Genomic DNA, 230,686 nt, shown 5'->3' with positions numbered 1-230,686 from the left:
CTTCGCGCGGCATCTTAAGGTAACAGCGATCCAGTCTTGTTCCCTATGGGTAGTGATCAACACCGTCTGTGAGCAGTTGCAGCAGACGAACATGCTGGGTGGCATCTACGATGCAAATGACATCATCTTTAGCATTTTAGGGGGAGCGCTTTCCTATTCCATCATTAAAGTCTATAAGCTATGAAATCATCTACTCGTATCACCTACACGCTCTTAACCCTGATCTCTATATTCATGGGTGTCTTTTTCATTGTAGCATCAGACCAAGACGATAAGGAAAAAGTGAGTGACATCCTCAAACCCATTGGCACCATCCTCGCTGCTGCCTGGCGTGAGGAAGGCAATGCAATCTTGTACCTCACCAGTGATCAGGTCACAAACCAGATGATCACGATCCCTTTGACAGGAATCACAAACTATCCCTTTGGTCCGGATGGTGACGAGGCTTTTATAAACAGGGAGCGACTCATTGAATTAGTAAAATCAACCAACCTCACTGAATTCAAACTTCAGTGTGGGCTGAATCCGGATGATGACGGCCCAATGGTGACTGCCATTGTATTCTGGTCAGAAGATGGATGGGAAGGTGTCAAGCAGGAATTTTTTTGTGGTGCGGGGTTCTCGGCTTACGAAATCGAACAGATGATTTCCAGTGCTCAGTCTTTTTGTATTTACACCGAAATGTCAGGTGCTGATCGCATCCAGCGTTGTTCCTTAGGACCTGCTTGTGATGACGCGATCCTCAATGGTAACGAATCAGATATCGACTGTGGGGGCTCTTGTGACGGCTGCCGCGACGGTAGCAGCTGCAATGACAACAGCGACTGCCAGGGCGACTGTCTTAACGGCCAATGCTACACTCCTACCTGCTATGATGGCATCCAGAACCAAGATGAAACAGATGTCGACTGTGGCGGATGGTTTTGCTCTAGGTGCCAGCTGGGTGGTGGCTGCACCACCAATGAAGATTGTCTTTCTTCCAACTGCGAGGAAGGCACCTGCGTGCCATTGCGAACATGTGGGGGCCAGTTCGCAAATGCGAACTTTAGAAATAGAAGGATCACAGTGAAGCTCTCCTCTGGATGTGTAGGAAGGGTATGGTACCTCTCCAATGACAGAGACGAAGCAAAGGTATGTGCTGCAGCAGATGGCTATGAGGTCGTGGAAGCTACATGTTTATATTCCTTTTACAGGACAGAGAGTAGTTCCCCAATCACTGTAGAAGCCCCAACCTTAGAAGATGCCAGGAATTGTGCCAACTGCTATGTTTGTGATTACGAAACGGGTTGGTGTGGTGGTTGGTAATACACTTAGAATTTTCATCCTTCTACATATCTGTTATCTCTGGCAAGCCCCTGATAAGTAAGCACTAGTACATTGAACTTGTCTTATAGTTCAATTGAAATATTACTCAGATTTTTAATGCACTGTTTCTTTTTTTGAGTATCAATCTAACCTCAACGACTTGTTAAAAGGTGAATAAGTTTCGAAGGAATCCAATGTTAGTACGGTTTCTGTTCTAGGAAATGTATTGACCTTATCATTGTTGAACCCTCACAGGAAATTCCTCTTGATCGCCGTATAGCTTTAGCTCCTGAATATTGGCAGGTAAGTTGAATCCCTCTTTGACGAGCGCATTCTTCACTGCCGTGACCACCTTTCCTTTAATCATCAGGGCTTCTTTCCCATACTCGAATGTTTTCACCCAAAAAGACACCTTGAAATTAACCGTATTAACGGCCAGCTCTTCCGTGATGATGAAGTTATGATGCATTTCATCTTCATATACACCTGAGGTGTTGTTGACTACCTTCATGATCAATTCTTGTGCAATATCTATATCGTCTTCATAGGCGATTCCGACCAGGAAATCGAAGCGGAAATACCCATCTTCTGTATAGTTGTACACCGGTTTTTTTATGACATCACTGTTAGGGATGTATACATCCCGTCCATCGAAAGTTTTCAATTTGGTGTAACGAAACTCTATGTTCTTCACTTTACCAAAGATGTCCCCTATGCTTACGGTTTCATCGACATTAAACGGACGATTAAAAGACAGAATAATACCTGAAATGAAGTTTTCACCTATATCTCTAAAAGCAAATCCAATAATTACCGCAGATGCGCCTGCTGCTGTAAGGATGCCGGTAGCTATCCCATCCAGACCTGCCACCTGGAGGGCATACATAATGAAAAGACCTAAAAGAAGAATTTTTATGGCCTTACCAAGAAAATTGATCATGATGGTGTCTTCTACCTTTTGCGCTATGGCTTTACGCAAAAGGGCCGATACCTTGCTGGATATCAACATTCCAATTGCTACTATTAATATAGCTAAACCAATGCTTGGTACATGGTCGATAAAAAGCATCCAATGCTCCTCGAGGGTTATGGCCAAGTTTTGTGCGACTGATTGAACTTCATTATCCATGGAATTAAGTGTTTAAGTTATTGAACATTGTGCCTAGCAATTTGATTAAAAGTAGCCTATAAGAGACTATTTGTTTCTGAAAGAGAACTACTTCAGTAAATATACCCTGCCAATGGTCTTGATGATCCTATTTAGGTTTTGGTTTGTTTTTTAGGTTTTTAAATGCAGTCTCTCTGATCCCTGTTTTGGTTAAATTGAAAATACTCTAATTGATTAGCGTTATATTTCTTTTGCTAAACAACAAGTATCAAAGAAACATGAGTATTCTTAGAATCATTTTTGCCATTATCCTCCCTCCTTTAGGAGTTTTCTTCACCGTAGGTATCAAAGGTGCCTTTTGGCTGAACATTTTGCTGACCATACTAGGCTTTATTCCGGGTATTGTGCATGCCATCTGGATCATTGCCAAAAATGATAAGTAGCATTAGATGGAATGGTTTCTGATTACGCTCACCTCGCTCCTCTCGCTTGCAAGTATAGCCTCCGTTCTTCGACGTGATGAATGGTGGATTCGGGTGTTTGATTTTCCGCGTTTGCAGTTAAGCGTAGGTGTAATCTGTGGTCTTTTTCTAAGTTTTTGGGTATTATCATTCGACCTGTGGTGGCATTATCTCCTTTTGGCAGCCCTTCTGGCCAATTTGGCTTTTCAAGGAATACGGATTTACCCATACACCATCTTCGCCCCAATTCAGGTAAAAAAGTTTCGAAAGGAACCGAATGATCACTCAATATCCATCCTGGTTAGTAATGTATTAACGCCTAATCGTAAGGTTCATCTATTGCTAAAACACATTGATACCTATGACCCGGATATCGTGCTCACTTTGGAATCGGACCAATGGTGGCAGGATCAGCTGGCGGGTCTAAAAGATCGGTATCCGTTTCAGGTAAATGTTCCCAAGGACAATCTCTATGGGATGCACCTGTTCTCCAAATTGGAGCTTATTGAACATCAGGTTTTAAACCAGGTGAAAGCAGATATACCTTCCATAGAGGCGCTTGTAAAGTTACGCTCAGGTAAGAAGGTGAAAATCTTTTGTCTCCATCCGGAACCTCCAAGTCCCACAGAAAGTGATACCTCAACAGATCGTGATGCTGAGATACTGTTAACCGGAAGGAAGGTGGTCAATCAGTCTTATCCCTGCCTGGTATTTGGTGACCTCAACGATGTAGCCTGGTCCAAAACCACCCGTCTCTTTCAGAAAATCAGCCAGCTCCTGGATCCCCGACGTGGGCGTGGTTTTTTTAGTACTTTTCATGCGAAGTATCCATTATTGCGTTGGCCATTGGACCATCTTTTTCACTCTGCAGATTTTCAGTTGATTAAAATCAAACGATTGTCGAGTGTAGGCTCAGATCACTTCCCTTTGTATTCCAAATTGCAACTTACAGACAACTATCAGGAAACCCCGGTGGCTGCTCCTCAAGAAAAAAAGCGAGCGAAAGCCAAGATTAAGAAAGCAGATCCGATACGTAAAAAAATCAAATAAGCCTGATATTCAATGAGTTATTGCTTAAAAAGTAATGCAAAGACCAGATCCAATTTCTGAAATAGATTATCGATAGGAACAATAATCAGCCCACCTTAGGTGGAGACGGCTTAAAGGCGTATCTGAAGCTATTGATTAATAAGCTGTAGGTTTGCTATACACATTCGTAATGAAAAAATTACTTTTTCTATTGTTATTCATTACCATGTTTTCTTGTTTGGAAAACGACATAAAGCTTCCAAGCCAGTATGCACAGGAAGAAATTGCAACAGATGCAAGTGGAAAGCAATATCCTGGTTTGGATCCTTTTAAGATATACTGTGGTCCGGGTTGGGGAAGAAAGTTTTGCCGATTCTTAGCTAAATATGATGAGACAACCTGGGCAGATGCAGAAAATTATTACAGCGACTTTTCAGATATAAAATTTTCAAACTTTTCAGGCGATCCATATTTTTTATCTTTCTTAAATCTTGATAGTATTTCTTCATATTGTCAAGGATGGAAATTAGGTGAAACAACTTACGATGGAATAAAATGGAATATTGAACTCAAAAAAGATGAGGTGGATGCTTTGTGGTTTAAATATGAGTATTATGGGTTTAGTGAAGAAATTGAATATGCTACTACTTATAAATATGAAGTAATTGATGGTTTACTTCATTTTTCAGGTACTGGAGATCAAACATTCATTTTCCACCCTTCTGAAAAAAATTATTCAAAAGATTCTGTTGACACAGGCGAAATAACTTTATTAGAAGGATGTCTGTTTTACTAATTTGTCCATTGTGTGGCTCATCATCTCTCAGCCAAGCTATTTATACACCTGTCCCAAAGCCATCAATATAGAACGTTACGAATGGCGGTAACACTAAAGGTGCAAATCCTTTCTTCCAACGCTTTATTCTAAGTGTCATTCTGAGGAATCAATAATCCGCTAACCAGCGGATGCTGATGACGTGAGAATCTCATTATTCTTAAAGATTGAATGTTGCTTTAAGTGATATCAATAAAAGGAAAAGAGTTAACAGCGTGAGAATTACGTATTCCTTAGGTTCAATCTTAGTGCTTGGTTTACCAATGGTTGCAGTAGCGTTCATTCTGATTAGATATACTTTTCTTACAATGAAGTAGACCATAACGCTTGCAATAGCAATTAATATGAATTGTATGGATGATATCATGATTTTCTAATTACGCTCGAGTCATGACAGTCTCAGGAAATTATAGGTCCGACGTTTCGAATAAATACCTAGCATTTAAAGACATATCTATCTTATTTTCAAAACATTGCGTCTCGTTACTTCACTTTTATAGTTGGTCAATAAAAGTACATATATTCCAGTTTTGAGATTTTGAACATTAATAATCTGATCTTGTCCAAACTCACCGCTAAGTATCTTTGAACCACCAATATCCAGCATTTCATATTTACTATATGCAGGACCCAAAATCTTAATGTATCTCTCGGTTGGATTAGGGTAAAGTATCGTTCTGGTTTTATTTTCAATGTTGGATTCAAGTGGTGCTACTTCGCTTACTTCGAACCAATTCAAGTTGAATCCGGACTTGAGCACTTTCATTCGTAAAATGTGAATGCCTACAGGTATTTCAAGACCCTCGCCCGTGACTGTTTCCCAAGTCTGCCACCCTCCAGTTCTGGGAGTTCCAACTTCTATTAATTTCGTTTCTGTTCCACTTCCATCTACCAAATAAAACCCGATTCGACCGGTACTATTCTGAGCGGCCACTCTTAGCGAAACAGAGAACATTCCTTCCTCTCTGACTAAGATTTTATAATCGGCAAAATCTCCTACGTCTGTGTAACCAATATTCTGGCCACCTCCTGTGTCGGTGGTTTCTTCCAGGCCAAATCCAACCTGTACTTCATAGTCTTCAGCTTGGATTTTTCCAGGCAAAAGGAAACGTTTATCCAGATTATTTAGTACATCAATGTTGGTGAATGGTCTGAGTGGATCATCTGACATTGAAACTATCGAAGATCCTGAATACGTCATTTTCACTTGATCTGTAAATAAAATTGGATCTTTCAATGCGATCACAATGGTTCGACTTTGTCCGAGAATCACCTCCGTGATTTCCTGTGGAGTCCCATTCACACTGACTTCAAAAGCTCCAGTTGTGTTAGCTAATGATGATTCTTTTAATTCTTGATTGATAAATAGGTTAATTGAATGTTCGTCACTTCCAACATCAGCCGTCATAAACTCAACATCAATCTCAGCGTCCACTTCTTTGACGAATTCAATGCTGCCGACATTGACTGCACTTTGATCAAAATGTATTCGCAATTCCTGAGTCCCAGCTTCTAATAAAATATCATCAACGCTCATGGTTGTGAATGCTTCCCAGCCACCAGTATAAGGAACGGGTAGCGACGTGGTGATACTTTGATTGTCAATGGACAAATGAAATTTACTATTGCTTACATCAGTTGCATGACGAACATCAGCCCTGTAAACTCCCTGTTCCAGAACATTAACCGTATACTTGATCCATTCGCCTTTATCTGTAAATCCAATATGAAACCCATTACTATTAACCTCGTCTTCATTTGATTGAATATCAACGCCATCGTTCCGGTAAGACCATCCCGAATTCCATGCCTGAAATTCCCCCGTAGAAAGATGGTAATCGGCAACATCTTTATCGAAATAGGCAAAACCATTTTTTCCAAGATCATAATCAGATAGGTAGACGATTCCCGGAATTTGGTGATCCGAATATGGAATGGTTTCATCCGTATGCAGCTGCCTAAAAAGAGCATCTGGCACATCCTTACGATAGCGACTGTTTTCCACTAACAGGTTCTCTGCGAGCTGCATCATCCCGTCAAATGTTTCTTGTTCGGTTGGTTGAGGTCCTTCACCTTTCCAATAATCGATCACTTTTTGGTAACCTGGATTAATGTCTACAGCATAGGGACTATCAATATCGCCTACCTTCCGAATTGTCCACCATGCCCACCCAATGTTATTTTCTTCAAATAACTTGACGGCATCAGTAAACCAAGTGTTGGAATTCTCGCCGGACTCTCCCATCCATAATGGGACGTTGTATTGATCTCTCATAGGCAACACCCAATCAAGATCATTTTCGTTATTGAAGCTCCAATACTTATGAAAACTGTACACCATATTATCATCCCATGGTGGGGTCAATCCAGTGTAGTCATTTGCGTACCAGTTTCCTTCAATGTAAATGATGTGATCCGTGTCCACACTTCGTATTCCGTCAGTAATGTCTTCATATAATTCCCGTAATTCAGTGCCTCCGGGAAGATCAAAGTGAGGTTCATTGATTAAATCATACCCTCCTATCCATTCTTCATCTTTGTATCTTTCGGCTATTCGTGTCCATAGCGCTACTAATTTTTCTTTGTTTCGTTGGCTTCCTCCCGGATCATTTGGATGATCTTCCCATAGAGATGATTTATCTGGATCATAATCGTTTATTTCAGCGCTCGCAGTACCTTGACCGCCTGGACAAGCGTGCATATCCAGAATCACATAAATATCATGTGGCGCACTCCATTTAAGTACGCTATCAATGAGTTGAAATCCAGTTTCGATCCAGGTGTGTTCGCCTTGCACTGGCTCATCTTCTATAGGTAGTGTGAACAGGTTATAATGTAGTGGTATTCTAATGCTATTGAATCCCCAAGCTGCCAATGAGTCCACATCTCTTTGAGTGAAGTGGTTTTCTCTCCATTTTCGGAAGAACGTTTCCGTATTCTCCTCTCCCATCAGCACGACTAACTTTTCTCTGATCTCGTGCTGTGTGCCGGCTATTCCGGAAGTCTGCATCATGTACCCCTCCATGATTTGCCAACCACCCGGGCCAAGGCCTCTAAGTAAAACTTCCGCTCCTTGATTATCTACAATTACTTTTCCATTTGCCTTCAGCCCCTGACCGAAAGAGGGTAGAGAAATGACAAGAAAAACGACTACTAAAATGACTTTCATTAATTGGAATGATGAAATTACGTCATCTAGCCAAAAAATAAGATATGGAACAGTGTTTTTATCCCTTCTACAGCAAAGAGAGTATCTGAATTATATATAAATCATGATTTCAAATAAAAAGGAGCCTCAGCTCCCTTTTATTATTTCTTATTAGAGAAGCTAGCTTAAAGCATCGTAAATGAATGGGTCGTTGCATTACGTGTATGTCCCGAGCTTACACTCTGCAGCTTCACTGTCACCGATAGATTCTGATAACCCGGCATCTGTAAACGATAGAATGTCAATGGCACTGTCTCGATTGGGTTTTCTTCACAGCCTGAATTGACCGGTATGGTGAAGTCCCTGTACTGGTTCGCCTGAACACCGTACGATTGACCTTCATAAACCACATTAATCGGCCAGTTATTGGCAGTCACACGGATCTTTGCTGTATTCGCATTGATGTAGTCTTTGTTTGAAGTGACCTCTTTGATTTTATATTTGACTGTATCTCCATTGGAGACGTTGGATCCAGGCAGCCCGGTGAGCTTCCAGTGCGAATATTCACAGCATGATGGGTCCGGGGTTACTTCTATTGCATTGGCCAGCTTTGGTTCATAATCCATGTACCATTTCATAGTGTCTACCTGTGCTTCCAGAAAATAATCAAGGCAACTAAGTGATCGAATTGAAGACTGCATGATGTTACCACAAACCTGCAGATGATTTAACCCAAGTGCATGGCCCATTTCATGTGCCATGATCTTTGTATTGACTGCCTTCACACTTTCGAACTTTCCGCCTACAGAGATTGCAGTACCAAAATCCCATTTGGAAGCTCCTGGTATTGTCAACTCATTTAATGGTGGAAACAGGAGTATATCGATCCGTGTATCATCATTAAAGTCATTGTTCATAATGTCATTCCACTGGAGAAAGGATTCTTCATAATAGTAGAGATCGTCTTTGATGACCTCTGTTGAGAACGTAAAATCTATGTTCCACTGGTTGAAATTGTCCCTAAGAATATCTTTAGCAGTGTTGATATCAGCAGTGGAATAGCCGCCACTGCCATTGTCACGGGTAATGTTATGGATCACGCAATTGACCATGTACGAATTACATGCATTCGACTCGGTGCGCACATGCAATCGGGCCGTGGTTTCATGATCATGTTCAGCAGCGCAAAACGATTCCGACTGTTGTTCTTCAAGTGGTGCCGGTTCAGACTGTTCACAGCTGGCGATGACTATCACCGCCAGGATAAAAAGTAGTGAGTACTTCATAGTTGAATTATTATAGAGTTAAATTATTAAGATATTCAGTGAGATTTCGAATATAACGCATTCTATTAAGTAGTATTATCTTGACAGTGGTTTCAGAACTACGGAAGAGGATCCGACCATGTACAACCTCAGAGTCCTCGTTGAGTGGCTCTGAGTATGGGTAGCCTGTTATTTAATGAACAATTGTCCTTGTGTTATCTTAAAAAGTAATGCTGAGACCCAGGTCCAATTTCTGAAATAGATTATCGATAGGAACAATAGGTGCCGGATCATAGATCAGCTGGTGTGTGAGTGCCAGTCCAAGGTGGGAGGTAAAGTTGTAACGTATCCTTGCACTTGATGCCAGCCGAGGTTCATTAACCAGCTCATCAAATCGTGCCTGATGATAGAGACTAATGTCCGTAGATAATTGATCAATTGGATTGTATTTTAAACTGATATAACTCCCCAATTTGACGTTTTCCTGTTCCCTTGGATCATCGTTAGCGGGTATTTTATCGGTATCAGATATTCCATCATAATTCCACTTTTCGTACTCATAGAAAGGACCGATACCTACAAAAAGTCCAAAATCCTTTGATTTATGTAGTCGCCATCGGGCATTGACACCTGCTGCGTATTTTCGTTCCATACCTCGGGCTTCTGCCCAGTGTACCTGGGCATAATATTCCGTCGTGAAGGCTTTATCGTAAAAATGTCTAAACTCGCTGTAGACATAACCTCCACTAAGAATCGTTTCACTTCCAAATCGAGAGATGGCAATTTGGTTGGCAAAGGTGATGGCATTGTCCTTAATGCGTACTGATAGGTCTGCTTGATTTTCGATCTCAATAAGGGTCTCTCGCTGATTTTGATACTTAAAGCCTGGCAGTATACTCCCTTTTACAGTAGATGTGGAATCCAATATTACAGAGTAACTCTCAGTAAAAAGTATTTGTGCGTTGAGTGCAGTTGCAAATAAAAGACATATGCATACGGCGATGATTGATTGAATCTTCATATGGGAATAAGATTTAATTATAAATTAAATGACTTTTCTGAAATGATTAGAGGTTTAAATTACTCCCATAATCATAACCCAACTGAAAAAACTCGTTTACATGAGCTGTGTATAAGATATGGTAGTTTTACAGCCCTACTGGTTTAATACAAAGGTGACTTTGCCCGTTAACCCGATCAAGCCGTGAGATTACTCTTAATTGGTTCTTTCAATTAATTCAGTTTTCGAATTTCTAGCCTGAAGTAGCGTCAAAAAAGAGCGGAAAAATCACTCAATAAAATCAAAAAAATAGTTTCTTAATTTGCCCCCAATCACAATTATTCTTAACTAGCGGAGCTCGAACCTAACCTTTCTCCGATATTGCTATTTAGATTTTTTAATCCAAAAAATCCTAATTGATGATTAATTTCTGCACATAGCTATTCTCCCTGATTGATACTCTTATTGTATACACACCATTCACTAATTCGTCCAATCGAATTTTCGTCGAGCTGGCGCCATCAGACACTTCTACAACCTTCAATTTGGCCCCACTAATGTCATAAATGGTGACAATAATTGGTGAATTTGTAGGTAACCCATCTTTAAACCTTAGAGTCACGAACTGGTCGATTACCGGGTTAGGATAAATATCAAATGGAATGGTTCCTACTTGTTCTTCCATAACTACATGTATGGTTTGAAATGTTTCTGTTTGCCCATCAAAATCAACTTGTTTCAATCGGTAAAATGTAGAACCATAGAATAGAGCCGGATCAGTCACCTGGTAAGATTTCTTAGAGTCAGAATCACCAGAACCAGTTATTTTTTCAAACATTGTGAACGACTCACCATCTGTAGATTTTTCAAGGATAAAATAATCATTATTATGTTCTGTGGCTGTTGTCCATGAGATGATCGCTTGCTGCTCTTCATTAATTCGAGCCTTAAATGACAGCAATGTAACAGGTAGTGCATTGTTCTCAGAGCTACTCGCTAACGCAAATTCACTGAACGAGGTAAAATTGTTTGTTGATAGAATTGATCCGGACGGAGATCCGGTTCCGGTCCCACCCAGGTTGATCCAATTTCCAGCGCCATCATCTTTGACTATGCGCAAATCAGACGGCACCTCTACCTGATCAGATGCCAGGTAGTAAAGTCTTACAGACCCGCTGGTAATATTAGCACCCGCACCTTTCTCAACAGTCCAATGTCCAAGTGAAGTCACCCTCACTACTCCTGAAGGTAGCGTGAAAGAAGATGGGGCAGTAGTGTTATAATCCACCGTGTAAGCTGTTTCAGTAGCCGCATCTTGTGTGATATTTAGCTCCAGGGTGTGTGGTTCACCGCTAGCTCCTACCGGGAAATCTAAAGTTGAAGGAGTAGTTGTTGCCACACGCTGTATCATAGGACCGATTATGATCGCTCCCGGATTGAAAGTGAAAGTGGCATTGACACCTACATCTGCAAGGTTGGTTGCGTCGGTCAGTAAGGTGCCGTCCAATAACGTAAGACTATTTGAGATATTGATTGGGCTCATCAGAGTCACGCCATTACCCGTATTGGAGTTGTTGATCGTGAGGTCATAAAAAGTCTCTGACCCTGTCAGGGATTGACTGCCTGTACCATTTAAGGTGACTGAGCCACTCTGTTGTAGGAATGGGTCAGCAGCACCGCTTGTATTCGACCAATCCCCCCCCACAGTCAAAGTATAGTTATTGACGGTTACATCCAATACAGCAGTACCGGAAATGGTCAGATCGCCATTTACAACCGTATTGGCCTGCATTGACTTGGTACTCCCTACCGTCGCTTGAAGGTGATGATAATCGGTTAATGGGATAGTGATATTTTGCGCAACATTTCCATTATAATTTACGGTATTAGGGCTTGCTGAAACCTCGATCTGATTATCAGCCATAAATAAACCAGAAACGCTTACCGAAGAGCCTGAAGCATTGGTCCAGATGTTGCCAGCATTTCGATTTGTAATATCTCCTGTTACCGTAATGGTTCCATTGTTCGTTATGTCAATATCATTGACATCAATGGCAAATTCATCGGATATTGTCAGGTCGCTACCACTCTCAATAATAGTTCCATCCGTTTTAACCTTAAATTTTTTACCTGTAAGAGTAATTGTGCCGCTTCCAGATATTGATGAGCCAAAATAATTAATATCGCCCGTGGAGGTATAAGATCCATCTACCACCAGGTCACCATTGATGGCTAAATTATGTCCTGCCCCACTGACTGAATTACCTGATTTTATCTCTAAATCATTGATATCGGTAGCACCTGTCAGACTTATGGTGGCCGAACCTTCAATGATGGCATTTTGCGTACTGGTTGGGACCGATGCTCCTGCTGTACCACCCGATTCAAATGCCCAGGTTGATGCATCTGACCAGTTACCACTTGCCACGACCGTATATCGGTCATTACTCAAAGGATTGTTGTTAGTTGAAGAAGCAAGCACAAAATTCTTTGTTGTGAATGAGGATACCGCATTGGCCTTTACGGTTCCTGCGGTAGTGGTGCCTGTAGTTGCATCATTCCCGTTATCAATCCAGTTGGAACCGTCAAATTGTGCCACACGCAGGTCCGTCAAATTATCTACCTGACTATTGGCATCCCATGTCAATGTTACATCAGCATTAGCTGGAGTTGCTCCGGATCGTTCCAGTTCCCAGTATTCCCAGGAGCTAATGTGGTCGATTCCGGTTCCAAGACCGGTTCCCAAAGCTTGATTTGCCCGATAATATCGAGCAGTAAAGGTGGTTGCGTTGGTAGAGGTTGGCGTAATTTCTATGTTGCGGTAAGAGTTATTATCACCAACAGGGAACGTGAATGTTGCGGTAGTATTTGTGTTCTTCGCGACGGGTCCTTGAATAAAGCTTGCGTCTGAGGTCCCCGATACCGAGGCGCTTGTTCCTAAGGTGATTAAATTAGAAGCACTGGAGACAAGATGACCATCGGTCAATGTCAATACACCATCAACAGTGATTCCGTTGTTTAATGTAACTGCATCAGTTGCTGTTATATTGTTAATGGTGAGGTTATTGAAATTGCCAGAGCCCGTATTTGAAATACTGGAAGCCGTGGTGCCATTAAAAGTAACCGTTCCATTATTGTGGGTGAAGGTCCCTCCTGCGTTATTCCAATCACCCGCCACATTAAAATTTCCTGAAGACACACCTGTCAGACTGCCAGAAATAGTGATGTCATGGAATGAAGAAGTGGAAGAACCGCTCAAAGTACTGGTTCCAATAAAGGTGACCATTCCACCATTATTGGTGAAAGTTCCATTATTCGACCAGTCGGATGCAACATTCATATTGGTAGGATGGCCTGTCAAACTACTACTGATAACAACTTCGTTGAAGCTGGTAATAGCACTCCCTCCCATTGTTGTGGTACCCATAAAGGTCACTGTGCCACTGTTGGCTGTGTAAGTACCATCGTTGGTCCAATTGCCTTCTATATTTAAATTGGTAGGATGACCAGTCAATGTCCCTGATATAATGACATTGGGTAATGTTGTGATGCTACTACCCGTAATGCTTGTTGTGCCGTCGAAGGTCACTGTTCCTGAACCCTGAGTAAAAGTCCCGTTATTTATCCAATTTCCAGCAATGGTAATATTATCATTTCCATCATTCAGCGTGGATGAAATTGTGAGATCGCCATTAATATCAAGATTTCCTTGCAATGATTTTATTAACCCACCACCAATTAGCAGGTGATGATAGCTGGACACAGGTGTATATACATTTTGATTTCCGGAACCATTAAAATTAATGGTGTTCGGATTGGCAGACGCCTCTATCTGATTATTAGCCATGAATACGCCGGTAACATTTACAACCGATCCGGCAGCATTCGTCCAGATATTTCCAGCATTGCGTCTGCTTATGTCTCCATTTACCGTAAGCGTACCATTGTTGATAAGGTCAATATCATTGACATCAAAGGCTATCTCATCGGATATCGTCAGGTCAGTTCCGGATTCGATGATCGTTCCATCCGTTTTTATTTTGAGTTTTTTACCGGTTAGGGTGATGGTACCACCGCCGGAAATGGAGGTTCCAAAAAAATCGATATCAGCAGTGGATGTATAGGTTCCATCTACTTGAAGGGTGCCATTGGCTATCAGTTTGTTCGTTGCTCCATTTACTGCATTGCCTGATTTAATCTCAAGGTCATTAATGGTCGTTTCCGCAGTAAGCGTAATTGTGGCTCCTCCTTCGATGATGGCATTTTGCGTACTGGTGGGTACCGATGCTCCTGCAGTACCGCCAGATTCATAAGCCCACGTTGATGCATCTGTCCAGTTACCAGATGCTACAACGGTATACCTATTGTTGCTTAGTGGATTATTATTAGTAGCAGATCCTAAAACAAAATTTTTGGTAGTAAACGAACTGACTGTGGTAGAGGTGATGGTTCCTGCCGTTGTAGTTCCAGTGGTAGCACCATTGCCCTGATCAATCCAGTTCGATCCATCAAATTGTGATACCCTCAAATCAGTAAGGTTGTTCACCTGGCTGGTGGCTTCCCATGAAAGTGTGACGGTGGCATCAGCTGGAGTTCCTCCGGCACGTTCCATTTCCCAGTATTCATAGGTGCTTATATGATCAATGCCTGCGCCAACTCCACTCCCAAGGCTTTGGTTGCTCTGATAGTACCTTGCGGTAAATGTAGTGCTGTTGGTAGAAGTAGGCGTGACTTCAATGGAACGATACAGCCCCTGGTCTCCTACCGGGAAAACAAATGTTGAAATACTGTTGGTGTTTTTTGCAAACGGTCCCTGGACAAAACTGGCATCAGAAACTCCGGATACTGTGCCTGAAGTTCCAAGTGTGATCAAACTGCCGGCAGAAGTGACCACATGTCCATCAGTCAATGTCAAAACCCCGTCTACTTCAATAGTGTTATTGATCGTGACTGCATCAGTAGCTGTTGTATTGTTAATGGTGAGGTTATTGAAATTGCCTGAGCCTGTATTTGAAATACTGGAAGCTGTGGTGCCATTAAAAGTAACTGTCCCACTGTTGTGTGTGTATGTCCCACCACTGTTGTTCCAATCGCCTTCGACATTGAAATTACCTGATGATACCCCGGTTAATGTTCCGGTTATGGTAACATCTTGGAATGAAGTGGTGGCAGATCCACTTAAGGTAGTATTGCCTGTAAAAGTGACTGCTCCGCTGTTGCTATTAAATGTGCCGTTATTCACCCAGTTTCCTGCAACATTGACATTCGTGGGATTTCCTGTTAAAATGCTGCTAATTGTGATGTCATTAAATGTAGTGGTATTACTACCCCCTAGAACTGTCGTACCGGTAAACGTTACTGATCCGCTATTGTGGGTATAAGTGCCATTATCTGTCCAGTTACCCTGAACGTTCATGTTTGTTGGATGGCCGGTTAAACTACCTGATATAACCACATTGGGAAAAGTGGTCGTTGTACTGCCGGATACAGCGCTCGTTCCATCAAAAGTAACCGTTCCTGTTCCCTGAGTGAACGTGCCGTTATTTAACCAGTTACCGGCAATGGTAATGTTGTCATTATTATCATTGAGTGTTGCCGTAGTGATGGTCAGATCACCATTGATATCGATATCTCCTTGAAGGGTTTTTATACCTCCTACTGTTAGCTGGAGGTGGTGATAGCTACTGACAGGAGTAAATATATTTTGATTACCGGTGCTTAAGTTAATGGTGTTAGGGTTTGCAGAGGCTTCAATTTGATTATTTGCCATGAAATCCCCTTCTACATTTACAACACTATTGGCCGCATTGGTCCAAATGTTTCCTACATTTTTCACAGTTACATCTCCCGTGACTGTAATGGTGCCATTATTGGTGAGATCAATGTCATTTACATCTATCTTAAAATTACAGGCAAACGTGATATTTGCAGTGCTCTCAATAACGGTGGCGTCCGTTTTTAATTTGAAGGTTTTCCCTGTCAGTGTGACCGTGCCACTACCATCAATTGAAGTTCCAAAATAATCAATGTCAGCGGTGCTTGTGATCGAACCATCAATATCAAAGTTGCCATTGATAGTTATTTTACTACTACCTGTCGCTAGAATTCCTGTGGAAGCAATTTGGAGGTTATTTATTGTTCTGGGAGCTGTTAAAGAAACCGTATGACCTGAAGCAATAACCACATCGTCTGTGGCAGATGGCCAATCTGTTCCCTCCACTCCGGGTGAAGCATTTCCCCATGTTCCACCATCGTTCCAGTTACCAGAAGTTGAAGAAGTAAATGTGGTTGCGTTGGCAGAAGTGTAGAGGAAGAAGATAAGGAGCATAAAACAATACCGAAGCATTGACTTATGTTCGTGGTTAGATTTTTTTGACATAGCTGGTATTAATAAATTCTGAAAATTTATTCTGTCTAATAAAATAAGGAAAAAATTCCAATTAACTAATTGTTAACCTAAATAGTTTGAAATGGTTAGATTTTTAATCAACACCCAAGCATTTTACAAGCAGGAATTAATGCTAGTTATTAATAGAAGTGGGAAGAAAAAGGTAACCACGCAGGCCGTGTTGCAATCAAAGCATTACACAATTCTGTGTATTTTTCAATTAATTAAATCCGTTTTCTCGAATGATTTTAATGGTACGTCTATTTTAACAGTAGTATCATCGAGCTAAAAACTCAACTCAAGAACGAAAAATCCCGTCCATGAAGGGGTTTGGAGTGGGTTATTCGTTACCTCCAATCAACCCAGATTCTGAAATCAATTCAGGATGACACGCAAATTTATCACCCCCTAGCCCCGAAACGTCGGACCGCTGAATGGGGAATTTGATTACTACAGTAGAAGAGAGCTCCAGGTATGGGGCATTTTTAAGTATGAGATCGCTTCACTACCCCTGCCTTCCGCAGGCTAGTGATGACGGTAATCAAGTTTGGTTGTGTCATTGCACATGAGGTACAACTGAAGCAATCTCATATCCAGAAAACATCTGCTCCCTCCTTATCTCCACTACATCTTTTAAACGTCGGACCGCCTCAAGGGGTAACTTTATTCTTTCAAAAGTTAAAATCCAGAATAAAATTTTTATAGGCCCTTGTGGCCTATTTTGGTTTATGTGCTTCTTACGCTCAAGCCGCTATGGCTCTTCATTTTTGCCTTGATGCAAAAACGAAGCAAAAGATCAAGTCCTTCGGCAATCTAAGCGCAGACTTAATCATCGAGCTAAAAACCCAACTCAAGAACGAAAAATCCCCTCCCTGGAGGGGTTAGGTGTGTCGTCCTAAAATAAGTTTACAATTAAACATAGTTAATCCTGACATATGTTGACAGTTTGATTATAGTCCTGTTTTACGTTGACAGTTGCACTTTTCCAATAATTCTTCCAAAGAGATTCCGGCTTAATATTCGTTAAGTGAACCTGGTTGGGTGTCATCATCCCACAGCTTAGATGAGGTCTTTCTTGATTGTAGCGTTTTACTACTTCACTTAAGAGGTCTCTGGCCTGTGAGAGACTTTTCACCTCATAATGCTGAAGATATTCTTCTTTGATTATCCCATTGACTCGTTCAGCAATAGCGTTTTCTAATGGATCCCCATTTTCAGTCATACTGATAAGCACACCTCTAGCGGATAACATTTCCACATATTCATGGCTGCAATACTGGATGCCTCGATCTGAATGGTGGATCAATCCCTTTAAAGATCCAGGTTGGCTTTCGATTGCCATGTGTAATGCTCGTTGGTTATTGATGGCTTCCAGATTATCAGATAACTCATAACCTACTATTTTTCGACTGTAAGCATCGGTGATTAGGCAGATGTAATGAAAGCGATCTCTCCACTTCCAATATGTAATATCACTCACCCAAACTTGATTCACATTTTGAATAGCCAGATCCTTAATCAAGTTGGGGTACTTCCTAAACCAGTGCCTGGAGTTTGTCGTCGATACCCGTCGTTTTCTTCGCTTTATCAGCAAATGATGGCTGGAAAGCAGATCAAAAAATGCATCTCTGCCTATACGGATACCTAAACGATCAAAATCCGACTGAAGCAGATGAAAGAGCTTCCTGCCTCCTAAATATGGATGAGATGCTCTTTGATCCAGAACCAATTGCAGTATCTGTTGATGAGTGGACTCCAATGATCTGTTTCTCGCCTGATACTGATAGTAGGATTGCCTGCTTATACCAAACAGCCCACAAATACGGCTCAGCCCTACTGATGGATAAATGTGCTTCATGGCTTTGACTGTTTGGTGGACAACTTTTTTCTGATCTTCAATGAAAACTTCTCCTCGGCTATGTCAATCATCTTTGAATAAGCTTCTGACTTTAGCTCAGCTAACTTCAGCGCTTCTTCTAGTTCCTTAATTCTTGCAGTTAAATCTTCAGGATTCTCCTGTTCCTTATTTGATTTAGACATATAAACACTGCCTTTTAATGGCTCTCTTATACCAAAACTACGCATCCAGTTGGTGATGGCACTATGGCCTTTGATTCCATACTTGCGCTGAGCTGCATCTTTACTAAGTTTACCTGATAGTACTTCTTGTATTATTCGTAGTTTCTCCGAATCACTTCGATAAATACGGCTTCCTGTTTTAATTCTCATTTCACACTTAAATTGTGTAAACCTATTTCAGGACAAGACAAGGGGTGGGTTATCCGTTTCCACCGCTTACCCCAGATCCTTCGACCCTTCGATAAACTCAGGATGACACGCACATTGTGAGGCGTAATCGACTCCCCTCTCTTTTGAAAGAGAGGGGTTGGGGGTGAGTTAGTAACAATCCTCCGCTCAACCCAGATCCTAAAATAAATTCAGGATGACACGCGCATTTGTCACTCCTCAACCGAATCGTCAGACCGCCTCCCGGAGGGCAGGCACAATACCAGGAATGTTTACAGTCCCTTAATGAACAGCTTATACTTGTCGAGTTTCATTATGCCCCTGAGCTTATTCCACAAGACGCGATTCTGTATCCTTTTTGGTAAGAACCGGCTAGCCAGCCAGATTTGACGGGATTGATTGCCATAAATAATTCGAGGTTCCCCTTTTTGTATGCCACGGATAATTCTTTTGGCCAGCTTTTCCGGAGGCGTGGTAAGAAAGGCATCATCAAAATCACGATCTGGATCATCATTCAATGCTGAGTCGGTTATGTTTGTTTTGATCCCGCCAGGATGTACGGTATGAATGCTGATAGGTGATTGATGGAATTCCACTGAAAGTGCCTCCGTAAACCCTCTGACGGCAAATTTACTAGCACAGTAATCGGTAGCTCCGGGATAACCTATCATACCAAAGACGCTGGAGATATTAACCACGGCTCCTTCGTTGTTTTCAACCAAATGAGGCAGAAAAGCTTTCGTTCCATAGAGCACCCCAAAGAAGTTGATATCCATTACTTTCTTATAAGCAGAAACTGGTGTGGTATAAAGCGGCTCTGTGAAACCTGAAATACCGGCATTGTTAATGATGACATGTGCATTGCCCCATCGGTTTTTGATGGTTGCAGCAAAGTCAAACATGGCTTGTTCATCTGAGACATCAAACACCTGACTGTATATCGTTTCTTCGCTATCGTTTTGAAGTAAGGAACATGTTTCGGTCAGGCCATCTTCATTGTAATCATTTAATGCCAGCCTTGCGCCATGTTTCTCAAACTCCAGCGCTAAGGCCCTTCCTATCCCGGATCCGGCCCCAGTAATCACGACGATCTTATCCTTAAAGCTTTTCATCCATCACCTCCTTTACCGGTTCATGTTTACGGAATTTCAACACATTATCAGCTACGGAACCAAACCTGGTGGCCAGCATGTCTACCAGGTAGCTCTGATAGACACGCCATGGACGCTTACGTCCCTGCTTAGGTAAAACATCTTTGGCTCGTTGGATATAACCGGAATTAAGATTCAGTACACTTTCATCAGATTCCATATCTTCTTTTTCAGGGACAACAACACCATACCCTTTGCTGTCCATATAGTTTAGCAGTTTGCATAGGTAGTTTGCTGTCAGGTCCACTTTCAACGTCCACGAAGCATTCGTATAGCCAAAGGAATAGATAAGGTTCGGTACATCACTGACCATCATGCCTTTATAGATCATGGTTTCATGTACCTTGACAGGCTGATTATTGATGCTAAAAGAAGCGCCACCCAGCAACTTGATCTTTAACCCCGTGGCTAGCACAATGATATCTGCATCGATGGATTCTCCTGAGTTTAATGTCACCCCTTTCTCCGTAAAATGCGAGATCTTATCGGTGGCAACAGAAGCCTTCCCGTCTTTTATTACACTGAAAAGATCACCATCGGGCACCACACATAAGCGTTGATCCCATGGGTTGTATGTTGGATTAAAATGTTTATCCACCGGATACCCTTTAGGCAACTGTTTGGCAGCTTCCTTCATCAGCGTCTTCTTCATCCATTTTGGAAAAAGCTTAGAAAGGTTAAAGGAGAGCATCTGCAAAAGGATATTCGTCACCCTGGTGACCCGGTAGGCCCACCGTAATGGTAACAAGCTCTTCAGTCGGATAAATAGCTGATTCCTATTGGGAAGGTTCATCACATAGGTGGGTGATCGCTGCACCATGGTTACATGTTTAGCACCACCTTCCACCAGGGCAGGTACCAGAGTCACAGCTGTAGCACCACTACCTATAATCACGACTTTTTTATTTCGATAATCCAGGTCTTCAGGCCAGAATTGCGGAATGACCACTTTTCCCTTAAAATGTTCCTCCCCTTCAAATCGTGGACGATAGGCCTCCTTGTAATCATAATACCCAGTACAAATGCTAAGAAACTTGCAATAAAGCTGCTGATTCCCATTGGCTGTCTCGACCTCCAGTATCCAGTGGCCAGATGCATCAGACCAGTTGGCGCTCAGCATTTTATGATTAAATAAAATATGCTCGTCTATATCATTTTCCCTTATCGTTTCCTTCAGATAATTAAGAATCTTATCTCCACTGGACAGTGATTGTGGATCTTCCCATGGCTTGAAACGATAACCAAAGGTGAACATATCAGAATCGGATCGAATGCCCGGATACTTGAATAAGGACCAGGTACCACCGATCGCAATTCTGGATTCAAGCATTACAAATGTTTTTGAGGGGCACTTTTTTTTCAGCCAGTATGCCGTACCGATACCTGAAATACCTGCTCCTATGATAATGACATCATGAACCTTATGCATGTGGGAGTATTAGTAGCTAATTAGAAAGTCGCGTTAATAATGTAAAGGTTTAAGTTATAGATAAACCAGCTAATGATTATCATTACCCTCATCGCTTTATAGCTTGTTTGATTGAATCTTGATTAATCATAATGTGATAGACCAAGACTAACCTTCAGCCCCTAAACTATTAGTCCTCCTGATAATTAACGGAACTCTTGGCCTTATCAGGGTGTAGATGAGATTCTACTTAACATCTTATATTATGGCCATACTAAAGGTGTTGCTATTTCCTTTTAAAATCTTAAGGATCGGTTTTTTTCGCCAAATACGCAGCTTCATGTTGTGCAATATGTTGCTTTAATTGAGTCATTTCTCGGCTAAGGAAGAAATCTAGCAAAGTTCGTATGATGACGATCAGGCCTAGCATATACAATTGCTCCAGGGTAGTGTGCAAAACTGTCTCTATGATGTCCTGCCCAACCATGAATTCCAAACCTATCAATATATAGGTCCCTAATGTCAGTCGAACATGGTCGATGGTATACTTATTAGCAAATCGGCTAATGAGGTATTGTCCGATAGCGAGAATTACCCCTAAAACAATAAAACTGATCCCCACATAGCCAATGACTGTAGCAACAATTTCAACAAAATGTTCAAGATTATTCATACATCTGTATCCTTATTTGATCAAAGCTTCATCAATGCCTCAAAAAATCCCATATTCTCTCCCCTGCTTTTCACCACGAGAATCGGGATATCTGAGTCAAGTTGTAGTACTTTCTCCACGATAGAGCCTATGAGCAAAGCGGAGCTTTTGGTACGTCCGCGAGAACCGATAAGAATCAAATCCATACCGGACTCATGTGCATGATTATTGATGAGATGTGCTTTTGGCTGGTCATCTGCTAAAATATATTCACACGGATATGTTTCCTCTACTTTATTTTCCCACAAAAACTGCTTCATATCATTCATCGCATGTCCTTTCATAATTTCTGCAAACTCTTTGTGTGACTTTCCGGTCTTGTAAAAACCTATGGGAACATTATACAAGTGCGCAAAATGAATGGCTACACCGGCCTCCTGAAGTTTTCTGGCCAAATGAAGGGAGAGCACCGAATGCTTGGAAAAATCAACAGGAACCAGCACTCGTTTCATGGAGGGATTAAATGTCTCTGTTACAAATAAGATGGACGCTGGGCTTTTTCGTACAATCTGATTTGATAGAATACCTGATCCTTTTAAGCTTTTCTTCCGACCTAAAACGATCAGATCAGCATTTTTAATCTTTGACAATCGAAGAAAAGTTTCAATGGATGGTCCTTCCTGGACAATGACATCATAGGCAATGTCTTTTCCCTCAAAAAGAGGTGCTACTTTGCTATCAATACCATGAGCGATGTTTTCATCCATGGGTGCCAACAAATCCGGATACTTATCCGTGAGCTCCGCCGGTAGTTCAAGTTTCTCGGCGATATGAACAAATATGACCCGTTGAAGCGGGAGCACATTCATCAGTATATCCATGTACGCAATGACCTTATCATCCATTTCCGTAAGGTCAAGACCTATCATCGCTACTTCATAATTCACTTTTTTTTCTTTCTCCATACTGATTATCCTAAAAGTCCTCTGATTAAAAATAAGGAAGCAAATGCAATTATGGCATACAATTCAGGAAATACTGCCATAATCAGTGCTCTGCCAAAGATATCATTTCCTGACCCTATACTGTCAATGCTGCTGGCACATACCCTCCCCTGGTACATTCCGGAAAAAAGTCCGGCTAACCCCAGCGCCAGTCCACCCCCAAGTACACCTGCACCTTGTAGAAGGGTCATTTCTGCACTTATAAGATCCTGGAGAATGAAGAACCCTGCGAAACCGTACAGTCCCTGTGTTCCGGGCAGAGCACTTAATACAATAAAGGATCCAAAAGAATCCGGGCGTTTTTTCAGTGCACCCACCGATGACATGGCAGCTACAGCAGTGCCGATAGCGCTACCACATCCGGACAAGCCTACCAAAAGACCGATTCCAATAAATGCTAAAGTAAGTGGAGTTGCGTCCATAGTAATTAATTGTTTAATGAATGATTTGATTTTTTAAATGGCTGATATGGCATTCCTTTTCCATGAAAATCAGCGTTTCCGTAAAATTCCACAAAAGTCAATCGTAGCGGATGAACAAAAGAGCCTAAGGCTGCAATGCCAAAATTGAGGGTATGTCCAAACAAAAGAAATAGAACGCCAATGATTAGACTAAAGATCCCTCCTTCCATGATCTGCATACCAATTTGATTAACCACTAAGCCTAATACGGATGAAGCCAGACCCAATGCGAAAAGACGTACGTAGGAAAGCACATCCCCAAGAATACCGGTAAAGATGAAAAATAAAGGCATAAATGCTCCTCCAATGCGCTTTGGAATGGAAACGTCTAATTGATGGAAGAACGTCACTAGCAATACACCCACTATCAATAGGTATTTTCGAGTTTCTCCCAAAACACTCAATTGGGATACCTCTTGCATGTCGACCAAAAAGATCCAGATTAAGCCGGTTACGATTAAGAGTTTACCAAAAGGTTTAATGGCTTGCATGACCCCCTCGTAGTAGATTTTATTATATATGGAAACGATTATGCCTGTCAGTATCTGAATGACGCCAATCATCAATGCGACATTGAAGGCGTTGAAAATGACCGTGGAGTCATCCGGAATGATGACCCATGACGCCAACTGTCGTATCCATGCGACTGGATGATCAGGCAAAAGCATAATGCCAAAAAGACTTCCGGACTTGATAAGGCCCATCCCCATAGTCACAAACCCAAGGATGAATCCTAAAACTGCTGACCTTCTACTATCCTTTAAAAAACTAAAGTACCCCATTCCCATAGCTAGTGTTAATACAAATCCATACCCGGCATCACCCAGGCAGTAAGCGAAAAGAATCGGATAAAACACCGCTAAAAATGGAGTTAAATCTGTTTCATAGTAATTCGGGAGCTCAAATACTTTTGTGATGGGTTCAAATAATTTAGGGTAACGACGATTTTTTAGCAGTACAGGTACCTGATCATTAGGCTCAGGATCTTTGATTTCCCAGGCCAATTGTTCCCTTTCGAGAAATTGCTTTACGTCGGATTCTTTTGCAATCGGAAACCAGCCAGTAATAGAGATTAGTTTGCCTTCAAAATGCTCTGAAAAGCCCGCTCCTACTTCGGTCAAACGAATGACATCCTGAACATGAATGAAGTACTCATTTAATGCACCAAGGTAAGGTTGATATGAGGCAAGGGTACGTTCCAGGGAAACGAGTTCATCATTATACCGATGAATTTCATTCTTTAGCGCTACTGGGGGTAGCTCCGGAAGACGGAAAGATTCAAGGTTCGGATCATCGATGGACTCATCCCTGGTAATGATCACCAAGTAAAGAAAAGCACCTACCTGATTGATGACCTGCACATGCGCACCAGACGATTCCAATGTTGGGTACTTCTTCTTGTGAATGCGTCCAAGCAAAATGTGATAACCTCCTTCGATGAGTGGCACAAACTTTTGATAATCATAATTACCCCAAGGCTCAAGTCGAACAGCCTTCTTCTGAAGCTTCTCGATTTTACGCTTCGTATCATCTATTCTTTCCTCGATCTTTTCCAGGGATTTCATGACCTGTTCCAATGATTGATTCCCAACAGTCGGTGCGTCTGAAACAGTAGCATCGCGGGCTTGCGTGGATGAGGACAGTAGGTTAATGAATCGCTTGGTTAGGTTTTGGGTATGTAACAGCGACTCCATCTTCTCTGGTATCTCAATAGGCTTTGCATCGATATGCAGGAGCCCAAAGTCTTGCATTGATTGAAGCAACGAATCCCGCCTTCCTTCATGCGTCAAGAGCAATAACTTTTTGAACCTTGTCTTCATACCTCCTGCACTTTACGATTCTTAATGATTTTCTGACCTGCCTTTGAAATATTCTCTTTGTCTTCTAAAAACCGCTTGATTTTAATGGTCGCCTGCTCCATTTCTGGTATTTGTACTTTTTCGTACAGGTTGACTTTCTGCGTGGTTTTTTTACGTGCATCGTCCAATAACTTTAATTGTTTTTCCAGAATATCAATGGTAAAGTCCAGCTTTGTGGCTTCTTTTAGAAATGCCACACCGGCAGGAACCCATGCCGGATAATTCCACCAACTAAAATCGGCGATTCTGAACCGTATATCTTGAATTTTTGGAACCTTGACTCCCACGATGGTCTCTTTGGCAACATCCACTTGTTCAATAAAGAAGACCTTGGGCATCTCGATCCAGAACCCGGCATGCTTTACCACTTCCAGCAACAGTTTCTCACGTTCTTCAATGGCTTTTTCATGCAATTTTTGGCGCTTCTTTACTTCAAGTCTCAAGGCCGTTTCCTTATTTTTAAGAATAGGGAGTGCCTTCTGCCGTATGGCCAGTTGCTTCTTTAGCGACTGAATAGTGGTCTTGTTATATTGAAACTTGAGCGCCATAATTTTAGGTGACTGCTTTTTCTTTCTTCCAATACTGGTTCAAAAATTCATCCTTTATCCCTACCTCATACGCTTCGAAATGAGTTTGAAGAAGATCCCATCCGGTATCCAGCATTTCATCAATGGGAATATTGATATCTACCGCCAGCAACTGCAGTGCATAATCCTTTGCAAATGCCAGGCACCTGATATCGTAATCATTCAGATCGAATCCGTTTTCCTTTTTCGTTCGTGCATCCATCGCATCTGCGTACAATCGGATGAGCGCATTCATCACTTGTGGATGGTCTTCCCTTGTCTTCTTACCGATTACATTCTGTTTGAGTCGTGATAAGCTTCGGAATGGGTCGACGATGACCTTCCCGATTTCCGTGTCGTGTTTAAGGTACAATTGCCCCTCCGTGATGTAGCCTGTGTTATCCGGAATAGCATGCGTAATATCACCGTCATTTAGTGTGGTCACAGCGATCATGGTGATGGAACCACCATGCTCAAACTGGACGGCTTTTTCATAGATACTTGCCAGGTCACTGTAAAGAGATCCAGGCATACTGTCTTTTGATGGTATTTGGTCCATCTTGTTAGCAACTGTTGCTAAGGCATCTGCGTAAAGGGTCATGTCTGTGAGCAGCAAGAGGACTTTCTCCTGCTTATCATTGGCAAAATACTCTGCCGCAGTACAGGCCATGTCAGGAATCAATAGTCGCTCCAGCGATGGATCCTCTGATGTGTTAATGAAACAAACAATCTTGTCCAATACGCCAGCAGACTCAAACGTGTTTTTGAAAAACAGGTAGTCATCATTGGACAAGCCCATGCCCCCCAGAATGATCTTGTCAGCTTCTGCACGCAAGGCTACATCTGCCATCACTTGATTGTAGGGCTGATCAGGATCAGCAAAAAATGGGATCTTCTGGCCGGTAACCAGGGTATTATTTAAATCGATACCAGCTATACCTGTCGCTAACAATACATCGGGTTTAGCACGGCTGACCGGGTTGACGGTTGCACCTTTGATGATGCGCTCCTCCCCTTTGATCGGTGAGCCGTTATCAATGGGCTGACCTAGAGCGTTCAGAAAACGGCCTGCCAGCAAGTCACTCACCGGAAGGGTGGGTGGTTTTCCAGTGAACACAACGTGGGAATGAGTAGATAACCCTTCTGTGCCTCCAAATACCTGTAATGTCACCTGATCATTTACCACACTAATGGCTTGCGAAGGACGATCGTTGACCCATGCCAACTCACCGAACCTCACTTCATTCGCTTTCACCACGCAAGTTGCTTTGGTGATGCGCTCGATGCGCGTGTAGGTCTTATGAAACGCTTTCGCCTTCATGATCTTTCGTCTTTTCTTTCAGGGATTGATGGATTTGATTTTCATACGAACGAAATGCCCTTGTCTCGAATTCAGAGAAATTCATTTGCGTGACCAGGTTGATGATGTTTTTAAACACATCTCTTACCTCTTCGAAACTTTCAAACTCAAACGATAGATCACAGATTCGAAGAATGAAATTGAGCATGTATCGCTGACGTTCCATTTCTGTGCGCATATCAATCGGGTCAAAAGAGTTCTGTTGGATGATACCAAAATCGATCAGTTCGCTTTTCCAAAAACTGACATGGTAGTCAATGGGTACTGCATCATCTCCCAGAATGTTGATTTGATCTCTAGCTTCCAACCCGATTCGGAGGATGTCTTTTACTCGCTTAATCGTTTCTACCCACCCTTCTTGTATGTTCTTGTCGCTATATTGCTTAAACTCCTGATAATCCATATACTTTGAATAAGAGGCCAGCGGATCGATCGCCGGGTACCTCTTGGAGTCAGCCCGCTTTTGCGATAAGGCATAAAAGCACCTGGCCACCTTACTGGTCGATTCGGTCACCGGTTCTTTAAAATTTCCACCCGCAGGGGAAATGGTACCTATGAAAGTAACCGACCCAAAGTCTCCACTTTGCAATCGTACCATTCCGGATCTACTGTAGAAGTTGGCAATGGTAGCAGGCAGTTCCACAGGAAAGGCATCCTGTCCCGGAAGCTCTTCCATTCGATTGGACATTTCACGTAAGGCCTGTGCCCATCGTGAGGTAGAGTCCGCAAGTAAGAGCACCTTCAATCCCATACAGCGATAGTACTCTGCCAGTGTCATCCCTACATAGACAGAAGCTTCACGTGCGGCTACTGGCATATTGGAGGTGTTGCAGATAATCGTCGTTTTTGCATCGAGCTTATGGCTGGTCATCGGATCTGTCAGATTAGGGAATTCAGAGAATATCTCAACTACTTCATTGGCTCGTTCGCCACAAGCCACAATGATCAAAATATCCGCCTCACTGTTTTTTGCAATGGCTTGCTGTAAAACCGTTTTTCCTGTCCCAAAAGGACCCGGAATATAGCCCGTTCCACCTTCCAACATCGGGTTAAGTGTATCGATGACTCTCAGTCCTGTCTGAAACAGTTTCCCGGGTCTCAATTTTTCCTCAAAACCCTTCAGGGGAATTTTAACCGGCCATTTCTGAACCATGGTGATTTCATGAGTCTTCCCTTCATCATCCGTTACTTTCGCAATGACATCCCCTATGTGATAATCTCCTTCTTTTGCTATCCAGCTCACCTTGAATGATCCTTTCCATGAAAGCGGAACCATCACCTTGTGATCGATATTCTTTTCTTTGACATTCCCCAACCAGGTGCCGGCTTTTACAATAGCTGATTCGCTTACTAACGGTTTAAATGCAAACAAATGATCATCATCGAGTGGCGCTGTACTGTCCCCAATTTCAATGAACGTACCTGACATCTTTTCAAGGTCACTTTGTAGTCCGTCGTATTTTTTGGATAAAATCCCAGGGCCAAGCTCTACTTCCAGCATGTTGCTCGTAAACTGTACCTCTGCTCCTATCTGGATGGCCGCACCCGTTTCAAAAAGTTGAGCGGACGCAATATTCTCCTGTATCCGAATCACTTCGGCTTTAAGCCATACACCAGCATCCACCAGACAAATTTCATTTTGTGTTGCAGCTCCATCTACTTCAATAAGCAATAAATTGGCAATGATGCCTTTTACTTTACCCTTGGTCATATTAGCGGCATTTTTGGTGAGGATTCTTTTATTTTCAAATCGTGGATGAGCATTTCAAATTTTTCTTTTGCGCCTACTCCTCTTGAAACAAACCCTTTCCATCGATGCATCCGGATGATTTTTATAAGATTCGCAAATACCTGATCAGATGAAAAGGGCTCCTGCCAACAGGATGCAAACTCCCAATAAAAAGTATTCACTTTTGCTTCTATCGTTTCTAAATCATTCGATTCAATAAGCGGCAACATTTGATTGGCAACATCTTCGAAATCAGTTACACCATGCAGTGTTCGGGAATGGGGAAAAGCTTTTTCAGTTGCTTCGTTTTGTTTTTTTAAAAACCCATAAGATCGCGCATTCAAATCTGCGATGATTCCTTTCAGCCGTATGCGCCAATCATAATAGGTGCTTAGAAACGGTATGTTTAATTTTATGACATGCTCATGGAAGTAATCGTCCAGGTTTTGCTCCATCTCTCGGAGAGACAGAGAGGCAAATGATCCGGAAAAGTCGTTCAGGTAGTTAATCATATAATCAGGAAGAAAAGCATAATTATGCCTATAATTCTCCAGGATTTCCGGTGCGATGGCATAAGGTCGTTTAAAGCGTGCTATTTCAAAATCATGGTATTCGCGAAACAATACGTAAAGCAAGTTTTGATTATCTCCTGATGCTAATAACGCCTGATACACGGGTCTATCTTCCTCATCTAAATTACGCCCGATCAATGCTATGAGCTCATCAAGATATTCCTGAGTTAAACTTCGATCTTCGATCCGTATTTCTGGCAAGGATGATATGAGGTAGAAATACTTCATGCATCCGAATCAAAAATGATCGTATTTATAGATTTAGAGAGGTGTGGTTCAAACAAAGCTTTGAAGGCCTGGTCAGTAAAAGAAAGGATATATCCCTTTTCCTTATGCTGAATTATGAAGCCATCTTTGTCCTGTGGGTTTACGGAAATGGTAAGCCCTGGCAGCATACGATGGATTCGGTGTTCCAGGTCATTTTTCTCTTTCATCAACTGTTCAGAGATGACCAATTCCACCTCCCTTCCTTCTTTCCATTGTTCAAGTGTCGATAAAATAAGCTGTCTAACGAACGCTTGATCAGTCATCGAAGATTGAATGGGTTCATCCAGCAGTTTGGCACTTATCAATCTCTCAATTTGCTGCTTTAAGTCCTGAACGACTTGTCTGGCTTTCTGGTGAATCTGACTATCTACTACCGCACGATATTTTTCAGCTTCTTTTTTTGCACGAGAGATAATAGCTTTTGCTTCCACCTGTGCCTGCCCAATGAGTTCTTCACTTTTTGCACGCGCATCACTCAGAAGTTTTTTTGCTTCTTTCTCAGACTTGGAGATACCTTCTTTGAAAAGCTGCTCAGCTAATGCGTCCAGATTATTCAGCTCTGCCATCCTTGTCGCTTATTTAAGAACCAGTACCGGAACCGGACTATGGAAGGCCATTTCCTGGGTTAAACTTTCATGGAAAATACGTTCAATAAAATTGTAACTTTTAGGAATGACCACAACCATGTTCAGGTCATTTGATCTTGCATATTTAATAAGTCCCCATTCCACATTTCCAGACGTTACAAAATGAGAGGTATGAGCGATGTTTCCGAGAGATTTTTTCAGTGAATCACGGTTGTTATTCTCCCGAACGGTCATCGTCTTTTCATCTCTATTTAAAGTGATCAGATCTAATTCGAATTTTAATGTTTCAGCCAACTTTGTTAAGAGATCCAGTTTCTTGAGTGAAGTTTCTTCACTGTAATCACAGGCTAAACCTACTTTATTAACAGGCATTAGTGTCGCATCCTTTGGAACCACCATGACCGGAATATTGACACTCTTGATGATCTTGGCTGTTTTAGTGCCAAAAAGTTCACCTATCCCAACCGCGCCTTTGGTACTCATGACAATAAGCCCAATTGATTCATGCTCTACATAATAGATTACTGAATCTAGCACATCTCCGAGCACCTTTTTAAAAGTGTGTTTCTGATTACTTAATTGCGGAATCTCTTTGGTGAGACTATTAAAATGCTTCTCAACATTTTTCTCGTTTTGATCCAACTTCCCTCCTTGATCGAAACCTTCAGCATGCGGACGGCTGTACGCATGAAGTATAATTAACTCATAATTCAACTTTTGATTTAAACTGACGATCTCCTTCAGCACGTGAATGGACTGTTCAGTAAAATCGGTTGGAAAAAGTATTTTCATTTTTTTTGATCTTTATTAATGATTGATTTATTCTAACAAGAAATGAAATCAGCACTGATTCAATGTGATGTCATCTACTTTTTCAAAGCTCATCTACAAAAAGCCTTATGATTATGATGAATAGAAGGATTCAACCTGATTTTAGTCATTAGTAAGTTGAACGGTGATCAGATTGTGGTTGATACTAAATGGATTTTAGCTTAGAAAACCGCACACCTTTGCCCTTCTCCTTACCACACTCCTTCATCCCTCACTACGGTATGATAATTCCTCTTTCATGATGATTGGCAAATCGAAGATTAACGAAGGGATGCATACCTTGTGTATGAATAAAGAGTGCCTGCCTGCAGGCTAAGGCAGGCTCGTTACTACTAAGAAATGATGTGTTTACTTTGATTGATGTGAGGCTAAGACTGGCCGTCCGCCCCTAAAATATTAATCCTCCCGATAACTATGTAGACAAGAAACCAATCTTTATTATCCGCATGAAGTGATAACTCATAGTTTCGCTGCTGTAGCTATTTTAGACTTTTTAGTTGCTTTTCATAATCTTTTCGCTGTTCATCATTATTGTTTGCTTTGGCTAGCTTGATGGCCTGTTTGTAATGAACTCTGGCCTTAGATGTATTACTGACCAAAGCATAAGCATTCCCAAGACCTGCATGCATGACAGTCAGATACTCTGGATCGGGGTATTGTTTGATTCCATTGTTGAAATACTCAATGGCGTTTGCTGCATCATTGTTTTTCAGATAGTATTGACCAAACCGATTTTGCCAGTAGGCTGACGCATACCTTGGAGTAGATAGCACATCTTTAAATTTGGTCATGAAGAGCTGAAAAGATGAAAAATCATCTTGCTTCCAGGCCAGCCAAATCAAGCTGTTTTTAGTCGATGCATCAATTTCCGGCTCCATCCCAAACCGCTCACTTCGTGCTTTAAAGTATGCCTGTAGCCCGGGTAATCCACCCTCATCATAAAACTCCTTTGTACCGCTAAATACTTTAGAACTATAATTATGATAATAGAACCTAAGTCCCTGATAGAGTGAAGTATATGCAAGGGACTCATGTGTTTCCTCATTAAATAATTCATAGGTCCATTCCAGGTTTTTTACCGATTGAGCAGTTAGTGTCTCTTCCAGTTCACCCGAAGATTCAATCGTGTAAATGTCCTTTTTTGAATTGGCTATGTAGAGGTAAAGTCGCTTTCCTTCATACCTATTGAATTGTTCCAGCATTTCCTGAGTAACATAACCGCCATTCGATAGGATAAATCCTGTAAATACTGGATCTTTCTTGAAAAGAAACTCACTTACCATGAATGAAGGATTTTCCCAACCAAAGACAACACGCTCAAAAGTTGTCCTGTAAGTCTGATCAACATAAGCGGTAAGTTCTTCCTGTATATACGTACTCAAGGCATCCCAATGATTAAAATGTAGACTATCATGATAACTCCTTGATTTGAAGTCTAACCCAACAACAATCATTTCCGAAAGCAAACCATCTCCGCGTAATGTCTCCTGAATGGCTACTCCGTTTAAGAAAAACCACTGCCCGTCTAAAATGTACAATACTGGATACTTCCTGTTTCCTTCATGGTATGACTGTGGTAAGTAAACCTGAATATTTTCCTGACTTTTTAAGGATTGGGATGGAACACTCACAGCATAGTCAATGTCAGGTTGTGCATGAAGCATGTAAGCGCCGCATAAAAATAAAATAGCACTAATTAGTTTGAACATAGGGATTTTGAACATAAGGATTTTGAAGACTAAACCCTTAATACGGCTAACAAGAATTACTGTTTACTTTTTTATCATAGCCCTTTCTAATCGCTCAGTCCCCCTCTCACCCAAGCTGTATTATCAGGGCGCCTAGTTGACGCGAATGATAACGCAGGATTCAAAGTTCAGACTAACATCCCGTATTTTTCCTTAGGATCTTCTTTTCCGACCAGGCTAACCTGAGTCTAGATTCAGTAAACAAAAAATTGTTTCGTAAACTCCACCCACCAATCAGCCTTACCTAATGGGATAATGGCAAAAGACAACAGGTTGACAATGCCTGCAGCGATTAAGGCTATATGAGCTTTTTTTAGCTTTATCATGACAATAATTATTGCCAATAATATGGGAGGAGTAGTGATCATGGCCAGGTTGGCAAAATGAGTTACTTGATTCAGCATGAACATCGGAATCAAGGCCATCCGTGCGAAGGCAGGCATTAGCGACCAGAAAACAGTAGAAATCATCCAAATTGCATGATCGTCAATTTGCTTTGACTTGATCATCGCGATAATCACACTTGCACCAAATCCAATAATAGCAACTAGATCAAACAAAGAGACTCCATACAAGAAAAAAGGTGGAGCAATGGATGAAATCTGTCCACTTGCCTGTTGTGCCACAGCCCCAGATATATTGCCTGGGATCATCGCTAAGCCAGAGGCAACCACCATACCCGCCAGAAAAATCCCTAGCAGTCCATACTTTTTATGCTTTGAAATTGACTTTTTCGAAATGAGGTAAGGCTGATAAATCACAAATGCATACCATATCAAGGCAGATAAACCATGAATGTGATGTCCAAACTTAGCACTGGTGAATTTTGAAAAATAGGAAGGAAAGAATCCTATTAAAGCGATGGCTAGAGGAATCAATAGCCACTTATGTGCGTTTTTATACTTCTCCATATTGGGTGTTAATCTTTCTAATATAGCAGAAATAATGTGAGTGTTTTTAGTTGATACAAGTAAGTAATCAATAAAACAACACTTAACGAGTCAATTCCTCTTAGCCAGTGCCAAAATGAGAAAAAGCAGTGAAAAGCATTCCAGGCCTACCCTTCCCCAGTGCCACTGACTCCAGGTAATCAATTCGCTTTTTAACTCAGTCGGAGAAAGTGCAGATTGGTAAAACAACTCATTGGTGCCATTAAAGTAGATATAAAAGCAGGCAACAAATAGCACGGCCAATACTGCAGATGTGACAGCAAGTCGAAAACCAGGGGCTTTGGAACGGGCCAAATAAACAGTCAAGCCAATAGGAATCACCGCAGCTGTAATGGTCAGAATGGTATAAAATCGACCGATTGTGGGTCCGAACGATTGATAGTAGCTATAAAAGTCCGCCTCTGACAGTGATTGCCAGTACGGAACCAAAAGAACGGCTTCAGTAAGCTGGCTGCCTAAAAAAATGGAAAACATGGCTACCAAAAAGTACTTGAACTGTTTCTTCATAAACGTGGAAATATGTTGGGTAAATCGACTGTGAATTTAACTCAAAGTATTTCAGTGATGCTTTTCAGTCAAGCTATCGTATTATTCCGAGACACATTTGCAGCACGCTCTTCCCAATACTAGGGTTCCTGAGACCTGAGCTTCTCAATAATTTGCGCATCCACCCAATAGATATCTATATTATCACCATCATCAATGACTCTATTGAATAGGATGTACTTTCCATCAGGAGCTACACTCGCAAAGAAGTCGTCCTTGGCTGAATTGACTTTATCACCCATATTGATAGCTGGACTCCATGAACCATCCTTTTGTTTGAAACTGATATAAAGATCAGAATCACCGAAACCTCCTTCCCGCTCACTATCCCAAATGAGGTAACTTTCATCTGGTGCAATGAACGGGTGAGCAGTTTTTTTACCTGAGTTAACTACAGTGCTCATTTTGACAGGTTCTTGACGAATACCATTTTTTACTATTGAAATACGGATTGCATCATTGTTTTTATAATCATCAAATACATAGGTGCCATTTGCTGAGGCTGATAACCGCATAATACCCCAGTCCTCTCTGTCAAACATGGGTCCAAGGCTCTTACGCTCCGACCAGCTATCTCCTATTCGTTCTTTGTATCCTTTCGCCATGTGCATGCGTGAGCCATCGGGTGAAAAGGTGATTTCGCCACGACGGGGAAATTCCATATATTTTATCCAGACATTATTTTCTTGCCTGAAACCAACAACAGTAGGATGGAAATTGTCAGGATTATAGCTTGTGTATTCGCCACGATCAATGGTGAAATAAAACTCCTTCATGCCAGGTGCAAAGACCCCTTCCAGCTCCCAACCTTCTCTGGAGATAATCCCCGGCGCAAAGGGTTCTGCCACCATGCCTGGAGGCTTTTGCCCCATATAAGGACCTTCTAAGATCGGGAAGGTGAAATTTTCGTCCGTGTTTTCTTGAGCAAAGAGGCTATGAAGCGACATTGTCAATATCAGTATGAAGCATTTTGTTGTTTTCATGTTCTTTTCTTTGGTCATCCCATGCGCAAAAAGTAACATTGGATGAAAGGTCGTTTCATTCGCTCTTTTGCAATTCGGTGAGGTGATGCCTCGCACCATTGTTTTGAGGATTCAGCTGAAGTGATTTAGTGTAGTTTGCAATGGCCAGATCAGTCTTTCCGGCTTTCATACAGGCTTCTGCATAACTATCATATACCTTGTAGCTATCGGGGTAGAGCGCCATATTCACTTTGAACGTGTTTAGTGATAATGTCATCCGATCGGAATGGTAAAAGTCAAAACCAATATCATTTATATAGTATTCAGAAGCCATCGGATGAGTAGGATCAAGCTCCTTCAAATTCTTAAAGGCGATGAGCGCGTTTTCAAAATCGCCTTCAAGAAGAAATTCCACCGGACTTTTTTCATCACTAGCTACCTTAATTAATGCTGAAATCAGTGCCCCATCGTTTCGGTTCAGATACTGTAAATTGATTCCTCCATTTTCAGCATCCGGTTTAAACTGAATTAATCGACTGGAATTTCTTCGAACGAAAAGGCTGTCTGACACTTTAACAAGCTCCACTCCTTCTTCACTAAGGATGTTTTTATAAAACAACTGATTGTCCTTTTGATAGACTTCCACAATCACCTCGTCGGATTGGTACCTCCCGGTAATTTCATCTGCATACGACTGTTCAATTTCCATCTTTTGGTGTACCGGAACATAATTACTCCAATCATACGCCAGGGCTACAGCGCGCATCACTTCAGCATTAAATGCCGGAAAAGTGGAGTTTGTAAGCACCACCACCCCATAACCTTTGTCTCTATGGGCCGCTATCTCAGCATAAAACCCTCTATTCCATCCATGATGCCTGAAGTATATTTCACCGTTTCTATTCAAAAGATGAAAGCCCAACCCGAGCGTAAATGACCATCCGGAATCATTCACTCCATAGGGCTTACCCATGGATGCTGTCAGATCTTTTGATTGCTGTATGTGGGTTATAAATTTTGCATAGTCCCCGGCAGTGGTCCATAATCCATTTGAAGCCATGGCAGGATAGATATGTCTTCCGCCTTTTACCATAGAGCCATCTTGCAAATAACCTGTGGCTACCTTCTCCAATTGCTCTGCCGTAAGCGTTTGATTAAACGCGCTGCTGTTCATTTTTAAAGGTCGCAAAACGTGTTCTTGCATAATTTCCGGGAATGTTTTTCCCGCTACATCCTGCATCATTTGCTGAATGGGTACATAGCTGGCGTATGCAAAACGAACACTTTCGCCAGGCGCTTTATTTACAGTAATGGGCTCGTTTGAAGCAGGAGGAGTTCCGTTCAGTATCTCTACAAGGGTTGGTGTTTTAGCATCAGTGGTATATGACCCTGTTCCCCGAGGATGTATTCCAGCAGAGTGATTTAAAAGATTTCGTATGGTGACTTTCTCTTTTTTGGTAAATTCAATTTCCGGGACTTTCCAGGACGTTAAGTAACGGTTAATGTTCTCATCTAGGTCTAAATCATTTGCTTCTGCAAGCCTTAATGCGCCGTAGGCGGTTACCGGCATGCTGGTTGCTGCTGCCTGAAAAAGTGTTTGGGTCGTTACCGGAGTTCGACTTTCCTTATCCATCACACCGTAGGCTTTTGTCCACGCGACTTCATAGTTATCTATCACTGCGATACTCACGCCTGGAATTCCGTAGTGCTCCATGCGTTCTTCTATGGACCATGTGGAGTCACCTGCTATATGAACCCAAGTTGTGAGACCTGTTTCCACATTTTTTATTCGTTCTGCTGTAGTATCCTCATTCGATTTTTCTGTACAGGATTGGAAAAGAATGAGGAAGAAGAATATCGATATACTGTTTTTCATAAGTTATTCTTTGATTAGTAAAAGCTAGATTTTATTGCTCGAGTCTTTGTAGCCACCTTTTAGCAAGTGAATAATCAGGGTCAATGGTCAGTGCTTTTTCAAACATGACCTTAGCACCGTCAAGCTGACCTTGAGCTCTGCGTAAAAGCCCCATTCCGAGATAAGATTCCTTTCCTTCAGGATACACCTCTAAGGCATATTGAAAGATTTCTTCTGCGGCTATTAGATTCTTGCTTCGTATCGTGTGAAAACCAAGGTCAAATAGGAACGAGATAGGTGGCTGGATTTTATACCCGTACCGTTCCGATAGCGCATCGAAATGCTGTGTTACTTTATCTAACGATTCCAGGTTTTCACGTGGGTTGAAGGGTTTGAAGTCAGGATATAATACCAAAAGAAACTGTGTGAAATCCATCGCTGGTACATGACCCTGGTTTACCAATTCATCCACTGTATAGGTAAGATGCTCCGGTTTATGATCTGTTAAAACACGAGTGAATTCAGACACGTGATTTGTTAATCCTTCATTGTCGCTGTAAATGATGTGTAGAAATCTGTTTTCCGCAAGTGTTTGTAATGGACCTGTTTTTATCTTTTGTTGAAGCGCTGACGGTATGTTACTAAGGGATGGACTGCTTGCGAAATAGCCATTAAACAGAAGAGGATTGTTGACCAGTGTGTAAACAGTGAAAAAACCACTGTTAGAGCCTCCAAAAAGCACTCGAAATGGAGCCGTCTGGTAAGTGTTTTCCACGTGCGGTATCAGCTCTGTCTCAAAGAAGTTGATATAACCATCCGGGATGGTTGTGTCTTGATCCCTTGTTGGTAACAACATACGATTACCTTCGGGCAAGTCTATGCCAACGAGGATCATCTCAGGAATTTGTCCCTCGCCCATGTAGTCTAATGTAGAAGCCAACATAGCGAACCGGGCCCGGTAATCTGAACCCAACATATACAGCACGGGATAGGTCTTTTTGGAACCATTATAGTTGGCTGGTAAATGGATGGAAAGTGGAACAGTTTTGTTCAACACTTTCGAATGAAGTGTAGCTATTTTGCCCAACGTAACCGCTGGTTCACCAGGGTCGCTTTCTGCCTTTTCCTGAGCATAGACCGTATGCATGGTCATCAAACTCACTACTAGTAGCATTATCGCGATCGTAACTCCTCGATAGTTGTTGTTCACTTCCTCGAGGCGTTCAGCTAAAGAACTATTCATATTGTTTGGTTTTTTTTGATGGTTGTACTCCAAACTTCCAGGGTAAGTTGTGATTAACCACCGCTGAACTTGCCAACTGCTCTATGTATGAATGAACTGCTCCTATTCCTCCCTAAAAACCATTTTTATGCGGTTACTTTACCTAAGTAAAATCACTCCGTAAATGAACAGGCGGTCTCTCCCATCCTTACTTTTGATAGGTACTTTATTGCTGGTCACTTCCTGTGGGCAAAAGCCTGCCATATTCGAAGAACATGAGACGGTATTCCAGATTGGTGATCACTCAACGTGGGCGAAGAAGGTCTTTAATGATAGCAATTGGGAAAAATGGATAAAACGCATTCCTGAAGGCAAGATTTTCTGGTCCCGAACCCGGATTGATATTCTAAAAGCTCCTGAAGAATCTCGACCCTATGGTCTTCAAATAGATGCGTATGGGGAATATGAAATTTTTTGGGATGGGGTTTTCATTGGAAAAAATGGAAATCCGGGACAAGAAGCCGAGCTTCCTCCAGAGGGTAAATTATGGGTTACCTATAGTATACCAACGCATCTAGCTACGGAAGGTGAACATGTGATGGCTTTGCGATTGAGTAATTACTATTTTCCTGATCATGTAGGGTACTATGAATTGGAGATCGCTGATTATGAGGATCTGTTTACCGATATGCTCATTAAAACTTCTTACATGCATGTCTTTGCTGGAACATTTCTTATCGTATCCATCTATTTTCTCTTTCTCTTTCTAAATAACAAAAAAGAATATCCTACACTTATTTTTAGTGTTTGCTGCTTTTTCATTTTTGCTTTAGTAATAACCGTATTTAGTCAAGATTATATCTCCATACATTACCGTGTCCACGTCATTAGATTGCATATTATTAACTCGTTTTTGTTGGGTATTTCGTTTTTGATTCCCTACTACTTCTCCATACAATTTCCCTATTCCAAACGAAGATTGTCATTGATTGTATACGTAGTAGGACTCATTTTCTTATGGATTATTAGTGATCATGCTTTTAATTATAAAACCGTAGGCATGGTACTGAGTATGTGGATTTTCTCCTTTGGCATAGTAGCATACGGAGCTTATAAAAATGCAAGGGGAGCACGTCTTGTTTTAGTGACTTTACTTTTGTCGGTTGTGGTGTTTCTTGCCTCTGGATTTGTCATTAGTATGTACACTGGGTTGGGACTTATTCTGCTAGGTATGTTGTATCTACTAGCCCTTAACATCAAAGACCAGCGATTGGCCTATGAAAACACATTGGTTCAATCCACACGCCTACGATTGGAACTCTTAAAGAAGAACATTCAGCCTCATTTCCTTATGAATACCCTAACCTCTTTGATCGACTGGGTGGAAGAATCACCGAAAAAAGGTGTTCAATTCATTGAGGCATTAGCTAAAGAGTTTGATCTTTTTAATAAGATTGAAAATGAAACATTGATCCCTATTACTCAAGAAATAGCCCTTTGCCGTACACATCTGGAGATCATGGAATATCGAAAGGAAATAGACTATTCGTTGGAAGAAGAAGGGATTGATCCAGAGGAAAAAATACCCCCTGCTATTCTTCATACGCTTTTAGAAAACGGGATTACTCACAGCCTACCCTTGGAAGCCAACAGCATCCAATTTAAACTGATTTTTGAATCGAACGATGAATACAAGAGCTACACTTTTCTGACATTTGCTGCACGCATGGAGCAAGGAACAAAGACCAAGGAGGAAGGTACTGGCTTGAAATACATAAAGGCTCGGTTGACTGAAAGCTATGGTTCGAAATGGGATCTTACGTCGGAGCAGGCGGATCACGGTTGGAGAAACATTATTAAGATTTTCTTATGAAAATGAGCAGCACCCCTAAATCCCCTAAAGGGGACTTTATTAGCTCCCCTTTAGGAGTTGGGGGTCGATTAATGAACAAAATCCTCCAACGTAGATGAACATCTTAATCGTGGAAGATGAGGCGAGAATTGCCAAGCGTATCGAGCGAATGACGCGTGATATCATTGGTAATACGTTACAATCTCTCACCCACATTAACACACTCAATGAGGCATTGTTGTTCATTGAAAACAACACCCTTGATCTCGTTCTGCTTGACCTGAATCTTAACGGAGATGATGGTTTTGACCTGCTCAGCACGGCGGTTGCTGAATCATTTCACACCATTATCATTTCTGCTAACAAAGACCAGGCACTGGATGCCTTCGAATATGGCGTTTTAGATTTTGTGCCAAAGCCTTTCAACCAAGACCGGTTGCAACAGGCTTTTAATCGCGTGTTTACTAAAGAAAAATCAGAAAACGATCAGACGAAGCTTTTGGCCATTAAGAAAAGAGGCAGGATACAGCTTATACCTATTGCAGATCTACGCTATGTAAAGGGTGCCGGTTCTTATACCGAACTCTTCTTGACTGACGGGACAAAAGAGCTACATGATAAATCCATGGAGAAATTAGAGCAGTTATTGTCTCATTCGTTTGAGCGCATTCATAAATCCTATTTGGTGAAGATGTCTGAGGTAAAAGAGATTATTGTGAAGTCTGGGAGCAAATACATGGCCGAATTAAAGAATGGGGAATTGATTCCTGTTGGCAGAACAAGGTATAAGGAGTTGAAGGGGAAGTGGGTTTGAATGCTTTGATGGTATGAAGAAAAGTGTGCCTCATGACAAACTGTAGAAGTACTAATTGGGTATACTTCCATAATTGTCATAGATTAACGTTGTGTCTAGTTTGTTAATCTCTGAAGCAGCTCTGAGCCATTGGATTGAGAACTTTTATGGCTATGGATCCTGGGAAGCTCCCATATGGTTTATCAACCATGAAGAGCCAAGTGGTGATATGCCGGAAGAAGTTGCTGACAAACTAAATTATTTCATAGAAACTCACGCTGAAGTAAACAGTCCGACGCTCTGTGATCCACGGGCGCTCTACAAACAAGTACGATTTACCCCACAACGTTCCAGAGCTGATATTTTCTCCAACTTGTATGATTATCGGTTTGGTCCCAATGCTGTGCAACGAGGTGAATGGAAAGGAATCATCTCATTGGTACATGGATACAATAATCAACCAATTAGCGATGCTGAGACTTGTCTGGAGTATCAGTGCAATTCGTTGGCTACCGGGGTAAATAATGAGGCTTTGCTCCGGTTATACCCCTTGCCAGCCCACAGTCATGCCTGGTATTATAGCTGGCTGAATTTGAAGGATATGGATTTCCTTAAAAGTCGTACAGCATACCAGGAACACGTCTACGAGGTTCGTATGCAGGCAATTCTTGAACAGATTCGCATCTATCATCCAAAACTGGTCATAATGTATGATATGAAAAGTGTAAATACACTTAAGGAGTCCATTCAACGTCATTTTTCAGGTGTTAAATTCACAACAGTGAAGGCCATTCCTCACAAAATACCCCCACATCATGTTTCAAGGTTGACGGAAACAGATACAACCATTGTCATCACCACACAAAGCACAGGTTTGAGGCATAATCGTCCGGAAACCGGCTTTGATTGGGAGACTTTTGGTAGAGCGTTGAGCGTAAAATGATGATCACTTCTCTCCAACGTATATGCTACTCTAATTCCTTTAAATCACTTTTCGAATAGTTGATTATACTTTCTCTTTCACTAGATGTAAGGTCTGGATCATTCTCAACCAGGGAAAGTGTAGTCTTGTAATGTCGAATCGCCTTTGCTTTTTCACCTACCATCATGGAGTAGTAAGCGAGGTAATAATTCATCCGGGCCGATTCAGGATAGCTATCGTACCCAAGTTCATAAAGTCGCTGACGGTATATGTACTCTTCATCCTTTTGCCAGGCAAGCCAACTCCGGTAATCCTTGTAGAAGGATTTCGAATATGGTTGAAGATTCCCTTTCTCTTTTAACACTGCATAAATGCGCTCGATCTCATCGAACCCGTCTTTCATGAATCGATCTTTCAACACTGCAATGTTAGGTGGAGATGGAATTCCTTCCAAAACAAAAGTGCTATCAAGCTCCGTCAGTGCGTTCAAAAAGGTTGCTTCAAAAAGCACATCAGTTTTCCCTTTGATTTCCTGATCCAGGAATCTCAATACGAGTTGATGTGCTTCCTTGAATCCTTTTTGAGTGTTCCCCTTATGCTCACCAAGAATATTCGGAACAAAAGCATCGAACATGCCATAATTCAGCATGGTCCATTCTGACATATTCGCAAATTGAGCATAGTACCTATCAGCGTATTTGAGATGAAAAGTGTATTCCGGATCAATGGAGGGATGAGATGAATAAATGATTAAGATCGGAGCTGTAATGTTCTCTGGTGTGTAAAAAACCGATTCATTCAAAAGGCCTTGCTCAAAAGCGCTTGGAAGTCCTCCTTCCAGGCTGACTAGCGCTTTCAACTTGTCGTTTCTTGAAATAGCAGCAGCACCAACAGAAGATGAGATCGCATTGGCTACAATAGCTACTTTGTCCATATTAACATTGGATTGTTCACTCACTTTTCCCAATACGAATTCAAAATCATCAACTGCCACTTCTAACCCGATCGTTGATATTTCCATTCCAGAAGAAAATCGACCTTTTGTTGTAAACGCAACCACTACATAACCATGACTTGCCAGGTATTCACACGTGATGCTTTGAAATGCAGGACTACCACCGTTTGGGTAGATAACTACTGGAAATTTACCCTTGAGAGGAGTTGCATTGAGTCGTCCAAATACCTCCAACTCAAGCAACTGATTAAGATGCTCACTTGTAAAATCTTCCTTAGTACTCCCCAGCACTCCGACAGTAACATTTCCAAGGCCCTGAGTCTGCTCAATAAACATCTGCTTAGCAGACTCCTTCTGCTCTTCTGACTCTCCAAAATCTGTTTGTCTACCCCTTAGATAAACATAGTGTGAATAGTTGATTTGGTCCCCCGAGCCACTCTCTGCCGGGTACCAAACATTAATCTGGAACTGACGACCCAATTCAGGCCTGTGGTTATTGGTTAGATTCCCATCCCAATCGGCATAGGGCACACCATTTCTTGTTTGATCGTAGGTGAAGATAGTTTTATAGCCGACCGCATAGTCTCCCAAAACAAGATCTCTCATCATGGCTGGGCGCTCATTGATTGCTTGTTCCGTCTGACACCCATTCAAAACGATAAGTATCGACAATACAATTGGGAATCTTATCTTCTTGTAGCTATACATACTATTGAGTACGTTTTTGTTGTATAATGTGAGTTTCAAGCTAATTAGTTGTTCGCTACTAGCTTAAAGTCTCACTCATGGATAAAAACACAAACGGTTGTGAGATGAATAGGTTAAGCCTCAGAAGCATCTTAACAATCGTCCGGAGATTCACGAGAGACTGAGCGCATACCTGGTATGTACGATTCAATAATCACTCTCAACATACAGCCAACAGCTCCCCCAGTATCATCGATCAATGACAAATGCATTTTATTAGCGCTGCAAGCACTAGGAAAATAATGCCACCAGACATTGCTACCAGCTCTGTAAACTAAAATGGATATTGGAGGGAAATGATTACTTTACCAGCATTCATTTACATAAAAACATTTTGGAAAGCTGAATGTGCAAACAATTAACCTAGCCATATTGCAAGCTGATCATTTTTTAAATCGCACAATTTGTTGACCTCTCTAATAGGTGATATAGATTGGTTATGAATTTTATACCAAACGTCTATGCAAACCAGAAGAAACGCGCTCGGTACTTTTCTTATGTTCACAATCTTGGCTGCTTATTTAATAGCTTGCTCAAATGATGATACTTTATCGACACCCGACGATAACTCCACTGAAGAGGATGAAAATCCCGATAACCTAGCTGCCAATGGTAATTTTGAAGCCGGAACGACCGGATGGATTTTTTTTAGCAATGGAGGTAGTGCCGGAATTGATAATACAGAAAGCAACGGAAGTGGCAGCAACTCGGCAATCATAGTCGCAAATGGTGCTGGTAACCCTGGAATCAAGCAGGAACGTATTGGTATCGATACCGTTCAGGCAGGAGATGTAGTTCAAATTCAGTTTGACGTCAAAGGGTCCACTGAAGGTGAAGGAGGTATTTTTAATCTACTGCTTTTCATCGAGCGCGCGGAAGGCGAATCAGGTGATCCAATTACACATATTTTTGAACCTAGACCGGTATTATCTGGTGAATGGACCACATTTACTGGATTGTATACCATCCCGGATAATGCAGTCGTTACTGGTGGCATATCCTTTCTCATCGAGTCTGTATGTGGCGGAGTTGCAGGATGCAAAGTCACAGCAAATGTGGATAATGTGCTTGTTTTATTAAATCCATAAATCATCCAGTCCATATCAACCAGTCGTGCGTAAGATGCAGTGAACATATAAAAGGTGAGCCTTTTAGAAAATGTTGCTAGGAACATTACAATGAGAAATGCATCCTTTTTTGATTCACCTATCAGTCGAAAATACCTTGGCAAATCCACATATCCTTAAATAGGTATCCGGTTACTGCTGTGGAGTACTGACTAATTATCTTTTGTACATTTTAATGGTAAAAAAATGAAAATTTATCTATTCTTTTTCCTCCTATCCTTTGCAGTATCTGAAAGCCTTTTCTCAAGCAAATAACAATGATCAAGGCCTCACCAATGTTTATCATTATCGGGGAATTCAGCCACATTATATAATCCAGATGGTACTCAATCGGTAATTGAACTGTGTGGAAGTACTGCAACACTAATTACGATTGATGGTAATGTTTTGTCGGTTATTTATAGTGGATTATCATCGTCAGTACATGATGTAGATGGAACGATAATAATGATAAATCACAGAAGGAAATCATCTATATGCTCTACTGCCTATGGAAACCATACCATCATGCATACTTTTGGAAGTATTGAGGAATGGCCCTATAAGAATCTAATTGATGTGTTGATTCATATGAATTGCAAAAGTTATATTAACCCGAAAGTCCGACATTTCGGTAGCCATTCAGTTAAGTATTGGAAAACAAACTTCAATTGTCTCGTGATTAAGATTTGAGGCATACACTGTGCGCGAATTAGAAAGCATGATACAAGAGAAAGTGATCTTTGCTTGGCTCAAACAAATTAGACATCTGCCACTATTTAAATCTCCCGAAAACTTTGTAACTTATTAGTTCTAAACCATTTAGCTGTATTCACTAAACCTTAATACTATGAAAAGCCTCATTATACTCTTATTCTGTATCGCATCTATCCACATTAAAGCGAATAATCTGTCCATTTCAAATATCTCATTAACTGGACAAAATACAAGCAGTGATTTCACATTAGTTCAATTTGATATCAGTTGGGACAACTCCTGGAGACTTAACAACAGACGGGATGCTGTCTGGGTTTTTGTAAAATACAGAACAGCTACAGCATGGAATCATGCTACCCTCAACTATGTAGATGGTACGGCTGCCAATGATGGTCATACAGAAGCTACAGGAAGTACAATTACAACTTCTTCGGATGGAATCGGTGTTTTCATTTATCGTGATTCAGATGGAAATGGGTCTAACAATTTCACAACTGTTCAGATTCGTTGGAATTATGGAACAGACGGTCTGGGAGATGACGATATTGTTGACGTACAAGTATTTGCCATAGAGATGGTCTATGTACCTACTGGAACTTTTGCTGCAGGTGACGGTACGAACGGATTTACACTTACAACGATAAATACTGGACTTGCCACTACTCTTCCATCTGGAAGCGGAAGTCTCGGAGGTGAAGCAGGAGGCTATCCTACAGGCGAGACAGCACCAGATAATGACTCTTGGCCAAACGGATACAACGCATTTTACTGTATGAAATATGAAGCAAGCCAAGACCAGTATGTTTCTTTCTTAAATACTTTGAATGGAACCCAACAAGCAGCGCGAGTTTCGGCAGTTACTGTTGGAAATTTTATGGAAGATGATGACCTTCAAGCAGCACCAGTTAACAGAAATGGTATTAAATGCCAGGTAGCCCCATCTGGTTCGGTCGCAGGAATCTACGCAATGGATTTAGATGATGATGATATATATGATGAATCAAACGATGGTGAAAACATTCCTGTAAATTGGGTATTCTGGGGAGATCATGCAGCCTATCTGGACTGGGCAGGATTACGTCCGATGACAGACATGGAGTTTGAAAAAGCTTGCAGAGGCACTGCCCTGCCTGTTGCCGAGGAATTTGCCTGGGGAACAACCAATATTTATGCTACCGATTTTACGTTTACCAATTTTGGAACAGCTTCGGAAGGCATTTCCAATATGGGTAGTAACACCGGAAATGCCCTATATAATGACACCAGGTTTAACACTACAGGTCCAATAAGAGGTGGGATCTTCGCGGCAAATGCCACCAATAAAACCCGTGAAGAAACCGGAGCTACCTACTATGGTATTATGGAAATGAGCGGCAATAACTTAGAGCTTCTGGTTCTCGAGACTCATGCTACAGGTAGATCATTCACTGGGCTACATGGTGATGGAGAATTGAATGCTAGTGGAGATGCCGATGTAACCAACTGGCCCACAAGCTCAGGAACGGGAGCAGGTTATGGAGGTGGTTCCAGAAACCAGAATGCAGGCTTCCTTGAAGTCTCACTCATCAACTCGACCTCACCTGCTTCACGAGCACTTAATTATGGCATTCGTGGAGTACGATCAGAATAGTACCTGAATCATGAGATTCTTCTCTTATAGTCTCAATCTATGTCTGCTCCTATCCATTTTTTGTGTGCAAGCTCAGTATAATGGTGGGGTTGGTGGTGGACACAATTCAATCGTATTGTCAATAGTTGCACTTAATGGTGATGATGCCTCCGGGATCTACAACGGAGGGAGTGGAGATGGTTTTGCTGGTATTTTCGGTACATCTGTTCTGTTAGATGGTAATGCTCAAATCCTTTTTAATGGTGGGAATGGTGATGGGTTTAGTGTCTTGAATAGATTGAATCTTTTAATGAATGGATCTTCTAGTATTGTTTTTGCCGGAGGTAATGAAGACGGATTTGGTCAATCGATTAATTTAAATGTATTTTTATCTGGTTCAGATCCTTCCCTTGCTTTTAATGGTGGGAATGGTGATGGTTTTACAAGGCTGACTTTGGTTAATTCACTTCTTGGCACAACAAATCCGTCTTTTTTGTTTAATGGTGGAAACAGTGATGGATTTGATAATGCTTCTGCACAGAATATTTTACTTAACCCAAATGGAGCTTCCTTTCTTTTTTCAGGTGGTAATGAAGACGGTCATAGCCAAAATATCAACACCAATCAGTTTTTAGGAGGAAATTCAGGCAGTTTGATCTTTACAGGAAATGCGGGCGATGGATTTGACGACCAAAAACTCTTGAATTCTTTACTGGATGTGGACAATATCACATTTTTATTTTCCGGTGGGAATGCTGATGGGTTTGATGACATAAGTGCTGAGAACATTTTGCTAACCGGAAATGATCCGGCATTAATTTATAATGGAGGAAATGCAGATGGAGCAGACGCAACATCAATCTCAAATCTATTCTTCGGTGGCACTAGTTCAAGTATAGTATTTAGTGGAGGGGAGGCTGATGGATATGGTTTGATATTGGAAAATATAAGAACCTTAAATGGTAGTCATCGTGTTGGTTCAGGAACTAACCTTGCTTATAATGGCACAAATCAATATATAAGTATTGGGGATGACTCCAGCTTAGATATCACCGATGGAACGATTGAGTTTTGGTTTAAACCGGATTGGGTGCCTGGTTCATTAGGAGGTACCAATCCTATGGTAGTTGGAAAACGTACAACAGGCACTACCCAGTACAGTATTCATGTGACAGACAACCTAGATGCTATCGGATTACATGATGGAACTACTTTTGGTTCGATTTCAACCACATTTGAACAAGGAGAATGGTACCATATAGCTTTTGTAGATGGAGGATCAGATACTGATGTGATTGTCAATGGAATCAATCTCGGTACAACCGGAAATGGCTTTACCAGTAATACAGGCGCTCCATTCAATATTGGTTCTAATGATGGCAACTCCGAATTTTTTACTGGTGAAATCGACGAAGTTCGAGTATGGGACACCAACTTATCCCTAACAAGGATACGTGACTGGATGAATGTGAAATTAACAAGCTCACATCCTAACTATGCTAATTTGGTAGGTTATTGGAGATTTGATGAAGGGAGTGGTTCTACAACCAAAAACTGGGCTGAAGGCTCAAACGGAATCCTAAACAACACCCCAACCTGGACTAATTCAGGAGCTATGATAGGTGACCAATCAACACACAGCTATATTTCTCCTACAACACTTTCTTTAAATGTTTTAGGTGCGGGTCAGCTAACAGTAGATATTGTTGGAGGTACTGCAGATGGAATACAAATCTATTATATTGGTGAATCTCCATCTGATGCATCTCCTCCTGCCAATTTCAATAACCTTGACAACAAATACTTTGGGGTTTTTATGACAGGGGCTAATCCCTTTTATGTGATAACGTATGATTACTCAGGTAATACGCAGGTTAGTAGCGAATCAAATATTCAATTGGCATATCGAGCGAATAATTCAGAATCCTGGGTAAATCTTGGTGGTATTGTGGATCAAAGTGCCAATACAATAACTCAAGGAGGATTACAGGGCACAGAGTTTATTTTAGGGGGTACTACTGACCCCCTTCCCATCCAATTAATAAGTTTTAATGCTGATGTTAAACCAAATGGTGTCATTCTTAATTGGAAAACAGCTAGTGAGCTCAATAACTATTACTTCATACTAGCCAGGTCATTGAATGGTACAAACTTCGAAGACATCACATTAGTCGAAGGAAACGGAAATAGCAACAAAGAAATATCTTACCAGTTTATTGATTCAAATGCTGCATTTGGAATTAATTTTTATCGGCTTACACAAGTTGATTTTGACGGTACTGAGACCATAGTTGGTACGATTGCTATTGATTTCAAATATCTTAAAAACCAAATAGATATTTACCCCAATCCAGCCCCAGATCAATTATTCATTGCTATGCCTGATCGCAAGCCTTCTGTTTTAACATTTGAACTAAGAGACTTACAAGGTAAAGTATATCTTTTCAAGCCAAATCATAAAATTGGATCTCTGTATTCCTTTTCTGTAAATCATCTTAAAAATGGCATATATCTTCTTACTATAACAACCAGCAAGGAAGTTTACCATCACAAACTGTTGATTGAAAATCGTTAAAATGAAGGAGAAATTTCACTTATAAAAGACTTACAAGTAACTCAAGACCAGGCTGCTTGATTTACTTTTCTTCCTTTGCATTATTGAACAGTACATGTACCCAGACATAGGCTGGATCATGAAGTGATAGTAAAGTAAGTAAGGTTCAACTAATTTCATCTCGCAATCTTAAAAAATGCTATTTGATTTTGACGTATATTTTATTAGGTGCTTATTACTGACATAGCTATCAGATCCATTTTAGCTTTTTTAACTCTCGAAACTATATTATGATAATATGCTATACCGCCACCTGGCATGAAATTTGCATTTATGAGTGTGCTGAGTTTGATATTAGCATACTGTGGCGGAGTACTGACTAATTGTTTTTGTACATTTTAAATGATAAAAAAATGAAAATTCATCTATTCTTATTCCTACTCACCTTTGCAGTAACTGAAAGCTTTTCTCAAGCAAATAATAATGATCAGGGTCTCACCAATGTTTATCATTACCGGAACAATATCTTTCTAAGAAATTATGATGGTACACGTTCTCGAATTGATGTGAATTGGAATTCAGCCACGTTATACAATCCAGATGGAACTCAATCAGTAATTGAACTTTGTGGAAGTACTGCAACACTAATTACGATTGATGGTAATGTTTTGTCAGTTATTTATAGTGGATTATCATCGTCAGTACATGATGTGGATGGAACAATAATAATGATAAATCACAGAAGGAAATCATCAATATGCTCTACTGCATACGGAAACCATACCATCATGCATACGTTTGGAAGTACTGAGGAATGGCCATATAAGAACCTAATTGATGTGTTGATTCATATGAATTGGTACATGCAAAAGAAGATTCTACATATATCGGATGAATCCGAAGTAAAAGTGACTATGAACTAATGGAATTAGGAATACAAAGATGGAGCCCAGTAGCAGGTTTTCATCTGAACAAAAAAATGGTGATGTTCCTAAGTCCAATTATATTTTGAATGAGTCTCAATTAATTCGTCTTACTAGATCTAGTCTAATAAGCATCTATATATCTAAATCAAACTCCACCACTTTTGGAGGTGTACACGTAAGCTTACTACAACTCATAAACTTTATAGTTGCTCTCATTCTTGCTGGAGTTTTAATAAGCACTTTTTGATTAATGACTAAACTATCTGAATATTTGACTACTTGCATACCAAAAAATGGATCTATTTCCTCAATCCTAGTTGTAAGTCCCTCATTTGCTAAACCAATCAATTCAAAGGTTGTTTCGCTTTCCAAATTCAACTTAGTTGGAATTGGTCCATTGTCATCATTGAGGTACTGAGAATATACATACCATCCCTCTTCTATTTTTGCTGTAAATTGAAGTTCCACTGTATCTCCAGATAAATACGCTACATCATTTTGCCAGTTAACATTAAGGCTTTGCTTTTCAGGAATAAAGAAGTAGAGTGACAATGTCAAAATGAAGATTGATTGCATATTCAATTAAGGTTTATAACATAACTTAGTTTCGTATTTGATATATCTATGCCATGAATTCGGATCTGATCTTTAGACTCCATGGATCTAAGTAAAAACTTTACATACTTAACTGATTCCGCCGGGAAAATATCAATTTTTTCAATGATGAAGCCTTTGTTTATCTCTGTTTGATCTTGTATAAAGCCAGCACTAACCTTGCTTACTCCAACTCCATCATTAATACCTTTACGTATTTTTTGAGCAGCTGATAAATCTACGATTTCAATGCCCAATGAAAGAAATAAGTCTTTATTGATATGTGAATCGACTTTAGATGGAATATCTATCATATTCAAATTATTTCTGATTATGTCCGTCCTTTCTTTAAAGTTTTCCATTTGACTTCCATTTTCATATTTGGTTATTTCATCAATAAGTTCTTCAATTCTAGCTGAATTCTTCCCTAAAGAATCTTTAACTATTTCATTGATTTTTCTTTCAAAATTTAATGCAACTTTTAAGCTATCAAGTTGCCTCTCCTTTATTGCATTTTCGAGAGAAAGTTGAATTTCTTTTGCTTGCTGCATTGGCTGCCCAAACTCTTTATAATACCACCATATGGCAGGAATCATTACTGCAATACCAGCAATGACTTCAATAACTCGGATGGAAAACATTCGTTTTTTACTCTGCCTCTTGATTTGCTCAGACTCCAGTTTAATCTTTTCCTGCTCTAGCTCAATTTTTTTAGTTTCCGCAGTTATTTTATTGAGTTGAGCTTGATGGATTTTTTTCGAATCATTGGGATTTTTTTCTTCCATCAATCTTCATTTACAAAAAACATGAATTCTCCAGTGGCGCCTTGTCCAAAATTGGTTGCCTCTAAAAATGGTTCTTGAAGATGGCCATGTCCACGAGCCTCTTTTGATGTATTTCTGCTTACATAAAGATCTAGTTCTTTTATTGTTAAAACATAATCATTGTTTGTATCAGCTTCTTTTGTTGTCAAAGCCTTTATGAAAGCATTTGTAAAGAAATTTGATTTTAGTTGATTAGTACCATAAAATTGTTGCTCTTGTCTACCGGCTTTAAATAGGTGTGAACCGTCTTGTTTTGATCGATTAAAAATCGTCTGAACTGATTCATCTTGTTCTTGGTATATATTTCCTACATCATAAGGTTGCGTACCATTGCTACCAATATTATCGTGATTATATCTGGTTCCGTCACTTTGGTAACAAGCATCTATTGCAATAAGTAAATGCTTAGCATTTACAAATTTATCAGGACTTTTCAGTCTCCTAATTGGAATTTTTAATGAAGGATTAACTAACCTTTCAACATCGTATGGCAATAAATATCCAAGGTTAACGTCTCCCCTACCATTAATAGTTGTTGCAACTCCTAAAAAATATATCAATAGACGGTCATTAGGTCTAAGGAAATCATTTTTACTATATTCATCAATGACTTCAGAGATATTATCATAAGTAGCCTGTTCATTCCAAAGGGTTCGCACTAAAAATCCTTTTTCCTCCAGTATTTGTTGGAGTTTGATACCATCTAATCTTGAATAAGGTAACTCAACATCCAGTTTCTCATATTTATCGATTCCGATTATAATAGCGTGACTTACACTATATGGATTAAATAACTTAGCTCCAGTTTCATTACGGTAAATCCAAAAATTACATTTTTCATCGACCTGCAAATAGTTAAATGCATTCATTCTCCATTTATCATTGTATGATTTACTAACTATGTTTCCAGAATTAATAACTCCATTTACACTATGCTGATTGTTTAATTTCACAGTTACTTGATCGCCTTCATCAAACAGATTAAGTGCTTTTTCAGGTAATGGAATCAATAGGTTATTTTGAGCAAATGCCCCTCCTTGTTCGCAGAGTAACTTGAATGCGGGATCGTCAAAATGGTTTGAAAGCTTACACCATATCTCAGTAGCTTCATCTGCCATTCCCTCTTCATTGTAAAGAGTGGCCAGATACTCATAATCTTGGCGAGAATTTTCTTCTGGTTTTGGATGGGCTTGTGCCATAAATTCAAACATTTGAATGGCCTCTTCATTATTTTTCATTCTCCAATGGCAAAGTCCTATTTGACGATTTAATTCATCATCATAAGAATAAAATTCTCGACCCTGCAAAAGAACATCGATTGCTTTTTTATATTGACCGCTCTCAAAATGCAACTTCCCTTTATGCCAAAACATATGAGCGATGGTACTCTTTCCTATGTCCTCTAATTCTTCAGCCTTTAGTGTATCCAGTACACTTAAATAATTGTCATAATGAAGCATAGATTTTTCAAAATCATCATTTGCTTCATGAATTTTACCAAGAACATGATAAATTCTTAAGATTTTGTCTTTAGAGAGAATGCCGTTATTATTATCTAACGCCTTTTGGAAATAAGTGCTGGCTTTTTCAATATCGTCCTCAACTCTGATTTCATAATAATAAAGATATCCTGTATGATAATTAAGATTAGGATCGTCAGGATGGTACATTAAACCATCTTCATAGAATTCTAAAGCAAATAAAATAAGCTCGTAATCATCATCACTATTACTAAATATTATATCACCAATTTCATGAAATGGATCTGGGCTTGACTTATCCATTTCGATTACTTTTAAGTAGTTTTCTATCGCTATAGAAGGATTGTAAGCCTCCCTCGCTCGCCTTAAATAAATTTCAGGTCCTAGTTGCTTAGATAGTGGATAAGTATTTTCTAAATCTGATAATTTAATAAGTAAATCATCAGGAATTTCGTCTGGAATACCTGCAAACCTTATTATAGAATTTTCATCAATAATGATCGCATATGGCAATTCATCAACCTCTCCCATAAACTCAAGCACATTATTACTCCTATCAAAAAAAGCAGGATAATCAATATTTGCATTGGTAAGAATGATGTCAGTTTTAGGCCTTCGATTGCCAAAATGAATCGCTATTCTATTGAACTTTTCCTTATTGATTTTCTTAAGAATATCTTCACATTCATTACACCAATAAGACCAAAAAATCAAGATTGTTGGAGCATTGATTTTGTCTCGTACGGTTAATGAATTGCCATCAATATCTTCGAGATCAAAATCTGGTAAAACTTCTCCAATTTCATGTTGTGCAAGAATATTTACGTTGAAGAGTAATAGGCACAATACTATTGACAAAGGTTTCATATTTACAACAATTGGTTACTTATTGTTTTTCTATTCGTTGATTCATCGATTGAATGACGTCTTTGGCCTTTTCAATATGATATGAGTATTTCATATTTTCAGGATTTATTTGATTGGCGAATTGAAAGTACTCGAGAGCCTCATTAAAGTATTGATTGTTAAATAATACGGCTCCAATTAAATCATATGATTCTGGTCGCTCTATGTCAATATCTTTAGCAATTGAATAAAACTGAACTTAGTTATCATCAAGTGAAGTTCCTTTACGAATCCAAAAATCATACGCTTCTTGTGTATGTTCATTAGTAAGAGTAACATTAAATAACTCTGCAATTGTTTCTTCAGGAATATCTAGTGGATGACCTTGAAATAATATGCGCTGTTCTTTATCTATCAAAACTGCATTTGGAATACCTTGAATTTGATACTTCCTAGCTGTCGGACTCTCAAAATCGCCTTTATCAAATAGGAAAAGGAATTTCATGTCATTGTCTTCAATGAATGACCTAGCTTTAATATTTTTTCCTTCGATATTCACACCAATAACCTCCAGCCCAAGTGGGCCATATCTTTCGTGTAACCTTTGAATTTCAGGAGAATAAACTTTGCATGGACCACACCATGATGCCCAGAAATCGATCAAAACATACTTTCCTTTGAAATCAGAAAGATTATAACTCTTACCGCTTAAATCCTCAAGTGTAAATGATGGTGCCATTGAACCTTCAGATAATTGAGCTGTAGAATTAAACTGTAAAAATGATATGCATAGAAAAACACATACTCTTAATATTATATTTAAATACATAGCGATTTGATTTAATTGAGGGATTATTTCACATAATTAGCAAACGTTATAATCACCTTATAATCAGATAGTTAATTAAATTTAGAAATAATTATTTTTAAATTCAATACCCTTATTAGGGTATTTTTAAATGACGGTAGGATGTATCTGGGATTAAATTGTGACAATTCAAGAAAGTTTGAATGTTAATGTTTAAAAATTAATCCGACCTGAACGAAAAAGTTTTACTCAATCCTTATTAACTATATCAATGATCATTCAGACTCTGAAAGCATCTTAATTTTCTCCAAGGCGATCGGCAACTTTCTTTGCATGAAGTCAAGGTGCTCATCCATGACATCTATTTCAATGGTAAGTGTATTGATACCTGATATTGGTTCTAGTTTGTAGACTTCAGTAGCTCCAGACCACTTCTTGGCTTCATCATCCACAGGCTGTTTTTTTCCATTTAGCACATTCCCTATATGCCTGAATTTCATGATGTTATTAGGGATGTGTTGTTCGATAATACTATATATACCACTTTGATCTGGGGCTAGAAACAAGACGGTACTCCCCTCTTTCCAATGATCTGTAACAGCATATGAGCCGTCAAAAAATACTTCTGCCCAGTCACCATATGAATCCCACAAAACACTCCAAATTTGAGATTTACTCGCTTCGATTTCAACAGAGTAGTGTAATCTGTGTGATTTCATAAAGGGAATTTAGAAAAAACAGTGAAATTTTTTGTCCTAATCCATAATCTTCTTGGTCCGCTCCTTCATGATTTCAATGGCCTCATTGGTTGAGTTAAATTCCTCATTGATATTAACAAGATGTTTGCTCAATTTGCCATAATCTCTCCGCATCAGGCACCACCACACACCTAGATATTCAATATTCTCAAATACCAATGCCTGGTTATTGGCGAATTTTAGAATGTCTCTTTGAAAAATAATTGGATATTCCGTAAAATGCTTGCCAGGCATAAGGTGATGGTTGGTATGATAACCATCATTCCAGCATTTCTTGTTATAACGGGTATTGATACATGTAATACTGTTTTTGTAGTGATTTGCAGGATCATTAGCATCTATGAATGAATGTTGTGTCCAGTTCCCAAGGATCATAAAAATTCTGGAAAGGAAAAATGGAATGATGAAAACAACAACTGTTGCTGCTGGATTCAGAAAGTAGAGGACCATACAGAAAATGTAAAAAATAACTTCTCCCAAAAGAATCTTATTTCTAAGTCTATTTTGCCTGTTTTTCATGAAGTACTTAGCTGTACTGATAACACCGAGAAAGAAAAATTGAACGAAATATCTGCTGAACTCCTTAAGGCTATCACGTTGGTACATCATGGTGCTGCTCAGGTCATTTTTTAGGTTGTTTTCAACATGATGCATACCGATGTGATGACTATAGTAGGTTCCTGGAGTTTGGCCAAAAAACGGACCAATAACCCAAACAATGTAATGATTGAGCAATGCATACTTTTTCTTGAATAGCTTCCTATGGCTGGTGCAGTGAAGCATCAACCCAAAAGGTCCTTTAAATACCAGATTATTAATAACAAAATATACGATTGCCAAAATCCACCACTGCCATTCTTCCATCTTTGCGAACAGTAGAACCGCCAGTGGCAACATCATTACCGTAAGCCTAATCAGCAGATAAACAAAGGGTAGGTCACGATGATCCCTGATAAGAGATTTTAGAAAAGCTTCAACTTTTAGGGGTACAAAGGTTGGCTGAGACTCTATCGGATCGTTGATTGAGGTAAATGGTCTCACAGCCTAGGCTTTATCAGTGAGTGGTTCTGATTTTAAACCAAATGATGCTCTCCATTTCCTTCTGAATGAATGATGGGTATCTAGCGTACGAACAATTCGTTTGCTTGGTCCCATGTTACGACTAAAGATAAACTCAAGCACCACCATCGTCCAGGAATTGTGCGACTTACAGTCTTTGTAGTATTCTGGAGCTATTTTATGCATCTGTGGGAGTTTAGAACCTGGTATTTCCATGAAATCATGATGCTCAAAATGATAGCCGACGTTAAAGCAGATCTTATTAAATGGCCCATAGTAAGAATACGTTTCTTGTGGATGATCGTAAATGTAGTGCTCGTGAATAAAATGGGCAGCTACAGGATGAATGCCGTGTCCAAACCAGGTGGACAGAAAGAGGTACCCAAATCCAGTCCAGCCAAACATGTACACAATGGCTACATTGACGGACATTTGTAAAACAAGATTAAAGATTTCCCAAATGTCTGGCTTTTTCATGTGATGACTAAAAAGGTACCTTCCAACATAAAATAGCGGATATAAAAGCAGCCAGATGAACTTAAGAAATGCATTGTTTCTTATCAATCGCACTTCAAATTGAGACGGAAGATCCCTATCCATGTCCTCTACTCCTAGCCAGGCATGATGTTTCAAATGATACCTCCTGAAGGACATGGCCAGAGGATTGATAATAGGAAAATTTGCGAAGAGCGCCATTAACTTATTAGCCAGGGGTGTACGTGCACATAAGTCATGTGCCGCTTCGTGAATAAACATTGCGCACCAGTGATTAAGAAGTGAACCGATGAAAAAAGAAGCAGGAAGTAAAACTAGTAGTTGTTTTCCGAAGGTCCAGTCACTAATTTGATTCTGAAATAACCACGCAATCCCAAACTGAGTAACAACCACCAAAACGATAATAAAGAATGAGCGTGAATCGTACCCAAACAATTGGTTGATCTCAGGATGATCTTTCAACATTTGCATCCTTCTACGAAAATGAGGCTCATCTTCCATAGATCGCTCAAACTTGAACTTTGATGTGGTCTGTTTCATGGGACAACAATTAGGTGACACGTTATGGACTTGTATCTCCAAGATGATGATCCAACCTCATTGGTTGCTTCACGTCAAAGAATAATTTAGATATATATCCTGCTATGCCGGTAAAGACATGACCATGAACTAAAGAACTGAGGTGTGAAATTACTTTTTATGGAATCATTTTTTCAGATGGTCCTTACTAGGAATAATAAATGTTTTTCTAAGTTGAAATAGGCCATAACAATACGTTTGGAAGTTCTACTTGATCTCTTTCTCCTCTTGTGCATTGACAAAAAGCACATTGGAAAGGCCATTGAATCCATTGAAGATCTTTTCACCATATTGCTTTAAGGCTTCATTCCGGAAGCCAGTCACAATGAGGTCTGCGGACTTGGAGTGCTGTGAGATAATCTCTCGCCTCTTAGTGTCTTCCTTTTTTATAACAATTCGAATGTTATTGGCAGAGATCGGAAGCCTGCCTTCCTGAGCTAAATCCATAAGCTGTTGTCGCTGTTGATCTGCTTCTCCCTCAGGGAAAATTGAATAGATTTTCAAACCTGCCTTTTTCCAGTCGGGATGCCCCATGGTGATGTAACCCATCAGGATCATCAGGTTGGCGTTTTCATAATCACTCTCGGTGATCCAAATGTGAATCTCGCGTTTAAAACCAAAACCTTTCTCAGAAGTGCTCAAGACACACAGGTCATAATCTGCAGCTCTCACTAACGGTATGTTTTCGACGATTTCTTTCAGGTCTTCCGGATGCTGCCTAGCAAACTCGAAGAGAAAAAGGTTTCCTTCCTTGCCGGAAATACTCGGAAGCTGCAAGGCCTGGGCAATAGCCGTAGTATAGCTGGGAGATATCATCGTATCCAGATAAACATTGCTCTCCACCTCACTAGCAATATGGATGAGTTGCTTCAAATCTTCTTCTGCCTTGGCGTGCGTCTCCCTTGAAAGGTACCCGTTGATATAATGAAGGTAAGTACCGAAACCATACCGGTGACACATCCACCGTATCAAATCGAAATCAGCGGTACGTTCAAAGGCATGCCTGGCAATGCAGATCACAGAAGGCCTCCAATCCTGTTCCTCAGTTTCTGCTTTTTGAATAAACACCTGTAGCTTTCTGGATAGCTGAAAGATAACCCCCTGAAATATTTTAGCTAGTCCTCTATTGTCTTCGTTCACCCGATTGATGATGATATAAATCACCACCATGAGAACCAAAGATCCAATCGCATACCCTGCATTCATGGAAAACATAAGGTAAAAGCACATAATTGCTCCCACCAATGAGAAATACCATTTGGATCTAAAGGACGGCCGATAAGAAGGATCAGCTGCAAAATGGTGTAAAAATGAGATCAAACAAATGGCACCATACGTTACCATAAAAAACATGGAGATGATCTCCGCTACGAAATTGACATTACCAATGGCCACAAACACTAACGCCAGAATACTGGTAAAGTAGATCCCATTTATTGGTTCATTCTTTTTTTCCTTTCCTACCCAGTTGTTAATCCACGGAAGTCCAAACACTTTGTCACTCGCCAGAGCTTGTAGAGTTCTTGGAGCCACCATGATCGAGCCCAGGGCTGAGGATAACGTGGCACAAATCAAGCCTATGGGAATGATCGGTCCCCATACTGCAATCTGGGTCATAATCAACTGATCATTCGCTAAATCTTCCGGACTAGCCGCTAAGTTGAGCTTGAATGCAGCAGCAACATAAATAAGCATACCTGCGATGGTCGCAAGTAAGGTTCCTGATGGAATGGATTTCTTAGGATTTTTTAAATCACCTGAAAGCCCTACTCCTGCCGCCATTCCGGTAAAAGCGGGAAAAATGATAGCAAATACGTAGAAAAAGCTATCACCTTCAGGAATTGCTGAGGTCCAATCAAGGGAGCTTGTCTGCTGATATTCAGGCGTTCCTGCAAAAAACATTATAATGGCTGCAAATAAAATGGTCACCACAACATAAAGGGCTTTTATACCCAAACTTGCCCCTTTGGTTAACATTAAAAGGCAGATAATAAAGGTAAGGGGTATGCTTACAATGCGTTTATCAGCAAGTTCCAATCCATAAGTAAGGTTGACCCATTCAAACACTGGAGTAAAAGCCTCGGCACAGGCGATGATGTAAAAAGCTACACTGATGGCCTGAGAAAGGTAAAGAGCAACACCAATGGCAGCACCAATATTGATTCCGAAGGACCGGGAAATAATGTAGTATACACCCCCTCCCTCTACCTTTTGGTTGGTTGCAATTTCTGCAACTGCCATAGCAGTCGGAATGGTTACTAAGTGACCCAACGCGACAATCGCTAAGGTCCCTAATAGACCTACATGCCCGACTGCATAGCCAAATCGTAAGAATAGAATGGCACCCAGAATGGTACTCAGAGTTGTCATGAAGACAGGCAGTGTCCCAAAGGTAGCTTTCGTAGCGTTTTCTGACATAGGCTAGTTCAAGAAGTGAAAGTAAGGGAAGATTTCACCAATAACATATTAGACAGCTAAAAAAGATAGATGTAATGCGTTACATAGCTACCTACATCACCTTATAACATAAATGACTTTTGAGTTACAATCTAACTTAGCTTTGTCATTAATTAATTTGGTAACTTACTATAGACCAGAGATTCGACTTCAAGGAAAGATAAATTGTGCGACCTTCCATGGATTTGGTGAGGATAATATGGTGGATTTTGAAACGCTAATCCAGGTCTAAGTTCAATTAATTAACATTCAATACTCATGAAAGAAGATATCGCTGTGTTTCTCAAAGATATTTTTGAGGATTTCATGCAAGTTTTGCCAAGATTGATCCTTGCGCTTCTCATTTTATTTATTGGTTATCTAATCGCCAGATTAATAAAAAAATCAGTCAATCGTTTCATTCTTTACCTCAATGAAAAGATGAATCAACAGCTGCAAATCAATACATTGAATGTTGACCTGAAAACGTCCGCCAGATTCATTTCTTCAGCGTTCTTTTGGATCTTAATCCTATTGACATTACTCATCTGTATCAGAATTCTAAAATTAGAATTTCTAGCTGCCTGGTTTGATCAAATTATCAAATACCTCCCGAACATTCTAGCAGCCGTAATCATTGTATTTATTGGAGTTATCTCAGGAAAACTCCTAAGTGATTTAATTCAATCCGCAGCTATACGCACGGGTATTGCCAATGGGAAATTCATAGGCAAGCTCGTAAAGTATTTGATCCTTTTCATTACAATCGTCATAGCGGTAGATCAGGTTGGAGTAGATATTGCATTTCTAAGCAATCTCTTCATTGTCATTCTTGCCTCTCTTTTGTTTGGTGCCGCATTGGCATTTGCATTGGGAGCACAAACATCTGTAGGTAATATTTTGAGCTCGCATTATTTGCGCAAATCATATCAGCCAGGAATGAAAATACAGATTGGAGATATCAAAGGAACGATTGTCAAAATTTCCGATCATTCAATCGCAATTGAAACAAAATCAGGTTTAATGAATATCCCAGCTAAAGACTTCAGTGAATCCAGAGTGATTATTCTTAAAGATCAGTTGAAATGAAAAATGACCAACTCTTACTGGATCAATTCCTTTTAAGCCATCCAGAAATAGCACTTAGTTCCATCGAAGAATTTCCAACAGAAGAAATTTCACAATTAATTGAGACTCTTACACCCGAACAAGGTCAAACTATTATATCACAAATGATCCCCTTTACATCAGCCAAGGTTCTGGAAAAGATTCCTCCCGAACATGCCATTCGTGTGGTTGATCTTATGCCGCTTCCAAGAGCAGAATCTGTACTTAGAGTATGTGAAAAAGCTTTCTGTGAAAGTGTCCTAAGTGGGCTGCAGATAGAGAAAGTTAAATACCTAAGTAAAGCACTAAGTTTTGAAAAAGATCAGGTTGGCGCCCATTTAGAACCAGATGTTTTGACTTTACAAGAACATCTCACCGCAGAGAAGGCACTAACTCTTATTAAAGAGAGTAATGCAATAATCAAATCACATATTTTCATTACTAAAAATAATAATAAGCTCGTTGGCTATTTAGAGCTAACTCAACTCATCCAGGGAAATCCTGATGAGAATATCAAATCATTTGTTAAGCCTATTCCACGCACAGTATTAGCCGAAATGAATGCAAAAGAGCTTCTTGATCATTGGGATGATGCATTTGTTGACCTGCCAGTAGTCAATACAGATGAGATATTTTTAGGAACGGTATCCCGGACATCCCTTTCTGGTTTTGTAGAAATTCAAACTGGATATGACAAATCTATTTTGAGAACAGGAAATGCTCTTGGAGAACTTTATGCCATTGGTCTTACAGGAATGCTTGGTGGTGCAGAATCAAAATCCTAAATCATAAATCGCTACAACTATGGAATTATCAGCAATTAAGGTCAAACTGGTTAATGAATATATTCAGCGATTTCCTGGTGAAGCAGCAGCCATATTAAACACCTACAAGGCAGAGGAAATAATAGAATATCTGATGGTGCAGCCTGTAGATATTGCAGAAGAAATTATGCACAACCTAAGCCCTGATGTGGTGGGAATGGTAATCGAGGAAATGAATGAAAGTACATTCTCATCATTATTTGAAGCAATTGATCCGTATGCTGGTGCAAAACTACTTTCCAGATCAAACACTACTGTTATAGAAAAAAAACTTGAACTTCTTTCAAAGAATAAGGCCAAGAATATCCGAGAGATGCTCTCCTATCCTCCACAAGCAGCCGGCTATCTAATGGATACCCGCATCATTACCTTTCAACCACAAAACACAGTGGATCATGTATTGAATAAGTTACGAACGATTGGTGATAAGAAAATATTAAACATTCATGTTACAGATAATGGAGGGAAGCTATTAGGAAAAGTATTCATTCAAAACATTGCCATTTCTACACCAGAGACCAAACTTGAGGAAATCCTCGTACCGAGCGAAAGTATACAAGTGATGTCACCTGCTGAAGAGGCTGTAGAGCTTTTTGAGGAAGGGAAAATCATCAACTTGCCAGTAGTTGATATGGAAAATCATATTTTAGGGATTATCAGAAGCGAAACATTAATTGCAGCAACACAAAAAGATGCTTCTGAAGATGTACTTGCAATGTTTGGTGCGGGCAGAGAAGAAAGAGCCTTGTCAAGTCCATGGTTTGCAGTTAAAAAAAGATTGCCCTGGTTAGAGATTAATCTTGCCACGGCATTTCTTGCAGCTTCCATCGTAGGTGTCTTTGAAGAAACCATTGCCCAGGTGACGGTGCTTGCTGTATTTCTTCCAGTAGTAGCAGGCCAATCTGGAAATACCGGTTCCCAGGCGTTGGCGGTGACTATGCGTGGACTGGCGCTTCGTGAAATACAAACAAACCATTGGTGGAAAGTAGCACGTAAGGAAGTCGCTGTGGGATTCATTAATGGTATTGCGGTAGCACTTACAACGTCTGTCATTGCGTATTTCTGGGCTTCATCATTTGGTATTGCGCTCGTGATAGGTACATCTATGATTTTATCCATGGTCATCGCAGGATTTTCAGGAGCAGTTGTACCTATCATTCTAAAAGCAGCCGGTCAGGATCCTGCACAGTCATCTTCCATAGTATTAACTACAGTTACAGACATCATGGGTTTCTTAAGTTTCCTTGGGTTGGCCACAGTACTAGGGTCTGCCTTAGGTATATTTTAAAATAGACATCACATGAAATAAAAGTCTTTTTGGACTTCTTTTTAAATACCTTCACCTGGTTTAAATAAAATCAAAAAATGGAAGCGGAACCAAGCTATACAATGGATGGTATCAAAATTGGATTGACTGTCATCTTTATTATTCTCAATGGATTTTTTGTAGCAGCAGAATTTGCTCTTGTCAAATTAACGAAAAGCAAGATCAAGAAAATGATGCGTGAAAAACAACCTTTTGCAAGTACAGCCATGTGGCTTTACAAAAGACAAAACCTGGCCCTCTCTGCTTGCCAACTAGGTATTACCATGGCTTCTCTTGCTTTGGGATGGATTGGCGAACCAGCTATCGCTCATTTAATCACTCCCCTAATTCATGATCTGGGTGTCAATTCCGAGAATCTCATTCATGGAATTGCGTTTACCATTGCTTTTACCACTATTACTGCTTTCCATATTGTGATTGGCGAGCAAGTCCCTAAAATTTATGCAATTAGAAAACCAGAACCTGTTTTCCTTGGCTCAGCACTCCTATTGAAAGGATTCTATATGGTTTTGTATCCGTTCATGTATGTACTAAACAGCATCACAAATGTCATTCTAAAATGGCTTGGAATAGACGAATCTGATGAACATGATACTCCTCTTTCCGAAGAAGAAATTCGAGCTTCATTGAGTATTGCCTATGCCAAAGGCGAGTTATCCAAGAATGAGCATCGCTTACTGAATGCAGTCTTTCGATTTGACGATACAGTGGCTAAACAAATCATGAAACCACGAAATGAAGTAGAGTTTCTTGATGCCAATGATTCCTTTATCAAAAACCTGGAATTTTCAAGAGCTTCAAGACACACTCGGTTCCCGCTTTGTGATGACTCCTTGGATAAAGTACTTGGAGTAGTACATATCAAAGACATTGTAGGATATAGTCAAAATGACAATGTAAATCTAAAAGCAGTAGCTAGATCCCCTATGATGGTTCCTGAAAATATCCTTCTAAGTAAATTATTACAGGAATTTAGAAATGCGCGGCAGCACCTTTCTTTTGTTCAGGATGAGTATGGAACCGTTTTAGGTATTGTGACATTAGAAGATTTGTTAGAAGAACTAGTTGGTAGTATGCAGGATGAATTTGATGTTGAAGAGTCTGAGATTGTTGAGCAGAAAGATGGAAAGATCATTGTGAATGGAGATGTTCAAATTGATGAACTAAATGATCGGTTTAAGCTAAACCTTAGTGCTGATGATGCTGATACGATATCCGGATTAATCGTAGAAAAAGTAGGCCATAAATTAGAAATTAATAAAGCCCTTGAGTTGGATGAGGGAGTAACTGCGGAGATTCTAGCAATAGATGGTATTAGAGCTATCAAAGTGCGGCTTGAAATTCAAAATGAACCAAAAGATACAAACTAGTTTGCCATTTGCGTCGTAACATTTAAGAGTCTAGTCGATTTACGGGTCTGATTCCGCAGGATAAATAGTATTTTCAAAGTAGGAACGGGATATCAATTTGATGCGTGTACTAGTAAATTTATTTATTCTTATTACTGCCACCTTTATGGCTTTCGCCTCTTACGCTCAACCAAATAAGCGTCAGGCCATACTCATTTCAAGAGTTGGAGACAATTATTTTGCCTATGGCGAATACGAGCATGCCATTCGCTATTATAAGGTCGCATTTAATGAATATCCGGAATACGTTGAAGCACAGTTTCAAATGGCTCAGTGCTTCCGACTAATGGAGCAATATGATAGTGCAGCACATCATTACAATTTGATCATTTCAAATGGTCAAGATTTCCGATACCCCCTTTCACGATACCACATGGCAATGCTTCAGCTTCAAAATGGTCAAAAAGCTGCTGCACTGGATAATTTGAAAGCGTTTCGAAATTTACTTGTTGAAAACGAACAACATGAACTGGCGAGATTCAGCGATTACTATGAACAAGCTAAGGTTGAAATAGATAAGATCAATTGATGTATTCTTAGTAAAAGGAGTACGAACTGATAACGCAATCTTTTTCTTTATATATCTCATGGTTTAAGTAAGAATTAGATGTAGCTTCCGCCATCAATTCAATAACTATCCCGACTTACTATGGAGGTACAAATGCTTATTATTTCGGGCTTGGTTATCGTAGGCCTTTGGCTGATACTTTACATCTTCCCTATCAATCTCTGGATTACGGCCGTTTTCTCAGGAGTTTATGTAAAGCTTTTGGATCTTGTATTTATGAGATTCAGAAAGGTACCCCCTACTTTAATTGTTAATTCTTTAATTCTTGCTACTAAGGCAGGAATCCAAAACATCACTTCGCAGTTACTTGAAACTCATTATTTAGCTGGTGGTAACCTCACCAATGTCATCAAAGCATTGATCGTTGCTGATAAGGCCAATTTGCAAATGACATTCAAGCAAGCCACCGCCATTGATCTTGCAGGAAGAAATGTCCTGGAAGCAGTGCAGATCTCTGTAACCCCATATATGATCAGTGTGCCATCTATTACAGGTGTCTCGGTTGATGGTATTCAGTTAATAGCAGAAGCTAGAGTGACGGTGCGTACCAATATTCAGCAACTTGTTGGTGGTGCAGGTGAAGAAACGATCAAAGCACGTGTCGGCCAAGGCATCATTTCAAGTATGGGTGAAGCAACCACCTATAAAATTGTACTAGAGAAGCCTGAAGATATTTCTAAGCGAGTGCTGGCTGACGGACTGGATGCAGGAACAGCTTATGAAATACTCTCTATTGATATTGCCGATATTAATATTGGAAAAAACATTGGTGCCAAACTCCAAATTGACCAGGCAGCTGCTGATCTGGAAATAGCCAATGCTAAAGCAGAGGAGCGGAGAGCAATGGCAGTTGCTGAAGAGCAGGAAATGCTAGCTGAGATTCAGAAAGCAAAAGCAGCTGTAATTGAGGCAGAAGCAGAGATACCTGCAGCACTTTCTATGTCATTTAGAAGAGGTCAATTATTAACAAGTGCAAGAGCCCGGCAATCAAATTAAGTTCATAAAAAAGGTGATTCTGTTACCAAAATCACCTTTCAATTATAAGCTCGTATAGAGCTTATGCCAATGATTAGTCTATAACTTCAACATTGACAGCATTCAAACCTTTTTTTCCTTGTTCAGTCTCAAACTGAACACGGTCGTTTTCTTTGATTTCATCAATCAATCCGTTAACGTGAACGAATATGTCATTACCAGAATCAGGAGTTATGAAACCATAACCTTTTCCGTGATTGAAGAATTTTACTTTACCTTCTTGCATTATTTTGTTATTTGTGGATAGTTATCCTTAGTCGATTCGCTCAACATTCACGGCGTTCAAGCCTCTCTTACCTTCTTCAACTTCGAATGATACTTTGTCATTTTCCATGATCTCATGGATAAGTCCACTCATGTGAACAAAAACATCTTTTTTAGAATTGTCTGGAGTAATAAATCCAAAACCTTTTTCGCTGTTGAAAAACTTTACTGTTCCTTCTTGCATTTTTTTAATCTAATTGTATTGTTATTAATTTTTTGATAGATCATAATTTGTTCATGATCGATCGATTACTTCAATAATGAAGAAAAGACGTTTGATTCTGACATTAAGTCAAATCAACTCAGTGGAAACGACAGGAAGGAATTCTTTATGGGAAATTTCAACTTGAACGGTACTACCTACTGCGTGGCACAGCGTATTAACTAAATTATTGTACTCAAAACATTTATGAGTGCTGCAAAACTAATTCTTTTATTTCATATGTCAGCTAAAATCTTTTAATGACACAATCATGGGTTGAAAGAGTGATGGTTAGTTAGTACCTTAAAGGTCTAACCTCTACATACCATGAAGAACATTGACCGACGGCAGTGGCTAAAATCTGTAAGTTTAGCTGGTACTGCTGCATTCCTTATTCCAAATCAAACCTTTTCTATGGAGGTTCCCATTCATAGATTGGGTGATGATAAAATAAGACTGACTTCCAATGAAAACCCCTATGGGCCCTCTAAAAAAGTCAGAACTGCCATCACTGATGCGTTTGATATCGCCTGCCGATATCCATCTATCAATTTAAGACCGTTAGTAGATGCAATTGCAGAAAAAGAAGGAGTTTCAAAGGACCATATTGTGGTTACTGGTGGCTCTACTGAAGGACTCAAGGCTGCAGGAATGACGTATGGATTAGAAGGAAATGAAATTGTGGCTGCTGACCCTACTTTCCAGGCAATGCTACGATATGCAGAGAATATTGGCTCATATGTACATCGAGTGCCACTCAATGAGAACATGGAACATGACCTTGATGCCATGGCAGCACGAGTAACCTCCAAAACTGGTTTGATTTTTATTTGTAATCCCAACAACCCTACAGGTACCCTTCTGGATAAAAACAAGCTGCGAGATTTCTGTAATTCTTTCGAAAAACGAACCGTGGTGTTTAGTGATGAAGCATACTATGACTATATCACGGATCCAGACTATCCGTCCATGGTAGAGTTGGTGAAAGAAGGAAAAAACGTGATTGTGTCTAAAACGTTTTCAAAAGTTTATGGTCTTGCTGGTATTAGAATTGGTTATTTAATCGCACGCCCTGATATTGCGGTTCGATTAAAAAAGAGTATCATGGCGATGACCAATGTTTTGGCTATTGCAGCTGCTGAGGAGGCATTGAAGGATGATGAATTCTATAAATTCAGTATTGCCAAAAATGCAGAGGGAAAAGAGAATATGTATAAAACCTTGGATGATATAGGCTTAGACTACATTAAATCCCATACCAACTTTGTATTCTTTCAGTCAGGCAGACATATTAATGACCTTTCGGAAGCCATGGCCAAAAAAGGGGTTTTGATTGGGAGACCTTTTCCCCCACTCTACAATTGGGCAAGAATAAGTACCGGCACTACGGAAGAAGTGAATGCTTTTTGTAACGCTTTGAAAAGCGTTTATAGCTAGGACCTAGTACTTCAATACCCAAACTTTACCATAATTAGTGAATGATGAGGCAGCACTCTGTGCTTGATCCCAGGTATCATAATCACCAACAGAAACACCATGAAATGGCAGCTCGTTGTAATTATGCTGCACAAGCTTCACGCTAGTTCCTTCTTTTGCAAGTTTAGTTGCATAGTCTCTGGCTAAATCATCGTCAATACTACTGGATACAATTATGTAAAACCGTCCATTAGGCTCTGAAACGGTTTCGACAACTCCAGCTTCTTTTCTAGCTTCTAAAGCTGCAATTTCATCCAATTTAGCATTCACAATTGCTAATTGATCTTTTGGATATTGTTCATTGGAATAAAGTGAAGTCGCTTCTGAGTAAAGTGATTGAGCTGTTCCCCAGTTTTCTTGTTCAAATGCAGCATCTGCATCAACAATAAGTTGATCATATCGTGCTTTTCTACGAGCTGCTTCTTCTTGTCTTTTTTTCTCAGCTTCCTGCTTAGCAATTTGTTCTAGTCTTGCTTGTTCTTTGGCCTCTTGCTCAGGCTTATACTTCCCAAAATACCATCCTCCGGTCAGTCCGCCTAGAACTACAATGACTATGATTATGATTACAACCGCCTTATTACTATTCGTTTCACTCATTAGCTTAATCTTAACTTCTAAGATTAAAGGTAATTAAATGGATGAGATATAATAGCACATTGAGTTTGGGTTAGATAATTCATTGGCAAACAATGGTAGATGCTAAAATGGGAAACCTACGACGATATTGACGCTCATTCGCTCTAAGAAATTGAGCTTAGAATCTGTTATATCAAATAAATCCTCGAAATGTACTTGAAGTGCACCAACTACTTCTGTAGGAGATTGATTTTTTGCAAAAGCTACACCTAAACCAGTATTAAATTCCCACAAATGATCCTCATCATCATCATATAATTCATCCTCCTTGTCAAAATATTTGAGTCTGTTATACCACAAGAAGGCAATCCTATTATCAAGTGCATCAGGATAGTATAGAAAGTCTGTGTTTATGTTGAAGAAAAATACTTGATCATCATATTTAGATAATGGAGTACGAACATTTTCACTTCCTGATTGAATCAATTTCGTACTATCTTCATTATATACAACTGAAGTTATTGATGAATTAGTGAGGTCTTTAATGTTAGTTGTATGACCAAATTTCGCAGAAATACCAAAAATAGATGTGTTATACTGATCAGGATTTTTACGATACCAACCACCTAACTTATTGTATCCAATTGTTACATTAAAGCCATTATCGGTGATCGTATTAAGGGTATCTTGTCCATTCAGTAGCTCATACAATTGAACTGATGAGGATTCTCTTTTTAGAGACAAATAAAATGTTTTACTCATTGATACAGAAGTTGCAGAAGCAACCGCTCGATTAGCCGTTCGCGTACTTAACCCCCTCAATGCAACTAATCCACCATATTCTCCGACTGGGTTTAGTTCTGCCTCACTTATTAGGGATGCCACACCATCACTTGCAGTTAATCCCCCATCAAATCCATAAATCAATTCATCTGCATTAAAAATATATTGATTCGTGCTGGACCTATACCTGCCATATGAGAATCCTACTTTACTAGCTTCAAAATTCAATGAAACGGTCCCAATATTAGATAGAAGCAAAGACGTTTCACCATCAGAACTTTCAACTGCTGAGGTTTGACTAAAGCCAAAAAACAGTATGAAAAAAACTAAAATGAATAGTTTAAATCGGCGTAGTATTGATTGTAACATGTGATCCATTATTTTCTGTTTCTCCTGACGAATTGAATACCACATTTCCCTGATTAGTTATTTTTACTGTCCAACCAGTACCTGATGCGGCTGTAATTAAGATTGTTCCTGTCAGATTACCATTAAAGGAAAGATTAACTGGAGTATCTGCTGGTTTCCATTTTTTTCCATTGTTGCTAACCATTGGAATGGGCTGATTTGCAAGCGTCACTTGCACACTTATTGGACCAACACCAATAATCTCAAGTTTGTAACTGTAAGTAGGCATAATGCATTTGATTAATAATTTAAAGTTGCCTGTAAAACATACGAATTCCAATACCCTTTTGGGGGTATTTTCATAAAACGGTTGTACTATAACAAGAAGTTATTTGATAAATAATTGGCATAAGGACAAATAGGCTTTACATAATACCAAGACAGAGACAATCGTAATTCTTAGATAATTAGTATAGTACACTTGCGAATAGCTGTACTTCTTTGCTATCCATTTCACGATTCATTACTTTTTCTTCATGAAACGAACCCTATTTCATCTTATCACCATGATTCTTTTCTTAACTGCTTGTCAGCAATCGAAAAATGAAAATAAAGAAGAAAAACCGTCAGCAAAGCGAGCAACCATTGAGGATGTAGATCGAGGTATTCGAGCGCACATTGAGAAAGAAATAGCTGCTAGCGACGGTTACTTTCACTATGAAGGAGATACCTCTGTTTTGGATCTTAAATTGGTACGTGTACATACCGAATATTTATCAGTACTTGGACCAAATAAGTTCTTTGCCTGTGTAGATCTTGCGACCACAGAAGGCGATGTTTATGATGTGGATTTCTTTTTAAACGGTACTGCAGATAATATGGAAGTGACAAGTACCAATCTGCATAAACTGAATGGTAAGCCTTATTATACCTGGAAGCAAAGCAAAGACAAAACATGGTTCACGGTTCCAGTCAAAAATGCCTCAAACGACTTACTTGGCGTTATCGAAGGACAGGATCGGTTTACCTTCACTTATGAAGTAGTATTACCACAGATTACTACTGATGCCAGATTATGGTTACCAATAGCTCAGAGCGATCGCTTTCAGCAAATAACATCGCAAAATATAGTTGCGCGAGTAGATTATACAGTGATCAAAGAAGCCACCTTTGGAAATCAAATTCTGTTTATGGAATTATCTCCGGAACAGAGTGAACAAAAAATAACAATCAGTTACGAGGTTATCAGAGAAGAAAAAACTGCTTACCGAGACGAAGAAGCTGAAGTTGATCGATACCTCGAAGGTACTCCGCTCATTCCCTTAACTGATCGATTTTCAACCATTGCTAATGAAGTGTTAGCTGAAAGTAATGCGAGTACTCCTTTAACTGAAGCTCGAGCCTTGTACGATTATATCATAGATAATATGAGATACGCCAAACAAGGAAAATATGGCACAGGAGATGCCAATTATGCATGTGACAGTAAATCAGGCAATTGCACTGAGTTTCACTCATTTTTTATTGCCCTAGCTAGATCAGTAGGTATTCCTGCAAGGTTTGCTGTTGGGGCATCCATACCTTCGGAGAGAAATGAAGGCGGTGTAAATGGCTATCACTGCTGGGCAGAGTTTTACGCGGAAGGTAAGTGGTGGCCGATCGATATCAGCGAGGGTAACAAGTACACTCCCCTGGCGACTTATTATTTTGGTCACCATCCAGCTAATCGAATTGAATTGAGTAAGGGACGAAACCTTGAATTTAGTCCCGGACCATCTACTGGTAAAGTCCCATTCCTGGCCTACCCCATCATGGAAATCGATGGGGAATCAGCTCAGGTAAAAACTATATTTTCATTCGAGCGTAAGCCAAAAGCTTCCAGTTAGAATTAACTGTCTGTAGATGTGCTATCTGCTTCATCTTCACTTGGGTGTTCGCCATCACTTGGATGCTCACCGCCATCAGAAGGGTGTTCGCCACTTGGATGCTCATCCGATTCAGCTGCCTCTTCAGTCTCTGTTGCTTCTGAAGCTTCCTCTGTCTCATCTTCATTTCCTTCTGCTTGCTTTTTCACATCACACGATACGATAGCACTTGCAGTAAACAAGAAAACCAGGACCATAGCTAATATGGACTTTAAGGTTTTGGTAAGATTTTTCATGGTATAATCGTTCAAAGGTTTAAACAAGATAGAAAGCTAATCGTATTTTTATCCAAATTGAAATGAATTCATAGATTATGATGATTAATAGAAAATTGAAGTGGTTTACATTAATTGCATTTATAATACTTTTTTTAGGATACATTCTATTGAAAATTTTATTCCAGATAGGCATTAATAATGGTGTCAAGGTTGTTGATCTGCCTAGCCAAAGCAAAATTTCACAGCTCATTGAAAATGCAGATTATGTAGACGCGTATGAAATAGGCTTAAACGAACCGATTGATCAAAATAAAATAAATGCTTTCGCCGCTAGTTTAGGTGACGAATATTTCAAAAATGAAAATGAAATGATTGTCAAAGGGACCGCTCCTGGACTTACTTTTTTTGCCTCATTTTATAAAAATTCAGAGAATAGATTAACCTTAAGCACTGTTGTTTTCTATGAAAACCTGATGGGAATGATATATTTCACACCCGTCAAAATCGTTCACAAAAACGGATTACCTTATTTCCTTTATAAGGAGTTTAGCAAAAGTGAACCGTAAGCGATTTTCTAAGCAATTGATATTCCTATTCAATTCCTTCTTCTTTCCATCCAGGACCTTTAACAAATCGACCAGGTGTAGCACCTGTATGTTCACCATTTTTTAATACATGCCCCCCATTAACAAAAACATGCTTCACTCCTACTGCATACTGATGGGGATCCTCAAAGGTGGCTTTATCATCAACTTCTTTAGGATCAAAAATTACAACATCAGCAAAATACCCTGCATTAAGGAGTCCACGATCTTTAAGTTTTAGGTTGGTAGCAGGTAGTGAGGTCAATTTCCTGATTGCTTCTTCCATTGACATGATCTGATCCTCTCTTACAAACTTCCCTATCACCCGAATGAATGATCCGTAAGCTCGAGGATGTGTACTCTGCTTAATGAAAACGCCTTCATTCGTATATGATCCTGCATCAGAACAAAAGCTCACCCAAGGTATGGCTGCCTTCTTAAGGATGTTCTCCTCACTCATGGAAAAATAAACCACCTGAATTCTGCTATCATCTTCGATAATGATATCGACAACTGTTTCGGCTGGGGTTTTACCTAGCTCCTCAGCTAACTCATTTAGATACTTACCAATGTGAATTCTCATTGCCTCGTTTTTGAAACCTACAAGAAGTATGGTATTCGGCGGATTTCTGAATTCAATTTCACCGATTACCTTCTGTCGAATTTCCGGGTCTTTTAGGCGTTCAATCATTTGATCGATACCGCCCTCACGCACCCAGTTGGGTAACTGAACATGCAAGCCCGTACTGCTTGCATTGTATGTATAGATGTCAGCTGTCACTGGCTGGCCGGCATTTCTAGCTGAGTCTATCTTTTGAATGGCAACATCCATTTTACCCCAGTTTTGCTGACCAGATGCCTTCAGGTGATACACCTCAGCATGTAATCCGGCTTTTGCTCCAATTTCTATGAGCTCATCGATAGCCTCAAGCAGATAATCTCCTTCATTTCTAATATGAGAAACGTACATTCCATCATAATCCGCAACAACTGAAGCAAGTTCGATTAACTCTTCAGTATCTGCATGCATACTTGGCGTATAAAGTAGAGAAGAAGAGATACCAACAGCTCCCTCTTCCATCGCTTGCCTCGTAAGTTCTTTCATTATTTCCATTTCATCAGGGGTAGCATCACGCCCTTCATAACCGATGACATGCTTTCGCAAGGTCCCATTTCCAACAAAAGAAGCAACATTGGTAGAAACACCTTTATCTTCAAGGTATTGAAGGTATTCCCCTAAAGTGGTCCAAGGAATATCATATTTGATATCCACTTGATTGGCGATCATTTCTTCTTTCATCTCTTGAGTTAACGGTCCCATAGAAGAACCTTCACCCATGACTTCTAAAGTCACCCCTTGTCTGATATCACTTTGTGATCGACCGTCCTCTATTAAGCTTACATTGGCCCAACTTAGCATATTAATAAACCCTGGTGACACTGCCATTCCAGCAGCATCTATTTCAGTTGTTCCCTTGCCTTCAACTTCACCTACTTTGATGATTCGATCATCTTTTATGGCCACATCACCAACATATGATGGATTTCCAGAGCCATCGTAAATGGTTCCATTCCGGATGACGACATCAAACTCGGGCGTGCTTTGATTACATGATAGAATGCAAAATGCTATTAGTGTTATTAAATAGGTTCTCATTGTTATTTTGGTTGGTTGGTCTGAAGTTAAACATTAATCAATAAATCCTGAATGGTATGATATGTAGACTTAAACCTTAAATTAAAACGACAGCATTGCCTTTGTTATAGTTAAATCTTAGCCTTTAAGCTAAAAAGAGTGTTAAGTCTCACTACACTTTAATAGATTAGACCTCTAGACTTCAATACATCCATCCTTGCAAGTAACAGATACCATACGTAAATGGATACTCTTTTTCTACCTAATGGACACCAATAAAGATGGTGTGCTGGAGCCGAGTGATTTTGATGAACTACTGGAAAGACTCTATAGTACTCGAAAAGGATTATTCAATGAGACTGAAAAGAATTACCTCAAATACATAACCGTAAAAAACTTTGATCGACTTCTGATGGAGTCCGATGGCAAAGGACGAAAGATTACGGTTCATGAATGGGTGCGAATCATCCAAAGATCAAACGAAAGTGAAGAAAAATCCTATTTTATTCGATGGTTTTCGGCATCAGTCGTCCGATTTCTCTTCGATCTTTGTGATCATAATAAAGACGGATTCATCGATTTTGATGAATTCGAAACCTTGTATCGAATACTTGGATTGAAAAGAGGGACTATCATTTTTGCTTTTAAAGAGTTAGACATCAATAGAGATGGTCGCCTAAGCAAATCTGAAATGTATGATGCGATCAACGAATACTTCTCCTCAAGTAATGCGACAATCAATAATCACATTTTCGGTCAACTAGAAAATATCAATGATGAGTATTTTTCTAAACTCATAATCGGCTAAATTATTATTATAAGCAGTAACTTTTAATAACGACTCGTCAACTGGAATCCTTCCGTTCATCGAAAAAATTAATGTATTTCTTAATATAGTTATATATTAAACAGAATTAACCGTCATTTACATGCTACGTTTTAACATGCTAATCAAGTTAACACTTGGTGGATTGCTTATATTGATGTTATCTCCAATTTTTGGTCAAACATGGCTTTCAGGCTATGAATACCGAAAAGAAATCACACTGGATGGTACTCAAATAAGTGGAACTCATTCTGATTTTCCTCTCCTATATGAACTTGCATCTGATGCTCAATTAGCCGCTAATGCCCGTTCTGATGGGTATGATATTGTTTTCACCGATGATGATGGTATTACCCAGCTGGACCATGAGCTTCTTTCCTACACTAGCGGAACTGGGGCTTATCGGGCCTATGTAAAGACTGATCTTACCAATGCCACAAATAAGACCATTTACATGTATTATGGCAAAAGTGATGCTTCTACGGACCCTTCTTCTACAGGTACATGGAGTAATGATTTTCAAGCGGTGCTTCATCTTCAGGAATCTGGAAATGGTACCACCGACGAGTTTGTAGACTCATCTCCTAATTCTGTTCATGGAACGGGCGGTGGCTTGCCAAATAGTGGTAATAGTGGCTCTACTCCTACCCAGACAACTGGAAAATTTGGATCTGCACAGGATTTTGATGGAACAGATGATCGTATTCGGCTACAAGCCATCAATGACGACTCCTGGACAGCCTTCACTGTACAAGTTTGGCTCAATCCGGATGATACCGGGGATGATCGAATATTTGGTAAATGCTGGGGTACCGGAGCGGATGATGAAACCTGGCTGTTGCGCCAATCAGGGGGAGTCATTGGTAGTCGTACAAATGTAAATAATGGAGGTACAGATGCAGATACTACAGTCGACGATGATGATAATCCAATTGCCTACAATACTGGAACGTGGTATTTGGCAACTTATAGCTGGGATGCAGCAGATAATACTGTGCGAGTGTATTTAAATGGTACCGAGGTTGCCACTGGAGCACTTACCGGATCCAATCTAACTCTTAGTGGAGAACCTTCTGAAACGGATTTTGCTACCATCGGAAATATTCCCGGGGGAGGAAGAGATTTCAATGGTCAGCTACAGAGCGCTCAGGTTTCTAATGTTGCAAGATCTGCTAACTGGATCCTAACTCAGTATAATATTGAGGATAATCCTACAGGATTTGTTACGACTGTAGGTACTGAAGAACAATGTGGGAGTCCTGTACCGGAAGGCGGAACAGCAACAGCAAATGAGAGTACCATTCGATCAGGGGAATCAACCACTATTACGCTCAGTGGTCAAAATACAACACCATTACAGTGGCAATCATCCACAGATAATGTAAGCTTCTCGGATATCGGAGGTGAAACAGGTACTACGCTCAATACGGGTGTTCTTACTGCCACAACCTATTATCGGGTTAAAGTTGGGTCGGCCTCTTGTCAGGTATTGTCAACAACCGCTTCTGTAACCGTACTTCCTCCTTTTGCAAGTGGCTATTGTTACAGAAAGAAAGTCACGATCGATAGTGATCAAGTAAGCGGAAGTGCCGATTTAACCAATTTTCCTGTTCTAATCAGTGTGACGGATTCAGACCTTCGTACAGTAGCCAATAATGGCAATGTTGAGAACGCGAATGGATACGACATCACGTTTACCACTTCCGATGGTACAACAGGTCTAAATCATGAAATAAGCTCCTACACAGCAACTACCGGAGCATTTGAAGCCTGGGTGAATGTACCTACAGTCTCTTATAATTCTGATACAGAAATTTACATGTATTATGGGAATACTGCAGTTTCAGGTGATCCATCCACAACTGCAACCTGGAATAGCGACTATGTAGCGGTTTGGCACCTCGAAGAAGATCCAAATGGGGATGTAGCCGGATCTATTCTGGATGCTACCAGCAATAACAATGACGGTCAACCTCAAGGAACTATGACCACTGCTGATTTGGTTTCAGGCCAAATCGGAAATGCGATTGATCTAGATGGAACGGATGATTATATCACGGTACCTGACGCAGCGAGCTTACGAGTAACTGACAATACAATTACACTCAGTGCCTGGGTGGATACTGAAGGAGACCTTGACAATGATGAAGGCTTTATTCTAAAAGGCGCTAACAACGATGAAAGTTATATGCTTGGTACAAATGATGCAGGAGCCAGCAACGAACAACTGCGAGGGAGAATTAACAACAGTACAAATAATTTCCAGGGAGGTACGGTTCCTACCACTTCATGGTCATATGCTGTTGTCGTTTATGATGGCACTGATGTCATTGGATACGTCAATGGTGTACAACAATTCAGTTCTCCATTCTCAACAAATATTGATAATAGTATTGGAGAAGCCGTGCTGTTGGGAACACGTGCTGACTTGATAGGAACACGGTTTTTTGAAGGGATACTGGATGAGCTAAGAATCTCAGAAGCTGCTCATACTGCCGGTTGGGTTACTACAGAATACAATAATCAAAGCAGCCCAGCTACCTTTTACGCCTTTGGGGTTGAAGAATATCCTCATGATGGTGGAACTGCAACTGCCACATCAAGTGAAATCGACTACAATACAAGTACTACCATCACCTTAACAGATCAAGAAAGCGGAGGCACCATTCAATGGCAGTCTTCTACGGACAATGTCACATTTAGTGATGTAGGAGGTGAAACCTCAACAACATTAAATACCGGCAATCTGACTGCAACTACCTACTATAGAGCAGAAGTCACGGATAGTGGATGCGAAGCATTCTCTACAACTGCAACGGTCACTGTTCAACCAGACTATATCAGTGGTTATTGTTATCGAAAAAAAGTCACCATTAATGCAAGCCAGGTGAATGGAAGTTCGGATCTCAGCAACTTCCCTATGCTATTCAATTCTACTGACCCAGATTTGCGAACAACAGCCAATAATGGACAAGTAACCAGTGCTAGCGGTTATGATATAAAATTCACCGATGCAAGTGGTACGGAGTTGGATCATGAAATTGAAAGTTACACAGCAGGAACAGGAAACTTTATAGCATGGGTGCGAGTACCTACTGTATCTGCTTCAGAAAATACGGTGTTATACATGCACTATGGAAATTCCGCAGTGGTGACCGATCCATCGGTGACAACCACCTGGGACAGCAACTACAAAGCTATTTGGCATTTTGAAGACGATCTATTAGATGCTACATCCAACAACAACGATGGAACAGAAGGGTCTGCCGGAAGTACAGATGATGAAATTGGAATTATTTCCCATGGTAGAGGATTCACAGGAGTAGACAATGGCGATAGCTGGATCAGTGTTACAAATAGTGCCAGTATCGACACAGACATTACCAATCAGGTGACATTGGAAGCATGGGCCAGATATTTCCTCCCGGTTCCACAAGATGCTCCATTCATTATGAAATCTCCTGCGGTAAATCAGGAACGTTATATGTTGGGAACGGATGGCGGCACCAATCCAGCAGCACTTAACCAGCGAGTGACCACCGGTTCAGGACACTTTAGGTATGACAATGGCTCTGTAGATGCAGACTGGCATCATTTTGTATTAACATATGACGCAGATCTCGCAGCTAATCCACGTATGAAGTTATACGTTGATGGAATATTGACAGCTTCTAACAACGCGGACGGAAATATTTTAAGTGATAATACGAACCCGCTCTACATTGGTAGAAGATTAGATAATAGAAGGTATCGTGGTGCACTGGATGAATTAAGAATTTCAAACAGTGCTCGTGCTGAAGGGTGGATCATTACTGAATATAACAATCAAAATGATCCGGGTAGTTTCTATACTCTTGGTACAGAGGATTATAACGGAAATGGTGGTACAGCAACTGCTGATAATACCACAATCGATTATAATTCGAGTACTACAATTACATTAACAGGAGAATCCGGAACGATTCAATGGCAAAGTTCCACCGACAATTCTTCGTTTTCAGACATTGGTGGGGAAACCTCAGCTAGTTTGAACACTGGTAACCTTACGGCTACCACATACTTCAGAGCTGAAGTTGACAATGGAACCTGCATCGTCTATTCCAATACGGTTCAAGTGAGTGTACGCCCTGACTTCATCGCCGATTATTCATTTAGAAAGAAGATCACGATAGACAATAGCCAAGTATCAGGTAGCACAAATCACACAGACTTTCCAATTCTATTTAGTACCATAGATACGGATTTAGCTCAAGCAACAGGTAAAGTGCAGGATGCAAACGGGTATGATATACTTTTCACCTTGGCAGATGGTACAACCTTAGATTTTGATATTGAGAAGTACGATGGCACCACCGGCGAGTATATCGCCTGGATCCGCATCCCTACGCTTTTTGTGAATGCGGATACTGAGATTTTCATGTATTATGGCAATTGCAGCTTTGCTGGCGGTGACCCTTCTGTAACTGCAACATATAACGCTAACTACTTAGGAGTCTATCACTTCAATGACGATTTGGGCGCTACATCTGTCGTAGATGACCGCACAGGTAATACCAACGATGGTACAGCAAATGGAACAATGAATGGAGCCGATGTTATTACGGGTCAGGTGGGTGAAGGTTTTGACTTTGATGGCACGGATGATTACATCGATTTGGGTACCGCACCACAAACGACTGCTGCAGGAACACGGACGATTGAGTTGTGGGCTCAGGCAGATGCTTTTGATGACGGAGGCCTATTTCAGGGAGGCACCATAGCCAATGACTTTTCATTGCATACAGATAATGGAACAAACGGCAATTGGGACATTGAGTATAATGGCAACAATGATGAATTTACGTTGAATGGTAGTGCAACCAACTGGCATCATTATGCCTTATCGTATGATGGCACTATTGTGCAGCTGTATTATGATGGCGTATTATTTGACAATACAACTGCAGCACTTACCACTGCTGCCAATAACCTGGAGGTCGCTCGTTGGAATGCAGTTGAATTCGATGGACAAATCGATGAGGTAAAAGTCTCAGATGTGGCCAGGTCTTCCGGATGGATTCAAACAGAATATAATAACCAAAGTGATCCCGACAACTTTTATAGTATTGAAGCAGAAACAGCTGAAAACCAATGGACTGGAGGTAATGGTAACAGCAATTGGAATGAGGCCGGTAATTGGAGTTTCTGTAGTGTCCCAACTGTAAGTAATGACATTGTAATTCCATCAGGATTAATAGACTATCCGGTGTTAGATCAATCCAGAACAATTGGAGTTCTCAATATTGAATCTGGCGCAACATTAGATTTGGCAGGCTTTACATTAACACTCGAAGGCGATTTTATAAATGATGGGACCCTCACTACTAATGGCGGCACCATTGAATTTTCAGGTAGTGCTGAACAAGATATCACAGGATCGTCTACTACCACTTTTCACAATGTGGTGGTCAATAAAATCGGATCGACTGCAGAATTAAGATTGGCTGCTAATGTTGGAAATCAGCTGACGTTGACCTCAGGTAACCTTTCTTTAAATGACAATACACTTACGATAGAAAGTACGGCAACAATCTCTGGTGGAAGTAGTGCTGCATTCCTTGTAACAGATGGAACAGGTGAACTTTGCCAGAATGATCTGGGAAGCGGAGATGGTACACGAGTGTTTCCAATCGGACCAACGACCTCCAGCTATAATCCAATCAGTGTAAACAATGTAGGAACCTCTGATGATTTCTGTGCGAGAGTAGCCGAAACAGTTTATTCTGAGGGTCAAATTGGATCAGGAACTCAACAAACAGCAGACGCCATCGATCGTACATGGTTTGTCGACGAAGGAACGGTTGGCGGATCAGATGTTACGTTAACTATCGAATGGGATGGATCACATGAATTGACCAATTTTGATCGAACGGATATGTTTATAAGTCACTATAATGGGGCAGATTGGGAAGTTTATGGCAGTGGCATAAGTGCTACAGGATCAGATCCGTATGCTGCATCCGTTTCAGGAGTGTCTTCTTTCAGTCCGGTAGGTGGTGGATCCTCTCCTAGCCCTTTACCAGTAGAACTCAAGAGTTTTAATGCAACGCATACCGGGAACACAGTTGTCATAAACTGGATAACACTTACCGAGCTCAATAATGATTACTTCACCGTTGAAAGATCAATCAATGGAATCGACTTTGAATCCATCGCTAAAGTGCAAGGTGCTGGCAATAGCAATGAAGAGATTCAATATCGAATAATCGATAACAATCCTTTCTTTGAAACTTCCTATTACAGGTTGGGACAAACTGATTTTGACGGCACATCCTCCTACTCCAATGTTCAGGCGGTTTCATGGGAATTGTCACAGAATTTAGTGGTATATCCAAATCCAAACATTGGTACATTTAAAATAAACCTGACAGGCCTTAGTAAGAATGAATCAGTTCTGGTTTCTTTATTTGAAATTGATGGAAGAAACATATGGTATACAATACTTGAGGCTGATAATACAGGTAGCTTGAATCAAACTATTGATTTAGAACAGCCACTTAAATCAGGGACTTATTTCATGATTTTAGAACATTCGGGATCTATCAATCGGGTCAAAGTTTTAGTGGAATAAGTTTCAATGACTTCCGATGAAGTTAGATTCAATGTATGATTGATCCGTATTTCTACTGATCCTCCCTAGTACTTATTAAAGATATCTTTACGAAATGAGAGGTCTTAATAAAATCGGCAACAAGCTGGCGTTAATAATGATAGGCCTGGCAATGGTTGTCACAACTTTTCTGGCTACTCTCTTTTACTACCAGTTTGATCAGGCATTAAAGGAACGAGTCTTATTGCAACTGTCTTCAGTAAAGCAACTCAAACAAGTAAAAATCAAAGCTGAGATTACAGAGCGGATTTCTCTTTTTGATTCTCTCAGGGCAGAAGATCTGAATGGAGAGAAGCCGGTAGGAATTTTCGAATTTTCGGTTTCAAAAGTAAAACCAACTAAGATTAAACATTACCAAATCCCTCCCTTTGCGGAATGGACTGAGACTAGTTATTTAATAGACTTAACAAATCAGCACACAACGGATGAAATCACAATTGGATTAGTAAAAAAAAGGGATAATACTTATTATGTAGCTATTGCTCAGATACCCGAAATCCAAGAAATACTTCTGGAACGTACGGGGCTTGGTGAAACGGGTGAGTCCTACTTGGTCGGTGATGATTATCGCTTGAAATCAAAATCAAGATTTAAACTGCCACAAGGAAATGAAACGATAGTAAATACTAAAGGTGTAAGAAGTGCATTAGCTGGTAAGGCAGGTGAAGATAGTTTTTTAGATTATCGAGGGATTCATGTTTATAGCTCCTATGATAGAATAACCTTTAATGGCTTAACCTGGGTAATGCTAAGCGAAATCAATTATGATGAGGCCATGGCACCTATCATTCAGCTAAGAGAAAATCTATTAATAATTCTTGCGGTTATTATAGCTTTTATTCTCATTGTATCCTATTACATCTCAAGTATGATTGTAAGCCCAATCATCAATATGGAAGAAAAACTGATTCGAATGGCAGAAGGGATTCAGGAAAGTGAATTCCCGGATAAAAACAGAAAAGATGAAATTGGTCTCATGTTTAAGGCATTGAATAATCTTATTCAAGCACTTGGTAACACCATAAAATTTGCTGATGAAATCGGATCAGGAAATTTCACTGCTGACTTCAAGCCACTTGGCCCGCACGATAAACTGGGCGCTTCTCTGGTGGAAATGAAAGAAAGATTGAAACAGTACCAGGAGAATGAGCTGATGCACCAGAAAGAAAATCAACAGTCCATCATTAGTGGAGAGGAAAATGAAAGATCTCGTTTAGCTAAAGAATTACATGATGGACTAGGACCACTCTTGACAACACTAAGACTTGACATTCAATCAACGTCACTTGATAAATCTCTAAAGTCCCAATTACTAGAAAAGCTTGATTATACAATTCAGGAAGTTAGAAACATGTCTAATAACCTCATGCCAAGTGTTCTTAAAGATTTTGGTGTAGGCGAGGCAATTACCAACATGGTTGATGAGATCAATAACAGCTCTCCAGTTGAAATTCGCTATAAACATGACATTTCGCCTACTATCAACCTGGATGACCAAATTCAAATTTCCATTTATCGCATCATACAAGAAGCGGTGAACAACGCTTTAAGACACGCTAAAGCAACTGAAATTAAACTCTCTCTAACTTGCTTTGAAGACCATATCGATTTATTTATTTCTGACAATGGACAAGGTTTTGATTTGAATAATTTAAGAGGTGGCAATGGAATAAGAAATATGAAGGAGCGTGTAAAGCTTTCTTCTGGTAACATCCAATTCTCCAGTGATGATAGTGGAACCACAATTGAAATAGAAATCCCTATATAAATGAGTACAGTAAAGCTAGCCGTAGTTGATGATCACAAGTTATTTAGAGAAGGTATGATTTCTTTACTTTCAAGAAATGAAGATCTGGAAGTAGTTGGAAACGCCTCATCAGTTGATGAACTTTTTGAGCTTTTGGGTAAAACAAAAATTGATATCGTGTTAATGGATATATCAATGCCTGGAAGAGATGGTCTTGAGGCTATTGAAAGTGCTCGTGAAAAATTTCCATCCGTAAAGTTTATCGTCTTGACCATGCATGCTGAAGGTCAATATGTAGTAAAAGCTGTTAGGAATGGTGCTTATGGCTACTTAATAAAAAATGCTGATGAAATCGAGTTGCTCAAGGCAATTAAACAAGTTTCACTCGGTCATAAGTACTTCAATAAAGAGATATCAAACCTCATGATTGGAAATATGGCCATCGAAGGTGAGTCTCATAAAAAATTATCCGACCGTGAAACAGAAGTTTTGCAATTGGTTTCCAATGGAAAAACTACTAAAGAAATTGCCGAAGAGTTATTTGTCAGTACTCGTACAGTCGAAACCCACAGGGTGAATATGATGAAGAAACTCAATGTTCAAAACACGGCTGAATTAATTAAAAAAGCGGCACATCTGCAGTTAATTTAATTCCACTCTACGTATTTATACTGAATGATTTTTACAGAAAAATTGCCACCTCGATGAAGTTAAGTTAAGTCTAATTTAGTATCCGACAATCAACACGTATACTCATGCAGATATTTGACATCATAAGCCTTCTGATATTTTGCTCAGGGCTTTTCATTTTTATCAACACTTTTTTCCTGAAACTTCCATCTTCTATTGGGCTGATGGTGATGGCCTTAATTCTTTCCTTGGGTGTACTAGCTTTTAGCTTTGCCTTTCCTGAATACCACTTAGCACAGCACGTGAAACAATATGATTTTACTGATGTAATGTATCGTTTTGTTTTAAGCGTGATGCTCTTTGCAACGGCTTTAAAAATTGATTTTCGAAAACTGGGCAATCAGTTGATCCCCGTTTTAATGCTATCCTTTTTTGGTGTTTTGATTTCAACGTTTGCAATAGGAAGTTTGATGTATTTGCTGCTTGATATAACGGGTATCGAAATAAGCTTTATTAGTTGCCTTGTTTTTGGAGCCTTGATTTCTTCTACTGATCCCATCGCGATTACCAAAACGATCAGACAGTATGATATTTCTAAGAAATTGGAGACAAAGATTTCTGGTGAGTCACTTCTCAATGGAGGTATTGCTATTGTTCTTGCCTATACACTTGTGAATGTTCAGCAAGAAACAGTTTTCCAAGGGGTTCTCAACACCTGGGATATAACACTGATTTTCCTTCGAGATATAATCGGAGGACTTGTGGTGGGGGTACTTTTTGGATGGCTTGGCTTCAAGTTGTTGAAATTGGTTGATAATCATGTAGTAGAAGCAGAAGTACTTATCACCTTGGCTCTTGTAATGATGGGGTCATATTTGGGAGATTCATTATCGGTTTCTTCTATGATGGTCGCTGTACTCACAGGCCTCATCATTGGCAACTACGGTAGAAGTGAATCAGGAGAAAGTGCAGTAGGAGAATATGTCTATAAATTTTGGATTTTAATTGAGGAGACTTTAGCAGCTATGCTATTTGTTCTTATTGGATTTGAAATGTTAGTGATCCCTCTACGACTTGATTATTTTGCCCTTGGCTTTTTCGCTGTGGTGATTGTGATTTTTGCACGGTGGTTGAGTGTTTTTATTCCAATAAAATTGATGTCAAAAAACTGGAAATTTGATCAGGGAACGATCTCCGTACTATCATGGGGTGCTATTAGAGGTGGTCTTCCTGTTGCATTCACACTATCACTTTCTAACGGATTTGACGGAAAAGAAATTATTGTAACACTAACCTACGTAGTGGTTGTATGTTCAATTCTATACCAAGGACTAAGTACAGCTACTTTAATGAAGCGATACGAATCAAATAACTCAAGAAACAGTAAGTTGTCCTCTACATAAAGCGGTTTTATAGTAGTTGAGTGAGTAAGTGGCCCCATCATTATGATGGGGTTTCTGTTTTACTAAGTTGATTGAATTTTCAAAAAATTTTCACTGGTGCGGATTGAAAACCCTAGTTATTATTCCGCTTAATGCCTATTGAGAAACCTCTGACCTTATTTCTTTGATTGTGTCAACCAGTGATTTATCGGTTGCATAAATTATTCCACTTTCATTCATAAATGTTGATTTGGTATTATTAAGAGAGAGTATCTCCCCATCGGCAGTCGAGACGTTTAATCCAAGTTCTTCAAAAAATAATCGTGTGGCTGCATAATCCCAGATGCTTCCACACCCCCTATTTTGTTTAGGAAACTTGAAATAGCAGCCAGTTCCTGCATTCATTACAGAGATCGCATTTCTTACCCCTCCAAAGGTGTCATGATAAACCAAATCGCTATTTATACGATTAGCATAACTGGAGAGATGATCAATCACCTGTTTAAAATATGATTCCTGAGTGAAGCTACGATCCATATATACAGAAATCGAACCATGAATGGTATCCCTCAAAAATGGCTGACCGTTGATTTTTACGCCCATTCCTTTAATTGCTGAATAGCATGTTTTCTCATCCGGAATACAGACGATACCGATGAAAGGATCACCAGACTTAGAAACCAAAGCAATGGATACTGAGTAACCAGTTTTACCTTCCGCGTAAGGAAGCGTTCCATCCATGGGATCAATGCACCAAAAATATTCCTTATGTAGCCTCGATTGATTATCTAAAGATTCTTCAGTTAACAAACCCAAATCAAACTGATCAATGGATGCTTCCAAATGGGAGAGGATAATTTCTTGAGCCTTTATATCCACCTCCGTTACCACTTGTGAAGCAAGGGTATCACCCCCCTCCTTGTTGCTCATGATAACATGAGTATCAAATTGAGACTGAATGTAATTCCCGGCCTCTTCTGCTGCAACAGTGGCGAGTTTACATAATTTCATTAGTTCATTCACTCCAAGCATCATTGCGTCTTCATTTCTTGGATTACTTGATTAGTCAATTTCAAACTATAATCATGCATTTTCCAATGATTAGGACTCCAGCCATCTAGAAAACGGTAGAAGTCAGCCCATGCGTACTTATAGAGATCGTACCACTCCTCTTTAAGTAATCTGAAATTAACAGAGTCATCCAATCCTCTCTCAAGAACAGAAAAATAATGATTAAGCAATTCCACTTCATATTTCTCACACTGATCTTCTTTAAAACAGCTGCTTATAAAATATGCAACATCTTTCATCCCACATCCTTTTCCTACATATTGAAAATCAACAGCTGCAACACGCTCATTTTTACTAAAACAAAAGTTGGCCAACTTGGCATCTCCATGAACAATGGTCTGATATGATGCAGTATTGAGTTTGTCATCAATGCTATCGGCCACATTTTTCAAAGGGATATTCTGCATACGGCTTAATTCATCAGGTCTTGTTTTTAAATGCCAATAGGTTCCCGTTTCCCAAAGTCCATTTGGCTCTATTCCTAAGAATCTCGCGTGAAAATTAGCAAGCCAACTGAGGCAAGATTTTGCGTGGTTTAAAGTGATCGAATCTGGGGTTATTCTTAAAACAAAACCACTTGCGTTTAGGTCCTCCAAAATTATTAGTACTCCCCCGTCAATGCTAGCAGCATAGTGACAGTGAGGTATTTTACAGTGATTATCAGAAATGCTTATGTACTCATTATACCAGATCCTTTCTACCTCGTATGATTTTAGTTTCCGTTGATGTGATAATGAAGTATTCCAGCCTTTAGGGTGATTTGAATGACCAGGAAATTGTATATGTTTAATGATCACACTCGAACTCTGCCCTTCTTCTAAATGGCATCTTTTTATTTCGCCATATCCGCTCCACAAGGTTTGAATAGTCTCAATTTTTGTTATAAATGAGGCATTCATTTTTTCACAAACAATATCTGCAAGTTTTTCTTCCATTAAAGACAAAGCTGATTTAAGTAGACCATAAATGAAGGTATATACTTGTTTGATGAAAATTATTCATCGAAATCGCACACTAGATATATAGTTTTCGATACAATATTTTTAAATTGAAAAATAACCAACTGCACCCAAGTAATGAAAAAACTACTAACTCTATTCTTAGTTTCAATCCTAACCATGCATTGTTATGCTCAAGATGAAGACATTGTTAAAATAGTTGATAACCTTACTAAGAAATGGGATAAACAAGCAGTTGCACTTAGTAAATATTCAGGAATAAAATATTACTGCACATCAGAGCAATATAGAGAAAATACCATTGGACTTCTTGATAAGATACATCATTATGATACGGTGCTTTATACGATTGTGTCAGAGAAGTATGAAAATAAAAAAGACAAAGAGGCTCATGCAACTTTAAAGGAAATATTGACAGTAGAAACAAACTACACTACCCCTAATTTTAAGACATTTTTACAAGAAGAATGCGAGAAATTCATTGCTCTAGGACAAGACTATGATGCCAGCGATGATTCTAAATACTATAAGGAAATTGAAAAAATTGAAAAGGAGCTATCCAAATATATAAGTCATATTACTAAAAGAATTGACCTGATCGATGAGCACATACATCATCTAAAGTTGGACTGAATTTTACTCCTTGATTTAAATATACCTGCAGGTTAACCTGTTAATTGAGTTGACCTTTATTTATCTTTAATAAGATCTCTCGCTTAATGGATTCGCACTTAGACATAGATAATTTGCAAGCTGCATATGACAAAGGTGTTGATGCTTTTCATTCCTTGGTGGATGACCTTGAAATAGGTGTAGGAGTATATAATGCTAACGCAACTCCTATTTCATGCAATAAAGCTGCCTACACGCTATTAGGTCTATCTCTGGAACAATTTATGGGTAATTCAGCGATGGATCCATATTGGAAGGTGACTCATAAAGATGGGAGTAAATTTGAAACGTATGATTTTCCGATTATTGATGTAATAACAAACTATAAACCTAAGTTGGGAGTAATCATGGGAGTCTCAAGACCGCTTCTCAACGATAAGGTATGGTTGGAAGTTAATACTCATCCAATCATGAATGCTGACATGACAATTAAGCATGTCTTCTGTACGTATAAAAATATCACTGATCAAATGGATAAATAAAACAAATTCAATTTTATACGCTTTATACTAGAAGAAATTGGATAAATCAAAGTCGGCGAGAATCTAATCGAGCAATTTATACCTCTCACCTAAAATTCTATGGAACTAACAAACTTTTTTATTCTTTTTAACATGGAATAAGATATCAATGGAGCCAATCAAAATACAACCAACAAGAAATACCCCAGCAGTTTTGTTAGATCCCAATAGAGGAATTTTCAAAATGTATGGTAGATCAAGTCCTGAAAATTCAATTCAATTCTACGAGCCCATCAGGGATGCATTGGCAAATAAGATGGCCACACCTAAAGTTGATATCCGTATTAAAATGGAGTACTTCAATACCAGTTCTTCCAAATGTATTTATGATCTCATGAAAGAGGTTAAAGCCTTAGAGATGAAAGGTAAAGAGGTCATTGTCCGCTGGTATTATGATGAGGACGATGAAGACATGTTGGAAGCCGGTGAAGACTATAGCGATCTCCTTGACATTCCGTTTAAGTTCATTGAATATCATCCAAAAGATAAATACGAGAAGAGCGCTTAACTACAAAATCTCTTTTACTCGATCTATATTTCCTTTTACTTCTTCCAGATAGCTTGGTAGATCCTTCCAAAAATGTGCATCCTTATAATTAGGAACCCTTGAGGAAATCTCTTGAAGATCAAGGTGTGCCAAATGTGACTTTATTTTATGAAGGTGATCATGTGCTTTATCACGATCTTGTAGTTGGCTAGCCTCAAGACTCCCTTTAACATCCTCTTCAATAGACAGCACTGTCATATTAGCTATTTCCTTTATTTTCTCCTCATCGTCTCCAAGAATTTCGCTTAGGAATTTAAACTGCAATTTTTCATACTTGTCACCCTTTTGATCAATTGTTATTGCCTTGTTACAAAGGCGATTGACTTTTTCAAAAAGATCTGAGGGATCAAATGGTTTGGAAACAATTTCATTCATTCCACATTCTTGCATTTTCGCACGAGATTCTGTTAATGTACTAGCTGTAAGAGCGATAATAGGAAGTTTATGAAAGTATTCATCTTGCATGTTGCGTATAGCATTTGTAGCCTCATAGCCATTCATTACCGGCATTCTTACATCTATTAGCATCAAATCATATCCTTTTGATTGGATCATTTCAACGGCTTCTTCACCATTGTTAGCCACAGCTACTTTTGCTCCCCATCGAGAAAGAAAGCTTTTAGCAATCTCCTGGTTGGCAAGGTTATCCTCTACTAGCAGTACGTTAATTGATAAGTTGGCTTCATCCGGTATCGCCTTTTCAGAAACAGGGATGTAATCTTTCAAGGCTTGCAATGGAAGATCAAAGAAAAAAGTTGTACCCTTATTCAGCTGAGATTTTACACTGAGCTCTCCTCCCATCATTTCCACTAGTTTTTTTGAAATCGATAGTCCTAAGCCGGTACCCCCTTTTCGTAATGATTCCTGGTTATTAATTTGTTTAAAGCTTTCAAATATTGTCGCAACCTTATCCGCTGGAATACCAATACCAGTATCTTTTACTTCGAAATGAATCGAACCACCTTTTGTTGGTGATACCATTAATTCTACCCGTCCCTCATATGTAAATTTGAGTGCATTACTGAGTAAATTATTCAGTACTTGAACGAGCCTTATCTCATCACACGTGTAATAATCACCGAGCTTTTGAGAAAAAGCCAACGATAAATCCACTTTATTTGCACTTGGAACTGTCTTCCATGTTTCAATGATGTTGTCGCATAGCTCATGAAGATTTACCTCTGTCTCAACTATATCTAAATTGCCTGATTCAATTTTCTGGAAATCGAGAATGTCATTAATCAACGTCAGAAGGTTGTTACTTCCAAACTTGAGCATTTTCAGCCGGCTGCTTTCTGCCAACTCCGGATGTTCCATTTCTAACAAATTGGTCGTTCCAATAATTGCATTTAAAGGTGTTCTAATCTCATGACTCATTGTTGAAAGAAACTGCGCTTTAATTTTGCCTGCTGCCTCTGCTTCTTCTTTGGCTTTACGAAGTTCAACCTCCTGTCTCTTTATTTCTGTCAAATCATTTATGAAGATAATGATCCCTCCAACTTTCTCTTTGCTTGTATACCAGGGATGTATTTCCCCTTTAAGCCATTGGACGCTACCATCTGCTCTTTCAAATTTTTCAATACCAGGTTTTATTACCTCGCCTTCCAATGCACGCTTATGCAGACGTTTCCATTTTTGAGGAATTTCAGGGAATACTTTGTAATGTGATTTGCCAATAACATTCCCTTCAATGTTTTGATCTTTTAACCATTTCTCACTGGCTGAGATATAAGTCATGTGTTTATCAAACATCGCCATTGCAGCTGGTGCACTGGCTACAAATGTTTTTAATAAGTTTTGTTCCTCAATAAGTTTGGTTTGATTTTCTTGAAGTTCCATTAAAGAACCTACCCATTTAGCTACAAGAGATATGAAATCAATTTCATAGTCAGTAAAAGGTTCTGGTCTCTTTTTTGAACTAGTAAAGTTCACTGTCCCAGTCACTTTCCCATCTATTCTATAAGCTGAACCAATATAAGTTTCAAGCTGAAATTTTTCAAAACAAGGATGTCCTTTATGGTTGGATCTGCTCATTTCATCAATGCCCAAAACTTTTCCTTTTTGATTGAGTGTAATATCACAGTAAGTATCACCCAACTTAAACTTTTGATTAATGGACAATCCGCAATCACCTGGATAGTAGGCAATCACCTGATATTCATCCATCCAAATTTTACTAATGATTCCTACTTCAAGGCATAAATAATCACAGCATAATTTGAGTCCATCCTCAAGCCTTTCCTGAATGGTGAGATTTGATTTTGAGTTTAATTCGTTTAATAATCTTAAACCTTCTTTGTATTGATTTTGCTTTATTGATGAAAAGTATTCATCAGTGATATCCCTGACAATGTTATATATTCTTGAAAGATTTCCTTCATCATCATATTTGAAATCAGTACTTTGAGCTATCCATCGCTCTTCTCCTGAAGAGATAGTAATTGGAAATTCCTTGTAGCAAGAGGTCTCCCTATTTTTTATCAATTGTGTATACAGTTCCAGGACCTCCTTGCGATTACTTTTTGGAATATGATCAATCCAGGCACGTTGGTTTGCAGATTCTAGAGAATAGCCCGTAAGTTTAGTGAATGCAGGATTTACATATTTGTACTTTCCATCAGCATCCAGCTCATAAATAATCTCGTGTGTAGAGTTAATTAATCTTTCATATCTATCCTTCTCCCTAAACTGAGCTTCAAATGATTTTCTATTCTTTTTAATTCTATCTCGAACGACCTGTGAGGTGAAGAGAAAGACCAATGAGGCAGCAACTATCACAGACAGTCCCAACATCCAATACTGATCAATCACAGTAGCTTCTAGCCGCTCGTTGACCGATTTTATCTTCTCTTGATATTCCCCACGTAAAGTGGTCATCAATGGAAGAAAGGATTTTTCGTGTAGAAGAATTTTGGCTTTGAAGTTTTCAATGTTTTCTGCCTCTTGAATTCCATAACTACTTCTCACTAATGCGGCTAGAATTGGTGTGATTTCATTGAATAAACTATCAGCAGAAAAGACATCTAAATCATGCCTGGCATTTAATCTTTCATTCAGATGCGATAAATAACTATGATTATCATTAAAAAGTAATAATGCTGAATCAAGCCTTTTGACGGCTAATTCTTGATCTCTCTCCTGATCTTCTAAAAGCAAAGCATTCTTCGTAAGATATTGACTTAATGTCCGTTGCTTTTCACAAATCTCAAGTAAATGGTAAAGTTGTGTATTTAAAAATGCAAGATCCTCTGCCTTTCTATTGGAATATCCAATAGTTAACAATACAGATAATACACCAACAATGAATGCAATTAATATGCTAAGAAATAGCTTATCTAATTTGAGTTCACTAATTGCTTTGCTCCTCTTTCTCTTATCCATCCTTTTGATCAGTAACTGGTGAGTACTCAAATTCCCTAGCTGATGGATTAAGATGTAAAATACCGTTTTTGGTCAATCTTTCACTTTGTCATTCGACAGAGCAAAAAGATATAGCGATATAGGCCAGATCTTCTTAGAAATAGAAAGATTAAGTTAATACATATTTCTAAATGATTCAATTAACCATGTACCCCTTTACAATGGTGTATATTATATCTAACTTCGCGGCTTAATTAGATCATGAGATGATATCTACTGAAAATATTTCCCTACAATACGGCAAAAGAGTACTCTTTGATGAAGTAAATATCAATTTCACCCCAGGTAATTGCTACGGTGTAATTGGTGCGAACGGAGCTGGTAAATCAACATTTCTTAAAATTTTGTCTGGTGAAATCAATGCTAATTCCGGGTCTGTAAAAATAGAGCCCGGCAAAAGGATGGCTGTATTGAAACAAAATCATCATGAATATGATGATACTCCTGTTTTAGATACTGTAATGATAGGATATAAGGAGCTATGGGATATCATGAAGGAGAAGGATGCCATCTATGCAAAGCCAGACTTCAATGAAGAAGATGGAAACAGAGCTTCGGAGCTTGAAGCAAAATTTGCTGATATGGATGGTTGGAATGCAGAATCTGATGCTGCAGCTCTACTCAGCGGGCTTGGTATTTCAGAATCTGATCATTACAAATTGTTAAAAGAATTAAATGGATCTGAAAAGGTACGGGTACTATTAGCTCAGGCACTTTTTGGAAACCCGGATATTCTCATACTGGATGAGCCAACCAATGATCTTGATATTCAAACTATCTCATGGCTTGAAGATCATTTACTTGAATTCAATAACACGCTGATTGTAGTGTCTCACGATCGGCACTTTCTTGATACCGTGTGTACGCATATAGCCGATATTGATTTTGGTCAAATCAAGCTTTATACAGGGAATTACACTTTTTGGTATGAATCTAGCCAGCTGGCTCTCAGCCAAAGGTCATCAGCCAATAAAAAAGCAGAAGAAAAGAAAAAGGAGCTTCAGGAGTTTATTGCAAGATTTAGTGCCAATGCTGCTAAATCTAAACAGGCCACAAGTAGAAAGAAGCTTTTGGAAAAAATCAATGTTGAAGATATACAGCCTTCAAACAGGAAATATCCTGCAATAATTTTTAATCAAAACAGACCTGCTGGCGATCAAATTTTGGAGACAAAAGGTCTGACAATGGAAATTGATGGAGAGCCTTTGTTCAAATCATTGGACCTTTTTGTGAATAAGGGAGATAAAATTGCTGTGATAAGTGATGACAGTTTGGCTGTCACCACTTTCTTTCAAATCTTAATGGGTGAAAAACATGCTACTTCCGGTTCTTTCAAATTCGGACAGACAATCACTCATGCCTACTTGCCAAATGACAATTCACAATACTTCCAGAGTGACGACAACCTGATCGACTGGCTCAGACAATATTCAAAAGAGGAAGAAAAGGATGAGGTTTATATTAGAGGATTTTTAGGCAAAATGCTTTTCTCAGGACAAGAAACTCTCAAAAAATGCAGTGTACTCTCCGGGGGTGAAAAGGTGAGGTGTATGCTATCAAGAATGATGCTTCAAGGCGCTAATTTGCTCATTTTGGATGAGCCAACGAACCATTTGGACCTTGAATCGATCACGGCACTAAACAACTCATTAAAGGATTTTCCAGGAACCATATTATTTACATCACATGACCACACTTTCACACAAACTGTTGCTAACAGGGTGTTGGAATTAAGACCTGATGGATACACTGATACCTTGAATACTTATGATGAGTTTCTGGAGAAAAAGAAATTGGTTGAAACGAAGGCTTAGGGTTTAAAACCAATTACCATAACATCATCATTTTGCTGATTAGCTCCAGTCCAGCTAGTCAAATATTGCATGATCAATTCTTTTTGATCCTGTAAAAACTCTTTGCGTTGTTTACGAAGGAAATCACCAAATTGATTAATACTTAGCTTTTTAATTTCAGGACCCATAAGATTATAAACCCCGGAACTACATAGGTAGAAATTTGATTCTTGCGTATTGTCAAGTGAAATCGATGTATAGTTTATTCGATGCTCTCCAGTAATCTCTCCAACCTGATTTTTTTCGCCTTCAATGACTTTTATGCCTTGCCTGCTCACCTGCAACAGGTCCATATTAGCACCTGCAAACTCCATCTCTTTAGTTTTCTTATTGAGTTTTACAATTCCAACATTGGCATTCGTGTTTAGCAAAATGTTGTTTTTGTCTTTAAACCGGGCAATTACCTCTCGGTGCAAGAATTGAAGAATGGACCCAGTGAAATCAATGGAATATCCATCAACCATTTTCTTGAGTGCATTCATATAAATACGGATCATCATGCTTGCCAAATGACCTTCTCCTACACAAGTAAAAAGTGCTAAATAAACATCGTCCGCATTATTATGGAGCCAAAAACCATCTCCTCCGACACGACCTTTTGGTTTATTAATGACAAAGGCCTCTGAAAAGTGTTCCATCAACCTTTTTTCCTCTGGTAAAACTGAAAAATAATTTCTTCGGGTACTATCCTCTATTTGATCAATATTTATGATCCAACTAGATTCTTTATCATTTTTACCTGAATTTATCATTTCATCAATCTAAACCTAATACGACAAACGCTTCATGGTTATTCCATTTAATTGGAATAACATACATTGAAACGTTTTCTGGAATGTGTAGTTCCTCAGGCATACCTTCAAATACGGTAGGCACTGAAATCATAAAATTGGCACCAAGATTTGCCCTGACATTACCCGCTACTACATTAGAAATCTCACCTGCCATGTCTAAAATATCCTCTTCACTAGGATCTTCTATTCCAATAAACATATTTATAAGATCAGCAAACATTTCGCGATTTGCAGAGATATAAACAAAACCTTGCCGACTACCAGAAATTCCAATCATTCCAGTAAAATCTTTTAATACAAGACCTTCAGATTCTTTCAGGTAAGGTACCTTCATATCAGAATCTATCTCAGTAAGATGCTTAAAATAGTTGCTTACCGAATTGATAAACAGGTTACAGGTAGCTTCAAATTCTTCTTTCCTACTCTCCATCCTTTCTTAATAGTTTATCAAATGCCTTTGATAAATCATCAGCATTTACCGGTTTATACATAAATCCACGCGCACCCCGATCTAAAGCTATTAAACCAGTTAATTTATCTGCAAGAGCGGTTATAATCATAACCTTCGTTTCAGGATTAATCTTCATGATCTCTTCCAGACAAGCTATACCATCCATTTCAGGCATGGTGATATCTAAAGTTACAACGTCTGGCTTCTTATCCATTACCATTTGGACAGCTTCTACCCCATTTGCAGCTTGTCCTATAATCTCTAAATCATAGTTTTCAAGGTTTTTCTCTATGGTCCTTCTCATCACTGAAGAATCATCAACTATTAGTAATTTCTTCTTCATTCCTCTACTTCTTTATCTTGATTTAGGATTGGAAACTTAATGATCATCTCAAATGATTTGCCTGGAGTAGAGTTAATCTCAAAAGCTCCTTTATTTTCATCGATGATCGATTTCACCAAATGCATCCCCTGGCCTCTTCCCGCATGCGCATCTGAACCTTCAGCTGTTGAAAATCCTTCATGGAAAATCAAATTTCTAATTTCAAAATCCTCCATATCATTGAGCTCAGATTCGGTAGCAATTCCATGCTCCACTGCTTTGATTTTAATTTGTTCAAGATCAAGCCCTCTTCCGTCATCATGATATCTTATGAATAATTCATTGTCTTGCTTGGATAGCTCAATTAATAATTCTCCCATCAGCTCTTTTCCATCATTCATTCGGACACTTGGCGCCTCAATGCCATGAACAACAGAGTTTCTAATCAGCTGTATCATCATATCCTTGAATGGGTTAATGTAGGCCTCAGGTAAGACAACATTTTCTAAATTGTCAAAAGTCAAATTAACCGACTTACCCAGCTCTTTCGCTATTAACTCAGCACCTCTCTCAAGTGAATCAATTACCATTATATTGGAAACAGAGTCACCTTCAGTTGGAAACTTCTTATAGATATTGATAATCTTATAAAGCATTTCAGAGATCTCTGCTATCATCCGATCTGCTTCATCTACTTCATATAAAATCGCCAAGAAATCTTTCCCTCTTACATCTTTGGACTGAAGTGCTGTTATGGCATCTTCAATCTCATGAAACTTATTGGCCATCAGTTCCATTCCAATTACTACCGCATTCCCTTTTAGATTGTGAATGATATCAAATGTAAAGCTCAATAATTCGGTGTAATCATCATTTTCATTCTTTTCATATCTCTCAGAGATGCTCTTGAGCATTTTACGAGAGTTGTGTAAAAATCCTCTAAGAATGGATGGATCAATTTTAAGAATGCTAAGCACTCTTTCTGTTTCTTGCTGTTTCTTCTTCTCAGCTTCACTTAAGTGCTGCTGTAGTAGTACTGATTCTGTTTCATCGGAAACAGTTACCATGATATTTTGAATCTTATTCTTACGGAAAATTCGGGTAAACTCCACCCGTATGTATTTAGTTGCCACAATACCATTCTGTTCCGTGTGAATTTTTACTTGATCAATGGGATTTAGCTGATTGACAACTTCCTCATCCATATCTTCATTAAAAAGGTGACGCATAAACATCTCCAAGGCTTCCAATTCTCGTGGAAGAATAAGTGGCCGCATGAAGTTTGTGAAATTTTCACCAGCAATTCTGTCATTATTGAAGATTTCATTCATTGCTTTTGAATGAAATTTCGAAATCTTAAAATCTTTATCCAGGAGGAATATACCTTGTTCAATATTCTGGAATACAACCATGGATACCCCATAAATATTCTTATAAAGAAATTTTGCTTTATCCCGCTGCTTACGAAGTTCGAAATGAGATTTCTTAATTTCGTAGACCATTTTATTGAAGGTCTTGGCGTATTGCCCAAGTTCGTCATGGGTAGGTATTACTACCTTTTTAGACATGTCTCCTGCTGATATCCTTCGCGTATATCCTTCAAGAATACTTACGTTTTTTAGAAGGTTTGTAACTATGGTAGTCATTAACCAGAGGGCAATCACACCTATTGTGACATCCAAAATGAGGAACGTCCAAAAATTACGTACGGATTTACTTGCTATTACCTCTGTCCGCTTCTGGATATTATCAGACATATAATCCTCCACACGTTTTAGCAAATTAATTTTAGCGGTGCTTGCTTCATACCATTGATTTGGATCTTCAGAAAGTGTATCATTCTTAAAAACCACCTGGCGCATTCGGTTTACTTCATTCACTTCATCACCAGCCACTATCTGATCGTAATAAGCAACAGACTCATCATTTGCAATAATGATGTATGCATCAAGGTATGATTCCTGCCTTGAAACCAATGTTGTAAACCTATTGTATAAGTCAAACCCTATATGATTATGAGAAAATGCCTGTGTTCCGATCGCACGTTCGATACTTGCATACTCTTTGGACTTTAGGAAATATATAATGGCATGTATTTGTTGAGCAATTTCCTTGTCACGAGTTTCATCAATTAACTTAATCACGGTATTTAATGCCATGTTGTTAATCTCAGAAAATCGATCAATTGATTCTTCTGAACTGATATTATGCTGATCAATGTTTTTCCTTAGTGCCGTGAGCTTATCAAAGAAAGAGTTTAGTTGGTCAAGATCAGTTCGATGCAACTCCATGAGTTCCTCTAATTCACCACTACTCAGCTCTTGATAGTATTGCTGTAGCGTGCTATCTGTTTTGTCTCTTTGCTTATTAAGCTTTATTCCAAAGTTTTCTCCATCATTGGCAAGAAAACCAGAAGAGATACTCCTTTCTTTCTGTATCTCGTGAACTACATGATTTATTTCTACTCCGACGGTAATGGCTTTATTAAGCCGAACACTATCTGAATAGTCAAGGTAGTGGTATCTAACTTGTAAATAATCAAAGGCCAGAATTATTACTATAAGCGGTATAATAATTACCGCAAACTTCTGACGAATAGGTAAATTGGTTAATCTCTTTATCATGTAAAGTGAAGATCCTTAAGCAAGTACTTTTTCTACTACTTTAAGTAAGTCCTCTTCGGTAAATGGTTTAACAATGTATTCAGAAGCTCCGAGTGACAGTCCTTTATTCACCACAGTTTGTTGACCAACTGCACTTACCATGATCACTTTTGAAGGCACTTCTTCATCTTTTAAAACTTTTAGAATTTCAAATCCCATCATGTCAGGTAAGATATTATCAAGTGTTATTAGGTCTGGTTGTAATTGTACCGCCAAATCAATTGCACTTTCGCCGTTTTGGGCTTCTCCTACTACTTCAAATCCGGCACCTTCCATTGCGGACTTGATTAATGATCTCATGTAGATTGAATCATCTACTATTAATACTGTTTTGCTCATTTTATTTGTTGTTTTATCACTTTAAAATTCGATTAGGAAACGATTATAGGTGATAATGAATATTAAACCAGGCCCTTAATTTTATCTACAAACTTATTATGAAAGACCCAAATAAAGTCTGGACAAATGTCTAGTTCCTTTCCATGAAATACTGCTTTAAAATGTATTATAGATTCAAATTCGCTAGAATCTTTAACAATAAAATCATTTAACTCACTAGCTTTTAATATTTTCAATGATGGTACATTGCCATATATCTCCATGTCAAGAGAATTAGAAAATTCTGTTATTACAGCGGCAGAGACCATGTTATCGATTTCAGTAAGAAATCCGAGTTTCATGATTGTACTTTCTTTGGAGTTGTCTTTTGCTACACTTTCCGGTAAACAAGAATCATAAAGTTTTGATACTTCCGCTTCTGAAAAAATTAAATGACTGGTGCCTTTTAATTCTCCCATTAATTCTGTTTTGATCAAATGGACATCCTTTTCAGGTCCACCAAAACGTTGTGTATCTAGTTCGGCATTCACATAATCTATTTGCTCAATACTTAGTGGACTTTGGAGTATCTGCTCCATTGAGGATTTTGCCATAGACAATCCATCGAAAATTAATTTCGTGGCTATCTTCATTTCTGATTCATTCAAGTCTGCTATCATCTTTTAGAAATTATCTTAAGTTGGGGCTACAAAATACTGTTTTATTACATCATATATCCATTTTTTAGGCGAACGATCAGGATTCTTCATCGAGTCCCTTCAAAATACCGACTAATTCTGAATCATCAAACGGTTTTACTAGATAATGTTTAGCTCCACGTTCCATTGCTTCAACAATTGCTGATTGTTGACCCACTGCGCTAATCATAATTACATAGGAGTTAAAATCATCAGTATTGATTGTTTTAAGAACATCCAAACCTGTCATATCGGGGAGGATATTATCTAAAGTAATCACGTCTGGTTTAAGTTCCAGAGTCATGTCAATGGCCATTTCACCATTTTTAGCCTCTCCTACTACCTCAAATCCATTTTCGCTCAATAGTGTTCGTAAGCTGGACCGAATGTAAGTGGAGTCATCTACTATAAGTACTCGCATAGCCTTTTAGTTTGATTGTGAAATTTTTTTATAAATACGGGTACGCACATCATATATTCCAAACATGGCTTTCCCGAAATCTGGCATAATATCGTAATATCCAATGATTAAATATCCATCATCTTTTAGACAGCTATAAAGCAAATCCAATACCCTTTTCTTCAATGTATCATCAAAATAGATCATAACGTTACGACAAAATATTATATCATATTTTTCATTCATTTGATCCATGACCAAATTGTGACGTTGAAAGGTCACATTGTTGCTATACTTTGACTTTATGGCTGCATGTTTGTCATGAAAATCAAAGTAGTCGCTCATTTCCCGATTAGGGAAAAACTTTAAAAACGGTACCAGGTATTGTTTTAATGTCACTAAAGAATATTCTCCTTTTTTGGCTTTAGCTAGTGCTGTTTTACTTAGATCAGTAGCAACAAGTTTTGATTTATGTAGAAGGTTTAGTGTTTCTAATACAATATTCATTGTATATACTTCTTCTCCTGTAGAACATCCTGCATGCCATATTTTTAAAAAGCTATTTGGTATCTCAGGAATTACAGTTTCTCTGAGCTTTATCCATACATCAGGATTCCTGAATAATTCGGTTAGGTTAACCAGGAGATCGTCTATTGCGCCTTGAAAAAACACATTATCTTTCAAAACCAAAGACCATAACTCAATGATCGACTCTAAGTTGTTTTTTAGCATTAGCCGTACAATCCCTCGTTTTAGTGATGTACGTTCATAATTAGTGAAATCAAGGCCATACCGATTATTGATTGCTTGCATCAACGCAGTAAGCTCCTCATCACTGATCATATCGGTGGTTATCGTTCCTATGACTCTACGGTTTTGTTAGTTGATTGAAATAAAATATCCATGATGGAAGCTACGTCTAATACAGGACATACATTTCCTGACCCCAATATGGTAGTACCACTTAATAAGCGGCTGTTATCCAATGGTTTAGGGAGATTTTTTTCAATTATTTCTTTTTGTCTCTGAAGTTTATCTACGACTAAACCTAAGTACCTTCCAGAATGGGTCGTGATTATCACGTTTAGTTGATCTTCATGGCTTATCAAGTCCAATCTAGCGGAACCCAAATCCTCTTGATCAATATCTTCTGAATTTTGAGAATCTAAAAGTCCCTTCAGAAAGATTATAGGCACTGATTTATTCTGATAATCCACCATAAGGCTATCGCCCACTTGATGGATTTCATCTTTAGTTAAGTACGTTACGGAATCAATGTATGCTAAAGGAATGGCATAGTCCTGCTTTTCTACTTCAAATAAAAGTGCACCTTTCAATGCCAAAGAAGAAGGTAACACCAAATGAATGGATGTACCCATTCCAACTTCGGTATCAACCAGTACTTGACCTCCTATAGATTCAACAGCTTTCTTAACCACATCCATTCCTACTCCTCTACCAGATATTTCTGTGACTTTGTCAGCACTGGAAAATCCAGGTTCAAAAATATACCTGATAATGTCTACATCACTTAGCCCATCTGCAACCTCTTGAGTCACCATTTTCTGACGGACTATCTTCTCTTTTATCTTATCCTTATCTATACCCTTGCCATCATCCGAAATAGTGATAACTACGCTATCCTTCTCTAGTCGTGCATCCAACGTTACAGAAGCTACGGGCGGTTTGCCAGAATCTCTTCTTTCCTCTGCTGATTCAATTCCATGCCCTACGGCATTTCTTACAAGATGAACCATTGAATCACTGATAATCTTAAGAATATTTCTATCTATTTCAACCTCAGTGCCTTTCAGGATTAATTCTACTGACTTCTTTTCAGTAGCAGCTGCATCACGTAAGATTCTATGAAACTTATTGAATAAGAACCCCATTTGAACCATTCTTACATTCATGATCCCATAATGAAGGTTGGACGAAATTCGCTTAATGCGTTCAAGTTCCAGTGTGCTTTTTCCTTCATCTGCAAAAAGAGCAATGAGCCTATCTCTTTCTATAACTAACTCTCCGACCATGTTCAGGAGGTCATCCATCTTTTTGACTGGTATCTGCACTACATCTGCAAACTGAATATTTGCTTCACTAGCACCAGTGTCTTCTTCTTCCTCCGAAACTTGTTCAGATGCTGATTCATCTTTCGTGGCTTCTGGTGTTTTTCCCTCATTTTCCTCCCGTGCATTCTTAAGATACACTGAGAGTTTAGTTTTAATGCCGAGGTAACTGACTCGTTCACCAGAAGTAATGGCATTGATAAGTCCTCCTAATTTATCATTGGCTCTAAAAAGGCCATTTACAAGCTCAGTATCAAGTGGGATCTCACCATTCTTAATTGAACCAAACACGTCTTCCATAGTATGAGCAAGATCAGCGATCTTTTCATAGCCCATACCCATTGAATTACCCTTCAGAGTATGAACAATTCGGAAGATATTGGTTATTGCTTTTTTACTTGAAAGATCTTTCTCAAGCTCTACAAAAAGTCTGTTTAGCTCTTCGAAATTTTCAAGTGCTTCCGTTAAAAATAATTGACGATATTCTTCCTCTTTAGATGCCACTACAAGTTGTTAACTAAATAATTCCCAATATCTTTAATATGAAGTATTGCCTCTATTGCGCCAGCTTCTGACGCGGCTTTTGGCATTCCATAAATCACACTACTTTCCCTGTTTTGAGCAATGGTCTTCCCTCCTGCCTCATTTATTGCTCTCATACCATTTACACCATCTTTGCCCATACCGGTTAATATAACACCTACCACCTTGCTACCAAATACTTCAGCTGCACTTAACATCATTGCATTGATAGAGGGATTGTTATATTCAGGATATACATCAGAAGTAAAATCAACCACTGCCTTTTTTCCTTTTTTCTTTAGAATGAGGTTGGCATGACCTGGGCAAAACATGACCACACCTGGAGTTGGTGTCATTCCCTTGGTTGCTGAAACTACCTCCAAAGAGGTTAAAGAACCCAACCGTTGGACAAATTGGGGTATAAATACTTTGGGCATATGCTGACAAACCAATATTGGAATATCAAAATCTTCGGGTAACGAACACAATACGCGCTCAATAGCTGTAGGGCCTCCGGTTGAAGCTCCTATCGCGATTAAATCATAATCTGTTTTTCGTGATTTTCTTCGTGTTACTTTACTAATTGTAGTCTTTCCAGTTAAAACTTGTTTTGGCTTAGCTCTGGAGGTACTTTTAATTTTCTGTACAAGCTCCTCCTTGATTTCACGCATCTTAGATTTATTTCTATCTGGCTTGTTAATGTAATCAACTGCTCCGCTTTTTAAGGCATCAAAAACGGGCGCCAGATCAGAATTACCAACTGAACTAATGATTAATATGGGCGTTGGCTTATCATTCATTATGCCCTTTACTGCATATAAGCCATCATAATCTGCCATGTTTAAATCTAATAATACTACATCAGGAGATAGTTTTTTAACCTGATTGATTGCTTCCAATCCATTTGTGGCAGTACCAACTACTTCTATTTGCTTATCATCTGAAAGCAGATCTGTAATGAGCAGCCGCATAAATGCTGAATCATCGACAACTAATATTTTAAGTTTTGTAGCCATCTATTTCTTCAATTCATCTGGTATTACAACAGCTTTATCATTTTTCAGCATTTCAATAATATCCAGATAATAAATCAAGGCATCATTATGATTGACAATTCCTTTGATATAAGATAAGTCAAGTGTGGCATCTTCTATCATTTGAATATCTGCAGATATACTTTTTCCTTCTACTTTGAATGTCGTTGGAAGTGCCTCTAATATTAGACTTGCCTTAACTTGGTTGTGATTGAAGATCATCAAATATTGAGGCTCAACAATTTCCGCTAATCCAAACCTAGAGGCAAGATCGAAAACCGTATATGAAACCCCTCTAACATTTGCTAGTCCCTTAATATGCTTTGGAGTATTTGGTGTTTTTGATAACTGTGGGAGTTTAACTATCTCTTTAATAATATGAATATCTACAGCATAGAGTTCATCATTCAATTTGAAATTAACCAGTTGAATATTTGTTTCTTTTAATGCATTTATCTCTTCTGCATACTGTTTTCTAAGCTTCAATTTTCTTTCTCTCAGTTCATTTGCAATGTAGTTTGAGAGAACAGGATCTATTTGATATCCTACTTCTTTAGGTGCTTGTCTGGTTTCAAGCACTGATTCTTTCAACTCAGTCTTTTTGGTAGGTTTTTTAGACTGGACTTTAGTCTTTGGCTTTAGTGGTGCTTTTGCTTTCTTCGAAGAACTCTTTGTATTGGAGGATTGAACTGACTTCTTGGATTTTGTTGTCGTTTTCTCGCTTTTTATCAAAGCTTTTCTCTTAACTTTTTTCGGTTTTTTCTTCTCTGAATCATCAGAGATTAATTTGGTACGCTTTAAGTTTTTACCTAGTGCCATTACTTATGCGTTTAGTTCCAAAATTTCATCTCCGAATCGCATATAGTCAACAGCGCTATTTGAAGTTGGCTTATAGTTAATGACACTCCTACCAAAAGATGGTGCCTCGGATGCTTTCACATTGGTTCGTATCATCGAATCAAAGATTCTTAAATCATAATTCTCCAAAATATAATCTCGTACTTCCTGGCTTAATTTTCTTCGCTGATCGACCATAACTGGTAAAACTCCCTCAATTGATAAATCTACCGAAAAAGTTGTTGATACTTTATTTATTGTATTCATTATTTGATCTAACCCCTGAATGCTTAAAACTTCCATCTGCATTGGAATTATAACCTTATGAGAAGTTAATAAAGCGTTGACTGTCAATGTGGAAAGAGACGGAGGACAATCGATAAGAACATAATCATAATCAGAAATATCCGCTAGTGCAGTTTTAAGTGCTCTTTCTTGGCCTCCACTTACTGCCAAAGACAGCTCAGCATCGGCCAGACTATTATCAGATGGTGCAATATCTAGACCTTCATTTGAATGTAAAATTTGTGAAATTTTACATTCCCCAAGGAGTACTTCAGCCATAGAATTTTGAAATTCATTGATTCCAAGAGAATAGCTAAGGTTACCCTGTGGATCCAGATCTATTAATAAAACTTTTTTGGCACGCCTATTCAATGCTGCGCCAAGATTAATTGCGGTGGTCGTCTTGCCAGTTCCTCCTTTTTGATTGATTATGGAATATATCAACATATTCTAAAATTTCTTAAGAAAGCTTGAACTTAGTCAATCCTTCTTTCAATTTTAGTGAAATATCGTTGAGTGATTTAGATTTTTTGATGTAATTCGTCATTCCGGAAGATAACTCCTCGGCAGAAGACGCTATCTCTTCTGTTCCAGCCGATGTTTGCTCAGCAATCACTACAATTGATTCAGTATTATTTACAACTTCTTTAATTTTCGCTGATTGCTCTTTACTGAATCTTAAAATGTCCTCTGAGTAGTCAAGAGTTTGACTTGAAGAAGTAGCCATATCTTCAAACACAGAAGAGGCCTCTTGCGATGCATTAACTCCTTTTGATACACTCTGTCTCATCGCATCCATCATTTTGGCTGCTTTTTCAGTATCTGAGCTAACAGCAGTAATTAATTTTTCAATTTCCTTTGCAGAATTTCTTGAGTCTTCTGCTAATTTTCGAATTTCTTCAGCAACAACAGCAAACCCTCTTCCAGCATCACCAGCCTGAGCCGCTTCAATCGCAGCGTTTAATGCCAGAAGGTTGGTTTGAGAAGCTATGTCAGTGATAACACCTAACACTCGTTCTATTTCCGTAGATCGTTGTAATAAAACCTGCATAGACTCATTCGTTGAAGATGAGACTCCCATTATTTCATTAATGCTGTTTGTTACATTAAAGACCATTTGTCCTCCTTTTTCACTATCAAGAACTCCTTTTTTTGCAGCCGCATTAATTGCTTCCGATCGTGATGCCATATCCTTAGAACTGGTTAAAATGTTTTCAACAAGCTGAGAGCTCTCATCAACTTTCTGAACTTGCGATTGTGCACCATGACTCATTTGAGCGATCGCACTTGCTATTTCTCCTGTACTTGTTGACATTTCCTCACCAGATGCAACCATTTCACTCGAGGATTGATCTATTACACTTGCATTACCTGAAATTTCAGTTAATAATTTACTTAGATTTTCCATCGCATAATTAAGACTATTAGCCAATCTCAAAACTTCTCCTTTGGCAACACTTTCATCATATCGTACAGATAAGTTTCCATCTGCCATAGCTGCCATTATCGACTGTACTTCCTTCATTGGCATGGAAATTGACTCAAACAAACTATTTATGGATTGACAAAGATCCGACCATGCCCCTGATTTATCGTTTAGTTCTAATCGTTTATCCATTTGTCCCTCATTTGAAACAAGTTGAACAATGGAATTAGTCTCTTCAATAACGTTTTTTAAATTATCTCTCATTAAGATCAACGCCTTACCAAGAACATCATTTGGACCTAATAAACTATGTTCAATATCGAGGTTACCTTTTTTAATTTCATCTGCAAACTGAGCTGTTTTTACTAACCCTTCTCTCAATACTTTCATAGATGAAATCATATCACCTATCTCGTCACTTTTCTCATTAACATTAACCTCTGGTAATTCTCCTTTGCTCATTTTATTAATTAGGGAATTCATTTTATAAATAGGCCTTATAATGCTACGTGTAGTTAGAATAGTTGTAATTGTACCAATAATCATTGCCATAAGTGTCATTAGGATAATTACAGCCTCTACATTGTCGAAGGAGTTAAACTTTGAGTCAATTATTGTGATAGATAACTTTCTAACGTCTTGTGTCAAAGCGTTAATATCTACTTTTAACTCTTTTAGAGGAATTGTGATCTCATCGTCGAGTAAGGGGATTAATTCAAAAAGTAAGAAGTCATCCTCATATGCTTCATTGGAATTCAAGCTCGATTTAAGTTGAGCTATTTTGGGTACAATCTTATCATACCTTTGGACAACTCCTCTTAATCGATTTTGAAGACTATCATCTACAGATTCAAGTTGAGATATTAAGAGCTTTCTTAATGCTGGATACTCTTTAGTTTCAATTTCATTTAATGCCGATTTATCTTCTGGATTGGGCAAATACATCCAGTTTGTGGCTAAACTATTGGTCTTATCAACAAGGTCTTCATAATCTTTCAAATGAGAAATTAAAGGATAAATATTTTCGGTTAATTCAGAATCAATGGCTCTACTTGAGCGAAGGGTTATAAAACTGTAAACCCCACTAAAAGTAGCCAATGTAATTACTACCACGCTACTTAAAGCAACCTTTTTGGCAATATTGAACCTTGAAATAAAAAGTTTTAGACGATCGATCATGATTAGGTAAGTTGAACAGAAAAGGTATTTAACAGGTAATAATCCAGGCAATCAGAATTTGATTGTCTTGACCTTTGATTTAACAGGTTTGTATTTTAGTTAACAATCTTTGCTACGCTTAAAAGTTTTTCGCTTGCTGAAATTCCTGAATCATCTAATGCTGATTTATTAATTACGAACTTTAGTTTATTACCTTCCATATAAAATCCAATTTCTGCGCCTTCAGAAACTAAAGATCTATCTTCCGCAACCAGTACGATTGGTAAAGAACCAATCTTACTTTGAATTAATGAAATATTCCTACTTTGTGCGGTAGGTAAAAAAATTAATTGGCAGTCTCTAATTGACTCACTACCAGAAATTTTCTTTATGGAAATATTGGGATACTTTGAAACTAAGCTTTCTAGCTCAATCAAAGCTTTAGAATTTCCGACTACCCCTATAGTGACATTTTCTCCTGGCCAATCTAAATTTTTCGTAAAATTAACTAGGTATAGCGCTTGGAATTTCCCGACCTGAGCCGAGGCGTTCATGCCTAGTGAAGAAACCAGCAAAACACCAATAAAAATTAGTATGCTTCGCATGATGATATATTTAAAATCCTATAGATAACTGAACTCCAAATACATTGTCATCACCGTCAGCGCCATCATCACTTACTAATTCGTAATTGACTTTTACAACTGCAGTTTCTGCCAAGTAATAGTTAGCACCTAAAGTGATTCTGCTTCTGTCATCTTCAGGTGCCCCATCTAATGATATTGCATCATATCGAACAATTGGCTCTAGTTTATCAGTGAACATATATCCACCTTGCACATAAAATCCATTTTTCTTCAAAGTAACTGAACCAAGTGATGGGTCTGTAAAGTCATTGTAGGCCTCTTGATCAGCCATGTGATATTCTCCCCAAAGGCTGTACTTTTCTTTATTCATGTAAAATGAAGCTCCAATAATTGAAAGATTCAATTCGTTATCGGGAGTGTACTTTCCTGAATAGTAATTGGCTGAAACTGTAATATCATCTCCAACATCTACTCCAAATGCACCTCCGAAGGCCTTATTGTCGTTACCCCCTCTTGTGTCCCTGTCATTACCTCTTAGACTTCTTATGCTGGAAGTCTCTCCGTTTAGGCCATTCACAACATAAACAGAATAGAAAGGTGTTGCGCCATCTCCTGAACCAAGTCTACCTCGAACTTGCACACCTACTTCACCCCATGCAGATGGTGAAATTTCACGATTTACATAGGCTCTACTAACTGTCTTGTTTAAATATTCAGGATATAAATACTCGTTGAATTGACCTGCCGGAACTAGAAACTTACCCGACCTTATTACGAATGCTTCAGAAACTTTATAGTCAGCATATGCATATCGAACATCAATATCTTTTCCTCCATGTTCATATTCTAATTGACCTTCAATAAAAATCCTTTCGGTCAGTTGGGATGAGATGAAAATGTTAAAATAGTGATTGTCAAATGTGGTATTTGATCCTTGCACGGAGAAAAACTCATTAGTAATATATCCGTTAAAATTTACGAAACTCACATTTTTTGCAAGATCTGCTCCAAAGCCACCAGTTGCTGTTTTCTTTTTATCATCATCTACGGTAGCATCAAAATCATCATCTTGACTGTAACCAAAAGATACAATCAATATGAGATAAAGGAAGCTCATTAGCCTCCATGATAAATAATTACTCTTCATACTTATTAGGTTTATATGGTTAAATCATTTGCCATCGCTTAAATATTAGCAAATGATAATTTGTTTAAACATATAACTTATAAGTTTTGTTTTAGTATTTGAATCGATCAATGATTAATTTTTAAAGATCAATTTTGTAAATACTTATTTTAATTACATTATATCTCGATATTGTATAGTTAGCATAAATATTCTTCTATTTGAATAAACGATTATTATGATTAAAATGAATCAATATATTTATTATCAAATGATAATATGAAGAGATTTTGAATCTATTACGTGCTCTTAATATAGAATCAGAAGCAATGTGTTAGTATTGATTCTTCTAAGTTTATTGATTTATAGAAAGAGACTTATTTGCAGATGATTATAACTAATCTCTATTTGAAAGTTTGAACATACCAACCTTCTCTTTAAGGTTCCTTGCTATTTCTGTTACCTCTTCTGATTTCTGTGTATAGCTTTCCATTCCAGCTGAGAGTTCAGTGGCAGAACTTGCAACTTGTTCAGTACCTGCAGCAGTCTCCTCGGCTATGACTACAATACCTTCAGTGATGGTAACGACATTTTTAATGCTGTCCATCTGCTCTTTAGTGGCTTCCAGGATTTGTTTAGAAATTTCAAGGTTTTGATTGGAGGACGAGGCAATTTCTCTAAAGGCATCTGATGCATCATCTGATGCGCTCTCACCTCCAAGAATGCTTTCATTCATTACTTCGATGACTTTAGCAGCCGATGCTGTGTCATTTTGAACATCCGTTATAAGCTTTTCAATTTCACGAGCTGAGTTTCTGGAATCTTCAGCAAGTTTTCTGATTTCTTCTGCCACAACTGCAAAACCTCTTCCAGCATCTCCAGCTTGTGCAGCTTCTATTGCAGCATTCAACGCTAATAAATTGGTTTGGGCTGCAATATCAGTTATGATTCCTAAGACTCTGGTAATTTCTTTAGAGCGTTCTGTCAGTACTTGAATAGACTGATTCGTATCATTCGCAAAAGCCTTAATGTCTTTCATACTAAAGCCAACTTTGTTAACCATCTTAAGACCAGCATCAGAACTTTCAGATACTTTGTGAGCTGCTACATTAATTTCCTCTGCCTGATTACTCATGATAGAAGCTGCTCTTTGAATATTTTCAACCAAATTAGAAGATTCGTCTACTTTACTTACCTGAGTCTGAGCTCCGCTGCTCATTTCCGCAATAGCAGAGGCTATCTCTCCAGTATTTGTATTCATCTCTTCACTTGCAGAAAGCATTTCCAAAGAAGAATCACCAATAACATTTGCGTTTTTAACAATTCCATCAAGCAACTCCTCAAGGTTATCGAGTGCTTTATTCAGATTCTTAGCCAAATTCAAAATATCTCCTTTTGCCTCTTCAGTATATCTAACTGATAAATCACCCTCCGCCATCTTATTCGCTATTTCATTTAGAACTATGAAAGGTTTAGATACAGATTCAAGAAGGTCATTAATTGACTGACTTAATTCTCTCCAGGCTCCAGATTTATTATCAGAATTGACTCTTGATTCCAAATCTCCCTCACCTTCCGCATGTTGTACAACTTCATTCGTTTCATCAATCACAGCTCTGAGATTGTTCCTCATCATGATTAATGAAGCCCCTAGCACATCATTTTCACCTGATATTTCGAAATCAGCATTCAGATTTCCTTCCCCAATTTGTCTGGAGAATTCCGCTTTTTTCCGTAATTCATCAAGAAGAGTATTCACTGATTTTCCAATCTGCCCTAATTCATCATTTGAGGTTCCTTCAATTTTAAATGAATTGTCTAATACGCCTTTTGCTAGGTTTTTCAGTAAAGTATTTGACTGATCGAGAGAATCGGTTATGTTATTCGCAAGTTTCCAGATCGTGTACGATAGCAGAATCAAACCAACTATTCCAATGATGAGGGTAAGTTTAAATGTTGTATTAAATGAAGCGGTTATTTCTGAAACAGGCACCACAAAAACAGCCCACCAGGACTCTCCGGATCTTCCTATGGGTATACTAGCAAATGAAACGTAAACGTCATCATCCAATGACTCATCATGAGCTCTAAATGAAAAGGGTTCATTTAATTTCATGTTTTCATAAACATCTTCTTTGCTGTTTCCTATGATACTTAAGTTATCAATAGGCTTATTGAAATACTCTGGATCTTTATGGGCTGTTATTATTCCACCACTTGAAACCAAAAGAGCATATGCCTCTTCATAAAAATCCACATCAGAAATTCCTTGGAAATCATCAACAGACATATCAGTACCGATAACTCCCGCAAATTGGCCATCTACTTCCATCCTTACAGTAGGTGAAATGCCCAATAATGAATCTCTTGTTTCAGATGAATAGTCATAATCTAAGTACCAGTATGGTTCACTTAACAATTCATGAAGATCTGACTCAGCCTTAAACCTTTCGTAAAGAGTACTTGCTTTACTTCCATCTAATTCTGCCATTTCAATCGAGGACTTCACCTCTCCTCCATCCATGTAAGAGTTAAACCTTTCCCGGCCATAACTTTCATTCCACTCCGGATCTATCAGCTCAAGTTGCCAACTCATCCAGGTAGCATCATATTTTGGATAGAGAAGTAAAACTTTATCGAGAAAGATTTTTCGTAGGTCGTCTCGTTGTTGATCTGGCAAGTATGTGTATTCCTCCACGGCTTCTGCCATGATCCTGGCAACAGCTAAATCTTCATCAATGATCACTTTGATTTCATTGGCCTTTTGTTTCGCGTAGGAATCTGCAAGCTTTTCAGCTGATGAGATAGCATTAGATCTCAGATTATAGCTTATATAGCCAATGGTTATTACATACCCTATTACTGTCAACCCGAGGATAAACAGCATCATCTTTCTTCGTATGGTAAAGTTCTTGAACATTTTGGTAATGGTTATCTCGTCTGAAATCTAATCATTTAAGTCACGGCGGTGAATTTATCACTAGAAATCACACCTAATATATCGAATAGGATGATCATACGACCATCTTTTTTTATAATTCCTTTTAAGTATTTCTGCCCTATTGTAGACTTGAGTCTGGCGGATGCTAATTTTTCAATCATTTCATTAGATACCATAAGCGTATTAGGCACTTCTGGTATCGCAATCCCCATTTGAAAATTATCATCATCTAATACAAGTAAATACTTGTATTCGTCTTTTTCTTTTGTTTTTACCTTAAAAAAGATATTTAAATCTAGTATTCCGTAAATATTACCTCTAACATTGGCCATCCCGGTTATATAAGATGGCAAATGGGGCACAAATGAAACGGAAGGGTATGGAACAACTTCTCTTACAAGGTTAATTGGAAAAGCATACTCTTCTCCCCCAGCACTAAAGACACAATATTGATCGAAGGAAAGATTTTTGCTGTTTTCCTCATCAGTCTCAGAATCTTGTTCAATTCCGGTTTCAACGGATTCGTTTTGATCCGTTGGTTCCTTTTCAGATGTTTCAGATGTTTTAGGCAATGTATCGGTGGTTTCTTGCTTTGACAGGTTTTTTCCTAGGGCCATGCTATAATAAAGTAAAAATGGTTGTTCTAAGAAACATAATTCAAATGACTTTTACCTAAATCTATCTCGGTAAAATGACCAGATGAAAGTAAGCATTACCAGAATTTGCTAAGGTTATCCAAAAATAAACTTTGTTGAGACTTAACAAAAAGATACCATTTCAAACATATTTTTGCCGACCTTAATATGAGCAGTAAAAAAAGACATATAGCCAAAACAATTACATGGCGAATAATTGCAACAAGCACAACTTTTTTACTTACCATATTCTTCTTTCGAGAAGATCCCGATGCAACTTCAAAAGCTTCATGGGTGGCACTCATTGAGACAATCCTGAAAATGGTTTTTTATTATTACCATGAAAGACTATGGTTTGCTACCAAGGTGAATATCACAAGCTCAATGAGGCACTTATTAAAAACTATAACTTGGAGGATAATTGCATCGTTGACAACCTTTATTATTGCATTCTGGATTTTTAAAGAAGATCCATTAGCAGCTGAAAAGGCAACAGGAATTGCTTTAATTGAAAGCATACTAAAGATGCTTTTCTATTTTTTACATGAACGAGCTTGGCATACCAGTAAATTTGGTCTTAAATAAGCTTTATTAAGGTAATTTGGCATCATAAGTGTTTGATGAATGTAATTAAAAGTTTAATCTTGAATTTGAATAGTCGATAAATAAACCAATCTCATGAAAAAGAATCTAATACACCTATTTCTATTCTCTACCACTTTCTTCTTATTCTCTTGTGGGGGAGGGAATAAAGCTTCCGAAGAAGCAAGCGCTGAAAAAAAGGAGGAAATTGAAAGCTTTGTAGAAAAGGAGTTTACATACCCATTACCAACAGCGTTTGAGGTTTCTCAAATGCTTGGAAATGCTAATACTTCCTATTCACCGGATGTTGTGAGCGATCCATCACGTGTGGATGAATATGTGGCTACCTGGCAAAAAGCTGCCAATCTTGGAGTATACGGTGCAGATTTAAGTTACGCTGCAACCTTTGATAAAACTCAGGAAACAATTGACTTCCTTGATGTATCAAAAAAATTGATAGATGATTTAAACATTACGTCTGCATTCAATGAATCTATGGCTCAAAGAATTGAGAATAACATGGATAATATTGATTCATTAATTTTCATAGTAACTGAGTCTTTTTACGATACATATAATTATCTAAACGCAAACGGTGAAGAGAAGACTTCCATTCTTGTGATTGCCGGAAGTGTGATTGAAGGTCTTCACATAACCTGTGAACTTGTAAAAATGAGTGAAAACAAAGGGGAGCTGATGGCCGTATTAGCTAATCAGAAGGCTCAAGTTGTAAAACTTGTAGAGTTGATGGAAAATCATCAGGATGATGAGAACGTCAGCAAAGTTCTTCCTAACCTTAGATATATCAATCTTGTATATGATCAGCTTGGTGAGTCAACAGAGATGACAGATGGTCAATTCAACGATATAGCCAACAGTGTAAAGGAGATGAGAGACCACATCGTTGGATAATGACCAATGAAACTATATTTTTAGAGCCTCGACCTACGGTTGAGGCTTTTTTTATACTTAACTAAAACTATGACCGAATCCATTATTAATGCTTTAGTTCATCTCTTTGCTATCATTGAAAGTGCTAAAGAAGATACTGGATTAGTTGATTCTGGTGAAATAGTCATACGCCCATATCTCCAAAAAAACTTAAACAATGAAACACTTACGGCAGAATACATCAAACTATTCTATGACTATCTAAACTTTTACAAAGAACAGCCTACTGCAAAAGATGCAGAGGGTATTACAATCGATAGCACGAGTATTCTTCAGATTGCAAAAATTTGTAATCAGCTTAATAAAGAACTGCTACGCTCTGAGAGATTAATTGTATTCATGCAATTGATGGAATTAATCCGTGCTGATGATAAGGTAACGGCTAAAGAGGAAGAATTCGCGGCATTAGTTGCCCTTAATTTCAATCTTGATCAAGAAGACGTCCTAAATCTCAAGAGTTTTATTTTGAAACCAGATGATCAGGAAATCAATAAGGATAAAATTCTGATTATTGACAATAAACAAACGGAATGGCCAGAAGAAATGGCCTGGATCATTCGCAAGAAAAAATCCACCAATGAAATAAGGCACCTATTTGTTCAGAATCTTTTTGGAAAGATTACGGTCCTTTACCTCAAAAGTGTAGATACGTTTGTTTTTAGATACGATGGACCTCTCAATTTATTCCTTGAAGGAATAAAAATCATCCCGGCAAAATCGTACATTCTTAAACCAGGGTCTATTATAAAAGGACCCAATATTTCTTCCATATATGAATCTGAAATCACCAAAAAATTCATTCAAGATGAAACAAGCATCCGTGTAGTTCTTGCTGGTGATAACATTGAATTCAAATTCAAGAACAGTAGCAATGGACTTAAGCCATTCTCCTTTTCTGAAGACTCTGGAAGACTTATTGGAATCATGGGTGGAAGTGGAACAGGAAAAACTACTCTGATCAATATTCTCAATGGCAAAATACCACATGAAAAAGGTCGACTTCATATAAATGGATTTTCATTAGAGCAGGCCACTAATGAAGGAGTAATTGGATACGTTCCACAGGATGATCTCCTATTTGAAGAACTTACGGTTTATCAAAATTTATACTTCAATGCAAAGACTTGTTTCAGTGATTTCTCTGAAGAACTGATCGATGAGACCGTTCATAAAGTCCTGGAGGATCTTGAACTAGATGATATTAAAGATCTTAAAGTCGGAGATCCTTTAAATAAAACCATTTCAGGTGGTCAAAGAAAGAGGCTTAATATCGCTCTTGAGTTGATGAGAGAACCCTCCGTTTTGTTTGTTGACGAACCTACTTCAGGTTTATCTTCAATGGATTCGGCAAAAATGATGCTGCTTCTAAAAGACCTTACCAGAAAAGGCAAACTAGTAGTAGCTATTATTCACCAACCATCATCGGAAATATTCAAACTATTTGATCGCCTTTGGATTTTAGATAAGGGTGGCTACCCGGTGTATAATGGTAATCCTATAGATGCCGTAGTGTATTTCAAAACCATGAATACACAAGTAAATGCTGCTGAAAGCGAGTGTCCAAGGTGTGGTAATGTCATTCCAGAACAGATACTTCAGATAATAGAAGCACGAGAAATAGATGAGCGCGGCAGGAGTACAAAGAAACGAAGGGTAAATCCTTCCGTATGGTACTCCAAATACAAAGAAAACATCTTACCTAAGTTGGTTCGATTGAAGTATGAATCTGTCCTGCCCCCTACCAACTTTCGTATTCCTGATGGGTGGGATCAGTTTAAAATATTTAGTAAGAGAAACTTACTTTCAAAAATATCCAACAGACAATATGTACTTATCAATCTATTGGAAGCACCCCTACTTGCTTTTATACTAGGCTATTTCTCTAAATTTTCTCCTGAAAATTCCTATGCTTTTTCAGAGAATATAAATCTGCCAGTTTATCTTTTTATGTCTATAGTGGTGTCGCTCTTTATGGGACTCACTGTAAGTGCACAAGAAATTTATAAAGACCGGCAAATCCTGGAACGTGAATCATTTTTGAATTTATCTCGCTTGAGCTACATCAATTCGAAAGTGATCTATCTTTTTATGCTCTCAGCAATTCAAACACTTTCATTTGTTCTAATCGGTAATTTTATATTAGAGATTCATGGCATGACTCTTTACTATTGGGCAATTCTATTTACCATTTCTTGTTTTGCTAATATGATAGGATTAAATATCTCTTCTGCTCTGAATTCAGTGATTAACATCTATATCCTTATTCCATTCATTTTAGTCCCTCAACTTCTTCTTGGTGGCGCCATGATAAAATTCGATGAATTGCATCACTCAATAAACAATCAGAAAAATGTCCCAATTATAGGTGATATGATGGCATCTAGATGGGCATATGAAGCACTGGCGGTCGCTCAGTTTAGGTATAATGAATATGAGAAACATTTCTTTGAGGTGAACATGGAGATTAGTAAAAACTCGTCATACAGATCATACATGGTTCCTGAAATGAAAAGTCTCAACATGGGAATACTTCGAGACAGTGCTGATTGGAGTGATCAAACAAGAGAATTTAGAATACTTAAACATGAAATCAAGCAACTTTCAGAAATTCATGGCTTGAGATCGTTTCCTTATACCGATCAAATAACTCCTGATTTTTATTCGACTTCTATAGCAAAGCGACTAAACACCTATCTGGCATATGCAAAACAATATTTTGCCGATGCATACCTGGAATCTCAGAAAAAACGCGATAAGATTATTGAAGAACTAATGGATGAGATAGGCAAAGAAGGATTTATTGAGTTAGAAGAGAAATACCATAATGAGTTTTTAGCAGGACTATTGATGAACAGGACTAATTTTAATAAAGTATACGTTGGTGATGATCAATTAATCCAAAAGAAAGATCCGATTTACATGCGCCCTTATTCAACAATCGGTCGCGCTCATTTCTATGCTCCTTTCAAGGTATTTGGGAGCTGGGAAATTCCGACTTTCTATTTCAATATGGCTTTTATATGGTTCATGAGTATACTATTATATCTGACCTTATTAGATAATTCACTTAAGAAAACCATTAAGTTTTTTGAATCCAGAGAGAAAGATGAGAGTAGGCCAAGCAACTGGGTGAAGTTTTGGGACACTTTTATGATCATAATCAATTCACCTAAAGTTTACAGAAGAGCACTAAAAATTAAGAAAACCACTGATACCGAATGATTTACAGCAACATTGCATCCTTACTATTAAGAATAGGTTTCGGCGGAATGATGATTACCCATGGATGGGGGAAGTTTAACCGTATGATTTCTGGTAATTTTTCATTTGCTGACCCTGTCGGACTTGGTGAAGCTCCAAGCTTGATATTGGCAGTTATTGGTGAATTTATTTGTCCAATATTATTGATAATAGGATTCAAGACCAGGTTAAATGCAATACCTCCGGCCATAACCATGTTGGTAGCAGCTTTTATAGTTCATGCGGATGACCCATGGGGGAAGAAAGAATTTCCTTTACTCTACGTTGTGGGATTTATGACAATCTACTTATTGGGTAGTGGTAAATACTCACTCGATTGGAAACTAAAGAAGGTTTAACTTCTTATAAATTACTTTTTCACTTATCTGAGTAATTTCCCCCGATTTGAGGGGTTGAAGTTTTAATTGCTCTATTGCAACGCGAACCAACCTTAGGGTTGGATGGCCAGCCTTTGCTGTCATGCGTCTTACCTGTCTGTTTTTCCCCTCAGTGAGTTCTATTTGAAGCCAAGTTCTATGTGGATGTTTTTTGTAGTTGACTGGTGGTAGACGCTCAGCAATATTAGGAGTAATTACCTCTACTTTTGCTGATTTTGTATGATGGGCCTTGCCATTTACATTGATTTCAACTCCACTTCGTAGCATTTCCAAAGACTCATTATCAGGGGCACCATCCACTTCAACCCAGTAGGTTCTTTTGTGATTAAATTTTGGGTTTAATAATCTGTTATTTAATGACTTATCATTTGTTAGTATTAGCAACCCTTCACTATCTAGATCCAGCCTTCCAACCGGATAAACATCACGCGGTAGGTCAGAATAAATTTCCTTCAACCCCACGTTATCGCCTTCATTTGAAAACTGGCTTAAAACCTTGAATGGTTTATGAATAATATAATAGAGGTTTTGTCTAGCCAATCTTTAAAATTTTAAATATTGCAAACCCGATCAATACTCCTAAGACATTGGCTGCAGCATCAACCCATTCAAAAAATCTATTTGGAAATAAGGAGAACTGTACTGCCTCCAAGAGTAAGCCATATAGGCATGCAAATAATACTAAGAGGTAGAGCCTCCTATTGGTCAGTTTTCCTGCTTTCTTATAAGCAATAAGAAAACTTAATATGAGAACAAAATATGCAAAACAGTGCTCAATCTTATCAAAGTAACTTATCTCCTTAACCTGTACTGGAAATGACAAAAATGTAGACAATAGGAATATGCCAACAGCCACAACTATTGCAGGAACAAACCAAATATTCTTATTATTTAAATTCAAAAATTAATTATTTGTCCGTCAGCTAATCTATTCAATGAAAAATTCTCGGCATTTATCACCTCATCAGCCATATGTGTAAGCCACATCTGCTTGGTATTGAAAAGGCTCTCTTTCTCTAAAAGTTCAGTATACCCTAAATGACCAAAATCAACTTGATCCATAAAATTGCACTCACAAATAAAGATGTCAGAATTGTCTGAAAGTGGAATTAAATGATCAGTCCATGAGGTGTCCCCGCTGAAAGCAACAACCTTACCCTTCCATTCTACTCTCACACAATGAGGGATTGAAGGTGGACTATGATCAGCTTGCCATGCGTTGATAGTCAGCTCGTCTATTTTGAGTGGTTTCTCCTGTTCGTATTCAAAGTACACTAAATCCATTTCAAGTGTCTTAGCAGCTGAACCTGCATACATTGCTTCCTGAAGATCATAAACCCTTTTAGCAACACCTTTAGGCCCAATAATCCGAAGAGGATTTTTCCTTGGATTCTCAAACATGCTACTTATCAGAAAAAAAGGAATACCTCCGTAATGATCCCCATGAAAGTGAGATATTATAATCGTAGAGATCGATTCAAGGTCGATACCCTCATGTTTTAATCGGATCAAGGTGCTAGCCCCACAGTCTAAAAGGATACGCTCCTCCCCTTCAGAGATTAAGAATGAGGTATTATTGCGACCTCCATTTCCAAAAGCATCGCCACAACCCAAAACAGTCAATTCCATTAAAATTCGATTCTTTTTTATGCTCCGTGTAAATTTACCTAATGGAGCTATTCTTAAATGACAAACTAGGAAAAATCACAGTAGAAGTTGATGAAGCTTCTAATGCAAGTTCGATTCTGATAATTGCACATGGAGCTGGCGCTGGCATGCATCATCCGTTTATGAATAAGTTGTCAAAAGGTATTTCTGAAAATGGAGTAACAGCAATTCGGTTCAATTTTCCTTACATGGAACAAGGACGCAAATCTCCTGGCTCACCAAAATCCAATATAGAGACCTGGGGATTACTGGTCGAACATATCGCCTCTATTTACCCAGGAATGTCCATTTTTATATCTGGCAAATCATATGGAGGTAGAATGGCCTCCCATTTAATGGCTGAGTCTGCAACCGAAAAAGTTAAGGGAATTATCTATTATGGATTTCCTTTACATGCTCCTGGGAGAGATTCTAAAGATCGTGCAGATCATCTACCCAGAGTATCTGTTCCACAATTATTCCTTCAAGGGTCAAATGACAAATTGGCGAATATCACTTTGATGAAAGAGGTAATTGATAATCTAAGAAATGTAGAGCTTGAAGTCATTGATCATGCTGATCATTCATTCAATGTGCCTAAAAAGAGCGGGAAGACGAAAGATGAGATATTACAATTTCTTATCAATCGCTCTGTCGAATGGATTAGCACTATAGGAAGCTAGTTGGGATTATACCAAAAAGGTACACTTACAAAGGGTGTCACTTGATTGGCACCTGTAGAATCAATTCTCACCTTTTTGACATCCAGTTTGTTCTCTCCTATCGTAAAATTATCAGTGGGAATAGTCGCTAATATTCCTTTCTGTTGTTTAGCTGGATGAATATAAAAATGATAGCTTGGAGCGTTGTGTACTGAATCATTGATGCTGATTTGATAGATGGACTTCTGGCAGTCGAGTAGTCTCTCAAAATCTTCAGATGAATAATCCTGCCCTGTAATTACAAAATTTCCTCCGGTTCGTTCAATTCTCAACTTCCAGTTTAATCCATCATCTTTAATCGGTTCAAAATCGGGACAATTATTCCTCAGTAATTCATTGTCCGCAGTGTTGTATCTTATGAAAATCTGAAAATGAGGTTTATCAATGAAGTTGGATGGAATGCTTATGGTATTAATATTCTCGCCGATTGGACGTTTATCATCATATGCATTAGTAGGTGCGAAATATTCGTTTTTTTCATCTTCCGGAAAAAATTGATATTGATCAAATGAAAATAGAATTGTACCAAGAATAATAATCCCCACCAGGGAATATACAATCCTAATTCGCTTTTTGGAGAACTTACTTATCAAATAATAATAGATACTTCTACTCAGGCCGGAAAGCGTGATGACATTGTAAAACCGATAAAATGGATAATAGACTTTTGAAAACCATTTGATCTTTTTGAAAAAACCCAGGGTGAAATAATCGATCATGTAGATTAAGCCAGAGATTACAAGAACAAAGAATATAATCGCCGCGAAAATCACCATTATCGTAACCCAGGTACCTGACAGGACTTTGATTACAGCACTTAGCCCCACCCCTGTTACTCCAAGTACAATCAAATACATTCCGAAAGCGATGAGGATCGAAATAACCAAAAAGGAGAAGGCGAAGATGACACTGCAAATTTCATCAAGTCGGATAACCAGTTTGTCCAAACTTACTACCCGTTTTTTGAGCTTTTCAGTAAAAAAAGAGCTGTAATTAAGCTTTGCAAAATCAATGGTTGATTGTACTGATCTTAAACCTATGGTTCCAATCCAAAAGCCCCTGAGCGTCAGGTGAATAATGAGACTGATTGTAAGTGCCATTATTGACCGCTGTATAAGCACAAGAAAGACATAAATGATAGAAATTGCAGAGTTGTTGAAATTGTACTGGTACAACAAATCCTTCAAGAAAATTTTGAATTCAGCATTAGCACCGATCAACAAAAAAATCGTAAAAGCAGAAACAAGCAATTCCAATTGCCAGCTTTCTCGCTCAAGTTTCTTAAGCCAGCCTTCTACTTGATCTTCCGGAATGTCACTCATGAGGTTTTAGGTTTCCTAAAAATAAGTGATCCTCTTTATACTTCCCATCAAGACTTTGACAATAAAACTTTCTAATTTCTGATGGATCAGTACCATGCTTATACATTTTCATTGCTTTTAGATTGGTGAGTTGCACTTTCATATAGGAATTATCGTCATATTTTCTCGAGGATACCTTCACACTTTTAGGAATAACCTTAAAAGGTATTTGATGTGCATCAATTCGATCAAGAATATCATAATCCTCCATAATTACATATTTCTCATCAAAACCATCTATACTTTCGAAGACCCCCTTATCGATAAATAATGTTTGATCTCCTCCTCTACACCACTTGAATGGGAATCGAGTAAAAAAACCATTGATATGTAATAGTGGATTTTGTGGCTGATGAAATTTGAACCTATAGCAACCACTTTTAAATCCGTTTTGATGTGCCACATGAATGTCTTGAACAAACGAATCTACCAGTTGCGTATCTGCATGTACAAAGTATAGGATAGTTCCATTGGCTTGTTTGGCCCCTTCATTCATCTGATGCGCCCTTGAAGCTATTTTAGTTTCAATTAAAGTACCTTCATGAAGTCCTGCGATACTTAAGGTTTTGTCTTGGCTGCCTCCATCCACTACAATGATTTCAATGGAATCTTTCTGAGGATGATTATTCAAATATCCAAGTAACTGACCAATATAGGTCTCCTCGTTGAGTGTAGGTATGATTATGCTGATTAACACTCTTTGTGTTTTCAGCTATTTACGAAAAAAAGACGGAGCTGTATTTTAATGATCAAAGAAAATTACATTGCCTGACGATCCTGCTTATCATTCTTTTTACTCCCAGCTTTCTCCATAGGCTTCTTAGCTTTCATGATCATGAATTTAGCAGCCATGTTCATCAGCTCTGGTTGACCAGAGTAGCTATAACCTAGGTCTTTCAATTCATCTATAATTTTACTGTATTCTTCCGCTTTTGACAATGAGAAGTTGTCGTTATTCTGAAGATATACTGCTTCAATTACACCCAAAGAATGTTTTAACATCCGAAAAAGTTTTTGGTTCTTTGTTTCTCTCTCTTCTCTGAAGTGCTTAGCATATACTTCCGGCATGAGCTCTTTCAACCTTTCAAAATGCTCACTGAGTACTGGGTGTTTGTCTTTGGTCATTTGGCTATTGCGTTTAAGGTCTTAATTAGCTCATTGGCTACCCGATGTTCAGAGCTTGGAGCTAGTTCAACGAATTTATTGATGCTATGGATAGCTTCTTTATACTTTTTCAATGAAATTAGGACTAATCCGAGATTATAGTAACTATTTGGATAATCTGGTTCTATCTGAGTTGAAAGTTCATAATGAACTTTCGCTAATTCAATATTGCCTAAATCAGAATATACATTCCCAAGGTTATAATGTGCCTCAAAGTGTCTCGGATTCTTTTTCAAGCATTGGGTGAGGTAATCAATGGCTTTACTCAGATCGCCTTGTCCTGACTTCATAATGCCTAGATTACAATAGGAATCTTCAACCGACTGATTGTTCTCGATTGCAAGCAAATAGTATCGTTCTGCTTCTTCCTTACCTGATTCGTCGAGCTCGAGTGCTTCTTCAAAAAATGAACCTGCTTTAGGCAATGAAACAATGGGTGCATCAGGTAGCTGATCAAAAATGTTTAGTTGCCCATAGTCTTCCAGGTTAGGTCTTCTCCTTCTGCGAGCCTTTTTAGGCCCCAGCTTCTGTGGAGGATTAACCGGAAATTGTACAACTTTTGTCACAGCTTAACTTGCTTTCCTTTTTACTTCTTTCTCTTCTTCTTTTTTATCTGCCTTTTTCATAGGCTTTTTGGTATCCTTAGCCTGCTCAATGCTGGCTTTTAAAGCAGTCATTATGTCAACTACTTCTGGTTCTTCTTCTATATAAGAGACAATTTCATTGCCCTTGATCTTATTATCGATCATTTCACGAAGGGCCTCATTATACTTATCCTCAAGTTCAATTTTTTTAAACTTCTTGGTCATGGACTTAATCAGCATATTGGCAAGCTTCAATTGTTCTTCATCCGCTTCCTCCTCTATTCTGACATTTGGTACATCTTTTATACTTCTGACTTCATTTGGATATCGAAGCTTATGGATCATAATCCCGCGATCATGGGGCGTCAATAACACAGCACTTTCCCTGTCTCTTAAAACAACCTTTCCAACGCCTACTTTTCCTGACTCCCGAAGTGCTTGACTGAGTAGTGCGTAGGTTTTACTGGCAACATCACCATCAGGACCGGCAAAATACGGTGAATCAAAAAGTGTTTCATGTACTTCACTCGCATCGACAAAACCCTCAATCTCAATCACCTTAGTACTCTTAAGCTTTACCTTCTCAAAATCTTCAGGCTCGATAATCACAAACTGACCAGGTTCATATTGATAACCTTTTACAATGTCCTCTTGACGAAGCACATCACCTGTGACTTTATCACGCTTTTCGTACTTAACAGGATTATTTGTTTCCTTAGAAAGAAGGTTAAACTGTACTTTCTGAGCTGTGTCAATGGCATTGTAAATCCTTATCGGAATGGTTACCATTGAAAATCGAATATGTCCTTTCCAGATTGCCCGCATTGTATGAATTTACTGATTTAGGCAGAAAATTAAAAATCTTTAACTTTTAATCAAAGTAAAGCACTATAACTTATTGATAATTAGATTTTTATGATTGATAAATCAATTGAATTTAATATGATCTGACATTATATAAAACCCTCTAAATCAATATGTTACCTATCAATCTTCATAATCAGCATTCCGTTCGATATATTTAATGATCTCGCCTGCAATGTCCTTTTCAGTAGCTGCCTCAATACCTTCGAGACCTGGAGAGGAGTTGACTTCCAGAATCAAAGGGCCTCTACTGGATTGCAGCATATCCACTCCAGCGACTCCTAATCCCATGGCTTTTGCCGCCTTTAAAGCAGCACGTTCTTCAGCATCAGTAAGCTTGATAATCTCAGCTGACCCTCCTCGATGTAGGTTAGATCTAAACTCCCCTTCTTTACCTTGACGTTTCATGGCTCCTACTACCTGATCCCCAATGACAAATACACGAATATCTGCTCCACCAGCTTCTTTAATGAATTCCTGAACTATTACTCGAGCTTGCAAGCCATTAAAAGCTTCCAAAACAGACTCAGCTGCTTTCTGTGTTTCAGCAAGCACCACCCCAAGTCCCTGCGTACCTTCAAGTAATTTTATAACACATGGAGCTCCACCTACTGCATTTATTGGCGTACTTACATCTTTGGAATAATTTGTGAAAACAGTTTTTGGTAATCCTAAGCCAGCCCTTGATAAAATCTGAAGACTTCTTAGCTTATCTCTTGATCTAACGAGTGCCACAGATTCTGTAGTTGAAAAAACTCCCATCATTTCAAATTGACGCACCACTGCGGTCCCAAAAAACGTCACAGAGGCACCAATTCGTGGAATGATGGCGTGCACATCTTGTATGTGTTCTCCCTTGAAATATATCTTGGGTTTTTTCTTTTCAATCTCAATATTGCATCTGGAATGATCAATTACCAGCATTTCATGGCCTTTTTGTTCTCCTGCCTCTACAAGTCTCTTTGTGGAGTATAGATTAGGATTTCGAGATAATACTGCAATTCGCATTCTGTCGTTTTTAAGGGTTCTTAATTTGGTTAATGACAAATATATGGGGTCATGCAAATCAAAACCCTATGATTGATATCAACTTTAAATTAAAACATTTAAAAATGGATATAAAGGAGCATTTAGTTGATGCAAACAAACAACCCTCCTATTTTTGCGACCTTATTTAAACCAATTCAATGGAGGATTTTGTAGAAGAGCTAAAATGGAGAGGTATGGTACATGATATCATGCCGGGTACACAGGAAGAACTTAATAAAGGCATGACTGCCGCTTATATTGGATTCGACCCTACTGCCGATTCGCTTCATATTGGCAATATGGTTCAAATCATGACATTGGTTCATTTTCAAAAATGCGGACATAAGCCAATTGCACTGGTCGGTGGTGCTACAGGCATGGTCGGTGATCCATCTGGTAAATCTTCTGAAAGAAATCTACTTGATGAAAATACCTTAAATCATAACCTCTCATGCGTTAAAAAGCAGCTTGAAAACTTTCTGGATTTCGATGGAGATAATGCAGCAGAAGTAGTCAATAACTATGATTGGTTCAAGGAGTTTAGCTTTCTTGACTTCATCAGAGATGTAGGTAAACACATTACGGTCAACTATATGATGGCCAAAGATTCTGTGAAGTCCAGATTAGAAACTGGCCTGTCATTCACCGAGTTTTCATACCAACTTGTTCAGGGATACGATTTCTACTATTTATGGAAGCATAAAAATGCTAAACTTCAGCTAGGTGGATCAGACCAATGGGGCAATATTGTAACAGGGACTGAGCTAATAAGAAGGAAAGAGCAGGGTGAAGCATTTGCTATGACTACTCCTTTGATTACCAAAGCTGATGGATCAAAATTTGGCAAGTCAGAAGGTGGTAATATCTGGTTAGATGCTGAAAAAACTTCTCCATATAAATTCTACCAATACTGGATCAATTCTTCTGATGAAGATGTAGAGAAATACATAAAAATCTTCAGTCTTAAGGAACGAGAAGAAATTGAAAATCAAATTTCAGAGCACAAAGAAGCCCCTCATCAGCGTTTATTGCAGCGTTCATTAGCTGAAGAACTCACAGAAAGAGTTCATTCAAAAAAAGATTTGGAAACAGCTATTAAGGCGAGCACTATTCTATTTGGAAAATCAACTACAGAAGATCTTGTAAGCCTTGACGAAAAGACTTTACTGCAAGTATTTGAAGGTGTGCCTCAAAGTGAGATTAAAAAAGATCAGCTAGAAGGACAAGACGTAACTACTTTCTTAAGTGAGACTACTAACAACATCATCTTCAAGTCCAAAGGTGAAGCTAGAAAAATGATTCAGGGAGGCGGTGTTAGCATTAATAAAACCAAAATAAATGCTCCCGATCAACTAATGGAATTTGATCTTCTTCAGGATAAATATTTGTTAGCTCAGAGAGGTAAAAAGAATTACTATTTAATACGAGTCGTGTAACTCAATCAACTAACTGCTTCTTCTCCATCAATCTTACAAGTACTCCGGCATCTGACATATTTTCAAGGATTACTTTAAAAAGGAATGTCAATGGTACGGCCAAAAGCATCCCTGCGGTCCCCCACAAAAAGGCCCAGAAAACAAATCCAAAAAGTACAGAGACAGTATTCATTGAGAAAGAGTTTCCCATAAGTCGAGGTTCTATAATATTTCCCATTATCAGCTGCACTCCCTCTAGGCAAACAAAAATTACCAGGACTTGCGAAACTGAACTCGAATCAATGATTCCTAGCACAAGTGGTGGGATAATAGCGATAAGTGAACCTATATATGGTATGTAGTTCAGAACAAAAGCAAGAAATCCCCAAAGTAAAGAATACTCTATTCCGAATAGCCAGCAAACCAATCCAGTTGCGACTCCTGTCATCATACTCACAAGTGTTTTTACTTTGATATATGATCCCACTGAATCTTTAATCCGGTTGAATATTTTAAGTGATTTAACCTTATCACGACTGTCATCACCGACGATGTATGAAATGGTTTTGTCGTACTGAGTTATTGCTCCAAGGAGTCCCGCGAAATAAAGAATCGTCATTAAAAGTTCAGCAGCCATTCCACTGATCGCATTTATGAATGATTCCGATGCTGACCAGAAGTGGCCAGTTTGTATCATTTCAACTATTAGGTCCCTTAACTCTCCTTTCTCAAACGTAATTCCCAGATAAACAGTGTAATCATTAATGAACGGTCTGAGGTCATTTGAAATACTATTCAATATTGACTCGCTGTTATCGATTAAGGCTTGAATCACATTATAAATGCCAAATCCTATAAAGAAAAAGATGGTCATAGTGAATAACGTGGTGAGTCCTATACTCAAAGAGGTTGGAAGAAATCTTTCCAACAAGTGAACTATTGGTTGAAAAAGGATTGCAAAGAACAGTGCGAAAAAAAGTGGAACTAGTAGATTAGAGAGCTCTCTCATTAAGTAGAGAGTAGCAACTCCCAAAAAGATCATTAAAATGACTTTGATGTGCCTAAGTGAACGTTCCATTTCAAATTGTGAACTCATGCTCGCAAAATAATTGAATTCATACAGGAAACAGTTATATTTATTGAGTTTCAAAAATAATTATGATGAAAAATCTCACTTCACTCTCTACACTTTTGTTTTTACTTCTTAGTTGCACAGGTCAGGAAATTCCGAACAAAGACTATCAGCTAAAAACAGCGGTTTTGGCTGCACCAGAACATCAGCGAGAAGCAGCCACTGTCATGGGATATGATAGCAATGGTGAACTAACTGTCATTAAAGAAGGAACAAATGATTTTGTTTGTATTGCTGATGATCCAAATAAGGAAGGTTTCAGTGTAGCTGCCTACCATAAAAGCCTTGAACCATTTATGACCAGAGGTAGAGAATTAAAAGCACAGGGATTGAGCTTTAAGGAAGTATTTGATAAGCGCGAAGAAGAAGTAAATGCAGGAACTCTGGAAATGCCAGATAAAGCCACTCTTTATGTGTCTACAGGTGAACCAAATGAAGAAACCGGAGAAATCGATAATCTGTACACAAGATATGTGATTTACATACCTTATGCGACTGAGGAAAGTACGGGAATGCCATTAAGCCCACCGGCACCAGGAGCACCATGGATCATGGACCCAGGCACGCATAGAGCGCATATCATGATCAATCCTCCAAAGCAGTAGGATTCATCGTTTGAGGTAATTTACCATAGTGCGGAAGCACCATATGCATATTGCGAAAGTCATTATGCCAGTTATTTCAAATATCAAATCATTGGGTAATTCATATTTTGGCGGTGGATACATCTGAGACAGAATTTCTATGCTAAAACCTGAAAAGTATAAGATGTTCTTAAGAAGGTGATTATAAAAACCTTCATACACACCTATTGCCAATACAAAGAAGAATCCCGAAACGATAACAAAAACCCATTTGATCCAATATCTCCTCCATTTATGATGGATAATTAGAATTGCATATGAGATAAGTAACCAAGTAAAGCCCTGATAAGCGATGTGATTACGCCATGGAGTATCGTAAAGCCATGCCCCATAAATATGGTGAAGAGATGTCATGAGGTATACAGCTAATATTGATACTGCCACCTTTGAAGTTGGTGTCTTAAACATATTCATTGCAACATTTTTTTTATTTATCCAATCAAACCTAATTGACAAGTCAGTTTTATTGACAATAATCAACATTGAGAAAACATTGAGATTGAATAACATGAAAATCACCAAAGAGCTTACTCTGCAATCAGACAAAAATCAAATACTCAATAAAAAAACAGGAACAATCATTACACTCGAACCTAGACTTAGTCATATACTTTACATTCTACTTTCAAATCGTGGGGAGGTAGTGACTAGAGAGTCTATTGTGAATGATATATGGGGGAATTATAGCAGTGGACCTGACTTACTAACACACTCGATTTCGTTACTAAGAAAAAGCATCGGGAAAGATATCATCGTTACCATTCCCAAACGAGGTTACATCATTCATACCGAATACCAGTCTGTATTCGATAACCACTCTTTCTTCAAAAAATACTATTGGGCGTTGATACTAGGAGTGATTGGCATTAAAATATTCTTACCATTTCATCATTAAACTACATCACCACCGGCCAGAATATGATATCTACCCGCCGGTTTTTACGCCTACCTTCCCATGTATTGTTATCAAATACCGGATTAAATTGACCAAAGTCTCTTTTCTCAATTTGGTTTGACTTAAAATCAAGAAATAATAGTTTCTCAATGACTGCATCACCTCTCATTTCCGATAACCATTCGTTATAGGCTGCACCGCCAATATTATCTGTATGACTATGTATCGTAATGGTGTAGTCTCTGATGTCCTTAACCGAATCAACCAGTTGTTTCAATTCTTCGTACTGATATCCTTCCACATAATAGCTCCCACCTCCAAAGTATATGCTCTTAAGAATATAGGCCTGAGGCTGATCTTGAGAAAATGAAAGCAAGGATATACCTGCTAATAGTATGGTAAGTAGAAAGCGCACGCTTCAAAAGTAAACGAAGACCTTGGCAGCTTGTTTCGTGATTTTATATCATCAATCTGCCATTCATCAATTTCATCATGCTTCGTCTCCCCTATCCTTTTTAAATTACTGGCTGTCGTTAAAACGAAACCTAAAAAGATATGAAGTACAAATTACTCACTATGCTTTTAGCATTAAGCTTTGGAGCATTTGCTCAAAAGCTTGACATGGAAGCATTTAAAAACATGGCTCCAAGAAATATTGGTCCAGCTGGAATGTCTGGTAGAGTCACAGCAATCGATGTTGTTACTGATGAACCGGATGTAATGTATGTTGGCTCAGCTTCCGGTGGTGTTTGGAAATCAACCAGTGGCGGAATTGACTGGAAACCAGTCTTCAATGATCAAACCACTGCATCCATTGGAGCGGTGGCTATTCAACAATCAAACCCGTCTGTCGTTTGGGTTGGCACAGGTGAAGGCAACCCACGAAACTCGTTAAATGGAGGAGATGGAGTATACCGAACATTGGATGGTGGAAAGACCTGGAAGAAAATGGGCCTTGAAAAAACAAGGCATATTCACAGAATCATCATTCATCCCAATGATCCAAATACGGTATACGTAGGTGCAATTGGATCTCCATGGGGTGAACACGAAGAGCGTGGTGTTTTTAAAACCACTGATGGCGGAAAAACATGGAATAAGATTTTATTTACCAATATCCGGTCAGGAGTGGCAGAGCTTATCATGGATCCTTCCAATCCAAATAAACTAATTGCCGCCATGTGGGAGCATAAAAGAGACCCATGGTTCTTTAAATCAGGTGGTCCTGGATCTGGACTGTATGTGACTCATGATGGTGGGGAAACATGGGAACAACGAACAGATGAAGATGGCCTGCCTAAAGGGGAACTTGGAAGAATCGGTTTAGCTATCGCTCCCTCCCGACCTAATGTGGTTTACGCATTGATCGAATCAAAGAAAAATGCATTGTATCGATCAGATGATGGTGGCTTCAAATGGCGTAAAATCAATGACAATAGTGACATTGGAAACAGGCCGTTTTACTATCATGAGATTTATGTAGATCCTATTAATGAAAATCGTGTCTACAGCATTTTCACCTATGTAAACGTGTCAGTGGATGGTGGTAAATCATTCACACAGTTAATGGGAGCGTACGGGGTTGATAATGGGGTTCACCCGGATCACCATGCTTGGTATATTCATCCAAAGGATCCCAACTTCATGATGGATGGTAATGACGGTGGATTAAATATCACCAGAGACAGAGGTGAAACATGGAGGTTTGTAGCCAACCTACCGGTTGGGCAATTCTATCATATTGCTGTAGATAATGAAACGCCTTACAATGTGTATGGAGGAATGCAGGATAATGGATCATGGGCAGGACCTGCATACGTTTGGAAAGCACAAGGTATAAGAAATCACTATTGGCAGGAGGTTTCTTTTGGAGATGGTTTTGATGTATTACCAGATCCCAGAGACAGCAGATATGGAATCTCAACGGCACAGCAGGGTTTCGCTTCAATCTATGATCGAAAAACGGGTTATAATGAAACGGTAAGGCCTACCTATCCAGATGGCGATGTGGAGTTGCGCTTCAATTGGAATGTCGGGATGGCTAGAGATCCTCAAAACCCATCCATTGTATACTTCGGAAGTCAATTTGTACATAAGAGTACTGATAATGGGCAAAACTGGGAGATCATCTCTCCTGACCTTTCAACCAATGATCCTGAAAAGCAGAAGCAAGGAGAAAGTGGTGGCTTAACCATGGATGCAACAGGTGCCGAAAACTATTGTACAATCATAGTTATAGAACCATCACCACTAAACTCAGATGTATTGTGGGTTGGTACAGACGATGGTAATGTACAAATCTCCAGAAACGGAGGAGATACCTGGAACAATGTTGGAAACAGTCTTCCTGGCCTGCCAGCCGGAACCTGGATTACACAGATTAAAGCTTCAAACAAAAATGAAGGTGAGGCATTATTAGTTGCAAATGATTACAGAAGGTTCAATTACGAACCATATGCGTATCGCACAAGAGATTACGGTCAAACCTGGGAACGCATTGTTGATGGTAATGATGTAGTAGGTTATTCGCTTTCCATCATTGAAGATCCGGAAGAGTCAAGACTGCTATTCTTAGGAACAGATGACGGTCTTTATGTTTCAATTGATGCTGGATCAAACTGGACAAAATGGACGGAGGGATTTCCTACAACCAATGCTTACGATCTGGTCATTCATCCTGAAGAGCATGACTTGGTAATTGGAACATTTGGAAGAGCTATTTGGGTGATGGATGACATCCGCCCCTTGAGAGCTATTGCGAAGAATGGGAAAGGCACATTGGATAAAACATTGGCAGTATATGATCCACCTGTAGCTTATGTGGCGTCAAATCAACAACCAAAAGGATCAAGATTTGGTGGAGATGCACTATTCAATGGTGAAAATCGACCGTATGGCGCAATGCTTAGTTATTCCATTAACCGACTGGAAATGAAAAAGGAGGAAGCTTCAGAAGATAAGAAAGGAAAGAAAAATAAAAAGAAAGAAGAACCTGCCGAAGAAAAAAAGGAAGAAGAAAAAGTAAGCTATGATTCACTCACAATCGAAATTATTAATGGAGATGAGGTAATCAGAACATTGAAGTCAAAAGCTCCAGAAGAAAATGGCATTCATCGTACATACTGGTACATGGATGAGAAAGGAACCAACTTCATGAGTCGTAGAGATCGTAGAGGCGACAGAGAGCCAGGAGGTGTAACCGTGCTTCCAGGGTCTTATAAAGTGAGATTCACTTTTGGTGATCAAAAGGATTCCACGAACATTGAGGTGCGTTACGATCCAAGAATTGAAATGTCTAATGCTGCGATAAGGGCTCAGTATAATGCAATGAAGGACTTAGAGTCTAAATATGGCATGGGAGTCAAAGCGGTAGATCGTCTGAAGGAGAGCCTTGATATTGTGAAAGGAATTCAGGGTGACCTTAAAGAAAAAGACAAAGAAGGATTTAAAGATCAAATCGAGCTTTGCAAGAATACCATAGATACGCTCAATAGTATGCTGGATGTATTCCTTGGTGAAGAAGATGACAGACAGGGAATTACCAGAGGAACTCCAAATAGTGTAAATAACTCTTACTTCTCAGCAAGGAGATATACAGCCAACGCATTGCATGCTCCTGGAGCCACAGAGCAAAAGTTGATAGACAAATTTGAAAAAGACCTTGCAGAAGCAATGGAGATGGTCAACAATTACTATAGTAATAAATGGCCTGAATTCAGATCTGAGGTTGAGGATCTGGACACCTCCCCATTTAAAGACTATGAAGAAATAAAAGAATAGTAATCTGAAAGCCGTCTCTATTAGAGACGGCTTTTTTATTTTGCCTCAAATTACAATCAATGAAGATTATAAAAGTTTTCGGTTTACTCATCTTGATGCTATTAGTAGGTGTTGCTGGATACATTTTTTACATCAAAATCACCCTTTCCCCTTCTTATTCAGGAGACATATCTATCGGTGGTATTCAGAATGAAGTAGAAGTTTACTTTACAGCTTACGGTGTACCACACATATATGCTCAGTCCGATGAGGATGCCTATCGTTCTTTAGGTTATGTGCATGCCAAAGAAAGACTTTGGCAAATGGACCTCCTTAGGCATGTAGGAAGTGGAAGACTTTCAGAGCTATTTGGACCTGATATGATTAAGAATGATAAGTTCCTGAGAACCATGGGCTTAAATAGTTATGCAGCAGAGTCAGCAAAAGATTATATCTCCAGAAATCATTCAACTCTTCCACTCGTCAGGGCATATATTGATGGAATCAATTCTTATATATTGAATAATCCCAAGCCTTTAGAACATCGAATTCTTGGAATAGATGTTGAGCCATTTGAAATTCAAAATGTTTTTGAAACACTCACTTACATGTCCTTTAGTTTTTCAAATGCACATATTACTGATCCTGTTTTAACTGAGCTTTCTCAAAAACTTGATTCTACCTATTTACAAGACTTGAACATCTATCACTATAAAGGTGAGTCTACTTTACAATCCTTTGACGATCGTTACAGATTACAAGCTAAGAACACCATCTCCGTACTCGAATCTATTGGAGTGCCAGAATTCATTGGAAGTAACAGCTGGGTCATATCGCCTGGAAAGTCAGCAACTGGTAAAGTGATTCTATCCAATGATCCTCACATAGCCTTTGGTCAACCATCCGTATGGTATGAATCTCATTTAAATACTCCCACATCAGAATATTATGGGTATCATATTCCGGGAGCTCCATTTCCCCTACTCATGCATTCCACTCGTCATGCCACAGGCATTACAATGTTCGAAAATGATGACATGGATTTTTATGTCGAAGAAATACACCCTGAGGATTCATCAAAATATATGCATAAAGGTGAATGGAAAGAAATCTTATCTGTAAAGGAAGTAATAAAAGTAAAAGGCGAAGGACCCGTCTCTTTTACCATTCGAAAAACGACTCATGGACCAATCGTATCGGACATTTTGAGAGACGATCCAATGAATGATATTGTAAGCATGTTTTGGGCAACAACTAATTTTCCCAATCACATGATTGAAGCCGTTCATGGTCTTACTCATGGACGTGACCTTGCAGAGATTGAAAAAGCCGCTTCAATCATTCACGGTCCCGGCCTTAATATCATGTATGGTGACTCATCCGGCAATGTCGCCTGGTGGGCGGTTGGGAAATTGATTAAGCGAAGAGATGAGCGTACAAGTAAGACCTTTTATGATGGAGCATCCGGATTAGATGACGCAGACAGTGTCTATTCGTTCAGTGATAATCCACATGCCATTAATCCTCCGTGGAATTATGTTCATAGTGCCAACAATCAACCAGATACGGTCAAAGGCGTTCTGTACTCAGGTTATTATCTACCGGATGATCGTGGAGAGCGTATTAAGCAACTGCTAGACCCAGATTCATCAGTTTCAATTGACGATGTAAAATCAATGCTACTTGACAATCGATCAATGATGATGGTGGAGGTAAAAGGGATCTTACTGCAGGCGATTAAAGACACAGATAGAGGAGATTTACTTCGAGAATTACTCAAATGGAATGGTAATTTTAACCAAGATGACTTTAGGCCGTTGATTTTCCAGAAATGGGTGAATGAGGTTCTGAAGGCAGCACAGTACGATGAAATTGGTGAAGAATTGTGGCCAATATATAAGAGAACGCATACTTACAAGGTTGCCGCAGAGCATCTCATAAAGAACGAAAAATCCAAATGGTGGGATAATGATACAACTGATGTAATTGAATCCAGAAGTGACATTATCCGGAATGCATTTGAAGTTACAGTTGCAGATTTAACGAATCAATGGGGTCAAGATTATACGAAGTGGCAATGGGGAAATGCTCATTCACTACGTCACAACCATGCCATGGGAGAAGTACTTGGATTTTTAAACATCGGTGACTTTCCCGTTTCAGGAGGAAATGAAGTTTTGAATAACATGGGATATACCTATGATGAAGGCAAATACCAGACTATTCTATTTGGACCGTCCACTCGGAGGATTGTTGATTTTTCTGATGTGAGAAACAACAGTTATAGCATTCTTCCAACAGGTCAGTCTGGCAACTATTTCAGTCCCCATTATTCAGATCAAGCAGAAATGTTTGCTAATGGTGAGTTTAGAAAAATGATAATGAATCACAGCATCATTAAACAATCTGAAAATAAAATGGTAATGATCCCGGCGAATTGAACTGAGGGCAGTATTACCACGTTACCTTTGTGTCTTTAGTATACGACAACCTTAATCTTAAAATATGGACAATAGAAAGTATTTACCGTTTTTAATAATCGGAATCATTGCGATTATTATTCTTTTTTCTGCAGCCAATAGGGTATTCTTCCGAATTGAGGCTTCTGAGCGAGCGGTCCTTTTCAGATCATTGAGTGGTACATTAGAAAAAGATGATATCATTGGTCCCGGATGGAATGTAAAAGCACCTTGGAACGAGGTTTACATCTATGAAGTTTCTGAAAATAAAATTGAAGAAACAATGGATGTTTTAGACAAAAATGGATTGAGCATCAGTGTAGATGTTACCATTCGTTTTCATCCCAAGTATGATGCCATCGGAACGATTCAGGAAAATTTTAGAGGAGACTACATTCAGCGATTGGTAATTCCTGAAGCTCGCTCTACCGTGCGTCAAGTAATGGGTCGATATACAGCAGAAGAAATTTATTCTACCAAAAGACCTGAAGTAGAAGCTTCAATTAAAGAGGAAACCAGGCTGGTTTTAGGAGCTGAAGGCAATGAAGTGGAAATGAAAAGTCTGCTCATCCGCTCAATTAAATTACCTGATCAAATAAAAACAGCTATCGAAAATAAGCTTAAGCAAGAACAGGAAGCACTTGCTTATGAGTTTAGACTTGATAGAGAAAAAAGTGAGGCAGAGCGAAAACGAATTGCAGCAGAAGGAGAAGCAGCAGCTAACAAAATTATAAATAGCAGTTTAACAGATGAGCTGTTAAAAATGAGGGGTATTGAGGCCACTATGAACATTGCAAACTCACCTAATTCTAAAGTGATTGTAATTGGAGGTGGTGACGGTGGTCTACCGTTAATCCTGAACGGGAACTAACCCTTCAAAATCTGAAATATAATCGTTAATTTCGTGGAAATTTTTAAGTCAGCAAAGAAGAATAAATAACATGTCAAAAACCGCCCAAATAACCATTGATGGTCAAACATTTGAACTACCGGTAACTGTTGGTACTGAAGACGAAAGAGCCATTGACATTAGCTCATTCAGAGGACAATCAGGAGTAATCACCCTAGACAGGGGATTCAAAAATACCGGTTCATGTGAAAGCGCAATTACTTTTCTTGATGGTGAAAAGGGAATCTTACGTTATAGAGGTTACCCTATTGAGCAATTGGCTGACCATTCTACTTTCTTGGAAGTCGCCTACCTGTTGATTCATGGTGAGCTTCCAAACAAGCAGACTTTTGAAAAATTTGCTGGTGACATCACTCACCACACGTTGGTTAATGAGGATATTAAGAAGATTCTAGACGGATTTCCATCTGTCGCACATCCGATGGGTGTGCTTTCATCTTTGATTACTGCTCAAACTGCCTTCTACCCTAGCAGCTTAGATCCAAACAGATCGAAAGAAGAAACTGATCTGAGTATTATTAGATTGCTTGCAAAGATGCCAACTTTCGCTGCATGGGCATACAAGAAGAAAATAGGTCATCCAGTAATCTACCCTCATAACAAGATGGATTACTGTGGAAATTTCCTAAACATGATGTTTGCCCTTCCTGCAGAAGAGTATGAGGTTGACCCGGTTGTTGCCAAAGCGCTTGATAAACTCTTAATTCTTCACGCAGATCATGAGCAAAATTGTTCCGCTTCAACAGTACGTATCGTAGGATCATCTCAAGCAAGTTTGTGGGCATCCATTTCAGCTGGAATAAACGCACTTTGGGGGCCACTTCATGGGGGTGCAAATCAGGCTGTAATCGAAATGCTTGAGAACATTAAGGCTGATGGCGGTGACACCAAGAAATGGATGGCAAAAGCGAAAGATAAAGATGATCCTTTCAGATTGATGGGCTTTGGTCACAGAGTTTACAAAAACTTTGATCCGAGAGCCAAAATCATTAAGAAAGCTGCAGATGATGTGTTGGAGAAATTAGGTGTTCATGATCCTGTTCTGGACATTGCAAAGGGATTAGAAGAAGAAGCACTTAGAGATGAGTATTTCGTTGAAAGAAAGCTTTATCCTAATGTTGACTTCTATTCAGGCATCATCTACAGAGCTTTAGGTATTCCTACTGATATGTTCACTGTGATGTTTGCATTAGGTAGACTACCTGGATGGATTGCACAATGGAAAGAGATGAGAGAAAATGGTGAGCCGATTGGTCGTCCAAGACAGGTATATACTGGCCAAAATGAAAGAAAATATGTAGATATGGCTGGTAGGTAATACAAGCTAAATTCTTTAAAAATTTAAACCCTGACTTGATTATTCAAGTCAGGGTTTTTTCATTCGTTCAGCCAAACCTACCACTTATCCAAAAAACCATACCCTTCATTCATTGGATCTGCATTTGTTAAGATTAGAGCATTATTGATTTTAGCTTTGAAGCTGCTATTAAAAGGATTTAGGTTAATCACCTAATCACCTAATATTCTCATAATCAATCCTTATACTAGCCCGCTTTGCCTTGACTTTGATTAGTCAAGGCATTTTTTACTCTTCAGGGGCCATCGGAAACCTCTCCTCTTTTACGCCGCTTACATGACTGCTAATTGCCTTCCACTGACCATTTTGCTTAACCAGAACATTACTCGATTTATAGGTTGTAATGTAAGCTTCAGCTCCTTCCACTCCCTTCATGGTTCCTGTTCCGGATACTACAGCAGTTCCATTATCAAACAAATCAAGCCTGGTGATTTCATAGTTAAACTCATCGTGACTTGGAGCGTAATCACTGATATACTCTATTTCATCAGTTTTAGAAAAGCTATCGCCATTATCATCCATCATCTGGAATTTATCGTGTAGCAAACGATTCAATAATGCTGTATCCTGCTCATTATAAGCCTTCGGCCAAAGCACCGTTTTGAACTCTCTAAGAATATCCTCATCCTGGTCAGTTATCACAGCTTGATTGGTGCCAGGTGAACTGCATGCTCCGATCAATAATAAAAAGGAAAATATTGGTAAGTATTTCATATTGTATAGTTTGAAGTTGTAATGCAAACTACAAAATTTAACGCGCGATCTGATAAGTAGGTAAAATATTTAAGATTTCATTAACATTGAGTATGTCGGATAATGAATTGAATTTAAAGGCAAAGGAAGCTGCTTCAAGGGCATATGCTCCTTACAGTAATTTTAGAGTAGGGTGTGCACTTATTACTACATCAGGTAATATTTATACGGGCTGTAACGTAGAAAATGCATCATATGGATTAACCATCTGTGCTGAAAGAAACGCGATCGCAAATGCGATAAATGAAGAAGGAATAATTGAAATAGCTAAACTGGTTGTTTATACGCCTACTCCGAACCCAACGCCACCATGCGGAGCTTGCAGACAAGTTATTCATGAATTTGGCGATCCGGAAATTATGAGCTATTGTGATGGCAGCCAATCCAAAAAGCATAGTTCATCTGAACTACTGCCACATGCATTTAAGTTGAAAAACTCCTAATTCAATATTTTCGAGAAAGGATTTCACTATAAATAACTGCTTTTTTAGCCTCATTAGTGTTGAGGCCATCACGAATTTCATCAGCTATTGTCCACTCTTCCTCTTCCTCAATCTTTTTAGCACCTTTAAACAAGCTCGGGCTGTGGAAATTTTCGTCAGGCTTAAATTCTAAATCAGCTCCCTCTGCCATTTTAATAGACTCTTCATATACTCTCCTGCTTTCATCATCGGCAAAAGATCTTCTTTCTCCTTCAAGTCTAATATTTTCCTTTTCAGAATCATCCTGCTTTATAACGACAGGTTCCTGACGCGGAGTAGGTTCTTCTTCGGTACGACCTTCTGTAATTTCTTTGAGTAGTTCTTCAAAAGATTTGGGCTGGCTCTGTTGCGGAGGTTTATTCTCAGAACCCGGACGAGAAGGTGATTGATCTTTCTTTTTCTTACCTCTAGTGAGAAAGTAAATAACTGCAGCTATGATATACCACCAAAAATTAAAATCGTCCATGATGCTAATTTATGGCATCACATTTTAACTCTATTAAAATTAGCAGTGTTTATTCGTTGATAGTGGACTTCAACGTGGTAATAATGTTTTCCTTGTCAAAAGGTTTGCTGAAATAACCAACAATTAGATTTTGATCGATAGCATCTACGACTTCCTGTGCACCACCGTAACCAGTCAGTAAAAAACAAGGTAAGCTTTCCTTCGTTTCTTTGACTTTTGTGATAAACTCTATACCGTCCATCTCAGGCATTCTTACATCACTGACAATTGCTTTAATTTCATCATGATTCTGAATCAAATCCAAAGCTTCAGGCCCTGAAGTAGCATTAAGGATTTCAAACTCATTCTTAAAGTTGAATTCAAACAACGTGATATTGAATTGATCATCGTCTACGTAAAGAATGGTTGGTTTCTCCATATTTTCGTGCTCGCTATCTACTATTTTAAAAATAAAGGACTTTACTCAAAAAACTTGGGCTTATCCTATAATTGGATTTGGCATGTTACAATAATGCAACTAAGATTTCAAATTCCCTTAAGTCATTCGATTAATCTTCCAAATAATTACATGAAAACCCAAACTTTGAATTTATAATGCAAAAGTGGGGATAAAAGGTGGAAAAATCGTTAACACAAATTAGAAAGTAGAAGTCACAGTTGCCACTTAATCCTATATTTTTGTCGGCTTCACCATAAAAGGCCGTTTGATAATCATTTGATCTTAAATGCAGTTAACAAAGTTAGAGATAAAGGGTTTTAAAAGTTTTGCTGACCGTGTAGTTATCAACTTTGACGATGGCATTACTGGAATTGTTGGTCCTAATGGATGCGGTAAGTCCAATGTTGTTGATTCTATTCGTTGGGTACTAGGCGAACAGAAGTCTCGTGTACTACGGTCAGACAAAATGGAAAATGTCATTTTTAATGGCACAAAAGCAAGAAAACCCACACAGTTAGCAGAAGTTTCACTAACATTTGATAATACCAAAAATTTAATTCCTACAGAATACTCTCAAGTAACCATTACGCGTAGGTATTACCGATCTGGTGAGAGTGAGTATTTATTGAATGGAGTCACTTGTAGACTAAAAGATATCACAAACCTATTTCTGGACACAGGTATCGCCTCCAATAGCTATGCTATCATTGAACTTAAAATGGTGGATGATATTCTGAATGATAAGGATAACTCACGAAGAGCATTATTTGAAGAGGCAGCTGGAATATCAAAATTCAAAATACGAAAAAAGGAGACTCTTAAAAAATTAGGAGATACGGATGCTGATCTTGAAAGGGTTGCAGATCTGCTGTTTGAAATTGAGAAAAATCTCAAATCGTTGGAGCGCCAGGCTAATCAAGCGAAAAAGTATTATGAGTTTAAGGATGAATACAAAAACTCCAGCATTGCACTTGCCAAAAAGGTAATGGATAATCAGCAGGAGCACTTTGATGCAATTCAGGCTCAGATAAAGGATGAAAACGACAAAAGGCTAGCTCTAAATGCACTGGTAAATGAAAAGGAGGCAGCAATTGAAAAAGCAAAAGCTGACCTTATCTCAAAAGAAAAATTACTTTCATCAAGACAAAAATCTCTCAACGATCATGTGAGTAAAATACGGCAATATGAAAGTGATAAGAAGATCAAGAACGAAAGACAAAAATTTCTTCATGACAAAATTGATTCACTTAAGGAGCAGATAAGTTTGGACAAACAAAGCAGTGAGCGTGCAGCTGTTTCATTAGAAGGACTTAGAATTGAAGCAAGAGAAATTGAAAAGGAAGTGACCTCCATCCTATCCAAGGTTGAGAAACTTAAAGCCGACTATGAATCGCAGAAGAACTTAACAACCGAAGCTCAGGAAAAGCTCAACTCGTTAAACACCTATTTTTCTGAGAAGAAAGATCAAAAATTTCAATTAAGTAAAGAGATTGAAATTAAGGATATTCAGCTCAAATCCATGCTCCATGAGCTGAGTAAGACAAGCGAGGATACCAGTGAAAAAAGTGCCAACCTCGAAGAATTCAAAAACAGACTCGAGGAAATTGAAAAGGAGAAAAGCCAAAAGCAGACACAATTTGATACACTAAAGCAAAGTGAAGAATCTTTAAAAGATCAAATCTCTCAAACTGAGGAGCAATATGCTTTGACACGGGAGGAACTTACCATACTTAATAGATCACTTGACGCACGTCAAAATGAATACAACCTCACAAAATCACTAGTTGATAATCTGGAAGGATTTCCGGAGGCTATTAAGTTCTTGAAAAAGAATCCACAATGGAAAGATGCCCCATTGTTGTCTGATATTCTAAGCTGTCCGGAGGAATATCGAATAACTATCGAAAACTTCCTTGAGCCTTTTATGAACTATTATATAGTTGATACCAAGGAAGACGCAATGACTGCAGTGAATCTTCTGAGTGAATCAACCAGGGGAAAAGCAAATTTCTTTATACTGGAAAACTTAAAAGCATTTCAAGCAGTAGATGTTAATGGTCCAGATAATTCCAAGCACGCATTAGAGGTAATAGAATTTGATTCAAAGTATGAGAATCTACTTAAACACCTTCTTGGAAACGTATATGTGACATCAAGCCCCAAAGATGCGCCTGGTCAGGATATTATACTTTTAGACAAGGAAGGAAAAATAACATTCAGGAAGTATAGCATCTCTGGAGGATCAATAGGGCTGTTTGAGGGTAAACGGATTGGGCGTGCAAAGAATCTTGAAAAATTAGATAAAGAGATTAAGGATCTTCGAAAGAAACAAGGTGAAGTTGAAAGCACAATCACCAAGCTGCAGGCCACTCTGGAAGAACTTAAGCAATCATCTAAAGCCTCTCAATTGGAGGAGATGAAAGAAGAACTTGCACGAATTAAAGAGATGGAAGTCTCAGTTTCGACAAAGCAAGAGCAATTTCTTGATTTGCTAACTTCTAATAAGAATCGAAGGGAAGATATTCAGCAGCAAATCAAAGAGCTGGAAGAATCACTACAATCATTAAGACCTCAGGCGGAAAAAGAATTAGATGAGTTAAGCGAACTTGAAAATAGTGTTGAATCTAAAAAGGAAGAAACGCTTGCTCTTCAAGAGGCTTTGGATCATAAATCATCTGCATACAATGAGGAAAATGTAATCTTCCATCAAAGACAAAATAAGCTTAATAGTATCCTTCAGGAGATTTCCTTTAAAGAAGAATCATACGAGACTTCCTTAGAGAGAATAGAAAAAAATCGCGAAGAACTTGAAAATGCTAGCGCCAACCTTAACGAACTGGTAAAAAAGAGCACAGCTAGTGATGATGAGCTTGTTTCGATGTATGAGGAAAAGGAATCTTTAGAAGGGGGCGTAAATGAAGCAGAAAAAGAATATTACGAAGCACGAGGAAATATAGATGAAGAAGAAAAAAATCTAAGAGAAACGCAGCGTAAACGGGAAGGCATAGACCATGCATTGATGGAATGGCAGAATAAGCTCAATGATGCCAAAATGGGTCTAAATTCAGTCAAAGATCGTCTTTCGGTGGAATTCAATATCAATTTGGAAAACATCAAAGATCAGGATGTAGAGGAATACAAGAAATTTACGGAAGAAGATCTACGTAATAAGGTGGATAAGCTCAGAAATCGACTGGACAATATTGGGCCAATTAACCCAATGGCAATGGAAGCTTTCGAAGAAATCCAGGAGCGTCATACTTTCATTACAGATCAAAAAGAAGACTTACTAAACGCTAAAGAATCTCTTTTAACCACTATTAGTGAGATTGATGAGGTAGCCAAAGAAACCTTTATGACCGCTTTTCAGGAAATCAAGGACAATTTCATTAAAGTATTTAGAACATTATTTACCGAGGAGGATGATTGTGATCTTATTCTAACTAATCCAGATCAACCACTAGAAAGTTCCATAGATATTATTGCAAAACCGAAAGGTAAACGTCCGCTTACGATCAATCAATTATCCGGTGGTGAGAAAACATTGACAGCTACATCTCTCCTATTCTCTATTTACTTACTTAAACCGGCACCATTCTGTATTTTTGATGAGGTAGACGCCCCGCTGGATGATGCCAATATTGATAAGTTCAATGAAATTATTAGAAAATTTTCTCAGGAATCTCAGTTCATCATTGTAACACATAATAAGCGTACCATGGCTAGTACTGATGTTATTTACGGAGTTACCATGCAAGAACAGGGTGTATCTAAAGTAGTTCCTGTAGATTTACGTGAACTTGCATAAAACCAAAGAGGATTAACAATGAAAATCATCTTCAAAGTTGTCATTCTTTTACTTGTGATGTCAACCGCTTGTGACTCACCGAAAACAAGAGATAGAACCAATCGTCCTATTTCTCCCCCAGAAACCTCAAAAGAAAGAGTATTTGATTACCAGCCTCAAAAACCTGTAAATGGTAAACTCAATGCCGTGATAGAGCTAGGCTCATTGGGTTTAAATTATTTCATCATTGAAATAGATGAAGAAGCTCGATGGGTGCTCAAAGACCAAGAATTTGGAAGAAGTAACATCATTTATGGTGCCAACTCAGCGGATGAGATTACTTCAAATATTATTGAGTATAAGAACGCGATTACTGAATTTGGAGTAAGTCCTGATGACATTTACATGGTGGTAAGCTCCAGTGTAATTGAGGATAATATTGAAGATCTCCGCAATAGAGTACAATATTTAAATATACCCGTCATTTCTGTGACTCCTGAAAATGAAGCCAGATATGCCATGATAGCCACTATACCTAAAGAATTTATTGATGAATCATTCATGGTTGATGTGGGTTCTGGAAATACAAAACTGGCTTGGGTTAATGACGCAGATACCTCAACTATCGAAATTCATGGATCAAAATATTTCCTAGGAGATGTTCGCGATACTACTGTATTTAGAGAGGTTCGTGATGCTTTACTAGATGTTCCATTTGAGAATCGAAATCTATGTTTCATGCTTGGTGGAATTATCTATGAATTCGTTAAAGCAGAAATAGATAATGAACAGAATAGATATTATGTACTGAAACCTCCAAGCACCTACCCTACGAATAATGAGAAATTAAAAGCCGGGAATGTTATCTATAGTGCTCTATATGTTGAGCCTACTTACTCCTACATTTTCGATAGAGAATCCAATTTCTCCATTGGTTATCTGGTGAGTCTTAAATTTTAATTTTCTGGTCTGTCCATATTGTATTTTGTTTTTCGTCTAGATGAAAAACAGAATTATGAAAAGAATTACACTTCAACTTTTTTGCCTTTTATGGACTGTGATAAGTATTGCACAAAACAGCCTCAGTTCTGAAGATCAGGAAAAAGCCATTAAACATCTTAAAGCAACACAGAAAGAGTTGCTTGCGGTAGTGGATGGTTTAAATGATGAGCAAATCAATTACAAACCAAACGATGACAGCTGGTCTGTAGCAGAGTGCATGGAACACATTGCTATCTCTGAGAAAAATCTTATTGAAATGATCAAAATGAGCCTTCAGGAAGAAGCTGATCCAGACAAAAGGTCTGAAGTAGCGATGACTGACGATCAGATATTAGGATTAATTACAAGTAGAGAACAGAAAGTCAAAACCAGGGAAGAATTTGAGCCTACCAACAGTTTTGGAGGTTTTGATGAAACGATCGAAACCTTTCAAAAGCGTAGGAAAGCCAATATCAAGTTTGTAAAATCAGCTGATAAAAATCTTAGAAACTACTATTTGCAATTTCCTTTTGGACTCATTGATTCGTATCAAGGAATTTTATTTATGTCAGGTCATACAGAAAGACATATTGATCAAATAAGAGAAATCTTAGCAAGCGAAGGATTTCCAGGATAAAAAATGATGAAGGTCAGGAGAATTCCTGGCCTTTATTACTTCTCAATCTTTGCTCGTAATTTTTCAATTCCTTCTTTAGAAATGAGTTGATTTGAGTCTGATGAATTTAAATGAAATTCAGCCAATTCTAGAAGAACCCGGGCAATCTTCATCCTATCGAATGATTTTGACTGGTTTCCATCACATGTTGAAATAGTAGTAGCATCCATAGCAAAATGATTATATGGCTAATCTCAATGCTTTGTCACTAAATATCAATACCAGATTTTTGGTATTTTAACTACCCTAATTTATTCGGATATGGTAAATCTAGATTCTAATTTTGTTGAAGATGTGCTTTCAGATCCTATAGAATATATCACTCTATAGTGTCCAGGGGACGCCTTTGATCTATTGGTGATCCTTCCCTGATCGCCTTGAACACACTCTTCTTCAATACCATTCCATGAAAAAACAAAATAGCCACCTTTCCCAATAGATCTTTCCTGTGGAGGTGCTGGACATGGCGATTCACAATCACAATAGAGTACACTAACTCTTTCCCAGTTCTCACCGGTCCACCTTTCTATCATTGGCTCAAGAGGACGAACTACCAACACATCATTTTCACTGACGTTCTTAAAAGTGATTGAAATTTCGTTGTTGGCACTTTCTCTACGGTCTTCTATAAAAAGACTTTGATTTTCAATCTCTGGGAAATTATTTGCAGGGGAGCTCGCTTTACAGCCTATGACAAAAACGATAATTATAAATGTAAATCTCATTGTTTTATGATTGTCTTGGTAATCTTATTCGCTCCGTCCTGAAGTTTTAAAAAGTAAATTCCCTCCCCTAAAGAGGATATATCAACTTGAATGGTATTACCACTTTTTGATTGATTGTATGGCACTTTCTGCCCCATCATATTAAATAAGCTTAATGATGATGACTCACTAACTCCTTGGATTGAAAATTCCTTATTTGCAGGATTAGGGAAGATGATTATCTCACTTTTATCTACTGAAAGCGGATCGAGGACAACCATTTCTGTCTCAGTATAAGCTGAATTACCTTTTGTATTTCTTGAGGCTAATCTGAAATAATACGTTCCACTTGGTCTCTCAGAAATTGTAATATTCGTTCCAACTACAATTCTTGACTGGAAACCACCAAGAAACGTTGAAAATTCACTATCCTCAGATACATCGATTACAAACTGATTTACTTCATCAGTCACAGACCAGTTTAGTGTAAATTCACTGGAAGTAATATTCGTTGTTTCCTCAATAGTAGGGACTTCCGGTAGAGTTAAGATGTTTGCCTCAATAACTCTTGAGTCTCCTCTAAGCAGTGAAGTAGCGTATATTTTATAATAAACCATAGTATTGGTGGCGGGTACACTCTCTTCAAATGAAACGGTATTAGGATCAAGAGTAGCGAGCAACTCAAATGATTGATCGTCTCCGATAGACCTCTCTACCACATAATTTTCTTCGGAGGAGGCATTATCCACCCAATTTAGACTTATTGAATCATCAATCTGTTCAATACTCAAATCAGAAGGTGTGGCCAAGACATCAAAAACATTCGTAGTAAAAACACCTCTTCCATGAGTAGCTACCACCACTCTATTATCACTTGATCTCACCTGAAGCATGTCACATCTTACATTGGCAAGGTTAGTTGATGCCGAGCCCCAAACGGGGTTGGATTCATATAAATTACTAGTAGACCAAACGCCTAGTTCAGTCGCAAGAAGAACTTCTTGTGGACTTTTTGGATTAAATAGTGCCCACCTAACAGGTATATCTGGTAATGTGGAGTTGTCTTTGTTTTCCCAGGTAGATCCACCATCATTGGTATACCAAACTGAGTTAACTCCATAATTTGAGAATGTAACTAAAATCTCATCATCAGTTTGACCTAACGCAATTGAAGATACATACCCTTCGGTTGAAATATCATCAGAAATAGGCGTTACACTTGGAGTGTCAGCGGCATCATCAACGCGATAGACACCACCACTTCCAGTCCCAATAAATACCCTATTGTCTTGAAGTGCATCAGCATTTATTGCCGATATTAGTTCCATATTAATAGTGAGAGGCAAAGTCTCCTGACCTGATGGAGTATCACTAATTCCTGATATTCTCAACAATTCTCCTTGGTTTCCTGCTGAATACAAGATGTCCGCTGAATTATCATAATCTGCAGGATTGATAAATCTGCCTGCATCACTACTTGCCAATGTTGTAACAAAGCCGCCACTTGAATTCAGTAAATAGTAGTTATTGTACACATAAGAAGAGATTTGAAAAGCAGGATTGTCTTGATCGATGAAACAAAAAGCACCGTCTCCACCGGTTACTTCTGATGTTGACAAACCATCAGAGTCTCTAAATCGCTGCGTACCATTGTCTTGAGAGCCAGCTAAATAGTAATTTACATCCGCAGTATTCTGTGCAGCCACCGCATAAAATTGAGTGACATTATAATCCTTGTTTCTATCAGCAAAGGTTGGACTAGTTGCTGTTCCCAGATTAGCTGAAAAACTCACTCCCCCATCACTGCTGATAACAGCCTGTTCAGGTTTACCGGGTCTAAAAACGATATTATGAATGTCAGCATGAACGTACGGATCACAGGAATTTCCAGGGAAGGTCCAATAAGAAACCTCATTCATTGATACCCCTCCATCTCCCGATCGTACAACATTAATCCCACCGGCCACTACTACATTTTCATCCGCAGGACCTACAGCTATTGCTAAATCATACCATGCCTGGCTTCTAGTAAAGTCATTCTCACTTTCTGAACAATCTTGTGCCCTGTATTTAGGAATGGTCAAATCAGTCCAAGTTGATCCGCCATCCTCAGATTTTCTAAACCATGCAATATCAGAATTTCTCGAAGCAACTGCATAAATAACAGTAGTAGATGCATCACTACTCGCGGATGGAGCAACCGCAAGTTCAATGCGCTCCTGATTGGTACCGGATGTTGTTATCGATTCCCATGTTAATCCATCATCAGAAGATCTATGGATACTTCCTATTGAGAAAATCCCAAGAGTAGCATATATATCTCCATTGGCGGCAATTTCTAAATCATTACCATCTGAATTAAACGCTCCTTCAGAATTCGAATCAAGGACACCTGTCCATGTCTCCCCTCCATCTGTTGATCTTTGAACGCCTCCTCCTCTACTAGATGCCAAAATTGTCCCACTATCCGTAACAACAATTCTCTGTACGTAATTGAATGTTGAGTTAGCAGTAGAATTCAATTGAGACCAAGTATTTCCACCATCTGTCGACTTAAAAATACCTGCTCCACGAACAGCATCACCATTGAAATAGCCTTCTCCTGTTCCCGCATAGAATTCTTGGGTGTTCGTAGGGTCAAATGCTAATGTAGATACCGCAAGATTTGCCATGAAATCATCAACATTCTGCCATGAAGAATTAGCATCTGTGATATTGGGATTAAACCATATTCCACCTGCAACTCCTGCGGCCCACAGCTTTTGAGTATTCACATCATTCGGATCCCACATCAGCGCTCTGGTTCGCCCGCCAACATTGTTAGGGCCTCTCTCAGTCCACGTAATCCCTGGTATTGAAGCGCTTGATCTACCAGATAGATAAGTTTTTTTTTCTTTGAATGCTTTAACCAATCGCTCAACAGGAACCGTCCGTGTTTCTGGATCTACAGTCATCAAGAAGTTTTGCTGCATGGCTAAATCAGGGCGGTCTTTTTTTGGAATCTGCTCCCACTCTCCTAAATCTGATGACAGATTATATGGATGGTTTTTTAAGAAGTCAGCAAATGAATCATTAGGTGTCTGGATCTTTACAATTACACCGATAGCTACAACGGTAGCCAGAATAGGAAAAATTTTTCTCATAATAAAAAAATAATGTAGCAAGATACTCAACTCTATTTATTGCAATTCCAATTTTTCGATACTTGCCTTTAATTCATGGAGTAGTTGATTCTCAAACCATTGATTCTTTTTCATCCAGATTCGGTTTCGTGGCGATGGGTGTGGAAGTGGAAAGTATTTTGGAAGGTATTTTTGATAGGATTCAACAGTTTTGGTAAGGTTTTTCTCCATCTTTTGTCCTAAATAATATCTCTGTGCATATTGCCCAATTAGTAAGATAAGCTTTAGGGAATCACATTTTGACAATAGTTTTTCGTGCCAGAGAGGTGCGCATTCTGGTCGTGGAGGAAGGTCTCCAGATTTTCCAGAGCCTGGGTAACAAAAACCCATGGGAACCAATGCTACCTTATCGGGATTATAAAAGACTTCTTCAGAAAGGCCTAACCATGATCTCAAATTCTTTCCGCTGGCATCATCCCATGGTATTCCAGACTCGTGCACTTTTCTGCCTGGAGCCTGACCAATAATTAACAATTTAGCAGAAGGTGAAGCACTCACTACTGGCTTAGGATCATGCAAAAAAAAAGAGCTACACACTGTGCAACTCTTAATCTCTCTAAGCAAGGCTTTCATCTTATCTTCCGAGTGAATGTAACATTTTGCCGTGTGACACAAGTGCCGACATGAATGTTGGATAAGATCGATATGGAATATTGTATTCCTCTGCTGTTTTTCTTACAATCTTTGAAATCTTTCTATAGTGAACATGGCAAATATTTGGAAATAAATGATGTTCTATCTGATAGTTCAAACCACCAACGAACCATGAAAGAATCTTATTCTTTGCAGCAAAATTACAAGTCGTCTTAAGCTGATGAACTGCCCAATTTTCTTCTACAACATCGGTATTCTCAACGTTTTCAAATGTATGGTCTTCCATCACATGTGCAGGCTGAAAAATGATCGCTAATGTGAATCCAGCGACATAATGCATAAGGGTAAATCCAAGCAATATATGATACCACGGTAAAGAAGTAAATAGAATAGGTAATGCGAGGATGTATGAGTAGTAAACTACTTTAGTCAGAATCAACCAGATCCAAGCTTTCGTTACACTCTTAGTCTGCTTTCTAAGCATTCCATCCTTCGTATATTCAACTAGCTGAATGATATCCTTTACGATAATCCAACTCATGGTCATAAGTCCATAAAGGAACCAAGCATATATATGCTGCCATTTATGATGTTTTTTCACAGGCGTATTTGGATCAAATCGCAGAATGCCTCCCTTAGGCGAAATATCTTCGTCCATACCAGTAACATTTGTGTAGGTATGGTGCTTTACATTATGCTGAATTTTCCAATTCGTTGCATTTCCACCAACAACATTTAAAGAATAACCCACCAATTTATTGATCCATTTCTTCTTGGAATAGGCTCCATGATTGGCATCATGCATAACAGACAGCCCAATTCCAGCTTTTCCTAAGCCCATTAAAAAGGCCATTAGATAGAATACCCATATGTTTTGCACGATTCCGAGCAAAAACATGAAATATGGGACAAAGTATAAAGCAAACATGAAAATGGATTTTGTAACCATTTCGCTATTTGCATAGCGGCCGTACTTTGAATTTTTGAAATACTGATTCACACGCTGATTTAAAGTCTTATTAAAATCCTCGTGCAAATTGTTTTTAAATCGAACCACTTTTTGGCTCATAGCTTTCATTGACATAAATAAAAAATTAATACCCTTCAAAGATAGGTAAGAAACCATTGATATCAGGGATTATTTTGACCAATGGTAGCTTTTATCTGTCGAGCCAGGATTTGAAATCAGTTACTCGCTCTCTTGCGACTATTATTTGATCATCATCAAAATGATCGATTACAATCTCAAGACGAGAATTAGTAAAGGCTATAATGTCCTTTATCGAGCTTAAACTAACTATAAATTTTCTTGAAATCCGGAAAAACTGCTGTGGATTTAATAGCTCTTCTACCCTATCCAAAGTGAAATCCACTAAAAAACGCTTTCCTTCTTTTGTAAATAAGTAGGTGCCTTTATCTTGACTATAAACAAGCTGTAAATTATCAGTTTCGACAGTTTTTAAGTGTTCTCCAACTTTGACAACAAAACGCTCCTTCCCCCCAGGTTGAAGCGATTTCATTAGCTTATCAAGATCATTACCAACTGATGCGGACGAGGACTTAGGTTTATTAAAGTTCTTTTCAAATTTTTTGATAGCGTTAGTGAGTTCTTCTTCAGCTAATGGCTTTAACAAGTAATCTACACTGTTGGTTTTGAAAGCCTTAAGGGCAAATTCATCATAAGCAGTTGTGAAAATGATGGGTTTGTTTATCTCTATTTGATCAAAAATATCAAAGGACAAACCATCTGCAAGCTGAATATCCATGAATATAAGATCATAACTAAGCACTGGTAATGAAATAGACGCAGACTCAACAGAATCAAATTTTGCTACAAAATCATAATCTGCTCGGATATCCTCGATCAGTGATCTCAGTCTTTTGGCAGCCAATTGTTCATCTTCTATGATTATGTATCTCATTTATCAATCGTTAGTAATGGTAATTTCACTATGAAAAAGTCTTTTCCTTTTTCTACCTCAACCTGCTTATCTGACAGATATTTATACCTTTCAATGATGTTATTCAATCCTATCCCAGTAGAATCCTTTACTTTTTTCTCCTTCAAATTATTCTGGATAATACAAACATCTTCTTCAAATTCGATTTTGATTGTAAGTGGATCTTTTTCACTTACTACATTATGCTTAATTGCATTTTCTACAAGAATCTGTATGGCTAATGGTGGCACATATTTATCACTTTGATTAGTCCCTATTTCTAATTGCAGATTATCCCCGAATCTGATCTTTTGCAAGAATGAAAAATTCCTAACAAATTCCATCTCTTCATGAATCGGTACTACCTCTTCATCCTTTCTATCTAGGACATATCGATAAACCTGCGAAAGTTTACGGATAAACTCAACCGCTTTGTCTTGGTTGTCATATACCAAAGTGCTTAGGACGTTCAGAGAATTGAATAAAAAATGAGGATTGACTTGATTTTTTAGACTGTTATATTGAGAGGCTACTTGCTCGGTTTTTAAGCGTTCATTGTCAATGGCAGCTTGGCGCCAGGCAATAAGAAACCCTCTCCCATGCATGAAAACATTTATTCCTAAAGTGACCCACAAAGTAGTCCAATAAGGAGCACCTGTCTCTTTAATTGTTTCGCTCCAGGATCTTTTCAGTACAATCAAATCAAAAAACAAATCAAGAGCCCAGACAACAATAAATACAAAAACGAAGATGGATACCACACTAACCAGAAAGCGTTTAATGGGTGAAATAACCCACGGAATATGGATATCCCAGAAGTCCACAAGTAATTCACTACCCTTCCAAAAACAAATCCAGGCCAAGCCACTATAAGAAAAACTCAACCAAAAATTAAAGGAGAATATATATGGTTCATTTAGGCAGTTATCACAAAAAACTACCATATTCAATGTACCACCTACAGGGAATATTAGGATGGCACCAATTAAGTGATTTCTCCAGTACTTACTCACAGTGAGATGATTATTTTCTGAGCTCCTCCTTTTACCTCAAACTTGCAGTCCTCAAAACTTGGAGGACCAAACATTCCTTTTGCATTATTAGAAAACGCATAGGGCTCAGATGGAATACCCATGAAATTTGAATCCAACTTACCATTGTCATTTTCATCTTGATAAATTGAAACCGCATACTTTTCCTGACCAAGCAACTCAAAAGAAAATTCAATGATAGTCGAATCTATTGATTTGCTGGCACTGATCATTTCCTTCGTAAGAAAATGATCCTCATGATTGTAAATGGCTATCATCAAAGAGCCTTTGATCTCTTTTATATTTTCAACCCTTACAATAAGTTCACATTTATCTTGTGTAAAAGCTGCTTTAGAAGCTGTGCAGATCACAAATAACAATAAAAGTCTTTTCATTTTTTCGATTTTCTTCAAATCTGATTCTGCCACCAGATCTTTTCAACTTAGTGATGCTCAACTGTCGAATATTAAGGTTGAACTGTATGCAATGTTAAAATCACAATATTAATTAATTGAAAGGCAAAAATATTTTTTAAAATGTTATGCATGCAGAGTAATTTAGTTTATATTTGTTATGCATGCAGAGTATATTAACCTTTAAAACCAGAAAATAGATAGATAATCAATGGAAGCAGTATCAGAAAAGACAGCATTAAAAGGCGGTGAATTTTTAATCAAAGAGACTTTAGCAGAAGATGTATTTATCCCTGAAGAATTTTCAGAGGAACAAAAAATGATGGCGGCCGCCACTCAAGACTTCATTAACATGGAAATTGATCCACATACTGACCGGATTGAGAGTATGGAAGAGGGAATGATGTCTGGTCTCATGGATAAAGCCGGAGAGCTTGGTTTACTAGGCGTTAATGTACCAGAAGAATACGGAGGGTTAGGAATGAGCTTTAATACTGGTATGCTCATTGCAGATATCATGGCATCTGCTGGATCTTTCTCTACTGCCTATGGAGCTCACACCGGGATCGGTACACTACCAATTCTTTACTATGGTACTGAGGAACAAAAATCTAAATATTTACCGAAGTTGGCCAGTGGGGAATGGAAAGCATGTTACTGTCTAACAGAACCTGATGCTGGATCAGATGCTAACTCTGGCAAAACAAAAGCCGTATTGTCAGATGACGGTAAGCACTATGTCATCAATGGACAGAAGATGTGGATATCTAATGCTGGATTTGCGGATCTACTTATTGTATTTGCTAAAATTGATGATGATAAAAAACTTTCTGCTTTCATAGCAGAGCGAACCTGGGAAGGCATCACCATGAATGATGAGGAGAAAAAGCTGGGAATTAAAGGTTCTTCAACTCGTCAGGTATTCTTCAATGATTTGAAAGTACCTGTAGAAAATCTACTTTCTGAGCGAGAGAATGGATTCAAGATAGCTGTCAATGTCCTTAACGTAGGACGAATTAAACTGGGAGCTGGTTGTATTAACGGCTGTAAAGATGTAGCATCCAAGTCTACTCAGTATGCCAATGAAAGAAAGCAATTTGGAGTTTCTATTTCAAGTTTCGGTGCGATCAAATTGAAGTTGGCAAACATGGCCACTAAAACATACGCTACTGAATCAGCAGCATATCGTGCAGGCCAAAACATCGAAGATTTAATTGCAAAGCTTCAAAACGACGGCCTCTCTCCTTCTGACGCTAAACTTAAAGGTGTTGAGCAGTATTCCATCGAATGCGCAATGATTAAGATTCATGGCTCTGAAGTTTTGGATTATTGTGTGGATGAAGGTGTTCAGGTTTACGGTGGAATGGGATTCTCTGAAGAAGCCCCTATGGCTAGAGCTTATAGAGACGCAAGGATTACCAGAATTTATGAGGGTACCAACGAAATTAACCGAATGCTCATCGTTGGAATGATGCTTAAGAAAGCAATGAAAGGTGAAATTGATTTGTTAGGACCGGCGATGGAAGTTGGTAAAGAGCTAACTGGTGTACCTTCATTTGATACACCGGATTTATCCGCCCCTCTTGCTAAAGAAAAAGAAGTAATAAAAAATTTAAAGAAAGCAGTATTGATGGCTGCAGGTAAAGCAGCAGAAAAATTTGGGCCGAAGCTAGATCAGGAGCAAGAAGTACTAATGAATCTTGCGGATATGCTGATTGAACTCTACGTAGCAGAGTCTACTGTACTCAGAACTGAGAAGTTGATTCAAAAATATGGAGAAGAGGGAAGTTCACTGTATCAAAATATGGCAAAGCTTTATTTAAATGAAGCTGTCATTAAGATAAAAAATGTTGGAGATGAGGCAGTAGCGTGCTTTGCGGAGGGTGATGAACTTCGAGTAATGCTTATGGGAATGAAACGATTCACTAAGATGGATCCTGTAAATACCAAGGTATTAAGACACGCAATTGCAGATGTGATGATTAAGGAGAATAAGTTCCCATATTCGTTGTATAACTAAAAAGACTCATATACGTAACTATAAAAACCGGCCATTGGTCGGTTTTTTTGTATAAAGTTTGTTTTCGGGACAATTCAAAATAGCTTTGTATGGGAGGCAAGAGCATCCATCAAAATGGAAGAATTCGATAAGAAGTTAACCACAAAAGAGAAAGCATTACAGCTTAATCTCGACACCCGAGTATATGGCACAGTTGCCGAGATAGGTGGAGGACAAGAAGTAGCGGCATATTTTTTTAAAGCAGGAGCAGCATCAGGTACAATTGCTAAAACCATGTCAGCCTATGACATGACCTTCAGTGATGCCATCTATGGTAAATGTGATAGGTATGTTTCGCAAGAAAAGTTATTGCGAATGCTTGATAGAGAATACTCACTTCTTGATCAGCGGCTAACACAAAGAGCCAAGAAAAGTACATTTTTTGCTTTTGCTAATACGGTCGAAACAATCAACTATAATAGAAGCAATGTGGGTCATGGTTGGATGGGAATCCGATTCCAAAAGCATAGCATGACCAAACCAAATGAGTGCATCATTCACGTTACTTTAAAGGACAGAGATGCGGAATGGCAACAGCAAGTGTTAGGAATTGTTGGAGTCAATCTTGTCCACTCTTGCTATACATTAAACACGCCTGAGGAGATCATAGATTCATTAGTTGATAATGTGCGAAAGGATCGACTGGAGATTGATATGTTTAGCATATCCGGCCCGGACTTTCATCATGTCGATAATCGTTTGATGACATTGAAGTTAGTTAAGAATGGATTGACAAAGGTGGCCATGTTTGGACCAGATAAAAATGTCATCCTACCTTCTGATATCATATATAGAAAAAATGCTTTGGTCTTAAGAGGACGATTCCGTCCAGTGACTCACGTCAATGTTGACATGATGATTACGGGAATGCGATCATTCAAAAAAGAGTTGGGGCATGCGAAAGATATTGTTTCTGTAGTTGAAATAACGCTGAAAGATCTAACATTAGCAGGTGAGCTTGATGAACAGGATTATTTGGATCGTGTAGATCTTTTGTGCTCACTGGGACAAAACGTAATGATCTCAAATTATCAGGAGCACTACAAACTTGCTGGATACCTATCTCAATTTATAAAAGATAAGACCCTAGGTATCATCATTGGTATGAATAACCTCACGCAAATTTTTGATGAAAAATACTATCAAAACTTAGACGGTGGAATCCTCGAATCTTTCGCTAGGTTATTTGGAAGTAATGTGAAATTATTTGTCTATCCTATTATCGATTCTAAGTCCGGAGAAATTAAAACTGGAAATGACTTTGAGCCTGAGCGACATCTACAAAGTTTATTTTACTATTTCATTGAGAACCATAAAATTCTAAGCATCCCTGATGCAAAAACTGATAACCTTCATATCATTTCGGATCAGGTCTTGGATATGATTGAAAATGACGAAAGTGGTTGGGAAGATTTGGTACCGAATAGGGTTGCTGAATCAATCAAAGCAAATCACTTATTTAACTATCCGTATCAGATAGAAGTGGACGAAGAAGATTTCCAATAACCTATCATATAAATGCCCTTTGTGGGTACCTTCCTTTTGCTATATTTGGCGCTTTAACCCAACCTAAGACTTTTAATATATGAGCGCACGAGGAAAATTTTCCAGCAAACTTGGTTTTATTCTAGCAGCAGCAGGATCAGCTGTTGGCTTGGGAAATATTTGGGGTTTCCCGTACGAGGTTGGTGAAGGTGGTGGAGCTGCATTCGTAGTTATCTATCTCATTTTTTGCTTCATGCTCTGCTACCCTGTGATGGTCACGGAAATTGCTATCGGTAGAAAAACACAAAAGAACCCAGTAGGCGCATTCAATGCATTAGGCTACAAAAAATGGAATTTTGTTGGTAAACTAGGACTCTTTAGTGGAGTCCTGATCCTTTCTTTTTACAACGTCATTGCCGGATGGGCATTTGGTTACATCTTTGAAATGATCGCCGGAAACTTTGGTATTGCAGATCAGTTTGGTGAGTATATAACCAATGTAATCAAAGTAGGATCTTACGGTCTGGTATTTATGCTGTCAACAGCATATGTTGTTTCTAAAGGAGTTTCCGGAGGAATTGAAAAAGCTGCCAGGATATTGATGCCCACTCTAATTATTATGATTTTATTGATTGTAGGCTATGGGCTCACTTTGCCAAATGCAATCGATGGTTTGAAATTCTATCTGATCCCAGATTTTTCCAAACTAACACCTTCTGTGATTTACAACGCTATGGGCCAGGCATTTTTCTCCTTGTCACTTGGAATGGGTGCACTTATAACCTACGGTAGTTATGTTAATAAGTCAGACAACATCGTTACATCAGCTGCTTTTATTACGTTAACAGATGTTGGTATTGCATTTCTTGCAGGACTTATGATCTTTCCATTGATAGGGTTTATGAGTGAAGGTACAATGGAAGGAGCTGGAAGAGGTCCGGCACTAATATTCGTTACACTTCCTCAAATTTTCGGAACCATTGGTGGCGGATTGGGTGTAGCTACTGGAACATTATTCTTCGTTCTTCTTTGTTTTGCAGCACTAACCTCTACTGTCTCACTTCTTGAAGTTCCTATATCCTATGTGGTAGATGAGTGGAATATTAAGAGAAGTAAAGGCGCCTGGATGGTGGCAATATTCATTTTCATTATTGGAATTCCTTCGCTCGTTGGCAATGGTTATTCTGATTTTTTCAGTACCAGCTTTATCACATATAAAGACGGAGGACAGGACACAGATTTTCTGTCATTTGTAGCTGCTTTAGCTAACGATACCATCCTACCTCTAGGCGGATGTTTAATTGCATTTTTCGCTGCTCATGTCTGGAAGAAGCATAATTTAGATGAAGAGCTAGCTCAAGGTTCTCCTAACTATAAAGGATCATTCATTCAAAAATATCTAAACTTCGCTATTGGCTATTTTGCACCAATCGTTTTAGCATCGTTATTTATATTAACAGTGCTATTTAAGTTTTTTGGAATTCAGATTATTTAAGATTACTCCTTAATAAAAGTACCTGGATCTTTGCCATCGAAATAGATCACGTAAGTTCCTGCACGAAGAACAGTTACGTCGATCTCTATGCCTTGTCCTTCATGAACTAGTCTACGGGCCTGATCATAAATTTCATAATGAGTGGATCGTGAAAGATACAGTCTCGTTTTGGCTGATTTTGGTTTGAACTCTACAGGTTCGGGATAAAAATCGAAATCAACCTCTAACGAATACAAGTGTTTCAACCTGCTTCCTCGCGGGAAGTGATATTTTATTCGATACTTGTTCGCTCCCTCTTCCATATTAGGAAAGTAGGTATACTCCGCTCCCTCGTACCTGCCAATGGCTGGTTGTCTATCTTGCTCAATCCATATTCCATTATCTAATTTTTCAATAGCAAACTCCCCCGTCCCGGTTTCACCTTTGGTACTCCAAACCAGTGCTGAATCTGATAAAGAAATTTCAGAAAAACGGAAAATGGTATGAAAGAGAACTGCCTCTGGATTTATTATAACTGGTGCGCATAGGGTGTCTTTATGAACCAACCTAATCTTCACTGGAGTATATAAATCAAAATCTTGGAAATCAATCTTTAAAGCACTCAAGCGATAATTAAGATCCAGACGTTTTTCATTGATGTATATTGATTCGACACAAAACAAATTATCATTTCGGTCAAAAGGATTTTGAATGAAAAGCGTCTTACCCTGATAGACTCCAGCTAATTTTGTTTCAACTTTAATCGGAGTTTGCCCAATTGCAAATCCACATACAAATAAGGTAAGTGTAAAAAACCAATATTTTCTTGTCATGACAGGCATTTGCCGTATGTACTTCAAACTTGATGCTATTGTTTGAAATGTATTAATTATTTCGATGAGTATACGTAATAACCTCTTTAAAAATTTATATTATAGAACAAAACATATATTTTCTATTGATATTTCTATGTGATGAGCAAATAGAGATTAGCAGCTGTTTAAGTTATTTTCAAGTCAATCTTAATTGATAATTTAGCTTTCAATGAAAAATTGGACAACCATAATAGTTCTTCTTGTTCTTTCCGGATGTGCTCCTAAAGTAATATCATACCTAAACGAAAATTCAAAATTTGAAACTTTTGAATCTTATAGGATTGTGAGTGCAAAGGCAGAATCTAAGAATGTCAATGCGATGAATACTCAGATTTTTGACCTTATTAAAGAGAATATTACTAAGGAAATGGAAAAAAGGTCTTTCATTAATTCAAATGTTTCTCCAGACCTTATCCTTAGGTACGAAGTGACTTCCAGCGCACGAACAGAAAGCAATTCGACACGTGATCCATTCTATCCAGTCTATCGCATAAATTCACGCACCATCTACGAGTCAATTATTCTTTTAGAATTGTTGGATAAAAATAAAAAGCTGGTTTGGCAAGGTAGTTTTGATTTAAGGCAAGAAAGAAAAGAAAAGAAAGCTTCAAAAGCGATTGAAAAGGCAATAGGTTATATATTCACATCTTTCCCTTATCGGGCTTTATCAGACCAGCCAGATGAATCATTAAAAAATTGAAAAGTAAATAACAATAGATGACAGACTATGGATTTTGGTCTTTGATACCACCCATCTTAGCTATTGGATTGGCTATTCGTACAAAGCAAGTAGTATTCTCACTTTCTCTCGGAATATTTATTGGATATTTAATCATTCAAAAAGGCAATCTTTTCGAAGGACTCCTCTCCACCATTACAGCTTTTGTGGATGTATTTCAAAGCAAAGGCAATACACGCACCATCATACTTACTTTAATTATAGGTGCTCTTATTCAATTGATTAAATATTCGGGCGGCATCAATGGATTTATTGGATGGGTTCAAAAACGTCTGGCTGGCAAAAGTAATTTCAAAGGTAAAATACAAGCGACTTCAGCTTTAACAGGCTTTTTGATTTTTGTGGAGTCAAACATTTCGATCCTTACTGTCGGAACCATTTTTCGTCCTCTTTTTGACAAACACAAAATACCAAGAGAAAAGCTGGCGTATCTGGCTGATTCCAGTTCTGCTCCATCCTGTGTTCTTTTTCCCCTAAATGCATGGGGTGCGTATGTAATGGGTCTTCTGGTGGCTTTCCCAGAAGTAGATCCTTTCAAAACCTTGATTTACTCGATCCCATTCAACTTCTATGCGATACTTACGCTTGTATTTGTTTTTTGGCTCTCATTATCTGGAAAAGAATATGGAGAAATGAAACGCATATCAACTAAATCACAAAATCTAGATCATGAGGAATCCAGTACAGATAATGATAAAACTTCGTCTCCATTAAACATGGTTATCCCGATAGCAATGATGGTTTTATCAATGCCATTCTTCCTGATCTATGGTGGCTGGGATGCAACTTCAGCAGGTTCATTTTCTGAAAAAGTATGGTATAGTATCAGCAATGGATCCGGTTCTGAAGCTGTATTAAATGCTTGTTTTGCTGGATTTCTTACTGCAGCTATTATGTATGGCTTTCAAAAAATGATAACCATTAAAAGCTTTATAGAAGAGTCATTCAAAGGCATGAACGACATGGTGGTGATGGCTGTCTTAATGGTTTTAGCGTTTGCTATCGGGAATCTATGTAATGAGCTTGGAACAGGTATTTACGTGTCAAGAGTGACTTCATCCTGGCTGATACCAGAAGTAGCGCCAGCTTTGATATTCATAATCAGTAGTTTCATTGCTTTCGCAACGGGTACTTCCTGGGGAACATTTGCAATTATGATTTCGATTGGAGTCCCGCTTAGCTTCGCGGTTGATGCCAACCTTTATCTAGTAATAGCTGCAGTTCTTGGTGGAGGAGTATTTGGAGATCACTGCTCTCCTATTTCAGACACCACTTTGATTGCTTCAGTAGCATCTGGCTGTGATCACATAGATCACGTAAGAACACAACTCCCCTATGCGCTATTCACAGGGGGATTGGCTATAATTTGTTACTTAATATTTGGTTTTATCTTGTAAGACTTAGACTATTTACAATAATCTTTGATCGCTCCATTTGCCTCAGGAACATCCAATGATTTAGCAAACTTGAAATCTTCACATGCAGAACTGATTCGGTCTTTGCCAACCTTAACTGCACCTCTGTATAGGTAAGCTTCACCAAAATCACGATTGATGCTTATGGCATTATTGTAAGATTCCAACGCCTGATCTAAATAGCCAAGCTGATGTTCAGCCCTACCTGCCAGGAAATGAGCTTGAGCTAAATTTTCATTTAAGTCAATAACATCTCCTGTGTAAATCAATACTTTGTTGAAATCCTGGTTATTATAAGCAATCTTGGCAAGACTCAAATATGAAGAAATATGCTTTGGATCAAGTTCAAGTATTTTTTCAAAGTCTTTGATTGCTTTATTGGTCTCTCCAATTTCCTCATAAGATCGTCCCCGGTTATAAAGGCTCTTCACATGATCCGGATGCGTTGATAAATATGATGTATACGCCTCTGCGGCTTGATTGAATTCACCGTCATCAAAATAATCATCACCGCTAATCGAATCCTGACTATTGCACCCTACTAATAGAGCGACTAATAATGTTTGTAATAGATATTTCATGAATTTTTCTAAAGTCGGCAAAAGTAGACCTATTATTCAAAATCAATACCGCTTTTTACGTTTTTGTATGCGGTAAGTTCACAATGCGCAGTGCCAAACTTCATATTTGCTGATACTTTTAGAGGTAAGCGATTAGCATCTGCAGATACCCAAAAGGTGACTGCATCTTCACCAACAAAAACACTGTTTTTTTCCATGATCGGAACCACTTTGTGGCAATAAATCTTTCCAACTTTCGATTTAATCATTTCTATTCCATGATAAACCATTTGAAAATGGTAGAATTTCTTATCAAAAAATGCGTCAATCGATACTCTATCACCTTTTTCTAATTTTCGATAATCAATGCTTCTAGCATGCATCAATCCTCCCATCATGTCAAATACTCCATCTTTTTCAATGTCGAAGTATTTGGTTGGCCGTGGAGATTCTTCTTTAGCCGAAGCTTGTTCGAATTGAATCCGCATTGAGTCATAATCGAAAAACACTTCTTCCTCTAGATCATAGTCACCCTCAGAAAGGTCCCTAAAAGAGTAATAAGGTTTGAATGATTCTTTATCAATTACAGCTCCCCATTTATCATCCACCTTTGAGAAAACGCCGGCAAGTCCTGCAGTTCTACCCTCAATATCTATTTTTAAACATTCTCTTCCATCCCTGTAAATAACTTCATCCGAAATAGAAAATGAGCCACGACCGACCGTAAACCAGCCATATGTTAATTTGAATTGTAAAACTTCACCAGTGCTAACAGGTCTCTCCTTCATCATGGGTTGAGCCTGAGTCAGCATTCCTATGAGCATCATCAACGTAAATTTCATTATTCTAATTGTTGGTATGCTCATAGTTCTACAACTAAAATGCCATGAATTACACCGAAACGTTATTTTGTCGTAAAGCTTCGTTTAACGATGTTTTTTTATCGGTACTTGCCTTTCTTTTCCCGATTATCAGAGCACATGGCACATTGAATTCTCCAGCCGGAAATTTTTTAGGAATGGAACCTGGAATGACTACAGATCTGGAAGGGACAATTCCCTTGTACTCTACTGGTTCTGAGCCAGTGACATCAATGATTTTGGAACTAGCAGTGAGAACTACATTTGCTCCCAATACTGCCTCTTTACCAATTCTGACACCTTCAACGACAATGCATCTGGATCCAATGAAAGCATTATCTTCTATGATTACGGGAGCAGCTTGTATTGGCTCAAGAACGCCTCCTATACCTACACCCCCACTCAAATGTACATTTTTGCCAATTTGAGCACAGCTACCAACTGTCGCCCATGTATCAACCATTGTGCCTTCATCTACATATGCCCCAATATTCACATAGCTAGGCATTAAAACCGTATTTTTTTGAATAAATGCCCCGTATCTTGCAATAGCATGAGGAACAACCCTTACACCAAGCTGGTCATAATTGGACTTAAGTTTTATTTTATCATGAAACTGGAATGGGCCAACCTCAATTAGTTGCATTTTCATTAATGGAAAATAAAGTATGACTGCTTTTTTAAGCCATTCATTAACAATCCAATCATCACCAGAAGGCTCGGCAATCCTTCTTTTTCCATTATCAAGTTCCTCTATCACTGTTTTAATAGCAACAGCAACGTCTTTTTTGTTTACTAGAGAGCGATCCTCCCATGCCTCTTCAATGAGGTTTTTTAATTCCATGTAATATTCAATATTTACAGTGATATGAAGAAAAAGATTGTGATTGCCTCTGTATTAAAACCTGTAGATGATGTACGGGCATATTGGAAGCTTTCCCAATCAATAGCGAAAACAAATAAATATGAAGTTAATATCATAGGAAATGCCTCTAAAAAAGAGATATCGCACAAGAATATTAAGGTGCATAGTTATCACATTTACCGAGATCAATGGCTTAAAAGGTTAATAATTCGAGAAAAAATTCTTTTTAAAGTTCTTAAAATTAAGCCCGCACTTTTGATAGTAACAACACATGAACTATTGAATGTATCCTTTATTTGCAAAATATTGACAGGATGTAAGGTTATTTATGATGTGCAGGAAAACTATCACCTCAACATTAAGGCCATTCGACCTTCCATCACCAAATCACTCATTGCAGCAATAGTAAGACTTAAAGAATGGCTCAGTAAACTATATGTCAATGAATATTGGCTGGCTGAAAATTGCTACGTCGATCAGCTTCCATTTACCACAAATAGATCATTAGTAATTGAAAACAAGGCATATAAAGTCTCTTTAGAAAATGACCCATTTGAATCGAAAATCAAACTGTTATTTTCAGGAACAATTTCAAGTTATGCTGGAATAGAAAATGCAATTGAAATTTTCAAGCAGATAGTCAAAGATCATGAGGAATGTGAACTGAAAATCATCGGGCAAGTTCATGATGATTCGCTTTTGGAATACCTCAAACAAGAGTCAAAAAATCACCCCTGTATCAAACTCAATATTTCTAAATCACCTATTCCACACGAAGAAATATTAAACGCAATTTCTGAATCAAATCTTGGGATCATAGCCTATTCTCCTAATGTCATCAACAAGGAAAAAATCCCCACTAAACTTTATGAGTATGCGAGACATAAGCTTCCTTATTTAGTTATGGAAAATACATCTTGGAGTAAGAAAGGTAAAGAGTTAGGAGGAGCAATATCAATTGATTTCAAGAAAATTGACACCAATAATTTGGTTGATATATTAGGAAAATGGGATGAATTGTTCCCAACAAAATTTCCAACTTCAGAAACATGGGAATTTGAATCTAATAAAATTACCTCTTCACTTGATAAATTAATTAGATAACAATAAATCTACTGATTTATAATTAGTTATACATTCAATAAAATGTTATTCTAAATTTATTTTTAGATTAATCTAAAAATATTTTAACTTCGCATGATGATATCAGAGTTAAGTTTTACTGAAGAAAACTATTTAAAAGCCATCTACCATTTATCTGAGGAGGGAAACTCAAGTGTCAACACAAACTCCTTAGCAGACAGCATGAACACCACTCCTGCTTCCGCAAATGATATGGTGAAAAGGCTATCACAAAAAAACCTGATCGGTTACCAAAAATACAAGGGAGCGACCCTCCTAACAAAGGGAAAAAAAGTGGCTTTAACCATCATTCGAAAACATCGACTTTGGGAAGTTTTTCTTGTAGAGAAGCTTGGATTCAAATGGGATGAAGTTCATGAAATAGCAGAGCAGCTTGAACACATAAAATCTCCTAAACTTATAAGGCAATTAGATAAGTTCTTGGGCTTCCCAACAATAGATCCGCATGGTGATCCAATTCCTAATGAAGATGGAGAAATGAAAGAAACGGTCAGGGCATCTATTTCAGATGTTGATGTTGATGCCATGGGAATTGTTGTGGCAGTCAATAATGATGACACTCTGCTTCTACAACATTTAGATGCTTTAAAAATAAAACTTGGGTCGAAAATTAGGATTATCGAACGGATGGATTTTGACGGATCGGTATCAATCACCATTGATGATGGTGCCAAACAATTTATTTCAAAATCTGTAGCAGAAAATTTGATGATAACATTAGTATAATAAGAATGAGATTAACATTAATAGCAGTTACAATAGTTTTATTACTCCTAGGTTGTCAGCAGCAAAAAAAAACTAACGAAAAACCTCATGTTGTTGCTACAACGGGAATGTTATACGATGCTGTAATCAATATTGCCGGAGACAAAATGACAGCAGAGGCCATTATGGGTCCGGGAGTTGATCCACATTTATATAAAGCAACCCAAGGTGATCTGTCTAAATTCAATAAAGCAGACCTGATTGTCTATAATGGCATCCTACTTGAAGGCAAAATGAGTGATATACTCAAAAAATTAGGCCGACAAAAACCAGTAGTTGCGGCAGCAGAATCGGTTCCAAGAGAAATGCTGAAATCTGCAATAGGCTATCAAGATGCATATGATCCACACATTTGGTTTGATGTACGAAGATGGAGGTATGCAGTTAAAGCCATTTCTCATGCACTAATCAAATTAGACTCAGCTAATCAGGAGTTTTATGAAGCCAATACCAAAACATACGTTCAAAGATTGGATAGTCTTGATAGCTATGTGAGAAAAAGAATTAGTGAGATACCAGAGAATCAGCGAATATTGGTAACCGCGCATGATGCATTTGTCTATTTTGGTGATGCGTACGGCATTCGAGTGGAAGCATTACAGGGCATATCTACTGTTGCTGATTTTGGTCTTAAAGATATCGCTGATATCATCGACTTAATCATCGAGAATGACATCAAAGCCATCTTCGTGGAAACTAGTGTTTCAGAAAAATCTATCAATGCAGTGGTTACTGGATGTAAAGAGAAAGGACATATTGTGAAAATTGGAGGGTATTTGTACTCTGATGCAATGGGTGAGTTTGGAACTGAAGAAGGGACCTACATTGGAATGTTTAAAAGTAATATTGAAACAATTGTAAATGCCTTAAAATGATACAGCAGGTTGATAATCCGGTTTTAGAGATCCACGACTTAACAGTAAGCTACGACAAGAAGCCCGTGTTGTGGGGAATTGACCTTTCCCTTCCTAAAGGAGCTTTATGTGGCATTATCGGACCAAATGGTGCGGGTAAGTCTACTCTTATCAAGGCAATTATGGATTTGGTGGAGATGAACTCAGGATATGTCAAACTTTTTGATCAGCAACTCGATGAAGTAAGGAAGCGCGTAAGCTATGTTCCTCAAAGGGAGTCGGTGGACTGGGATTTTCCGGCCTCAGTACTGGATGTAGTTTTGATGGGTCGATATGCCAGTCTAGGGTTATTCAAGAACCCTCGAAAAGCAGATAAAGAAGCTGCGATGAAAGCGTTGGAAATGGTAGGAATGGAAAAGTATTCCAAAAGGCAAATTTCACAGCTTTCTGGCGGCCAACAGCAACGAGTATTCCTTGCACGAGCACTGACACAAAATGCTGATATCTATTTTCTGGATGAACCATTTGCTGGCGTAGATGCAGCGACTGAAAAAGCAATATTCAAAATTCTTCAGAATCTTTCAAAAGAAGACAAAACCATAATCGTAGTACATCATGACTTACAATCCGTTGAAAATTACTTTGAATGGGTGATTCTCCTAAACCTGCGATTGGTAGCTTCTGGTCCAACCAATCAAGTTTTTACCCCACAGCTACTAGAAGAAACATATGGTGGGAAACTCACACTTCTTACTGAAGTTGGTGAGCTAGTGAAAAAAGGGGAATTTAAAGCAAGAGAAAAGCAATAATGGAAACGTTGATTGAATTCTTTTCTTTCAAATATCCAAACATCAAATACGTCGTATTTGGAACCATACTCCTATCCATTAGCTCAGCTGTAGTTGGATGTTTTACATTCATTAAAAAGAAATCCCTTGTAGGAGATGTGATTTCACATGCGGTGCTTCCTGGTATTTGCATTGCATTTATGGCCTCCGGTAGCAAAGACCCCTTCCTACTAATCATTGGAGCCTTTATTTCTGGTTGGATTTCAATAATGGTGATGGACGCCATCATACAAAACACGAAGATCAAAGAAGATGCAGCAACCGGCTTATCACTATCCGTCTTTTTTGGAGTTGGAATCTTATTGATGACATATATCCAACATTCAGGTAATGCATCCCAAAGTGGACTAGACACCTTTCTTTTCGGGAAAGCAGCAGCACTGGTAGGTAAAGATTTAATGGCATTTAGTATAATAGCTATTATCGTTTTAGTGACCGTATTCCTGTTTTACAAGGAATTTAAACTGATTAGTTTCGATCCTCAATTTGCAAAGGTTATTGGCTTACCTATAAGGCGTCTTGAGATGATTCTAACGTCTATCACTGTTCTCGCAGTAGTAACCGGCATTCAAGCTGTTGGGGTTGTTCTTATGGCCGCTATGCTAATCACACCTGCTGCCGCCGCACGTTTCTGGACCAATAGGCTTTCAAGAATGGTCATGTTAGCTTCAATATTTGGTGCGTTTTCTGGTATCAGTGGTGCATTTATCTCTTATAGCGCCCCTTCAATGCCCACAGGACCATGGATGGTAATGATCTTATCAATCATTGCACTTCTATCTTTCTTCTTTGCTCCTGGCAAAGGAATTCTGATTAGGCAATGGCGAAGGTTTTCAATTAGAAAACAACTGCTTGAAGAAAACTTACTGAAAGCCTTCTACAGGATTGGTGAAAATAGTGGTGACCATTTCGATGAAGTGGCTGTTGACGATATTCAGCTCATAAGAAACTTTTCTCAGGCGCAATTAGCTAAAGGTCTCAGAAAACTTAAAATCAATGGATATGTTGAACGAAGTAATGGCTCCTGGTTTTTGACTAATGAGGGCTTTGAAAAAGGGAAACGTATAACAAGGTTGCATCGGCTTTGGGAGCTCTACTTAACCAAGTATTTAAGGATTGCGCCTGATCACGTACATGAAGACGCAGACACCATAGAGCACGTAATAACACCAGAATTAGAGGCTAGATTAGAAAAACTACTCGAGTATCCTACCTCAGATCCTCATGAATCAAAGATTCCACAATAATGGATGCATTTTGGATCATATTGACCGGTTCATTGGTAGCAGTTAGTTGTGCGATACTTGGATCATTTCTGGTCTTAAGGAAAATGTCAATGGTTGGTGATGCCATCTCACATTCGGTATTGCCTGGAATTGTCATTGCATTCATTATTGCAGGAAGTATGCAATCAATCTGGATGTTGGTTGGTGCTGGCATTTTAGGTGTACTTACCACTTTTCTGATTGAGTTTTTTCATCAAAAAGGAAAACTACAAACCGACGCATCAATAGGTGTAACGTTCACATGGCTATTTGCATTAGGAGTAATTCTTGTTACCTATTATGCAGGTAATGCACACATTGATCAAGATTGTATTCTGCATGGTGAGATAGCTTATGTACCTATTGACCTGTTATATGATTCCTCTGGTAATCCAATTGGGCCTAAGGCAGTAATCATTCTGTCTATTGTTTTAGCTTTGATATTACTTTTTGTGACCCTATTCTATAAGGAGCTATTTATCACCACTTTTGACGGATCATTTGCAAAGGCCATTGGCATGTCTACATCTAAATGGCATTATGCTTTGATGGGGTTAGTTTCTCTAACTACCGTAGCATCCTTTGAGTCAGTGGGTGCTATTCTTGTTGTTGCGCTTCTTATAGCACCTGCCGCATCTGCATATCTTATAACCAACCAGCTAAAAATGATGTTAATACTAAGTTCATTATTTGGAGTAATCAGTTCATTTGCAGGGTATTGGCTAAGCTATGCTTTGGACGGATCAATCGCAGGTGCGATGGTGACTGTTTCTGGGTTTATATTCGCCATCTGTTATTTCATTGTAAGATTTAAGAAATGAAAAAACTATATTTTTCCGCATTGATTATCATCATGAGTTCATGCTACAAAGACTTGTCTATGGATGGGTTTGATAAAGATCAGTGGAATAATGCATTAGAAAATTGCAGTAGTTATCGCATGGAAATCGCTGATCTCATAATAGAAAATCAGGATGTGCTTTTACAAAGCACTCAAAACGAAATAGAAAGCCTTTTGGGACGCGCGAAAGAGCACGAACTTTACGATCGAAACCAAAAATATTTTCATTACCGACTTACACCACCAAACACTTGTGAAGATTCGGAAACAACAAAATTCCTTTCCATCAGATTCAACGCCATTGGCAGGGCCAATCTTGTCCAGGTTATGTTAAGAGAACCTCAGTAGCTTACTAACGAGTGAATGTTATTACTATAATTTTTTAAGAATTTTACTCCGTCAAGAAAACTTAATTCCACTAAAAACGAAAAACCAGCTATTTCACCCCCTGCTAATTTTATCAATTCAGCGGCAGCAACTGCGGTACCACCTGTTGCAAGTAGATCGTCATGAATAAGTACCTTATGCCCTTTAATGATTGCATCTTTGTGCAATTCTACCTCAGCACTGCCATATTCCAGATCATACTCATAAGAAAATGTGTCTGCTGGAAGTTTACCTTTCTTTCTAACGGGAACAAATGGCAAGCCCATTTTCTGTGCCAATGAGTTGCCCCAGATAAATCCCCGAGATTCAATTCCAACGATAACATCAATATTCTGACTCAGCCATTGCTTTGCAAATGCATCGGTAATTTCTGCACTGAGATGAACATCTTTTAAAAGAGGTGTAATGTCTTTAAATACTATTCCAGGTTTTGGAAAATCCGGAATATCTCTGATGCTATCTATAATTCGTTTTTCAAGATTCATATCAGTATTTAGCATATGGTTTAAAAAGAGGCACAGTATTTGAAATTGATGCTAAAGAACTCAATGCTAACGAAACGAGCAAGATTATAACTAGACAATGGTCTTTGCTTGGATCAATAAACAATAATTGATATGAAAAAGCTGATTACATATTTCCTCATAGTAGGTATTTCGATTTCTCTCCATGCTCAAAAACCATCTAAAATAGAACGTATTCTAAACATTAAGCAAAAATGGACGGTCTTAGATGTAAAAAGTAAACGACCCTATTTCGAATTAGGTGAAACATTTACGATCCGGGTAGATAGAACCTTTTACCATGATAGGAATAATTATGCAAAACTGGGTGGGAACTGGGCTTTAGACGGTAAGAAAATGATACTCACTTATGATTCATTTACTGAAGAAAGACGTAGAATACCATATGTTTATAAAATAAAGAAATGGGGAAAAGATGGATTTCGATTGACTTATCGCAATAAGTTCAATAAAAAAGAGAATGTTTATTTCAAATAAATCAGGCCCCTTTTAGGGGTTTTTATTTTTCAAGTGACTATATGATATAGGTACTTATAAACCATTATGAACTTAAGATCGGCTATTCTCTTACTGATGCTTGTTTCAGCATCAGCTATTCAATCGTATGCTCAAGAAAAATCAGAGGAATATTCAGACTACTCCTATCTCTGGGAAGAAGACAATAAGAAAAAGAAGAAAAAAAAAAAGAAGAGAAAATCAAAAGACATCTCCGCTGACACAACCCTTATTGCAGCAGATTCCCTGATTGTTAATCCCGACAGTATAAATCAGGAGGTATTAATTCTCTCTGATACGCTAAGACCCGATTCCTTAAATCAGTCCATAGCAATCGACTCTTTAGAAACAGAGCCTGTAAAGAAAGAAAAGAAGCAAAGAGAGCGGGTAGAACGGCCTCCAATAAGTGACTTCAGGGAGCCTATGGTTCTACCAAATGATGATGGCAGTATCAATGGAGGTATGACTTATACTCAAATTGATGGGAAGGACTATGTAGGCCTAGTTCTTTCACCTGAATTCAAATTAGGAAAAGTCGGTGTAGGATTAAACGTACCAATTTTATACGGGTTGGATGATCAATCCATCCGAACAGAAATCTTTGAAGATGGAGTAGGTGTAGCCAGGCTTATTCGATATGTAAGGTACGGCGTGCAACGAAAGGATCCATTCTATATAAAGGCTGGTGAGATGTCAGGAATGATGCTTGGGTATGGTAGCTTGATTAATAACTACACCAACTCAACAAGCTATGAAAAAAGGAAAGTAGGTATACATACAGACTTCAATTATGATCGATTTATTGGTCTGGAGATGTTCTATAGTGACTTGAATCCACAATCACTGAATTTATTTGCAGCAAGACCATATATAAGACCATTATCAGCTTTTCCACTAAAAATCATTAATACACTAGAGGTAGGTGCGTCTTATATTACTGATAAAGATCAAACAGATATAATAACGAGCGATTCAACCAGTACAACTTATACTTTTACAAAATCTGGTGCAAAAGCGTTTGGAATAGATATGGGTGTTACTCTTTTAAGCTCGCCCTTCATTCAAATTGATATGTTTGCTTCCTATTCAAAGCTGAATATTGCTAGTGATACTCTTTCTCAGCTCGCTACAGCCTTTGGGGAAAATGAGTTTGAGAGTGGGTCCGGAACATCAGTTGGGATGAATTTCAGAATGCATTTTATTGCAGATGTATTTAGCACCGATATTAGAATAGAGCGGCTAAATAATTCAGATCACTATATTCCTCAGTTTTTTAATGCTACATATGAAATCAATAAAGACGCACGAATTGCATCATTAATAAGAACTGAAGGAAAAAGTGGTATTTATGGATCACTTAGAGGACATGTCCTTCAAAAGGTTTCATTAGGAGGTAGCTTAATGATTCCGGACGATATATCTGCCTCCTCTCCGGCTTTTGTCGAATTGACTGCTGAGATGGAACGATTGGCTAATAAGTTTTCATTTTATGGAAACTATATAAAAGGAGATCTGGATGATCTGGGAGATGCATTTAAGTTTGATGAACGATCTCTGGCCAAAATGCGATTTATCTATCACATGAATAAGTTTTTGGCAACTGGTTTAGATTACTATTGGCTATTCACCCCTACAGCTGATGGAGGTTATGAAGCCACCAAATATGTGATGCCCTACTTTGGAGTAAGTATTTCATTATAGAATACGAAAAGCAGGCCCCTTTCGGGGCTTTCTTTAGTTTATGGCTTCATAGGCTCCAGTAACTACAATTTCCTTGTTCAGCAGCTTGCCAGGCATCATTACCTCTATCCAATTGCCCGTTTTTAAACCCGTTTCCACACTCACTTTCTCAAAGAAATCACCTTCTGTTGTTGTGGATTTTACGGCAATAAATTGAGCTCCATCCAAATCAACAATTGCATCTACTGGTACAGCGTAATTCTTTTTTATTCCTGTCTCAATCATCGCGTCGATATAGGCACCTACAACTAATTGAGGGTATGTAGCGGGTAAATGCCCATGCACCTGAACGGATCGTTTCTCGAGATCAATTGATTTTTCAATTAAATGCACCTCTCCTATCATCAGTGAGTCACTGTCATCTGTCCTGAACATAATTTTCTGACCCTTTTTAACCGCCACAATATCTTTTTCATATACTGTGAGTTCCAGATGTACATGGTCAGTATTTACAATCTGCATTGCCACATCTTGTGGTGCTAAAAATGATCCCTTGTTTATTACAAGATCACTGACAAAACCTGAGATCGGTGCATATACAGCCACGGTGCTTATTACCTTACCGTTTTCAAGTTCATCCAAATTTATGTTGATGAGTTTAAGTTGCTCTTTTAGACTTTCCAGTTTTGCCTTAGCAACTAAGTAATCACTTTCTGCTTGCTTATATTTCTTCTCAGATGAAATGGCTTCAGAGGCTAAGGTTTTTTGACGTTCATAGTCAGCTTTCAAAAATTCAATTCGCTCCTTAACCTCCAGGTAGGCTTGTTGCATATCAATATAAGCAGGATTTTGAAGCGTAAACAGCAAATCACCTTTATTGACCGCCTTACCCGGAAGCAGATCAAGATCGCTTACGTACCCTCCGTGAAAAACACTAATTGATGCCCTATGCGAGGGTGGCACATCTACCACACCACGTACCGAAATGTATTGTGGAATATCCACCATTTTCAATTTAGCAGTTGTGATTCCGGCCTTTGCTTGCTGTTCTTTAGTTAGCAAGAGGCCATCTGATGTCATGTCATCGCTGGCTACATCTGCACCTTGCTTGCATGATGCGACAAAAAGGATTAAAATGATAATTATATACTTTTTCATGATTTCTGATATTAAAGGGTTAAGTGGTTGATTTTTAGTGCTACTTGATTGTAATTCCACAGAGCCCTGAGGTATTCGATCTTAATATTTGTTGCCCTATCGAGAAGTTGAGCATATTGTAAAAAGTCTATTTCTCCATTGCTAAAGGATCTTTCAGCCGCTTTCATTAGCTCATTGCTTAATCGTCGACCAGACATTTCAAATGACTGAAGAGCTGCGTCGTACTTTTCCAATTCACTCGATAAACTGTTGAGTTTTGCATGAAGTTGATACTCATAGTCTTCTGCATCAAGCATAGATTGCTCCCATGCTATACGAGAAGCACTGATCTTGGCTTTCTCACCGGGAAAAAGAATCGGAATGCTAAGTCCAACCTGAAAGCCTCGGTAAGTTTGAGCGTTCATAGAACCATCATTCCCTTGAAAATACTCTAATTGAAGACCAGGAAGCAATTGACTTTTCTGTAAAGAAAGGTTGGATTTGCTCAGCTCTATTGAAGATTCGGACTTGAGTATACCTGGATGATTGGTCAATTCTGTCACCTTAACTGGAACCTTTGAAAGTGTATCATTCGCAACGACAACAGAACTCTCATACTGAAGCCATCGGTTAAGGTTCGCATAAGCCAGATCCAGGTCTTTTCTGGCTTGCGTTAGCTTTTTATTGATATCCACAGACAGGCTTTGAGCAGTCAGTTGCTCCAGGTAGTCAGATTCACCCAATTCAAAACGTCTGGCTGCAGCTAAATTAAATTTGGAATAAATACTGTCCAGATAATTATACCATTTCACAACATTGGAAGAGTAGACTACCTGGTAATAAGCTTCAGATACATTTCTTATTAACAGTCGCTCATTATGTTTAAAATGATATTCGGCCATTTGTGCCCTATTCTCAAGTACCTGTTTTTTCTTGGAGTACACGGTGGGGAAATCAAATCCTTGCTGAATTCCCCACAGATTCAGAGGCAAGTTTCCGGGTGTTAGGTTGTTCTGATCCTCATTATAGTAGATCGTGGCACTCTCAAAAGAAAAAGCAGACCCAACCAATTCTTTGGTTCGTTTCACTTCTAAAGTGGCAGAGCTAAATCCCGCATTGTTTGCTTTGGCTATTCTAATTGCATCTTCCAGCGAAACTGCTTCCTGAGCATTGCCTAATGCAGGTAAAGCCATAAAGCCAAAGAGAACCAGAGTCCTGGCTGACTTGCTTAATGAAAAAGATCGCTCATCAAAAATGGAGTAAAGAATAGGTAGAACCACCAAAGTCAGCAGAGTAGCCGTAATTAGTCCACCCACAACTACAGTTGCTAGTGGTCGTTGTACCTCTGCACCCGCAGAAGTTGACACTGCCATTGGAAGAAATCCCAGTGCTGCGGCAGATGCAGTTAATAAAACGGGACGCAATCGTTGGGTAGCTCCTTTTATTACTCGTTCCCTCACATCTGATATCCCTTCAGCTTTAAGCTCTTTGAAATGTTCAATCAGGACAATTCCATTCAAAACCGCAATACCAAACAAGGCGATAAACCCCACCCCAGCTGATATACTAAAAGGCATATCCCTTATCCATAGTAATAGCAATCCTCCTACAGCAGCAAGTGGGATTGCACTATAAATCATCAATGCATCTTTCACTGACTTGAAGGCAAAATGAAGCAGAACGAAAATCAGCACCAATGAAATGGGAACCGCTACTGCTAATCTCTCTCTTGCACTTCTTAAGTTTTCAAACTGACCACCATAGGTCACATAATATCCCGAAGGAAGATCAACGTTTTCATCAATCAAGGCACTGACATCATCTACTACCGATTCCAAATCACGATTTCGCACATTGATACTCACGACAATTCGACGATGGGTATCATCTCGGGATATCTTAGCAGGACCATGTGTGTATGTAATATCAGCCAAAGAACTTAATGGCACTTTTCCGCCTCCTGGTAGTGTTACAAATATCTGCTCCAGATTTTCAATGCCCTTTCTCTGATCTCCGGTAAAGCGAACTGAGAGATCAAATCTCCTTTCTCCTTCGTAAATACTGCCGGCCACTTCACCTGCAAAACCTAAAGACACCAATCGGTTGACGTCAGCGATATTCAGTCCATAACGAGCCATTTTATTTCGATCATATTTCACCTGCAATTGTGGAAGACCCACTACCTTTTCTACAGTAATATCTGCTGCGCCATCTACATTGGCGATCACCTGCTCAATCTCTCTGGCCTTGTCATAAAGAACTTCCAAATCTTCTCCGAAAATCTTGATAGCGAGATCTGACCTTACCCCTGTAATCAGCTCGTTGAAGCGCATCTCAATGGGCTGGGTAAATTCAAAATCTATGGTCGGCAATTCATTCACAAGTTCCGCTTTTATATTATTTGCCAATTCATCTTTGCTATTAGCAGAAACCCACTCTTTTTTGTCCTTTAGGGTAATAATCACATCTGTCTCTTCCATTGACATGGGATCTGTGGGAACCTCAGCAGCTCCAATGCGCGTCACCACCTGATTGACCTCCGGAAATCGTTTGACAATCTGCTCGATCTCTGTTGTGGTTTCTATTGTTTTTGAAAGAGATGTTCCAGTCTTAAGTACGGGCTGAATAACAAAGTCTCCCTCATCCAAAGTGGGTACGAACTCTCCTCCCATTCTTGAAAATAGAAAAACTGCTCCGGCAAGAAGCAATGTGGCCATACTTAGCACTGTTTTCTTTCGGGATAGTGACCATGTTAATACAGGCACATACATCCGCTCCAGAAATGAAATCAACTGAATAGATATTTTACTCTGTTTTTGCTCAGGCCTGATGAATAGACTTGAAGCAACAGGAACATAGGTGAATCCCAAAATCATCGCTCCAATGAGGGCAAAACAAAAGGTAAGTGCCATAGGGATAAACATCTTGCCTTCCACATTGGTAAGTGACAGAATTGGAATAAATACAATGATGATGATAAGCTGACCAAATACTGCTGATCGCATCATTTTGGAAGTACTTTCCAATGTGATTAGATCTATTTGCTTCTTCCTCTCTGATTTATTCAGTCCCAACAAGTCTGACTTGCTGGAGGCGATTTTAAAGGCAATGAACTCAACTATAATTACCGCTCCATCAATAATTATCCCAAAATCTATTGCTCCAAGGCTCATGAGATTAGCATCTATTCCGAAGATGTACATCATTGAAATAGCAAAAAGCAGGGCAAGCGGAATAACAGAAGCTACAACCAGACCTGATCGGAGATTGCCTAATAGCAGAACCACTACAAACACGACGATTAGACAACCGAGTATTAGATTTTCAGTAATGGTGAATGTTGTTCTACCAATCAATTCACTTCGCTCCAAAAATGGATTGATTGAAATGCCAGGAGGCAGTGTTGGTTGTATCTCAGCTACACGAGCCTTTACCGCATCTATTACAGCTTTAGAATTAGCGTCCTTTAGCATCATTACCTGCCCCAAAACTTTTTCACCCTCACCATTTCCAGTAACTGCACCAAATCTGGTGGCGTGACCAAAACCAACGGTAGCAACATCCATTATATAAATTGGATTTCCATCTCTAACCTCAACCACAATGTTCTCTATATCTGTTAAAGATTTAATCAACCCCTCACCCCGAATGAAATAGCTTTGATTGGATCTTTCGATGTAACCTCCACCAGAAACATCATTGTTTTTCTCAATCGCATTCAATAGTTGGATAGGTGATAGATTCATAGCATTAAGATGCTCAGGATCCACTGCCACTTCATACCTCTTAAGGTATCCACCCCAGGTATTTACTTCCACCACTCCTGGTATTCCTGATAATTGCCTTTTCACTATCCAATCCTGGATTGTGCGTAAATCCATTGTTGAATACTTCCCCTTATTCTCCTCGTCTACTTCCAGGACATATTGATAAATTTCTCCTAACCCAGTAGAGATTGGTCCCATTTCCGGCGTTCCAAATCCATCCGGTATTTTCTCGGAAGCACTTTTAATTTTTTCAGCTATAAGTTGACGAGGAAGGTAAGTACCCAATTGATCCTCAAATACTATCGTCACAACAGACAAGCCGAATTTGGAAATAGATCTGATCTCTTTGACCCCCGGTAAGTTTGCCATTTCCAACTCTATTGGAAAAGTAATGAATTGCTCAATATCCTGCGTAGAGAGGTTTCGGGAAGTGGTGATGACCTGTACCTGATTATTGGTTACATCAGGTACAGCACCTATTGGTATTTGCGTTAGTGAATAAACACCAAAAGCAAATAAACTAATGGTAAAGAATATAACGATCAGCTTGTTCTTCAAGCTAAATCGAACAATATGTTCTAACATGAAATGGAAGTTTTAGAATTACAATTGGATTAGGATCAAAAGATCCCTGTTGGAATTACGCCAATTGCGGAGGGCCTCTAAAACTTAGCGATAAAGAGGTGAATTGATGATCAATTGCTACATCCTGGGCTTTAGTAAAAGAAGGCGTAGCAATATCTATAACTTGATAGGGAATCTCTATCCTAAGGAAGTCAGCAACTGGAAAGTGAAGTGTTACACCTGTATTTTGTTCAAATTCCTCCAGGTGATTCTCCCCTGGATTTAAATGAAATGCCAGGCGTATAAAATCAATAAGTGAATCTGCTTCAGAATGTTCTATGAAATGTTGCTCTTCTGAGATTTGATCCAAGTGATGATGAGGCATAAATGTATGCAGCATCAGAAAACTGACAGCTACAAATAGTGCTATTTTACCAAGTGACCTCATCTTAACTCAATTTACGAATTTTCATGCGGTCAAGTTCATTATACACGTAATTCAGAATCGATCTTAACTAGTTAAAAACATCAATATATTGATTTTAGTTGCATTAACAACTAAATTTACAAAAATTTAAGTTTATGTACTGGGAATCATACAATCATTCAAAGATCAAGAAAGTAATTTTCAATGCATTGGAACAAAATCTGGATTATAGGCATAAGCCAGTTCTTGGTTTACCTGCATCCTATCTTGATACAGAAGTGTTCTATCATGATGCACCTTTTTTAAAAGATGCTCCTTTTCTCTCTGCAATGATTGCAAACCCAAATCATATTGGCTGTCATACATTGAATGAATCTGAAACTGCTTTTGAAGGAACTCAAAAAATAGAAGCTGAATTAATAGATCTCTGTGCCAAAGAAATCTTCAAAGGAGATGAAAATCATTATGACGGATATGTAGCTTCAGGAGGTACAGAAGCTAACATTCAGGCGATTTGGATATTAAAAAGATACTATGAGCAAGAGTATAATGCTAAAGCTGATGAAATAGCTCTTATCTACACGGAAGATGCTCACTATTCAATGCCAAAAGCCGGTTCATTGTTGAGCCTTGAAAGAATTGTATTGCCTGTTGATAAAGAGACCCGAGCCATATCTACTCAATCAATTGAAGTGGTTGAGCAAGCCAAAAAAGCAGGTAAAAAGTATTTCATTGTTGTATTAAATATGGGCACCACCATGTTTGGTTCGGTTGATGATGTTGAAGAAGTTACTAATTGGCTGGATAACCTTACGCTTAACTATAAAATCCACATTGATGGAGCATTTGGCGGGTACATATATCCATTTGCTAACCCTGATTCTAAGATGACCTTCCAGCATCCAAAAATCAACTCTTTCACCCTGGATGGACATAAAATGCTACAATCTCCATACGGAACTGGTATTTATATTACTCGCGAAGGATACATGGATTATGCATTGACTGAAGAGGCGAATTATGTCAAAGGCAAAGACTATACACTTATAGGTAGTCGATCTGGTGCTAATGCTATTGCCGTTTGGATGATCATGCGGACATATGGTTCCGAAGGTTGGAAAATGAAAATCAATCGACTGCTCGATAAAACTCAGCGGCTATGTGATCAACTCAATGAAATGGGGATTGAATTTTATCATCATCCTTATATGAATATTGTTACCATAAAGTCAAACTACATAGACCCGAGAGTAGCAAAAGATTTTATGTTGGTGCCAGACACACATGATGCTCATCCAAAATGGTACAAAATTGTTGTTATGGATCACGTGACCCAAGGACTACTTGATAGATTCATTTCTGAATTAAGGTCTCAGGTTGTGGCCTGACCTATTCGAATCTTAAAGATTCTATAGGGTCCAGCTTAGATGCTTTGTAGGCTGGGATATACCCTGAAATAAGCCCAACTACAATTCCGATGATAACAGCAATTATCATCCATAACCAAGGGACAACAAAACCTGAATTGAATATCAATTGTGAGGTGAGATTACCAATGGTCATTCCTAAGATAATTCCACCAATACCCCCCATCTGGCATATTACGATCGCTTCTATCAAGAACTGCTGACGAATTTTTAAGGGTGTTGCTCCAAGTGCTTTTCTTACACCAATTTCTCGTGTGCGCTCCGTTACGGAAACAAGCATGATATTCATCAATCCAATGGAAGCTCCAATTAAAGTGACAAATCCAATAGTAAAACCTCCAGCACGTAGGTAGCCTGTAATTTCGCCCATTCTTTCAGCTAAAGATTTACTTGCCGATAACTCAAATGAGTCTTCTTCTCCCGGTCGATCTCCTCTGATAGCCCTCATGAGACCTCTGGCAATCCCCATGGCATTGTCCATTTGAGTAGGATCAGGAACCGCCACAGCGATTTCATATCCAAAGTTTCTTTCAGGAGCTATGATCCGTGCAGTTTGCATTGGGATGATAATTGTTCGGTCAATGTTTGAATTTCCACTCGCTCCCCCCTGCTCTGCTATCGTCCCTACAATTCGGAATTTTGAACCCATCAAACTTATCTTCTTTCCTACCGGACTTTCATTTTCATCAAAAAGATCTTTGATTACATCATTGCCAACCAGAGCAACATAGCTACCATTTAAACTCTCATTTGCAGAAAATGGACGTCCTTTATCTACATCATATCCATCTACAGTCAAGTAATTTTCATCACCGCCACGGACAATTTGATTAGGGTTTGTGACTTTTGATCCGTACTTCACTTCAGCTTGGCCAGTTATGACTGTATAAATAGATACCACACCTGGTCCTTCATATTTTTCTTTGAACATTAAAAGTTCATGATAAGTCACCTTTGGGTAAGTTTTAGCTTTCTTGCCATCCGATGAGCCTCTGTCTCTTCGCTTATCTTCAATATCAAATGTATTGGCTCCTAAACTTGAGAAACTGGTGTTAATTGAATTTTGAATACCATCAATCGCAGTAAGGATTCCAACAAGTGAAGTGATCCCTATGGATATAATAGCAGCGGTAAGAAAAGTTCTAAGCTTATTGGCTTTAATAGACTTGATACCCTCTTTTATGTTTTCTCGAATGTTCATCGAATAGCTTTAGTAAAACACACGGTTTTGATTAACGTTGTATATACAAAAGTGATGCATATGAGGGGAATATTGTTACTAATTTTCTTAAATGTCTGCATAGCCAGTCAGGCGGCATATATCCTTATCCCAATGGATGAAACACAATCTAATCACCTGAAGGCTTATGGTATCGCATATTGGATACTTACCAAGGAAGTCGAGGTAGACTGGATGTTAAATTATCGCGGGGGAAGTTTCATGGTAAAGCACTTGCAAGTATTTGAAAATGAATGCATTATCCGTGGTGTTTCTTATCAGGTAATTTCTGATGCAGAGGCAAATGATATCTTAAACACCATTGCCAGTCCTTCATCCAACATGGATGTAATGAAATTGGAGAAGTTTCCCAAAATAGCTGTTTATACTCCAAAAAGTAAGCAACCCTGGGATGATGCAGTAACCTTAGTGCTGACGTATGCAGAAATTCCTTACGATGTAATATTTGATGATGAAATTATGGGGGATGAACTTCCAAAATATGATTGGCTTCACTTGCATCACGAAGATTTCACCGGTCAATACGGCAAATTTTATCGGGCGTATCATCACTTTCCATGGTATCAGCAGCAGCAACGTGAATATGAAGAATCTGCACGGAAACATGGATTCAATAAAGTTTCTCAACTCAAACTAGCTACGGTACAAAAAATAAAATCTTATGTAGCCAGTGGTGGATTTCTCTTTGCCATGTGTTCCGCAACAGACACATATGACATAGCCTTAGCTGCTGAGGGTTTAGATATTGTGGAGGGCATTTATGATGGAGATCCGGCTGACCCGAGAGCTCAATCTAAACTTGATTTTTCAAAAACAATGGCTTTCGAAAACTTCACCATCGAAAGAGATCCGATGCGTTACGAGTATTCAAATATTGATAATCAAGCCAACGAAAGAGGCTTAGTTGAAAAAAATGATTATTTCACTTTATTCGAGTTCTCAGCTAAATGGGATCCGATCCCGACCATGCTGACCCAAAACCATCAGGAAATCATTCATGGTTTTATGGGGCAAACCACTGGATTCAAAAAGCAGTTGGTTAAAGGAGATGTGATTGTCATGGGGCAAACTCCTAGTATCAATGAAGCAAAATATATTCATGGAATATTAGGCAGAGGTTTTTGGACATTCTATGGAGGTCATGATCCCGAAGATTATCAGCATTTTGTCAATGAACCACCTACAGACCTCAATCTACACCCAAATTCTCCTGGCTATCGCTTGATCCTAAATAATATCTTATTCCCTGCTGCTAAGAAGAAAAAGCAGAAAACGTGATCCACTCATACCCTATTGTGGTTACATAATTTACCCCCATATTGGTATTGCATCTTTTGATGAAATAGAATCTATTTACAGAAAAAATCTATCACTATGAAAAAACTACTTTTAATTCCACTTTTAGCATTACTTATTGTAATGGTTAGCTGTGGTGATGATGATGGAGATTCTGTTTCTACAAATGGCCAATTATCATTTGATGGGGAAACAGCAACGCTTACTCATGCATACATCGAGGACTATGGTGAAAACGGTAATGGTTCATTTGATGTAGATATTACGCTGACATCCAAGGCGGTTGACTTCAATGCTGACAATATCAGCAATGTGAGTGTTGTTTATCTCGATTTAAACACTTCACAGCAAAACGTCTTGGAAGCTGGGACCTATACATATTCTGACGGAGAGCGTGATGAGTTTGTAATGGTTGATGGTTTTGTCGCAATTAATGCCTCGTTCGACAGTGAGGGCAACCTAACTCAAGGAAAGGCATTTGATGTAGCTGGCGGAACGGTTACTGTTTCTGTTTCCTCTGGCGTTTATAGCATCTCATTTACACTTACCGGTGATAATGATGAGAGAGCAACTGGTTCATTCACTGGTACACTTACACCTGTTGAGGATAACTAAGAACTGATATGCATTGATTGAGTAATCCTCAATCAATGCATTCTATCAGCTCTGGGTGTGAGATCCTTCATAATGTCTGCCTCCGCTTTTAAAAACTCACGCCATCTTGATTCAACCCGATCTTCTGGCAAATACTCTTTTGCTAAATCGATGAAGTTATGATAATGACCTGCCTCAGAAACCATCAACTCATAATAGAATCGCTGTAGCTCCTCGTCCTCTAAATTTTTCCAGAGTAGTTTGAATCTTTCACAGCTTCTTGCTTCGATCAATGCATTCATTAGCAGTCTTTCAACCAGCTGTTCATCTCTGGTTCCACCCTTTTTCATAATGCCATTCAATCTTGAAACATATTCATCCTTTCTAGCCTTGCCGAGTTTATAACCTCTCTTTTTCAGGTGTTCAATGACTAGTTCAAAATGAGACCATTCTTCAGCCACTACAGGAGTCAAAACATCAATCACCTTCTCACGCTCCGGAAACATGATGATTAATGAAATACATGAAGAAGCTGCCTTTTGCTCGCAGTATGCATGATCTACCAAAATATCTTCGATATTCTTTTCTGCAATATTTACCCAACGTGGGTCCGTGGGCAATTCTAGTCCAAGTGTTGTTTTATTTGCTTCCATCAATCGAAAAACATCCATCTAACAATCAAGTCAATAACCTTAGGTTGCCCGGGATAGTTTGGACTAGCAAAATATCCATCATTACGAGGTTGATTTAAATGGGTCCACTTTACTGATAGAAAAAATTTGTCAATCTTCATATTGACGAACAAATCAGCGACTAAATATCCAAAGATTTTCTGATCATTCTGAATATAAAATTGCTGAATTTCAGGTGCAAAAGCATTGGCAAAATAGGATGAGCGTGCGTGTGCATCAATACCGAATTCAACAGGTACTAGATCATCGAACCAATTGCCACGCCAGAAATATCTGCCATTGTACCATACATCAGGAATCCTAACAAAATTGGAAGCATTGCCGGAGACATTGGTGGCCAAAACCTCATTTTCCAAATGCCAACCTTCCTTCTTTTCATTTAAAAATCTTAGATTGAAATCACCACCTATTGAAGAAATAAATGCATCTGATACCTGAATTGGATTAATATTTTCATCAAAGTATAAAAAATTCGTATAGGCTGTAATACTAGCTTTAGGCCTTATCTGAAATGCCTTCAAATCTATGTTCAACCCTCCTTCTATCTTATTTACAAATACTGATTCAAAATCATTGTGCCATTCATGATGGTTACCAAAATAATCCTGATAAATGAAAGGCACTCTGTATTTCATCGATTGATAACTGACATTTAAAAGGTCACTAGATAGAATCCCACCAACCTTATACTCACCTCCTACCATAAATTCAGCATTGGCCGAAACAGCAAATTTTTCACGCCAATTGAATCGTGCGTACCCTCCCAGATATTTCTCAAAAACCTCTTCATTTGGATCATATAATAGGTATTGCCAATCTACCGATCTCACTCTTGCATAAAATCGATAAAATACATTAGATAGATCTCCTTTCAAGCCTACCTCATTTGTGATGGTCGTCAGTTTGGATTGCTCATGAGTGGAATCCGGGTCTATTAAAAAATCATTGTAAAAATCCGTGTAGGGATTATAGCTTCCGATAGAACCATCAGTGTAGTCCTCATACACATTGGATTCTTTTTTGAAATCGAATCGGTGATACAATTGAAACTGATCAGCAATTTGTAAATCCTGATACAAATTCCAGTGTAGGTTCTTCGTTTTACTTTGAGCATCTTGAAGTCTTACCAGTGCATTATCAAACTGAAAAAAGTCCGTTCTCAAAGAATCACTTGTTGGCCGGGCTCCTCCTAGTTCAGCAACCTGATGATTCATAAATGAATAATTAGCTAAAAGCTGATACGGAAGTTTCGCATGCTTGTAGTGAGTGTATCCAACAAATGATGAGCCGAGTACTTGTCTGTCTGTTTGATTCAAAGGAGCCAGTTGCTTGTTGGCTGTAATCTTCCTGATATCAAATCCAATATTCCAATTTTCATTGACATTACGTGAAAATCCCAGATCCACAATATTACGATTACCCCCTCCCAGATATACAAAAAGTTCAATGTATGGAGATTTAGTGTCGTAGTATTTTACCTCATCCGGTTGGAATGCATAAGGTTGATAACTATTAAAACCTGAAGATCTGCCAATACTGGATGGAGGATTATAAAAAATTGGGAAAAGAGCGGTACCAAAATTTCCAAGATTCTGATATTTTCTTCCAGAAGCATCTACAAAGGATTGTCTCTCAAATAAATAAATCGAAGTATCTACTTGCTGATAATTCTTAATGTTATTAAGAATGTTATCTCTCGTTGTAAACTTAGTGGTGGTCGGTCCATATACTAATTTGGTTGAATCATCTACAATTTGAGCTTCAACGAGTAAAGTTAATAGAACCGCTATAAGAAATAAATAATTCCGCACGGGCAAATTTAATGATAGATACGTAGGATAATTAACACAAGTGTGCGTTTTGCAAAAAGTGTTCCGAATATTTGATTTTTTTATCAAAATGAATGCTTTCAAAGAGGCTAATCATTCTATTATTGTATAAATAGTCCTAATGTCAAATGAGAATAAGTGAATTAACAACCTATTTAGAATCGTGGGCACCACTTCAGTTGCAGGAATCGTACGATAACTCAGGACTATTAATTGGTGATAAAGAGGATGAAATCTCACAAGCCCTAATTACGCTCGATATTACAGAAGGAGTTTTAGATGAAGCGATAGAAACCAATTGCGATTTAATCATTGCTCACCATCCGTTTATATTTAAAGGGATCAAACGTATTGGCAATTCTCATTGGATTGATCGGTGCATTCGGAAGGCCATCAAGAACAACATTGCTATTTATGCCATTCACACAAATCTTGATAATATCCATACCGGCGTGAATAAAAAGATCGCTGAGAAAATTGGGTTGACAAATGCTTCAGTTCTACAGCCCAAAAGAGAAACACTGTCTAAACTAACTGTTTTTGTACCTGTCACTAACAAAGATGAAGTGCTCCTGGCAATGTACCAGTCTGGAGCTGGTAATATTGGAAACTACGACAATTGTAGTTTCCAGGTAGAAGGAACAGGAACTTTTAGAGGCAATGAAAATAGTAATCCCACTATTGGATCAAGTGGTAAAAATGAAGAGGTAAAAGAAGCTCGATGTGAGGTTATTGTACCAAATCATCTTATATCCAAGGTAATCTCTTCAATGAATAAGGCACATCCGTATGAAGAGGTTGCGCATTACATTTCACCACTCTCTAACATCAATCAAGAGGTAGGTTCGGGAATGATTGGAGAATTAAACGAATCAATGAAAAGCATTGATTTCTTAAACCATTTGAAGAAGTCCATGAATCTTCAAATAATCAGGCATACTGAATTAGTTAAAGATGAGATAAGATCCGTTGCTTTATGTGGTGGTTCCGGGAGCTTTTTGCTTAATAATGCTATTAGTAATAAAGCTGATGTTTTTATTACTGGCGATTTCAAATATCATGACTTTTTTGAGGCCAATAATGAGATCATTATCGCTGATATCGGACATTATGAAAGTGAAGTATTCACTAAAGAATTATTACTAGATGCATTAACTAAAAATTTCACTAAGTTTGCGTTCCGTTTGTCGAAGGTAGACACGAATCCGATCATATATCTATAGAAAACTGAATGGAAAATACAGTAGCTAAAAAGCTGGAAGCTTTAGAAAAACTACAAGCACTAGACTCAAAAATAGACGAGATAAAAAAGATCAGAGGGGCACTCCCTGAAGAGGTTCAAGACCTTGAAGATGAGATCGCCGGATACCAAACCCGAATTGAAAAACAGGGTGAAGATTTAAAAGAGCTCGAAGAATCAATCTCCTCCAATAAAGTTGCAATCAAGGATGCTGAAAAGCTGATCAAGAAGTACGAAGAGCAACAAATGAACGTACGAAACAACCGTGAGTACGATGCTATTACGAAAGAGATGGAATTACAGCAATTAGAAATTCAAATCCTTGAAAAAAGGATTAAAGAATCTCATGAAAAGATTGATGTAAAGAAGGAAGAAATCGGAGAGACTAAAGGTATTCTGACAGAAAGAGAAAAGGACCTTAAAAGCAAGAAGGAAGAATTAGCCAATATTGTTAAGGAATCTGAGTCTGATGAACAGAAGATCGAAAAAGACCGTACTAAAGCAACAAAAGGTGTAGAGGATCGCTTGTTAAAATCTTATGAAAAAGTAAGGAAGAACATGAGAAATGGTCTTGCTGTAGTTCCTGTAAAAAGAGGAGCATGCGGTGGATGTTTCAATGTGGTTCCTCCACAAAAACAGGCCGAGATTAGAGAGAAGAAGAAAATCATTGTTTGCGAACACTGCGGCAGAATTCTTTCAGACGTTGAAGATGTTATTGAAGAAGAAAAGCCAAAAAGAAGAACTACGAGAAAGAAAGCAACTACTAAGAAGTAGTTGATATTTAGCATATTAAAAAGGCTTCCAAATGGGAGCCTTTTTTATTTTACCCCATCTTCCGGATTCTTTCCTTTAAATTGTCTGAAGTAATCCTTAAATTTTTCAATTTCTGCATCCATATCCATATCTGAAGAAAGGTAATACGGTTCATCTACAAATACAGTCTTCGTTGCATAGTCAAACCCTATCTTAACAATCGGTACTTCAGCTTTCAGTGCGATCCTATAAAAGCCGGTCTTCCATTTAGGGGAGTAGCTTCTCGTTCCTTCTGGAGTAATGGTCATGATGAATTCATCTCGCGTCTTATATAGATCTATCACTTGATCTACGATTTGAGTACTCTTTCGCTTATTTTTTCTATCTACAGCAACGCCACCAATGGACTTAAAAAAGAAGCCAACCAATGGTATTTTGAACAATTCTTTCTTGGCTAGAAAATTTGGTCGAAAGCCAATTACATTTCTTGCCCCCCACCCGACAAAGAAATCCCAATTGCTTGTATGGGGAGCGACTATAATTACATACTTTTTAAGATCTGGTTTTTTACCGTCTACTTTCCAGCCAAAAAGTTGATATAATCTACTTAATAACCAACCAATCATTGGAGTTCCATTTTTAGCGAATCTAATTTTTGTTCAATCTTTAATGATGCATCAACTAACTTTTCATACTGTCTGACTTTATTGCTAATTAGAAACTTATAAAGAATTAGCATATTAACAAACTCCTGTGATATTTCAGGGGTATAGTTTGGATCGTTTAATTTAGAATTTTTTAAAAGCCAAGGTATTATTTGGCTGTTATAAAAATCGACCTGTCCTTCACCTCGGTATTTCGCTTCAGGCACGTATATGGAATGGTATTGCGAAATACTTTTTCTAAGATTAAAATCATCTATTAAGTCCAATTTTCCAGATGATGTCACCGAATTAAATGTTACATTCTGAGGTGTATAACTGGTGAACCCTAAACCCTTTCTGACATAAAAAGACATGCTATCAGCATCTGTTTCTGAAGCTATGATTGCTTTATCCAGAGATGAAATCCTATTCTTGTTATTAGGTATCTGATAGTCTGTATAGACAGCTCTATCATTTCTCAACTCTTCAAGAAAAGAATTAACAATCAACGATCGTTCATTATTTAGCCTTTTTTCTTCTGAATATTCGTTGATATAAAATGCCATTGAGACACCTAATATCACTGCAACGAAATTGAGAATATGGTCAGGCCAATTAATGTTCTTCATGCTTACTTATAAGCGCCCATCGAAGAGAATTTTTCAATTCTATCATTTATTCGCTCCTGAGGCTTTTTAGCAGATAGTGCTTTTATTTCTTTTAATATCACTTTCTTCAACTCACCAGAAGCTTTTGACAAATCTGTGTGTGCACCACCTAGCGGCTCGTTAATTATACCATCAATAAGCTTATTCTTCAGCATATCATCTGCCGTAAGTTTTAAAGCCTCAGCTGCCTGTTCTTTATAGTCCCAGCTTCTCCAAAGGATAGAAGAACAGGATTCAGGAGAAATTACCGAGTACCATGTATTCTCCATCATAAATACTTTATCACCAATTGCAATTCCAAGAGCTCCCCCTGATGCTCCCTCACCGATAATTATACAGATTACAGGAACCTTAAGCATCGTCATCTCCTTCAGATTTCTAGCAATAGCTTCTCCCTGTCCTCTCTCCTCTGCCTCTAAGCCTGGAAATGCTCCTGGAGTATCTATTAATGTAACAATTGGCTTATTGAATTTCTCAGCCAACTTCATTAACCTCAGTGCTTTTCTATATCCTTCAGGATTTGCCATCCCAAAATTTCTCATTTGTCGCTGTTTTGTTGATCTTCCTTTCTGCTGACCAATAAACATGATGGACTGTCCACCAACGGTACCGAACCCACCTACCATGGCTTTATCATCTTTTACGGTTCTATCGCCATGTAATTCAATGAAATCATCTGTGATCTCATAAATGTAGTCAAGGGTATAGGGACGTTCCGGATGACGTGATAATTGCACCTTTTGCCATCTGGTAAGGTTGCCAAACGTCTCCTTTTTCAATTTTACTATTTTCTTTTCAAGTTGAGTTACCGCATCTGAAACATCAACGTCGCTTGATTTGGCCAATTCTTTCATGTCGGCAAGCTTATTTTCTAGTTCAGATATCGGTTTTTCAAAGTCTAATAACATAGGATTGAATTTGTACAACAAACATACTGTGAAAGGACTAAACAGATTAAAAATATTCTCAAGAAAAATTATCAATCGGTATTGTATAGGAAAAGATAAGCTCTTACTTTTGCAACGCTTTAATGCACGGTCCGGTAGTTCAGCTGGTTAGAATGCCTGCCTGTCACGCAGGAGGTCGCGGGTTCGAGTCCCGTCCGGACCGCTAAAAAGCTCAAACCCATCTCTTATTGAGTTGGGTTTTTCTATTTCATGGGTTCTGGAGGTCGCGGGTTCGACACTACGCGTGCCGGTACCCGTACGGACCGCTAAAAAGCACAAACCCATCTCTTATTGAGTTGGGTTTTTTTATTTCATGGGTTCTGGAGGTCGCGGGTTCGACACTACGCGTGCCGGTACCCATCCGGACCGCTAAAAAGCACAAACCCATCTCTTACTGAGTTGGGTTTTTTTATTTCATGGGTTCTGGAGGTCGCGGGTTCGACACTACGCGTGCCGGTACCCATCCGGACCGCTAAAAAGCACAAACCCATCTCTTACTGAGTTGGGCTTTTTTATTTCATGGGTTCTGGAGGTCGCGGGTTCGACACTACGCGTGCCGGTACCCATCCGGACCGCTAAAAAGCACAAACCCATCTCTTATTGAGTTGGGTTTTTTTATTTCATGGGTTCTGGAGGTCGCGGGTTCGACACTACGCGTGCCGGTACCCATCTGGACTGCTAAAAAGCACAAACCCATCTCTTATTGAGTTGGGTTTTTTTATTTCATGGGTTCTGGAGGTCGCGGGTTCGACACTACGCGTGCTATACTATGCGTGTCGGTCCCATTCGGACCACATTGAAAATCAAGTACTAGCGAATATGTTTTGAAGCTAATCGAACAATATTCTAAAGAAAGTATGCAGGATTTGTAAATCGTGAGGGGCGAAGTTTGTATCAGAACTTTAAAATTAAAAAACTATGAATCGAGTATACACCAAAGTGAAGGAAGTTGAGACCACCAACATGATAGTGACTGCATCTGTTATTGCCTATTACGCTATTGTGACCTACGGCCTTCATACCTTGATTCAATCAGCAATAAACGGATAAGCCTAAGAAATCAATCAAGAGACGATTAGTGAGTGAAAAGAGCTGTTTGAACGCAGTGATCCCGGCAAAACTTGTCGGGATTTTTTTTCATATATCTAATGATAATAATTTGAATCAAGATCGGCCTTCTCTGTGACGGCCATCTTTTATCCTCACAAGTTCCGTTATGATGGCACATTCTCTAGGAATTCCAAGTCACAAACAAGCAGTTTCCTGACTGCCAATACATCCAAATTATTTATCAATTAAACCGTATCACTTGTGAATGAACTAAGTATGATATTAAAGATTAATGAAATGGGTGAGCTCTGTATGCTTGACTTAACCAAAGAAGATGGTGAAATAATTATTCCTAGAAAAACATGGGAAGATGCTATCATTTATTCTCGGATGTTAGAGAAAATCAATACTGCATATTTACAAGCACTCAAGGACTTCCATAAAAAACATGAGGGGTAGGCCCTTTTTTGTTAACTCTGTAGTTTCGTTTAATCAGACTCTTTACACTCAAATGACAGACATGGTTCTTTTAAGGTTCCAAGTAAAATCTGGAAACAATATTCGGAAAGCGTTCAGCAACATAGAGGTAACCATCGTGGATGACCATACCCATCGGACCATCAACCTGATCGGTTAAAACAGTGGCTTCATAGCTTCCACTACCTATTTCTACTGCAATGATACGGTTGCCGACATCATCACTGATTAAGAGATAGTCCCCATACAACACCATCCCCAGGGGCTGATAAAAACCTTCCACCAATACAGTTTTATTATCCGGATTTGAGACATCAAAACTATACAAGTACCCATTCCATGAATTGGTTACGTACATCGTAGTACCGACCAAAATCATTGCATTCTGAGAATATTCATTATTAGAAAAAATATTATCAGTATTCGTATTGTTAGCGAGATCTATTGTTCCTATCGCATCAAAAGTACTATAGTAGAGCAGATCACCAGCTAACAAAAGATGATCATAATTTTGACCATTTAGGACGACCTCAGGAGCCATCGAAAAGTTATCCCGTGGAACTTTACGCACTTCCAGACTCGCTTGATCAGCATAGTAAAAATGGTCGTTATGGATCACCATTCCAAGCGGAATAAAGTCAGGCCAATCCAACCCCGCAATCAATGTTTCTACTGAACCGAATGTGTTGATGTCGGTGCGTAGAATGCGTGAGGAAAGCGAGAAAGAAGGTGTATAATACGTTTCACTTATGTACAGATCGGTATCAACTAAAAGCAAGTGATTTGGCTGCCCTATGTCTTCCAGCATCACTTCATAATTGCTCACCATTAATGGAGAGTTCGTTGGAAAATCTTTGATGATCTGCAATAACCAGGTACTACTGGTCTCCCTGCCCAGCTGATCTTCTAAAGTAAATATGAATTCTGCTCTTCCGTAATCTATTTCTGTATTCAGCATGATAGATAAGTTCTGAGACGTATCGCCTTCATTGACTTCCTCAATTTCTTCTCCATTCATCTGCAATGACTTAAATCCATGTGTCGCCCTGATCTCAATCGAAACCGAAGTTGGTTCCCCACGATAAGCGCCCGGGTGCCCACCTAAATTAATAAAGAGGTTCCCTCCGTTCTTGTCGCCGTTGGAATCATCCGGGTCATCGTCGTTGGCCACATAACCTTCAGGCTGCTCACAGGAATCTTGGCTCACATTTGGGTTACCTAAGCCGTCAGAGTCATTGTCTTCATACCAGGTTACCTCAGAACACGGTGGATCATCTTCGGTACATGAAGAACATAAAATGATACATGATAATATAACCAAAAGTGAGTTTGTACCAATATAAAATGGATAGTGAGTAAGTTTCATGATAAGTAATTACGGCGGTGTATTATAATTACAAGGTACGCAATATTTTTGTTTTATGAGGCTATTTTAGTCCAAGAGAACTTTAAGGAATCCATAGATGAGCTTAAAGCTTATGGATATCACAAACGAACCTAAAAAAAATACTTATTGTTTAATTCTGAACTATCCGGTATAATAATTATTCTTCCCAAGCAAATTTCTACTTATCCGTCTTTCTGAGGTGATTTTTTTGTTGATGATAGTCTCCTCATTAAAAGAATAAAGCCCATTTCACTATTGAAATGGGCTTTGCTTCTTTTATGTGTTGGTGTTTAAAAAACTACTTCACTATTTCTTGATCACTTTATGGCTGTAGGTTCTATTCCCAACTTCCATCTGTAGCAAATAGATGCCTTTAGGATATTCAGCTAAATCTACTTCAATCGTATTGTTATCAGCAGCTATCTTCCATGAAGCAACCTTCTGCCCTTTTAAGTCAACCAGGTGGATCTCCGGACTTCCTACGTTAAAATCACTTGCAAAAGATACAAATAGTTTATTCCTGGTCGGGTTTGGATAAACATTGATAACTAATTGTGATTGTCCCTCAAAGACTACCATTACCACCTCCGAATAGGTTTCTGTTCCATCAAAGTCTGTTTGTCTCAGACGATAATAATTCACTCCTAAAAGTGGCTGACGATCTTCGAATCGATAATCAAGTCTTTCGTTACTATTACCTGCACCATCTATTTCTTTAAGTGCCTCAAAGTTTTCACCATCACTACTCTTCTCAATGGTGAAGTAATCGTTATTAAGCTCTGAAGCGGTAGCCCAATCCAGAACAATATACTGATCCTGAATGGAGGCTTGAAACGACATCAATTCTACAGGTAGTGGGTCTTCTATACCACTTGGTGTCGTGTGTGGTGCAAATGACGAGAAGGATGTGATTCCAATTGTCAATGACTTTCCATTGGTCGAGTAATCCTGAACCTCAGGATCTAAATTAACTCGTGTTCCTCCTGCTATGAATGGATCCAGGCTATTAGAGATGCCTGTGATTTTAGTAATTCTCAGGTGAGCTTCTTCATCAAATGTGAAAGACTCAGCAGCAAGCAGCTCATCCCCCAAATCAGTATGCTCTTCAGCAAGTGCATAGAATCGAATGTAAACACCATTTGAATTAGATGGTTGTGTAGTTGGTGTTATGTACCAGTTTCGGTCAAGCACATAATCTACGGTATTATCTCTTACGTCGTTATCATTAGGATCAACAATACGTACCCCCCAGCATGTACTTCCCAGGTTATTACCTGCCGGATTGATTGAAAATACGATATTTCCCAGATTATCTGTAACATCAATCCACTGATAACCACTTATGCTTATACATGAACCTCCGGTAACTACGTAATCAGCTAATAAAGACCTAACCCCTGGCGTGCTTGCTGGTGCTGGGCTTGCTGCATTGAAAGGGTCAGAAAATGTCTGTGCTTCAATGTAATCAGGAATTCCGTCACCATCGGTATCAGTATCTACTCCAATTGGAGCTGTAGCACTTCCTGAAATCAATTGTGCTTCGAGTGCATCGGATATACCGTCAGCATCACCATCAGAACCCCCACTAGCCGTAGGGCTATTGACATCATTTGGATCTGAACCATTCATCACTTCATAATAGTCTGGAATACCATCTGCATCGGTATCTGTATCCAAAGCTGGATCAGCAGCACCACCTTCGCTGGTAATCAATGCCTCAAGTGCATCAGGAATTCCGTCGCTATCAGAATCAGAATTTCCATTCGTCGTGGGAGACCCTGCAGCAAAAGGATTGGTTCCATTGTCTACTTCAATATGATCAGGTATTCCGTCTCCGTCAGTATCTGTAAATATGGTTACTGGTGCTGTCGCCCCATTTGTTACTAAAATGCTTTCTAATGCATCACTAATTCCATCACCTAAAACACCGTTAGTTGTACTGGCATCAGTGTTGGGGGACCCACCAGCTACAGGGCTATCACCGTTTGCACCATCTGTACCATAAGCTGTCTCGAAATAGTCAGGTATACCATCTGTGTCTGTATCTAATGTTGTATTTAAGGCTGTCCCAAGACCAAAATTCGTAGCAGTAGTAAAATCTACACCTGTGAATGTCACCACATCTGAAGCATATGATGCAGCACTGTAAGTTCCCAAAATACCGTCCGTGAAATCATTATTAGTATCAACAATCAACGAGAAGTCATCAATTGAGCTTGCTCCGAAACCTAATCCTGTCAGATCAAATGCTACGGTCACTGTTCCAGGATCTCCAGTTTCAGTTACTCCCCAAATTCGTGTCATTCGTTCAGTAATTCCTGTACCTGTCGGAACACCAGCAGTAGTCGTTGCGGTTGATCCATTATCATTACCCCAAACCACAAAGTCACCATCTGACTGTGCAGTGGCTGCACTCATCGTAATGATGGCATCTGTGTTATTACTCGTGCTAGATGTTTGAGCTAATCCTAACCCATTATCAGAACCGATTCCTGCGATATCATTCGCATAAGTGGTTTGACTATATACTGCACTTCCACCTACCGTATAATTTTCAGTGGAAATATCCAATGTAATGCCATATTTGATGGCCAGATACGTCTCAATATCTCTTCTATCTGCATTCGTTTGTCGTGAGCTAAAGCTCAGAATCTCAGCTATCTTACCATTGAAGGCATCATCTCTGTTAATGTTGTCACCTATCGAATAATTACCTGAGAAGTTGGCAAATGTTCCTGTGGTATTAACGGTAAGTGTAGCACCGTTTAAATAAATATCCTGATCCGTTCCTCCTGCATTATTTCTTGCATTTATTACAATCAAGTCGCTATACGTAGCGGCTACATCTTCCTGGCCACTTGCATACCCACCACTGGTCGAGTGAGTTATTACCTCATTTGTTAACGTTCCGTCATGAGCTCCAAACGCAAGTCCTGCTGATGATCCTGTATCGAATCCTAAAGGCATTTCATCATTGGATGCACTTGTTAAGCTATTATCCGGATCCAACACAATAAAATAGTCTTGTGTATTAAATCCAGCAGCACCTGTCAGAGATTCAGATGTGAAATCAAATGCAGGGTTGGTATTGAATTGACTAGTAATTCTTGTTGGACCAGTTGTTACTGGTGCTGCATCATTGCCATTACCACTTTGATCTGCCCAAGCAGTGACTTCACTTCCAGACACAGTCACTCCTGCATCAGCTCTTAGCCACAGAGTATTGCCTGTGCCACCTGGATTCACCACTGGCGGTACTGCTAACGTAAAATATGTTGTTCCACTCAATGATACGTTTTGGAATGTTAGCGTGTCTCCGCTAATACTAGAAGCAGCTACTGAAGAGGTAATGGTTGAGAAATTAGCCGTGCTATTTAAAAGTAAGTTATATAGTCCTGCAGTTTGCCCCCTTGTAGCATAATTTGATATATCTGCCACATAAATTCTAATATCCACTGTTCCAGGACTACCAGTTACCACACTCACCCATTCTGTAGATAGTCTTTCATCAAATGTTGCTGGAAGCTCGGTAGCTTGAACAGTGGTTTTATCCGTTCCTTCATTCCCCCATATAATGTATTCACCGTTATCAAGATCAGAAGCATTAGTCATGCTTACAATAGCCCCAGTATTGGTACTTCCACTGGTTGTTTGTTGTAATGCATTGTCTAGATTCTGCCCAATTCCAGCAATGTCATTACTATAGGTCGTTTCATTATAAATGGTAACTCCACTTTCTGTATATCCTGTTGTACTTATATCGAGTGTCAAACCATACCTGAGTGCTAAGTAAGATGCCACGTCTCTCCTATCAGCGTCAGATAGTCTGGAGCTAAAACTAATTATCTCAGCAATAGATCCATCAAAATCATTGGTCTGAACAGAATTTTGCCCAATTGTATAAGAAGCATCCGTATTATTGGCAAAATTGACTGTATTGGCTTCAGTTACAGCGGTATTAGAACCATCTATGTAGAGTTCCTGACCCGTTGCTCCTACATTATTTCGAGGGTTGAATAAAGTTGGTGTACCATAAGTAACCGTGGTGCTCAATTGTCCACTGGCATATTCATTGGCCGCTCCATCTGTTACAATGTGAGTAACAACTTCATCGGCAAGGTTTGCTGTTACAGTACCAAGTGCTAAACCATTTCCATCAACATTGGTATAGGAGACGATGTATCCATGATTCGTTAAATTATCAGCCGCCACGTCCGGAACAGCAACAACAAAATAATCCTGGCTATTAAACCCTGCAATTCCGCCTAGATTGTCATTACTAAAATTGATGACATCATGTGTATTTAGGTCAGTTGAAACAAGGGCAGGTTGACTTGCAGTATTGCCTTGGAAAGCATTATTTGTGTTGCCACTTTTATCTGACCAATTAGAGACTAGTCCTCCGCTGGAAGTAACACCATCGTCTGCTCTGAGCCAGAGAGTAAGGCCACTTGAAACTCCACCCGGTGCAGATGTTTGTACATCTCCTCCAATTGTAAAGTATTCACCATTGCTGAAGTCAACATTGGTGAATGTCACAATATCTCTTCCATTGACATTACTTACAGTACCGCCAGTAATAAGTGTTGACGTAGTTAAATCAGTTGGCATAGTTGCCGTATTGACTGCTTTAATGAGGTTGATGGTGGAATTATCTATATCAATCCCTAACGTGGTAATATCAAAGGCAATAGTTACCGTTCCTACATCACCTGTTTCGGCTATTCTCCAAATTTTGGTTAAGCGCTCAGTTGCTCCTGATGGCACATTACTTGTCGTAAAAGTGTTTGCACCTCCGTCATGGCCCCAGACCAGATATTCACCATTGTCAAGATCCGCAGCTGAATATACTTCTACAATTGCCCCTTCATTCACACTCATAGACACGGTTTGATTCAGGGCCTGCGTGATTTCGTTTTTACCAATACCGGCAATATCGTTTGCATATGTCGTGTAATTGTAAATAGATGATCCCCCTACTGTGTAAGCCAAAGTGGAAATATCTAATGTAATGCCGTACTTAATTGCAAGATAGGTTGCCACATCTCTTCGTTGCGCTTGCGTCAACGTTGAGCTATAGCTTATTACCTCAGTCATTGCACCATTGAAAGGTGCTGAAACAGCAGCATTATACGACTCTCCTAATTGGAATGCTTGATCTGCACGTGTATTAAAACTACCTGCATTTAATTCTGTGTCAACGATTTGGGTACCGTTTCGATAAATATCTTCACCTGTTACACCAGCATTATGCCTTGGGTTAATGATACTTGGATCTCCAAAGTTCGAAGTTGTACTTACCTGCATTGCACGATAACCCCCACCATCCAAGGCGTAGGTGATAATTTCATCATCTTGAAGAACTGTAGTTGGTCCCAATGCAATACTTGTGAAATCACCCTGCTCAAATCCAATAATTCGTCCTACTGCATTCACATTGTTGTAAATCTCATTTGGATCTATTACGATAAAAGATTCAGCTGAATTGAATCCTCCAGAAGCTGTCATGGTATTGGAACCATCAAAATTCACCCCTGGGTTATGATTCAATGATTCGCTTACTAAGTCAGGTTGGGATGCCGTCTCACTTTGAGAGGCATTGTTGACATTCCCACTTTGATCAATCCATTCGGTAATATTGGAACCACTTGTAGCAACTCCTTTATCTGCTCTTAACCATAAAGAAAGACCGGTGCTTACACCTCCAGGAGCAGGCTTATTCAAATTACCGGCCAGTGTAAAATACTCTCCATCTGCAAAGTCAACTCCACTAAAAGTAACGACCTCACTACCATTTACCGTAGATACAGTCCCTGAGCTATTCACAGTAGCAGTTGATAATCCTGTTGGCATTGTAGCACCACTAGCGGCTATTAAGAGTTCCAAAGTGGATGTAGACCCGTCAATGCCTAATGCAGTAAGATCAAATGATAAATCAACGGTTCCTACATCACCAGTTTCATCCAATCTCCATATTCTGGTTAATCTGTTTGTTGTTCCTCCCGGAACATCACTTGTGGTAACAGCTACTGATCCTCCATCATGACCCCAAATGAAAGATTCACCATCTGCCAATCCGGAAGCATTGGAAACAGTGACAACTCCACCGGAAGTACTCTGAACAGACGTTTCAGACAGTCCCTGTGAGTTATCAATAATGATTCCAGCTATGTCGTTACTGTAAGTAGTATGATTATAAATTGAAGTACCACCAACCGTGTAGTTCTCAGTGCTAATGTCCAGTGTAAGGGCATACTTCAATGCCAGGTAAGTTTCAACATCTCTTCTTTGTGAGACAGTCAACTCCGCATCAAACATGAGTATTTCTGCTATATCTCCACCATATATGTATCCAGCTCCTCCTGTACGCGCACCAATCAATACATTCGTTGTTTCACTCGCAATACCCACACCACCGTTGTTAATTTCTATTGCACCATTCAGATATGTATCCAAATTCGCTGTATTAATCATAGTTCCGACAATTGTCCACGCATCGTCAACTACTGGAGTTGTGCCTGTACTTTGAGTGCCTCCAATGATTTGACTGTAATCACCACCTGTTGTAATGAATTGATACTGTCTGTTAGCAGCTGTACCATCATTTGCTCGGGAAAGAATGGTGCCGTTATCAAGTGTATTAAAAATGGCGAAAAAAGAAAATGCATCTGTTCCGGGAACAAAATCTAGTACATCTCCTAGATCAAGATAGTCGTCCGTTCCATCAAACTCAAGAACAGCATGTGAGTTAATTGCACTGGTCTTATAGGTAGGCTGGTCATTGGATGTAGCCTGTGCTGCATTGATTCCACTATCACTTTGATCGGCCCAGTCTGTTACGTTGGTTCCTGAAGTAGTAACTCCCTTGTCGGGATCTAACCACAGAACCAAGTTAGCTGCTAAGTCTCCGGGTCCAACCTCTGGCTGAGTAGCCAATGTGAAAAAATCACCATCTGCGATGGCCACATCTTCGAAGGTAACTATGTCATCACCAGTTGCATCTTGAGATATCGCTCCATTCAATGCAACTGATCCTGTCGCAAGATCCGTTGGCATGGTGGCTCCACTAGCAGCAGTAATCAATGCAAAATCTTGACCTGTTAACGCCAAACCTAAGGTTGTCAGATTGAATGAGATATCGATGGTACCTACGTCTCCTGTTTCTTCGACACTCCAAATACGTGTCAGCCTATTTGTAACTCCGCTTGGGATATTTGCAGTGGTTGTGGTGGTAGCACCGCCATCATGTCCCCAAATCAAAAATTCTCCGTCAGCTAAATCACTGGCACCATCCATAGAGACTATATCTCCGGATGTGCTAATAGAAGAGGTTTGAAGTAATCCCTGAGAATCATCTTGTCCGATTCCAGCAATATCATTTGAATAGCTACTCCCAACAGAATAAATCGGTGAACCTCCAACCGTATAGGCCAGAGATGTGATATCTAAGGTCAATCCATACTTAATTGCTAGGTAAGTCTCGACATCTCTTCTTGCAGAATTCGAAAGTGCTGCATCAAAAAAGATGATTTCAGATATTTGACCCCCAAAATTATTTGCAGAGCCCCCATTTCTTGCACCAATAAGTAAATTGGTTGAGACGGTACCAGTTCCAATAGTTCCTGCGGCTACATCAGATGTTCCATTAACATAACTGTCAAAGTCCACAGTATTAACAACAGAGCTAACTTGAGTAAATGAATTCAGAATATTAGCTGTTCCAGCAGTATTATTGGTCCCTCCAATAATATGACGATACTCATCTCCTCCCACATAAAAGGCATAATTTCCGCTTAAGCCTGTAGTTGACCTACCAAAGATCACATCACCATTAGCAGTTGGATTTAGTACCGCTAAGAATGAAAATTCATCTGTTTGTGGAGTATAATTAAAAATATCTCCTAAATCCAGAAAACTATTGGTTCCATCAAAAGTCAAAGATGGATATCCATTGATCGCATTAGAGGTATATGATGGTTGATCTGCTGGTACGGCCTGAGAGGCAGTTAAACCATTTCCTGCAGCATCTTGCCAAGCTAGGACATTTGTGCCTGAAACACTCACTCCTTTATCTGGCTTTAACCAAAGCACCACATTCGAAGCATCTCCCGGTGATGCTGTAGGGATTTCGACCGTTATTTGAATACTAGCTCCAATAATACATAGTGGATCATTTACTCCTGTCTCAGTCGCTCTGATTGTCCAAGTACCTTCCGGATCTATACCGTCAAAACCAGACAAAGCACTTTCGGGAATATACGTTCCATCAGCTGGTACACCACCAGGTATCGCAGTACTAGACTCATCATCAAACGTCTGTGTTACTCCAGGAGAAATATCAGTTGCACCTGCAAAAGTTCCAGTAGAAAAAATAGTAACGATACCTCCATCAGGAGATTCTAATTCAAAACCATGTTCATCATGGAATGATCCACCTGTACCTGGTGCAGCACAGGTTCCATCTGTTTTATCGTAGTGTAGTGTGACGTTTATATCTGTTACCACTGCCCCAAAACCGAAAGAGGAAGTTGGAACATTGATGGTTAAGGTACCAGTACCTCCATCCACAGTGACAGGTGATGCTCCGGAGTAGGTAAAGGTCGTTTGAGAGAGCAAAGCGTTAGATGAGACATATATTAGAATCATCAAAAATGCTTTAAGCGCTGATTGCAACATGTTAATTTTGTTGGTTAATTTCATCGGCTAAATTAATATTTTACAACTCATTCTCCGATTAATTCTATATCCCATTAGATTAAATACGCGAAAATATCTATAAGTAACCGGATTTTGACAAAAATATTCAACTAACCCACTTCGTTTAAAGAATACTTTGGGATGAATGATGTATTTCAAAACAAAAAACCCTGTTCTCATCGGTATGAGAACAGGGTTTAATCTTGGAATTTTACAATTCTTATTTAACCTTATCAACTACGGCTTTAAAGGCTTTCGGCTCATTCATAGCAAGATCTGCTAGTGCCTTTCTGTTGATTTCGATTCCTGCTGCACTCAATTTACCCATGAATACAGAGTAAGACATCCCGTGCTCCCTTGCGCCAGCATTGATTCGCTGAATCCAAAGCGCTCTAAATTCTCTTTTCTTTGCTTTTCTGTCGCGATATGCGTACTGCCATCCTTTTTCAATGGCATTTTTGGATACGGTCCAAACGTTTTTTCTTCTACCAAAGTATCCTTTGGCGTGCTTCATCATCTTCTTTCGACGTGCTCTTGAAGCTACATGATTTACTGATCTCATTTTGTTTTGTTTTTGGCGATTGGTGCGTTGACTTTTTTATCAGCGTCTTTCAACCAATAACCGGGTTTTACATTTAACCATCCACCACCTGGTGGATCTAGCTATTAAAAAAATTACAGATTCAAAAGGCGTTTGATGTTTGGTTCATCCGCCTTGTCCACTACTGACATATATCGAAGATTTCGCTTCTGCTTCGTCTCCTTCTTAGTCAGAATGTGATTTTTGAATGCATGCTTTCTTTTAATCTTTCCAGTACCTGTTAGCTTAAATCGCTTCTTTGCACTGGAGTTTGTTTTAAGTTTCGGCATTTCTAACTCTATTCTATTTTACTTAATTATTTCTTTGCTTGCTTAGGTGCTACGAACAAAATCATTCGTTTTCCCTCCATTTTTGGTAGCTGTTCTACTTTACCATACTCTTCAAGTGCCTGAGCAAACTTCAAAAGCAGTATTTCCCCTCTATCCTTGAAAACAATGGTTCTTCCGTAGAAGTGCACATATGCTTTCACCTTAGCTCCATCTTTCAAAAATTTGATGGCATGATTTAACTTAAAATTGAAATCATGGTCATCGGTATTAGGACCAAACCGAATTTCCTTAATCACGGTTTTTTGCGCTTTGGCCTTAATTTCTTTTTGCTTTTTCTTCTGCTCGTACTTGAACTTGGAGTAGTCAATCACTTTACAAACAGGCGGGTCAGCATTCGGTGAAATTTCCACCAAATCCAAATTTTGCTCTTGAGCTATTTTAATGGCCTGCTCAATTGGGTAAACATCAACCTTCACATTGTCTCCAACCACTCTTACCTTACGTGCAGTGATTTTCTCATTTACCTTGTAGGGCTCTTCTTTTCTGATTCTGGAAGGGCCTCTTCTTCTTAGTTTAGCGATTGTACTCCTTTATTTTAAGTTGAACATTAAAAACAAAACGCAAATATCGTGATTATTTAGTCTTAACAAAACTCATTTAATAAGTTCGGCCACTTTATTATGGAAAAAATGAACAAATTCATCTTTTTTCATGGATCCAATGTCTCCTTCACCATGCTGTCTAACTGAAACAGCCTGATCTGCAGCTTCTTTTTCACCCACAATTAACATGTAAGGAATTTTCTTGACTTCAGCATCTCTAATCTTCTTACCAATTTTCTCATCTCTTTCATCCACAAAACCACGAATATCATTCTCCTGCATTTGAAGGTGAACATCCTGTGCATAGTCGTGGTATTTCTCAGAAATTGGAAGAATAGCTATTTGTTCAGGAGCCAACCATAACGGAAAATCCCCTGCACAGTTTTCAATCAAAATCGCAATGAAACGTTCCATCGATCCAAATGGTGCGCGGTGGATCATCACTGGTCTGTGCTTTTGATTGTCACTTCCTACATACTCAAGTTCAAATCTGTCTGGCAAGCTATAATCTACCTGAATGGTTCCGAGTTGCCATTTTCTTCCTAAGGCATCTTTCACCATAAAGTCTAGCTTAGGTCCATAAAATGCTGCTTCCCCGTATTCTACGACAGTTTGCAAGCCTTTTTCATCTGCTACTTCCTGAATCTCTCTTTCTGCGCGATCCCAATCTTCGTCTTTTCCGATGTACTTCTCCGGATTGTCAGGATCTCTTAGGGAAACCTGAGCAGTAAAGTGACCAAATCCAAGTGCACCAAAAACATGAAGCACCAGGTCGATTACTTTGGCGAACTCTTCTTTTACCTGGTCCTGACGACAGAAAATGTGAGCATCATCTTGAGTAAAGCCACGAACACGAGTGAGGCCATGAAGTTCTCCGCTTTGTTCGTATCGATAAACTGTTCCAAACTCAGCATATCGTATCGGTAAGTCTTTGTATGATCTGGGTCTTGATTTGTAGATCTCACAATGATGAGGACAATTCATTGGCTTCAACAAAAATTCTTCATCTTCTGAGGGTGTTTTTATTGGTTGAAATGAATCCTCACCATATTTCGCATAGTGACCAGAAGTAACATACAATTCCTTACTACCTATATGCGGTGAAACCACCTGATCGTACCCAGCCTTTAATTGAGCTTTCCTCATAAAATTTTCCAATCGCTCACGCAGAACCGCACCTTTAGGAAGCCATAAAGGAAGCCCCTTCCCGACTTTTTCTGAGAAAGTGAATAACTCAAGCTCCTTCCCAATCTTCCTGTGATCCCTAAGTTTCGCCTGCTCTAAAAGCTCCAGATACTCCTTGAGTTCTTTTTGTTTAGGGAATGAAATAGCATATAATCTGGTTAGCTGCTTTCTATTCTCATCTCCTCTCCAATACGCTCCTGCTACATTGAGAATTTTTACAGCTTTGATATAACCGGTATGAGGAATGTGAGGTCCCCTACATAAATCAGTGAAGTTTCCCTGGGTATAGAAAGTGATGCTTCCATCTTCAAGTCCATCAATTAGCTCAAGTTTGTATTCATCACCTTTATCCTGGTAGTATTTGATTGCGTCTGCTTTTGATACCTCTTTCCTATGATACTCATTTTTCTCACGGGCCAACTCAAGCATCTTATTTTCAATCGCCTCTAAATTATCCGCATCAAACTCAATATCACCAAAATCTATATCGTAGTAGAACCCATTTTCAATGGGTGGACCAATACCTAATTTAATACCCGGATATAGCGCCTCGAGTGCTTCCGCCAAAAGGTGTGCCGAAGAGTGCCACATGGTGGATTTTCCTTCATCATCATTCCATGTCAATAACTGAAGATTAGCATCCTCCTCAATTGGTCTGAAAGAATCTCTAACTTCTCCGTTTACTTTTGCTGCTAATACATTCCTAGCCAGGCCTTCACTGATGCTCATTGCGACATCCAATGCAGTACTTCCTTTACTATACTGCCGCTGAGATCCGTCTGGTAGTGTAATGGTGATTTGATCACTCATTAATTTTCAATTTTTTTTGGTTGTAATTCTAATCCGGGAGTTTTACTCTCCTCAAATTTTAAACGCTGCAAATATGCAATTTTTCGCTGTATAAGGTCAATTCTTTGGCTAGCTAATGTGTCATTTGGGTTTAAATCTTCTAGATATTCGAAATATCTAATCGCGTATAATAACCAACCTCTATCTTCATAAAGTCTGCCTGCCTTCCACAGTGCCATTCGGTTGGTTGAATCTCTTTTGATTAATGATTCTAAAATGTAGGCTGCAGAATCCCATTTTGCATCATTTTTATATGATTCAGTGATAAAATAAGCAGCTGTATCTTTATCCAGATCCTGGAATAATAGGTTTCTACTTTGCTCTCCTCTATCCAAACGCTCCAAAAGGGAGGCGTAAGTAAGTTTTTGATCAAATCGTAATGTGCTTTCTGTGAAGTATTTATTCATCACATCTATACCCATGTCTTCATATCCGAACTCAATCAACATTTGACCATAATTCCACATTAAATCATTTTGAGGACTTTGCTTGTATAGTTTGCCTAAATTATAAACCGCCATTACAGAATCACCTAGCTCCAAATATTTAGATGAGGCAAATTCAATGTTTTGGGAGTTTTGATTGTTTTTCAAAAATTTACGTAATTCATACCGGGCTCTCAGGTAATTGTTCGTTTTTATAAGGCTCTCAATGTAGGCTTCAACATAATCCTTTTTAAGACCATATTCCTCGTCCCACTTATCAATGAGTCTTAATAGATCTTTTTGAAGGTCATGCTTCTGATAATAATCTATATACTGTTTTACCAATTGGTTGCTCATCCCAAATTTTTCTTTTTGGGCATTGAGTGCTGAAATGCACGTCGTTGGCCAGTCCAACTGTTCACAATAAAAAAGTTTTTGACCAACTAAGTGATCATTATCAGGATCTGATTCCAGCTTATCATTGATTTCATTTAAAGCATCTGAGTAGAAACCAGCATGTAACTTGGGAACAATGATTTTGTCATTTTTCGGACCCGAACAGGCGAATAGTGCGATAGATAAGATGTAAAACGATCCCTTCATAATGAAGGATCAAAGTTAAGCTGATTGCTATTCAAATGTGGCTAGTCTGTGCTCTTCTTTAACCGTTCCACATCATTTCTTAGATTACCAATCATACCCATTAGCTGATCCATTGATAAATCATTGGATGAATTTGGATCAGGGAATTCAACAGAGATGTAGGCTTTCGCTTCCCATATCTCCATTATTTCAGCAGGATCTAGCTCATAAGCACTAAATGACTTATTATCAGAGACCAAAAACAGCTTTCCTTTTTCTTCAATGTAATTGAAGACTCTTTTATATACTACCCCTTCAGATTGAGTGACTAAAACATAGGTATTACCATTTCTTATATGACTCAACTGTTCTACATATTTTCCAACAATGATGCTACCAGAAACTATTGGTAACATGGAATCGCCCGCAATTTCAAATGCTCGATATGTACCTCCTTTTGGCAATACAGGTAAATGAAATCTTGGAAGATCAGTCAGGTATTCCGGATCAGAATAACCATTGGTATAACCTGCTGCTGCTTTGGTTGGTACTAATTGAATAAACTCTTCATCTGCATTATCATCAACCGTAACCGCCAACACCTTAACATTTTGTTTTGGTACACGATTTTCTTTGGTGAGGTCTTCATTGATCAATTCATCAACAGTCACTTCAAACAATTCAGCCATTTTTGAAAGTGTGGTCAATCTTGGATCCGCCCTACCTTCTTCATATGCCCCAACCGATGGTCGGTTAATACCCAAAGCCTGAGCAAACGTCTCTTGCGTGAATCCCTTTTTCTTTCTTAAATATTTAATATTATTTGGTATCCGTGCCATTATTCAAAGATCATTAGGTTATTTGGTTGTGTTTCTTGTCCTACATTAAACAAATGAAAATGCTTATACTCAATGCTCCTATCCAGCTCTTTTAATCTTTTTCGTATTCTGGTGATTACTGATTTTAGCGTTTCATCAGCCTCCACCAAAACATATCCATAGAGTTCTTTACTTCCTCTGATAGTGGCAAAGAATTTAACTTGATAACGACCTGACTGAAGCTTTTTAGAAGTTATTCTAAGCTTATAATAGTCATCCAATATCAAATCTTTTGCCAACTGCATATATTCTATTTGATCTTAAATTTAGTAAATTATTTGAAATACTAAAATTTTTAGATTTTTATTAGGATGCTAGTATGAAATTGGCTTCCTCGATATATCCTTTCTTATTAAGATAATCTCTTATTTCATTCCTAGCGCCTCGATTTGCGACATACGATACAATGAATGCCTCCTCCTTGGATGGTGTATTTGTGTAATGAAGTACTTCATCTTTCTTTTTTACATCGATGTACTTCATAACCTCAACGCCTTCAGCTAGCAATAACTCACTTCTTCGTCTCGAAAGCCTACCTGCACCCCACAGGTATATATTAGGATGAAATGGATTATTTTTTTTGAGCCACTGCGCCAGATACTGAGCTTTGATTTTGAAGAACGCCTCTTGAGAGTATCGGTCATCTGTTCGTGTAAGACGACCCGATAAATCCCGCCATTTTAAAATCGTGTGCTCAACTTTTCTCATAGTCACACTTTTGGACATCAGACGTAAGAAAAATTCATAATCTTCGGGGAAATCACCTGCTTGATAGGATCCGTATTTATCAAAAACCTTCCTTCTAAACATTAATGAAGGATTTGCTAGTGGAAATTCAACAAATTGATTGAAACGGATTTGATCTGTTGATCGAATTGAATTTAACCAATCAACATAGTGAATGAATCCTATGTTTTCATCAGGGCCCAAATACTCCACCAATCCAGACACCACTTCTAAGCTTGAGTCACTTTCTAATAAATCAACCTGACGCACTAATCGATCTTCCGTAGCAATATCATCTGCATCCATTCTCGCGATGTATGGTCCATTTGCAAACTTCAATCCTGTATTAAATGCGTAAACTACGCCTCTATTGGTCTCACTTACCAATTTTACCTTCGGGTGGGAATGATAGGACTTTGCAATAAATTCAGATTCATCATTGCTTCCATTGTCAACTAAAATCAACTCAAAGTTTTCGTAGGACTGATTAAGAATGCTTTGAATAGCATTCTCCAGGAAAGGTGCATTGTAAAACGGTAGAATGACAGAAACAAGTGGTGGGTTTTTACCCGTTCCCATTTTCTCCTTCAGGTTCTTGGCCTTCTTCTTCGGTATTTTCTTCAGCAGGTGGATCAGTACTTTCTTCAGTGTCAGTTTCTGACTTCTTGCGCCTTTTGAACAGCCCTTTTCTTTCTTTCACTTGAACGGAATCAGGTGCAGCGACTGCAGAAGTGTCAGTTGGTGCTGGTTTGGGTTTAGGACGGTTATCAATGAATTTGTAGGAGTAATATTTATTGTAATACTCTTGCTCTACATTAAAGTTATCATCCGGCTGATATCCATATAAATACTTTGGTTTCTCTTCCTCCTCAACAGCAATGGCAGTTGTCGCCAAAGAATCTAGTCCTAAAGAATCTGAGGCAATCGATAATGAATCAATACCAAAATCAGAGGCTACAAAATCGTTTGAAACCGGATCTGGTGCAAGCACATTTTCCATTGGAGCTGTTCGCAAACGATATTTCTTGATTGGATAAGGTGTGTTTTTAACAATACCGTATTTTGTCTGTTTTTGAATCCTCCAGGGAACTACCTTCTCACCAGCATAGGCATAGTAATCTGTTTTTGGCTGCTGAACTACACCAAGTGTATCATCAGGGTCCTGGCCATTTTGTTGTGCTAAGTATTGCGTCCGTGTATTTTCATCTAACTGCCAGACATAAGAAAAGTAGGCATATCGGGTAGAATCATCTAGAATATAGGTACTCTGAAATGCAGGGCATATCACCTTATCTTGACATGAGATCAAGGACACATAACACAAAAGGATGATCAGCCTCTTCATAGAGATGAATGTGACAAAGCAGTGATTTGGATCAAAAATAGGTGTATTTTCCTTTATACCTAAAAAACAACGACGAAATTGAACTTTTAGTAGATTTATCTGGATGATAGGTTGTTAAACACGTGATCATACATCTGATCTACCCACATTTTATACATTTTGCCCGATGGATGAAGACCATCTGAAGCAATAAGTGAAGGATTATCTGCAGCTTTTCGTGAGCCTTGAGTGATGTTGATAAATTTCACATCTCTCAGTTTGGAAATTTTTTCAGCGATTGCATTATAATTATCCAGCTCCTTCGCAATTTTCTCAGGATCCAGCATCTTCTTTTTAGCAAATGGAGTCACTCCGTAATCCGGAATGGAAACAACCATCACATTATATGGGTTGCCGTCAGCAAACTGAATGGCCTGGTCGAGAAGCTCTTTAAACTCCTTTTCATACTGATCGATAGGATAGCCTCTATATTGATTATTAACACCAATAAGCAGTGAGACAAAATCATAAGGACCTTCCACATCGGCTTTTACAATTCCTGACATCAGTTCATCTGTTGTCCATCCTGTGGTAGCAACAATCACTGGATCTATTTTGATGGAATCTTTTCTTAGTCGGTGAGCCAGTTGTACCGGCCATCTCTCATCGACATTAACCGCTTCACCTATGGTATATGAATCACCCAGGGCCAAATGGACGAATCCTTTATCGCTCATAGGTTCGGATCTTTGAGTGGCACAAGAAAATAAAACAATACTGCATAAAATAACCGTAAAACGCATGATTAGGGATTTTATGCAAAGTAAGAATTTTTGAAGATTAATCCCTCGTATCTCAAGGATTCGTACCAGCGATTATAAATTTTACCGGAATTATCTTTTTCACTCGCACTGGAACACCCCTTTGCTTACCTGGTATCCATTTTGGTGCATTTTGAATGACTCGAATGGCTTCCTCATCGCATCCAGCTCCAATTCCTTTCACTACCTGAACCTGTGTAATACTTCCATCTTTTTCAATAACAAATTGTACAAAGACAGAACCCATGATTCCTAGTCTCATGGCTTGAGATGGATATTTAAGTTCTTTAGCGAGATATGAATAGAATGCTTCCAAGCCACCTTCGGGTAAGGGCTCTTGCTCTACGATCACAAATATTTCTTCAATTTCTTCTTCCTCATCGATAGGTACATTAACCTCCACTACCTCTAGCGCTTCATTTTCAGTTACTTCTACATCCAAATTCAGATTAATGTCTTCTATTATTTCAGTGTCCTTGACTTCTGCTATTTTAAAGACCTCTTGTTTAGGAGGTGGCGGAGGTGGTGGTTGGGTACTGACTGGTATTTCTATGATCTCATTTAAATCCGCCTCTACTTCACCAAGATCGACCAAGTTTCCATCATCGTAAGATTTCCAATTAATGGCAATAATTGCAAGTAATATGCTGACCGCCATTCCAATATTTAGAAGTAATGGTCTTAGAGCCACATCTTTAGCCTTATGTTCCTCTTTAATTGCCAGAAGATCTTCATAAATAGCCAATTCCTTATGACTTTTAGTCAGTCTTGTATTGACGTTAGTTAACTCCTGAATAGTCTCTTCAGTAAGACTTTTTGGAGTGCTTATGATTTTTGGAGTTTTCATAATTCCAAGGTTTAAATGGATGATTAGTAAACCTATTGATTATGAGCAGCTTTCCCGATGATGTAGGTTAATGGTTAGAATGACTTAAATCAGTGTGGAAAAACCTAAAGTACATCCTTTAAATCTTCATTTTTATTGAAAACTGACCGTGCAAACGGGCACAGTGGAACAATGCTAATACCTTTCTTTCTCGCATCATCTACTGCCCTTAATACCAGTTTTTCTCCTAGTCCCATGCCTCTGTATGCATCATTCACTTCAGTATGATCGATGATTATTCTATCCGTTCCAGCTATGGAATAGGTCATTTCTGCAGCTTTGGTTCCTTCAATTTCAATGAAATACGTCCCGTTAGTTTCAAATTCCTTATTCTGAATATTATCATTCATCAACTCATCTGTTTTAGTTCTTCTTTTAGCTTCTTTGCTAAGTTACTGACGACTAATTCATAGCTATGGTTAATTAAATGTTTGATTTTATCATCCGGAACACCTCCGTCAGTATATACAGAGTTCCACTGTTTCTTATTCATGTGATATCCAGGTCGAATCGATCCATCGAACTTTTCTCGAAGCTCAATGGCATATTCAGGATCGCATTTGAGGTTGATAAATTCAAAATTATTGATGCTGGTCAACGCATACATCTTATCCATCACTTTGAATACCAGTGTATCCGGTCCAAAAGGGGTATGTTCTGTAGTGCCCGGCTTGGCCATGCAGTAATCACGGAATGCTTCAATGTGCATGATGGAAAGTTAGTCAGGATCATGGATGGTTCAAAGGGTACGGATTGAGAAGGGTCTACGTAAGTAAGAAGGAAGATTTTTAGTCACCCCCTAGCCCCCTGAAGGGGGATGGTTGTGTCGTCCTAAAATAAGTTTACAATTAAACATAGTTAATCCTGACATATGTTGACAGTTTGATTATAGTCCTGTTTTACGTTGACAGTTGCACTTTTCCAATAATTCTTCCAAAGAGATTCCGGCTTAATATTCGTTAAGTGAACCTGGTTGGGTGTCATCATCCCACAGCTTAGATGAGGTCTTTCTTGATTGTAGCGTTTTACTACTTCACTTAAGAGGTCTCTGGCCTGTGAGAGACTTTTCACCTCATAATGCTGAAGATATTCTTCTTTGATTATCCCATTGACTCGTTCAGCAATAGCGTTTTCTAATGGATCCCCATTTTCAGTCATACTGATAAGCACACCTCTAGCGGATAACATTTCCACATATTCATGGCTGCAATACTGGATGCCTCGATCTGAATGGTGGATCAATCCCTTTAAAGATCCAGGTTGGCTTTCGATTGCCATGTGTAATGCTCGTTGGTTATTGATGGCTTCCAGATTATCAGATAACTCATAACCTACTATTTTTCGACTGTAAGCATCGGTGATTAGGCAGATGTAATGAAAGCGATCTCTCCACTTCCAATATGTAATATCACTCACCCAAACTTGATTCACATTTTGAATAGCCAGATCCTTAATCAAGTTGGGGTACTTCCTAAACCAGTGCCTGGAGTTTGTCGTCGATACCCGTCGTTTTCTTCGCTTTATCAGCAAATGATGGCTGGAAAGCAGATCAAAAAATGCATCTCTGCCTATACGGATACCTAAACGATCAAAATCCGACTGAAGCAGATGAAAGAGCTTCCTGCCTCCTAAATATGGATGAGATGCTCTTTGATCCAGAACCAATTGCAGTATCTGTTGATGAGTGGACTCCAATGATCTGTTTCTCGCCTGATACTGATAGTAGGATTGCCTGCTTATACCAAACAGCCCACAAATACGGCTCAGCCCTACTGATGGATAAATGTGCTTCATGGCTTTGACTGTTTGGTGGACAACTTTTTTCTGATCTTCAATGAAAACTTCTCCTCGGCTATGTCAATCATCTTTGAATAAGCTTCTGACTTTAGCTCAGCTAACTTCAGCGCTTCTTCTAGTTCCTTAATTCTTGCAGTTAAATCTTCAGGATTCTCCTGTTCCTTATTTGATTTAGACATATAAACACTGCCTTTTAATGGCTCTCTTATACCAAAACTACGCATCCAGTTGGTGATGGCACTATGGCCTTTGATTCCATACTTGCGCTGAGCTGCATCTTTACTAAGTTTACCTGATAGTACTTCTTGTATTATTCGTAGTTTCTCCGAATCACTTCGATAAATACGGCTTCCTGTTTTAATTCTCATTTCACACTTAAATTGTGTAAACCTATTTCAGGACAAGACAGGTCTTCCATTTAATCGTCATTCCGAACCTGAGGTACGACGGTGAAGGAATCTTTTTATAATGAATTAGCTGAGCTGACCTAGTGTTCTTTATTTCTCAGAGTCCTTTCCTTATCTCCTCCCAACACTAAGTGACTCTGAGGGGGTGTAGCGCTTCTTCTAGTTCCTTAATTCTTGCAGTTAAATCTTCAGGATTCTCCTGTTCCTTATTTGATTTAGACATATAAACACTGCCTTTTAATGGCTCCCTTATACCAAAACTACGCATCCAGTTGGTGATGGCACTATGGCCTTTGATTCCATACTTGCGCTGAGCTGCATCTTTACTAAGTTTACCTGATAGTACTTCTTGTATTATTCGTAGTTTCTCCGAATCACTTCGATAAATACGGTTTCCTGTTTTAATTCTCATTTCACACTTAAATTGTGCAAACCTATTTCAGGACAAGACAGGTAATCCATTTTAATCGTCATTCCGAACCTGAGGTACGACGGTGAAGGAATCTTTTTATAATGAATTAGCTGATCTGACCTAGTGTGAAGATTTCCCTGTCACCCCCTAACCCCCTCAAGGGGGAAAAGTAACCATCATAAAGATTTCTCCTACCTCGAAATGACAATAGAATAGTATAGGACCTGTCACCCCTAACCCCCTGAAGGGGGATAGATCATCTGCTAAAATCCAATGGTATACCCGATTCGTGGGGTGAGTGGACGTTGATTGAGGGTGTTGTTTTTGTAGTTGAAGTCGTAGAGCAGGGCGATACTGAGGCTAATCTTTTCCGTGATGTTGAACTTTCTGCCGGCACCAAGTAAAGTAGAGTATTGCCAGCTTAACGGTTGCGAAGTTTCAGCAAATAACGCTTTGTTTTTTACCAACTGGTATTCTCCATAAATGAAAAATCCTTGGAAAATATCGTAGTTTGCAAATGCACTGAACCCATGAGCATCACCGGTTATAGCAGTAGAGTCTCTGTCACTGAACTGCTCTCGAAACAATAGGCCTACCCCAGTAGAAAACTTTTGAGTCCACTGATAGCCTAGCTGAAAATTAGCATCTAGTACGAATGGATCAGTGGACTGAATGGTGACATTGCCATTTAGAAAAAATCGCTTTTTCAACGGAGTTCCCTTCAGTGAATTTCGCTTAATCCCTTCCTCCTCTTTGCTCAGGTTAGGCAATTCCAGATATTTTTCCTTGGCTTCTTTGATCGAGATTTGAGATTTGGCAAACTCCTCCGGTGATATATTCTCAAAGAACTCCTTCACCCCCGACCGATCGATTTGCTGTAGCTGACCGTATTGGTTCAGCGTGCCGTTCATCATCTGTTGCTCGATCTTCAAATCGCTTTGCTGTGCAAGCTCAGGAGGCAGGTAACTTTCCAGCCGCTCATTCATATTAAAGCGCTCCAACAAAGTGGCACTATCCAGCTTGATAGAGTCGAGGTTAAATTGTTCCAGGTAAGTAGAGTCATACTGCCCATAGGCCTCATACACCTTCCGGACTTGCCTGAAATCACCTCTTTTGGATAACTCCTGAAGTGCCCAATCCATGGAATCCTTGGGTGGCTTGAAGCCGGTATAATCCATGACATACTTCTTCGGCTTCTTAATCTTATACTCACCCAAAAGAATCTCCTGTTGATGCAGTTTAGCTTCTTTCCATCGACCAATGGATTTTAAGCTGTCTTTATGCTGAACCTTATACTCCTTCCAGGCCCTCTTGGCAGCTTTCAGGCTATCCTTGGAATAAACCTTCTTATACTTCTCTAGCTTTTTTCTCGGCTCTTTAACCTGATCTACTTTCTTCAGGTGCTTATCTGAGACATTTACATCGAACTTGATTTGGGAAAAGGCCGAAAAAGAAAGCCACGATAATAATAGATAAATGATACATCTCAGCCGAAAACACATATCATAGTTGAATGTTTACAGTCTTATAAATTTTATCGCCACATTCTGTCAGATAGCATTCAACCTTGATCGCGTAAGGGACATTAAACGCAGTGGTCGCAAAGTACTCTTCTTTTAAAGTTGCTTTCAAGCTATTTTCTCCGAATGAATACCACTCAGTCCAACTGCCCCCGGATGTTTGCTGAATCTGATACCTCCATTCATTTTTGACTGAAGCATCTGCATCGTTTAATTCAAAGGTAATCTCTGGATTACCGTTATTATTGTTACATGAATTACCACTCTCTGTATTACTGCTAACATCATACATATATGGACCACAAATACTATTAGGTGCACTATCGATTGTGATTTGCTTGGTTACTTCATTTATCATTGAATACTCTCTATTCCTGATGCTTAAAGTCACTGTATAGGTCCCATTACTGGTGTATGTATTCGATGCTTCGCCATTGGTAGTTGAGGTGTAGGTATTACCATCTCCAAAATCCCACTCATAAGTTGTATTTCCATAAAATCCCCTCCACCCAAAAGCATCAAAATTAATAGCTCTGTTCCTATATAAGCAACTCTCAACTTCAATCTCGGACGAAAGATCATCAGATTCAGATACGGTATATGATCGGTATTTATTAATTATATTGTTATTGTGATCTCTCACAACAGCTAATTGATTCTTATTATCATATTCATAACTGGTGGAGCGTCCATCTGTAGGCGTAACTGTACTTACACCAATGAGCGGCTCGTATGTGTAGCTAGTTGATCTTTGATTTGTACCGTAACCGGCATCAATTGATTCGGTGATCAAATACCCATTCACATCATAGGTATAGTCAGTTTCTACTTGCGCAAGTTCATCCCTAACGGTACTTATTAAGCCATTTGCACCATAGGTATATGTATTGGTAAGTGTGAGATCACTTTTACTCCATGAAGACAATGGTTCACTAGTTTCTCTCAAAGAGAAGGTCTGATATGGCAGATCAAATGATTCTTGCTCACTATATGTTGTAAGGCTTATACCTGAGTATTTATATGTTCCAGAACTATAAGATGGCAGATTAATCTGATCTAAGACTAATACAGGAACACTTTTTACCCACGAGGTGCTTAATGAAGCAAGAATAAGTCTCTCACCATAACTATATTCAGTATCAATTGGAGGTATGGAGGTGTCAAATGGATAGTAAAACGTCTTTTTAGAGTTATATTTTAGTGTGGTCGGAAAGTTTTGAACACTTTCTATTTCTCGAGCAATAGTCTTATAAGAAGAAATGTATGTATAATTCGTTTGAATCTCCCTTTTTCTAATGCCACCTTCGTATTCTATAGATACAGTATTGTCTAACCTGTAGTATTTCGGATATATTTGATAACGTCCTATTAAGTACCAAAAAACATCATCATCCGGATCTGTTTCACTATTATCATCGTCATAAGCCCAAAAGTTCACAGAGTTGTTTGTAATAGGAAGACCATCAGAAACCTCCGAATATGAATAACTAACCTGACTTGTTTTTACATTATCTGTCCCATAATTCTCTGTTCTATATAATTCACCTCGCCTGAAACTATTCAAAGTGTGGGCAGTAAAAGGAGGCTTGTTATCATAATTACTTGTATAATAATCATCATACACCTGTCCATTTCCTGATTCAATCATATAGCAATACTTATAGGAAGGACTGGCTGGATAATTAGTAGCTGTTTTATAATAGTTGATGCTGTACAATCCTGTCATCATATCCTCAACACGAACCTGTCCATATCCACCAAGTGAGCCATTTAAATCTAGATGCAAGGACAAGGCATGCGAATTAGCGAAAGGATGAAGATTATCATCGTTTGTATATTCTTTGGTCACGGAGTTTCTATCACCTATGCCATCATCACCCACCCCTTGCTTTGATATGTATTGAATAAGTTCCCTTGCTGAAGGGATAGAATAGGTATATTGAATATCTGAAACTTTCGTGTTATCCGGATTTTTAACGGTAACGCGTTCGATTCGTACCCCTCCATTTTCACTATTATATCCATATGCAAACTCTGTAAACCCTCCGGTTGGATATGTAACTTTTGTTAAAATATTAGCCTGGCTATATTCATTGGGTTCGCGATCCATTCCAGAAAGGCCTGGAGAAGTACTCGATGCGTGTCTTACATAGGTAGAGCCCATGGCTGCATTTGCATTATTGTATCCCCAGTGATCGTAGTAATAGCAATGACGTGGCGGTAGTTCGTAATTGTCATATCCGCCGGTAAAGTCTTTATCGTTTCGGTAATCAAAAGATCGAACTTGTATATCATTTATATACACAGCATCTAGCTTGAGCCTGTAAAAATATTCGTTTGGATTAGCCACACTATTTGTCTCTTTGAAATAAGAGTCAGATGAATCAAAGTAGCTTTGATCGAAACGAATCTCATTCACAATCGTCCCATTGTGATCATTAATGGATATTTGGTCAAGTCTTCGACCTCTTTTAAAGTCTTGTCTGTCATTCTCGTACTTAAATGAAACTGAACCTTTTGGAAAGGTGATTGAAGTGAGATACTTAGTAAAATTTGAACTCAATGACTCATAGGTATTTACATCCCCATGCAAGCTGTAATTTGGGCTAGGACCATTTAATCTCGAAGCGCTGGTAAAGCTTTCCATTTGAGTGAGAAAGCCGGTGAATTCTGAGCCAGGTAACTCATCATAGGTATACTCAATTCCCTTAGTTGTGGGCTGATTTACAAACTCAATTTTTGTCAATAACCATGTACCAGTATATTGTTTATCACCAAATGCAGTAAATCCTATTCCTTCGTCTACGTTCATTCCGGTGACAGAAGTAGATTTTTCTCTTGAGGCATCTGAGGTACCAAAATAATACTTTGTGCCTTGAGTGTCGGTGATTGTAAAAGAGTTTGAACTGAATGAAATCGATAAGTCGGAGCTTGGCAAGGTTTTAAATTCATTGGTGCCTGTTTTGATGAATTTACCAGAACCACCAGGGAAATTGAAGAAGAACAAATCCTTTTCAAAATCGATGGTTTCATCATCGTCAACCATTGCACCTCTAATATTGCTTTCATTGATGCTGGTTGTGTAGTTTGCTGTAAGATCATCATTGTGGCGGATGACCCTGGTAATAGCCCCTCCACCATACAGATTCCAACCAAGACCAACCGGACCAGAAACATCGTTTACCTTGATGCCCTGGGTGGTATATAGGAGGTAAATGGGCACTTTAGCCCCGTTATTAGCCTCTACAGTATAAAGTGGCACTTGAACAGATGCTACCCCATTGTAGAGATTAACAGGTACATTCACATCCTGAACCATGTGCTGAGACTCTGGTGAGGAAATAATTTGTGCTTTAGTGTATATGGCAAAAGTTGCCAAAACAATGGTGAGTAGTTTTTTCATTTCTTTGAATCTTGTTGTTTCCTTCTCTTTCACTCTCTCAAAGTCACTCCAAGGACTTGAGATTTGGTTTGTCTTATTTTGCGTTTTATTTCTTTCTTTTATTGCACGAGCTACAAGCTCGCGCTAGCCGAGGGGTTAACTCTTTTCTCCCTCAGAGTTACTCGCAGAGAACTCTGAGGCTTTTGTGCTTGCTATGTGTTTTTCTATTATCAATTCTCTTTTCTTTATTTCTCAGAGTCCTTTCCTCCCTTCTTCCAAACCCCAAGTGACACTGAGGGGGGGTAACTCAGAGTCCTTTCCCTTCCTTCTTTTCAAACCCCAAGTGACTCTGAGGGGGGTTATTCTGTTAGTTGTAAATATTGTTGGGGCTAATCAAAATATTTGTTCCTAAAAAATAATTACCAATACATTCTCTTGACCGTGGATGCTCCAATGCATCATTCAGCCTTGCCCCAATAGATACCAAACTATCAACCGCTTCTATTTCAGCCGAATTGCAATCTTCAACATTAAGTGATTCAATCAATGATTTATTCGCTTGGTAAGATGAGTCTAAAGGAAGCAGCGCATCATAATAATAACTCTCATAAAGCAAGAATTTATTGTTTTTGTCAATCAAATAATTCTTTCCAGAGAATATTATTGTATCTCCCTTTTGGCTCCATGAACCTACATTGTAGGGCTTTATTCCACTGTGAGTATGTCTGAATTTAAGTTTTTTATTTGCCCTAAGTACAAATACAAAAGAGCCTTCCTCTTTAGCTGAATAAAAATATTTATCATCCTTCTGAGGGGGAACGAGATAAATACAAAGTAAGAATTGAAATATTATTGATTTAACCATCTGTCTGTTATTGGGTGCGCTCCATAATTTCCCCATTCCCACGGATAAACTGAATACCCACCAATTCTATCATAATATTTGTGAAGACCTTTATCAAATAGTGATCTAAAGAATGCATTTCCAGAGAATCGAGTTTGCTGAACATGGACTCCTTCATGGAATCTCGTTTTTGCCCATTCGCCAGCATCAGCAAATTTTCCAAACCTTGCTTTATCTCCAAATGATCCACCCCATACACTTTTATCCCCATTCAAAATACTTACGCCTGATGGTGTAGTGATCCCCAATGTATGTTTATTATCCACCATTCTCCTTAACTCTTTATTCCAAAATGTTTTACCAATTTTACCATTCTTCCTGTATCGTTCAAAGATGCTTTTTTCTTGAAAGTAAGGATTCATATTATCTACATCAAACTTTAGACTTGCATCTCCTTGAATAACATCATACAATCCCTTACCAAAATCTATTCCATAAGCGATGTTATTCACATGATCTAAGGGGTTAGTTGAAAATTCACCATTCCTAAAAGGAAGTGTTAATGGTCCTACTCCTACATTAAGATGTGCATTCCAGTCATCACCAACTGCCAAGTTTCCAATAGCAGAAACTGCTGTTGTTGAAAGTGCCTCATAACCTAACTTAGCTACTCCGCCCCCAAACCCTTTTAGATCCCCAAGAGCCCCAGCTCCTGCAATCGAACTTAATTCTCCAAGTCCAGCTGTTACAGCTCCTCTTATTGCTCCCTTGCCGACTGCTGTTCCAAAATCCCCCAGATTCCAATTGTTCAGTCCCCCTGGACTCATTGCTACATTAACCGTGTACATAGCTCCCTGAATTGCAGCCGTTGTGGCCGCAGCTTTTGCAAGGAATGCTACGAAAGGAAGGAAAGCAAGCTCACCATTAGGGTCAACATGCATATGTGGGCTGTTGCCCATAGCCATGTAAGGGCTAGAATATTGCCTCGCAGGATCCATTGCAAAAAACCTGCCCAGCACTGGATCGTAGCTTCTGCTCAGGAAGTCGTAATATCCAGTTATACTATCCAGCTCACTAAATGAACTCTGATACAATAATCCGGGATCGATGTAGCCTGGTGCTCTCCATGAGTTGGATGTTGGAAGGCCAAACGGGTAGTAATCGTTTACCTGGGTTACTTTAAAGGATGATGTGGCTGAAGCATGCGTGATTTTGAGATCATCAAAGAATACATCCTTGTTCTGATTACTTTCATTCACGATATACACAAACAGGTAGCCAGACTCATTGGAACCAAACTCGATGGTTGGTGCTTCTAGTTTAGCAAACTTGCCATTGGAGGCATTGCTTACCGCTATGAATCCGGATCTGTTAGCGACATAGTTGTAGTTGTTATCAAAGAACAAATACTGTAGGTATGCTTCCGGCTGCCCGGAGGTATTTCCACTATACACACCCGGTGATCCTGCGCTCAGCGCGTTGTTTAGGCTACTGGAAGCGCTTTCAGCACCTGTACCGGCACTGGCTCCCCCAAACGCCGAACTAATCACAGAAACAATATCTGTAATGGAACTATTATTCCATCCGCCATCGGTGTATTTGGCCCATGCCTCCAGGTCAACTTCGTCTCCAGGAGCTATAGCTAATACCCTTGCTGGGCCAACTTCCCGACCCGATAGGGTCCCATTAAGGGCTACACTCTCGTTCCCCAGTGGCGTATGATTCTGCGCAGTGGATCGGATGTTTGATGGGAAAGCAAACTCACTTTCTTCGTAGCTGGATTTTTCATTTTCCATGGTTGCCACGTAAACGTTACGCTCCGGCAAGTTTCCAAACGCCACCCGATTGTTAGCCTGGTGATCCGTAATGAAATATTCATAATGGAATTCTCCATTTTGTTGGTAAGCACGACCTTCATCCGTAAATACCTGATTGATTTCGTTATCTAAGTATTCAACGAGACCGACATAGTCAACTTTGGCAACCGTATTATCATCCGAATCAATCAAAGATTTTGAAAGTCTATTTCCCAACACATCGTAGGAATAAACCATTTTCTCTCCATTATAGAATTCGATTTCAGTTATAAGTTGATCATCGTTGTAAATGATGTTGATTATTTCTTTGTTTAGGTCTTCATACATCTGACCTTCTTCATTGTACTTGTATTCAATACTGGATTCAATGCCATCCTTAAAACCTCGATCATCGTTGGTGAGGTCATTTACACTTTTAAGCTGATTTGAATTTGCGTAGTAATCATAATCCAGGTTATCGATCAAACTTCCATCTTCCTTACGGGTGAGTACATCAAGGTTGCCATTTTCATCATAGGTAGCAGTAGCCGCAAAGTGATTGGCACTTGAACTATATGAAGATCCATTATGAGTTCCGAAGGTGGTATTGGATAACCAATTTCTGTTATTGTAATTATAGCCTGATGCAGTTCGCTGTATGGAATTATCAACATTGTTGGTTGCGTTCCACTCGAAAGCAGTCAGCAGGCCATCGTATCTTCCAGTTGTATTCTGTCCAGCGATGCTGACTGGAGAAGTATACCTGAGATTTGCACCGAATAAGTCATTGGTATCGTCGTTGGTGGTGCCATCATTGGTTAAGGTCACATTGTTGATACTTTCCATCCATCCACGGATGTTGTACCGGTAATCCACTGATTGAAGAAATGTATTTCCACCATCTGTTGAATGAAGGTTCTTTTCTACTAATTGACCTAGCAGGTTATATTGATAATCTGCTACGAGTGTTCTGGTTCCACCATTAATGGTTTGATAGGTTCTATTCAATGCTCCATTGTGTTCGTATTCGTATTCACTTAATAAAGTCAGATTTTCATAACCCGAATGATCCAGATGAGTCTTTTGAAGCTCGCCTTCCCAATCTAACTGGTTACTCAAAATATCTAGACCACCTACGTGGTTCTCTGATTTTACCTGGATGACTCGACTGTAGTCGTCGTAGTATACGATGGAATTGAGCCATTGATTGGTGCCAGAAATTCTGACTTTACTTCCTGTTTTAAGGTCAAGGACATTATTGGTTTTTGATCCACTAATTTCAGTAGGCAAAGAAAAACTGAAGTTATGTCCATCTGTATCCCACCAAGCACTGCCTTCGAAAGAATAATCGTCATAATAGTAGACCGCTTCAATATAATTAGTTGAAGTTTCACCTGTCATAATTGGAAAAGTGTAATACCCAGAATATCCTGTATTCAAATTGCCTGGGCTCGACCTTTCTTCATAATATTTACTACCGCTATAAGATGATTGTGATTCTAATTCAGCTATGGAAAGAGTAGATACGTACTTTCCAGCCATTATGACACGATTTAAGACATCATATTTATAAAACGTCCACGGAGTTGTGTCAGAAATCTTATTTCTTTTAAGCCTTAGGCGTCCACCAATATCGTAAACGTACTCTGTCCAAACAGAACCGGGGGCTTTCTCACGGATTAAATCTCCTCTATCGTTGTACTGGTATTGAAAACACAAGCCATTAATTTGATCATTAGTTAATACTCCTAATGTGCTGCCAGCAGTTATGGCTGATGTAATAGTTGGTGGAATTACATAAATCAGACGTCCGAAATCATCATAGACGTTATATGAACCTATCCATTTCCCACTCCCCTGGTCATAAACTTGAGACGTAATTTGAAGTCCTCTAAGGTCTGTTACAATTCTTGTTTTTTGGTTCTGTGAGTTTGTTACCTCAACAATTGTAAGCTCATTTATAGCATAATTATTCGAGTTGGTTGTGCCATCAAACTCTGCTATGGGTCCATCGGTAGTTGGATTATAGTACTTAAAAGCAAAAGATTGACTTTTGGAATTTGCATGCCACTCATTCCCGGGACCAGTAGAAGTAGCTACTCTGCCACGCTCATCATAAGTTTGAGTACTATAATACTTCGTGTCATTTGGTAATTTATTCGTACCATCATAAAAATCATCTAATTGATTGATCGAATTAGCAACGTAAGTACCTCCTATACCATTATTATATGCATAGGGTAAGTATGATTCGTCTTTTCGTCCAGTTGCAATATCATATGCATGATGATTGACTATGTCCTCATAGTCATTCCCAGCTCTAACAATGACATCCTGTAAAGGTCTTCCAGTACCATCTACATATGAATAACTAGTGTTTTTACTGTCTATGTCCGAAGTAACAAACGAATCGTACGATGTAACTGGATTTCTTGCAGATTGAGCTTGTGCAAAATTTTCGTCTGTTGAGGGAGGAGCCTCGGTGTTATATGGCTTGATTACAATCGTACCATTGGAACTGCTTATGGTGGTACTACCGCCTCCTGATGGTGGAGAAATAGTAACTGTACCCGTAAAGTAATAGTTGTTGGTTGTGCTACCAGAAATATCTGCACTTACTGTAGCATTGTGAACATATTTGTTCGATTGACTTGATGCAAAAAGTGCAATCAGTGAAAACAATCCAAAGATTGACAACCTCACGGTTGTGGTGAGTGAGTGATTCATATGGTTAGGTTCTTTGAATGGATACAGCGACACACGCTATTTACCATTCATCATTTGCTAAAATATATTTATTACTAAAAAATCCACTTAGTTATCTTTCATTTTTTTCATCAATGCCTCTATCATCTTTCCCTGCTCAATCAGCTGTTGGCTGTTGGCCGTTAGCTGTTGGCGTAGAGCTGTATTCTCTTTATTTACTTCAATAAGGTGCAACGTCAGCTCTTCAATTTTCTTCAGTAATAACATGTTCATCTCCCCTAGCTGCACGCCATTCGCTTCCATTTCTTTGGCAGAAGGGATTTCTGGAAGATGTTTGTTTGATTGGATGTAGGCTTCTGTTTCTTCGAGCGTGCGAAGGTTGTAGGTGGGTTCGAATACATAGTCTGGCCAATTAGTAGCTTCTACTTTCACTTCTTTGGAACGGATGGTGCCTGCAACTTCTAGTTTGTGAGAGGGTGAGGTTGTGCCTATGCCGACAGAACCCTCAACATAAACATCCAATGAATTGAATCGTACTTTTGTGGTTTCTCCTACCGGTAAAAAGTAAAATTCTGAAGGGTTTGGAGCAAATGATAGGCCATTTCCATTGCGGTCGACTTGAAGTTGATTGTTCCATGAACCATCAGAAATATGAAGGCTCTTTAAAGGATTTGTAATACCAATCCCGACATTGCCAGCAAACCATCCATTACCATATCGATCAGATAGCATCGCAACCTGCCCACTATTGTACCCATTAAAGAACACAGCATCTTTTGTTGGGTCGTAATCGAACCCTCGCGCTTCAGAAAAACGAATTTGATTTCCTTTTATAGTAGTAGTACCCTTAAGTGATACATTGCCTCCCGCATCGACGGAAATATCCGCTTGAGAAAGCCCGCTACTTATTGGAAGCTGACCACTATTTGTGCCCGCTCCAAATCCATATTCATAAGTTTCAGGATCAAAAAAGAAATCAACAAACCTCGTGTCTGATCCATCATTAGTTTTTCCTTGAACTCTAAGTCCACTTAGTCCGCCATGAGCAGTCGAAGCAAAACGTGTAATTACACCGGAAGAGGAACTATAAACATTGAGTTGTTCAGAAGGACTATTAGTCCCAATTCCTACATTGCCACCATTGAAATAAGTATCTCCATTTGAATGAAACTGAGCCTTTACAGATTGATCATCATGAAATAATTGAAAATATTGACCTGATCCCCCACCGTATAAGTACGCAATTTTTTTATCAGTTCCACCATTACTTTCTCTAGACCAAGTATATCCTGCTCCCCACCTTCTTCCATGAAATTTTAGATATGTAGACCCACCAGGATCAGAGCTTAGTATTTTAAAACTAGAACCTGATCCATTTTTACCTAATGTAAGATCGATGCTTTCTGTACCGTCAGTTGATCCATAAAAATCACCAACTTCTTGACCCAAAACGATAGTGGATATAATAGAGAATAATGTAAATAATGCAGCCTTATTCATGATTTAGCAATTTTTTTAACTTCTTATTTTCCTCTTCTAGCTTTGCTTGCCCCTTCTTCAACTCAATAACATAGAGCGTCAGCTCCTCTATCTTTTTCAGAAGCAGCATATTCATCTCACCTAGCTGTACGCCACTGGCTTCCATTTCTTTGGCAGAAGGAATCTCAGGGAGGTGTTTGTTTGATTGAATGTAGGCTTCTGTTTCCTCGAGGGTACGGAGGTTGTAGGTGGGTTCGAAGACATAGTCTGGGCCGGGAACGGAGAGGTCAACTTTCACTTCTTCAGCATGGACGGTCCCTTTGACGGTAAGTTTTTCGTCTGGGTTTGTGGTGCCTATGCCTACATTGCCATTATCTCGAATTACCATCTTTTCAGTGGGGGTTGATGATCCTGAAGTAGTAGTAAAAAAAGATAAATCTGTCGCAGATTGCCCAGTAGACCAATTTCCAGCTGAGACACCCCTTATTTCAGCCCCCACTTGTTCTCCGCCATCCGCTCCACTAAATAAAACAGCTCCTAATTTATTTCCCGAGGATATTGTAACATCATCGCGATGTAGATATAAAATACCGGGTGCAGTACCAGCACCATGAGACATGATGCCAATACTTGATAAATAAGGTGTTGATTGATATGTATTATTTAAGTTGGCTCCAACCGTGAAATTAAAAGATGGCATGGTTGTTCCAACGCCTACATTACCGTCAGAGTTAGAAATACTGATCGCTTGTCTATAGGCTGTGGTGCCCAAGGTTAAATTCACGTTTCCGCCAGCTCTTACTCGAGCCTCCTTGGCATCAACACCATCTCCGACATATCCAAGATAAACACCGCCACCATTGGCATTATGATTAAAGGCTCCTAATAAGTACTCTGTATTATTCAATGCATCACCTCTTTCAACTTCTAAGCGATAATTCGGAGAGGTAGTACCTATTCCCAAATTACCACTAGTGTAAGTTATTTGACCAGAGGTATTTAAATTCCATTCTTCCTGAGAATGTGCCTTTAAACTGCCTAAAACCAGAATGATTATCAAGAATTTTTTCATTGTTTTTCTAGTTTTTCGATTCGTTTAGCCAATTCAGTAATTGCGCTAGAATGAGACTCTTTCAACCCTCTAATTTCTTTTTCTTTTTCAATGAGATGCAGCGTTAGCTCCTCAATTTTCTTCTCTAACTCACCCTGCTTCGCTTCCCTCTCTTTCAAAAGAGAGGGATATGGCTCAAGCTGAGAGATTCGTTTCTCCTGAGCGATTGCATGTAAGGTTAACTCCTCAATCTTCTTTAGCAGCAGCATATTCATCTCTCCAAGCTGCACGCCATTGGCTTCCATTTCCTTGGCAGAAGGGATCTCCGGAAGGTGTTTGTTGGTTTGGATGTAGGCTTCTGTTTCCTCGAGGGTACGGAGGTTGTAGGTGGGTTCGAAGACATAGTCTGGGCCAGTGCCCGCAGCTACTTCGACTTTTACTTCTCTTGAATATATGGTTCCTGCTACTTCTAGCTTTTCAGTGGGGTTGGTGGTGCCTATGCCGAGATTGCCGTTTGCAGTTAAGGTCATTTTTCGATTCCCATAAGAATCCCAAGCAAACAACGGTCTATTATTAGCTGGGCCATTGGCGATCCTTGAATCAAAGACAGTGATAGGTTGCGAACCTGCATCATTAGAAGCACTTATCGCCCCAGTTAAGTGGAGTGCCTGTCTATTATCAGTATCATGGTAGCCGTAAATGCTGGGTATAAATTGACCACTTGCATTTGTGGCATTAATTATTTTTAAATAGTCACTATTTGAATCACTGATTTTCCATCTTTGAATATCTTCCGATCCACTTATTGATTCTTCTAGTAGATCTAATTTAAAGATTGGTGTAGTTGTGCCTATACCAACTTTTCCTGAATTAGAATTTAGTATCACATCACTATCGCGTTGGACAACTAAAGGCATTTTACCAACCGTTTGAGTATAAACATAAAAATCGCCCTCACTTATGTCATAATTAGAATTGTCTGCATGAGCTACTCCAACCCTAATTTGTTCATTACTAGAGGGTGTTTCGAAACGTATCTCAGGCCATTCAGCGGATGATATTTTCAAATATTTACGTGATGAGAGGCTTCCAATTCTTGCATCACCATTTACATCAAGTAGTTTAGTGGGTGAAGAAGTACCAATGCCGACCTTTCCATCTCTCTTTATTCTCATTTTTGGAGTTCCCCAAACTATATTGTCACCAGCACCAGTAGAATTTGGAGATATTAAAAAATCCATTGTACCTCCGTTTCCATAAAACATTATTGCACCTGCTCCTGAAGTGTTAGAACCAACATTGTTTGCATATTTCGTATTTCCAGTTGCTCCTAAACTTCCATTAACCATATTTTGACTTGCATGGGAATTGAATAATATTGCATGACTCCCACTCCAAGTACGTGTTGTGAATTGAATATTTGTGTTATACTGAAATCCTAGATTCACTCCATAAGAAGAACTGCCTACAGGTCTAGCACCATCAAAATCTTGAGCTGCAATGAAATAACCAATGAAAAGAAGTAGCAAAGTAAGAGTTGGTTTCATTTTATTTATCTTTTTCTAATTTTTCAATACGCTGAATTAAATTGTCAATTATCAATTCGTAATTGTCAATTTTCTTCTCCTGCTCAATCGTATGCAGCGTCAGCTCTTCAATTTTCTTAAGCAAAAGCATATTCATCTCGCCTAGCTGCACGCCATTGGCTTCCATTTCCTTGGCAGAAGGGATCTCCGGAAGGTGTTTGTTAGATTTGATGTAGGCTTCTGTTTCTTCGAGGGAGCGAAGGTTGTAAGTGGGTTCGAAGACATAGTCTGGCCATGTTCCAGATAATTCAACTTTTACTTCTTCCATGATTGCTTTTCCGTCTACCGAAAATTGGTATCCTGCCGGAACGTCCGTTCCACTAACAGCAAGCTTACCTTGGATATAACTTTGACCTGAGTTCTTAACTTGTAAATAATTAGTTGTAGAAAGAGCTCCTGAATGTTCTACTCTAAGGCGTTCAGAATTACCAGATGACTCAACAGAAAACAAAGCCTCGCCATTGCCTGGGTTAGTTGTTGTTCTTAACACTATTCCATTTAATCCTCCATTATCCTGGTCACCTAATATATATTTAGTTCCACTTCCATCATAAATTAAAATATCTCCTCCCGCTGACCCTAGGTCAATATCTAAACCAGATGAGGAGCGATTCATGAGCTTGTCAGTAAAAAGATCTCCATACGAGTTAGCGATTGTGTTACCTGTTCCACCAAATGCACCCTTATGGTTATTTGGATTAGAAACTCGGATTGTATTGTCTGTAGCATCAACAATTAAAGCAATTCCATAAATTACCGGATTTCCAGGTACTCCCTTTTTGGCTGCATTAAGACTCAAATAACCATCTAGGTTATGTGCCCCAAAGAGCAATTCTGCTGCGCCATCATTATTTGTTAGATAATTTCCTACCCCATCATTCCCTAGTTTAATGGCCATATTCCCAATACCATCATTCATCGTCCAAAATCCTGTGTAATCTCCACCAGAATCTTGAAGTTTTATCATAACCTCATTGGCTCGATTGAGAATTAATGGACTGTTCGTTTGAGCTCGAAGAAAAAACGGGCTCATTAGGATTATTGCGAATAGTTTTTTCATATCAGTGTTTTGCTTCAACCTTCTCAAGTCGTTTTATTAATTTTTCATTGCCGCTCTTTTGAGCTTCAATCAGTTTCTGCTGCTCAATGGTATGTAGCGTCAGCTCCTCGATCTTCTTTTCTAACTCACCCTGCTTCGCTTCACTTTGTTTCTGGCTATGACCATTTGCTTTTAGCTGTTGAATTAAATTGTCAATTTTTTTGGCTTGGGATGAGAGCTTTTTCTCATGCTCAATAGTATGTAGCGTCAGCTCCTCAATCTTCTTCAGCAGCAACATGTTCATCTCTCCTAGCTGCACGCCATTTGCTTCCATTTGCTTTGCGGAAGGAATCTCCGGGAGGTGTTTGTTTGATCGGATGTATGCTTCAGTTTCTTCGAGTGTGCGGAGGTTGTAGTCTGGTTCGAAGACATAGTCCGGCCAATTAATAGCTTCTACTTTAACTTCTTTGGATCGAATGGTGCCATTTACACTTAACTTATTATCAGGGCTGTCAGTATCTATTCCTATATTTCCATTTGTGCTAACATAAATTCCCTTATCAAGTCCTCCTTTTGCAGTAATTCTTAAACTATGGTAATTATTAGTAGAACGATCATAGGCCATCATATATCCGATATTACTAGAAATTCCAACATCCAAACCGAGCCCAGTGAGGTTGTCTGTCTTCCATCCTTTAAAATGACCCATATTACTAACCTGAAGGTCACCTCCATTTACTGTAAACTTTGCCTCAGGTGTTGAATCATCAATTCCAATATTCCCATTGGGGTGTAATGTTAGGCCATTCCCACCTCCTGAGGCAGTGAGTCTAAGTTTGTGATATTTACTATTGGTACGATCGTATGCCATAACATATCCCATATTATTAGAAATCCCAACGTTAAGTCCTAAACCAGTCAGTGTTCCTTCTTGCCAGCCTTTAAAATGGCCCATATTACTTACCTGTAAATCTCCACCTACTACATCTAGTTTAGATGTTGGGGAAGTTGTTCCTATTCCAACATTGCCCTTATTATCAATCATCATTCGGGTTTTAGATCCCGTAGCATAGGAGTCTGTTGTAGAGAAGTACATTTTGGTTCCCTAGGATCCATCACTTCTTGTGTAAATACCTGCCTGAGCTGTTTCACCATTGCCAGAATCTGATGCACCGAACGTTATACCACTGCCTGCATTATCAGATGAATTCTCAGGATCTAAGTGAATGATTCCTTTACTTAATCCCTGTGTGGCTTTGCTCCATACTCTACCCCCTCTTGCAAGAATGAAGGAGCGATGAATCTCAAAAACGTCATGATCACCGTAACTATAGTGATAGTTTCTAAACACGGTATAGTCAGCATCACCATCATTACCTGTCTTAATTACTAATCGATTTAAATTACTACCGTAGTTTTCAGAAAATAGATAGCTGTAGTCGCCAGACTCAGATTTTAAGTAAAGTTTAGAGGAGGTTGTTCCAATTTTAGAAAAATATAAATTAGCACCGTCCCACTTTAAGTAAGGACTAGCTCCAAATACACCAGAATTATTAAATTGAATTTCCTGATTGTTACCTGCTGGA

193 protein-coding genes, 1 tRNA gene and 1 pseudogene (2 of these 195 only partly in view) are annotated in these 230,686 nt (G+C 38.8%); 68 read left to right on the top strand and 127 right to left on the bottom strand.

What is annotated here, in order from left to right:
• Positions 1-184: the 3' portion of a hypothetical protein gene (locus tag ACOMC3_RS07890; protein ID WP_420318991.1), read on the top strand. The gene continues 173 nt to the left of window position 1, outside the view; only the last 184 of its 357 coding nucleotides appear in the window; its start codon lies beyond the left edge, outside the window; the stop codon is at positions 182-184.
• A gap of 50 nt (positions 185-234) precedes the next feature.
• Positions 235-1,305 (top strand): hypothetical protein, encoded by a 1,071-nt coding sequence (locus tag ACOMC3_RS07885; RefSeq protein WP_420318990.1) that lies wholly within the window; start codon positions 235-237, stop codon positions 1,303-1,305.
• Positions 1,306-1,540: 235 nt separating this feature from the next.
• Here the strand turns inward: ACOMC3_RS07885 and ACOMC3_RS07880 are convergent, their stop codons facing one another.
• On the bottom strand, positions 1,541-2,434 hold the full coding sequence (locus ACOMC3_RS07880) for a mechanosensitive ion channel family protein (protein ID WP_420318989.1): 894 nt from the start codon (positions 2,432-2,434) through the stop codon (positions 1,541-1,543).
• A gap of 257 nt (positions 2,435-2,691) precedes the next feature.
• Here ACOMC3_RS07880 and ACOMC3_RS07875 point away from each other — a divergent pair, with 257 nt between their 5' ends.
• The 3 genes from ACOMC3_RS07875 (at position 2,692) to ACOMC3_RS07865 (ending at position 4,699) form a co-directional block, all read left to right on the top strand.
• Complete coding sequence (locus tag ACOMC3_RS07875; RefSeq protein WP_420318988.1) at positions 2,692-2,856, top strand: YqaE/Pmp3 family membrane protein; 165 nt, start codon at positions 2,692-2,694, stop codon at positions 2,854-2,856.
• Between the two features lie 6 nt (positions 2,857-2,862).
• The gene (locus ACOMC3_RS07870) at positions 2,863-3,924 is read left to right on the top strand and encodes an endonuclease/exonuclease/phosphatase family protein (protein ID WP_420318987.1); all 1,062 of its coding nucleotides are present in this window, start codon (positions 2,863-2,865) and stop codon (positions 3,922-3,924) included.
• Between the two features lie 169 nt (positions 3,925-4,093).
• Positions 4,094-4,699 carry a hypothetical protein gene (locus tag ACOMC3_RS07865; protein WP_420318986.1) on the top strand — a complete coding sequence of 202 codons (606 nt, stop codon included), beginning with the start codon at positions 4,094-4,096 and terminating at the stop codon, positions 4,697-4,699.
• Between the two features lie 199 nt (positions 4,700-4,898).
• On the opposite strand, the gene ACOMC3_RS07860 is transcribed toward ACOMC3_RS07865, so the two are convergent.
• From ACOMC3_RS07860 to ACOMC3_RS07740, 25 genes are all read right to left on the bottom strand, one after another.
• On the bottom strand, positions 4,899-5,105 hold the full coding sequence (locus ACOMC3_RS07860) for a hypothetical protein (protein WP_420318985.1): 207 nt from the start codon (positions 5,103-5,105) through the stop codon (positions 4,899-4,901).
• Positions 5,106-5,192: 87 nt separating this feature from the next.
• Complete coding sequence (locus tag ACOMC3_RS07855) at positions 5,193-7,907, bottom strand: carbohydrate-binding protein (RefSeq protein ID WP_420318984.1); 2,715 nt, start codon at positions 7,905-7,907, stop codon at positions 5,193-5,195.
• 164 nt (positions 7,908-8,071) lie between these two features.
• Positions 8,072-9,172, bottom strand: coding sequence for a matrixin family metalloprotease (locus ACOMC3_RS07850; protein ID WP_420318983.1), 1,101 nt, complete (start codon positions 9,170-9,172; stop codon positions 8,072-8,074).
• Positions 9,173-9,371: 199 nt separating this feature from the next.
• The gene (locus tag ACOMC3_RS07845) at positions 9,372-10,172 is read right to left on the bottom strand and encodes a DUF481 domain-containing protein (protein WP_420318982.1); all 801 of its coding nucleotides are present in this window, start codon (positions 10,170-10,172) and stop codon (positions 9,372-9,374) included.
• 391 nt (positions 10,173-10,563) lie between these two features.
• A complete protein-coding gene (locus ACOMC3_RS07840) occupies positions 10,564-16,530 on the bottom strand; it encodes a T9SS type A sorting domain-containing protein (RefSeq protein ID WP_420318981.1) in 5,967 nt (1,988 codons plus the stop codon).
• 931 nt (positions 16,531-17,461) lie between these two features.
• The gene (locus ACOMC3_RS07835; protein ID WP_420317337.1) at positions 17,462-18,397 is read right to left on the bottom strand and encodes an IS3 family transposase; all 936 of its coding nucleotides are present in this window, start codon (positions 18,395-18,397) and stop codon (positions 17,462-17,464) included.
• Positions 18,394-18,768, bottom strand: coding sequence for a hypothetical protein (locus tag ACOMC3_RS07830; RefSeq protein WP_420316999.1), 375 nt, complete (start codon positions 18,766-18,768; stop codon positions 18,394-18,396). Before ACOMC3_RS07830 ends, ACOMC3_RS07835 begins: the two co-directional genes overlap by 4 nt.
• A 290-nt stretch (positions 18,769-19,058) precedes the next feature.
• Complete coding sequence (locus tag ACOMC3_RS07825) at positions 19,059-19,898, bottom strand: SDR family NAD(P)-dependent oxidoreductase (protein ID WP_420318980.1); 840 nt, start codon at positions 19,896-19,898, stop codon at positions 19,059-19,061.
• The gene (locus ACOMC3_RS07820) at positions 19,885-21,366 is read right to left on the bottom strand and encodes a flavin-containing monooxygenase (protein ID WP_420318979.1); all 1,482 of its coding nucleotides are present in this window, start codon (positions 21,364-21,366) and stop codon (positions 19,885-19,887) included. The genes ACOMC3_RS07825 and ACOMC3_RS07820 overlap by 14 nt, the downstream gene beginning before the upstream one ends.
• A 283-nt stretch (positions 21,367-21,649) precedes the next feature.
• Positions 21,650-22,018 (bottom strand): DUF1622 domain-containing protein, encoded by a 369-nt coding sequence (locus ACOMC3_RS07815; RefSeq protein ID WP_420318978.1) that lies wholly within the window; start codon positions 22,016-22,018, stop codon positions 21,650-21,652.
• Positions 22,019-22,038: 20 nt separating this feature from the next.
• A complete protein-coding gene (locus ACOMC3_RS07810; protein WP_420318977.1) occupies positions 22,039-22,962 on the bottom strand; it encodes a universal stress protein in 924 nt (307 codons plus the stop codon).
• 5 nt (positions 22,963-22,967) lie between these two features.
• Positions 22,968-23,423 (bottom strand): ATPase, encoded by a 456-nt coding sequence (locus ACOMC3_RS07805; RefSeq protein ID WP_420318976.1) that lies wholly within the window; start codon positions 23,421-23,423, stop codon positions 22,968-22,970.
• Positions 23,424-23,428: 5 nt separating this feature from the next.
• Positions 23,429-25,282 (bottom strand): V-type ATP synthase subunit I, encoded by a 1,854-nt coding sequence (locus tag ACOMC3_RS07800; RefSeq protein WP_420318975.1) that lies wholly within the window; start codon positions 25,280-25,282, stop codon positions 23,429-23,431.
• Complete coding sequence (locus tag ACOMC3_RS07795; RefSeq protein WP_420318974.1) at positions 25,279-25,869, bottom strand: V-type ATP synthase subunit D; 591 nt, start codon at positions 25,867-25,869, stop codon at positions 25,279-25,281. Before ACOMC3_RS07795 ends, ACOMC3_RS07800 begins: the two co-directional genes overlap by 4 nt.
• Positions 25,870-25,873: 4 nt before the next feature.
• Positions 25,874-27,145 carry a V-type ATP synthase subunit B gene (locus tag ACOMC3_RS07790; RefSeq protein WP_420318973.1) on the bottom strand — a complete coding sequence of 424 codons (1,272 nt, stop codon included), beginning with the start codon at positions 27,143-27,145 and terminating at the stop codon, positions 25,874-25,876.
• Positions 27,146-27,185: 40 nt separating this feature from the next.
• Positions 27,186-28,958, bottom strand: a complete 1,773-nt coding sequence (locus ACOMC3_RS07785) for a V-type ATP synthase subunit A (protein ID WP_420318972.1) — start codon at positions 28,956-28,958, stop codon at positions 27,186-27,188.
• Positions 28,955-29,776, bottom strand: coding sequence for a DUF2764 family protein (locus ACOMC3_RS07780; protein WP_420318971.1), 822 nt, complete (start codon positions 29,774-29,776; stop codon positions 28,955-28,957). The genes ACOMC3_RS07785 and ACOMC3_RS07780 overlap by 4 nt, the downstream gene beginning before the upstream one ends.
• Positions 29,773-30,381, bottom strand: a complete 609-nt coding sequence (locus ACOMC3_RS07775; protein WP_420318970.1) for a hypothetical protein — start codon at positions 30,379-30,381, stop codon at positions 29,773-29,775. Before ACOMC3_RS07775 ends, ACOMC3_RS07780 begins: the two co-directional genes overlap by 4 nt.
• A 9-nt stretch (positions 30,382-30,390) precedes the next feature.
• Positions 30,391-31,194 (bottom strand): universal stress protein, encoded by an 804-nt coding sequence (locus ACOMC3_RS07770; protein ID WP_420318969.1) that lies wholly within the window; start codon positions 31,192-31,194, stop codon positions 30,391-30,393.
• 518 nt (positions 31,195-31,712) lie between these two features.
• Positions 31,713-32,942, bottom strand: coding sequence for an alpha/beta hydrolase-fold protein (locus ACOMC3_RS07765; protein WP_420318968.1), 1,230 nt, complete (start codon positions 32,940-32,942; stop codon positions 31,713-31,715).
• Between the two features lie 233 nt (positions 32,943-33,175).
• Positions 33,176-33,892, bottom strand: a complete 717-nt coding sequence (locus ACOMC3_RS07760) for a hypothetical protein (RefSeq protein ID WP_420318967.1) — start codon at positions 33,890-33,892, stop codon at positions 33,176-33,178.
• Between the two features lie 90 nt (positions 33,893-33,982).
• Positions 33,983-34,438 carry a hypothetical protein gene (locus tag ACOMC3_RS07755; RefSeq protein ID WP_420318966.1) on the bottom strand — a complete coding sequence of 152 codons (456 nt, stop codon included), beginning with the start codon at positions 34,436-34,438 and terminating at the stop codon, positions 33,983-33,985.
• A 119-nt stretch (positions 34,439-34,557) separates the two neighbouring features.
• Positions 34,558-35,460, bottom strand: coding sequence for a hypothetical protein (locus ACOMC3_RS07750; RefSeq protein WP_420318965.1), 903 nt, complete (start codon positions 35,458-35,460; stop codon positions 34,558-34,560).
• Positions 35,461-35,515: 55 nt separating this feature from the next.
• Positions 35,516-37,315 carry a serine hydrolase gene (locus ACOMC3_RS07745; protein WP_420318964.1) on the bottom strand — a complete coding sequence of 600 codons (1,800 nt, stop codon included), beginning with the start codon at positions 37,313-37,315 and terminating at the stop codon, positions 35,516-35,518.
• A gap of 31 nt (positions 37,316-37,346) precedes the next feature.
• Positions 37,347-38,537: an alpha/beta hydrolase-fold protein gene (locus ACOMC3_RS07740; protein ID WP_420318963.1), complete on the bottom strand. Its 1,191-nt coding sequence runs from the start codon at positions 38,535-38,537 to the stop codon at positions 37,347-37,349.
• Positions 38,538-38,700: 163 nt separating this feature from the next.
• On the opposite strand from ACOMC3_RS07740, the gene ACOMC3_RS07735 reads away from it, so the two are divergent.
• The 3 genes from ACOMC3_RS07735 (at position 38,701) to ACOMC3_RS07725 (ending at position 42,104) form a co-directional block, all read left to right on the top strand.
• A complete protein-coding gene (locus tag ACOMC3_RS07735; RefSeq protein ID WP_420318962.1) occupies positions 38,701-40,389 on the top strand; it encodes a histidine kinase in 1,689 nt (562 codons plus the stop codon).
• A 94-nt stretch (positions 40,390-40,483) separates the two neighbouring features.
• A complete protein-coding gene (locus ACOMC3_RS07730; RefSeq protein ID WP_420318961.1) occupies positions 40,484-41,182 on the top strand; it encodes a LytR/AlgR family response regulator transcription factor in 699 nt (232 codons plus the stop codon).
• 91 nt (positions 41,183-41,273) lie between these two features.
• The gene (locus ACOMC3_RS07725; protein WP_420318960.1) at positions 41,274-42,104 is read left to right on the top strand and encodes a hypothetical protein; all 831 of its coding nucleotides are present in this window, start codon (positions 41,274-41,276) and stop codon (positions 42,102-42,104) included.
• 25 nt (positions 42,105-42,129) lie between these two features.
• Here the strand turns inward: ACOMC3_RS07725 and ACOMC3_RS07720 are convergent, their stop codons facing one another.
• Positions 42,130-43,785: a dienelactone hydrolase family protein gene (locus ACOMC3_RS07720; RefSeq protein ID WP_420318959.1), complete on the bottom strand. Its 1,656-nt coding sequence runs from the start codon at positions 43,783-43,785 to the stop codon at positions 42,130-42,132.
• 461 nt (positions 43,786-44,246) lie between these two features.
• On the opposite strand from ACOMC3_RS07720, the gene ACOMC3_RS07715 reads away from it, so the two are divergent.
• From ACOMC3_RS07715 to ACOMC3_RS07700, 4 genes are all read left to right on the top strand, one after another.
• The gene (locus ACOMC3_RS07715; protein ID WP_420318958.1) at positions 44,247-44,873 is read left to right on the top strand and encodes a carbohydrate binding domain-containing protein; all 627 of its coding nucleotides are present in this window, start codon (positions 44,247-44,249) and stop codon (positions 44,871-44,873) included.
• 868 nt (positions 44,874-45,741) lie between these two features.
• A complete protein-coding gene (locus ACOMC3_RS07710) occupies positions 45,742-47,238 on the top strand; it encodes an SUMF1/EgtB/PvdO family nonheme iron enzyme (RefSeq protein ID WP_420318957.1) in 1,497 nt (498 codons plus the stop codon).
• Between the two features lie 10 nt (positions 47,239-47,248).
• Positions 47,249-49,792, top strand: a complete 2,544-nt coding sequence (locus tag ACOMC3_RS07705) for a LamG-like jellyroll fold domain-containing protein (RefSeq protein ID WP_420318956.1) — start codon at positions 47,249-47,251, stop codon at positions 49,790-49,792.
• A gap of 392 nt (positions 49,793-50,184) precedes the next feature.
• Positions 50,185-50,694 (top strand): hypothetical protein, encoded by a 510-nt coding sequence (locus tag ACOMC3_RS07700; RefSeq protein WP_420318955.1) that lies wholly within the window; start codon positions 50,185-50,187, stop codon positions 50,692-50,694.
• Between the two features lie 135 nt (positions 50,695-50,829).
• Here the strand turns inward: ACOMC3_RS07700 and ACOMC3_RS07695 are convergent, their stop codons facing one another.
• The 8 genes from ACOMC3_RS07695 to ACOMC3_RS07660 all read right to left on the bottom strand — a co-directional run bounded on the left by ACOMC3_RS07695 (position 50,830) and on the right by ACOMC3_RS07660 (position 60,559).
• On the bottom strand, positions 50,830-51,273 hold the full coding sequence (locus ACOMC3_RS07695; protein ID WP_420318954.1) for a protein-disulfide reductase DsbD domain-containing protein: 444 nt from the start codon (positions 51,271-51,273) through the stop codon (positions 50,830-50,832).
• Between the two features lie 2 nt (positions 51,274-51,275).
• Positions 51,276-52,076, bottom strand: coding sequence for a hypothetical protein (locus ACOMC3_RS07690; protein WP_420318953.1), 801 nt, complete (start codon positions 52,074-52,076; stop codon positions 51,276-51,278).
• Positions 52,076-54,463, bottom strand: coding sequence for a caspase family protein (locus tag ACOMC3_RS07685; RefSeq protein WP_420318952.1), 2,388 nt, complete (start codon positions 54,461-54,463; stop codon positions 52,076-52,078). The genes ACOMC3_RS07690 and ACOMC3_RS07685 overlap by 1 nt, the downstream gene beginning before the upstream one ends.
• Before the next feature lie 238 nt (positions 54,464-54,701).
• Positions 54,702-55,271, bottom strand: a complete 570-nt coding sequence (locus ACOMC3_RS07680; protein WP_420318951.1) for a TlpA family protein disulfide reductase — start codon at positions 55,269-55,271, stop codon at positions 54,702-54,704.
• Positions 55,272-55,525: 254 nt separating this feature from the next.
• Positions 55,526-55,969: a hypothetical protein gene (locus tag ACOMC3_RS07675; protein WP_420318950.1), complete on the bottom strand. Its 444-nt coding sequence runs from the start codon at positions 55,967-55,969 to the stop codon at positions 55,526-55,528.
• 36 nt (positions 55,970-56,005) lie between these two features.
• Positions 56,006-57,049 (bottom strand): fatty acid desaturase family protein, encoded by a 1,044-nt coding sequence (locus ACOMC3_RS07670; protein WP_420318949.1) that lies wholly within the window; start codon positions 57,047-57,049, stop codon positions 56,006-56,008.
• A gap of 3 nt (positions 57,050-57,052) precedes the next feature.
• On the bottom strand, positions 57,053-58,102 hold the full coding sequence (locus tag ACOMC3_RS07665) for a fatty acid desaturase (protein WP_420318948.1): 1,050 nt from the start codon (positions 58,100-58,102) through the stop codon (positions 57,053-57,055).
• A gap of 246 nt (positions 58,103-58,348) precedes the next feature.
• On the bottom strand, positions 58,349-60,559 hold the full coding sequence (locus ACOMC3_RS07660) for an amino acid permease (protein ID WP_420318947.1): 2,211 nt from the start codon (positions 60,557-60,559) through the stop codon (positions 58,349-58,351).
• Between the two features lie 297 nt (positions 60,560-60,856).
• Between ACOMC3_RS07660 and ACOMC3_RS07655 the strand changes: the two genes are divergently transcribed.
• The 6 genes and pseudogenes from ACOMC3_RS07655 (at position 60,857) to floA (ending at position 66,808) form a co-directional block, all read left to right on the top strand.
• The gene (locus ACOMC3_RS07655; protein WP_420318946.1) at positions 60,857-61,666 is read left to right on the top strand and encodes a mechanosensitive ion channel family protein; all 810 of its coding nucleotides are present in this window, start codon (positions 60,857-60,859) and stop codon (positions 61,664-61,666) included.
• Positions 61,663-62,163, top strand: a pseudogene (locus tag ACOMC3_RS07650) (magnesium transporter MgtE N-terminal domain-containing protein); the annotation flags it as partial. The gene ACOMC3_RS07655 and the pseudogene ACOMC3_RS07650, both read left to right, overlap by 4 nt.
• Before the next feature lie 325 nt (positions 62,164-62,488).
• Positions 62,489-63,796, top strand: a complete 1,308-nt coding sequence (gene mgtE, locus ACOMC3_RS07645; RefSeq protein ID WP_420318945.1) for a magnesium transporter — start codon at positions 62,489-62,491, stop codon at positions 63,794-63,796.
• Positions 63,797-63,873: 77 nt separating this feature from the next.
• Positions 63,874-65,205: a hemolysin family protein gene (locus ACOMC3_RS07640; RefSeq protein ID WP_420318944.1), complete on the top strand. Its 1,332-nt coding sequence runs from the start codon at positions 63,874-63,876 to the stop codon at positions 65,203-65,205.
• A 100-nt stretch (positions 65,206-65,305) separates the two neighbouring features.
• A complete protein-coding gene (locus ACOMC3_RS07635; RefSeq protein WP_420318943.1) occupies positions 65,306-65,773 on the top strand; it encodes a tetratricopeptide repeat protein in 468 nt (155 codons plus the stop codon).
• A gap of 120 nt (positions 65,774-65,893) precedes the next feature.
• The gene (gene floA / locus ACOMC3_RS07630; protein WP_420318942.1) at positions 65,894-66,808 is read left to right on the top strand and encodes a flotillin-like protein FloA; all 915 of its coding nucleotides are present in this window, start codon (positions 65,894-65,896) and stop codon (positions 66,806-66,808) included.
• 73 nt (positions 66,809-66,881) lie between these two features.
• Here the strand turns inward: floA and ACOMC3_RS07625 are convergent, their stop codons facing one another.
• On the bottom strand, positions 66,882-67,073 hold the full coding sequence (locus tag ACOMC3_RS07625; protein WP_420318941.1) for a cold-shock protein: 192 nt from the start codon (positions 67,071-67,073) through the stop codon (positions 66,882-66,884).
• A gap of 27 nt (positions 67,074-67,100) precedes the next feature.
• On the bottom strand, positions 67,101-67,295 hold the full coding sequence (locus ACOMC3_RS07620) for a cold-shock protein (protein WP_073123312.1): 195 nt from the start codon (positions 67,293-67,295) through the stop codon (positions 67,101-67,103).
• Positions 67,296-67,640: 345 nt separating this feature from the next.
• Here ACOMC3_RS07620 and ACOMC3_RS07615 point away from each other — a divergent pair, with 345 nt between their 5' ends.
• Positions 67,641-68,750 carry a pyridoxal phosphate-dependent aminotransferase gene (locus ACOMC3_RS07615; RefSeq protein ID WP_420318940.1) on the top strand — a complete coding sequence of 370 codons (1,110 nt, stop codon included), beginning with the start codon at positions 67,641-67,643 and terminating at the stop codon, positions 68,748-68,750.
• A gap of 3 nt (positions 68,751-68,753) precedes the next feature.
• Here ACOMC3_RS07615 and ACOMC3_RS07610 read toward each other — a convergent pair whose 3' ends face one another.
• The 3 genes from ACOMC3_RS07610 to ACOMC3_RS07600 all read right to left on the bottom strand — a co-directional run bounded on the left by ACOMC3_RS07610 (position 68,754) and on the right by ACOMC3_RS07600 (position 70,785).
• Positions 68,754-69,386, bottom strand: a complete 633-nt coding sequence (locus ACOMC3_RS07610; protein WP_420318939.1) for a hypothetical protein — start codon at positions 69,384-69,386, stop codon at positions 68,754-68,756.
• Between the two features lie 102 nt (positions 69,387-69,488).
• Positions 69,489-70,517, bottom strand: coding sequence for a hypothetical protein (locus ACOMC3_RS07605; protein WP_420318938.1), 1,029 nt, complete (start codon positions 70,515-70,517; stop codon positions 69,489-69,491).
• Positions 70,489-70,785 (bottom strand): hypothetical protein, encoded by a 297-nt coding sequence (locus ACOMC3_RS07600; RefSeq protein WP_420318937.1) that lies wholly within the window; start codon positions 70,783-70,785, stop codon positions 70,489-70,491. Before ACOMC3_RS07600 ends, ACOMC3_RS07605 begins: the two co-directional genes overlap by 29 nt.
• A 247-nt stretch (positions 70,786-71,032) precedes the next feature.
• On the opposite strand from ACOMC3_RS07600, the gene ACOMC3_RS07595 reads away from it, so the two are divergent.
• Positions 71,033-72,382 (top strand): transglutaminase-like domain-containing protein, encoded by a 1,350-nt coding sequence (locus tag ACOMC3_RS07595; RefSeq protein WP_420318936.1) that lies wholly within the window; start codon positions 71,033-71,035, stop codon positions 72,380-72,382.
• Between the two features lie 2 nt (positions 72,383-72,384).
• Here ACOMC3_RS07595 and ACOMC3_RS07590 read toward each other — a convergent pair whose 3' ends face one another.
• On the bottom strand, positions 72,385-72,657 hold the full coding sequence (locus ACOMC3_RS07590) for a hypothetical protein (protein WP_420318935.1): 273 nt from the start codon (positions 72,655-72,657) through the stop codon (positions 72,385-72,387).
• Between the two features lie 77 nt (positions 72,658-72,734).
• Between ACOMC3_RS07590 and ACOMC3_RS07585 the strand changes: the two genes are divergently transcribed.
• Positions 72,735-73,205 (top strand): hypothetical protein, encoded by a 471-nt coding sequence (locus ACOMC3_RS07585; protein WP_420318934.1) that lies wholly within the window; start codon positions 72,735-72,737, stop codon positions 73,203-73,205.
• A 25-nt stretch (positions 73,206-73,230) separates the two neighbouring features.
• Here the strand turns inward: ACOMC3_RS07585 and ACOMC3_RS07580 are convergent, their stop codons facing one another.
• Complete coding sequence (locus ACOMC3_RS07580) at positions 73,231-74,880, bottom strand: N-acyl-D-amino-acid deacylase family protein (RefSeq protein WP_420318933.1); 1,650 nt, start codon at positions 74,878-74,880, stop codon at positions 73,231-73,233.
• A gap of 196 nt (positions 74,881-75,076) precedes the next feature.
• Between ACOMC3_RS07580 and ACOMC3_RS07575 the strand changes: the two genes are divergently transcribed.
• The 5 genes from ACOMC3_RS07575 (at position 75,077) to ACOMC3_RS07555 (ending at position 86,114) form a co-directional block, all read left to right on the top strand.
• The gene (locus ACOMC3_RS07575) at positions 75,077-75,667 is read left to right on the top strand and encodes an EF-hand domain-containing protein (RefSeq protein ID WP_420318932.1); all 591 of its coding nucleotides are present in this window, start codon (positions 75,077-75,079) and stop codon (positions 75,665-75,667) included.
• Between the two features lie 121 nt (positions 75,668-75,788).
• A complete protein-coding gene (locus ACOMC3_RS07570) occupies positions 75,789-82,295 on the top strand; it encodes a DUF2341 domain-containing protein (protein ID WP_420318931.1) in 6,507 nt (2,168 codons plus the stop codon).
• A 94-nt stretch (positions 82,296-82,389) separates the two neighbouring features.
• Positions 82,390-84,102 (top strand): ATP-binding protein, encoded by a 1,713-nt coding sequence (locus ACOMC3_RS07565; protein ID WP_420318930.1) that lies wholly within the window; start codon positions 82,390-82,392, stop codon positions 84,100-84,102.
• Entirely contained in the window at positions 84,103-84,732 is a 630-nt protein-coding gene (locus tag ACOMC3_RS07560) for a response regulator (RefSeq protein WP_420318929.1), read from the top strand.
• Positions 84,733-84,836: 104 nt separating this feature from the next.
• Positions 84,837-86,114 (top strand): cation:proton antiporter, encoded by a 1,278-nt coding sequence (locus ACOMC3_RS07555; RefSeq protein WP_420318928.1) that lies wholly within the window; start codon positions 84,837-84,839, stop codon positions 86,112-86,114.
• 135 nt (positions 86,115-86,249) lie between these two features.
• Here the strand turns inward: ACOMC3_RS07555 and ACOMC3_RS07550 are convergent, their stop codons facing one another.
• On the bottom strand, positions 86,250-87,104 hold the full coding sequence (locus tag ACOMC3_RS07550) for an inositol monophosphatase family protein (RefSeq protein WP_420318927.1): 855 nt from the start codon (positions 87,102-87,104) through the stop codon (positions 86,250-86,252).
• A gap of 20 nt (positions 87,105-87,124) precedes the next feature.
• The gene (locus ACOMC3_RS07545) at positions 87,125-88,099 is read right to left on the bottom strand and encodes a phosphotransferase (protein ID WP_420318926.1); all 975 of its coding nucleotides are present in this window, start codon (positions 88,097-88,099) and stop codon (positions 87,125-87,127) included.
• A 141-nt stretch (positions 88,100-88,240) separates the two neighbouring features.
• On the opposite strand from ACOMC3_RS07545, the gene ACOMC3_RS07540 reads away from it, so the two are divergent.
• From ACOMC3_RS07540 to ACOMC3_RS07530, 3 genes are all read left to right on the top strand, one after another.
• Positions 88,241-88,756, top strand: coding sequence for a hypothetical protein (locus ACOMC3_RS07540; RefSeq protein ID WP_420318925.1), 516 nt, complete (start codon positions 88,241-88,243; stop codon positions 88,754-88,756).
• Positions 88,757-88,842: 86 nt separating this feature from the next.
• Entirely contained in the window at positions 88,843-89,277 is a 435-nt protein-coding gene (locus ACOMC3_RS07535; protein WP_420318924.1) for a PAS domain-containing protein, read from the top strand.
• A gap of 148 nt (positions 89,278-89,425) precedes the next feature.
• On the top strand, positions 89,426-89,824 hold the full coding sequence (locus tag ACOMC3_RS07530; RefSeq protein WP_420318923.1) for a DUF1987 domain-containing protein: 399 nt from the start codon (positions 89,426-89,428) through the stop codon (positions 89,822-89,824).
• On the opposite strand, the gene ACOMC3_RS07525 is transcribed toward ACOMC3_RS07530, so the two are convergent.
• Positions 89,825-93,244, bottom strand: a complete 3,420-nt coding sequence (locus ACOMC3_RS07525; protein WP_420318922.1) for an ATP-binding protein — start codon at positions 93,242-93,244, stop codon at positions 89,825-89,827. It abuts the gene before it with no gap.
• A gap of 245 nt (positions 93,245-93,489) precedes the next feature.
• Between ACOMC3_RS07525 and ACOMC3_RS07520 the strand changes: the two genes are divergently transcribed.
• Complete coding sequence (locus ACOMC3_RS07520) at positions 93,490-95,097, top strand: ABC-F family ATP-binding cassette domain-containing protein (protein WP_420318921.1); 1,608 nt, start codon at positions 93,490-93,492, stop codon at positions 95,095-95,097.
• Here the strand turns inward: ACOMC3_RS07520 and ACOMC3_RS07515 are convergent.
• The 17 genes from ACOMC3_RS07515 to ACOMC3_RS07435 form a co-directional block, all read right to left on the bottom strand.
• On the bottom strand, positions 95,094-95,888 hold the full coding sequence (locus ACOMC3_RS07515) for a SpoIIE family protein phosphatase (protein WP_420318920.1): 795 nt from the start codon (positions 95,886-95,888) through the stop codon (positions 95,094-95,096). The two genes, ACOMC3_RS07520 and ACOMC3_RS07515, sit on opposite strands and share 4 nt — an antisense overlap.
• Positions 95,889-95,892: 4 nt before the next feature.
• Complete coding sequence (locus ACOMC3_RS07510; RefSeq protein ID WP_420318919.1) at positions 95,893-96,360, bottom strand: chemotaxis protein CheX; 468 nt, start codon at positions 96,358-96,360, stop codon at positions 95,893-95,895.
• The gene (locus tag ACOMC3_RS07505) at positions 96,350-96,724 is read right to left on the bottom strand and encodes a response regulator (protein ID WP_420318918.1); all 375 of its coding nucleotides are present in this window, start codon (positions 96,722-96,724) and stop codon (positions 96,350-96,352) included. The genes ACOMC3_RS07510 and ACOMC3_RS07505 overlap by 11 nt, the downstream gene beginning before the upstream one ends.
• Complete coding sequence (locus ACOMC3_RS07500; protein WP_420318917.1) at positions 96,721-99,327, bottom strand: nitrate- and nitrite sensing domain-containing protein; 2,607 nt, start codon at positions 99,325-99,327, stop codon at positions 96,721-96,723. Before ACOMC3_RS07500 ends, ACOMC3_RS07505 begins: the two co-directional genes overlap by 4 nt.
• Positions 99,328-99,342: 15 nt before the next feature.
• The gene (locus ACOMC3_RS07495) at positions 99,343-99,705 is read right to left on the bottom strand and encodes a response regulator (RefSeq protein WP_420318916.1); all 363 of its coding nucleotides are present in this window, start codon (positions 99,703-99,705) and stop codon (positions 99,343-99,345) included.
• 62 nt (positions 99,706-99,767) lie between these two features.
• Positions 99,768-100,364: a hypothetical protein gene (locus ACOMC3_RS07490; RefSeq protein WP_420318915.1), complete on the bottom strand. Its 597-nt coding sequence runs from the start codon at positions 100,362-100,364 to the stop codon at positions 99,768-99,770.
• A gap of 76 nt (positions 100,365-100,440) precedes the next feature.
• Entirely contained in the window at positions 100,441-100,803 is a 363-nt protein-coding gene (locus tag ACOMC3_RS07485) for a response regulator (RefSeq protein ID WP_420318914.1), read from the bottom strand.
• A gap of 6 nt (positions 100,804-100,809) precedes the next feature.
• A complete protein-coding gene (locus tag ACOMC3_RS07480; protein WP_420318913.1) occupies positions 100,810-101,625 on the bottom strand; it encodes a CheR family methyltransferase in 816 nt (271 codons plus the stop codon).
• A 17-nt stretch (positions 101,626-101,642) separates the two neighbouring features.
• Positions 101,643-103,355: a chemotaxis protein CheA gene (locus ACOMC3_RS07475; protein WP_420318912.1), complete on the bottom strand. Its 1,713-nt coding sequence runs from the start codon at positions 103,353-103,355 to the stop codon at positions 101,643-101,645.
• Entirely contained in the window at positions 103,355-104,389 is a 1,035-nt protein-coding gene (gene cheB / locus ACOMC3_RS07470) for a chemotaxis-specific protein-glutamate methyltransferase CheB (protein ID WP_420318911.1), read from the bottom strand. The genes ACOMC3_RS07475 and cheB overlap by 1 nt, the downstream gene beginning before the upstream one ends.
• The gene (locus tag ACOMC3_RS07465; RefSeq protein ID WP_420318910.1) at positions 104,390-105,226 is read right to left on the bottom strand and encodes a chemotaxis protein CheW; all 837 of its coding nucleotides are present in this window, start codon (positions 105,224-105,226) and stop codon (positions 104,390-104,392) included.
• A 3-nt stretch (positions 105,227-105,229) separates the two neighbouring features.
• A complete protein-coding gene (locus ACOMC3_RS07460) occupies positions 105,230-105,976 on the bottom strand; it encodes a ParA family protein (RefSeq protein ID WP_420318909.1) in 747 nt (248 codons plus the stop codon).
• Positions 105,977-105,989: 13 nt separating this feature from the next.
• Entirely contained in the window at positions 105,990-108,134 is a 2,145-nt protein-coding gene (locus ACOMC3_RS07455) for a methyl-accepting chemotaxis protein (protein ID WP_420318908.1), read from the bottom strand.
• Positions 108,135-108,229: 95 nt separating this feature from the next.
• Positions 108,230-108,718, bottom strand: coding sequence for a YfiR family protein (locus ACOMC3_RS07450; protein WP_420318907.1), 489 nt, complete (start codon positions 108,716-108,718; stop codon positions 108,230-108,232).
• 10 nt (positions 108,719-108,728) lie between these two features.
• The gene (locus tag ACOMC3_RS07445; RefSeq protein ID WP_420318906.1) at positions 108,729-109,847 is read right to left on the bottom strand and encodes a hypothetical protein; all 1,119 of its coding nucleotides are present in this window, start codon (positions 109,845-109,847) and stop codon (positions 108,729-108,731) included.
• 376 nt (positions 109,848-110,223) lie between these two features.
• Positions 110,224-112,746, bottom strand: a complete 2,523-nt coding sequence (locus ACOMC3_RS07440) for a methyl-accepting chemotaxis protein (RefSeq protein ID WP_420318905.1) — start codon at positions 112,744-112,746, stop codon at positions 110,224-110,226.
• Between the two features lie 35 nt (positions 112,747-112,781).
• Positions 112,782-113,384: a chemotaxis protein CheW gene (locus ACOMC3_RS07435; protein ID WP_420318904.1), complete on the bottom strand. Its 603-nt coding sequence runs from the start codon at positions 113,382-113,384 to the stop codon at positions 112,782-112,784.
• A gap of 186 nt (positions 113,385-113,570) precedes the next feature.
• Between ACOMC3_RS07435 and ACOMC3_RS07430 the strand changes: the two genes are divergently transcribed.
• From ACOMC3_RS07430 to ACOMC3_RS07415, 4 genes are all read left to right on the top strand, one after another.
• Positions 113,571-113,987, top strand: coding sequence for a DUF2061 domain-containing protein (locus ACOMC3_RS07430; RefSeq protein ID WP_420318903.1), 417 nt, complete (start codon positions 113,571-113,573; stop codon positions 113,985-113,987).
• Positions 113,988-114,080: 93 nt separating this feature from the next.
• Complete coding sequence (locus ACOMC3_RS07425; RefSeq protein ID WP_420318902.1) at positions 114,081-114,896, top strand: hypothetical protein; 816 nt, start codon at positions 114,081-114,083, stop codon at positions 114,894-114,896.
• Positions 114,897-114,965: 69 nt separating this feature from the next.
• Entirely contained in the window at positions 114,966-118,157 is a 3,192-nt protein-coding gene (locus ACOMC3_RS07420) for an ATP-binding cassette domain-containing protein (RefSeq protein WP_420318901.1), read from the top strand.
• Positions 118,154-118,534, top strand: coding sequence for a DoxX family protein (locus tag ACOMC3_RS07415; RefSeq protein WP_420318900.1), 381 nt, complete (start codon positions 118,154-118,156; stop codon positions 118,532-118,534). The genes ACOMC3_RS07420 and ACOMC3_RS07415 overlap by 4 nt, the downstream gene beginning before the upstream one ends.
• Here the strand turns inward: ACOMC3_RS07415 and ACOMC3_RS07410 are convergent.
• The 3 genes from ACOMC3_RS07410 to ACOMC3_RS07400 are packed head-to-tail and all read right to left on the bottom strand — an operon-like array spanning position 118,520 to position 120,202.
• Positions 118,520-119,113, bottom strand: coding sequence for a pseudouridine synthase (locus tag ACOMC3_RS07410; RefSeq protein WP_420318899.1), 594 nt, complete (start codon positions 119,111-119,113; stop codon positions 118,520-118,522). The genes ACOMC3_RS07415 and ACOMC3_RS07410 overlap by 15 nt on opposite strands.
• Positions 119,106-119,474, bottom strand: a complete 369-nt coding sequence (locus tag ACOMC3_RS07405) for a VanZ family protein (protein ID WP_420318898.1) — start codon at positions 119,472-119,474, stop codon at positions 119,106-119,108. Before ACOMC3_RS07405 ends, ACOMC3_RS07410 begins: the two co-directional genes overlap by 8 nt.
• Positions 119,471-120,202: an MBL fold metallo-hydrolase gene (locus ACOMC3_RS07400; RefSeq protein ID WP_420318897.1), complete on the bottom strand. Its 732-nt coding sequence runs from the start codon at positions 120,200-120,202 to the stop codon at positions 119,471-119,473. The genes ACOMC3_RS07405 and ACOMC3_RS07400 overlap by 4 nt, the downstream gene beginning before the upstream one ends.
• Before the next feature lie 41 nt (positions 120,203-120,243).
• Between ACOMC3_RS07400 and ACOMC3_RS07395 the strand changes: the two genes are divergently transcribed.
• Positions 120,244-120,903 carry an alpha/beta family hydrolase gene (locus ACOMC3_RS07395; RefSeq protein ID WP_420318896.1) on the top strand — a complete coding sequence of 220 codons (660 nt, stop codon included), beginning with the start codon at positions 120,244-120,246 and terminating at the stop codon, positions 120,901-120,903.
• Here the strand turns inward: ACOMC3_RS07395 and ACOMC3_RS07390 are convergent.
• The 6 genes from ACOMC3_RS07390 to rimK all read right to left on the bottom strand — a co-directional run bounded on the left by ACOMC3_RS07390 (position 120,900) and on the right by rimK (position 125,923).
• A complete protein-coding gene (locus ACOMC3_RS07390) occupies positions 120,900-122,264 on the bottom strand; it encodes a hypothetical protein (protein ID WP_420318895.1) in 1,365 nt (454 codons plus the stop codon). The two genes, ACOMC3_RS07395 and ACOMC3_RS07390, sit on opposite strands and share 4 nt — an antisense overlap.
• Positions 122,257-123,000, bottom strand: a complete 744-nt coding sequence (locus tag ACOMC3_RS07385) for a TIGR04283 family arsenosugar biosynthesis glycosyltransferase (protein WP_420318894.1) — start codon at positions 122,998-123,000, stop codon at positions 122,257-122,259. Before ACOMC3_RS07385 ends, ACOMC3_RS07390 begins: the two co-directional genes overlap by 8 nt.
• Positions 123,001-123,062: 62 nt before the next feature.
• Complete coding sequence (locus ACOMC3_RS07380; protein ID WP_420318893.1) at positions 123,063-123,428, bottom strand: hypothetical protein; 366 nt, start codon at positions 123,426-123,428, stop codon at positions 123,063-123,065.
• On the bottom strand, positions 123,425-124,033 hold the full coding sequence (locus ACOMC3_RS07375) for a tetratricopeptide repeat protein (RefSeq protein ID WP_420318892.1): 609 nt from the start codon (positions 124,031-124,033) through the stop codon (positions 123,425-123,427). The genes ACOMC3_RS07380 and ACOMC3_RS07375 overlap by 4 nt, the downstream gene beginning before the upstream one ends.
• 3 nt (positions 124,034-124,036) lie before the next feature.
• Positions 124,037-124,876: a Ku protein gene (locus ACOMC3_RS07370; RefSeq protein ID WP_420318891.1), complete on the bottom strand. Its 840-nt coding sequence runs from the start codon at positions 124,874-124,876 to the stop codon at positions 124,037-124,039.
• Between the two features lie 162 nt (positions 124,877-125,038).
• Complete coding sequence (gene rimK / locus ACOMC3_RS07365; protein WP_420318890.1) at positions 125,039-125,923, bottom strand: 30S ribosomal protein S6--L-glutamate ligase; 885 nt, start codon at positions 125,921-125,923, stop codon at positions 125,039-125,041.
• Positions 125,924-126,102: 179 nt separating this feature from the next.
• On the opposite strand from rimK, the gene tyrS reads away from it, so the two are divergent.
• On the top strand, positions 126,103-127,380 hold the full coding sequence (tyrS, locus tag ACOMC3_RS07360) for a tyrosine--tRNA ligase (protein ID WP_420318889.1): 1,278 nt from the start codon (positions 126,103-126,105) through the stop codon (positions 127,378-127,380).
• 1 nt (position 127,381) lies between these two features.
• Here the strand turns inward: tyrS and ACOMC3_RS07355 are convergent, their stop codons facing one another.
• Positions 127,382-128,455, bottom strand: a complete 1,074-nt coding sequence (locus ACOMC3_RS07355) for an AI-2E family transporter (protein ID WP_420318888.1) — start codon at positions 128,453-128,455, stop codon at positions 127,382-127,384.
• Between the two features lie 62 nt (positions 128,456-128,517).
• Here ACOMC3_RS07355 and ACOMC3_RS07350 point away from each other — a divergent pair, with 62 nt between their 5' ends.
• Entirely contained in the window at positions 128,518-129,096 is a 579-nt protein-coding gene (locus ACOMC3_RS07350) for a hypothetical protein (RefSeq protein ID WP_420318887.1), read from the top strand.
• Between the two features lie 3 nt (positions 129,097-129,099).
• Here the strand turns inward: ACOMC3_RS07350 and ACOMC3_RS07345 are convergent, their stop codons facing one another.
• Positions 129,100-129,489, bottom strand: coding sequence for a hypothetical protein (locus ACOMC3_RS07345; protein ID WP_420318886.1), 390 nt, complete (start codon positions 129,487-129,489; stop codon positions 129,100-129,102).
• Here ACOMC3_RS07345 and ACOMC3_RS07340 point away from each other — a divergent pair.
• Positions 129,488-130,030 (top strand): winged helix-turn-helix domain-containing protein, encoded by a 543-nt coding sequence (locus ACOMC3_RS07340; RefSeq protein ID WP_420318885.1) that lies wholly within the window; start codon positions 129,488-129,490, stop codon positions 130,028-130,030. The genes ACOMC3_RS07345 and ACOMC3_RS07340 overlap by 2 nt on opposite strands.
• Before the next feature lies 1 nt (position 130,031).
• Here the strand turns inward: ACOMC3_RS07340 and ACOMC3_RS07335 are convergent, their stop codons facing one another.
• On the bottom strand, positions 130,032-130,445 hold the full coding sequence (locus ACOMC3_RS07335) for an OmpA family protein (protein WP_420318884.1): 414 nt from the start codon (positions 130,443-130,445) through the stop codon (positions 130,032-130,034).
• A gap of 140 nt (positions 130,446-130,585) precedes the next feature.
• Between ACOMC3_RS07335 and ACOMC3_RS07330 the strand changes: the two genes are divergently transcribed.
• From ACOMC3_RS07330 to ACOMC3_RS07315, 4 genes are all read left to right on the top strand, one after another.
• On the top strand, positions 130,586-133,810 hold the full coding sequence (locus tag ACOMC3_RS07330) for a WD40/YVTN/BNR-like repeat-containing protein (RefSeq protein ID WP_420318883.1): 3,225 nt from the start codon (positions 130,586-130,588) through the stop codon (positions 133,808-133,810).
• A 59-nt stretch (positions 133,811-133,869) separates the two neighbouring features.
• Positions 133,870-136,230, top strand: a complete 2,361-nt coding sequence (locus ACOMC3_RS07325) for a penicillin acylase family protein (RefSeq protein ID WP_420318882.1) — start codon at positions 133,870-133,872, stop codon at positions 136,228-136,230.
• A gap of 64 nt (positions 136,231-136,294) precedes the next feature.
• On the top strand, positions 136,295-137,119 hold the full coding sequence (locus ACOMC3_RS07320; RefSeq protein ID WP_420318881.1) for a prohibitin family protein: 825 nt from the start codon (positions 136,295-136,297) through the stop codon (positions 137,117-137,119).
• Between the two features lie 70 nt (positions 137,120-137,189).
• Positions 137,190-138,476 (top strand): citrate synthase, encoded by a 1,287-nt coding sequence (locus ACOMC3_RS07315; protein WP_420318880.1) that lies wholly within the window; start codon positions 137,190-137,192, stop codon positions 138,474-138,476.
• Between the two features lie 267 nt (positions 138,477-138,743).
• Here ACOMC3_RS07315 and ACOMC3_RS07310 read toward each other — a convergent pair whose 3' ends face one another.
• Positions 138,744-139,229, bottom strand: coding sequence for a nuclear transport factor 2 family protein (locus ACOMC3_RS07310; protein ID WP_420318879.1), 486 nt, complete (start codon positions 139,227-139,229; stop codon positions 138,744-138,746).
• Positions 139,230-139,321: 92 nt separating this feature from the next.
• On the opposite strand from ACOMC3_RS07310, the gene ACOMC3_RS07305 reads away from it, so the two are divergent.
• Positions 139,322-139,711: a cytidine deaminase gene (locus ACOMC3_RS07305; RefSeq protein WP_420318878.1), complete on the top strand. Its 390-nt coding sequence runs from the start codon at positions 139,322-139,324 to the stop codon at positions 139,709-139,711.
• Position 139,712: 1 nt separating this feature from the next.
• Here ACOMC3_RS07305 and ACOMC3_RS07300 read toward each other — a convergent pair whose 3' ends face one another.
• Complete coding sequence (locus ACOMC3_RS07300; protein ID WP_420318877.1) at positions 139,713-140,216, bottom strand: hypothetical protein; 504 nt, start codon at positions 140,214-140,216, stop codon at positions 139,713-139,715.
• A gap of 49 nt (positions 140,217-140,265) precedes the next feature.
• Positions 140,266-140,634: a response regulator gene (locus ACOMC3_RS07295; RefSeq protein WP_420318876.1), complete on the bottom strand. Its 369-nt coding sequence runs from the start codon at positions 140,632-140,634 to the stop codon at positions 140,266-140,268.
• A 307-nt stretch (positions 140,635-140,941) separates the two neighbouring features.
• Here ACOMC3_RS07295 and smc point away from each other — a divergent pair, with 307 nt between their 5' ends.
• From smc to ACOMC3_RS07280, 3 genes are read left to right on the top strand one after another with little or no spacing between them, the layout of a single operon-like run.
• Complete coding sequence (gene smc, locus ACOMC3_RS07290) at positions 140,942-144,463, top strand: chromosome segregation protein SMC (protein WP_420318875.1); 3,522 nt, start codon at positions 140,942-140,944, stop codon at positions 144,461-144,463.
• An 18-nt stretch (positions 144,464-144,481) separates the two neighbouring features.
• Positions 144,482-145,402 (top strand): hypothetical protein, encoded by a 921-nt coding sequence (locus tag ACOMC3_RS07285; protein WP_420318874.1) that lies wholly within the window; start codon positions 144,482-144,484, stop codon positions 145,400-145,402.
• 55 nt (positions 145,403-145,457) lie between these two features.
• Positions 145,458-146,060: a DinB family protein gene (locus tag ACOMC3_RS07280; protein WP_420318873.1), complete on the top strand. Its 603-nt coding sequence runs from the start codon at positions 145,458-145,460 to the stop codon at positions 146,058-146,060.
• A 35-nt stretch (positions 146,061-146,095) separates the two neighbouring features.
• Here the strand turns inward: ACOMC3_RS07280 and ACOMC3_RS07275 are convergent, their stop codons facing one another.
• From ACOMC3_RS07275 to ACOMC3_RS07240, 8 genes are all read right to left on the bottom strand, one after another.
• A complete protein-coding gene (locus ACOMC3_RS07275) occupies positions 146,096-146,269 on the bottom strand; it encodes a hypothetical protein (RefSeq protein ID WP_420318872.1) in 174 nt (57 codons plus the stop codon).
• An 81-nt stretch (positions 146,270-146,350) separates the two neighbouring features.
• A complete protein-coding gene (locus ACOMC3_RS07270) occupies positions 146,351-146,824 on the bottom strand; it encodes a hypothetical protein (RefSeq protein WP_420318871.1) in 474 nt (157 codons plus the stop codon).
• Entirely contained in the window at positions 146,821-149,946 is a 3,126-nt protein-coding gene (locus ACOMC3_RS07265; RefSeq protein ID WP_420318870.1) for a T9SS type A sorting domain-containing protein, read from the bottom strand. The genes ACOMC3_RS07270 and ACOMC3_RS07265 overlap by 4 nt, the downstream gene beginning before the upstream one ends.
• A gap of 36 nt (positions 149,947-149,982) precedes the next feature.
• The gene (locus tag ACOMC3_RS07260) at positions 149,983-150,483 is read right to left on the bottom strand and encodes a uracil-DNA glycosylase family protein (RefSeq protein WP_420318869.1); all 501 of its coding nucleotides are present in this window, start codon (positions 150,481-150,483) and stop codon (positions 149,983-149,985) included.
• Positions 150,484-150,559: 76 nt separating this feature from the next.
• Positions 150,560-151,663 carry a fatty acid desaturase family protein gene (locus ACOMC3_RS07255; protein WP_420318868.1) on the bottom strand — a complete coding sequence of 368 codons (1,104 nt, stop codon included), beginning with the start codon at positions 151,661-151,663 and terminating at the stop codon, positions 150,560-150,562.
• A 76-nt stretch (positions 151,664-151,739) separates the two neighbouring features.
• Positions 151,740-152,501, bottom strand: a complete 762-nt coding sequence (locus ACOMC3_RS07250; RefSeq protein ID WP_420318867.1) for a LytR/AlgR family response regulator transcription factor — start codon at positions 152,499-152,501, stop codon at positions 151,740-151,742.
• Positions 152,498-153,532: a sensor histidine kinase gene (locus tag ACOMC3_RS07245; RefSeq protein WP_420318866.1), complete on the bottom strand. Its 1,035-nt coding sequence runs from the start codon at positions 153,530-153,532 to the stop codon at positions 152,498-152,500. The genes ACOMC3_RS07250 and ACOMC3_RS07245 overlap by 4 nt, the downstream gene beginning before the upstream one ends.
• On the bottom strand, positions 153,529-153,945 hold the full coding sequence (locus ACOMC3_RS07240; RefSeq protein WP_420318865.1) for a DUF2141 domain-containing protein: 417 nt from the start codon (positions 153,943-153,945) through the stop codon (positions 153,529-153,531). The genes ACOMC3_RS07245 and ACOMC3_RS07240 overlap by 4 nt, the downstream gene beginning before the upstream one ends.
• A gap of 229 nt (positions 153,946-154,174) precedes the next feature.
• On the opposite strand from ACOMC3_RS07240, the gene ACOMC3_RS07235 reads away from it, so the two are divergent.
• The 3 genes from ACOMC3_RS07235 (at position 154,175) to ACOMC3_RS07225 (ending at position 159,002) form a co-directional block, all read left to right on the top strand.
• Positions 154,175-155,983: an acyl-CoA dehydrogenase family protein gene (locus tag ACOMC3_RS07235; protein ID WP_420318864.1), complete on the top strand. Its 1,809-nt coding sequence runs from the start codon at positions 154,175-154,177 to the stop codon at positions 155,981-155,983.
• A 114-nt stretch (positions 155,984-156,097) separates the two neighbouring features.
• Positions 156,098-157,528, top strand: a complete 1,431-nt coding sequence (locus tag ACOMC3_RS07230; protein WP_420318863.1) for a TonB-dependent receptor — start codon at positions 156,098-156,100, stop codon at positions 157,526-157,528.
• Positions 157,529-157,607: 79 nt separating this feature from the next.
• The gene (locus ACOMC3_RS07225; RefSeq protein WP_420318862.1) at positions 157,608-159,002 is read left to right on the top strand and encodes a sodium-dependent transporter; all 1,395 of its coding nucleotides are present in this window, start codon (positions 157,608-157,610) and stop codon (positions 159,000-159,002) included.
• Positions 159,003-159,004: 2 nt separating this feature from the next.
• Here ACOMC3_RS07225 and ACOMC3_RS07220 read toward each other — a convergent pair whose 3' ends face one another.
• On the bottom strand, positions 159,005-159,814 hold the full coding sequence (locus ACOMC3_RS07220; protein ID WP_420318861.1) for a hypothetical protein: 810 nt from the start codon (positions 159,812-159,814) through the stop codon (positions 159,005-159,007).
• Positions 159,815-160,025: 211 nt separating this feature from the next.
• Here ACOMC3_RS07220 and ACOMC3_RS07215 point away from each other — a divergent pair, with 211 nt between their 5' ends.
• On the top strand, positions 160,026-160,556 hold the full coding sequence (locus tag ACOMC3_RS07215; protein WP_420318860.1) for a DUF4136 domain-containing protein: 531 nt from the start codon (positions 160,026-160,028) through the stop codon (positions 160,554-160,556).
• A gap of 17 nt (positions 160,557-160,573) precedes the next feature.
• Entirely contained in the window at positions 160,574-161,992 is a 1,419-nt protein-coding gene (locus ACOMC3_RS07210; protein ID WP_420318859.1) for a Na+/H+ antiporter NhaC family protein, read from the top strand.
• 8 nt (positions 161,993-162,000) lie between these two features.
• On the opposite strand, the gene ACOMC3_RS07205 is transcribed toward ACOMC3_RS07210, so the two are convergent.
• Genes ACOMC3_RS07205 through ACOMC3_RS07195 form a run of 3 tightly spaced genes read right to left on the bottom strand, consistent with a single transcriptional unit; the run spans position 162,001 to position 164,274 of the window.
• Positions 162,001-162,591: a tetratricopeptide repeat protein gene (locus ACOMC3_RS07205; RefSeq protein ID WP_420318858.1), complete on the bottom strand. Its 591-nt coding sequence runs from the start codon at positions 162,589-162,591 to the stop codon at positions 162,001-162,003.
• 32 nt (positions 162,592-162,623) lie between these two features.
• Positions 162,624-163,412: a DUF3108 domain-containing protein gene (locus ACOMC3_RS07200; RefSeq protein ID WP_420318857.1), complete on the bottom strand. Its 789-nt coding sequence runs from the start codon at positions 163,410-163,412 to the stop codon at positions 162,624-162,626.
• A 49-nt stretch (positions 163,413-163,461) separates the two neighbouring features.
• Positions 163,462-164,274, bottom strand: coding sequence for a 2,3,4,5-tetrahydropyridine-2,6-dicarboxylate N-succinyltransferase (locus tag ACOMC3_RS07195; RefSeq protein ID WP_420318856.1), 813 nt, complete (start codon positions 164,272-164,274; stop codon positions 163,462-163,464).
• 24 nt (positions 164,275-164,298) lie between these two features.
• Here ACOMC3_RS07195 and ACOMC3_RS07190 point away from each other — a divergent pair, with 24 nt between their 5' ends.
• The 7 genes from ACOMC3_RS07190 to ACOMC3_RS07160 all read left to right on the top strand — a co-directional run bounded on the left by ACOMC3_RS07190 (position 164,299) and on the right by ACOMC3_RS07160 (position 170,359).
• Positions 164,299-165,399 carry a glycosyltransferase gene (locus ACOMC3_RS07190; protein ID WP_420318855.1) on the top strand — a complete coding sequence of 367 codons (1,101 nt, stop codon included), beginning with the start codon at positions 164,299-164,301 and terminating at the stop codon, positions 165,397-165,399.
• A 93-nt stretch (positions 165,400-165,492) separates the two neighbouring features.
• Positions 165,493-166,164 (top strand): metal-dependent transcriptional regulator, encoded by a 672-nt coding sequence (locus tag ACOMC3_RS07185; protein ID WP_420318854.1) that lies wholly within the window; start codon positions 165,493-165,495, stop codon positions 166,162-166,164.
• Between the two features lie 5 nt (positions 166,165-166,169).
• Positions 166,170-167,078 carry a metal ABC transporter solute-binding protein, Zn/Mn family gene (locus tag ACOMC3_RS07180; RefSeq protein WP_420318853.1) on the top strand — a complete coding sequence of 303 codons (909 nt, stop codon included), beginning with the start codon at positions 166,170-166,172 and terminating at the stop codon, positions 167,076-167,078.
• Positions 167,075-167,866, top strand: a complete 792-nt coding sequence (locus ACOMC3_RS07175; protein WP_420318852.1) for a metal ABC transporter ATP-binding protein — start codon at positions 167,075-167,077, stop codon at positions 167,864-167,866. Before ACOMC3_RS07180 ends, ACOMC3_RS07175 begins: the two co-directional genes overlap by 4 nt.
• Positions 167,866-169,152: an iron chelate uptake ABC transporter family permease subunit gene (locus tag ACOMC3_RS07170; protein WP_420318851.1), complete on the top strand. Its 1,287-nt coding sequence runs from the start codon at positions 167,866-167,868 to the stop codon at positions 169,150-169,152. The genes ACOMC3_RS07175 and ACOMC3_RS07170 overlap by 1 nt, the downstream gene beginning before the upstream one ends.
• Positions 169,152-169,991, top strand: coding sequence for a metal ABC transporter permease (locus ACOMC3_RS07165; protein WP_420318850.1), 840 nt, complete (start codon positions 169,152-169,154; stop codon positions 169,989-169,991). The genes ACOMC3_RS07170 and ACOMC3_RS07165 overlap by 1 nt, the downstream gene beginning before the upstream one ends.
• On the top strand, positions 169,988-170,359 hold the full coding sequence (locus tag ACOMC3_RS07160) for a hypothetical protein (protein WP_420318849.1): 372 nt from the start codon (positions 169,988-169,990) through the stop codon (positions 170,357-170,359). Before ACOMC3_RS07165 ends, ACOMC3_RS07160 begins: the two co-directional genes overlap by 4 nt.
• On the opposite strand, the gene ACOMC3_RS07155 is transcribed toward ACOMC3_RS07160, so the two are convergent.
• On the bottom strand, positions 170,353-170,898 hold the full coding sequence (locus ACOMC3_RS07155; RefSeq protein WP_420318848.1) for an adenine phosphoribosyltransferase: 546 nt from the start codon (positions 170,896-170,898) through the stop codon (positions 170,353-170,355). The two genes, ACOMC3_RS07160 and ACOMC3_RS07155, sit on opposite strands and share 7 nt — an antisense overlap.
• Positions 170,899-171,015: 117 nt before the next feature.
• On the opposite strand from ACOMC3_RS07155, the gene ACOMC3_RS07150 reads away from it, so the two are divergent.
• On the top strand, positions 171,016-171,399 hold the full coding sequence (locus ACOMC3_RS07150; protein WP_420318847.1) for a hypothetical protein: 384 nt from the start codon (positions 171,016-171,018) through the stop codon (positions 171,397-171,399).
• 66 nt (positions 171,400-171,465) lie between these two features.
• A complete protein-coding gene (locus ACOMC3_RS07145; protein WP_420318846.1) occupies positions 171,466-173,118 on the top strand; it encodes a hypothetical protein in 1,653 nt (550 codons plus the stop codon).
• A 33-nt stretch (positions 173,119-173,151) separates the two neighbouring features.
• Here ACOMC3_RS07145 and ACOMC3_RS07140 read toward each other — a convergent pair whose 3' ends face one another.
• The 3 genes from ACOMC3_RS07140 to ACOMC3_RS07130 are packed head-to-tail and all read right to left on the bottom strand — an operon-like array spanning position 173,152 to position 179,013.
• Positions 173,152-174,255: an efflux RND transporter periplasmic adaptor subunit gene (locus tag ACOMC3_RS07140; protein WP_420318845.1), complete on the bottom strand. Its 1,104-nt coding sequence runs from the start codon at positions 174,253-174,255 to the stop codon at positions 173,152-173,154.
• 11 nt (positions 174,256-174,266) lie between these two features.
• Complete coding sequence (locus tag ACOMC3_RS07135) at positions 174,267-178,586, bottom strand: CusA/CzcA family heavy metal efflux RND transporter (RefSeq protein WP_420318844.1); 4,320 nt, start codon at positions 178,584-178,586, stop codon at positions 174,267-174,269.
• 55 nt (positions 178,587-178,641) lie between these two features.
• Positions 178,642-179,013: a hypothetical protein gene (locus ACOMC3_RS07130; protein ID WP_420318843.1), complete on the bottom strand. Its 372-nt coding sequence runs from the start codon at positions 179,011-179,013 to the stop codon at positions 178,642-178,644.
• Positions 179,014-179,147: 134 nt separating this feature from the next.
• Between ACOMC3_RS07130 and ACOMC3_RS07125 the strand changes: the two genes are divergently transcribed.
• Positions 179,148-180,380, top strand: a complete 1,233-nt coding sequence (locus tag ACOMC3_RS07125; RefSeq protein WP_420318842.1) for a pyridoxal phosphate-dependent decarboxylase family protein — start codon at positions 179,148-179,150, stop codon at positions 180,378-180,380.
• 1 nt (position 180,381) lies between these two features.
• Here ACOMC3_RS07125 and ACOMC3_RS07120 read toward each other — a convergent pair whose 3' ends face one another.
• Positions 180,382-181,620, bottom strand: a complete 1,239-nt coding sequence (locus ACOMC3_RS07120; protein WP_420318841.1) for an ABC transporter permease — start codon at positions 181,618-181,620, stop codon at positions 180,382-180,384.
• A 60-nt stretch (positions 181,621-181,680) separates the two neighbouring features.
• Here ACOMC3_RS07120 and ACOMC3_RS07115 point away from each other — a divergent pair, with 60 nt between their 5' ends.
• Both ACOMC3_RS07115 and ACOMC3_RS07110 read left to right on the top strand, forming a co-directional pair.
• A complete protein-coding gene (locus tag ACOMC3_RS07115) occupies positions 181,681-182,937 on the top strand; it encodes an asparagine synthetase B (protein ID WP_420318840.1) in 1,257 nt (418 codons plus the stop codon).
• Positions 182,938-183,033: 96 nt separating this feature from the next.
• Positions 183,034-183,570, top strand: a complete 537-nt coding sequence (locus ACOMC3_RS07110; RefSeq protein WP_420318839.1) for a hypothetical protein — start codon at positions 183,034-183,036, stop codon at positions 183,568-183,570.
• 32 nt (positions 183,571-183,602) lie between these two features.
• Here the strand turns inward: ACOMC3_RS07110 and ACOMC3_RS07105 are convergent, their stop codons facing one another.
• Positions 183,603-184,220: a tRNA-(ms[2]io[6]A)-hydroxylase gene (locus ACOMC3_RS07105; protein WP_420318838.1), complete on the bottom strand. Its 618-nt coding sequence runs from the start codon at positions 184,218-184,220 to the stop codon at positions 183,603-183,605.
• Positions 184,202-186,052: a putative porin gene (locus ACOMC3_RS07100; protein ID WP_420318837.1), complete on the bottom strand. Its 1,851-nt coding sequence runs from the start codon at positions 186,050-186,052 to the stop codon at positions 184,202-184,204. Before ACOMC3_RS07100 ends, ACOMC3_RS07105 begins: the two co-directional genes overlap by 19 nt.
• Before the next feature lie 146 nt (positions 186,053-186,198).
• Between ACOMC3_RS07100 and ACOMC3_RS07095 the strand changes: the two genes are divergently transcribed.
• Positions 186,199-187,293 carry a Nif3-like dinuclear metal center hexameric protein gene (locus ACOMC3_RS07095; RefSeq protein WP_420318836.1) on the top strand — a complete coding sequence of 365 codons (1,095 nt, stop codon included), beginning with the start codon at positions 186,199-186,201 and terminating at the stop codon, positions 187,291-187,293.
• Between the two features lie 8 nt (positions 187,294-187,301).
• Positions 187,302-188,084: a zinc ribbon domain-containing protein gene (locus ACOMC3_RS07090; RefSeq protein ID WP_420318835.1), complete on the top strand. Its 783-nt coding sequence runs from the start codon at positions 187,302-187,304 to the stop codon at positions 188,082-188,084.
• A 44-nt stretch (positions 188,085-188,128) separates the two neighbouring features.
• On the opposite strand, the gene ACOMC3_RS07085 is transcribed toward ACOMC3_RS07090, so the two are convergent.
• Genes ACOMC3_RS07085 through ACOMC3_RS07075 form a run of 3 tightly spaced genes read right to left on the bottom strand, consistent with a single transcriptional unit; the run spans position 188,129 to position 190,283 of the window.
• A complete protein-coding gene (locus ACOMC3_RS07085) occupies positions 188,129-188,689 on the bottom strand; it encodes a 1-acyl-sn-glycerol-3-phosphate acyltransferase (protein ID WP_420318834.1) in 561 nt (186 codons plus the stop codon).
• Positions 188,686-189,336 carry a hypothetical protein gene (locus tag ACOMC3_RS07080; RefSeq protein ID WP_420318833.1) on the bottom strand — a complete coding sequence of 217 codons (651 nt, stop codon included), beginning with the start codon at positions 189,334-189,336 and terminating at the stop codon, positions 188,686-188,688. The genes ACOMC3_RS07085 and ACOMC3_RS07080 overlap by 4 nt, the downstream gene beginning before the upstream one ends.
• A 2-nt stretch (positions 189,337-189,338) precedes the next feature.
• Positions 189,339-190,283 (bottom strand): acetyl-CoA carboxylase carboxyltransferase subunit alpha, encoded by a 945-nt coding sequence (locus tag ACOMC3_RS07075; RefSeq protein WP_420318832.1) that lies wholly within the window; start codon positions 190,281-190,283, stop codon positions 189,339-189,341.
• Positions 190,284-190,411: 128 nt separating this feature from the next.
• Here ACOMC3_RS07075 and ACOMC3_RS07070 point away from each other — a divergent pair.
• From ACOMC3_RS07070 to ACOMC3_RS07060, 3 genes are all read left to right on the top strand, one after another.
• Positions 190,412-190,485, top strand: a tRNA-Asp gene (locus ACOMC3_RS07070).
• A gap of 755 nt (positions 190,486-191,240) precedes the next feature.
• Positions 191,241-191,372: a hypothetical protein gene (locus tag ACOMC3_RS07065; protein WP_420318831.1), complete on the top strand. Its 132-nt coding sequence runs from the start codon at positions 191,241-191,243 to the stop codon at positions 191,370-191,372.
• 261 nt (positions 191,373-191,633) lie between these two features.
• A complete protein-coding gene (locus tag ACOMC3_RS07060) occupies positions 191,634-191,831 on the top strand; it encodes a hypothetical protein (protein WP_420318830.1) in 198 nt (65 codons plus the stop codon).
• Positions 191,832-191,901: 70 nt separating this feature from the next.
• On the opposite strand, the gene ACOMC3_RS07055 is transcribed toward ACOMC3_RS07060, so the two are convergent.
• From ACOMC3_RS07055 to ACOMC3_RS06920, 28 genes are all read right to left on the bottom strand, one after another.
• Positions 191,902-193,215 (bottom strand): hypothetical protein, encoded by a 1,314-nt coding sequence (locus ACOMC3_RS07055; protein WP_420318829.1) that lies wholly within the window; start codon positions 193,213-193,215, stop codon positions 191,902-191,904.
• A 327-nt stretch (positions 193,216-193,542) separates the two neighbouring features.
• On the bottom strand, positions 193,543-201,882 hold the full coding sequence (locus ACOMC3_RS07050; RefSeq protein ID WP_420318828.1) for a T9SS type A sorting domain-containing protein: 8,340 nt from the start codon (positions 201,880-201,882) through the stop codon (positions 193,543-193,545).
• Positions 201,883-202,153: 271 nt separating this feature from the next.
• Positions 202,154-202,495, bottom strand: coding sequence for a 50S ribosomal protein L20 (rplT, locus tag ACOMC3_RS07045; RefSeq protein ID WP_420318827.1), 342 nt, complete (start codon positions 202,493-202,495; stop codon positions 202,154-202,156).
• A 113-nt stretch (positions 202,496-202,608) separates the two neighbouring features.
• A complete protein-coding gene (gene rpmI / locus ACOMC3_RS07040) occupies positions 202,609-202,803 on the bottom strand; it encodes a 50S ribosomal protein L35 (RefSeq protein WP_089355937.1) in 195 nt (64 codons plus the stop codon).
• A gap of 26 nt (positions 202,804-202,829) precedes the next feature.
• Positions 202,830-203,384, bottom strand: coding sequence for a translation initiation factor IF-3 (gene infC / locus ACOMC3_RS07035; RefSeq protein WP_420319308.1), 555 nt, complete (start codon positions 203,382-203,384; stop codon positions 202,830-202,832).
• Positions 203,385-203,456: 72 nt separating this feature from the next.
• Positions 203,457-205,400 carry a threonine--tRNA ligase gene (gene thrS, locus ACOMC3_RS07030; RefSeq protein WP_420318826.1) on the bottom strand — a complete coding sequence of 648 codons (1,944 nt, stop codon included), beginning with the start codon at positions 205,398-205,400 and terminating at the stop codon, positions 203,457-203,459.
• Positions 205,400-206,467 carry a tetratricopeptide repeat protein gene (locus tag ACOMC3_RS07025; RefSeq protein WP_420318825.1) on the bottom strand — a complete coding sequence of 356 codons (1,068 nt, stop codon included), beginning with the start codon at positions 206,465-206,467 and terminating at the stop codon, positions 205,400-205,402. Before ACOMC3_RS07025 ends, thrS begins: the two co-directional genes overlap by 1 nt.
• Before the next feature lie 41 nt (positions 206,468-206,508).
• On the bottom strand, positions 206,509-207,285 hold the full coding sequence (locus ACOMC3_RS07020) for a helix-turn-helix domain-containing protein (protein ID WP_420318824.1): 777 nt from the start codon (positions 207,283-207,285) through the stop codon (positions 206,509-206,511).
• Positions 207,285-207,569, bottom strand: a complete 285-nt coding sequence (locus ACOMC3_RS07015) for a hypothetical protein (protein WP_420318823.1) — start codon at positions 207,567-207,569, stop codon at positions 207,285-207,287. The genes ACOMC3_RS07020 and ACOMC3_RS07015 overlap by 1 nt, the downstream gene beginning before the upstream one ends.
• Positions 207,570-207,630: 61 nt before the next feature.
• The gene (locus ACOMC3_RS07010) at positions 207,631-208,629 is read right to left on the bottom strand and encodes a glycosyltransferase (protein ID WP_420318822.1); all 999 of its coding nucleotides are present in this window, start codon (positions 208,627-208,629) and stop codon (positions 207,631-207,633) included.
• Positions 208,616-209,395, bottom strand: coding sequence for a hypothetical protein (locus tag ACOMC3_RS07005; RefSeq protein ID WP_420318821.1), 780 nt, complete (start codon positions 209,393-209,395; stop codon positions 208,616-208,618). Before ACOMC3_RS07005 ends, ACOMC3_RS07010 begins: the two co-directional genes overlap by 14 nt.
• Before the next feature lie 95 nt (positions 209,396-209,490).
• Positions 209,491-210,111, bottom strand: coding sequence for an SGNH/GDSL hydrolase family protein (locus ACOMC3_RS07000; protein ID WP_420318820.1), 621 nt, complete (start codon positions 210,109-210,111; stop codon positions 209,491-209,493).
• 118 nt (positions 210,112-210,229) lie between these two features.
• Positions 210,230-211,042, bottom strand: coding sequence for an energy transducer TonB (locus ACOMC3_RS06995; RefSeq protein ID WP_420318819.1), 813 nt, complete (start codon positions 211,040-211,042; stop codon positions 210,230-210,232).
• A 104-nt stretch (positions 211,043-211,146) separates the two neighbouring features.
• On the bottom strand, positions 211,147-211,431 hold the full coding sequence (locus tag ACOMC3_RS06990) for a GNAT family N-acetyltransferase (protein ID WP_420318818.1): 285 nt from the start codon (positions 211,429-211,431) through the stop codon (positions 211,147-211,149).
• Complete coding sequence (locus tag ACOMC3_RS06985; RefSeq protein ID WP_420318817.1) at positions 211,431-211,790, bottom strand: MmcQ/YjbR family DNA-binding protein; 360 nt, start codon at positions 211,788-211,790, stop codon at positions 211,431-211,433. The genes ACOMC3_RS06990 and ACOMC3_RS06985 overlap by 1 nt, the downstream gene beginning before the upstream one ends.
• A gap of 149 nt (positions 211,791-211,939) precedes the next feature.
• Positions 211,940-212,875: an IS3 family transposase gene (locus ACOMC3_RS06980; protein ID WP_420317337.1), complete on the bottom strand. Its 936-nt coding sequence runs from the start codon at positions 212,873-212,875 to the stop codon at positions 211,940-211,942.
• A complete protein-coding gene (locus ACOMC3_RS06975; RefSeq protein WP_420316999.1) occupies positions 212,872-213,246 on the bottom strand; it encodes a hypothetical protein in 375 nt (124 codons plus the stop codon). Before ACOMC3_RS06975 ends, ACOMC3_RS06980 begins: the two co-directional genes overlap by 4 nt.
• A gap of 166 nt (positions 213,247-213,412) precedes the next feature.
• Positions 213,413-213,697, bottom strand: a complete 285-nt coding sequence (locus tag ACOMC3_RS06970) for a hypothetical protein (RefSeq protein WP_420318816.1) — start codon at positions 213,695-213,697, stop codon at positions 213,413-213,415.
• 263 nt (positions 213,698-213,960) lie between these two features.
• Entirely contained in the window at positions 213,961-215,199 is a 1,239-nt protein-coding gene (locus ACOMC3_RS06965; RefSeq protein ID WP_420318815.1) for a hypothetical protein, read from the bottom strand.
• A 1-nt stretch (position 215,200) separates the two neighbouring features.
• On the bottom strand, positions 215,201-218,620 hold the full coding sequence (locus ACOMC3_RS06960; protein WP_420318814.1) for an RHS repeat domain-containing protein: 3,420 nt from the start codon (positions 218,618-218,620) through the stop codon (positions 215,201-215,203).
• A gap of 346 nt (positions 218,621-218,966) precedes the next feature.
• Positions 218,967-219,464 carry a hypothetical protein gene (locus ACOMC3_RS06955; RefSeq protein ID WP_420318813.1) on the bottom strand — a complete coding sequence of 166 codons (498 nt, stop codon included), beginning with the start codon at positions 219,462-219,464 and terminating at the stop codon, positions 218,967-218,969.
• The gene (locus ACOMC3_RS06950; protein WP_420318812.1) at positions 219,449-223,966 is read right to left on the bottom strand and encodes a DUF6443 domain-containing protein; all 4,518 of its coding nucleotides are present in this window, start codon (positions 223,964-223,966) and stop codon (positions 219,449-219,451) included. The genes ACOMC3_RS06955 and ACOMC3_RS06950 overlap by 16 nt, the downstream gene beginning before the upstream one ends.
• Before the next feature lie 87 nt (positions 223,967-224,053).
• The gene (locus ACOMC3_RS06945) at positions 224,054-225,445 is read right to left on the bottom strand and encodes a hypothetical protein (RefSeq protein ID WP_420318811.1); all 1,392 of its coding nucleotides are present in this window, start codon (positions 225,443-225,445) and stop codon (positions 224,054-224,056) included.
• A complete protein-coding gene (locus ACOMC3_RS06940; protein ID WP_420318810.1) occupies positions 225,438-226,496 on the bottom strand; it encodes a hypothetical protein in 1,059 nt (352 codons plus the stop codon). The genes ACOMC3_RS06945 and ACOMC3_RS06940 overlap by 8 nt, the downstream gene beginning before the upstream one ends.
• Entirely contained in the window at positions 226,493-228,022 is a 1,530-nt protein-coding gene (locus ACOMC3_RS06935) for a hypothetical protein (RefSeq protein ID WP_420318809.1), read from the bottom strand. The genes ACOMC3_RS06940 and ACOMC3_RS06935 overlap by 4 nt, the downstream gene beginning before the upstream one ends.
• Before the next feature lies 1 nt (position 228,023).
• Positions 228,024-229,121 (bottom strand): hypothetical protein, encoded by a 1,098-nt coding sequence (locus tag ACOMC3_RS06930; RefSeq protein ID WP_420318808.1) that lies wholly within the window; start codon positions 229,119-229,121, stop codon positions 228,024-228,026.
• 1 nt (position 229,122) lies between these two features.
• The gene (locus ACOMC3_RS06925; protein ID WP_420318807.1) at positions 229,123-230,196 is read right to left on the bottom strand and encodes a hypothetical protein; all 1,074 of its coding nucleotides are present in this window, start codon (positions 230,194-230,196) and stop codon (positions 229,123-229,125) included.
• Positions 230,197-230,205: 9 nt separating this feature from the next.
• Positions 230,206-230,686 carry the 3' portion of a hypothetical protein gene (locus ACOMC3_RS06920; RefSeq protein WP_420318806.1) on the bottom strand. The gene runs 68 nt beyond the window's last position, so 481 of the gene's 549 nt are visible here — the last part of the coding sequence; its start codon lies beyond the right edge, outside the window; it ends in the stop codon at positions 230,206-230,208.

Source organism: Ekhidna sp., from assembly GCF_965212185.1.
In the GTDB taxonomy this organism is placed as follows: domain Bacteria; phylum Bacteroidota; class Bacteroidia; order Cytophagales; family Cyclobacteriaceae; genus Ekhidna.
Note: the sequence above shows the minus strand (reverse complement) of the source record. Positions and strands in the feature narration are given on the sequence as shown.

What these genes read in the sequence shown, in the direction of transcription:
- ACOMC3_RS07885 (WP_420318990.1), top strand. Translation starts at nt 235, where the DNA reads ATGGGTGTCTTTTTCATTGTAGCATCAGACCAAGACGATAAGGAAAAA.
- ACOMC3_RS07880 (WP_420318989.1), bottom strand. Translation starts at nt 2,434, where the DNA reads ATGGATAATGAAGTTCAATCAGTCGCACAAAACTTGGCCATAACCCTC.
- ACOMC3_RS07875 (WP_420318988.1), top strand. Translation starts at nt 2,692, where the DNA reads ATGAGTATTCTTAGAATCATTTTTGCCATTATCCTCCCTCCTTTAGGA.
- ACOMC3_RS07870 (WP_420318987.1), top strand. Translation starts at nt 2,863, where the DNA reads ATGGAATGGTTTCTGATTACGCTCACCTCGCTCCTCTCGCTTGCAAGT.
- ACOMC3_RS07865 (WP_420318986.1), top strand. Translation starts at nt 4,094, where the DNA reads ATGAAAAAATTACTTTTTCTATTGTTATTCATTACCATGTTTTCTTGT.
- ACOMC3_RS07860 (WP_420318985.1), bottom strand. Translation starts at nt 5,105, where the DNA reads ATGATATCATCCATACAATTCATATTAATTGCTATTGCAAGCGTTATG.
- ACOMC3_RS07855 (WP_420318984.1), bottom strand. Translation starts at nt 7,907, where the DNA reads ATGAAAGTCATTTTAGTAGTCGTTTTTCTTGTCATTTCTCTACCCTCT.
- ACOMC3_RS07850 (WP_420318983.1), bottom strand. Translation starts at nt 9,172, where the DNA reads ATGAAGTACTCACTACTTTTTATCCTGGCGGTGATAGTCATCGCCAGC.
- ACOMC3_RS07845 (WP_420318982.1), bottom strand. Translation starts at nt 10,172, where the DNA reads ATGAAGATTCAATCAATCATCGCCGTATGCATATGTCTTTTATTTGCA.
- ACOMC3_RS07840 (WP_420318981.1), bottom strand. Translation starts at nt 16,530, where the DNA reads ATGTCAAAAAAATCTAACCACGAACATAAGTCAATGCTTCGGTATTGT.
- ACOMC3_RS07835 (WP_420317337.1), bottom strand. Translation starts at nt 18,397, where the DNA reads ATGAAGCACATTTATCCATCAGTAGGGCTGAGCCGTATTTGTGGGCTG.
- ACOMC3_RS07830 (WP_420316999.1), bottom strand. Translation starts at nt 18,768, where the DNA reads ATGAGAATTAAAACAGGAAGCCGTATTTATCGAAGTGATTCGGAGAAA.
- ACOMC3_RS07825 (WP_420318980.1), bottom strand. Translation starts at nt 19,898, where the DNA reads ATGAAAAGCTTTAAGGATAAGATCGTCGTGATTACTGGGGCCGGATCC.
- ACOMC3_RS07820 (WP_420318979.1), bottom strand. Translation starts at nt 21,366, where the DNA reads ATGCATAAGGTTCATGATGTCATTATCATAGGAGCAGGTATTTCAGGT.
- ACOMC3_RS07815 (WP_420318978.1), bottom strand. Translation starts at nt 22,018, where the DNA reads ATGAATAATCTTGAACATTTTGTTGAAATTGTTGCTACAGTCATTGGC.
- ACOMC3_RS07810 (WP_420318977.1), bottom strand. Translation starts at nt 22,962, where the DNA reads ATGGAGAAAGAAAAAAAAGTGAATTATGAAGTAGCGATGATAGGTCTT.
- ACOMC3_RS07805 (WP_420318976.1), bottom strand. Translation starts at nt 23,423, where the DNA reads ATGGACGCAACTCCACTTACTTTAGCATTTATTGGAATCGGTCTTTTG.
- ACOMC3_RS07800 (WP_420318975.1), bottom strand. Translation starts at nt 25,282, where the DNA reads ATGAAGACAAGGTTCAAAAAGTTATTGCTCTTGACGCATGAAGGAAGG.
- ACOMC3_RS07795 (WP_420318974.1), bottom strand. Translation starts at nt 25,869, where the DNA reads ATGGCGCTCAAGTTTCAATATAACAAGACCACTATTCAGTCGCTAAAG.
- ACOMC3_RS07785 (WP_420318972.1), bottom strand. Translation starts at nt 28,958, where the DNA reads ATGACCAAGGGTAAAGTAAAAGGCATCATTGCCAATTTATTGCTTATT.
- ACOMC3_RS07780 (WP_420318971.1), bottom strand. Translation starts at nt 29,776, where the DNA reads ATGAAGTATTTCTACCTCATATCATCCTTGCCAGAAATACGGATCGAA.
- ACOMC3_RS07775 (WP_420318970.1), bottom strand. Translation starts at nt 30,381, where the DNA reads ATGGCAGAGCTGAATAATCTGGACGCATTAGCTGAGCAGCTTTTCAAA.
- ACOMC3_RS07770 (WP_420318969.1), bottom strand. Translation starts at nt 31,194, where the DNA reads ATGAAAATACTTTTTCCAACCGATTTTACTGAACAGTCCATTCACGTG.
- ACOMC3_RS07765 (WP_420318968.1), bottom strand. Translation starts at nt 32,942, where the DNA reads ATGTTCAAACTAATTAGTGCTATTTTATTTTTATGCGGCGCTTACATG.
- ACOMC3_RS07760 (WP_420318967.1), bottom strand. Translation starts at nt 33,892, where the DNA reads ATGGAGAAGTATAAAAACGCACATAAGTGGCTATTGATTCCTCTAGCC.
- ACOMC3_RS07755 (WP_420318966.1), bottom strand. Translation starts at nt 34,438, where the DNA reads ATGAAGAAACAGTTCAAGTACTTTTTGGTAGCCATGTTTTCCATTTTT.
- ACOMC3_RS07750 (WP_420318965.1), bottom strand. Translation starts at nt 35,460, where the DNA reads ATGAAAACAACAAAATGCTTCATACTGATATTGACAATGTCGCTTCAT.
- ACOMC3_RS07745 (WP_420318964.1), bottom strand. Translation starts at nt 37,315, where the DNA reads ATGAAAAACAGTATATCGATATTCTTCTTCCTCATTCTTTTCCAATCC.
- ACOMC3_RS07740 (WP_420318963.1), bottom strand. Translation starts at nt 38,537, where the DNA reads ATGAATAGTTCTTTAGCTGAACGCCTCGAGGAAGTGAACAACAACTAT.
- ACOMC3_RS07735 (WP_420318962.1), top strand. Translation starts at nt 38,701, where the DNA reads ATGAACAGGCGGTCTCTCCCATCCTTACTTTTGATAGGTACTTTATTG.
- ACOMC3_RS07730 (WP_420318961.1), top strand. Translation starts at nt 40,484, where the DNA reads ATGAACATCTTAATCGTGGAAGATGAGGCGAGAATTGCCAAGCGTATC.
- ACOMC3_RS07715 (WP_420318958.1), top strand. Translation starts at nt 44,247, where the DNA reads ATGCAAACCAGAAGAAACGCGCTCGGTACTTTTCTTATGTTCACAATC.
- ACOMC3_RS07710 (WP_420318957.1), top strand. Translation starts at nt 45,742, where the DNA reads ATGAAAAGCCTCATTATACTCTTATTCTGTATCGCATCTATCCACATT.
- ACOMC3_RS07705 (WP_420318956.1), top strand. Translation starts at nt 47,249, where the DNA reads ATGAGATTCTTCTCTTATAGTCTCAATCTATGTCTGCTCCTATCCATT.
- ACOMC3_RS07700 (WP_420318955.1), top strand. Translation starts at nt 50,185, where the DNA reads ATGAAAATTCATCTATTCTTATTCCTACTCACCTTTGCAGTAACTGAA.
- ACOMC3_RS07695 (WP_420318954.1), bottom strand. Translation starts at nt 51,273, where the DNA reads ATGCAATCAATCTTCATTTTGACATTGTCACTCTACTTCTTTATTCCT.
- ACOMC3_RS07690 (WP_420318953.1), bottom strand. Translation starts at nt 52,076, where the DNA reads ATGGAAGAAAAAAATCCCAATGATTCGAAAAAAATCCATCAAGCTCAA.
- ACOMC3_RS07685 (WP_420318952.1), bottom strand. Translation starts at nt 54,463, where the DNA reads ATGAAACCTTTGTCAATAGTATTGTGCCTATTACTCTTCAACGTAAAT.
- ACOMC3_RS07680 (WP_420318951.1), bottom strand. Translation starts at nt 55,271, where the DNA reads ATGTATTTAAATATAATATTAAGAGTATGTGTTTTTCTATGCATATCA.
- ACOMC3_RS07675 (WP_420318950.1), bottom strand. Translation starts at nt 55,969, where the DNA reads ATGAAATCACACAGATTACACTACTCTGTTGAAATCGAAGCGAGTAAA.
- ACOMC3_RS07665 (WP_420318948.1), bottom strand. Translation starts at nt 58,102, where the DNA reads ATGAAACAGACCACATCAAAGTTCAAGTTTGAGCGATCTATGGAAGAT.
- ACOMC3_RS07660 (WP_420318947.1), bottom strand. Translation starts at nt 60,559, where the DNA reads ATGTCAGAAAACGCTACGAAAGCTACCTTTGGGACACTGCCTGTCTTC.
- ACOMC3_RS07655 (WP_420318946.1), top strand. Translation starts at nt 60,857, where the DNA reads ATGAAAGAAGATATCGCTGTGTTTCTCAAAGATATTTTTGAGGATTTC.
- mgtE (WP_420318945.1), top strand. Translation starts at nt 62,489, where the DNA reads ATGGAATTATCAGCAATTAAGGTCAAACTGGTTAATGAATATATTCAG.
- ACOMC3_RS07640 (WP_420318944.1), top strand. Translation starts at nt 63,874, where the DNA reads ATGGAAGCGGAACCAAGCTATACAATGGATGGTATCAAAATTGGATTG.
- ACOMC3_RS07635 (WP_420318943.1), top strand. Translation starts at nt 65,306, where the DNA reads ATGCGTGTACTAGTAAATTTATTTATTCTTATTACTGCCACCTTTATG.
- floA (WP_420318942.1), top strand. Translation starts at nt 65,894, where the DNA reads ATGGAGGTACAAATGCTTATTATTTCGGGCTTGGTTATCGTAGGCCTT.
- ACOMC3_RS07625 (WP_420318941.1), bottom strand. Translation starts at nt 67,073, where the DNA reads ATGCAAGAAGGTAAAGTAAAATTCTTCAATCACGGAAAAGGTTATGGT.
- ACOMC3_RS07620 (WP_073123312.1), bottom strand. Translation starts at nt 67,295, where the DNA reads ATGCAAGAAGGAACAGTAAAGTTTTTCAACAGCGAAAAAGGTTTTGGA.
- ACOMC3_RS07615 (WP_420318940.1), top strand. Translation starts at nt 67,641, where the DNA reads ATGAAGAACATTGACCGACGGCAGTGGCTAAAATCTGTAAGTTTAGCT.
- ACOMC3_RS07610 (WP_420318939.1), bottom strand. Translation starts at nt 69,386, where the DNA reads ATGAGTGAAACGAATAGTAATAAGGCGGTTGTAATCATAATCATAGTC.
- ACOMC3_RS07605 (WP_420318938.1), bottom strand. Translation starts at nt 70,517, where the DNA reads ATGTTACAATCAATACTACGCCGATTTAAACTATTCATTTTAGTTTTT.
- ACOMC3_RS07600 (WP_420318937.1), bottom strand. Translation starts at nt 70,785, where the DNA reads ATGCCTACTTACAGTTACAAACTTGAGATTATTGGTGTTGGTCCAATA.
- ACOMC3_RS07595 (WP_420318936.1), top strand. Translation starts at nt 71,033, where the DNA reads ATGAAACGAACCCTATTTCATCTTATCACCATGATTCTTTTCTTAACT.
- ACOMC3_RS07590 (WP_420318935.1), bottom strand. Translation starts at nt 72,657, where the DNA reads ATGAAAAATCTTACCAAAACCTTAAAGTCCATATTAGCTATGGTCCTG.
- ACOMC3_RS07585 (WP_420318934.1), top strand. Translation starts at nt 72,735, where the DNA reads ATGATGATTAATAGAAAATTGAAGTGGTTTACATTAATTGCATTTATA.
- ACOMC3_RS07580 (WP_420318933.1), bottom strand. Translation starts at nt 74,880, where the DNA reads ATGAGAACCTATTTAATAACACTAATAGCATTTTGCATTCTATCATGT.
- ACOMC3_RS07570 (WP_420318931.1), top strand. Translation starts at nt 75,789, where the DNA reads ATGCTACGTTTTAACATGCTAATCAAGTTAACACTTGGTGGATTGCTT.
- ACOMC3_RS07565 (WP_420318930.1), top strand. Translation starts at nt 82,390, where the DNA reads ATGAGAGGTCTTAATAAAATCGGCAACAAGCTGGCGTTAATAATGATA.
- ACOMC3_RS07560 (WP_420318929.1), top strand. Translation starts at nt 84,103, where the DNA reads ATGAGTACAGTAAAGCTAGCCGTAGTTGATGATCACAAGTTATTTAGA.
- ACOMC3_RS07555 (WP_420318928.1), top strand. Translation starts at nt 84,837, where the DNA reads ATGCAGATATTTGACATCATAAGCCTTCTGATATTTTGCTCAGGGCTT.
- ACOMC3_RS07550 (WP_420318927.1), bottom strand. Translation starts at nt 87,104, where the DNA reads ATGAAATTATGTAAACTCGCCACTGTTGCAGCAGAAGAGGCCGGGAAT.
- ACOMC3_RS07545 (WP_420318926.1), bottom strand. Translation starts at nt 88,099, where the DNA reads ATGGAAGAAAAACTTGCAGATATTGTTTGTGAAAAAATGAATGCCTCA.
- ACOMC3_RS07540 (WP_420318925.1), top strand. Translation starts at nt 88,241, where the DNA reads ATGAAAAAACTACTAACTCTATTCTTAGTTTCAATCCTAACCATGCAT.
- ACOMC3_RS07535 (WP_420318924.1), top strand. Translation starts at nt 88,843, where the DNA reads ATGGATTCGCACTTAGACATAGATAATTTGCAAGCTGCATATGACAAA.
- ACOMC3_RS07530 (WP_420318923.1), top strand. Translation starts at nt 89,426, where the DNA reads ATGGAGCCAATCAAAATACAACCAACAAGAAATACCCCAGCAGTTTTG.
- ACOMC3_RS07525 (WP_420318922.1), bottom strand. Translation starts at nt 93,244, where the DNA reads ATGGATAAGAGAAAGAGGAGCAAAGCAATTAGTGAACTCAAATTAGAT.
- ACOMC3_RS07520 (WP_420318921.1), top strand. Translation starts at nt 93,490, where the DNA reads ATGATATCTACTGAAAATATTTCCCTACAATACGGCAAAAGAGTACTC.
- ACOMC3_RS07515 (WP_420318920.1), bottom strand. Translation starts at nt 95,888, where the DNA reads ATGATAAATTCAGGTAAAAATGATAAAGAATCTAGTTGGATCATAAAT.
- ACOMC3_RS07510 (WP_420318919.1), bottom strand. Translation starts at nt 96,360, where the DNA reads ATGGAGAGTAGGAAAGAAGAATTTGAAGCTACCTGTAACCTGTTTATC.
- ACOMC3_RS07505 (WP_420318918.1), bottom strand. Translation starts at nt 96,724, where the DNA reads ATGAAGAAGAAATTACTAATAGTTGATGATTCTTCAGTGATGAGAAGG.
- ACOMC3_RS07500 (WP_420318917.1), bottom strand. Translation starts at nt 99,327, where the DNA reads ATGATAAAGAGATTAACCAATTTACCTATTCGTCAGAAGTTTGCGGTA.
- ACOMC3_RS07495 (WP_420318916.1), bottom strand. Translation starts at nt 99,705, where the DNA reads ATGAGCAAAACAGTATTAATAGTAGATGATTCAATCTACATGAGATCA.
- ACOMC3_RS07490 (WP_420318915.1), bottom strand. Translation starts at nt 100,364, where the DNA reads ATGATAGCAGACTTGAATGAATCAGAAATGAAGATAGCCACGAAATTA.
- ACOMC3_RS07485 (WP_420318914.1), bottom strand. Translation starts at nt 100,803, where the DNA reads ATGCGAGTACTTATAGTAGATGACTCCACTTACATTCGGTCCAGCTTA.
- ACOMC3_RS07480 (WP_420318913.1), bottom strand. Translation starts at nt 101,625, where the DNA reads ATGATCAGTGATGAGGAGCTTACTGCGTTGATGCAAGCAATCAATAAT.
- cheB (WP_420318911.1), bottom strand. Translation starts at nt 104,389, where the DNA reads ATGGCTACAAAACTTAAAATATTAGTTGTCGATGATTCAGCATTTATG.
- ACOMC3_RS07465 (WP_420318910.1), bottom strand. Translation starts at nt 105,226, where the DNA reads ATGGCACTAGGTAAAAACTTAAAGCGTACCAAATTAATCTCTGATGAT.
- ACOMC3_RS07460 (WP_420318909.1), bottom strand. Translation starts at nt 105,976, where the DNA reads ATGTTGATATATTCCATAATCAATCAAAAAGGAGGAACTGGCAAGACG.
- ACOMC3_RS07455 (WP_420318908.1), bottom strand. Translation starts at nt 108,134, where the DNA reads ATGATCGATCGTCTAAAACTTTTTATTTCAAGGTTCAATATTGCCAAA.
- ACOMC3_RS07450 (WP_420318907.1), bottom strand. Translation starts at nt 108,718, where the DNA reads ATGCGAAGCATACTAATTTTTATTGGTGTTTTGCTGGTTTCTTCACTA.
- ACOMC3_RS07445 (WP_420318906.1), bottom strand. Translation starts at nt 109,847, where the DNA reads ATGAAGAGTAATTATTTATCATGGAGGCTAATGAGCTTCCTTTATCTC.
- ACOMC3_RS07440 (WP_420318905.1), bottom strand. Translation starts at nt 112,746, where the DNA reads ATGTTCAAGAACTTTACCATACGAAGAAAGATGATGCTGTTTATCCTC.
- ACOMC3_RS07435 (WP_420318904.1), bottom strand. Translation starts at nt 113,384, where the DNA reads ATGGCCCTAGGAAAAAACCTGTCAAAGCAAGAAACCACCGATACATTG.
- ACOMC3_RS07430 (WP_420318903.1), top strand. Translation starts at nt 113,571, where the DNA reads ATGAGCAGTAAAAAAAGACATATAGCCAAAACAATTACATGGCGAATA.
- ACOMC3_RS07425 (WP_420318902.1), top strand. Translation starts at nt 114,081, where the DNA reads ATGAAAAAGAATCTAATACACCTATTTCTATTCTCTACCACTTTCTTC.
- ACOMC3_RS07420 (WP_420318901.1), top strand. Translation starts at nt 114,966, where the DNA reads ATGACCGAATCCATTATTAATGCTTTAGTTCATCTCTTTGCTATCATT.
- ACOMC3_RS07415 (WP_420318900.1), top strand. Translation starts at nt 118,154, where the DNA reads ATGATTTACAGCAACATTGCATCCTTACTATTAAGAATAGGTTTCGGC.
- ACOMC3_RS07400 (WP_420318897.1), bottom strand. Translation starts at nt 120,202, where the DNA reads ATGGAATTGACTGTTTTGGGTTGTGGCGATGCTTTTGGAAATGGAGGT.
- ACOMC3_RS07395 (WP_420318896.1), top strand. Translation starts at nt 120,244, where the DNA reads ATGGAGCTATTCTTAAATGACAAACTAGGAAAAATCACAGTAGAAGTT.
- ACOMC3_RS07390 (WP_420318895.1), bottom strand. Translation starts at nt 122,264, where the DNA reads ATGAGTGACATTCCGGAAGATCAAGTAGAAGGCTGGCTTAAGAAACTT.
- ACOMC3_RS07380 (WP_420318893.1), bottom strand. Translation starts at nt 123,428, where the DNA reads ATGACCAAAGACAAACACCCAGTACTCAGTGAGCATTTTGAAAGGTTG.
- ACOMC3_RS07370 (WP_420318891.1), bottom strand. Translation starts at nt 124,876, where the DNA reads ATGCGGGCAATCTGGAAAGGACATATTCGATTTTCAATGGTAACCATT.
- rimK (WP_420318890.1), bottom strand. Translation starts at nt 125,923, where the DNA reads ATGCGAATTGCAGTATTATCTCGAAATCCTAATCTATACTCCACAAAG.
- tyrS (WP_420318889.1), top strand. Translation starts at nt 126,103, where the DNA reads ATGGAGGATTTTGTAGAAGAGCTAAAATGGAGAGGTATGGTACATGAT.
- ACOMC3_RS07355 (WP_420318888.1), bottom strand. Translation starts at nt 128,455, where the DNA reads ATGAGTTCACAATTTGAAATGGAACGTTCACTTAGGCACATCAAAGTC.
- ACOMC3_RS07350 (WP_420318887.1), top strand. Translation starts at nt 128,518, where the DNA reads ATGATGAAAAATCTCACTTCACTCTCTACACTTTTGTTTTTACTTCTT.
- ACOMC3_RS07340 (WP_420318885.1), top strand. Translation starts at nt 129,488, where the DNA reads ATGAGGTATACAGCTAATATTGATACTGCCACCTTTGAAGTTGGTGTC.
- ACOMC3_RS07345 (WP_420318886.1), bottom strand. Translation starts at nt 129,489, where the DNA reads ATGACATCTCTTCACCATATTTATGGGGCATGGCTTTACGATACTCCA.
- ACOMC3_RS07330 (WP_420318883.1), top strand. Translation starts at nt 130,586, where the DNA reads ATGAAGTACAAATTACTCACTATGCTTTTAGCATTAAGCTTTGGAGCA.
- ACOMC3_RS07325 (WP_420318882.1), top strand. Translation starts at nt 133,870, where the DNA reads ATGAAGATTATAAAAGTTTTCGGTTTACTCATCTTGATGCTATTAGTA.
- ACOMC3_RS07320 (WP_420318881.1), top strand. Translation starts at nt 136,295, where the DNA reads ATGGACAATAGAAAGTATTTACCGTTTTTAATAATCGGAATCATTGCG.
- ACOMC3_RS07315 (WP_420318880.1), top strand. Translation starts at nt 137,190, where the DNA reads ATGTCAAAAACCGCCCAAATAACCATTGATGGTCAAACATTTGAACTA.
- ACOMC3_RS07310 (WP_420318879.1), bottom strand. Translation starts at nt 139,229, where the DNA reads ATGAAATACTTACCAATATTTTCCTTTTTATTATTGATCGGAGCATGC.
- ACOMC3_RS07305 (WP_420318878.1), top strand. Translation starts at nt 139,322, where the DNA reads ATGTCGGATAATGAATTGAATTTAAAGGCAAAGGAAGCTGCTTCAAGG.
- ACOMC3_RS07300 (WP_420318877.1), bottom strand. Translation starts at nt 140,216, where the DNA reads ATGGACGATTTTAATTTTTGGTGGTATATCATAGCTGCAGTTATTTAC.
- ACOMC3_RS07295 (WP_420318876.1), bottom strand. Translation starts at nt 140,634, where the DNA reads ATGGAGAAACCAACCATTCTTTACGTAGACGATGATCAATTCAATATC.
- smc (WP_420318875.1), top strand. Translation starts at nt 140,942, where the DNA reads ATGCAGTTAACAAAGTTAGAGATAAAGGGTTTTAAAAGTTTTGCTGAC.
- ACOMC3_RS07285 (WP_420318874.1), top strand. Translation starts at nt 144,482, where the DNA reads ATGAAAATCATCTTCAAAGTTGTCATTCTTTTACTTGTGATGTCAACC.
- ACOMC3_RS07280 (WP_420318873.1), top strand. Translation starts at nt 145,458, where the DNA reads ATGAAAAGAATTACACTTCAACTTTTTTGCCTTTTATGGACTGTGATA.
- ACOMC3_RS07275 (WP_420318872.1), bottom strand. Translation starts at nt 146,269, where the DNA reads ATGGATGCTACTACTATTTCAACATGTGATGGAAACCAGTCAAAATCA.
- ACOMC3_RS07270 (WP_420318871.1), bottom strand. Translation starts at nt 146,824, where the DNA reads ATGAGATTTACATTTATAATTATCGTTTTTGTCATAGGCTGTAAAGCG.
- ACOMC3_RS07265 (WP_420318870.1), bottom strand. Translation starts at nt 149,946, where the DNA reads ATGAGAAAAATTTTTCCTATTCTGGCTACCGTTGTAGCTATCGGTGTA.
- ACOMC3_RS07255 (WP_420318868.1), bottom strand. Translation starts at nt 151,663, where the DNA reads ATGTCAATGAAAGCTATGAGCCAAAAAGTGGTTCGATTTAAAAACAAT.
- ACOMC3_RS07250 (WP_420318867.1), bottom strand. Translation starts at nt 152,501, where the DNA reads ATGAGATACATAATCATAGAAGATGAACAATTGGCTGCCAAAAGACTG.
- ACOMC3_RS07240 (WP_420318865.1), bottom strand. Translation starts at nt 153,945, where the DNA reads ATGAAAAGACTTTTATTGTTATTTGTGATCTGCACAGCTTCTAAAGCA.
- ACOMC3_RS07235 (WP_420318864.1), top strand. Translation starts at nt 154,175, where the DNA reads ATGGAAGCAGTATCAGAAAAGACAGCATTAAAAGGCGGTGAATTTTTA.
- ACOMC3_RS07230 (WP_420318863.1), top strand. Translation starts at nt 156,098, where the DNA reads ATGGAAGAATTCGATAAGAAGTTAACCACAAAAGAGAAAGCATTACAG.
- ACOMC3_RS07225 (WP_420318862.1), top strand. Translation starts at nt 157,608, where the DNA reads ATGAGCGCACGAGGAAAATTTTCCAGCAAACTTGGTTTTATTCTAGCA.
- ACOMC3_RS07220 (WP_420318861.1), bottom strand. Translation starts at nt 159,814, where the DNA reads ATGACAAGAAAATATTGGTTTTTTACACTTACCTTATTTGTATGTGGA.
- ACOMC3_RS07215 (WP_420318860.1), top strand. Translation starts at nt 160,026, where the DNA reads ATGAAAAATTGGACAACCATAATAGTTCTTCTTGTTCTTTCCGGATGT.
- ACOMC3_RS07210 (WP_420318859.1), top strand. Translation starts at nt 160,574, where the DNA reads ATGACAGACTATGGATTTTGGTCTTTGATACCACCCATCTTAGCTATT.
- ACOMC3_RS07205 (WP_420318858.1), bottom strand. Translation starts at nt 162,591, where the DNA reads ATGAAATATCTATTACAAACATTATTAGTCGCTCTATTAGTAGGGTGC.
- ACOMC3_RS07200 (WP_420318857.1), bottom strand. Translation starts at nt 163,412, where the DNA reads ATGAAATTTACGTTGATGATGCTCATAGGAATGCTGACTCAGGCTCAA.
- ACOMC3_RS07195 (WP_420318856.1), bottom strand. Translation starts at nt 164,274, where the DNA reads ATGGAATTAAAAAACCTCATTGAAGAGGCATGGGAGGATCGCTCTCTA.
- ACOMC3_RS07190 (WP_420318855.1), top strand. Translation starts at nt 164,299, where the DNA reads ATGAAGAAAAAGATTGTGATTGCCTCTGTATTAAAACCTGTAGATGAT.
- ACOMC3_RS07185 (WP_420318854.1), top strand. Translation starts at nt 165,493, where the DNA reads ATGATGATATCAGAGTTAAGTTTTACTGAAGAAAACTATTTAAAAGCC.
- ACOMC3_RS07180 (WP_420318853.1), top strand. Translation starts at nt 166,170, where the DNA reads ATGAGATTAACATTAATAGCAGTTACAATAGTTTTATTACTCCTAGGT.
- ACOMC3_RS07175 (WP_420318852.1), top strand. Translation starts at nt 167,075, where the DNA reads ATGATACAGCAGGTTGATAATCCGGTTTTAGAGATCCACGACTTAACA.
- ACOMC3_RS07170 (WP_420318851.1), top strand. Translation starts at nt 167,866, where the DNA reads ATGGAAACGTTGATTGAATTCTTTTCTTTCAAATATCCAAACATCAAA.
- ACOMC3_RS07165 (WP_420318850.1), top strand. Translation starts at nt 169,152, where the DNA reads ATGGATGCATTTTGGATCATATTGACCGGTTCATTGGTAGCAGTTAGT.
- ACOMC3_RS07160 (WP_420318849.1), top strand. Translation starts at nt 169,988, where the DNA reads ATGAAAAAACTATATTTTTCCGCATTGATTATCATCATGAGTTCATGC.
- ACOMC3_RS07155 (WP_420318848.1), bottom strand. Translation starts at nt 170,898, where the DNA reads ATGCTAAATACTGATATGAATCTTGAAAAACGAATTATAGATAGCATC.
- ACOMC3_RS07150 (WP_420318847.1), top strand. Translation starts at nt 171,016, where the DNA reads ATGAAAAAGCTGATTACATATTTCCTCATAGTAGGTATTTCGATTTCT.
- ACOMC3_RS07145 (WP_420318846.1), top strand. Translation starts at nt 171,466, where the DNA reads ATGAACTTAAGATCGGCTATTCTCTTACTGATGCTTGTTTCAGCATCA.
- ACOMC3_RS07140 (WP_420318845.1), bottom strand. Translation starts at nt 174,255, where the DNA reads ATGAAAAAGTATATAATTATCATTTTAATCCTTTTTGTCGCATCATGC.
- ACOMC3_RS07135 (WP_420318844.1), bottom strand. Translation starts at nt 178,586, where the DNA reads ATGTTAGAACATATTGTTCGATTTAGCTTGAAGAACAAGCTGATCGTT.
- ACOMC3_RS07130 (WP_420318843.1), bottom strand. Translation starts at nt 179,013, where the DNA reads ATGAGGTCACTTGGTAAAATAGCACTATTTGTAGCTGTCAGTTTTCTG.
- ACOMC3_RS07125 (WP_420318842.1), top strand. Translation starts at nt 179,148, where the DNA reads ATGTACTGGGAATCATACAATCATTCAAAGATCAAGAAAGTAATTTTC.
- ACOMC3_RS07120 (WP_420318841.1), bottom strand. Translation starts at nt 181,620, where the DNA reads ATGAACATTCGAGAAAACATAAAAGAGGGTATCAAGTCTATTAAAGCC.
- ACOMC3_RS07115 (WP_420318840.1), top strand. Translation starts at nt 181,681, where the DNA reads ATGAGGGGAATATTGTTACTAATTTTCTTAAATGTCTGCATAGCCAGT.
- ACOMC3_RS07110 (WP_420318839.1), top strand. Translation starts at nt 183,034, where the DNA reads ATGAAAAAACTACTTTTAATTCCACTTTTAGCATTACTTATTGTAATG.
- ACOMC3_RS07105 (WP_420318838.1), bottom strand. Translation starts at nt 184,220, where the DNA reads ATGGATGTTTTTCGATTGATGGAAGCAAATAAAACAACACTTGGACTA.
- ACOMC3_RS07095 (WP_420318836.1), top strand. Translation starts at nt 186,199, where the DNA reads ATGAGAATAAGTGAATTAACAACCTATTTAGAATCGTGGGCACCACTT.
- ACOMC3_RS07090 (WP_420318835.1), top strand. Translation starts at nt 187,302, where the DNA reads ATGGAAAATACAGTAGCTAAAAAGCTGGAAGCTTTAGAAAAACTACAA.
- ACOMC3_RS07085 (WP_420318834.1), bottom strand. Translation starts at nt 188,689, where the DNA reads ATGATTGGTTGGTTATTAAGTAGATTATATCAACTTTTTGGCTGGAAA.
- ACOMC3_RS07080 (WP_420318833.1), bottom strand. Translation starts at nt 189,336, where the DNA reads ATGAAGAACATTAATTGGCCTGACCATATTCTCAATTTCGTTGCAGTG.
- ACOMC3_RS07075 (WP_420318832.1), bottom strand. Translation starts at nt 190,283, where the DNA reads ATGTTATTAGACTTTGAAAAACCGATATCTGAACTAGAAAATAAGCTT.
- ACOMC3_RS07065 (WP_420318831.1), top strand. Translation starts at nt 191,241, where the DNA reads ATGAATCGAGTATACACCAAAGTGAAGGAAGTTGAGACCACCAACATG.
- ACOMC3_RS07055 (WP_420318829.1), bottom strand. Translation starts at nt 193,215, where the DNA reads ATGAAACTTACTCACTATCCATTTTATATTGGTACAAACTCACTTTTG.
- ACOMC3_RS07050 (WP_420318828.1), bottom strand. Translation starts at nt 201,882, where the DNA reads ATGATTCTAATATATGTCTCATCTAACGCTTTGCTCTCTCAAACGACC.
- rplT (WP_420318827.1), bottom strand. Translation starts at nt 202,495, where the DNA reads ATGAGATCAGTAAATCATGTAGCTTCAAGAGCACGTCGAAAGAAGATG.
- rpmI (WP_089355937.1), bottom strand. Translation starts at nt 202,803, where the DNA reads ATGCCGAAACTTAAAACAAACTCCAGTGCAAAGAAGCGATTTAAGCTA.
- thrS (WP_420318826.1), bottom strand. Translation starts at nt 205,400, where the DNA reads ATGAGTGATCAAATCACCATTACACTACCAGACGGATCTCAGCGGCAG.
- ACOMC3_RS07025 (WP_420318825.1), bottom strand. Translation starts at nt 206,467, where the DNA reads ATGAAGGGATCGTTTTACATCTTATCTATCGCACTATTCGCCTGTTCG.
- ACOMC3_RS07020 (WP_420318824.1), bottom strand. Translation starts at nt 207,285, where the DNA reads ATGGCACGGATACCAAATAATATTAAATATTTAAGAAAGAAAAAGGGA.
- ACOMC3_RS07015 (WP_420318823.1), bottom strand. Translation starts at nt 207,569, where the DNA reads ATGCAGTTGGCAAAAGATTTGATATTGGATGACTATTATAAGCTTAGA.
- ACOMC3_RS07010 (WP_420318822.1), bottom strand. Translation starts at nt 208,629, where the DNA reads ATGGGAACGGGTAAAAACCCACCACTTGTTTCTGTCATTCTACCGTTT.
- ACOMC3_RS07005 (WP_420318821.1), bottom strand. Translation starts at nt 209,395, where the DNA reads ATGAAGAGGCTGATCATCCTTTTGTGTTATGTGTCCTTGATCTCATGT.
- ACOMC3_RS07000 (WP_420318820.1), bottom strand. Translation starts at nt 210,111, where the DNA reads ATGAGCGATAAAGGATTCGTCCATTTGGCCCTGGGTGATTCATATACC.
- ACOMC3_RS06995 (WP_420318819.1), bottom strand. Translation starts at nt 211,042, where the DNA reads ATGAAAACTCCAAAAATCATAAGCACTCCAAAAAGTCTTACTGAAGAG.
- ACOMC3_RS06990 (WP_420318818.1), bottom strand. Translation starts at nt 211,431, where the DNA reads ATGAATGATAATATTCAGAATAAGGAATTTGAAACTAACGGGACGTAT.
- ACOMC3_RS06985 (WP_420318817.1), bottom strand. Translation starts at nt 211,790, where the DNA reads ATGCACATTGAAGCATTCCGTGATTACTGCATGGCCAAGCCGGGCACT.
- ACOMC3_RS06980 (WP_420317337.1), bottom strand. Translation starts at nt 212,875, where the DNA reads ATGAAGCACATTTATCCATCAGTAGGGCTGAGCCGTATTTGTGGGCTG.
- ACOMC3_RS06975 (WP_420316999.1), bottom strand. Translation starts at nt 213,246, where the DNA reads ATGAGAATTAAAACAGGAAGCCGTATTTATCGAAGTGATTCGGAGAAA.
- ACOMC3_RS06970 (WP_420318816.1), bottom strand. Translation starts at nt 213,697, where the DNA reads ATGAGAATTAAAACAGGAAACCGTATTTATCGAAGTGATTCGGAGAAA.
- ACOMC3_RS06965 (WP_420318815.1), bottom strand. Translation starts at nt 215,199, where the DNA reads ATGTGTTTTCGGCTGAGATGTATCATTTATCTATTATTATCGTGGCTT.
- ACOMC3_RS06960 (WP_420318814.1), bottom strand. Translation starts at nt 218,620, where the DNA reads ATGAAAAAACTACTCACCATTGTTTTGGCAACTTTTGCCATATACACT.
- ACOMC3_RS06955 (WP_420318813.1), bottom strand. Translation starts at nt 219,464, where the DNA reads ATGGTTAAATCAATAATATTTCAATTCTTACTTTGTATTTATCTCGTT.
- ACOMC3_RS06950 (WP_420318812.1), bottom strand. Translation starts at nt 223,966, where the DNA reads ATGAATCACTCACTCACCACAACCGTGAGGTTGTCAATCTTTGGATTG.
- ACOMC3_RS06945 (WP_420318811.1), bottom strand. Translation starts at nt 225,445, where the DNA reads ATGAATAAGGCTGCATTATTTACATTATTCTCTATTATATCCACTATC.
- ACOMC3_RS06940 (WP_420318810.1), bottom strand. Translation starts at nt 226,496, where the DNA reads ATGAAAAAATTCTTGATAATCATTCTGGTTTTAGGCAGTTTAAAGGCA.
- ACOMC3_RS06935 (WP_420318809.1), bottom strand. Translation starts at nt 228,022, where the DNA reads ATGAAACCAACTCTTACTTTGCTACTTCTTTTCATTGGTTATTTCATT.
- ACOMC3_RS06930 (WP_420318808.1), bottom strand. Translation starts at nt 229,121, where the DNA reads ATGAAAAAACTATTCGCAATAATCCTAATGAGCCCGTTTTTTCTTCGA.
- ACOMC3_RS06925 (WP_420318807.1), bottom strand. Translation starts at nt 230,196, where the DNA reads ATGTACTTCTCTACAACAGACTCCTATGCTACGGGATCTAAAACCCGA.